195 protein-coding genes, 1 tRNA gene, 2 pseudogenes and 1 riboswitch (2 of these 199 running past the window's edge) are annotated in these 228,297 nt (G+C 68.7%); of the genes and pseudogenes, 92 read left to right on the top strand and 106 right to left on the bottom strand.

Annotated features, from left to right (window positions below):
• Positions 1-486, bottom strand: the 5' portion of a protein-coding gene (locus tag M5C98_RS19715) for an MOSC domain-containing protein (protein WP_272549127.1). 387 nt of this gene lie to the left of the window's left edge; 486 of the gene's 873 nt are visible here — the first part of the coding sequence; the start codon lies at positions 484-486; its stop codon lies off the left edge, out of view.
• Positions 487-582: 96 nt separating this feature from the next.
• Here M5C98_RS19715 and M5C98_RS19720 point away from each other — a divergent pair, with 96 nt between their 5' ends.
• The 4 genes from M5C98_RS19720 (at position 583) to M5C98_RS19735 (ending at position 5,281) form a co-directional block, all read left to right on the top strand.
• Positions 583-1,713 (top strand): FAD-dependent monooxygenase, encoded by a 1,131-nt coding sequence (locus M5C98_RS19720; protein ID WP_272549128.1) that lies wholly within the window; start codon positions 583-585, stop codon positions 1,711-1,713.
• A gap of 92 nt (positions 1,714-1,805) precedes the next feature.
• The gene (locus M5C98_RS19725; protein ID WP_272549129.1) at positions 1,806-2,525 is read left to right on the top strand and encodes a DsbC family protein; all 720 of its coding nucleotides are present in this window, start codon (positions 1,806-1,808) and stop codon (positions 2,523-2,525) included.
• A 111-nt stretch (positions 2,526-2,636) separates the two neighbouring features.
• Positions 2,637-4,427, top strand: a complete 1,791-nt coding sequence (locus M5C98_RS19730; RefSeq protein ID WP_272549130.1) for a M61 family metallopeptidase — start codon at positions 2,637-2,639, stop codon at positions 4,425-4,427.
• 74 nt (positions 4,428-4,501) lie between these two features.
• Positions 4,502-5,281 (top strand): enoyl-CoA hydratase, encoded by a 780-nt coding sequence (locus M5C98_RS19735; protein WP_272549131.1) that lies wholly within the window; start codon positions 4,502-4,504, stop codon positions 5,279-5,281.
• Positions 5,282-5,341: 60 nt separating this feature from the next.
• Here M5C98_RS19735 and M5C98_RS19740 read toward each other — a convergent pair whose 3' ends face one another.
• On the bottom strand, positions 5,342-6,292 hold the full coding sequence (locus tag M5C98_RS19740; protein WP_272549132.1) for a LysR family transcriptional regulator: 951 nt from the start codon (positions 6,290-6,292) through the stop codon (positions 5,342-5,344).
• 127 nt (positions 6,293-6,419) lie between these two features.
• Between M5C98_RS19740 and M5C98_RS19745 the strand changes: the two are divergent.
• Positions 6,420-7,316 (top strand): annotated as a pseudogene (locus M5C98_RS19745) (MBL fold metallo-hydrolase); the annotation flags it as partial.
• A complete protein-coding gene (locus M5C98_RS19750; protein WP_272549134.1) occupies positions 7,310-8,056 on the top strand; it encodes a DsbA family protein in 747 nt (248 codons plus the stop codon). The pseudogene M5C98_RS19745 and the gene M5C98_RS19750, both read left to right, overlap by 7 nt.
• A gap of 28 nt (positions 8,057-8,084) precedes the next feature.
• Here M5C98_RS19750 and M5C98_RS19755 read toward each other — a convergent pair whose 3' ends face one another.
• The 10 genes from M5C98_RS19755 to M5C98_RS19800 form a co-directional block, all read right to left on the bottom strand.
• Positions 8,085-9,260, bottom strand: a complete 1,176-nt coding sequence (locus M5C98_RS19755; protein WP_272549135.1) for a CMD domain-containing protein — start codon at positions 9,258-9,260, stop codon at positions 8,085-8,087.
• A gap of 47 nt (positions 9,261-9,307) precedes the next feature.
• The gene (locus M5C98_RS19760) at positions 9,308-10,630 is read right to left on the bottom strand and encodes an acyl-CoA thioesterase/bile acid-CoA:amino acid N-acyltransferase family protein (RefSeq protein ID WP_272549136.1); all 1,323 of its coding nucleotides are present in this window, start codon (positions 10,628-10,630) and stop codon (positions 9,308-9,310) included.
• Positions 10,631-10,633: 3 nt separating this feature from the next.
• Entirely contained in the window at positions 10,634-12,223 is a 1,590-nt protein-coding gene (locus M5C98_RS19765; RefSeq protein WP_272549137.1) for an ABC transporter substrate-binding protein, read from the bottom strand.
• Positions 12,224-12,279: 56 nt separating this feature from the next.
• Entirely contained in the window at positions 12,280-13,344 is a 1,065-nt protein-coding gene (locus M5C98_RS19770; protein WP_272549138.1) for an ABC transporter ATP-binding protein, read from the bottom strand.
• A complete protein-coding gene (locus M5C98_RS19775) occupies positions 13,341-14,381 on the bottom strand; it encodes an ABC transporter ATP-binding protein (RefSeq protein WP_272553351.1) in 1,041 nt (346 codons plus the stop codon). The genes M5C98_RS19770 and M5C98_RS19775 overlap by 4 nt, the downstream gene beginning before the upstream one ends.
• Complete coding sequence (locus M5C98_RS19780; RefSeq protein WP_272549139.1) at positions 14,381-15,307, bottom strand: ABC transporter permease; 927 nt, start codon at positions 15,305-15,307, stop codon at positions 14,381-14,383. The genes M5C98_RS19775 and M5C98_RS19780 overlap by 1 nt, the downstream gene beginning before the upstream one ends.
• Positions 15,304-16,278, bottom strand: coding sequence for an ABC transporter permease (locus M5C98_RS19785; protein WP_272553352.1), 975 nt, complete (start codon positions 16,276-16,278; stop codon positions 15,304-15,306). Before M5C98_RS19785 ends, M5C98_RS19780 begins: the two co-directional genes overlap by 4 nt.
• 94 nt (positions 16,279-16,372) lie before the next feature.
• Positions 16,373-17,932, bottom strand: coding sequence for a flavin-containing monooxygenase (locus M5C98_RS19790; RefSeq protein ID WP_272549140.1), 1,560 nt, complete (start codon positions 17,930-17,932; stop codon positions 16,373-16,375).
• Complete coding sequence (locus M5C98_RS19795; RefSeq protein WP_272549141.1) at positions 17,929-18,918, bottom strand: LysR family transcriptional regulator; 990 nt, start codon at positions 18,916-18,918, stop codon at positions 17,929-17,931. Before M5C98_RS19795 ends, M5C98_RS19790 begins: the two co-directional genes overlap by 4 nt.
• 202 nt (positions 18,919-19,120) lie before the next feature.
• Complete coding sequence (locus M5C98_RS19800) at positions 19,121-19,996, bottom strand: SDR family oxidoreductase (protein WP_272549142.1); 876 nt, start codon at positions 19,994-19,996, stop codon at positions 19,121-19,123.
• A gap of 79 nt (positions 19,997-20,075) precedes the next feature.
• Between M5C98_RS19800 and M5C98_RS19805 the strand changes: the two genes are divergently transcribed.
• Positions 20,076-20,573, top strand: a complete 498-nt coding sequence (locus M5C98_RS19805; protein WP_336298486.1) for a winged helix-turn-helix transcriptional regulator — start codon at positions 20,076-20,078, stop codon at positions 20,571-20,573.
• 135 nt (positions 20,574-20,708) lie between these two features.
• Here M5C98_RS19805 and M5C98_RS19810 read toward each other — a convergent pair.
• Positions 20,709-20,785: transfer RNA gene (locus tag M5C98_RS19810), tRNA-Met, on the bottom strand.
• Between the two features lie 124 nt (positions 20,786-20,909).
• Between M5C98_RS19810 and M5C98_RS19815 the strand changes: the two genes are divergently transcribed.
• The 6 genes from M5C98_RS19815 (at position 20,910) to mdoH (ending at position 28,857) form a co-directional block, all read left to right on the top strand.
• Positions 20,910-21,332 carry a hypothetical protein gene (locus M5C98_RS19815; RefSeq protein ID WP_272549143.1) on the top strand — a complete coding sequence of 141 codons (423 nt, stop codon included), beginning with the start codon at positions 20,910-20,912 and terminating at the stop codon, positions 21,330-21,332.
• 112 nt (positions 21,333-21,444) lie between these two features.
• Positions 21,445-22,791 carry a tRNA (N6-isopentenyl adenosine(37)-C2)-methylthiotransferase MiaB gene (gene miaB, locus M5C98_RS19820; protein WP_272549144.1) on the top strand — a complete coding sequence of 449 codons (1,347 nt, stop codon included), beginning with the start codon at positions 21,445-21,447 and terminating at the stop codon, positions 22,789-22,791.
• Positions 22,792-22,802: 11 nt separating this feature from the next.
• Positions 22,803-24,263, top strand: a complete 1,461-nt coding sequence (locus M5C98_RS19825; RefSeq protein WP_272549145.1) for an ATP-binding protein — start codon at positions 22,803-22,805, stop codon at positions 24,261-24,263.
• A complete protein-coding gene (locus M5C98_RS19830; RefSeq protein WP_272549146.1) occupies positions 24,253-24,960 on the top strand; it encodes a hypothetical protein in 708 nt (235 codons plus the stop codon). Before M5C98_RS19825 ends, M5C98_RS19830 begins: the two co-directional genes overlap by 11 nt.
• 19 nt (positions 24,961-24,979) lie before the next feature.
• Positions 24,980-26,380 carry a sigma 54-interacting transcriptional regulator gene (locus M5C98_RS19835; protein WP_272549147.1) on the top strand — a complete coding sequence of 467 codons (1,401 nt, stop codon included), beginning with the start codon at positions 24,980-24,982 and terminating at the stop codon, positions 26,378-26,380.
• 404 nt (positions 26,381-26,784) lie between these two features.
• The gene (gene mdoH, locus M5C98_RS19840) at positions 26,785-28,857 is read left to right on the top strand and encodes a glucans biosynthesis glucosyltransferase MdoH (RefSeq protein ID WP_272549148.1); all 2,073 of its coding nucleotides are present in this window, start codon (positions 26,785-26,787) and stop codon (positions 28,855-28,857) included.
• Positions 28,858-29,154: 297 nt separating this feature from the next.
• Here the strand turns inward: mdoH and ffh are convergent, their stop codons facing one another.
• Positions 29,155-30,534 (bottom strand): signal recognition particle protein, encoded by a 1,380-nt coding sequence (ffh, locus tag M5C98_RS19845; protein ID WP_272549149.1) that lies wholly within the window; start codon positions 30,532-30,534, stop codon positions 29,155-29,157.
• A 90-nt stretch (positions 30,535-30,624) separates the two neighbouring features.
• Here ffh and M5C98_RS19850 point away from each other — a divergent pair, with 90 nt between their 5' ends.
• The 8 genes from M5C98_RS19850 to M5C98_RS19885 all read left to right on the top strand — a co-directional run bounded on the left by M5C98_RS19850 (position 30,625) and on the right by M5C98_RS19885 (position 40,959).
• Complete coding sequence (locus M5C98_RS19850; protein WP_272549150.1) at positions 30,625-31,422, top strand: cytochrome C assembly family protein; 798 nt, start codon at positions 30,625-30,627, stop codon at positions 31,420-31,422.
• Positions 31,419-31,640: a PP0621 family protein gene (locus M5C98_RS19855; protein ID WP_272549151.1), complete on the top strand. Its 222-nt coding sequence runs from the start codon at positions 31,419-31,421 to the stop codon at positions 31,638-31,640. Before M5C98_RS19850 ends, M5C98_RS19855 begins: the two co-directional genes overlap by 4 nt.
• A gap of 13 nt (positions 31,641-31,653) precedes the next feature.
• Positions 31,654-33,360, top strand: a complete 1,707-nt coding sequence (locus M5C98_RS19860) for a two-component system sensor histidine kinase NtrB (RefSeq protein ID WP_272549152.1) — start codon at positions 31,654-31,656, stop codon at positions 33,358-33,360.
• An 18-nt stretch (positions 33,361-33,378) separates the two neighbouring features.
• Positions 33,379-34,881 (top strand): sigma-54-dependent transcriptional regulator, encoded by a 1,503-nt coding sequence (locus M5C98_RS19865; protein ID WP_272549153.1) that lies wholly within the window; start codon positions 33,379-33,381, stop codon positions 34,879-34,881.
• Positions 34,865-35,506, top strand: coding sequence for a 1,6-anhydro-N-acetylmuramyl-L-alanine amidase AmpD (gene ampD, locus M5C98_RS19870; protein ID WP_272549154.1), 642 nt, complete (start codon positions 34,865-34,867; stop codon positions 35,504-35,506). Before M5C98_RS19865 ends, ampD begins: the two co-directional genes overlap by 17 nt.
• A gap of 383 nt (positions 35,507-35,889) precedes the next feature.
• Positions 35,890-38,829 (top strand): ribonucleoside-diphosphate reductase subunit alpha, encoded by a 2,940-nt coding sequence (locus M5C98_RS19875; RefSeq protein ID WP_272549155.1) that lies wholly within the window; start codon positions 35,890-35,892, stop codon positions 38,827-38,829.
• 136 nt (positions 38,830-38,965) lie between these two features.
• Entirely contained in the window at positions 38,966-40,162 is a 1,197-nt protein-coding gene (locus M5C98_RS19880) for a ribonucleotide-diphosphate reductase subunit beta (protein WP_272549156.1), read from the top strand.
• Positions 40,163-40,344: 182 nt separating this feature from the next.
• Positions 40,345-40,959 carry a histone gene (locus tag M5C98_RS19885; RefSeq protein ID WP_272549157.1) on the top strand — a complete coding sequence of 205 codons (615 nt, stop codon included), beginning with the start codon at positions 40,345-40,347 and terminating at the stop codon, positions 40,957-40,959.
• A 103-nt stretch (positions 40,960-41,062) separates the two neighbouring features.
• Here the strand turns inward: M5C98_RS19885 and M5C98_RS19890 are convergent, their stop codons facing one another.
• From M5C98_RS19890 to M5C98_RS19920, 7 genes are all read right to left on the bottom strand, one after another.
• Positions 41,063-41,959, bottom strand: a complete 897-nt coding sequence (locus M5C98_RS19890; protein ID WP_272549158.1) for a carbohydrate kinase family protein — start codon at positions 41,957-41,959, stop codon at positions 41,063-41,065.
• Between the two features lie 38 nt (positions 41,960-41,997).
• On the bottom strand, positions 41,998-43,590 hold the full coding sequence (locus M5C98_RS19895; RefSeq protein ID WP_272549159.1) for a DUF3426 domain-containing protein: 1,593 nt from the start codon (positions 43,588-43,590) through the stop codon (positions 41,998-42,000).
• A 58-nt stretch (positions 43,591-43,648) separates the two neighbouring features.
• Positions 43,649-44,551 carry a 50S ribosomal protein L11 methyltransferase gene (prmA, locus tag M5C98_RS19900; protein ID WP_272549160.1) on the bottom strand — a complete coding sequence of 301 codons (903 nt, stop codon included), beginning with the start codon at positions 44,549-44,551 and terminating at the stop codon, positions 43,649-43,651.
• A gap of 79 nt (positions 44,552-44,630) precedes the next feature.
• Positions 44,631-45,980, bottom strand: coding sequence for an acetyl-CoA carboxylase biotin carboxylase subunit (gene accC, locus M5C98_RS19905; protein WP_272549161.1), 1,350 nt, complete (start codon positions 45,978-45,980; stop codon positions 44,631-44,633).
• A gap of 176 nt (positions 45,981-46,156) precedes the next feature.
• On the bottom strand, positions 46,157-46,600 hold the full coding sequence (gene accB / locus M5C98_RS19910; RefSeq protein ID WP_272549162.1) for an acetyl-CoA carboxylase biotin carboxyl carrier protein: 444 nt from the start codon (positions 46,598-46,600) through the stop codon (positions 46,157-46,159).
• Positions 46,601-46,708: 108 nt separating this feature from the next.
• Positions 46,709-47,326 (bottom strand): TlpA family protein disulfide reductase, encoded by a 618-nt coding sequence (locus tag M5C98_RS19915; protein ID WP_272549163.1) that lies wholly within the window; start codon positions 47,324-47,326, stop codon positions 46,709-46,711.
• Positions 47,323-47,919, bottom strand: a complete 597-nt coding sequence (locus M5C98_RS19920) for a hypothetical protein (protein WP_272549164.1) — start codon at positions 47,917-47,919, stop codon at positions 47,323-47,325. The genes M5C98_RS19915 and M5C98_RS19920 overlap by 4 nt, the downstream gene beginning before the upstream one ends.
• A gap of 188 nt (positions 47,920-48,107) precedes the next feature.
• Here M5C98_RS19920 and mpl point away from each other — a divergent pair, with 188 nt between their 5' ends.
• The gene (mpl, locus tag M5C98_RS19925) at positions 48,108-49,517 is read left to right on the top strand and encodes a UDP-N-acetylmuramate:L-alanyl-gamma-D-glutamyl-meso-diaminopimelate ligase (RefSeq protein WP_272549165.1); all 1,410 of its coding nucleotides are present in this window, start codon (positions 48,108-48,110) and stop codon (positions 49,515-49,517) included.
• A 79-nt stretch (positions 49,518-49,596) separates the two neighbouring features.
• On the opposite strand, the gene M5C98_RS19930 is transcribed toward mpl, so the two are convergent.
• The 4 genes from M5C98_RS19930 to tldD all read right to left on the bottom strand — a co-directional run bounded on the left by M5C98_RS19930 (position 49,597) and on the right by tldD (position 53,438).
• Entirely contained in the window at positions 49,597-49,908 is a 312-nt protein-coding gene (locus M5C98_RS19930) for a hypothetical protein (protein ID WP_272549166.1), read from the bottom strand.
• A gap of 107 nt (positions 49,909-50,015) precedes the next feature.
• The gene (locus M5C98_RS19935; protein WP_272549167.1) at positions 50,016-51,137 is read right to left on the bottom strand and encodes a 3-deoxy-7-phosphoheptulonate synthase; all 1,122 of its coding nucleotides are present in this window, start codon (positions 51,135-51,137) and stop codon (positions 50,016-50,018) included.
• A gap of 255 nt (positions 51,138-51,392) precedes the next feature.
• Positions 51,393-51,938 carry a hypothetical protein gene (locus M5C98_RS19940; RefSeq protein WP_272549168.1) on the bottom strand — a complete coding sequence of 182 codons (546 nt, stop codon included), beginning with the start codon at positions 51,936-51,938 and terminating at the stop codon, positions 51,393-51,395.
• Between the two features lie 39 nt (positions 51,939-51,977).
• Positions 51,978-53,438, bottom strand: a complete 1,461-nt coding sequence (gene tldD / locus M5C98_RS19945; protein ID WP_272549169.1) for a metalloprotease TldD — start codon at positions 53,436-53,438, stop codon at positions 51,978-51,980.
• 162 nt (positions 53,439-53,600) lie between these two features.
• Here tldD and M5C98_RS19950 point away from each other — a divergent pair, with 162 nt between their 5' ends.
• The 6 genes from M5C98_RS19950 (at position 53,601) to M5C98_RS19975 (ending at position 59,509) form a co-directional block, all read left to right on the top strand.
• A complete protein-coding gene (locus M5C98_RS19950; protein WP_272549170.1) occupies positions 53,601-54,275 on the top strand; it encodes a GntR family transcriptional regulator in 675 nt (224 codons plus the stop codon).
• 26 nt (positions 54,276-54,301) lie between these two features.
• Positions 54,302-54,982: a DUF2848 domain-containing protein gene (locus M5C98_RS19955; RefSeq protein WP_272549171.1), complete on the top strand. Its 681-nt coding sequence runs from the start codon at positions 54,302-54,304 to the stop codon at positions 54,980-54,982.
• Positions 54,979-56,346, top strand: coding sequence for an amidase (locus M5C98_RS19960; protein WP_272549172.1), 1,368 nt, complete (start codon positions 54,979-54,981; stop codon positions 56,344-56,346). The genes M5C98_RS19955 and M5C98_RS19960 overlap by 4 nt, the downstream gene beginning before the upstream one ends.
• Positions 56,347-56,374: 28 nt before the next feature.
• Positions 56,375-57,307 carry a LysR family transcriptional regulator gene (locus M5C98_RS19965; RefSeq protein ID WP_272549173.1) on the top strand — a complete coding sequence of 311 codons (933 nt, stop codon included), beginning with the start codon at positions 56,375-56,377 and terminating at the stop codon, positions 57,305-57,307.
• A gap of 128 nt (positions 57,308-57,435) precedes the next feature.
• Positions 57,436-58,116 carry a DUF4286 family protein gene (locus M5C98_RS19970; protein ID WP_272549174.1) on the top strand — a complete coding sequence of 227 codons (681 nt, stop codon included), beginning with the start codon at positions 57,436-57,438 and terminating at the stop codon, positions 58,114-58,116.
• An 82-nt stretch (positions 58,117-58,198) separates the two neighbouring features.
• Complete coding sequence (locus tag M5C98_RS19975) at positions 58,199-59,509, top strand: MFS transporter (RefSeq protein WP_272549175.1); 1,311 nt, start codon at positions 58,199-58,201, stop codon at positions 59,507-59,509.
• A 53-nt stretch (positions 59,510-59,562) separates the two neighbouring features.
• Here M5C98_RS19975 and rodA read toward each other — a convergent pair whose 3' ends face one another.
• A complete protein-coding gene (gene rodA, locus M5C98_RS19980) occupies positions 59,563-60,726 on the bottom strand; it encodes a rod shape-determining protein RodA (protein ID WP_272549176.1) in 1,164 nt (387 codons plus the stop codon).
• 110 nt (positions 60,727-60,836) lie between these two features.
• Between rodA and M5C98_RS19985 the strand changes: the two genes are divergently transcribed.
• Complete coding sequence (locus M5C98_RS19985; protein WP_272549177.1) at positions 60,837-61,421, top strand: YqiA/YcfP family alpha/beta fold hydrolase; 585 nt, start codon at positions 60,837-60,839, stop codon at positions 61,419-61,421.
• 15 nt (positions 61,422-61,436) lie between these two features.
• On the opposite strand, the gene M5C98_RS19990 is transcribed toward M5C98_RS19985, so the two are convergent.
• Positions 61,437-62,996, bottom strand: a complete 1,560-nt coding sequence (locus M5C98_RS19990) for a PglL family O-oligosaccharyltransferase (protein WP_272549178.1) — start codon at positions 62,994-62,996, stop codon at positions 61,437-61,439.
• Positions 62,997-63,081: 85 nt separating this feature from the next.
• Here M5C98_RS19990 and M5C98_RS19995 point away from each other — a divergent pair, with 85 nt between their 5' ends.
• The 4 genes from M5C98_RS19995 to mtgA are packed head-to-tail and all read left to right on the top strand — an operon-like array spanning position 63,082 to position 67,699.
• On the top strand, positions 63,082-65,172 hold the full coding sequence (locus M5C98_RS19995) for a ribonuclease catalytic domain-containing protein (protein ID WP_272549179.1): 2,091 nt from the start codon (positions 63,082-63,084) through the stop codon (positions 65,170-65,172).
• Positions 65,169-66,029, top strand: a complete 861-nt coding sequence (locus M5C98_RS20000) for an energy transducer TonB (RefSeq protein ID WP_272549180.1) — start codon at positions 65,169-65,171, stop codon at positions 66,027-66,029. The genes M5C98_RS19995 and M5C98_RS20000 overlap by 4 nt, the downstream gene beginning before the upstream one ends.
• A 55-nt stretch (positions 66,030-66,084) precedes the next feature.
• The gene (gene aroE / locus M5C98_RS20005) at positions 66,085-66,936 is read left to right on the top strand and encodes a shikimate dehydrogenase (protein ID WP_272549181.1); all 852 of its coding nucleotides are present in this window, start codon (positions 66,085-66,087) and stop codon (positions 66,934-66,936) included.
• Positions 66,937-66,964: 28 nt separating this feature from the next.
• Positions 66,965-67,699, top strand: a complete 735-nt coding sequence (gene mtgA, locus M5C98_RS20010) for a monofunctional biosynthetic peptidoglycan transglycosylase (RefSeq protein WP_272549182.1) — start codon at positions 66,965-66,967, stop codon at positions 67,697-67,699.
• 91 nt (positions 67,700-67,790) lie between these two features.
• Here the strand turns inward: mtgA and M5C98_RS20015 are convergent, their stop codons facing one another.
• The 4 genes from M5C98_RS20015 to M5C98_RS20030 form a co-directional block, all read right to left on the bottom strand.
• A complete protein-coding gene (locus tag M5C98_RS20015; protein WP_272549183.1) occupies positions 67,791-68,588 on the bottom strand; it encodes an IclR family transcriptional regulator domain-containing protein in 798 nt (265 codons plus the stop codon).
• Between the two features lie 71 nt (positions 68,589-68,659).
• A complete protein-coding gene (locus M5C98_RS20020) occupies positions 68,660-69,454 on the bottom strand; it encodes an HpcH/HpaI aldolase family protein (RefSeq protein WP_272549184.1) in 795 nt (264 codons plus the stop codon).
• Positions 69,451-69,810 carry a cupin domain-containing protein gene (locus M5C98_RS20025; RefSeq protein WP_272549185.1) on the bottom strand — a complete coding sequence of 120 codons (360 nt, stop codon included), beginning with the start codon at positions 69,808-69,810 and terminating at the stop codon, positions 69,451-69,453. The genes M5C98_RS20020 and M5C98_RS20025 overlap by 4 nt, the downstream gene beginning before the upstream one ends.
• Positions 69,807-70,790, bottom strand: coding sequence for a Bug family tripartite tricarboxylate transporter substrate binding protein (locus tag M5C98_RS20030; protein ID WP_272549186.1), 984 nt, complete (start codon positions 70,788-70,790; stop codon positions 69,807-69,809). Before M5C98_RS20030 ends, M5C98_RS20025 begins: the two co-directional genes overlap by 4 nt.
• Before the next feature lie 213 nt (positions 70,791-71,003).
• Here M5C98_RS20030 and M5C98_RS20035 point away from each other — a divergent pair, with 213 nt between their 5' ends.
• The 3 genes from M5C98_RS20035 to ruvC all read left to right on the top strand — a co-directional run bounded on the left by M5C98_RS20035 (position 71,004) and on the right by ruvC (position 73,444).
• Positions 71,004-71,822 (top strand): lysophospholipid acyltransferase family protein, encoded by an 819-nt coding sequence (locus tag M5C98_RS20035; RefSeq protein ID WP_272549187.1) that lies wholly within the window; start codon positions 71,004-71,006, stop codon positions 71,820-71,822.
• A gap of 1 nt (position 71,823) precedes the next feature.
• On the top strand, positions 71,824-72,828 hold the full coding sequence (locus tag M5C98_RS20040; RefSeq protein ID WP_272549188.1) for a phosphatidate cytidylyltransferase: 1,005 nt from the start codon (positions 71,824-71,826) through the stop codon (positions 72,826-72,828).
• A gap of 67 nt (positions 72,829-72,895) precedes the next feature.
• A complete protein-coding gene (gene ruvC, locus M5C98_RS20045; RefSeq protein ID WP_272549189.1) occupies positions 72,896-73,444 on the top strand; it encodes a crossover junction endodeoxyribonuclease RuvC in 549 nt (182 codons plus the stop codon).
• Positions 73,445-73,491: 47 nt separating this feature from the next.
• Here ruvC and M5C98_RS20050 read toward each other — a convergent pair whose 3' ends face one another.
• Together M5C98_RS20050 and M5C98_RS20055 are read right to left on the bottom strand one after the other, a co-directional pair.
• Positions 73,492-74,082 carry an RcnB family protein gene (locus M5C98_RS20050; protein WP_336298487.1) on the bottom strand — a complete coding sequence of 197 codons (591 nt, stop codon included), beginning with the start codon at positions 74,080-74,082 and terminating at the stop codon, positions 73,492-73,494.
• A 214-nt stretch (positions 74,083-74,296) separates the two neighbouring features.
• A complete protein-coding gene (locus tag M5C98_RS20055) occupies positions 74,297-75,946 on the bottom strand; it encodes a methyl-accepting chemotaxis protein (RefSeq protein WP_272549190.1) in 1,650 nt (549 codons plus the stop codon).
• Positions 75,947-76,221: 275 nt separating this feature from the next.
• Here M5C98_RS20055 and M5C98_RS20060 point away from each other — a divergent pair, with 275 nt between their 5' ends.
• Complete coding sequence (locus M5C98_RS20060) at positions 76,222-77,889, top strand: methyl-accepting chemotaxis protein (RefSeq protein ID WP_272549191.1); 1,668 nt, start codon at positions 76,222-76,224, stop codon at positions 77,887-77,889.
• Positions 77,890-77,949: 60 nt separating this feature from the next.
• Here M5C98_RS20060 and thiC read toward each other — a convergent pair whose 3' ends face one another.
• From thiC to M5C98_RS20180, 24 genes are all read right to left on the bottom strand, one after another.
• A complete protein-coding gene (thiC, locus tag M5C98_RS20065) occupies positions 77,950-79,812 on the bottom strand; it encodes a phosphomethylpyrimidine synthase ThiC (RefSeq protein WP_272549192.1) in 1,863 nt (620 codons plus the stop codon).
• A gap of 116 nt (positions 79,813-79,928) precedes the next feature.
• A riboswitch (TPP riboswitch) is annotated at positions 79,929-80,052 on the bottom strand.
• Between the two features lie 45 nt (positions 80,053-80,097).
• Positions 80,098-80,274 carry a hypothetical protein gene (locus M5C98_RS20070; protein ID WP_175537689.1) on the bottom strand — a complete coding sequence of 59 codons (177 nt, stop codon included), beginning with the start codon at positions 80,272-80,274 and terminating at the stop codon, positions 80,098-80,100.
• A gap of 21 nt (positions 80,275-80,295) precedes the next feature.
• On the bottom strand, positions 80,296-81,219 hold the full coding sequence (lpxC, locus tag M5C98_RS20075) for a UDP-3-O-acyl-N-acetylglucosamine deacetylase (RefSeq protein ID WP_272549193.1): 924 nt from the start codon (positions 81,217-81,219) through the stop codon (positions 80,296-80,298).
• A gap of 145 nt (positions 81,220-81,364) precedes the next feature.
• Complete coding sequence (gene ftsZ / locus M5C98_RS20080) at positions 81,365-82,591, bottom strand: cell division protein FtsZ (protein WP_272549194.1); 1,227 nt, start codon at positions 82,589-82,591, stop codon at positions 81,365-81,367.
• A gap of 171 nt (positions 82,592-82,762) precedes the next feature.
• The gene (gene ftsA, locus M5C98_RS20085) at positions 82,763-83,992 is read right to left on the bottom strand and encodes a cell division protein FtsA (RefSeq protein WP_092741824.1); all 1,230 of its coding nucleotides are present in this window, start codon (positions 83,990-83,992) and stop codon (positions 82,763-82,765) included.
• A gap of 15 nt (positions 83,993-84,007) precedes the next feature.
• Positions 84,008-84,862 carry a cell division protein FtsQ/DivIB gene (locus tag M5C98_RS20090; RefSeq protein WP_272549195.1) on the bottom strand — a complete coding sequence of 285 codons (855 nt, stop codon included), beginning with the start codon at positions 84,860-84,862 and terminating at the stop codon, positions 84,008-84,010.
• Complete coding sequence (locus tag M5C98_RS20095) at positions 84,859-85,884, bottom strand: D-alanine--D-alanine ligase (RefSeq protein ID WP_272549196.1); 1,026 nt, start codon at positions 85,882-85,884, stop codon at positions 84,859-84,861. The genes M5C98_RS20090 and M5C98_RS20095 overlap by 4 nt, the downstream gene beginning before the upstream one ends.
• Positions 85,881-87,314: a UDP-N-acetylmuramate--L-alanine ligase gene (gene murC, locus M5C98_RS20100; protein ID WP_272549197.1), complete on the bottom strand. Its 1,434-nt coding sequence runs from the start codon at positions 87,312-87,314 to the stop codon at positions 85,881-85,883. The genes M5C98_RS20095 and murC overlap by 4 nt, the downstream gene beginning before the upstream one ends.
• Complete coding sequence (gene murG / locus M5C98_RS20105; protein WP_272549198.1) at positions 87,311-88,375, bottom strand: undecaprenyldiphospho-muramoylpentapeptide beta-N-acetylglucosaminyltransferase; 1,065 nt, start codon at positions 88,373-88,375, stop codon at positions 87,311-87,313. Before murG ends, murC begins: the two co-directional genes overlap by 4 nt.
• Positions 88,372-89,658, bottom strand: coding sequence for a putative lipid II flippase FtsW (gene ftsW / locus M5C98_RS20110; RefSeq protein ID WP_272549199.1), 1,287 nt, complete (start codon positions 89,656-89,658; stop codon positions 88,372-88,374). The genes murG and ftsW overlap by 4 nt, the downstream gene beginning before the upstream one ends.
• Entirely contained in the window at positions 89,655-91,670 is a 2,016-nt protein-coding gene (gene murD, locus M5C98_RS20115; protein ID WP_272549200.1) for a UDP-N-acetylmuramoyl-L-alanine--D-glutamate ligase, read from the bottom strand. The genes ftsW and murD overlap by 4 nt, the downstream gene beginning before the upstream one ends.
• Positions 91,667-92,845, bottom strand: coding sequence for a phospho-N-acetylmuramoyl-pentapeptide-transferase (mraY, locus tag M5C98_RS20120; RefSeq protein WP_272549201.1), 1,179 nt, complete (start codon positions 92,843-92,845; stop codon positions 91,667-91,669). The genes murD and mraY overlap by 4 nt, the downstream gene beginning before the upstream one ends.
• Entirely contained in the window at positions 92,836-94,248 is a 1,413-nt protein-coding gene (locus tag M5C98_RS20125; RefSeq protein ID WP_272549202.1) for a UDP-N-acetylmuramoyl-tripeptide--D-alanyl-D-alanine ligase, read from the bottom strand. The genes mraY and M5C98_RS20125 overlap by 10 nt, the downstream gene beginning before the upstream one ends.
• Positions 94,245-95,750 (bottom strand): UDP-N-acetylmuramoyl-L-alanyl-D-glutamate--2,6-diaminopimelate ligase, encoded by a 1,506-nt coding sequence (locus M5C98_RS20130; RefSeq protein ID WP_272549203.1) that lies wholly within the window; start codon positions 95,748-95,750, stop codon positions 94,245-94,247. Before M5C98_RS20130 ends, M5C98_RS20125 begins: the two co-directional genes overlap by 4 nt.
• Positions 95,747-97,492, bottom strand: coding sequence for a peptidoglycan D,D-transpeptidase FtsI family protein (locus M5C98_RS20135; RefSeq protein WP_272549204.1), 1,746 nt, complete (start codon positions 97,490-97,492; stop codon positions 95,747-95,749). Before M5C98_RS20135 ends, M5C98_RS20130 begins: the two co-directional genes overlap by 4 nt.
• Positions 97,489-97,827: a cell division protein FtsL gene (gene ftsL, locus M5C98_RS20140; protein ID WP_272549205.1), complete on the bottom strand. Its 339-nt coding sequence runs from the start codon at positions 97,825-97,827 to the stop codon at positions 97,489-97,491. Before ftsL ends, M5C98_RS20135 begins: the two co-directional genes overlap by 4 nt.
• Positions 97,824-98,753 carry a 16S rRNA (cytosine(1402)-N(4))-methyltransferase RsmH gene (rsmH, locus tag M5C98_RS20145; RefSeq protein ID WP_272553356.1) on the bottom strand — a complete coding sequence of 310 codons (930 nt, stop codon included), beginning with the start codon at positions 98,751-98,753 and terminating at the stop codon, positions 97,824-97,826. Before rsmH ends, ftsL begins: the two co-directional genes overlap by 4 nt.
• A gap of 7 nt (positions 98,754-98,760) precedes the next feature.
• Positions 98,761-99,189: a division/cell wall cluster transcriptional repressor MraZ gene (gene mraZ, locus M5C98_RS20150; protein ID WP_272553357.1), complete on the bottom strand. Its 429-nt coding sequence runs from the start codon at positions 99,187-99,189 to the stop codon at positions 98,761-98,763.
• Positions 99,190-99,487: 298 nt separating this feature from the next.
• Positions 99,488-100,819, bottom strand: coding sequence for an ATP-dependent protease ATPase subunit HslU (hslU, locus tag M5C98_RS20155; protein ID WP_272549206.1), 1,332 nt, complete (start codon positions 100,817-100,819; stop codon positions 99,488-99,490).
• Positions 100,820-100,901: 82 nt separating this feature from the next.
• Positions 100,902-101,447, bottom strand: coding sequence for an ATP-dependent protease subunit HslV (hslV, locus tag M5C98_RS20160; RefSeq protein WP_272549207.1), 546 nt, complete (start codon positions 101,445-101,447; stop codon positions 100,902-100,904).
• A gap of 98 nt (positions 101,448-101,545) precedes the next feature.
• The gene (locus M5C98_RS20165; RefSeq protein WP_272549208.1) at positions 101,546-103,270 is read right to left on the bottom strand and encodes an STAS domain-containing protein; all 1,725 of its coding nucleotides are present in this window, start codon (positions 103,268-103,270) and stop codon (positions 101,546-101,548) included.
• 59 nt (positions 103,271-103,329) lie between these two features.
• Entirely contained in the window at positions 103,330-104,061 is a 732-nt protein-coding gene (dksA, locus tag M5C98_RS20170; RefSeq protein ID WP_272549209.1) for an RNA polymerase-binding protein DksA, read from the bottom strand.
• A gap of 175 nt (positions 104,062-104,236) precedes the next feature.
• Positions 104,237-105,331: a CobW family GTP-binding protein gene (locus M5C98_RS20175; protein WP_272549210.1), complete on the bottom strand. Its 1,095-nt coding sequence runs from the start codon at positions 105,329-105,331 to the stop codon at positions 104,237-104,239.
• A gap of 173 nt (positions 105,332-105,504) precedes the next feature.
• On the bottom strand, positions 105,505-106,692 hold the full coding sequence (locus M5C98_RS20180; protein WP_272549211.1) for a class I SAM-dependent rRNA methyltransferase: 1,188 nt from the start codon (positions 106,690-106,692) through the stop codon (positions 105,505-105,507).
• Positions 106,693-106,859: 167 nt separating this feature from the next.
• Here M5C98_RS20180 and M5C98_RS20185 point away from each other — a divergent pair, with 167 nt between their 5' ends.
• On the top strand, positions 106,860-108,464 hold the full coding sequence (locus M5C98_RS20185; RefSeq protein WP_272549212.1) for a methyl-accepting chemotaxis protein: 1,605 nt from the start codon (positions 106,860-106,862) through the stop codon (positions 108,462-108,464).
• Between the two features lie 55 nt (positions 108,465-108,519).
• On the opposite strand, the gene M5C98_RS20190 is transcribed toward M5C98_RS20185, so the two are convergent.
• The 10 genes from M5C98_RS20190 to M5C98_RS20235 all read right to left on the bottom strand — a co-directional run bounded on the left by M5C98_RS20190 (position 108,520) and on the right by M5C98_RS20235 (position 117,611).
• The gene (locus M5C98_RS20190; RefSeq protein ID WP_272549213.1) at positions 108,520-109,527 is read right to left on the bottom strand and encodes a tyrosine recombinase XerC; all 1,008 of its coding nucleotides are present in this window, start codon (positions 109,525-109,527) and stop codon (positions 108,520-108,522) included.
• 65 nt (positions 109,528-109,592) lie between these two features.
• Positions 109,593-110,288 (bottom strand): DUF484 family protein, encoded by a 696-nt coding sequence (locus tag M5C98_RS20195; RefSeq protein ID WP_272549214.1) that lies wholly within the window; start codon positions 110,286-110,288, stop codon positions 109,593-109,595.
• Positions 110,285-111,163: a diaminopimelate epimerase gene (gene dapF / locus M5C98_RS20200; protein WP_272549215.1), complete on the bottom strand. Its 879-nt coding sequence runs from the start codon at positions 111,161-111,163 to the stop codon at positions 110,285-110,287. The genes M5C98_RS20195 and dapF overlap by 4 nt, the downstream gene beginning before the upstream one ends.
• Positions 111,164-111,278: 115 nt before the next feature.
• The gene (locus tag M5C98_RS20205) at positions 111,279-112,214 is read right to left on the bottom strand and encodes an ROK family protein (RefSeq protein ID WP_272549216.1); all 936 of its coding nucleotides are present in this window, start codon (positions 112,212-112,214) and stop codon (positions 111,279-111,281) included.
• 152 nt (positions 112,215-112,366) lie between these two features.
• A complete protein-coding gene (locus tag M5C98_RS20210; RefSeq protein WP_272549217.1) occupies positions 112,367-113,269 on the bottom strand; it encodes an amino acid ABC transporter substrate-binding protein in 903 nt (300 codons plus the stop codon).
• Between the two features lie 92 nt (positions 113,270-113,361).
• A complete protein-coding gene (locus M5C98_RS20215; RefSeq protein WP_272549218.1) occupies positions 113,362-113,556 on the bottom strand; it encodes a DUF2905 domain-containing protein in 195 nt (64 codons plus the stop codon).
• Between the two features lie 101 nt (positions 113,557-113,657).
• Positions 113,658-114,566 carry an ABC transporter permease gene (locus tag M5C98_RS20220; protein ID WP_272549219.1) on the bottom strand — a complete coding sequence of 303 codons (909 nt, stop codon included), beginning with the start codon at positions 114,564-114,566 and terminating at the stop codon, positions 113,658-113,660.
• Positions 114,563-115,549, bottom strand: a complete 987-nt coding sequence (locus M5C98_RS20225; protein ID WP_272549220.1) for an ABC transporter ATP-binding protein — start codon at positions 115,547-115,549, stop codon at positions 114,563-114,565. The genes M5C98_RS20220 and M5C98_RS20225 overlap by 4 nt, the downstream gene beginning before the upstream one ends.
• Before the next feature lie 8 nt (positions 115,550-115,557).
• Entirely contained in the window at positions 115,558-116,598 is a 1,041-nt protein-coding gene (locus M5C98_RS20230) for an ABC transporter substrate-binding protein (protein ID WP_272549221.1), read from the bottom strand.
• An 80-nt stretch (positions 116,599-116,678) separates the two neighbouring features.
• Positions 116,679-117,611 carry a TauD/TfdA dioxygenase family protein gene (locus M5C98_RS20235; protein WP_272549222.1) on the bottom strand — a complete coding sequence of 311 codons (933 nt, stop codon included), beginning with the start codon at positions 117,609-117,611 and terminating at the stop codon, positions 116,679-116,681.
• Between the two features lie 346 nt (positions 117,612-117,957).
• Here M5C98_RS20235 and M5C98_RS20240 point away from each other — a divergent pair, with 346 nt between their 5' ends.
• From M5C98_RS20240 to M5C98_RS20250, 3 genes are all read left to right on the top strand, one after another.
• Complete coding sequence (locus tag M5C98_RS20240) at positions 117,958-119,355, top strand: ethanolamine ammonia-lyase subunit EutB (RefSeq protein WP_272549223.1); 1,398 nt, start codon at positions 117,958-117,960, stop codon at positions 119,353-119,355.
• A complete protein-coding gene (eutC, locus tag M5C98_RS20245; RefSeq protein ID WP_272549224.1) occupies positions 119,355-120,182 on the top strand; it encodes an ethanolamine ammonia-lyase subunit EutC in 828 nt (275 codons plus the stop codon). The genes M5C98_RS20240 and eutC overlap by 1 nt, the downstream gene beginning before the upstream one ends.
• A gap of 321 nt (positions 120,183-120,503) precedes the next feature.
• Entirely contained in the window at positions 120,504-120,953 is a 450-nt protein-coding gene (locus M5C98_RS20250) for an RICIN domain-containing protein (RefSeq protein WP_272549225.1), read from the top strand.
• A gap of 243 nt (positions 120,954-121,196) precedes the next feature.
• On the opposite strand, the gene M5C98_RS20255 is transcribed toward M5C98_RS20250, so the two are convergent.
• Positions 121,197-122,315, bottom strand: coding sequence for a class I SAM-dependent methyltransferase (locus tag M5C98_RS20255; protein ID WP_272553358.1), 1,119 nt, complete (start codon positions 122,313-122,315; stop codon positions 121,197-121,199).
• An 8-nt stretch (positions 122,316-122,323) separates the two neighbouring features.
• On the opposite strand from M5C98_RS20255, the gene M5C98_RS20260 reads away from it, so the two are divergent.
• The 6 genes from M5C98_RS20260 (at position 122,324) to M5C98_RS20285 (ending at position 127,034) form a co-directional block, all read left to right on the top strand.
• Positions 122,324-123,127, top strand: coding sequence for an SDR family oxidoreductase (locus M5C98_RS20260; RefSeq protein ID WP_272549226.1), 804 nt, complete (start codon positions 122,324-122,326; stop codon positions 123,125-123,127).
• Between the two features lie 43 nt (positions 123,128-123,170).
• Positions 123,171-123,542, top strand: coding sequence for a dihydroneopterin aldolase (locus M5C98_RS20265; protein ID WP_272549227.1), 372 nt, complete (start codon positions 123,171-123,173; stop codon positions 123,540-123,542).
• A gap of 5 nt (positions 123,543-123,547) precedes the next feature.
• On the top strand, positions 123,548-124,534 hold the full coding sequence (gene ttcA, locus M5C98_RS20270) for a tRNA 2-thiocytidine(32) synthetase TtcA (RefSeq protein WP_272549228.1): 987 nt from the start codon (positions 123,548-123,550) through the stop codon (positions 124,532-124,534).
• Between the two features lie 61 nt (positions 124,535-124,595).
• Positions 124,596-125,225 carry a DUF4136 domain-containing protein gene (locus tag M5C98_RS20275; protein WP_272549229.1) on the top strand — a complete coding sequence of 210 codons (630 nt, stop codon included), beginning with the start codon at positions 124,596-124,598 and terminating at the stop codon, positions 125,223-125,225.
• 17 nt (positions 125,226-125,242) lie between these two features.
• Complete coding sequence (locus M5C98_RS20280; RefSeq protein ID WP_272549230.1) at positions 125,243-125,881, top strand: histidine phosphatase family protein; 639 nt, start codon at positions 125,243-125,245, stop codon at positions 125,879-125,881.
• Positions 125,865-127,034 carry a DSD1 family PLP-dependent enzyme gene (locus tag M5C98_RS20285; RefSeq protein WP_272549231.1) on the top strand — a complete coding sequence of 390 codons (1,170 nt, stop codon included), beginning with the start codon at positions 125,865-125,867 and terminating at the stop codon, positions 127,032-127,034. The genes M5C98_RS20280 and M5C98_RS20285 overlap by 17 nt, the downstream gene beginning before the upstream one ends.
• 149 nt (positions 127,035-127,183) lie before the next feature.
• On the opposite strand, the gene M5C98_RS20290 is transcribed toward M5C98_RS20285, so the two are convergent.
• From M5C98_RS20290 to ruvA, 5 genes are all read right to left on the bottom strand, one after another.
• The gene (locus tag M5C98_RS20290; RefSeq protein WP_272549232.1) at positions 127,184-127,816 is read right to left on the bottom strand and encodes a phage tail protein; all 633 of its coding nucleotides are present in this window, start codon (positions 127,814-127,816) and stop codon (positions 127,184-127,186) included.
• Between the two features lie 235 nt (positions 127,817-128,051).
• Entirely contained in the window at positions 128,052-129,125 is a 1,074-nt protein-coding gene (gene ruvB, locus M5C98_RS20295; RefSeq protein ID WP_272549233.1) for a Holliday junction branch migration DNA helicase RuvB, read from the bottom strand.
• 10 nt (positions 129,126-129,135) lie between these two features.
• Positions 129,136-131,061, bottom strand: coding sequence for a trypsin-like peptidase domain-containing protein (locus tag M5C98_RS20300; RefSeq protein ID WP_272549234.1), 1,926 nt, complete (start codon positions 131,059-131,061; stop codon positions 129,136-129,138).
• Between the two features lie 146 nt (positions 131,062-131,207).
• Positions 131,208-132,824: a trypsin-like peptidase domain-containing protein gene (locus M5C98_RS20305; protein WP_272549235.1), complete on the bottom strand. Its 1,617-nt coding sequence runs from the start codon at positions 132,822-132,824 to the stop codon at positions 131,208-131,210.
• 106 nt (positions 132,825-132,930) lie between these two features.
• Positions 132,931-133,503, bottom strand: coding sequence for a Holliday junction branch migration protein RuvA (gene ruvA / locus M5C98_RS20310; protein ID WP_272549236.1), 573 nt, complete (start codon positions 133,501-133,503; stop codon positions 132,931-132,933).
• A 48-nt stretch (positions 133,504-133,551) separates the two neighbouring features.
• On the opposite strand from ruvA, the gene M5C98_RS20315 reads away from it, so the two are divergent.
• Both M5C98_RS20315 and ybeY read left to right on the top strand, forming a co-directional pair.
• Positions 133,552-134,511: a PhoH family protein gene (locus tag M5C98_RS20315; protein ID WP_272549237.1), complete on the top strand. Its 960-nt coding sequence runs from the start codon at positions 133,552-133,554 to the stop codon at positions 134,509-134,511.
• Positions 134,512-134,555: 44 nt separating this feature from the next.
• A complete protein-coding gene (gene ybeY, locus M5C98_RS20320) occupies positions 134,556-135,014 on the top strand; it encodes an rRNA maturation RNase YbeY (protein ID WP_272549238.1) in 459 nt (152 codons plus the stop codon).
• 99 nt (positions 135,015-135,113) lie between these two features.
• Here ybeY and dtd read toward each other — a convergent pair whose 3' ends face one another.
• The 3 genes from dtd to dbpA form a co-directional block, all read right to left on the bottom strand.
• Entirely contained in the window at positions 135,114-135,578 is a 465-nt protein-coding gene (gene dtd, locus M5C98_RS20325; RefSeq protein WP_272549239.1) for a D-aminoacyl-tRNA deacylase, read from the bottom strand.
• Positions 135,575-136,534, bottom strand: a complete 960-nt coding sequence (locus M5C98_RS20330; RefSeq protein WP_272549240.1) for a cation diffusion facilitator family transporter — start codon at positions 136,532-136,534, stop codon at positions 135,575-135,577. The genes dtd and M5C98_RS20330 overlap by 4 nt, the downstream gene beginning before the upstream one ends.
• A 292-nt stretch (positions 136,535-136,826) precedes the next feature.
• Positions 136,827-138,233: an ATP-dependent RNA helicase DbpA gene (dbpA, locus tag M5C98_RS20335; RefSeq protein WP_272549241.1), complete on the bottom strand. Its 1,407-nt coding sequence runs from the start codon at positions 138,231-138,233 to the stop codon at positions 136,827-136,829.
• 94 nt (positions 138,234-138,327) lie between these two features.
• Between dbpA and M5C98_RS20340 the strand changes: the two genes are divergently transcribed.
• From M5C98_RS20340 to M5C98_RS20355, 4 genes are all read left to right on the top strand, one after another.
• A complete protein-coding gene (locus M5C98_RS20340) occupies positions 138,328-140,400 on the top strand; it encodes a putative bifunctional diguanylate cyclase/phosphodiesterase (protein ID WP_272549242.1) in 2,073 nt (690 codons plus the stop codon).
• 47 nt (positions 140,401-140,447) lie between these two features.
• Complete coding sequence (locus M5C98_RS20345) at positions 140,448-141,929, top strand: AMP nucleosidase (RefSeq protein ID WP_272549243.1); 1,482 nt, start codon at positions 140,448-140,450, stop codon at positions 141,927-141,929.
• A 31-nt stretch (positions 141,930-141,960) separates the two neighbouring features.
• Complete coding sequence (locus tag M5C98_RS20350) at positions 141,961-143,091, top strand: GGDEF domain-containing protein (protein WP_272549244.1); 1,131 nt, start codon at positions 141,961-141,963, stop codon at positions 143,089-143,091.
• Between the two features lie 613 nt (positions 143,092-143,704).
• Complete coding sequence (locus M5C98_RS20355; protein WP_272549245.1) at positions 143,705-144,490, top strand: hypothetical protein; 786 nt, start codon at positions 143,705-143,707, stop codon at positions 144,488-144,490.
• A gap of 59 nt (positions 144,491-144,549) precedes the next feature.
• Here the strand turns inward: M5C98_RS20355 and M5C98_RS20360 are convergent, their stop codons facing one another.
• The 3 genes from M5C98_RS20360 to ptsP form a co-directional block, all read right to left on the bottom strand.
• Entirely contained in the window at positions 144,550-146,358 is a 1,809-nt protein-coding gene (locus M5C98_RS20360; RefSeq protein WP_272549246.1) for a PTS fructose-like transporter subunit IIB, read from the bottom strand.
• 45 nt (positions 146,359-146,403) lie between these two features.
• Complete coding sequence (locus M5C98_RS20365) at positions 146,404-147,417, bottom strand: 1-phosphofructokinase family hexose kinase (RefSeq protein WP_272549247.1); 1,014 nt, start codon at positions 147,415-147,417, stop codon at positions 146,404-146,406.
• A gap of 94 nt (positions 147,418-147,511) precedes the next feature.
• Positions 147,512-150,067 carry a phosphoenolpyruvate--protein phosphotransferase gene (gene ptsP, locus M5C98_RS20370; protein ID WP_272549248.1) on the bottom strand — a complete coding sequence of 852 codons (2,556 nt, stop codon included), beginning with the start codon at positions 150,065-150,067 and terminating at the stop codon, positions 147,512-147,514.
• Positions 150,068-150,326: 259 nt separating this feature from the next.
• Between ptsP and M5C98_RS20375 the strand changes: the two genes are divergently transcribed.
• On the top strand, positions 150,327-151,319 hold the full coding sequence (locus M5C98_RS20375) for a LacI family DNA-binding transcriptional regulator (RefSeq protein WP_272549249.1): 993 nt from the start codon (positions 150,327-150,329) through the stop codon (positions 151,317-151,319).
• 70 nt (positions 151,320-151,389) lie between these two features.
• Here the strand turns inward: M5C98_RS20375 and M5C98_RS20380 are convergent, their stop codons facing one another.
• The 7 genes from M5C98_RS20380 to purT form a co-directional block, all read right to left on the bottom strand.
• Complete coding sequence (locus tag M5C98_RS20380) at positions 151,390-151,857, bottom strand: hypothetical protein (RefSeq protein WP_272549250.1); 468 nt, start codon at positions 151,855-151,857, stop codon at positions 151,390-151,392.
• A gap of 300 nt (positions 151,858-152,157) precedes the next feature.
• The gene (locus M5C98_RS20385; protein ID WP_442867203.1) at positions 152,158-154,398 is read right to left on the bottom strand and encodes an EAL domain-containing protein; all 2,241 of its coding nucleotides are present in this window, start codon (positions 154,396-154,398) and stop codon (positions 152,158-152,160) included.
• The gene (locus M5C98_RS20390) at positions 154,395-155,141 is read right to left on the bottom strand and encodes a GGDEF domain-containing protein (RefSeq protein WP_272549251.1); all 747 of its coding nucleotides are present in this window, start codon (positions 155,139-155,141) and stop codon (positions 154,395-154,397) included. The genes M5C98_RS20385 and M5C98_RS20390 overlap by 4 nt, the downstream gene beginning before the upstream one ends.
• Positions 155,142-155,146: 5 nt before the next feature.
• Positions 155,147-155,536: a DUF1987 domain-containing protein gene (locus M5C98_RS20395; RefSeq protein ID WP_272549252.1), complete on the bottom strand. Its 390-nt coding sequence runs from the start codon at positions 155,534-155,536 to the stop codon at positions 155,147-155,149.
• Positions 155,537-155,569: 33 nt separating this feature from the next.
• Positions 155,570-156,142: a SiaB family protein kinase gene (locus M5C98_RS20400; protein ID WP_272549253.1), complete on the bottom strand. Its 573-nt coding sequence runs from the start codon at positions 156,140-156,142 to the stop codon at positions 155,570-155,572.
• A gap of 14 nt (positions 156,143-156,156) precedes the next feature.
• Positions 156,157-157,395, bottom strand: coding sequence for a SpoIIE family protein phosphatase (locus M5C98_RS20405; protein WP_272549254.1), 1,239 nt, complete (start codon positions 157,393-157,395; stop codon positions 156,157-156,159).
• Positions 157,396-157,734: 339 nt separating this feature from the next.
• Positions 157,735-158,937, bottom strand: coding sequence for a formate-dependent phosphoribosylglycinamide formyltransferase (gene purT, locus M5C98_RS20410; RefSeq protein ID WP_272549255.1), 1,203 nt, complete (start codon positions 158,935-158,937; stop codon positions 157,735-157,737).
• Between the two features lie 156 nt (positions 158,938-159,093).
• On the opposite strand from purT, the pseudogene M5C98_RS24830 reads away from it, so the two are divergent.
• The 6 genes and pseudogenes from M5C98_RS24830 to M5C98_RS20435 form a co-directional block, all read left to right on the top strand.
• Positions 159,094-159,474, top strand: a pseudogene (locus M5C98_RS24830) (ATP-binding cassette domain-containing protein); the annotation flags it as partial.
• Entirely contained in the window at positions 159,460-159,966 is a 507-nt protein-coding gene (locus M5C98_RS24835) for an ATP-binding cassette domain-containing protein (protein ID WP_442867299.1), read from the top strand. The pseudogene M5C98_RS24830 and the gene M5C98_RS24835, both read left to right, overlap by 15 nt.
• A gap of 147 nt (positions 159,967-160,113) precedes the next feature.
• The gene (locus M5C98_RS20420; RefSeq protein ID WP_272549257.1) at positions 160,114-160,683 is read left to right on the top strand and encodes a DUF3455 domain-containing protein; all 570 of its coding nucleotides are present in this window, start codon (positions 160,114-160,116) and stop codon (positions 160,681-160,683) included.
• A 47-nt stretch (positions 160,684-160,730) separates the two neighbouring features.
• Positions 160,731-161,390 carry a sigma-70 family RNA polymerase sigma factor gene (locus M5C98_RS20425; RefSeq protein WP_272549258.1) on the top strand — a complete coding sequence of 220 codons (660 nt, stop codon included), beginning with the start codon at positions 160,731-160,733 and terminating at the stop codon, positions 161,388-161,390.
• Positions 161,387-162,178 carry an anti-sigma factor gene (locus M5C98_RS20430; protein WP_272549259.1) on the top strand — a complete coding sequence of 264 codons (792 nt, stop codon included), beginning with the start codon at positions 161,387-161,389 and terminating at the stop codon, positions 162,176-162,178. The genes M5C98_RS20425 and M5C98_RS20430 overlap by 4 nt, the downstream gene beginning before the upstream one ends.
• Positions 162,179-162,220: 42 nt before the next feature.
• A complete protein-coding gene (locus M5C98_RS20435) occupies positions 162,221-163,069 on the top strand; it encodes an ABC transporter permease (protein ID WP_272549260.1) in 849 nt (282 codons plus the stop codon).
• 71 nt (positions 163,070-163,140) lie between these two features.
• Here M5C98_RS20435 and M5C98_RS20440 read toward each other — a convergent pair whose 3' ends face one another.
• Complete coding sequence (locus tag M5C98_RS20440; RefSeq protein ID WP_272549261.1) at positions 163,141-163,947, bottom strand: hypothetical protein; 807 nt, start codon at positions 163,945-163,947, stop codon at positions 163,141-163,143.
• A gap of 576 nt (positions 163,948-164,523) precedes the next feature.
• Here M5C98_RS20440 and M5C98_RS20445 point away from each other — a divergent pair.
• The 7 genes from M5C98_RS20445 to M5C98_RS20475 all read left to right on the top strand — a co-directional run bounded on the left by M5C98_RS20445 (position 164,524) and on the right by M5C98_RS20475 (position 170,530).
• The gene (locus M5C98_RS20445; RefSeq protein WP_272549262.1) at positions 164,524-164,685 is read left to right on the top strand and encodes a hypothetical protein; all 162 of its coding nucleotides are present in this window, start codon (positions 164,524-164,526) and stop codon (positions 164,683-164,685) included.
• Entirely contained in the window at positions 164,682-165,530 is an 849-nt protein-coding gene (locus M5C98_RS20450) for a 3-hydroxybutyryl-CoA dehydrogenase (protein ID WP_272549263.1), read from the top strand. Before M5C98_RS20445 ends, M5C98_RS20450 begins: the two co-directional genes overlap by 4 nt.
• A gap of 277 nt (positions 165,531-165,807) precedes the next feature.
• Positions 165,808-166,287 carry a MarR family winged helix-turn-helix transcriptional regulator gene (locus tag M5C98_RS20455; RefSeq protein WP_272549264.1) on the top strand — a complete coding sequence of 160 codons (480 nt, stop codon included), beginning with the start codon at positions 165,808-165,810 and terminating at the stop codon, positions 166,285-166,287.
• 111 nt (positions 166,288-166,398) lie between these two features.
• Positions 166,399-166,815, top strand: coding sequence for an organic hydroperoxide resistance protein (locus M5C98_RS20460; RefSeq protein ID WP_272549265.1), 417 nt, complete (start codon positions 166,399-166,401; stop codon positions 166,813-166,815).
• Between the two features lie 425 nt (positions 166,816-167,240).
• Complete coding sequence (locus M5C98_RS20465; RefSeq protein ID WP_272553360.1) at positions 167,241-167,999, top strand: metallophosphoesterase family protein; 759 nt, start codon at positions 167,241-167,243, stop codon at positions 167,997-167,999.
• A gap of 34 nt (positions 168,000-168,033) precedes the next feature.
• The gene (locus M5C98_RS20470; protein WP_272549266.1) at positions 168,034-169,479 is read left to right on the top strand and encodes a serine/threonine protein kinase; all 1,446 of its coding nucleotides are present in this window, start codon (positions 168,034-168,036) and stop codon (positions 169,477-169,479) included.
• Positions 169,472-170,530: a serine/threonine protein kinase gene (locus M5C98_RS20475; RefSeq protein ID WP_272549267.1), complete on the top strand. Its 1,059-nt coding sequence runs from the start codon at positions 169,472-169,474 to the stop codon at positions 170,528-170,530. The genes M5C98_RS20470 and M5C98_RS20475 overlap by 8 nt, the downstream gene beginning before the upstream one ends.
• 29 nt (positions 170,531-170,559) lie before the next feature.
• Here the strand turns inward: M5C98_RS20475 and M5C98_RS20480 are convergent, their stop codons facing one another.
• On the bottom strand, positions 170,560-171,045 hold the full coding sequence (locus tag M5C98_RS20480; RefSeq protein ID WP_272549268.1) for a hypothetical protein: 486 nt from the start codon (positions 171,043-171,045) through the stop codon (positions 170,560-170,562).
• A 308-nt stretch (positions 171,046-171,353) separates the two neighbouring features.
• On the opposite strand from M5C98_RS20480, the gene M5C98_RS20485 reads away from it, so the two are divergent.
• A complete protein-coding gene (locus M5C98_RS20485; protein ID WP_272549269.1) occupies positions 171,354-172,052 on the top strand; it encodes a response regulator transcription factor in 699 nt (232 codons plus the stop codon).
• A 115-nt stretch (positions 172,053-172,167) separates the two neighbouring features.
• Here the strand turns inward: M5C98_RS20485 and M5C98_RS20490 are convergent, their stop codons facing one another.
• A complete protein-coding gene (locus M5C98_RS20490) occupies positions 172,168-175,866 on the bottom strand; it encodes an IPTL-CTERM sorting domain-containing protein (RefSeq protein WP_272549270.1) in 3,699 nt (1,232 codons plus the stop codon).
• A 288-nt stretch (positions 175,867-176,154) separates the two neighbouring features.
• Here M5C98_RS20490 and M5C98_RS20495 point away from each other — a divergent pair, with 288 nt between their 5' ends.
• Both M5C98_RS20495 and M5C98_RS20500 read left to right on the top strand, forming a co-directional pair.
• Positions 176,155-177,516, top strand: coding sequence for an ABC transporter substrate-binding protein (locus M5C98_RS20495; RefSeq protein ID WP_272549271.1), 1,362 nt, complete (start codon positions 176,155-176,157; stop codon positions 177,514-177,516).
• A gap of 48 nt (positions 177,517-177,564) precedes the next feature.
• Positions 177,565-180,468 (top strand): response regulator, encoded by a 2,904-nt coding sequence (locus tag M5C98_RS20500; protein WP_272549272.1) that lies wholly within the window; start codon positions 177,565-177,567, stop codon positions 180,466-180,468.
• Positions 180,469-180,788: 320 nt separating this feature from the next.
• On the opposite strand, the gene M5C98_RS20505 is transcribed toward M5C98_RS20500, so the two are convergent.
• The 7 genes from M5C98_RS20505 to xrtH all read right to left on the bottom strand — a co-directional run bounded on the left by M5C98_RS20505 (position 180,789) and on the right by xrtH (position 190,805).
• A complete protein-coding gene (locus M5C98_RS20505; protein ID WP_272549273.1) occupies positions 180,789-181,091 on the bottom strand; it encodes a hypothetical protein in 303 nt (100 codons plus the stop codon).
• A complete protein-coding gene (locus M5C98_RS20510) occupies positions 181,091-182,680 on the bottom strand; it encodes an RHS repeat-associated core domain-containing protein (protein WP_272549274.1) in 1,590 nt (529 codons plus the stop codon). The genes M5C98_RS20505 and M5C98_RS20510 overlap by 1 nt, the downstream gene beginning before the upstream one ends.
• A gap of 33 nt (positions 182,681-182,713) precedes the next feature.
• Positions 182,714-183,211, bottom strand: coding sequence for a hypothetical protein (locus tag M5C98_RS20515; RefSeq protein ID WP_272549275.1), 498 nt, complete (start codon positions 183,209-183,211; stop codon positions 182,714-182,716).
• 6 nt (positions 183,212-183,217) lie between these two features.
• Positions 183,218-187,627, bottom strand: coding sequence for an RHS repeat-associated core domain-containing protein (locus M5C98_RS20520; protein WP_272549276.1), 4,410 nt, complete (start codon positions 187,625-187,627; stop codon positions 183,218-183,220).
• 349 nt (positions 187,628-187,976) lie between these two features.
• Complete coding sequence (locus M5C98_RS20525) at positions 187,977-189,389, bottom strand: carbohydrate porin (protein WP_272549277.1); 1,413 nt, start codon at positions 189,387-189,389, stop codon at positions 187,977-187,979.
• Positions 189,390-189,448: 59 nt separating this feature from the next.
• Complete coding sequence (locus M5C98_RS20530; RefSeq protein ID WP_272549278.1) at positions 189,449-190,234, bottom strand: exosortase H-associated membrane protein; 786 nt, start codon at positions 190,232-190,234, stop codon at positions 189,449-189,451.
• A 13-nt stretch (positions 190,235-190,247) separates the two neighbouring features.
• Positions 190,248-190,805, bottom strand: coding sequence for an exosortase H (xrtH, locus tag M5C98_RS20535; protein WP_272549279.1), 558 nt, complete (start codon positions 190,803-190,805; stop codon positions 190,248-190,250).
• Between the two features lie 234 nt (positions 190,806-191,039).
• On the opposite strand from xrtH, the gene M5C98_RS20540 reads away from it, so the two are divergent.
• The 3 genes from M5C98_RS20540 (at position 191,040) to M5C98_RS20550 (ending at position 192,237) form a co-directional block, all read left to right on the top strand.
• Positions 191,040-191,372 carry a peptidoglycan recognition protein family protein gene (locus M5C98_RS20540; RefSeq protein WP_272549280.1) on the top strand — a complete coding sequence of 111 codons (333 nt, stop codon included), beginning with the start codon at positions 191,040-191,042 and terminating at the stop codon, positions 191,370-191,372.
• 101 nt (positions 191,373-191,473) lie between these two features.
• Entirely contained in the window at positions 191,474-191,776 is a 303-nt protein-coding gene (locus tag M5C98_RS20545) for a hypothetical protein (RefSeq protein ID WP_336298489.1), read from the top strand.
• The gene (locus M5C98_RS20550) at positions 191,767-192,237 is read left to right on the top strand and encodes a hypothetical protein (RefSeq protein WP_272549282.1); all 471 of its coding nucleotides are present in this window, start codon (positions 191,767-191,769) and stop codon (positions 192,235-192,237) included. Before M5C98_RS20545 ends, M5C98_RS20550 begins: the two co-directional genes overlap by 10 nt.
• 115 nt (positions 192,238-192,352) lie before the next feature.
• Here the strand turns inward: M5C98_RS20550 and htpG are convergent, their stop codons facing one another.
• On the bottom strand, positions 192,353-194,338 hold the full coding sequence (gene htpG, locus M5C98_RS20555; protein WP_272549283.1) for a molecular chaperone HtpG: 1,986 nt from the start codon (positions 194,336-194,338) through the stop codon (positions 192,353-192,355).
• A 205-nt stretch (positions 194,339-194,543) separates the two neighbouring features.
• Between htpG and M5C98_RS20560 the strand changes: the two genes are divergently transcribed.
• On the top strand, positions 194,544-195,851 hold the full coding sequence (locus tag M5C98_RS20560; protein WP_272549284.1) for a polysaccharide lyase family 1 protein: 1,308 nt from the start codon (positions 194,544-194,546) through the stop codon (positions 195,849-195,851).
• A 122-nt stretch (positions 195,852-195,973) separates the two neighbouring features.
• Here the strand turns inward: M5C98_RS20560 and M5C98_RS20565 are convergent, their stop codons facing one another.
• From M5C98_RS20565 to M5C98_RS20575, 3 genes are read right to left on the bottom strand one after another with little or no spacing between them, the layout of a single operon-like run.
• Positions 195,974-197,044, bottom strand: a complete 1,071-nt coding sequence (locus M5C98_RS20565) for a pseudouridine synthase (protein WP_442867204.1) — start codon at positions 197,042-197,044, stop codon at positions 195,974-195,976.
• A 5-nt stretch (positions 197,045-197,049) separates the two neighbouring features.
• On the bottom strand, positions 197,050-199,386 hold the full coding sequence (locus tag M5C98_RS20570; protein WP_272549285.1) for a putative bifunctional diguanylate cyclase/phosphodiesterase: 2,337 nt from the start codon (positions 199,384-199,386) through the stop codon (positions 197,050-197,052).
• Positions 199,383-200,003, bottom strand: coding sequence for a methylamine utilization protein (locus M5C98_RS20575; protein ID WP_272549286.1), 621 nt, complete (start codon positions 200,001-200,003; stop codon positions 199,383-199,385). Before M5C98_RS20575 ends, M5C98_RS20570 begins: the two co-directional genes overlap by 4 nt.
• Before the next feature lie 320 nt (positions 200,004-200,323).
• Here M5C98_RS20575 and M5C98_RS20580 point away from each other — a divergent pair, with 320 nt between their 5' ends.
• Positions 200,324-201,931: a methyl-accepting chemotaxis protein gene (locus tag M5C98_RS20580; protein WP_272549287.1), complete on the top strand. Its 1,608-nt coding sequence runs from the start codon at positions 200,324-200,326 to the stop codon at positions 201,929-201,931.
• Here M5C98_RS20580 and M5C98_RS20585 read toward each other — a convergent pair.
• A complete protein-coding gene (locus M5C98_RS20585) occupies positions 201,918-202,703 on the bottom strand; it encodes a Crp/Fnr family transcriptional regulator (protein WP_272549288.1) in 786 nt (261 codons plus the stop codon). The genes M5C98_RS20580 and M5C98_RS20585 overlap by 14 nt on opposite strands.
• Positions 202,704-202,830: 127 nt before the next feature.
• On the opposite strand from M5C98_RS20585, the gene M5C98_RS20590 reads away from it, so the two are divergent.
• Positions 202,831-204,066, top strand: coding sequence for an ABC transporter substrate-binding protein (locus tag M5C98_RS20590; RefSeq protein ID WP_272549289.1), 1,236 nt, complete (start codon positions 202,831-202,833; stop codon positions 204,064-204,066).
• Positions 204,067-204,195: 129 nt separating this feature from the next.
• Here the strand turns inward: M5C98_RS20590 and M5C98_RS20595 are convergent, their stop codons facing one another.
• From M5C98_RS20595 to M5C98_RS20605, 3 genes are all read right to left on the bottom strand, one after another.
• On the bottom strand, positions 204,196-205,032 hold the full coding sequence (locus M5C98_RS20595) for a general secretion pathway protein GspB (RefSeq protein ID WP_272549290.1): 837 nt from the start codon (positions 205,030-205,032) through the stop codon (positions 204,196-204,198).
• Between the two features lie 101 nt (positions 205,033-205,133).
• The gene (locus tag M5C98_RS20600) at positions 205,134-206,822 is read right to left on the bottom strand and encodes an ExeA family protein (RefSeq protein ID WP_272549291.1); all 1,689 of its coding nucleotides are present in this window, start codon (positions 206,820-206,822) and stop codon (positions 205,134-205,136) included.
• A gap of 53 nt (positions 206,823-206,875) precedes the next feature.
• Positions 206,876-208,060, bottom strand: a complete 1,185-nt coding sequence (locus M5C98_RS20605; RefSeq protein ID WP_272549292.1) for an ATP-binding protein — start codon at positions 208,058-208,060, stop codon at positions 206,876-206,878.
• Positions 208,061-208,331: 271 nt separating this feature from the next.
• Here M5C98_RS20605 and M5C98_RS20610 point away from each other — a divergent pair, with 271 nt between their 5' ends.
• From M5C98_RS20610 to M5C98_RS20650, 9 genes are all read left to right on the top strand, one after another.
• Positions 208,332-210,278 carry an AMP-dependent synthetase/ligase gene (locus M5C98_RS20610; protein ID WP_272549293.1) on the top strand — a complete coding sequence of 649 codons (1,947 nt, stop codon included), beginning with the start codon at positions 208,332-208,334 and terminating at the stop codon, positions 210,276-210,278.
• Positions 210,279-210,300: 22 nt separating this feature from the next.
• Positions 210,301-211,086: an ABC transporter ATP-binding protein gene (locus M5C98_RS20615; protein WP_272549294.1), complete on the top strand. Its 786-nt coding sequence runs from the start codon at positions 210,301-210,303 to the stop codon at positions 211,084-211,086.
• A 16-nt stretch (positions 211,087-211,102) separates the two neighbouring features.
• The gene (locus M5C98_RS20620; protein WP_272549295.1) at positions 211,103-212,032 is read left to right on the top strand and encodes a branched-chain amino acid ABC transporter permease; all 930 of its coding nucleotides are present in this window, start codon (positions 211,103-211,105) and stop codon (positions 212,030-212,032) included.
• A gap of 147 nt (positions 212,033-212,179) precedes the next feature.
• Entirely contained in the window at positions 212,180-213,256 is a 1,077-nt protein-coding gene (locus M5C98_RS20625) for a branched-chain amino acid ABC transporter permease (RefSeq protein ID WP_272549296.1), read from the top strand.
• Positions 213,257-213,442: 186 nt separating this feature from the next.
• Positions 213,443-214,768, top strand: coding sequence for an ABC transporter substrate-binding protein (locus M5C98_RS20630; protein WP_272549297.1), 1,326 nt, complete (start codon positions 213,443-213,445; stop codon positions 214,766-214,768).
• A 205-nt stretch (positions 214,769-214,973) separates the two neighbouring features.
• The gene (locus M5C98_RS20635) at positions 214,974-215,783 is read left to right on the top strand and encodes an ABC transporter ATP-binding protein (protein ID WP_272549298.1); all 810 of its coding nucleotides are present in this window, start codon (positions 214,974-214,976) and stop codon (positions 215,781-215,783) included.
• A gap of 107 nt (positions 215,784-215,890) precedes the next feature.
• Positions 215,891-217,138 carry a phenylacetate--CoA ligase family protein gene (locus tag M5C98_RS20640; RefSeq protein ID WP_272549299.1) on the top strand — a complete coding sequence of 416 codons (1,248 nt, stop codon included), beginning with the start codon at positions 215,891-215,893 and terminating at the stop codon, positions 217,136-217,138.
• A 183-nt stretch (positions 217,139-217,321) separates the two neighbouring features.
• Positions 217,322-218,311, top strand: a complete 990-nt coding sequence (locus M5C98_RS20645) for a tripartite tricarboxylate transporter substrate-binding protein (protein WP_272549300.1) — start codon at positions 217,322-217,324, stop codon at positions 218,309-218,311.
• Positions 218,312-218,557: 246 nt separating this feature from the next.
• Positions 218,558-219,616: a Bug family tripartite tricarboxylate transporter substrate binding protein gene (locus M5C98_RS20650; RefSeq protein WP_272549301.1), complete on the top strand. Its 1,059-nt coding sequence runs from the start codon at positions 218,558-218,560 to the stop codon at positions 219,614-219,616.
• A gap of 37 nt (positions 219,617-219,653) precedes the next feature.
• Here M5C98_RS20650 and M5C98_RS20655 read toward each other — a convergent pair whose 3' ends face one another.
• Both M5C98_RS20655 and M5C98_RS20660 read right to left on the bottom strand, forming a co-directional pair.
• A complete protein-coding gene (locus M5C98_RS20655; RefSeq protein ID WP_272549302.1) occupies positions 219,654-220,064 on the bottom strand; it encodes a structural protein P5 in 411 nt (136 codons plus the stop codon).
• A gap of 352 nt (positions 220,065-220,416) precedes the next feature.
• Entirely contained in the window at positions 220,417-220,740 is a 324-nt protein-coding gene (locus M5C98_RS20660; RefSeq protein ID WP_272549303.1) for a DUF1840 domain-containing protein, read from the bottom strand.
• A gap of 243 nt (positions 220,741-220,983) precedes the next feature.
• On the opposite strand from M5C98_RS20660, the gene M5C98_RS20665 reads away from it, so the two are divergent.
• From M5C98_RS20665 to M5C98_RS20695, 7 genes are all read left to right on the top strand, one after another.
• Positions 220,984-223,407 (top strand): bifunctional salicylyl-CoA 5-hydroxylase/oxidoreductase, encoded by a 2,424-nt coding sequence (locus M5C98_RS20665; RefSeq protein ID WP_272549304.1) that lies wholly within the window; start codon positions 220,984-220,986, stop codon positions 223,405-223,407.
• Positions 223,408-223,412: 5 nt separating this feature from the next.
• Positions 223,413-223,910: a MarR family winged helix-turn-helix transcriptional regulator gene (locus M5C98_RS20670; RefSeq protein WP_272549305.1), complete on the top strand. Its 498-nt coding sequence runs from the start codon at positions 223,413-223,415 to the stop codon at positions 223,908-223,910.
• Positions 223,907-224,761, top strand: a complete 855-nt coding sequence (locus M5C98_RS20675) for an enoyl-CoA hydratase family protein (protein ID WP_272549306.1) — start codon at positions 223,907-223,909, stop codon at positions 224,759-224,761. The genes M5C98_RS20670 and M5C98_RS20675 overlap by 4 nt, the downstream gene beginning before the upstream one ends.
• A gap of 4 nt (positions 224,762-224,765) precedes the next feature.
• Positions 224,766-226,091: an acyl-CoA dehydrogenase family protein gene (locus M5C98_RS20680; protein WP_272549307.1), complete on the top strand. Its 1,326-nt coding sequence runs from the start codon at positions 224,766-224,768 to the stop codon at positions 226,089-226,091.
• Positions 226,088-227,767: an AMP-binding protein gene (locus M5C98_RS20685; RefSeq protein ID WP_272549308.1), complete on the top strand. Its 1,680-nt coding sequence runs from the start codon at positions 226,088-226,090 to the stop codon at positions 227,765-227,767. The genes M5C98_RS20680 and M5C98_RS20685 overlap by 4 nt, the downstream gene beginning before the upstream one ends.
• A gap of 2 nt (positions 227,768-227,769) precedes the next feature.
• Positions 227,770-228,165: a RidA family protein gene (locus tag M5C98_RS20690; protein WP_442867300.1), complete on the top strand. Its 396-nt coding sequence runs from the start codon at positions 227,770-227,772 to the stop codon at positions 228,163-228,165.
• Between the two features lie 117 nt (positions 228,166-228,282).
• Positions 228,283-228,297: the beginning of a hypothetical protein gene (locus tag M5C98_RS20695; protein WP_272549310.1), read on the top strand. Its footprint extends 156 nt past the window's final position; the window shows 15 of its 171 coding nt (coding positions 1-15); its start codon is at positions 228,283-228,285; its stop codon lies beyond the right edge, outside the window.

A 228,297-nucleotide genomic window follows, 5' to 3' on the forward strand; every position in this document is an offset into this window, starting at 1 on the left:
GGCCAGCAGCAACGGAAACCCGTCGGAAAAGAGGTTGGGTACCTCCAGGCCATCGGACCACTTCGGGCTGGACAGCCGGCGGTGCTCGGGGTCGAACCGCACCATGCGGCAGGGCTGGCCCAGAAAGTCGGTGAACCACTGGGCGGCCAGCGGGCCCATGTCCCAGGCGGGCACCGTGTCGTCCCACAGCTGCACGGTGGCCGGGCCTTCCACCTGGTCGATCGCAACGTGCAGCGCCAGCATGCCGGGGGCGCGCAGCACCATTTCTTGCACCTTGAGCTGGGGCCGGACCAGGGCCATGCGCGGCAAGGTGCGCTGGGTGAGGAAGTGGCCGGCCGCGTCCACGACCATCCAGGCGCGGTCCAGGTCCAGCCCGGTGTCGGTGAGCAGCGCCTGGCGCACTTCGATGCCGGCGCAGGATTTGACGGGGTGGACGAACAGGCGCGCGATGGTGCCGGCAAGGTCGTGGTCAGGGCGGAAAGTCACGGGAAAAAAGCTCCAGGGGCGCGGGCGCGAAACCCATCGGTGAAAGCGGGATTGTGCCCGCCCGTGCCGCCTTGGCCGGCTCCTACAATGCCCGGCATGGCCCAAACCTTTGATGTATGTATCCGTGGCGCTGGCGTCGTGGGCCGCACCCTGGCCCTGCTGCTGGCCCGCGAACGGCTCCGTGTGGCCCTGGTCGGGACCCCAGCGCCCCCGGCGGCCGATGTGCGCGCCTATGCCTTGAACGCCGCCTCGCGCGGGCTGCTCGAATCGGTGCGCAGCTGGCCCGATGCCGCACACGCCACCGCGGTGCGGCAGATGCAGGTGCATGGCGACCAGGGCGGCGAAGTGACGTTCGATGCCGAGCGCCAGGGCACCGAAGCGCTGGCCTGGATCGTGGACGTGCCCGCGCTGGAGGCCCGCCTGGCCGATGCGCTGCGGTTCCAGCCCCAGGCCGAATGGGTGGACGCCCCGGTGCCCGCCGCGCTCACCGTGGTGTGCGAGGGCCGCGCCAGCCGCACGCGCGAGGAATTCGGCGTGGACTTCGCCACCCTGCCGTATGGGCAGCACGCGGTGGCCACCCGGCTGCAGTGCGAGCGGCCCCACGGCCAGGTGGCGCGGCAGTGGTTCCTGCCCGACGGCATCCTGGCCTTTTTGCCGCTGGAAGGCGCCACGGGGAACTCCGTCGCGGTCGTCTGGTCAGTCTCGCAGGACCGGGCGCAGCGCCTGGCGGCCCTCGATCCCGCCGAATTCGAACAACAGATCCAGCAAGCCAGCCAGAACACCCTGGGCACCGTGCAGTTGAGCGCGGACCGCACGGCCTGGCCGCTGCAGCAGGCCCGCGCGGACCGCTGGTGCGGCCCCATGGCGGCACCGGGCCAACCGGGCGCCGCGCGCAGCTGGGTGCTGGCGGGCGATGCGGCGCACAACGTGCATCCGCTGGCCGGCCAGGGCCTGAACCTGGGGCTGGGCGACGCCCAGGCGCTGGCCCGCGTGCTGAACGGGCGCGATTACTGGCGCGGCGTGGGTGACCTGCGGCTGCTGCGCCAGTACGAGCGCGAACGCAAGGCGGCCCTGCTGCCCATGGGCTGGACGATGGACGGGCTGCAGCAGCTTTTCTCGCGCAGCGAGGGGCCTTTGATGGCGCTGCGCAACTGGGGCATGAAGGGCTTCGAGCGCAGCGGCCCGCTCAAGGATTGGGTGACGCGCCAGGCCATGGGCCTGCGCTGACGGGACGGAACGAAGGGCCGAAAGGCGGGCCGCTGGCGACCGCCGCGGCGCATTGCATTGATGAACAACGAGTTGTAGAACGAAAGAATCGCATGAAACTGATCTCCTCCCTGCTGGCCGGCGCCGCGCTCACCCTGTCCCTGGGCGCGTTCGCCCAGGAAGCGGTCATCCGCAAGGCGCTGTCCGAGCGCATTCCGCAGCTGGAGAAGATCGACGAGGTGCGCACCACGCCCATGCAGGGGCTGTACGAAGTGCGCATCGGCACCGACCTCTTCTACACCGATGCCAAGGGCAACTACCTCATCCAGGGCGAGCTGATCGACACCAAGGTCCGCCGCAACCTGACCGAAGACCGCATCAACAAGCTCACGGCCGTGGACTTCGAGGCGCTGCCGTTCAAGGATGCCTTCACCATCGTGCGCGGCAACGGCAAGCGCAAGATCGCGGTGTTCGAAGACCCCAACTGCGGCTACTGCAAGCGCTTCGAGAAGGACCTGCAGAACGTGGACAACGTCACCGTGTACATGTTCCTGTACCCCATCCTGAGCCCCGATTCGGCCGAGAAGTCCCGCAACATCTGGTGCGCCAAGGACCGCGTGGTGGCCTGGCAGGACCAGATGGTCCGCGACAAGCCCGCGCCCGCCGCCAGTTGCGACACCGCCGCCGTGCAGCGCAACCTGGCCTTCGGCAAGAAGCACAAGATCACCGGCACGCCGACGATCATCTTCGCCGACGGCTCCCGCGTGCCGGGAGCGATCAACGCGCAGGAAGTCGAAAAGCGCATGGCCGACGCCGGCGGCTCCGGCAACTGAGCCCCGGCGTGCGCGGCGGCCGCCACCGCGCACGCCACTGACCGCCGGGCGGCGCGGACCACTCCCTGCGCCGGCCCGGGCCTTCCCCGACCCTTCAGCGCCGCACGCACCATGTCCGTCCTTCGCACTCCCCACCCCGCCGTCCACTACCGCGTCGAGCCCGCGCAACTGCACGCCCACCTGTTCAGCGTGACACTGACGGTGGCCAGGCCCGCAGCGCAGCAGGAACTGTCGCTGCCCGTGTGGATTCCCGGCAGCTACCTCGTGCGCGAATTCGCCAAGAACCTGCAGCGCCTGCGCGCGCAGCAGGACGGCAAGGAAGTGCCGCTGGCCCAGCTGGACAAGTGCCGCTGGGAGGTGCAGTGCCGCAACGACCACCCGCTGGTGCTCACGTACGAAGTCTGCGCCTACGACACCTCGGTGCGCACGGCCTTCCTCGATGCCACGCGCGGGTTCTTCAACGGCACCAGCCTGTGCCTGCGCGTGCATGGCCAGGAAGCCGCGCGCCACGACCTCGAAATCGTGAGCACGCCCGCGGTGGCGCGCTGGTCCGTCGCCACCGGGCTCACTGCCGAGAAGACCACGCGCGCCGGCTTCGGCACCTACCGCGCGGAGCACTATGACGAGCTGGTGGACTGCCCCGTGGAGATGGGCCCGTTCTGGAGCATCCGCTTCACGGCCTGCGGCGTGCCGCACCGGCTGGTGATCGCGGGCGCCGCGCCTTCGTTCGACGGCAACCGCATCGTGGCCGACGTGCGCCGCATCTGCGAGACCGGCATCCGCTTCTGGCACGGCAGCGGCAAGCCGCCCTACCCAAACTACCTGTTCTTGCTGAACGTGGTGGACGACGGCTACGGGGGCCTGGAGCACCGCAACTCCACCGCGCTGATCTGCGGACGGCGCGACCTGCCGCGCATCGGCCAGGCGCGGGCGCCCGAGGGGTACAACACGCTGCTCGGCCTGGTGAGCCACGAACATTTCCACACCTGGAACGTCAAGCGGCTGCGCCCGGCGGAGTTCGCGCAGTACGACTACACGCAGGAGAACTACACGCGCCTGCTGTGGTTCTTCGAGGGCTTCACCAGCTACTACGACGACCTGCTGCTGCGCCGCGCGGGCCTGATCGACAACGCCGCCTACCTGCGCCTGCTCACCAAGACCATCAACCAAGTGCTGCAGACGCCGGGCCGCAAGGTGCAGTCGGTGGCGCAGGCCAGCTTCGACGCCTGGGTCAAGTACTACCGCCAGGACGAGAACACGCCCAACAGCACGGTGAGCTACTACACCAAGGGCTCGCTGGTCGCGCTGTGCCTGGATCTGGCCCTGCGCCGCGAAGGCCAGGCCACGCTGGACGACGTGATGCGCGCCCTGTGGGAGCGCTGCGCCGCCGGGCCCATGTCCGAGGCCGACCTGCTCGCCGCGGTGCAGGCGCTGGCGGGCCGCTCGTTCGCCACCGAGATCGCGCAGTGGGTGCACGGCACCGACGACCTGCCCCTGGCCGAACTGCTGGCGGCCAACGGCGTCACGCTGCAGGGCGAGCCGGCGCAACTGGCCCAGCGCCTGGGGGTGCGGGTGGCCGAGGGCCCGGGCCTGCAGATCAAGGTGGTGCTGCGCGGCGGGCTGGCCGAGCAGGCGGGCTTCGCGGCGGGCGACGAATGGCTGGGGATCGAGGTGCAGGGCGAGGCCTGGCGCGTGCAGCGGCTGGACGACGTGCCCCTTTATGCCGGCGTCGAGCCCCGCGTGACGGCGCTGGTGGCGCGTGACCGGCGGCTGCTCAAGCTGGCACTGGAATTGCCGCAGCCCGCCCACGCGGGGGCCGAGCCCGATGCCGACACCATCGGCCTGTCGGTGGCCGACGCAGCCCTGGCCAACCGCTGGCTGGATGGCGGAGCGGGCCAGTAGAGGAGCCTTGCAGAGGCTTGCCGAAGACCCTTGGGTATAGTCTGCCGATCACAACGAGCAACGGAGATACCCCCTTGGCCTACGAAGTCATCGAGGTCCGCATCGAGGCGGACAAGGTCGGCGTCATCACGCTGAACCGGCCCAAGCAACTGAACGCGCTGAACGACCAGCTCATGAACGAGCTGGGCGAGGCGCTGCAGGCCTTCGACGCCGACGAGAAGATCGGCTGCGTCATCGTCACCGGCAGCGAAAAGGCCTTCGCCGCGGGCGCGGACATCGGGGCCATGGCGCAGTACAGCTTCGCCGACGCGTACAAGGGCGACTACATCACGCGCAACTGGGAGCGCATCCGCTCCATCCGCAAGCCGGTGATCGCCGCGGTGAGCGGCTTCGCCCTGGGCGGCGGCTGCGAGCTGGCCATGATGTGCGACTTCATCATCGCGGCCGACAACGCCAAGTTCGGCCAGCCCGAGATCAAGCTGGGCGTCATTCCCGGCGCCGGCGGCACCCAGCGCCTGCCGCGCGCGGTGGGCAAGGCCAAGGCCATGGACATGGCCCTCACCGGCCGCATGATGGATGCCGCCGAGGCCGAGCGCGCCGGCCTGGTCAGCCGCGTCGTGCCCTTCGCCCAGCTGATGGACGAGGCCCTGGGCGCCGCGCTGCAGATCAGCGACTTCTCGCAGATCGCCGTGATGGCGGCCAAGGAATCGGTCAACCGCGCGTTCGAGAGCGGGCTGTCCGACGGCGTGATGTTCGAGCGCCGCCTGTTCCACGCACTGTTCGCCACCAGCGACCAGAAGGAAGGCATGGACGCCTTCGTGAACAAGCGCAAGGCGACCTTCACCCACCAGTGACGCGCCACTCCGCACTGCCCCTGCCACGGGGCTGCGGCACCGCCTCCCCCGCCGCTGCCCTCAGCGGCTTTTTTTCGCCCGCACCGGCGCCTTGGCGGCCGGCACCGGCAGCCCGGCCTGCCAGTGCGCCGGATCGGCGAAGCGCTCCACCAGGAAATCCAGCAGCGCGCGCAGCGCCGGAGGCACCTGCCGGCGCGAGGCGTACACGCCATGCACGCCCAGCGTGCGCGGCACATGGCCCGGCAGCAGGGCCGTGAGCCGCCCCTGGGCGATCAGCGGCGCGGCGGCATAGACCGGCTGCAGCGTCACGCCCGCGCCGTGCAGCGCGGCGGCCAGCAGCACCTGCGATTCGTTGGCGCTCAGGTTGCCGCCCACCGGCACCGCGATGCGCTCGCCCCGGTGCGTGAACTCCCACAGGCTGCGCCCGAAGTACGAATACGTGAGGCAGTTGTGCGTCGCCAGGTCCTGCGCACGGCGCGGCGTGCCGTGCGCGGCCAGGTAGGCGGGCGCGGCGCACACCACCGAGGCGCACTCGCCCAGCGTGCGGGCGATGAGGTTGGGGTCCAGGTCGTTGCTGATGCGCACGGCCAGATCGATGCGCTCCTGCACGAGGTTGACCGGCCGGGAATCGATGTGCAGGTCGATGGCCACCAGCGGATGGCGGCGCAGGAACTCGGCCACCGCGGGCGACAGCACCTCCTGCGCGAGCGACTGCGAGCTGGCGATGCGCAGCAGGCCGCGCGGCACCTCGGCCCCCTCGCCCACCGGCACCGCCATCTCGGCGGCCAGCTCCAGCATGCGCCGGCAGCGCGCCAGGGCCTGCTCGCCGGCCGCCGTGAGGCCCAGGCGGCGCGTGGTGCGGTGCAGGAGCCGGGCGCCGGCCCAGGCCTCCATCTGCGCGAGGTAGCGCGTGACCATAGCGCGCGACATGTCCAGCGATTCGGCGGCGGCGGTCATGCTGCCGCGCTCGGCGATGCGCACGAAGACGTCGGCGGCGGTGAGGCGGTCCATATTCGATCGATCGATGCAACAAAGCTTTGCATGGTAGGGGGTTTTTCGGCCGATCCAGGCAACCTACGATCCAGCCCATTCCTTCTTTCCTTCATTCGTTCAACCCGTCGCTGACCAGGAGCCCGCCATGTCCCGCACACCCCGATTCCTTCGCACCCTGATCGCCGGCGCCGCCAGCCTCGGCTTCGCCGCCGTGGCGCTGGCCGCCGGCCCGCTGCAGTTGCAGGTGTACAACCCCGGCACGAAGAGCCTGTTCCCCGTGTCGTCGGAGCTGATCACGGGCGACACCGAAGCCGTGCTGATCGACGCGCAATTCCAGCGCGACGACGCCCAGGCCCTGGTGGAGAAAATCCGCGCCAGCGGCAAGAAGCTGACCACGGTGTACATCAGCCACAAGGACCCCGATTTCTACTTCGGCCTGGACGTCATCCAAGCCGCCTTCCCCGAGGCGAAGATCGTCGCCACGCCGCAGACGGTGGCCGGCATCCAGGCCTCCAAGGACGGCAAGCTCGCCCACTGGGGCCCCATCCTCAAAGGCAATGCGCCCCAGGCCCTGGTCGTGCCCGAGCCGCTGCAGGGCGACACCATCACGCTGGAAGGCCAGGCCATCCAGATGATCGGCCTGAACGGCCCCACGCCCGGCCGCACGGTGGTGTGGATTCCCTCGCTGAAGGCCGTGGTGGGCGGCGTGCCGGTGGCCGCCAACATCCACGTCTGGATGGCCGACACGCAGACGCCCGAATCGCGCCGCGACTGGCTCGCCACGCTCGACCAGATCGAGGCGCTGCAGCCGGAGGTCGTAGTGCCGGGCCACTTCGTGCCGGACGCCAGCGGCCGGGAGCCGCGCAGCACGGCCTCGGTGGCGTTCACCCGCGGCTACGTGAAGGCCTTCGAGGAAGAAGCCGCCCGCGCCAAGGACTCGGCCGCGCTGGTCGCCGCCATGAAGAAGCGCTATCCGCAACTGGGCGAATCGTCTTCGCTGGAGTTGGGCGCCAAGGTCATCAAGGGCGAAATGAAATGGCCGCAGTGAACGCCGGCGCACCGTCCGCAGTGCTGCACTACGTCTTCGACCCACTGTGCGGCTGGTGCTACGCCGCCGCGCCGCTGGTGCAGGCCGCACGGCAGGTGCCGGGCCTGGCGATCGCGCTGCACGGCGGCGGCATGATGGCCGGCCCCAACCGCATCGCCATCACGCCCCGGTGGCGCGACCACGTGGTGCCGCACGACCGGCGCATCGCCCAGCTCACCGGCCAGCCCTTCGGCGAGGCGTACTTCGAAGGCCTGCTGCGCGACCCGACGGCGGTGATGGATTCGGAACCGCCGACCACCGCCATCCTGGCCGCCCAGGCCCTGGGCCAGCGCGGGCTGGACATGGCGCACCGCATCCAGCAGGCGCACTATGCGCAAGGCCGCCGCGTGGCGGACGCCGCGGTGCTGCGGGATCTGGCGGCAGAAATGGGCCTGGACGCCGAAGCATTCCACGCCGCCTTCGCGCAGTGGCAAGGCGCGCCGACCCAGGCGCACTTCGCGGAAAGCCGCCAGTGGCTGGCCCGCGCGGGCGGCCAGGGCTTTCCCACCCTGGCGCTGGAGCAACCCGGTGCGCCGCTGCAGACGCTGGACATCGGCCCCTGGCTCGGCCAGCCCGAGGCCTGGAAGACCGTGCTGCGCCAGCGCCTGGAGGCCGGGCGGGCCGCCATCGCACCGGCCGCCATCGCACCGGCCGGCAGCGCCCTGGCCTGCCGCCCGGACGGCTGCGCGATCTGATGGCGGGCGGGCGTCCCCTGCCCCCCGGTCAGCCGGGCAAGACCGGCTCGCCCAGGTTGAGCATCAGCCGGTTGGCCCAGGCGAAGATCGCCACGGCGTGCACGGCATCGAGGATTTCTAGGTCCGACAGGCCGGCCGCGCGCAGCGGCCGCACCTGGTCTGCACCAAACGCGCCGGGCGCGCGCGTGAGGTCGATGCTGGCCTGCACGATGGCCTGTTCGCGTGCCGTGGTGCCCGCGCCCTGCGGCTCGGTGAACACCTGCACGATCACGTCGTTGCGCTTGGCCAGCTGCTCGAACCGCTGCGCATGCACCGAGGCGCAGTACACGCAGCCGTTCACGCGCGAGACCACGGCGCTGGCCAGCTCGCGCTCGGCGCGCGACAGCCCCCCGGGCGCGTACATGATCGCGTTGAACACGATCGACCGTTCCTCCAGGATGCGCGGCTGGTGCACCAGCACGCGGTAGTAGTCGCTGGTCTTGGCCTTGGGGTGGCTGGCCTCCAGCACCGCCAGTTGCGCGGGCGTGGCCTGCGCCAGGTCCAGCACGGGCAGCCAGGCTTTCCACTCCAGCGTCTCGCTGGTGTAGCCGTTCACGCGCACGGGCTCGCCGGGCTTCGGCAGGTGGGCCGGATGCACGAACGGCGCGGCGGCCGGGGCCGGCTCGCCAGCGGCGGCGGCGGGCGAAGCCGCCGGCGTTCCAAGCGCCGCCAGGGCCTGCAGCCCCGCCACCACGCGCACCTGGTAGGCCACGAAGGCGATGAGCTGCGCCAGCGCCACCACGGCGGGCGTGGACAGGCCGGCGGCGGGCAGCTGCAGCAGCGCCTCGCGGTCGCCCTCCACCGGCCGCGCGGCCAGCAGGTCGGCAAAGCGCAGGATGGCCTGCAGGCGCGGGTCCTGCACTGGCGAATCGCCCGAATCCAGGGCCGCGCGCTGCGCGGGCGCGAGGTCGGCCAGGCCCTGCAGCCGCGCCGTGTAGTGCGCTGCCACCGGCGCGCTGCCGGCATGAAAGGCGATGGCCCGCGCGGCCAGCAGGCGCTCGGCCAGGGAGAGGCCCTCCAGCGCGGGATCGAACAGGCTGTCGTAGCTGCCCTGCGTGGCGGCCACCACCTTGTCGCGCTGGTGGCGCACGGCGTGCACGGGGTCGCCTGCGGTCAGCGGCACCAGGGTGTCCACCAGATCGGGGGAAAGGGATGCATCGGTCATGTCGGCTCCGGTTGGGCGGCACGGCGGCCGCCAGGGATCTCAGTGTTTTAGGGCTGCAGGGCAGATTCTTCTAGGGCAGCGTGCTTCAAAAAAGATAGCACCTGCCGCCACGAGTGTTCGTCGGCCCATGCATTGGGCGCGGGCGTGCCGCCGCCGGTGCTGAGCCGGCCCGAGACCGGGTGGGCGTACACGGTCTGCGTGGTGGGCAGGTAAGGGAACAGGATGGAATGCCCCGCGCCCGCGTAGTCGTACTGCGCCACCGGGTGCGGGTGCGCATGGGCCTTGAGCCGCTCCACGACCATGCGGCCGTAGCGCGACGAGGGCCAGGAGCCGTCGTCCTCGGCGGTCAGCAGCAGCACCGGGCCGCGGATGCGCTCCACGCGGATGCGGGCGCGCTCCACGGCGTCCTCGTCCTGCAGCGCGGTGAGCAGCGCGTTGGCATGGCGGCGCGGCTCGGGGCCCTCGTCCCACGGCGCCCAGGTGGCGGTGCGGTTGTTCTCCCACAGGTGCGGCAGCGGCTGGCCGCGGAAGATCCACGCCGGGCCGTTGCGGCTGTCGGGGCCGTTGGCGGGGTTGCAGGCGTTCTGCGCGCTGTGCACCACCGCGCCCGGCACGTAGCCGATGACGGCCGAGACCTGCTCGGGAAACAGCGTGCCCAGCAGCAGCACCAGCTCGCCGCCGCGCGACTGCCCGCTTAGCGCGACGAAGCCGCCGCGCGGGCGCACCGTGCGGTGCAGCCAGGCGAGCGCGGTCTCGAAGTATTCGAGGTGCGTGTCCGAGATGTGGTCGGGCCGCCCCGGCGACTGGAAGTAGCCCAGCGCCAGCGCCGCGTAGCCGTGCGAGGCGTACAGCGCGGCGCGCGGCTCGTTGATGCCGCCGCCCGAGCCGTTGAGGACCAGCACCGCCGGGTGCGGGCCCGGGCTCGGCGGCAGGAACAGCGTGCCCGACAGCCCGTCCTCGCGCACATCGCGCCGCACCACGCCGGGGCCGACCAGGTGCTGCACGAAGCGGCCCGCGAGCGGCGCCTCGCCGGTGGCGGCGCGCTCCAAAGCGATGTCCGTGGTCAGCGGCGCGGCCGGGGTGCTGGCGAACAGCGCGCGCGGCGCCTGCCCGCCGTCGGGCACCTGCGACCACACCAGGCCCATGGGCGACACGCCGGCGTAGCTGCCCGACCACGGCGCGTCGCGCGACAGGTCCACCGTGCCCTGGGCATCGGCCTCGAAGACGGCCTTGGCGCGCCAGGCGACGCCCGGACCGCGCAGGGTGTGGCTGCGCAGCGTGACAGTCTCGCCGGGGGCGAGCCCGCTGGCCACGATGTGGCGCGGCACGTCGATCAGCGCGTCGGCGGGGGTGATGGTGAGCGCGGCCACGCCTTACTTGCCCACGCGGGTGACTTGCAGGGCGGTGGTGCGGTCGCTCAGGATCGGCTCGACCTTCAGCCCCTTCTTGGCCGCCCAGATGTTCTGGTAGTGGAACAGCGGGATCTGGCCCACGTCGTCAGTGACCAGCTGGGCGGCATGGCGGAACACGGCCTCGCGGCGGCGCGCGTCGAACTCCACCGTGGCGGCATCGAGCGCCTTGTCCACCGCTTCGTTGCTGTAGCGGCCCCAGTTGTTGGCGCCGCGCCCGCGCTGGGCGTCGGTGGTGGCGAGCGTCTGCAGCAGGCCGTAGCCGGCCTCGCCCGTGCCGTTGCCCCAGGCGATCACGCTGACGGCGAAGTCGTTCTTGTTGGCGCGGCTGGCGTACGAGGCCCAGGGCAGCACCTCCACCTTGGTCTTCACGCCCGCGCGGCTCCAGAACTGGGCCACGGCCTGCACGGTCTCGGGCGCCTGCGGGTAGCGGTCGCCGGGCACGTGGATGGTGATCTGGAAGCCCTGCGGAAAGCCGGCCTCGGCCAGCAGCTTTTTCGCCTGCTCCACGTTGTAGGCAATGGGTTTGACCTCGGGGTTGTAGCCGAAGCTGCCCTTGGGCATCCACTGGTTGGCCTCGGTCACCGTGCCCTGCAGCACGCGGTCCACGATGGCCTTGCGGTTGATGGCCAGCGACAGCGCCTGGCGCACGCGCACATCCCGCAACGGGTTCTGCGCGAGCGGCTTGCCCGCGTTGTCGGTGACGAACTCGTTGGCGCCGGCCTTGAAGCTGGGCTGCAGCAGCAGCGCGCGCAGGCCGGGGTAGGTATAGACGCTCACGCTGGGCGTCTTGCGCAGCTTCTCCACGTCGGTCACGGCGACCTTGTCGATCACGTCCACATCACCCGCCAGCAGCGCGGCGGTGCGCGCCGCGCCGTTGTTGATGTAGCGGTAGTTCACCTTCTCCCACAGCGGCTTGGTGCCGTAGTAGCTCGCGCTGCGCTCGAACACCGTGCGGTCGCCCGGCACGTAGGAGACGAATTTATAGGGCCCCGTGCCCACGACGGCGCGGCCGGCGTTGTAGTCCTCGGTCCTGGATTTTTCGCCCACGTGCTTGCTCACGATGTAGATCGATGCGATCTCCAGCGGCAGCATGGGGTTGGGCGTGTTGGTCTTGACGATGACCGTGTGCGCGTCCTTGGCCGTTGTCGATTCGACCGTGCGCAGCGCGCCCGCATAGGACGCCACGCTGCCGGGCACGTTGCGCGCGCGCTGGAACGAAAACACGATGTCGTCGGCGGTGAAGGGCGTGCCGTCCTGCCACTTCACGTCGGTGCGCAGCTTGAACTCCCAGGTCTTGTCGTCCAGCGTCTTCCAGCTGGCGGCCAGGCCCGGCTCCAGCTTGCCGCCGTCGCGCGAGTTGACCAGCGAGTCCCAGAAATGCAGCGCCAGCGAGCGGTCGCCCGCGTGGTTGTTGAGCTGCGGATCGACCGACGACACCGGGTCGGCGAAGCCGATGGACAGCGTGTTGCCGTTCTGCGCGAGCGCGCCAGTGGCACCGGTAGCGGCGAGCAGCGCGGCGGCGGCCAGGGTGGCGAGGCGGAAGGAAGTCATGGCGGGCCTTTCAGGAAAAAACGAACGGGATACAGCGGGCAACGGGCAAATGCCGCTCAGCCATCGTTGAGATGGCAGGCGCTCTCGTGCCGCACGGCGATGCCGCGCAGCCGCGGCACCTCGGTGGCGCAGCGCGGCATGGCGTGCGGGCACCGGGGGTGGAAATGGCAGCCCGAGGGCGGCGAAATGGGGCTGGGGATCTCGCCGCGGATGGACGAAAAGCGCGTGCGCCGCGCGGCCACGCTCGGGATCTCGGCCAGCAGCGCCTGCGTGTAGGGGTGGTTGGGCCGGGCGAAGAGTTCCTCGACCGGCGCGCTCTCGACCACGCGGCCCAGGTACATCACCACCACGCGGTCGCACACGTGTTCCACCACGCCCAAGTCGTGGCTGATGAACAGGTAGGTCAGGCCCAGCTGGTCGCGCAGGTCCATGAACAGGTTGAGGATCTGCGCCTGGATCGACACGTCCAGCGCCGCCACGGCCTCGTCGCACACCAGCAGGCCCGGCTGCACCGCCAGCGCGCGGGCGATGCCGATGCGCTGGCGCTGGCCGCCGCTGAACTGGTGCGGGTAGCGGTGGCGCAGCGCAGGGTCGAGCCCCGCGCGGCGCAGCTGGGCGCTCACGTAGTCATCGAGCCCAGCGGCATCGGTCAGGCCGTGCAGCAGCGCCGCCTCGCCCACGATGCGCGAGACGCGCAGGCGCGGGTTCAGGCTGGCGAACGGGTCCTGGAACACCATCTGCGTGCGCAGCCGCGCGGCCAGCCGGTCGCGGTGGCTCAAGCCTTCCAGCGGGCGCCCGTCCACCCGCACCTCGCCCTCCGTGGCCGGCAGCAGCCCGGCGGCGATGCGGCCCAGCGTGGACTTGCCGCAGCCCGACTCGCCCACCAGCCCCACGACCTCGCCCGCATGCACCGCCAGGTCCACGCCATCGACCGCGTGGGTGACGACCGGCGCTTTGGAAAGGCCCAGGCGCCGCAGCGCCCGGCCCACGGGGCCCGGCGGCGGCTGCAGGCCGAAGCGCTTGGCCACGTCGCGCAGCTCCACCAGCGGCGGGGCGGCGGCAGTGACCGGGGTGGCGCCGCCAGGGCCTGGCGGCGAAAGAACGTCGCGAACCTCGTTCATGCCGAACCCTCCGAATCCCCGGGATGGAAGCACCGCACGGCATGCGCCGGGGCCTCGGCGCGCGGGTGCGTGATGGCCGGCGGCGTGCCGCAGGCCGCGCTGGCGCGCGCGCAGCGCGGCGCGAAGGCGCAGCCCGGCGGCATGTGCAGCAGCGACGGCGCCATGCCGGGAATCTGCCGCAGCCGCTCGCCGCGCCGGTTGGCGCTGGGCAGGCTGCCGATCAGGCCCTGGGTGTAGGGGTGCTGCGGGTGGTCGAGCACGTCGTCCACCGTGCCGTGCTCCACGATGCGCCCGGCATACATCACGGCGATCTCGTCGGCCAGGCCCGCCACCACCGACAGGTCGTGGCTGATCCAGATCAGCGAGGTGCCACGCTCGCGCACCAGCTTTTGCACCTCGGACAGGATCTGCGCTTGGATGGTCACGTCCAGCGCCGTGGTCGGCTCGTCGGCAATGATGAGGTCGGGCCCGTGCAGCAGCGCGATGGCGATCGCCACGCGCTGGCGCATGCCGCCCGACAGCTGGTGCGGATAGGCCCGCAGCCGGTCGTCGGGGCTGGGAATGCCCATCAGCGCCAGCGTGTCGCGCGACAGGGCGCGGGCCTCGGCGGTGGTGGCGCGGCGGTGCGCCTTCACGGCCTCGATCATCTGCGTGTCCACGCGCAGCACCGGGTTGAGCGTGGCCATCGGGTCCTGGAAGATCATGGCGATGCGGTTGCCCTGCAGCGCGCGCCGCTCGGCAGCCGGCAGCGTGGTGAGGTCGCGGCCCTGGAACAGCACCTGCCCGCCCTCCACGCGGCCGGGCGGATCGACCAGCCCCATGATCGAAAAGCCGGTGACGGATTTGCCCGAGCCCGACTCGCCCACCAGGCCCAGCACCTTGCCGCGCCCGAGCGTGAACGACACGCCGTCCACCACCGGCAGCACGCCGGCGCGGGTGTGAAAGCGCGTGCGCAAATCGCGCACCTCCAGCGTGGGGGCGCCGGCGGGCACTGCGGCAGCGGACGCCGGGATCGGGGAAGACGATACGGCGCCCATCATTTCTGCAGCCTCGGGTTGAGCACGTCGCGCAGCTGGTCGCCCACGAGGTTGATCGCGACGATGGTGAACAGCAGCGCCAGGCCGGGAAAGAAGCTGATCCAGTATTCGTTGGACAGCAGGTACTGGTAGCCGTTGGAGATCAAAAGGCCCAGCGACGGCTCGGTGATCGGCACGCCCAGGCCCAGGAACGACAGCGTGGCCTCCAGCGTGATGGCGCGCGCCACCTGCAGCGCGCCGATCACCAAGAGCGGCGGCAGGCAGTTGGGCAGGATGTGCCCGGTGACGATGCGCCAGCCGGGAATGCCCTGGCCGCGCGCGGCCTCCACGTATTCGCGACGCGCCTCCACCAGCGCCTGGCCGCGCGCCGTGCGGGCGTAGTAGGCCCACTCCAGCAGCACCAGCGTGAGCACCACGTTGCCCACGCCCTTGCCCACATAGGCCAGGATCATCAGCGCCATGAGGATGGTGGGAAACGACAGCAGCAGGTCCACCACGCGCATCAGCAGCGCATCGACCTTGCCGCCCGCATAGGCCGCCAGCAGCCCCACCAGCGTGCCGATCACCGCCGCCACCACGGCCGAGCCCACGCCCACCAGCAGGCTGATGCGCAGGCCGTACACGATGGCCGAGTACAGGTCGCGCCCCTGCCCGTCCGTGCCCAGCCAGTAGGTGAAGGTGCCCTCGGCGTTGGCCGCGCCGGGCTTCAGGCGCGCGTCCAGCACATCGAGCTGCATCAGGTCGTAGGGGTTCTGCGGCGTGATCCAGGGCGCGGCCAGCGCCGCGATCACCACCAGCGCCAGCACGGCCAGCGCGGCGGCGGCGGTGCGCGAGCGCAGGAAGTCCGCCGCCACGCGGTACCAGATCGACCGGTCGTCGAAGCCCCGCGCCACGAGGGCGTCGGGCGAAACCACAGGCTGCGTCATGCCGCGCCCTCCACCCGGGCGCGCGGGTCCAGCAGGCGGTAGAGCACGTCCACCACCAGGTTGAGCGTGACGAAGATCACCACCACCACCATCAGGTAGGCCACCACCACGGGGCGGTCCAGGCTGTTGATGCTGTCCAGGATCAGCTTGCCCGCACCGGGCCACGCGAAGATGCTTTCGGTCACCACCGCATAGGCGATGGTCGAGCCCAGCTCCAGGCCCAGCACCGTGACGAGCGGGATCAGCGTGTTGCGCAGCACGTGCATGCACATCACCCGCGCGGGCGACAGGCCCTTGGCGCGCGCGAACTTCACGAAGTCCTGCGGCAGCACCTCGCGCACGCCGGCCCGCGTGAGCCGCAGCACCAGCGAGATCTTGAACAGCGCCAGGTTGAACGCCGGCAGCGCCAGGTGCTGCAGGCCATCGAGCGTGAGGAACGACCACGGCACCCCGAACAGCTCCCGCGTGGCGCCACGGCCGCTGGCGGGCATCCACCCCAGTTGCACGCTGAACACCATGATGAGCATCAGCGCCACCCAGAACGCCGGCAGCGAGAAGCCCGCGATGCTGATTGCCATGAGCGCCTTGGACACGGCACTGTCCGGCCGCATGCCGGCGTAAAGCCCCAGCGGCACGCCCAGCACCACCGCCAGCACCAGCGCGGCCAGGGCCAGCTCCAGCGTGGCGGGCAGGCGCTGCAGGATCAGGCGCACGGCGTCTTCCTGGTACACGAAGCTCTTGCCCAGGCTGCCGTGCAGCGCGCCGTCGATGAAGGCCAGGTACTGGCGCCACAGCGGCTGGTCCAGCCCCAGGCGCGCGATGGCGGCCAGGCGCTCCTGCTGGTTCATGTCGTCGCCGATCAGGATGTCCACCGGGTTGCCGATGGCGTGCAGGCCCACGAAGACGATCACCGTCATGGCCAGCACCACCAGCAAGGCCTGGCCCAGGCGGCGCAGCAGCCAGCCGGTCATGGCCGCGGGGCCGCGGGCGGCCGCGAGCGCTTCAAGCAAAAAAGGCCTCCAGTGCAATATCCACTAGGGCATATCGCTATTATTTTCATAGCATTTATCGCGTGGCCTCCTGGGTGCGCTCGGGGGTGGCGGCGCTCGGGGCCGTGGCGGTGGGCGCAGCGCCCTCGGGCGCGTAGGCGGGAAACTCCGCCGGCGTCCATTCGTCGCCGTCCAGCTCGGGCTCTTCGTAGCGCTGCATGGCGGCGTAGTGCAGCGCGGCGTCGTCGGCCAGCAACCGCGCGGCCAGCCCCCGAGCCAGGCGCTGGGCGCCATCGCTGATCTGCGGGATGTCGCCCGCGCCCGCGCCCTGCGACAGCGCGCCGCCGTAGTTGAAGCAGTGCACGCGGTCCAGGCCCGGGCAGGCGCCAGGCGCCTTTTCCTGGAACTCGAACAGCGGCCCCAGGTCGGGCGAGGCGGCCAGCTCGGCATCGTCCTCGCCGGCCGGTGGCACGAAGCGGTCCTGCCACAGGCGCACGGCCGGTGCGAACGCGGCGAATTCCGGTCGCAGCGCCCAGTCAGTGCGAAAGCCGGTGCAGAAAATCACGAAGTCGGCGGCGAGCGGGCCCTTGGCGGTGTCCAGCCGCAGCGCGCCGTCGGCCCGCACGGAAGCGCTGCGCACGCCCGCGCCCAGGTGGAAGTGCGCATTGGCGTGGCGCGACACGCGCAGCGTGCTGCCGTGCGGCGGTGGCACCTGCTGCACGTTCAGGTAGTGGCGAAAGCGCCACTTCCATTCGTCCGGCAGCGACCAAAAGCCGTGCGCCATGCCGGGGTTGCCGGCGCCCTTGCCCTTGTTCACGCGCGGCAGCTCGGCGCGGCGCACCAGCAGGTCCACGCGCGCGGCACCGGCCTCCAGCGCCGTGGCGGCCGAATCCATGGCCGAGGCCCCGCCGCCCACCACCGCCACGCGCAGGCCGCGCAGCGCGGCGCCGTCCCACACATCGGCCGAGTGCGCCCAGCGGCCCGCCGGCAGCGCCCGCGCCCAGTCGGGCACCCAGGGGCCGCCCAGGCCGTCGCGGCCCGTGGCCAGCACCGCATGGCGGGCCAGCACGTGGTGGAGCGCGCCGCCGTTGGCATCGTCGGCCAGGTCGATCCGCACCAGGCCGTCGGCGCGCGGATGCACGGCCAGCACGCGCTGGCGGTTGCGCACGTCCAGGCCCAGCACGCGGCGGTACCAGCGCAGGTAATCCATCCACTGCAGGCGCGGGATCTTGTCGAGCGCCGCCCAGGCCGGCAGGCCGAACTGCGATTCGAACCAGGCGCGGAAGGTGAGCGCCGGCAGGCCCAGCGCGGGCCCGGTCAGCTCCTTGGGCGAGCGCAGGGTTTCCATGCGCGCGGTGGTCGCCCAGGGGCCCTCGAAGCCCTCGGGCGCACGATCGAACAGCGGTGCCTGCACACCCATGTGCGCCAGCGAGGCGCCCAGCGCCAGCCCGGCCATGCCGCCGCCGACGATGGCCACGTCCAGCACCGGCTCGCCCGCCTCGGTCAGCCGGGGCGGCACCCAGCGCCGCGCGGGCAGGCCCAGCCATTGCAGGTCCTGGCGCAGGCGCGCCTCCAGTGCGGCGAGCCCGGCGGGTGCGGGCGCGGGGGCGGAATCGGTGGGGTTGGCAATCGTCATTCGGAAACCTCGGAAGCAGTGGGGCCGGCATCGCCGCCGTAGAGCGCCTGCAGCAGCGCGGCATGGGCCTGCGGGGCGTGGTGCACGAAGCCCGGCAGCGTCCGGGCCGCCTGCAGCAGCGCATCCGCCACGGCCTGCACCTGCGGCGTGACGGGCTGCGCCTGGGGCGTGATGACCCCGAAGAAAAAAGGAATGTCGGTGTCCAGCGGCCGCACCGCCACGCCGTCACAGGGCAGGCCCAGCGCGGTCAGCGGCTCCAGCACGGCCACGCCCAGCCCCGCGCGCACGGCGGCCTGGGCGTTGACGGACGAATTGGTCTCGATCGCATCGCGGCGCGCCAGCCCCGGCTGGCCGACCTGGGCCAGCGCCCGGTCGATGCGCCCGCGCAGGCGAAACGGGTTGCTCAGCGTGATCAGGCGGCGCTCGGCCAGGGCCGCCAGCGGCACCACTGCCTGGGCGGCGAGCGGGTCGTCCTGCGGCAGCACGGCCATGCAGGCGGTCTGGGCGATCCAGTGCACCTGCAGCCCGCGGTGCTCCAGCGGCAGGCTGGTGGCACCCAGCTGCACCGCGCCCGTGAGCACGGCATGCACCACCTCTTCGGGCGAGGTGCTGCGCAACTGGATGGCGGCGCTGCCGGTGTGTGGCTCGGCCAGCCGCAGCGCCTGGGGCAGCAGGCCCACGGCCAGCGCCGAGGTGGCGGCCAGGCGCAGCGGGCGGGCCTCGCCGCGCGCGATCTCGGCGGCACGATCGCGGATCTGCCGCAGGCCGCCGAGCGCACGCTCCACGTCCTCGTACAGCAGAAAACCCTGCTCGGTCGGCGTGACGCGCGGGCCGCCGCGCACGAAGAGCGCATAGCCGATCTCGGCCTCCAGCTCCTGCAGCGAGCGGCTGACGGAGGGCTGCGAGCGGTCCAGCAGCCGCGCGGCCGCGGTCACGCTGCCGGTGGACATCACCGCGGCGAAGGCTTCGAGCTGGCGCAATTCCATGGGCTTGATTTCATGCGTTTTTTGAAATCATGACGCCCTTGCATGCGAAATACAAATACTTTGACCACATATGCAAATGCCGAAGGGGCGCAAGCGGGGGCTTGACGCGCACCTTCGGCCCTGCGGTCGGGAGGGTTTTTCGGAACTCAGGGCGGCTCCACACGAGCGCCCTGGGCGAGCCAAGACAGGCTCGCGACGGCTTTCAGGATTTCAAGGCTTCGGTCACTGACGCGGCCAGCGGCGTGGTCGGCCGGCCGATCAGGGCACTGAGCTGGCGTTCACCGTCGAACAGCCCCCCCCGCGCGGCACCCGCATCGCTGTCCGCCAGCATGTCCGCCACCGGCGCGGGCAGACCGACGCTCACCAGCAGGTCGCGGTACGCGGCCTCGGGCATGTCCCGGTATGCCAGCGGCTTGCCGGCCTGCCGCGCCACCTCCTGGGCGAGTTCGGCCCGCGTGTAGGCGCTGTCGCCCGCGAGTTCATAGATCTTTCCTGCGGGGCTGTCCGTGGCGGCCAGCACGGCAGCGGCGGCCGCTGCGTAGTCCGCGCGCGACGCCGAGGCGATGCGCCCCTCGCCCGAGCCGCCGACCAGCACCCCGCGGCCCAGCGCATCGCCGATGCCCATCAGGTTGTTTTCGGTGTACCAGCCGTTGCGCAGCAGCACGAACGGCACCCCCGATTCCTTGAGCAGCCCCTCGGTCGCCCGATGCTCCTTGGCCAAGCCCAGCGGGGACACGTCCGCATGCAGCAGGCTGGTGTAGGCGATCAGTTGCACCCGGGCCCGCGCCGCGGCCTGGATCACGTTGCCGTGCTGTGCGATGCGGCCGCCGACCTCGCTGGACGAGATGAGCAGCACGCGGTCGATACCCTGCAGGGCGGCGTCCCACGAGGCCGCATCGCCGTAGTCCGCCTGGCGCAGCTCGATGCCGGCGGGCAGCACGCCCCGGCTTTTCTCCACATTGCGCACCGAGGCCACGATCTGCGAGACCGGCACCCGCGTGAGAAGCTGCTGGATGACGAGGCGGCCAAGCTGGCCATTGGCGCCGGTGACGAGCAGGCGGGGGGAAGAAGTGGACATGCAGGAAACCTCTGGGTATGGATTGGAGAGGAGGTCTATATTAGGAACCACTCCAACTTCCACAAGAAGGCAGCTTTTCATGCCCTGGTTACCTGAAGCTCACCTCCCCGGCCCAGGCACCCCGGCTGCCCCCGAGGCCCTCGAAGCCCTGGCCAACACCCAGGCCTGGATGCGCGAGCGGCCCGACGGGCTGGACCTTGGCCAGTGCCCGGTGCGCGACGTGCTGGACCACATCGGCGACAAATGGACCACGCTGATCCTGCTGACGCTCGCCCCCGCCCCCTTGCGCTTCGGCGCCCTGCAGCGCGCCGTGCCCGACATCTCCAAGCGCATGCTGGCCCAGACCCTGCGGTCCCTGGAGCGCGACGGCCTGCTGACCCGGCACGTCTTTCCGACCAAGCCGCCCAGCGTGGAGTACCGGCTGTCGGCCCTGGGGCAGTCGGTGATGGTGCCGCTGTCGCAGTTGCTGCAATGGGCGGAAACGAATCACCGGAGCATCCGCAGTGCGCGGGAACGGTTCGATGGCGCGGCAGGGGTGCCGCGGCCGGCAGAGGCGGTGGAGGCGGCGATGGGATGACCGGACGGCCGCTTTCGTGGCGGCCCGGGCGTCGTTGCCCTGGGGCAAGGGATGGAGAAATCCTCGCCATCTCTGACCGACCATCGGCCCGAAAAAGCAAAAGGGGCTGCGTTTGCACGCAGCCCCTTTTTTGTTTGGTGGCGCTTCACGGATTCGAACCGCGGACCTGTGGATTATGATTCCATCGCTCTAACCGACTGAGCTAAAGCGCCTAAGCCCTCGATTATATCGCGACTTTTTTCGCTTTCAACCCTTTTCTTGTTCTGCCTGCCATCGCGGGCGGCGCTTCGACGGGCCTGCACGTAAAATCGCGCCCCCAGCCCCTGGATGTACACCATGAACCGCTGCCCCACTGCTCCGTTTTCCTTTCTCTTCGCGCCCTTGCTGGCGGGCGCCCTGCTCACCGGAGCGGTCTTGCCCGCCGCGGCCCAGGTGGTCGCGCCCTTGGGCGGATTGCGCACCTTTCCCGCAAATGCCCTGCGCGGCACGCTGGCCATCAACAGCACCGTCGATGCGCAGATCGATGGCAAGGCCATCCGCATGGCCCCCGGCATGCGCCTGCTCAGCCCGCAGAACACGCTGGTCATGGCCCATACGGTGATCGGGCAGAAGTTCACGGTGAACTATGTCATCGAGGCCAGCACCGGCATGCTGCTGACGGCATGGATCCTCAGCAAGGACGAGGCGGCCCAGCCGCGCAAGGGTGCGGCAGCGACGGACCGCAACTTCATCTTCGAATCCGAGATTCCCAAGCGATAGGCCCTCGCGCCGCCAACGCTGCGGCCGCTGGACGCCCCATCCCTTTTCAGCCGCACGACCGGCCCCGCCCGCCATTGGCCGCGGGCAGCGTTATCGACACCAGAGATTCCCCATGAGCAAAAAAGTCTTCATCAAAACCTTCGGCTGCCAGATGAACGAGTACGACTCGGACAAGATGGCCGACGTGCTGCATGCCGCCCAGGGCTACGAGCCCACGCAGAACGTGGACGAGGCGGACCTGATCCTCTTCAACACCTGCTCGGTGCGCGAGAAGGCACAGGAGAAGGTTTTCAGCGACTTGGGACGCATCAAGCACCTGAAAGCGCGGGGCGTGAAGATCGGCGTGGGCGGCTGCGTGGCCAGCCAGGAAGGCGCCGAGATCATCAAGCGCGCGCCCTACGTGGACGTGGTGTTCGGCCCGCAGACGTTGCACCGCCTGCCCGAACTGCTGGCCCAGCGCGACCTGCAGCGCCGCCCGCAAGTGGACATCAGCTTTCCTGAGATCGAGAAATTCGACCACCTGCCGCCCGCGCGCGTGGAGGGCGCCAGCGCCTTCGTCTCCATCATGGAAGGCTGCAGCAAATATTGCAGCTACTGCGTGGTGCCCTACACGCGCGGCGAGGAAGTGAGCCGGCCGTTCGACGACGTGCTGGTCGAGGTCGCCGGGCTCGCCGACCAGGGCGTGAAAGAGATCACGCTGCTGGGCCAGAACGTGAACGCCTACCTGGGCAAGATGGGCGACACGGCGGAAATCGCCGACTTCGCGCTGCTGCTGGAATACGTGGCCGACATTCCGGGCATCGAGCGCATCCGCTACACCACGAGCCACCCCAATGAATTCACGCCACGCCTGATCGAGGCCTATGCGCGCATCCCCAAGCTGGCCAGCCACCTGCATCTGCCGGTCCAGCATGGTTCCGACCGCATCCTGATGGCCATGAAGCGGGGCTACACCGCCATGGAATACAAAAGCACCGTGCGCAAGCTGCGCGCGATCCGGCCGGACCTGGCGATGAGCAGCGACTTCATCGTCGGCTTCCCAGGCGAGACCGAGGAGGACTTCCGCAAGATGATGAAGCTCATCGACGACGTGCACTTCGACAACAGCTTCAGCTTCATCTTCAGCCCGCGTCCGGGCACGCCCGCCGCCAGCCTGCACGACGACACCCCGCACGAGGTGAAGCTGCGCCGCCTGCAGGAGCTGCAGGCCGTGATCAACGGCAACATCAAGTCGATCAGCGAAAGCCGCGTGGGCACGGTGCAGCGCATCCTGGTCGAGGGCGCGTCCAAGCGCGACGCCAACGAGCTGATGGGCCGCACCGAATGCAATCGCGTCGTCAACTTCGTCGGCCAGCCGCGGCTGGTCGGGCAGATGGTGGACGTGGCCATCACCGAAGCGAAGGCCTACACCCTGCGCGGCGAGGTGGTGGTGGTTGGCGAACCCGCGCTGGCGCACTGAGGCGCATGGGCGTGGCGTTCGCAATGCGCTTCCTGCGCCGGCAGCAAGGGGTGGCGGCGCTCGGCGGCCTGTCGTTCCAGCAGATGATGCTGCTGGCTTTCCTGCTGATCGCCGGGCTGCTCGGCGCCAGTTCGCTGCGGGCGATCTTCACGCTGGAGCAGTTGATGGGCCAAAGCCGCAACGGCGCGGCCGAGGCGATCCAGCTCAACGCATCGGCGCAGAGCCTGAACGGACGCAGCCAGACGCTGGAGCGCGCCGCGCGCCAGTCGCTGGTGCTGGCCGACAAATCGCTGCGCAGGCGGTTCGACGAAGTGTCGCGCGAGGCGCGCGACATCCTGCAGCGGCTGGAGTCCAAGGGCCTGCCGCCGGACCTGCCCAACCAGTGGCGCAAGCATTTGGGCGAGGTCACTTCGCTGTTGGACGGGCCCGCGGCCCTGTCGCTGGAGAACGAGCGGGTCGTGGCGGCGCTGTTCCTGGAGCTGGATGCGCTCAACGGCACCATCGCCCAGACCGTGCAGGACATGAACGCGCAGCGCAGCACCGCCCTGCTGGAGAAGATCGAGGCCAGCCGGCGCGAGGTCACGCACCAGGTGGTGGGCGTGATCGTGCTGGCGCTCGCCCTGGCGCTGGGCTTCGGCATCTGGCTCGCGCGGCCGTTCAAACGCATGGAGCACGCCATCCGCCTGCTGGGCGAGAACGATCTGTCGCAGGCGGTGGACCTGTCCGGCCCGGTGGACATCCGCCGTGTGGGGCAACAGCTGGAATGGCTGCGCATGCGGCTGCTGGAGCTGGACGCCGACAAGGCCCGCTTTTTGCGGCATGTGTCCCATGAACTCAAGACACCGCTGGCCTCGATGCGCGAAGGCGTGGCACTGCTGCAGGACGGCGTGACGGGCGAGCTGACCGAAGGCCAGCGCGAGGTGGTGGACATCCTGCACCAGAACACCCTGGTGCTGCAGGGCGAGATCGAGGCGCTGCTGCGCTTCAACGCGGCGGCGTTCGAGGCGCGCCAGTTGCGCCGTGCGGAGACCGATCTGCTCGCGCTCATCGAAAGCCAGGTGGAGGCGCAGCGCCTGCACTGGCAGGCCAAGAAGCTCGACGTGGTCGTGGAAGGCGCGCCGGTGACGCTGCAGATCGACGCGGAAAAGATCGCCCCGGCGGTGAGCAACCTGCTGTCCAACGCCATCCGCTTTTCGCCGCGCGGTGGAACAATTCGGATCACCTTGTCACGTTTTCCCGACCGGATTCGCATCGATTTCGCGGACGACGGCCCCGGAGTGCATGAGAATGACCGCTCCCGCATCTTCGAACCGTTTTACCGAGGTGTACGCCAACCCGAGGACGCCGCGCGCGGCACGGGCATCGGCCTGTCCATCGTCCAGGAATACGTGAGTGCCCACGGCGGCCACGTCACCCTGGTGGAAGACGGCGAACACACCCCCTTCCGCATTGAATTGCCCCATGTCTCCTGATTTCCCGTCGCTCTCCGTCCCGCGAGCGGTCTTCGGTGCGCGCGGCGCCGGGCCGGCCGGCCTGCTGCTGGCGGTGGCCCTGCTGAGCACGGGCTGCGCCAATCCACCGCCGGTGGTGACGCCACCGCCGCCGGTGGAGGTACCCGCGCCCGCGCCACCGCCACCGAAGGAAGAACCGGACGATCCACCGGCCCCGGTGTCCGAGCCGGCCATCAAGGACAACGGCAGCCAGCGGCCCTCCGTCCCGCGGCAGATGCTGCAGTACGCGGACAAGGTGCGCAGCATGGGCACGGCGGAACTCGCCGCCGAGATCACGCAGCTGTCCAACGCACAGCCGCAGTCGCCTGAAAAGCCGCTGCAATTGGCGATCGTGCTCATGCACACGCGCCAGGCACCCGACACGGCCCGCGCCCTCGGGCTGGTGCAGCGCGTGATGGCCGACACCACCGCGCCCGCGCCGTCGCTTCATCCCCTGGCCCGCCTGCTGGAAGGCCGGCTGCTGCAGCAGCGCCGGCTGGAAGACCAGCTGGACCGGCAGAACCAGCAACTGCGCGATGCCCAGCGGCGGATCGACCAGTTGAACGACCGGCTGGAGGCCATGCGCGCCATCGAGCGCAGCCTGAACGCGCGTCCCGGCGGCGTCAACGACCCCGCCAAGGGCGCGCAACCCCCTCCCGCCGCAGAACCCCAACGCTGACCGCCAACCGATCGCCCCCATGAAAGCTTCCACCGGACACCGCCAACGCATTCTCGTGGTGGACGACGATGCCGACATGCTGCGGCTACTGTCGCTGCGCCTGCAGGGCGCAGGCTACGAGGTCACGGCCGTGACCTCGGCCGAAGCCGCGCTCGCGCAGCTGGACATCGACCGCCCCCAGCTCGTGCTGAGCGATGTTCGCCTGCCGGGACGCGACGGCCTGGCGCTGTTCGACGAGGTGCGCTCGCGCCACCCTTCGCTGCCGGTCATCCTGCTGACCGCGCACGGCACGATTCCCGATGCGGTGGAGGCCACGGCGCGCGGCGTCTTCACGTACCTCACCAAGCCCTACGACGCCAAGGACCTGCTGGACAAGATCGCCCAGGCCCTGGCGTTCAGCACGCCCACGGCGCAGACCACGCGCGCCGACGACGCTTGGCGCGCAGAGATCGTCAGCCGATCCAACCGCATGGCGGACCTGCTGGCCGAGGCCCACATGGTGGCGCAGTCGGACGCCAGCGTGCTGCTGCTGGGCGACAGCGGGACCGGCAAGGAATTGCTGGCACGCGCCATCCACCGCGCCAGCCCGCGCGCCAGCCGGCCCTTCGTGGCGGTCAACTGCGGCGCCATTCCCGAGGCCCTGCTCGAATCCGAACTGTTCGGCCACATGAAGGGCGCCTTCACCGACGCGGTGACCAACCACAAGGGCCTGTTCCAGGCGGCCGATGGCGGCACGCTGCTGCTCGACGAGATCGGCGACATGCCGCCCGCCTTGCAGGTCAAGCTGCTGCGCGTGCTGCAGGAGCGCGCCGTGCGCCCGGTGGGCGCCAGCCAGGCGACGCCGGTGAACGTGCGCATCATCTCGGCCACCCACCGGAACCTGGAAACGGCCATGGCCGCCGCCCAATTCCGGGAAGACCTGTACTACCGCCTGAACGTCGTCACGCTGACGCTGCCCACGCTGGGTGACCGGCGTGAAGACATCGCGCTGCTGGCCAACCATTTTTTGGACAACCTGGCCCGCAAATACGACAAGCGCCTGTCCGGCTTCTCGCCAGAGGCGTTGAAGGCCCTGACCACCGCCGCCTGGCCCGGCAACGTGCGCCAGCTTTTCAACGTGGTGGAGCAGGTCTGCGCCCTGTCCACCACGCCTTTGGTGTCGCTGGGCCTGGTGCAGCGCGCACTGCGCACGCCTTCGGCTCAGGTGCTGAGCTTCGCCGAGGCACGGCAGCGCTTCGAGCGCGAATATCTGGTGGACCTGCTCAAGATGACGGACGGCAATGTCGCCGATGCCGCCCGCCTGGCGCAACGCAACCGGACCGAGTTCTACCGGCTGCTGCAAAAGCATGCGCTGACCCCCGGGAATTTCAAAGCCGATGCGGGCACGGCAGACGATGTCGCCGATGAGCGACAGGACTAAGTCGTTGATTTAAAAGGAAATGTGGTTTCCGACCCAGGGACGGGTCGCTGAATCCCGACAGATTCGGCCGTTTTGAGGCGGTTTTGCTGCGCCGCACAACCACTTACAGACCAAAAACGTCGTAAGTCTTTGATTTAAAAAGACTTTTAGAAGCTGGCACAGGGTTTGCCCTATAGACCGGCATGACGCAAGAAATTTCCTCCTCTACCGCCCGCCCAGCGCACCGCGCTGATGCGAACCGGACACCTGCCGCAGGAGTGGCTGCAGGACAGCCACCGGCGCAGGCATCCCAGGGTGAAACCTCTGCGCGTCCGGCCTCTTCCTCGGCTTTCGGCGCCTTTGTCGCCGAAAGCCGGACGGCCGCTTCTTCCCCAACGACAACCCAACTTCGCAGTGAGGGAACCATGGACCCACATCAATCTTCCCGTGCAGGACGTGTCGGCGCTGTCGCGCACGCACCCGCTGTGGTGGCGCGGCGCGGCGCCAAGTACCCCCGTCCGGTGGCCTCTGACCGCAGCACGCTGCGCGAAGAACGCCACCCCAACTCTCTGACGGCACCGCCCGTGCACCGCGGCTCCATGGCACCCCTGCCATGGCGCGGCTTCTGGAACAGCATCGGCACCGCCTTGCTCATGCGCCTGAACGGCCAGCGCAACCGCCCCGCCGAAGGCACCGAAATCACCGAAACGTGGCAGCAGGCCGCCCAGCAGCGCCGCCTGGTGTTCATGCTGCTGACGGTTGCCAGCAGCGCGCTGGCCACCACGCTGTTTGCCGGCGTGCAGCCCAGCTACGACAGCGCCTGGCTCGAATACGGCCAACTCGCCCTGTTCGCCCTGCTCTCCACCTGGGTCGTCACCGGCTTCCTGACCGGCGTGATGGGCTTCTGGGTCATGCTGCGGGGCGACGCGCACGCACTGTCAGCCGCCAGCGTGCGCAACAAGCCTTTGAACGCCGACGCGCGGACGGCGATCATCATGCCGATCTGCAACGAGGACGTGTCCACCGTGTTCGCCGGCCTGCGCGCCACCTGCGAATCCGTGGCCGCCACGGGGCATGCCAAGACCTTCGACGTGTTCGTGCTGTCCGACAGCTACGACCCCAAGATCGCCGCCGCCGAGCGCGCCGCCTGGGAAGACCTGCGCGCCGCCCTGGCAGCGAACGGCAACCAGCCGCAGGTCGAGGTGTACTACCGCCTTCGCACCCGCCGCAGCCACCGCAAGGCCGGCAACGTGGCCGACTTCTGCCGCCGCTGGGGCAAGGACTACCGCTACATGGTCGTGCTCGACGCCGACAGCGTGATGAGCGGCGATTGCATCGTCTCCATGGCCAAGCTGATGGAAGCGCACCCCCGCGCCGGCATCATCCAGACCGCCACCCAGGCCATCGGCCACGTCACCCTGCACGCCCGTGCACAGCAGTTCGCCTCCCGCGTGACGGGTCGCCTGTTCACGCTGGGCATGCAGTTCTGGCAACTGGGCGAGTCCCACTACTGGGGCCACAACGCCATCATCCGCGTCCAGCCTTTCATGGAACACTGCGCGCTGGCCCCGATCAAGGGCACCGGCGGAATGAGCGGCGGCATCATGTCGCACGACTTCGTGGAAGCGGCCCTGATGCGCCGTGCCGGGTACCACGTGTGGCTGGTGTCCGACCTGGTCGGCAGCTACGAACAGCAACCGCCGGACCTGCTGTCCGAGCTGCAGCGTGACCGCCGCTGGTGCCAGGGCAACCTGCAAAACGCCCGCCTGATGGCCGAGCCCGGCATCCACCCCGTGCACCGCGCCATGTTCGTCACCGGCGCCATGGCCTACCTGTCGGCACCCCTGTGGCTGGCCTTCATCACCTTCGGCACGGCCCTGTGGCTGGCCGGCGCCCGCCTGGTGTCCGACTGGAACATCCTGCCCAGCGAACTGATGGCGCTGTGGGCCTGGACGCTGTGCATGCTGTTCCTGCCCCGCGTGCTGGGTGTGACGGCGATCCTCATGAAGGGCGAGCAAAAGCAGTACGGCGGCACCGCCAGCCTGATCAAGAGCGCCGGCCTGGAAAGCGTGCTGGCCATCCTGCAGGCCCCGATCCGCATGCTGGCCCACTCGCTGTTCGTGATCATCGCCCTCACCGGCCTGAAGCTGGACTGGAAGTCGCCTCCCCGCGAAGCCAACGCCGTGCCCTGGAGCGATGCGGTTCGCCAACTGGCTCCCATGACCGGCGTGATCGCCCTGCTGGGACTGGGCGTGGCGTTGATCGATCCGAGCGCGCTGATGTGGCTCATGCCCGTCGGCCTGCCGCTGGCCCTGTCCATTCCGCTGGTGGTGGTCTCCAGCCAGATCGCTCTGGGCCGTGCCGTGCGCGCCCAGCGCCTGCTGCTGATCCCCGAAGAGGCATGGTCTCCGCCTGTCCTGCGCCGCGCATGGATGCATGCCACGCAGCTGAAGAACCGCCCCCAGCGTTCCGCAGCGCCGGTCCTCAAGGCGGCTTGAACGGCAGCAACCGGCCAACGCGCGCCGCCGACCGCGGCGCTTCAATGAAAAAGCCGACCCTCGGGTCGGCTTTTTATATGGGAATTTGAACTGCTTGCAGGCCGCTGCGAGCGCCCACCGGATGTCGGTCAGGCCCACAGGCCAGAGCCATGCGCAAGGGGCTGCACATGCCGTGAGAGTTTGAAGTCTTTCAGGGCTCTAGCGCATGATTGGCTAGGGCATGTAGCTATACTTTTTATAGCAAATGCCACAGCGATGCCTGCGATCTGCCCGGCACAGCGGGCGTCGGGGCTCCGGTCAGAACGGCAGCTTGGGCATCCCGCCGCCGCCCAGGCCCTTCATGCCGCCCATGCGCTTCATCATCTTCATGAGGCCGCCGCCCTTCATCTTCTTCATCATGCCCTGCATCTGATCGAACTCGTTCAGCAGGCGGTTCACCTCCTGCACGTGCACGCCGGAGCCGGCGGCGATGCGCTTCTTGCGCGTGGCCTTGATCAGCTCGGGCTTGCGGCGCTCGAGCGGGGTCATGCTCTGGATGATGCCTTCCTTGCGGCGGATGTCCTTCTCGGCCTTGTCCATGTCCACCTGGCCGGCCTTGGCGGTGAACTGGGCCGGCAGCTTGTCCATGAGGCTGGACAGGCCGCCCATCTGCTTCATCTGCTGCAGCTGCGACAGGAAGTCGTTCAGGTCGAATCCGTCGCCGCTCTTGACCTTGGCCGCGAGCTTTTGCGCCGCCTCCATGTCCACGCCCGCGCTCACCTGCTCGACCAGCGCGACGATGTCGCCCATGCCCAGGATGCGGCCGGCGTGGCGCTCGGCATCGAACACCTCCAGCCCGTCGATCTTCTCGGACACCCCGGCGAACTTGATGGGCGCACCGGTCACCTGGCGCACCGACAGCGCCGCACCGCCGCGCGAGTCGCCGTCGAGCTTGGTCAGCACGATGCCGGTGAGCGGCAGCGCTTCCTTGAAGGCGCGGGCGGTGTTGATGGCGTCCTGCCCCTGCATGGCATCGACGACGAACAGCGTCTCGACCGGGTTCAGCACCGCGTGCAACTCCTTGATTTCGTTCATCAAGGCTTCGTCGATGGCCAGGCGACCGGCCGTGTCCACCAGCAGCACGTCGAAGTAATGCCGCTTGGCGTAGTCGATGGCCGCGCGGGCGATGTCCAGGGGCTTTTGGTCGGCCGAGCTCGGGAACCACTCGGCGCCGGCCTGCGCCGTCACGGTCTTGAGCTGCTCGATGGCGGCGGGCCGGTACACGTCGCCTGACACGGTGAGCACTTTCTTCTTGCGCTTTTCGATCAGGTGCTTGGCCAGCTTGGCGGTGGTGGTGGTCTTGCCCGCGCCCTGCAGGCCGGCCATCAGGATCACCGCGGGCGGCTGGGCCGCCAGATTGATGTCGGCGATGCCCTCGCCCATGGTGGCGGCCAGCTCGCGGTTCACGATGGACACCAGCGTCTGCCCGGGCTTCAGGGAGCCCAGCACCTCCTGGCCCAGGGCCTTTTCCTTCACGCGGGCGATGAAGTCGCGCACCACCGGCAAGGCCACGTCGGCCTCCAGCAGCGCCATGCGCACTTCGCGCAGCATGTCCTGGACGTTGGATTCGGTGATGCGGGCCTGGCCGCGCATCTCCTTGACGAGTCGCGTGAGTTTTTCGGTAAGGGCGGAGGCCATAGGAATGTTCCGGAAGTGCCCTTGGCGCCTGGGCGGCTGGTACCGCAGGCAGGTCCGCCAGGGGCGGGCGAAGGGCTAAACTGTGAGTCCATGATTTTACCCAGTGCGTCTCCCGTCAGCTGGCTGCTGGCCTTGTCCGCGGCGATGGCTTACGCCGCCCCTGCCGTGGCCGCCGCGCGGTTCGGCGGCAAAACGGGCCGCACCGCGCTCTGGGTCGCCTGGGGGCTGCACGCGGCGGTGCTGGCCTACAGCCTGCTCGGCAGCACGCCGCACTTCGGTTTCGCGCCCGCCCTGTCGATGACGGCGTGGCTGGTCCTCACGGTGTACGCCGTCGAACGCCAGATGTTTCCCGAACTCCAGGCCCGCTGGATGCTGGGCGCCCTGGGCTCCGTGGCGGTGCTGCTCGCGCTGCTGTTTCCGGGGCAGCCCCTGCACGTGAACGCATCCGCGTGGCTGCCGCTGCACCTGGCGCTGGGCATCGCGTCCTACGGGCTGTTCGCCGCCGCCGTGGTCCACGCCTGGCTCATGACCCGCGCGGAGCGCAAGATCCGCCAGGCCGCGGACCCGCACAGCGGCATTCCCTTGCTCACCCTGGAGCGCCTCACGTTCCGCTTCGTGATGGCGGGCTTCGTGCTCCTCACCGCCACGCTGGTGGCCGGCTGGCTGTTCGGCGAAACGCTGTACGGCCGGGCCTGGAACTGGGAGCACAAGACGGTGTTCTCGGTCCTGTCGTGGATCACGTTCGCGGTGCTGCTGATCGGGCGCACGCGCTTCGGCTGGCGCGGGCGCAGCGCCGTGCGCGTGCTGTATGCCGGCGCGGGCCTGCTGCTGCTGGCCTACGTGGGCTCGCGCTTCGTGCTCGAAGTGGTCCTGGGACGCGCCGCATGAAGTACCTCGTCCTGCTGGCGGTGCTGGTCATCGCGTTCGGCGTGTGGCGCAACCAGCGGCGCCGGGAGATGCCACCGCCCGCCGCGGCACGCCCCGCCTTGCCGCAGGCCATGGTGAGCTGCGCCCGGTGCGGCGTGCACATTCCCCGGTCCGAGGCGCTGACCGACAGCGGCCCGAGCTACTGCAGCCCCGAGCACCAGCGCCAAGGGCCGGCGTGAAAGGCTTTTTCCCGTGCCGGCCCTGAAACGCGCCAGCGCCCTGCTCTCCGCCGACGCCCCGTTCGCCCGGCTGTGGGGCAGCTTCCTGTCGGGCCGCATCATGGTGGCGGCCGCCCTGCTGCTGCTGCAGGGCCTGGGCGTGGCGCTGAACCAGTCCTACGAACCCCTGCTGCTGGGCATCTGTGCCGGCTACCTGGTGGCCACCGTGCTGCTGCTGGTGCTGGCCGGCAATGCACCGCCCGGACCCCATTCTTGGCTGCAGTGGGTGTTCTCGATCGGCGTGGACCTCGCCTTGATCAGCACGTTGCAGATCCTGCACGTGGGCTCCATGAACTTCACGCCCCTGTTCGGGCTGCCCATCCTGATGGCCGGCGTGCTGGGCACGCTGACCCTGGCCCTGGGCACGACCGCGGCCGTGACGCTGCTGCTGCTGGCATGGGCCTGGTGGCTGGGCAGCAGCGGCGGCTCGGACGCCACGCAGCGCTATTTCCAGACGGCCCTCACCGGCACGGGCTACTTCATCGTCGCCTATCTGGTGCATCAGCTCGCCTCGCGCCTGAACCGGGAGCAGCAGCTGGCCCAGGCCAGCCAGATGGCGGCCAAGGTGCAGGAGCAGGTGAGCGCCCTGGTCATCCACAACCTGTCGGACGGCGTGCTGGTGCTGGACCAGCGCGACACCGTGCGCATCGCCAACCCCGCCGCACTGCGGCTGCTGGGCACCAATGCCCGCCACGCGCTGCCGTTCTCCATGGCCCATTCCTCGCCCTGGAAGCCGTTGCTGGCGATGGCGCGGCAAACCTTTCAGAAAGGCCAGCCGCAAAGCGCCGACGTGGACGTGCTGCACCCAGGGCAAAGCCCGCTGGCGCTGCATGTGCGGGCCTGGCTCACTTCGTCGCAGGAGATCGCGCGCGAGACCGGGGGCGAGCACCTGTGCGTGATGTTCCTGCACGACCTGCGCGAGATGGAGGCGCGCCTGCGCACCGAAAAGCTCGCGTCAATGGGCCGCATGTCGGCCGCCGTGGCCCATGAGATCCGCAACCCGCTCGCGGCCATCATGCAAGCCAACGCCCTGCTGGAAGAAGAACTGCACGAGCCCGGCCAGAAGCGCCTGGCCCACATGGTGCAGCAGAACGCCGAGCGGCTGGCCCGCATCGCCGAGGAGGTGCTGGACATCGCCCGGGTGCAGCACCAGATCAGCCACGCGCCGGCCTCCACCGTGGTGCTGTGCGACGCGGTCGCGCAGGTCTGGGGCGACTGGCAGGCGCAGGACCCGGGAAAGCGCCGGGCCCAGCTCGCGCTGGAGGCGGGCCGCGCCCCCGTGGAGTTCGATGCCGAACACCTGCGCCGCGTGCTCGTCAATTTGCTCGACAACGCGCTGCGCTACATGGGCGGCGAGCCCGATTCGCTCTACGTGGCCACCTACGTCAGCGCGGCCGGCACGGTGGGGCTGCAGGTGTGGAGCGACGGCGCGCCGCTGGACAAGACCGTGGAACGCCATCTGTTCGAGCCCTTCTTTTCCTCGGAAAGCCGCTCCAGCGGGCTGGGCCTTTATATCTGCCGCGAGCTTTGCCAGCGGCACGGTGCGTCGATCGGTTACCAGCGCCTCACCCGCTCCCTGCCGCGCGGCGCGGTCGGCGGCAATGCGTTCACGGTCGTGTTCCGCAAGAACGCCCGGCCGCAGGAGCCGAACACCACGCTGTTTGACACAATCGTCGTCTGACCCCGCACGCACCTGTCCATGAACGCCAACGCCGCCACGATCCTCGTCGTCGATGACGAACCCGACCTGCGCACCCTGTACGAGCTGACGCTGCTGCGCGAAGGCTACCGGGTCGAGACGGCAGCCAACCTGCAGGAGGCCCGTCAGCAGTTGCAGGACCGGAAGTTCGATGCCGTGATCACCGACATGCGCCTGCCGGACGGCTTCGGCATGGAGTTGCTGCACGAGCTGCGCGACCAGCAGCGGCGCGAGCGCTGCGTGGTGATGACCGCCTATGGCTCCGCCGAGAACGCGGTGGAGGCGCTGCGATCGGGCGCGTTCGATTACCTCACCAAGCCGGTGGACCTGAAACTGTTCCGCTCGGTCGTCGCTTCAGCGATCCAGGGCACCGGGGGGGTGCCTCCGCCTCGGTCGGCACGCCCCGGCAACGCACCGCGCGCCCCCCAGGAAACCGCTGCCGGCACCACGCTGTCCCTGGACCGGCTGGTAGGCGAGTCGGAGGCCATGCGCAACGTCAAGCAACGCATCGCCAAGGTGGCACGCAGCATGGCGCCGGTGCTCATCCGCGGCGAATCCGGCACCGGCAAGGAATTGGTGGCCCGTGCACTGCACGCCAGCAGCCAGCGCGCGGAGGGACCGCTGGTCGCCGTCAACTGCGGCGCCATTCCCGAAAATCTGCTCGAAGCCGAATTCTTCGGCGCGCGCAAGGGCTCCTACACCGGCGCCACGCAGGACCGCGATGGCTACTTCCAGGCGGCGCGCGGCGGCACGCTGTTCCTGGACGAAATCGGCGATCTGCCGCTGGCCATGCAGTCCAAGCTGCTGCGCGCCATCCAGGAACGCAGCGTGCGGGCGCTGGGCTCCACGGGTGAAGAAACCGTGGACGTGCGCATCGTCAGCGCCACCCACCGGGACCTCGCGGCCGATGTGCAGTCCGGCCGGTTCCGCCAGGATCTGTATTACCGTCTCAACGTGATCGAGGTGGTCATTCCGCCGCTGCGCGAACGCCGCGAAGATCTGCCCGCCCTGTGCGCCACGCTGCTGGCCCGCATCGCGCAGGAATCCGGCGCACCCGTGCCGCCCCTCACGCAGAACGCACTCGACCGCATTGCCATGCACCCGCTGACCGGCAATGTGCGCGAGCTGGAAAACCTGCTGCACCGCGCCGTCGCCTTGAGCGATGGGGAAGAACTGCATGTGGAGCCTCCGCACGTTTCGGCCTCCAATGCCGCGCGCGCCGACGCGGCGGCCGGGCATGCTGCCCAAGGAACGGAGCCACCCGGCGCCACCGCGCCGCGCAACGCCAATCCGGCCGCCACCGTTCCTCTGCCCAGCGACCTGCAGGCCTGGCTGGACCAGCAGGAGCGCGAGATCCTGGTGCGCGCCTTGCGGGAGACCGGCTTCAACCGCACCGCCACCGCGGCGCGGCTGGGCATCAGCCTGCGGCAGATCCGCTACCGCATCGCCCGCCTGGACATTGCCGCGCCCAACGACAGCGACGCGAATGACGACAGCGAATGAGGCCCCGCGCCCCGGTCCGGTGCCAAAACCGGAAGCGGGCGAAGGGGATGTCTGGAACGGCGGCTGGTACCGGGACGCTACACGCGAGCCCTCGCCCAACTTCGGGCCGCGCCCGGCCCATGCGGCCATCGATCTCATCGTGGTGCACTCGATCAGCCTGCCCCCTGGCGAATACGGCGGCGGGCAGGTGCAACGGCTCTTCACCAATGCCCTCGACTGGGATGCGCACCCTTATTACGCCGGCATCCGCGGGCTGCAGGTGTCGGCCCATTTCTTCATCGAGCGGGACGGGCGGCTCTGGCAGTTCGTGGACTGCGACCAGCGGGCATGGCACGCCGGACCTTCGAGCTACCGGGGCCGCGCCAATTGCAACGATGACTCGATCGGCATCGAACTTGAAGGGCTGGAGGGCCAGACCTTCGAGCCCGCCCAATACGCCACGCTGAACCGGCTCTGCGCTCACCTGCCGTCGCGTTACCCGATTGCCCACGTGGCGGGCCACGAAGATGTGGCCCCGGGCCGCAAGCAGGACCCGGGGCCAGGATTCGACTGGCGGCGGCTGCAGGCGGACCTGCAATGGCCATCTGCGGCGTTTCCGCAAAAGTCAACTCAGGCGCCCCGATAATTCAGGGTTTTCCCCCATCTTCGGCACGCTCGGTGCCAAACCGCGACACTCGGCCCCCTGCCGCCGAAACAGCAGAGGCAACGCCCGCGCGGCTTTTGAAGTGGAAACGGCCGGCACGCTGCGCCGGACCACGTTTTTTTGCTTGAAACCGCACCCACACGGCCTCTCGGCAGTGGCATCCGAGTGGCTTCCGGGCCATGGAAAAGCCCGTTTTCAAAACAGAGGCCAAAGGGCGCTGTACACTACCGGTAGTGTCTTGCTACCATTGCACACCCTAGATATAGCGTGCGGGGCAGCACTCAACCCCCACCCATTTTTCGTTTTGGCGCCGCCTTTTCGGCCCGCCAACTTCGCCTTTTCCGACAGCTCCCAAAGGACCTTTCATGCAAGCTGCGCTAAACCCTTCATCCATCACGAATGCACCCGGGCACACCACGGCCACGGACGAATCGCCGGCGGCGCAGCCCGGTAGCGACCTACTGACGCACTACCAGATCATTCGCCGCAATGGCGCGGTCGTGCCGTTCGAGCCGCAGAAGATCGCAGTGGCATTGATGAAGGCGTTTCTTGCAGTGCACGGCACCCAGGGTGCCGCATCGGCCAGCGTGCGCGAAGTCGTGGACACGCTGACCCAGAACGTGGTGCGCGCCCTCATGCGCTCGCGCCCGGGCGGCGGCACCTTCCATATCGAAGACGTCCAGGACCAGGTCGAGCTGGGCCTGATGCGCGGTGGCCACCACGAAGTCGCCCGCGCCTATGTGCTGTACCGCGAACGCCGCTCGCAAGAGCGCGCCCACCAGCAAGAGCAGCGCACCCCCGCCGTGCCCACGCTGCACGTGATCGACCATGGCCAGCGCGTGCCGCTCGACGAAGCCCGCATGCTGAGCCTCATCCAGGCCGCCTGCTCCAACCTGGGCGCAGACATTCAGGCCGCGCCCATCGTGGCCGAAACCATGCGCAACCTGTACGACGGCGTGCCCATGGACGAGGTGTACAAGGCATCCATCCTGGCTGCCCGCACGCTGATCGAAAAAGACCCCGACTACACCTACGCCACCGCGCGCCTGCTGCTGCATACCATCGTGCGCGAGGTGCTGGGCCGCGACGTGGCACCCGGCGAAATGAGCGCCGCCTACGCGAACTACTTCCCCGTGTTCATCCAGAAGGGCGTGGACAACGACCTGCTGGACCCCCGCCTGCTCGAATACGACCTGCAAAAGCTCGGCGCCGCACTGAAGTTCGAGCGCGACCAGCAGTTCGACTACCTGGGCCTGCAAACGCTGTACGACCGCTACTTCCTGCACGTGCGCAAGAGCCGCATCGAACTGCCCCAGGCATTCTTCATGCGCGTGGCCATGGGCCTGGCGCTCAAGGAAGACAACCGCGAAGCCCGCGCCATCGAGTTCTACGAGGTGCTCTCGTCGTTCGACTTCATGTCCAGCACCCCCACGCTGTTCAACAGCGGCACGCTGCGCTCGCAGCTGTCGTCGTGCTATCTCACCACCGTGCCGGACGACCTGGACGGCATCTACGAGTCGATCAAGGAAAACGCGCTGCTGTCCAAGTTCGCCGGCGGCCTGGGCAACGACTGGACCCGCGTGCGCGCACTGGGTTCGCACATCAAGGGCACCAACGGCGAATCGCAGGGCGTGGTGCCGTTCCTCAAGGTGGTGAACGACACGGCCGTGGCGGTGAACCAGGGCGGCAAGCGCAAGGGCGCCGTCTGCACTTACCTCGAAACCTGGCATCTGGACATCGAGGAGTTCCTGGAACTGCGCAAGAACACCGGCGACGACCGCCGCCGCACGCACGACATGAACACGGCCAATTGGATTCCCGACCTGTTCATGCGCCGCGTGATGGAAAAGGGCACCTGGACCCTGTTCTCGCCCTCCAACGTGCCCGACCTGCACGACCTGTTCGGCTCCGACTTCGAAAAGGCCTACGTGGCCTATGAAGAGAAGGCCGCGCGCGGCGAGATCCGGCCTTCGCGCACCCTGCAGGCCACCGACCTGTGGCGCAAGATCCTCACCATGCTGTTCGAGACCGGCCATCCCTGGATCACGTTCAAGGATGCCTGCAACGTGCGCTCGCCCCAGCAGCACGCCGGCGTGGTGCACTCGTCCAACCTGTGCACCGAGATCACGCTGAACACCAGCGACACCGAAACCGCGGTCTGCAACCTCGGCTCGGTCAACCTGATGCGCCATCTGAAGGACGGCCCGAACGGCCGCGAACTCGACCACGTCAAGCTGCGCAAGACCATCTCCACGGCCATGCGCATGCTCGACAACGTGATCGACATCAACTACTACGCCGTGGAAAAGGCCCGCGTCTCCAACATGCGCCACCGTCCCGTGGGCCTGGGCATCATGGCCTTCCAGGACAGCCTGTACGAACTGCGCATTCCCTACGCATCGCAGGCCGCGGTCGAATTCGCCGACCAATCCATGGAAGCCATCTGCTACTACGCCTACTGGGCTTCCACCGAACTGGCCAAGGAACGCGGCCACTACGAAAGCTACAAGGGCTCGCTGTGGGACCGCGGCATCCTGCCGTTCGACACGCTCGATCTGCTGGAAAAAGCCCGTGGCGGCTTCGTGGAAGTCGATCGCTCTTCGTCGCTCGACTGGAACGCGCTGCGCAACAAGATCGCGCAAGACGGCATGCGCAACTCCAACTGCGTGGCCATCGCGCCCACGGCCACCATCTCCAACATCGTCGGCGTCGATGCGTCCATCGAGCCCTCGTTCGGCAACCTGTCGGTCAAGTCGAACCTGTCGGGCGAGTTCACCGTCATCAACAGCTACCTGGTGCGCGACCTCAAGCGACTGGGCCTGTGGGACGACGTGATGGTCATGGACCTCAAGCACTTCAAGGGCTCGCTGCATTCCATCGACCGCGTGCCGCAAGACGTCAAGGCGCTGTACTCCACCGCCTTCGAAGTCGAGCCGTCGTGGCTCGTCGAAGCGGCATCGCGCCGCCAGAAGTGGATCGACCAGGCACAGAGCCTGAACATCTACATGGCCGGCGCATCGGGCAAGAAGCTCGACGACACCTACAAGCTCGCCTGGGTGCGCGGCCTCAAGACCACGTATTACCTGCGCACGCAAAGCGCCACGCACGTCGAGATGAGCACCGTGAACACGCGCCAGCTCAATGCCGTTTCGTCGGGCACCGACGGCGGCGGCGCACAGGCCGCGGCCAAGCCCAGCGCGCTCGAAGCCGCTGCGGCCGCAGCGCAGGCACAGGCCGCGGCACTGCCCGCGACCGATGTGAAGTTCTGCGCGATCGACGACCCGACCTGCGAAGCCTGCCAGTGATGCGCACGCCATGCGCGGCACCCGATCGATCGGGGTGCCGCGCATGTGCAGTGAAGCAACAAAAACATGGCTGCATCACGCTCCAGCGCTTTTAATTTTGCAGCGCTGCTTTCATAATCCGACCATTGGAAAACCTATGCTGACCTGGGACGAAGAAGTCAAGCCCTCATCGCAGAAACTCTTGGACGGCGGTCTGCAAAACAACCGCCTGGAGGAGTCGACTCCCGCGCCTTCGCAAGCTGCCGCAGTGCCCGCTCCAAGCCTGTCCGCCAGCAGTGCGCCTGCACCATCGGAACCGCCTGCCGCCACCGTGCACCGCCGCGTGAATGCCGCCGACAAGCGCATCATCAACGGCCAGACCGACGTCAATCAGCTGGTGCCCTTCAAGTACAAGTGGGCCTGGGAAAAGTACCTCGCCACCTGCGCCAACCACTGGATGCCGCAAGAGGTGAACATGACGCGCGACATCGCGTTGTGGAAAGACCCGAACGGCCTGACCGAAGACGAGCGCCGCATCATCAAGCGCAACCTCGGCTTCTTCGTGACCGCCGACTCGCTGGCCGCCAACAACATCGTGCTGGGCACGTACCGCCACATCACCGCGCCCGAATGCCGCCAGTTCCTGCTGCGCCAGGCCTTCGAGGAAGCGATCCACACGCACGCCTACCAGTACATCGTCGAATCGCTCGGCCTCGACGAGAGCGAGATCTTCAACGCGTACAACGAAGTCGCATCCATCCGCAACAAGGACGAATTCCTGATCCCTTTCATCGAGGCGATCATGGACCCCAACTTCAAGACCGGCACGCCCGAGACCGACCAGACACTGCTCAAGTCGCTGATCGTCTTCGCCTGCCTGATGGAAGGCCTGTTCTTCTACGTCGGCTTCACGCAGATCCTGGCCCTCGGCCGCCAGAACAAGATGACCGGCGCGGCCGAGCAGTACCAGTACATCCTGCGCGACGAGTCGATGCACTGCAACTTCGGCATCGACCTGATCAACCAGCTCAAGCTGGAGAACCCGCACCTGTGGACCGCGGAGTTCAAGGAAGAGATCAACGCCCTGTTCATGAAGGCCGTCGAACTCGAATACCAGTACGCCGAAGACACCATGCCGCGCGGCGTGCTGGGCATGAACGCCTCCATGTTCAAGGGCTACCTGCGCTACATCGCCAACCGCCGTGCCACGCAAATCGGGCTCGAAGCGCTGTTCCCCAACGAAGAAAACCCCTTCCCCTGGATGAGCGAGATGATCGACCTCAAGAAGGAGCGCAACTTCTTCGAGACCCGCGTCATCGAGTACCAGTCCGGCGGTGCACTGTCCTGGGATTAGCCTCCCGACACATTCCAGGCCATGCATTTTCATTCCACGTCCCGCACCGGCAGCGCTGTAAAGCACTGCCGCGCGGGACGTTACCGTGTTCATGGCGGTGGGACGTTTCCCATCCCCATGGATCGCTCCATGTCCAATGCAGGCGTGGAGTGCTCTTTGCAAATTGACCCAAGGAGAAAATGATGGCAACTGCGAAAAAGACCGCCGCCAAGAAGGCTGCACCTGCGAAGAAAGCCGCCGCCCCCGCCAAGAAGGCCGTGGTAGCGAAGAAGGCCGCCGCTCCGGCAAAGAAGGCAGCGCCTGCCAAGAAAGCCGCCGCCCCCGCCAAGAAGGTAACGGCTGCGAAGAAGGCAGCTGCACCGGCCAAGAAGGCTGCAGCTCCAGCGAAGAAGGCAGCGCCTGCCAAAAAGGCCGCCGCCCCCGCCAAGAAGGTAACGGCTGCGAAGAAGGCAGCTGCACCGGCCAAGAAGGCCGCCGCTCCGGCAAAGAAAGCCGCAGCGCCAGCAAAGAAGGCAACGGCGGTGAAGAAGTCGTCGGCAGCGCCTGCCAAGAAGGCTGCGGCTGCACCGGCCGCCAAGAAGGCCAGCGCAAAGCCTGCCACCGCGACCAAGAAGGTCGTGGCTTCGGCGAAGAAGACCTCGGCGGCTCCCGCTGCCAAGAAACCTGCCGCAGCACCGGCCGCCAAGAAGGCCGCCGCGCCCAAGAAAGCCGCCAAGGCCCCTGCGCCCGCGCCTGCAGCCCAGACCACGCTGAACCCCCAGGCAGCCTGGCCCTTCCCTACGGGTGGCAAGCCGTAAGGCCCAGCCCCTCGGGAAACCCCGCCAACCCGGTGCCCTGCACCGGGTTTTTTATGTCCGGGCCGCGCCCACTTCGTGCTTCAGGCGGGCATCAGGCCGTCGATTATTCGGGGCGAAAATCGAGCACGTAGTTCTGCGGGCCGCGCTGCGCGATCTTGAGCGCGCCCATGCGGTTGCCCAGCTCCGCGCACCGGACCAGCGGCCAGCCGCGCTCCAGGCCGAACAGCAGCGCGCCCCGCCAGGCGTCCCCGCAGCCGGTGGGATCGACCACCTCGGCCGGCGCCGCGACCGGCACATGGGTGCGCTCGCCGTTTTCCCACACGTCGCAGCCTTCGGCACCCAGCGTGACGATGAGGCCTTCGACCTTGCGGGAGATTTCCGCCAGGCTCCACCCCGTGCGCTCGCACAGCATCCGGCCTTCGTAGTCGTTCACGGTGATCCAGGTGGCCTGTTCGATGAACTGCCCCAGTTCCTGCCCGTTGAACATGGGCAGGCCCTGGCCCGGATCGAACACGAACGGAATGCCTGCCCCGGCCAGTTGCGAGGCGTGCTGCAGCATGGCATCGCGACCGTCGGGCGCGATGATGGCCAGGCGCAGATCGGGCTCGGCCACGATGCGCGTGCGGTGGGCCTGCATCATGGCGCCGGGGTGGAAGGCCGTGATCTGGTTGTTGTCGCGGTCCGTCATGATCATCGCCTGGGCCGTGTAGAGATCGTCCACCTGCCCCACATGGCGCGTGTCGATGGCCAGGCTGCCAAGGCGCTCCAGATAGCTGGCACCGTCGCTGCCCAGCATGGCCATGGGAACGGGATCACCGCCCAGCAGCTTCAGGCTGTAGGCGATGTTGCCCGCGCAGCCGCCGAAATCGCGGCGCAGGGAGGGCACGAGGAAGGAGACGTTCAGGATGTGCAACTGGTCCGGCAGTATCTGCTCGGCGAAGCGGCCCTCGAAAGTCATGATGGTGTCGAACGCCAGAGAACCGCAAATCAAGGCAGCCATAACAGATCCGGTTAAGAAGAAAAGATCAGATCGGGAGATCAGGGATAGAAAGCAATCACACGGTAGCCGGACACGCGCGCACCGCCCGTGACCACCACCACGGGCAAGGTGCCGCTCCATTCGCCGCCCGGCGCGATTTCCACCGGCGCCCCCAGGTCCTGGGGTTGCAGCACGCGGCGCAGCACCGGCCGGTCCTGCGTGTCGGTCAGCGTGAGTTCCACCGACGGCATGGCCACGGCAAAGCCGGCGCGGCTCTTGATGGACAGGCCCAGTTGGTAGGAATCGCCCCGCCCCTTGTTGAAGGAAGAGCTGTCGATCACCACATCGGCGATGCGGCGTGGGGCCGCGATGGTGCATTGCAGCGGCACGCACAGCGCCTGGAGCGCGGGCCGCGCGTCCGGATACTGCGACGCCAGCCGGTCGCGCTCCTGCACCGCCATCTGCAGCGCCAGGCCCGCGGCCAGTGCGAGCAGCATCAGCGCCATGCCGGCGCGCACGGCCGGCTTGCGCCAGAACGCCTTGCGGCGCGCGGCGCGCATGAAGCCCGGCTCATCGGCCGCCGTGGCATGCATGCCCTCTTCTTCGTCATCGTCCTCTGCGTGGACATGCGCGGGCAAGCCTTGAACGGGGCGTTGCACGCCGGCCATGGCAGCAGCGGACGCGGCGGCCGCTCCTGCCGGCAGCGGAGCCCATCCCTCCAGCCCGCCGCCCGCCTGGGTGGCGATGGCCACCGGGTCGGTATCGGCCTCGATGGCTTCCAGGGCCATGTCCATGGCCACCGCCTTGGCGATGGCATCGTCGGTCGAAGGCTGCCGCACATGGCCGTCCGGCGCATCGGAGGTGGCGGCTTGCTGCGGCCCGTCTTCCAGATCGTCGGGCCACTCGGAATCGCGCAACTCCGCGAAGGGCAGCTCGTAGCCCATGGGCTCCGGTGGAGGTATTCCGTTGGCCGCCTTCGCCTCATCATCTTTCGTGGATGCAGGAGCGGGCGTTACCGCCGGGGCCGGCCGCTCGGCGATGGAGGCCGGTCCTGGCAACTCCCATCCCGATGGCGGTGGCGCGGGCTTTGACAATCCTGCGGGGGAGTCCGTCGCGCTCGACCGGGTTCGCCAAACCAGCGGAGACGCCGGCTCCAGGCGCCAATCGGCGGGTGGCTCCACGCCAGGCGAGGCCAACGGCCGCGCCGTGAGGTAGCTGGGCACCGGCGGCGCTTCCGGCACCTGCAGCGGTGCGGGCAAGGTATCGTCCAGCGACAGCGGGTTCGCCTGAGATTCGGGGAAGGCCTGCGGCGATGGCTGCGCCGGCTGCGATGGCGCAGGCACCAGGGCCGGGGCGGGGCCCGGCGCAGGCGGCCCTGCCAGCGTCGAAGAAGAAGCGGCTTTGGGCACGCCGGCATTGCCGCCACCCCAGGCCCGCACGGCGGGCGCCGGCGGCCGCATGGCCGGGCGCGGGCCCTCGGGAATGGCCATCTCCGGCAGCAGGTCCTGCGAAGCCGATCGCACCAGGTGGGCGGCGGCATCGAAGACTTCCTTGCACTGCCCGCAACGCACCCATCCATCGGAGATGCGCAACTGGTCCGCGACGACCTTGAAGGTCGTGCCGCAGGCGGGGCAGCGTGTGATCTGGCTCATCGGCTCGAGATTGTAGGTGTGCGCCCTGCCGGCCTGAACGGCGGCACGGCCCTGCCCATCAACGCGCCGCCACCATCAGGATCCACCCCTCCTGCGCATCCGCCACCTCCAAGGGCAGCCACGGCGCATAGGCCTCTTTCAGCTCGTCGGCCTGGCGCTCCAGGATGCCGGCCAGCACCAGATGGCCGCCGGACGCCACATGCGCGCACAGCAGCGGCGCCAGCACCTTGAGGGGCGTGGCGAGGATGTTGGCCAGCACGGTCTGGTAGGCGCCGCTGGCCTGGTCGGGCAGGCCCGCCTTCAGCGCCACGCCGTTGGCTTCGGCGTTCAGTCGCGTGGACTCCACCGCCGCCGGGTCGATGTCCACGGCATCGACGTCCGTCGCGCCGAACTTGGCGGCACCGATGGCCAGGATGCCGGAGCCGCAGCCATAGTCGAGCACGCGGCCCAACGGGTTGCCGCTGGCGCCGCGCGGCGCTCCGTTCGCCGCGATCCACCGCAGGCACATGCGCGTGGTGGGGTGCGTGCCGGTGCCGAACGCCAGGCCCGGGTCGAGCCGGATGCTGCGCGTGGCCTGGGCCGGCAGTTCATGCCAGGTCGGAACGATCCAGAAATCCGGCGTGATGTCCACCGGCGCGAACTGCGATTGCGTGAGGCGCACCCAGTCCTGCTCGGGCACGGTGGCCAAGCCCAGCACGCGGCACCCCTCGAAGAAGTCCTGCACCTCCAGCAAGGCACGCGCCTCCTGCGCTTCGGCTTCGTTCTGGAACAGTGCCACCACGCGGCTGCGCTGCCAGCCGTCCTTGGGCGGCGGCATGCCGGGCTCGCCGAACAGCGCCTGCTCGGCATCGGTCTGCGCGTCGGCATCTTCGACCGAGACGCTCAGCGCCTGCAGCGCATCGAGCGCATCGCTCAGAGACTCGACCCGGTCTTCGGGGCACATCAGGCTCAGCTCAAACATGGGAGACCTCCGGGAGAAAACGAAAATGCTGGCACCCGTTGCCAGGTGCCAGCATGCAAAACGGCCACGCGCGGCGATCTCAGCGCTTGTGCTGCGAGAGCCACTCTTCCAGGTAATGGATGTTGGTGCCGCCCGCAACGAACTTGGCGTCCACCATCAGCTCGCGGTGCAGCGGCACGTTGGTGTTGATGCCTTCGATCACCGTCTCGGACAGCGCCGTGCGCATCCGGGCCAGGGCCTGCTCGCGCGTGTCGCCGTGCACGATGATCTTGCCGATCATCGAGTCGTAGTTCGGAGGCACGTAGTAGTTGGTGTAGGCATGCGAGTCCACGCGCACGCCCGGGCCGCCCGGTGCATGCCACATGGTGATTCGGCCTGGCGAGGGGATGAACTTGTACGGGTCTTCGGCGTTCACGCGGCACTCGATGGCATGGCCGCGGATCTCGATCTGGCGCTGGGTGAAGGGCAGCTTCTCGCCAGCGGCGACCATGATCTGCGTCTTCACGATGTCCACGCCCGTGATCCACTCGGTCACCGGATGCTCCACCTGCACGCGGGTGTTCATCTCGATGAAGTAGAACTCGCCGTTTTCGTACAGGAATTCGAACGTGCCCGCGCCGCGGTAGCCGATCTTCTTGCAGGCGGCCACGCAGCGCTCGCCGATCTTCTCGATCAGCTTGCGGGGGATGCCCGGTGCCGGCGCCTCTTCGATCACCTTCTGGTGGCGGCGCTGCATGGAGCAGTCGCGCTCGCCCAGATAGACCGCGTTGCGGTGCTTGTCCGCCAGGATCTGGATCTCGATGTGGCGCGGGTTCTGGAGGAACTTCTCCATGTACACGGCCGGATTGCCGAACGCCGCGCCGGCCTCGGCCTTGGTCATCTGCACCGCGTTGACGAGCGCCGCCTCGGTGTGCACCACGCGCATGCCGCGCCCGCCGCCGCCGCCCGCCGCCTTGATGATGACGGGGTAGCCCACCGCCTTGGCGATGCGGCGGATCTGCACGGGGTCTTCCGGCAACTCGCCTTCGGAGCCGGGCACGCAGGGCACGCCCGCGCGGATCATGGCCTGCTTGGCGGACACCTTGTCCCCCATGATGCGGATCGACTCGGGCGTGGGGCCGATGAACTGGAAGCCGCTCTTTTCCACCCGCTCGGCGAAGTCGGCGTTCTCGGACAGGAAGCCGTAGCCGGGGTGGATGGCCTCCGCATCGGTCACCTCGGCGGCCGAGATGATGGCGGGCATGCTGAGGTAGGACAGTGGCGAAGGCGCGGGGCCGATGCACACCGCCTCTTCGGCCAGCTTCACGTACTTGGCATCGCGATCCGCCTCGGAATACACCATGACGGCCTTGACGCCGAGTTCACGGCAGGCGCGCTGGATGCGCAATGCGATTTCGCCGCGATTGGCAACGAGGATTTTCTTAAACATAGGTTTCTTCGCGGCTCATCACCCATGCGCTGGCGCATGCGAGTGCGGCTGGCTTGGCTTCGCGCAGGGCGAGACGGCCGGCACCGGCGACGAGGATTTTCTGAAACATGGACGTTCTCCGGCGGCCGGCAACAAGGCCAGCACGCCCGACAAGGACCGAGGGAGACATGCGCAATTTATTCGATCACGAACAGCGGCTGCCCGTATTCCACCGCCTGGCCGTTCTCCCCCAGGATGCGCGTCACGGTGCCGGACTTGTCGGCTTCGATCTCGTTGAGGATCTTCATGGCCTCGATGATGCAGATCGTCTCGCCTTCCTTGACCTGGCTGCCCACCTCGACGAACGACTTGGCGCCCGGGCTGGAGGCGCGGTAGAACGTGCCCACCATGGGGGACTTCACGATGTGGCCGGTGGGCGCTGCGGGCGCGGGCAACTCCGCCACCGGGGCGGCTGCGGCCGGCGCCGGGGCCTGCTGGGCGGGCGCTGCAACATATTGCTGCACCACGGCACCGCCGCTCTTGACGATGCGGACCTTGCCTTCTGCCTCGGTGATCTCGAGTTCTGACACATTCGACTCGGACACGAGGTCGATCAAGGTCTTGAGTTTTCGCAAATCCATGGGAACTCCAACGCCAAAAACAAAATAGGGCGCGAATTTACCCCAAATCCGACCTATGGCCGGTATTTGGGCGCAAATTCATTGATCTTCGCGGTGGATTGCAGACCGCTATCCCAGAGCGAACCATTGCTGAAGGTCTTCTGCGGTGACCTGGCCCATTTTACGGTGCACGATGCTGCCATCTGCGCCGATCAGCACGCTGAACGGCAGCCCCCCTGTGAGATTACCCAGAGATCGACCCAGTTCGGTGCCCGAAAGCCCTGCCAAACCCACCGGGAAATCGAGTGGCAGGCGTTCCAGGAATTTGCGCACGGCCGATGGCTGATCGATCGCCAACCCCACCACTTGCCAGCCTTTGGCCGCATGTTCGCGATAGAAGGCATTCAGAAGCGGCAATTCATCCACGCACGGCGGGCACCATGTCGCCCAGAAGTTCACCAGCAGGGGCTTGCCACGGAAACGCTCCATCGCCACGGGATCGCCGCCGGTAGGCGCATCGAACCGCTGGGACCAAAGGGCCGCTTCGGCGCCCGACAACACGGCATGCGGCTGAAAACGCCACCAGGCCAGCCCGGCCCCGCCCAGCCCCGCCGCAGCGGCGACACCGCCATACAGCAGCAGCTTGCGGCGCAAAGCACCGGGCGCGGCAGCCGTCCCGCCCGGGCGGGCGGGATTCGTTTCACGCGAAAAAGGAGTGCCCGGATCGGAGGGCGGCGATACATTCATTCGGGGGAGCTCTCCAACAGCTTGCGCACGGCACGAATGTCTCCGCGCGGCACCCGGCCCCGCGCATCCGGGCGCAATGCGCCGCGCAGGTCATCCAGGTCATAGATCAAAAGGTGCACGCCGATCATCTCGCCCAGCACCGGCGAATGGCTGGAAATGCTGAGCGCCTCGACCGATTCCCCATGAAAACCGGTGACGGTGCGCGGCTCGTAGTCCACATGGTGATCGATCAGCGCGATCTCGGCGGATTTGCAATCGTCGCAGAACAGCTGCAGATAGATATCGGACAGCCGGGTCGCCGTGCCATGCCACACCGCGCCGCCCAGGTGGGGGCGAAACGTCTCCATGCGTTCCATCCAGATCAGCGCCAGCTGGCGCAGCGCGAGCAGTTCCTGGGGCTGGGTGTCGGCGCAGAACAGGCCGATGTATTCGCGCACGGCGTCTTCCACCAGATCGTTGTCGGGCAGCGGCGTGCGAGCGGGCAGGCCCAGCTGGCGAACGGCCCGGCGTTTGGCCGGCCCCCATTCCAGTCCTTCTTCGACGACCATGCGGGCTGCGGCGTTGGCGATCTCGGTAGCGAGGGCGTTTTGCATGGCGGCGGCTCGGTAGAGGTAAGCGTGCATTGTGGCCTCAATGCCGCCCCGTGACCTGTGAAAGCGCCCGCGTCCGGCAGGGGCATGGAACCCATGGACGCAGTGGCCGCTATTGAAAATATAGCTACAAAAGCAATAAGGACCTGCGCGGGCGGCCCCGCAGGCCTGGAACCTTAGAATCTGCGCCCATGCATATTCACATTCTGGGCATCTGCGGCACGTTCATGGGGGGCCTGGCGGCATTGGCGCGCGAAGCGGGCCACAAGGTCACCGGCTGCGACGCCGGCGTGTACCCCCCGATGAGCGACCAGTTGCGCGCCTTAGGGATCGAACTGATCGAAGGCTATGGCGCGGACCAGCTGGCGCTGGCGCCCGATGTGTTCGTGATCGGCAACGTGGTCAGCCGGGCGCGCCTGCCCGATGGCGCACCGAAATTCCCCCTGATGGAGGCCATTCTCGACGCGGGCGCCGCCTACACCAGCGGCCCCCAGTGGCTTGCCGAGCACGTGCTGCAGGGCCGGCATGTGCTGGCGGTGGCGGGCACCCACGGCAAGACGACCACCACGTCGATGCTGGCCTGGATTCTGGAATGCGCCGGCCTGCAGCCCGGCTTCCTGGTGGGCGGCGTGCCGCTCGATTTCGGCGTGTCGGCCCGGCTGGGCGCCGCGCGCCGGCCGGTGGCAGGCCCGGGCGTGGCGGGCGATGCGCCCGTGTTCGTGATCGAGGCGGATGAATACGACACCGCGTTCTTCGACAAGCGCAGCAAGTTCGTGCACTACCGCCCCCGCACCGCGGTGCTGAACAACCTGGAATTCGACCACGCGGACATCTTCGACGACCTGCCGGCCATCGAGCGGCAGTTCCACCACCTGGTGCGCACGGTGCCGCCCTCGGGCCGCGTGGTTTTCAACGGGCTGGAGGAAAGCCTGGCCCGCGTGCTGCATGCCGGTTGCTGGAGCGAGGTGGCGAGCTTCGGCGCGCTGGTGAGCGACTTCACGGCGCAGGGCGAGCCGCACGCCTTCGACGTGTTCTACCAGGGCCGGGCCGTGGCCCGCGTGGAGTGGGCGCTGACCGGCGTGCACAACCAGTTGAATGCGATGGCCGCCATCGCCGCCGCCCACCACGTGGGCGTGGCACCGGCGCAGGCCGGCCGCGCGCTGGCCCGGTTCCAGAACGTGAAGCGGCGCATGGAACTGCACGGCACCGTACGCGGCATTGCGGTGTACGACGATTTCGCCCACCACCCGACCGCCCTGCGCACCACGCTGGACGGCCTGCGCCGCAGCGTGGGGCCGCAGGCCCGCATCCTCGCGGCGTTCGAGCCGCGCAGCAACACCATGAAGCTGGGCACCATGAAATCGCAGCTGCCCTGGGCGCTGGAGCCGGCCGACCTGGCGTTCTGCCACACCGCCGGCCTGGACTGGGACGCGGCCCAGGTGCTGGCGCCGCTGGGCGACAAGGCCCGGACGGCGCCTGACATCGGCACGCTGATCGGGCAGATCGCCCAGGCGGCCCGGCCGGGCGATCACATCGTGTGCATGAGCAACGGGAGCTTCGGCGGCATCCATGGCAGGCTCATCGATTCGCTATCAAATTAATAGCGCAACGCCCTAGATAAATATGCGCTGGAGGCCGATTCGGCTGATAGCGCAGCGAGGGCGGCCATCCGCCCCCTCTTCAATACGTCACGGCCATGGCCGGGACATCCACCCGCACGATCGGGCGGGCCAGTGCGGCGCTGGCGGCTTCGGCGAACTGCCGGCCCCATTGGGCGTCGGCCAGCAACGGGGCGCCGGCGGCCTGCGCCACCGTGAGAACCTTGTCGGCCAGCAGCACCTTGCCGCTGGCCCGCAGGGGCTCGCACTCCAGGCTGATGAACGCCTCGTCCAGCCAGCGGCGGGCCTCTTCATTGCTTAAAGGCTCCGAACCTTCCAGATCGAAACGGAATTCCTGGCCCGGCGCCAGGGTGATCGAGACTTCTCTGCGCATGGATTGTTTTCCTGGTTGAGGTGAGGCCAACGGCGGCCATGCAAGCCGATGCCCGCGGTGGGGCCATCGAGCTTACACCGCACGCCTGCCGCCCCGGCCCCTGTTTTTCAGCGGGCGCGGCGTGCGGCCACGGCCGCCGACAGATCGGCCAGCGCCGACAGCGAGTCGTCCCAGCCCAGGCAGGCGTCGGTGATGCTCTTGCCGTACTCCAGGGCGCCCGGCTGGTCCTTGCCCGGCGTGAATTTCTGGGCGCCGGCGGTCAGGTGGCTCTCGATCATCACGCCGAACACGCAGCGCGAGCCGCCCGCGATCTGCGCGCCGATATCGCGCGCCACGTCGCGCTGCTTTTCGTGCTGCTTGCTGCTGTTGGCATGGCTGCAATCCACCATCAGCGTGGCGGGCAGCTTCGCGGCCTCCAGGTCCTGGCAGGCCGCGGCGACGCTGGCCGCGTCGTAGTTGGGCGCCTTGCCGCCGCGCAGGATCACGTGGCAGTCGGGATTGCCCTGCGTGTTGACGATGGCCACCTGCCCGTTCTTGTGCACCGACAGGAAGTGGTGGCCGCGGCTGGCGGACTGGATCGCGTCGGTGGCGATGCGGATGTTGCCGTCCGTGCCGTTCTTGAAGCCGATCGGCGCCGACAGGCCCGAGGCCAGTTCGCGGTGCACCTGGCTTTCGGTGGTGCGCGCGCCGATGGCGCCCCAGCTGATGAGGTCGCCGATGTACTGGGGCGAGATCACGTCCAGGAACTCGCTGCCGGCCGGCACGCCCATGCGGTTGATGTCGATGAGCAGCTGGCGCGCGATGCGCAGGCCTTCGTCGATGCGGTAGCTCTCGTCCAGATACGGATCGTTGATCAGGCCCTTCCAGCCCACCGTGGTGCGGGGCTTCTCGAAGTACACGCGCATCACGATCTCCAGCGTGTCGGCGTACTGCTCGCGCACCGCCTTCAGGCGCCGCGCATACTCCAGCGCGGCGGCCGGGTCGTGGATGGAACAGGGGCCGATCACCACCAGCAGCCGGTCGTCCCGGCCGGCCATGATGTCCTGGATGCCGCGCCGCGTGCGCGTGATCAGGGATTCCACCGCCGTTCCCCGAATGGGGAAAAAGCGGATCAGATGTTCTGGAGGGGGCAACACGGTGATGTCCTTGATACGTTCGTCGTCGGTCTGGCTGGTCTTCTCGACGTCGCGGTACCAGGCATCGCTGGTGGGGTTGGCAGTGGCCGTCATGGTTGCGTCCTCGTGGGTTGAATCGGAAAAAAGGGGAGCGGAAAAACAAAAAACCGCCGGGCTTTTCAGCTTCGGCGGTTTCTAGAGGAGGGGGCTCGGGTGGTTGCGCGCTGACCTCTCATCCGCCTGGGACAGAGAAGTAAAACCAAAAATAAAACGCGCTACGCACTTGCATCCGTGGCAATGTAACACCGATTTTTGCGGCGCAACATCCCCGGCGCGTTGCAGTGCAGCCACAAGCGGGGGGCCGGCCTTTCATGGCTTGCGCCCCGCGAACCAGCGGCGCAGGCGCGCCAGTACGGGCGGGCGCCGGGTGGAGACAGGCTCCGGGGAGGGCTCGCTGAGCATCGCGCCGCCCTGCTCGTACATGTCGATGACCAGCATCGCCTCGCCCAAGGCGCGCCACGCCAGGCGCTCGAACGCATCGAAGCAGGCCGGCTCGCTGCGGCTTTGGCGGGTCAGGGCCTGGTGCCAGAGGTCGATGGCATCGCGCAGATCCTTCAGGGCCTGCTGGTAGGCCCCCAGCTCGTACAGCGCATGCCAGGCGGAGCCCAGTCCGGTCAGGAAGAACTGGTGCTCGCGCGCGGCACGCTTGAGATGCTCCAGGCTCCAGAAAATGGCGGAAGTGTCAGCGCACGCGCGGCGCAGGTGCGCGGCATCTTCGATGAGCGCGGACAGCGAGGTCAGCGCGTCGCGGAACTGGCGGGATTCTTCATCGGCCACGCCTTCGCGCAGCAGCCGGCTCACATCGCCGGACGACTGTACGGTGTTCAGTAGCTGGCTGGACGAAGGGCCAGGCATGGTGGTTGCACGCCTGGGTGGTCCGCCGCGCTCAGGGCCTCAGGCCGTGCCGCCGACCGTCAGGCCGTCGATGCGCAGCGTGGGCTGGCCCACGCCGACTGGCACGCTCTGGCCTTCCTTGCCGCAGGTGCCGACGCCGCTGTCGAGCGCCATGTCGTTGCCGATCAGCGTCACCTTCTTGAGGGATTCCGGCCCGCTGCCGACGATGGTGGCGCCCTTCACCGGATACAGGATCTTGCCGTTCTCGACCCAGTACGCCTCGCTGGCCGAAAACACGAATTTTCCGCTGGTGATGTCCACCTGGCCGCCGCCGAAGTTGGTGGCGTAGAGGCCACGCTTGATGCTCGCCACGATCTCCGCCGGGTCCTTGTCGCCGCCCAGCATGTAGGTGTTGGTCATGCGTGGCATGGGAATGTGCGCGTAGCTCTCGCGCCGCCCATTGCCGGTGGGCGCCACGCCCGACAGGCGCGCGTTCATCGAATCCTGGATGTAGCCCTTGAGGATGCCGTCCTCGATGAGCACATTGCGCTGGCTGGCATGACCTTCGTCGTCCACGTTGAGCGAACCGCGGCGGTCGGCCAGCGTGCCGTCGTCCAGCACCGTCACGCCCTTGGCCGCCACGCGCTGGCCGATGCGCCCGCTGAAGGCACTCGAGCCCTTGCGGTTGAAGTCGCCTTCCAGCCCGTGGCCCACGGCCTCGTGCAGCAGCACCCCGGGCCACCCGGGGCCGAGCACCACGGTCATCTCGCCCGCTGGCGCGGGGCGCGACTCCAGATTGACGAGGGCGGCGTTCACGGCCTCGTTGACGTACTGGGTGATCTGCGCATCGTCGAAATAGGCCAGGCCGAAGCGCCCGCCCCCGCCGGCCGAGCCCACCTCGCGGCGGCCGGCCTGCTCGGCGATCACGGTGACCGACAGGCGCACCAGCGGCCGCACGTCGGCGGCCAGCGTGCCATCGGAGCGCGCCACCAGCACCACGTCGTATTCGCTGGCCAGGCCCGCCATGACCTGGGCCACGCGCGGGTCCCTGGCGCGGGCCTGCTGCTCCACCTTTTCCAGCAGCGCCACCTTGGCCGTGCTGTCCAGCGAAGCGATGGGATCGGTGCCGGGATAGAGCGAGCGGCTGGCGGAGATTTTCTTGAGCGATATCTTCGCCCGCTTTTCCTGCGAGGCCGCAGAAATCGCCCGGACGGTGCGTGCCGCATCGAGCAAGGAGGCTTCGGAGATGTCGTCGGAATAGGCGAAGGCCGTCTTCTCGCCGCTCACCGCACGCACGCCCACGCCCTGGTCGATGCTGAAAGAGCCCGTCTTGACGATGCCTTCTTCCAGGCTCCAGCCCTCGCTGCGCGTGTACTGGAAATACAGGTCGGCATCGTCCACCTGATGGGCCCGGATGTCGGCGAGCGCGCGCGCCAGATGGGTTTCGTCGAGGCCGAAAGGCTCCAGGAGCAGGCGGCGGGCGACGGACAGGCGTTCGATGGTGGGTTCGCGGGAGATCATGGGCGGATTCTAGAAGCCTTGTCGCACGCCGGCATGGCGCTTTGCGAGCATCCCACCCGGCGGCGCGGCCATGCCGGCGCAAATCGGCCATGGGCAAAGATTCTTTGTGATATTTCACTGATATATCATTTGATTCTTCGCCCGCCCCACCCGCCCGCTCCGATGCCCGCTCTGCCCCAGCCCTCCCCTCCCGCCGCATCCGGCGGCGGTGCCCAGTTGCGCGAGCAGGCCTACGCCGACATCAAGCGCCGCATCATTGCCTGCGAGCTGGCGCCGGGCGCGCAGATCAACGAGGGCGCGCTGGGCACCTTGCTCGGCCTGGGCCGCACCCCCATCCACCAGGCGCTGCACCGGCTGGAGATGGAAGGGCTGGTGACCATCCTGCCGCGCAAGGGCATCGTGGTGGCACCGCTGTCGCTGGACGAGGTGCTGGACATGATCGAGGTGCGCGCCTGCAACGAGACCCTGTGCGTGCGCCTGGCGGCCGAGCGGGTCCGGCCCGCCGAACTGGCCGCCATGCGCCACCTGCTCGGCGAGGCCCCGGCGCTCCTGGCCGTGCACGACGTGCCCGCGCTGATGGCGCTGGACCTGCGCTTTCACAGCGCGATCTCGGCCGCCGCCCGCAACACCGTGCTGGCCGACCTGCTGCGCCGGCTGCACGAACAGCAGGCGCGCTTTTGGTTCCTGACGCTCTCGGAGGCCGGGCACAGCGTGCGCATCCACGACGAGCACCAGGACATCCTCGCCGCGCTCGAGCGCCACGACCCCGATGCCGCCGCCGCCGCGATGCAGCGGCACATCGACGATTTCCGCCGCGCGATCACCCGCGCACTTTGATCCTTCCGCCCTTTCGTTGCCCCACCATGCCCCAGCACACCTTCGATCTCGCCGGCCACGGGCCGGTCACCCTGGACATTCGCCACCTGGTCATCGCCGGCTGGGCCGGCCGCGACCGCGCCGCGGTGGACCACCACATTGCCGAACTGGCCGCCATCGGCGTCAAGCCGCCGTCCACGGTGCCCACCTTCTACCGCGTGGCCAGCCAGTTGCTCGACACGGGCAGCGCGGTGCAGGTTCCGGGCCATGACTCCAGCGGCGAGGTGGAATGCGTGCTGCTGGCCAGCGAGGCGCACGGCGTGCTCGTGGGCATCGGCTCGGACCACACGGACCGCAAGGTCGAGGCCTACGACGTCACGGTGTCCAAACAGATGTGCGCCAAGCCCGTGGGCCGTTCGCTGTGGAGGCTGTCGGAGGTGCAAGGCCACTGGGACCAACTGGTCACCCGCTGCTGGCGCACCCGGGAGGGCGTGCGCGCGCTGTACCAGGAAGGCGCCCTGGCCCGCCTGCTGCCCCCCGCCGAGCTGATGCAAAAATGGGCTGCGGCCGGCGGCCTGTCCGCCCACACGGCCATGTTCTGCGGCACCCATGCGGTGATCGGCGAACTCGGCTGGGGCGAGACCTTCGAGCTGGAACTGCACGACCCCGTTCTGAACCGCAGCCTGCACCACCACTACGCCACCGAAGCCCTGGAGATCGCCCGATGAATGCCCTCGCCACCACCCGCCACCCCACCGTCCGCGAACAGGCCGAGGCACTGGCCCGGGGCGACACCACCAGCGTCGCGCTGGTCGAGGCGGCACTCGCGCGCATCGCGACCCACCGCGCAGAGGGCGGGCACGCCTATGTGGGCGAGGTCGATGCCGAGGCCGCGCTGCATGCGGCCCGCGCCAGCGACGCCGCACGCGCGGGAGGGCAAGTGCCTTCGCCGCTGGCGGGCCTGCCCGTCTCGATCAAGGACCTGTTCGACGTGCAAGGCCAGGTGACCCGCGCCGGATCGGCCGTGATGGCCGGGGCGCCCGCCCAGGCCGACGCCGCCGCGGTGGCCCGCCTGCGCGCCGCAGGCGCGGTGCTGTTGGGCCGCACCAACCTGAGCGAGTTCGCCTTCTCGGGCCTGGGCCTCAACCCCCACTACGGCACGCCGGCCAACCCGCACGATCCAAGCCGCATCACCGGGGGCTCCACCTCCGGTGGCGCCGCCACCGTGGCGCTCGATCTGGCCACCGTGGCGCTGGGCACCGACACGGGCGGCTCGATCCGCATTCCGTCCGCGTTCTGCGGGCTCACGGGCTTCAAGCCCACCGCCCGCCGGGTTTCTCTGGCCGGGGCCTACCCGCTGTCGCGAAGCCTGGATTCGGCCGGCCCGCTGGGCCGCAGCGTGGACTGCTGCGCCCTCGTCGATGCCATCCTGAGCGGCGAGGCGCTGGACACGCGCGCCGCGCCGCTGGCCGGGCTGCGCCTGGGGGTGACGGACGACTTCGTCATGGACGGCGTCGAGCCCGAAGTGGCGGCCGCCTTCGACAGCGCACTCCAGCGCCTGTCCGCCGCCGGCGCACGCATCGTGCGCTTCGGCTTCACCGACCTGCACCAGCTGCCCTCGCTCAACGCCGCGGGCGGATTGATCGCGGCCGAGGCCTGGCAGGTGCACCGCGCCCGCCTGGAAGACCCGGCGCAGGAGGCGCAGTACGACCACCGCGTCGCCCAGCGCACCCGCCGCGGCGCCGCGATTTCCGCAGCCGACTACATCGACCTGCAGGATGCGCGGCTGCGCCTGCAAGCCACCGCCAGCGATCGCCTGCGCGACCTCGATGCCTGGCTGATGCCCACCGTGGCCGTGCGCGCGCCGCGCCTGGCCGACCTTACCGGCGACGATGCCCGGTTCTTCGCCACCAACGGGCTGGTGCTGCGCAACACGACGGTGCTGAACTTTCTGGACGGCTGCGCGCTGTCCCTTCCATGCCAGGCGCCCGGCGAACTGCCCGTGGGCCTGTCGGTTGGCGGCGTGCACGGTGCCGATGCGCGTGTGCTGCAAGTGGGCCGCGCCATCGAGGCCTGCCTGCGCGCAGGCTGAAACGCTTGCGGCCACGGCCCTGCGCGCGATGAACACCCGCTTTGTCGAAGCCTTTCTCTGGATCGCGCGGCTCGGGAGCTTCCGCGCCGCGGCCGAGCGGCTGCACGTGACGCAGGCAGCCATCTCCAACCGCATCGCCTCGCTGGAGGAAGAGATCGGCGCCCGCGTGTTCGAGCGCGACCCGCGCGACCTGCGGCTCACGCCCGTGGGCCTGCGGCTGCTGGACTATGGCGAGCGCATGCTGGAACTGCAGCGCGAGATGATCGCGCTCGGGCACCCGCACGAGGAGCTTCTGGGCCTGGTGCGCATCGGCGCGATCGAGAGCGTGGTGCACACCTGGCTGGTGGACTTCCTGGGCACGCTGCAGCGCCTGCACCCGGGCATCGAAGTGCAGCTGACCTCGGAAACCACCCTCGCACTGCACGAGCGCCTGCAGATCGGCGCGATCGACATCGCGCTGCAGACCGACCCCATGGCCAGCGCCGAGATCGTCAACATGGCCTGCCCGCCGATGGCCATGGGCTGGGTGGGCGCCGGCGCCTCCGCGCCCCAGCCCGACGAAGGCCGCATCGCCCATCTGCTGCTGCAGCCGGTGCTGACCATGAGCCCGGGATCGCAGCCCCACCAGGCGCTCAAGCAGCTCTACCGGCAGGCCAGCATGCCCGTGGGCAAGGTGCACTGCGTGAGTTCGATGGCGGCGATCGTGCGGCTGGTGCAGTCGGGGTTCGGCAACGCGCTGATCCCGTTGCCGCCCGTGCGCGAGGAGATCGAGCGCGGCGATCTGCGCGTGATCGCGTGCGACACGCCCCTGCCGCCGCAGCGCATCGTGGTGAGCCATCTGGACGCCAGCGGCTCGGCCGCCATCCGCCGCGCGGCCGAACTGGCGTGCAGCGAATCCGAGCGCTTCGCCGCCTCGCTGTCCGCACCATTCCGGACGCCGGGCACAGAGGGTGAACCCTGATTTGGTGCAGAAAAAGCATCCGACCCGACAAGTAATTCTGATGGCCGCAGGGCAAAAAAACCCGTTTGTGGCACGCCGGTGCGCGGCCGATGATTCCCTGGTCTTTTTGCAAGGAATCGCAAGTGTCCATGGCCTCCCAGAACCTTCCATCCACCGCACCCGGCACCGTGCACGGCATGCTTTTCGTGGCCGCCGATGTCGATGCCGCCGACGAGGCCGACTTCAACCAGTGGTATGACCGCGAGCATGTCGAAGAGCGCGTGCGCATCGACGGTTTTCTCTCCGGCGCCCGCTATCTCTCACTGCAAGGCGGCCGCAAGTACCTGGGCCTGTACCGCACGCAGTCGCTCGCGGCCTTCACGTCCGATGCGTACCGCGCCGCGTTCGGCCGGCAGACGCCCTGGTCGGTCACCAACCTGGGCCGCATGCAAGACCCGATGCGCCGCGTGTGCGCGGTGGAGGCCGTCACCGGGTTCGGCTCCGGCAGCCACCTGAGCGTGCTGGCCCTGCCGCCGGCCGATGACCGCGCCGCGCTGGTGGCGTGCGTCGCGCAGGCCGGCGCCCAGCTCGCGCAGCTGCCCGGCTTCGTGCAGTCGTACCTGCTGGTGCCGGACCCGGCGCTGAGCACGCCCCTGCCCACGGAACGCACCGAAGGCCGCGTGCTGCAGCCGCTCATGGTGGTGGAAACCGGCCACGCCGAAGCGCACCGCCAGGCCCTGGCCCGCGCCGCCGCGCTGCTGCAGGCCGATGCCGCCGCGGCAGCCCAGTACGCGCTGGGCTGGAAGCTCACGCGGGCCGACCTGGGCTGATCCGCCCCGCCCTGCCCTGCCATTCCCCAAGGCCCCACGCCCCGACCTTTTTCTTCACCGCTTTTCAACGGAGACCTTCCCCATGCGTGCTGTTCCCCAGGGCGTCGCCCACGCTCCCCCCGCCTCCCCCAAGATGGGTCGCCTTGCCATGGCCAGCTCGGTCGGCACCACGCTCGAGTGGTACGACTTCACGGTCTACAACATCATGGCGGCGCTGGTGTTCAACGCCATCTTCTTTCCGTCCTTCGACCCACTCACCGGCACCATCCTCGCGTTCTCCACCTATGCCGTGGGCTACATCTCCCGCCCGCTGGGCGGCATGGTGTTCGGCCACCTGGGCGACCGGCTGGGCCGGCGCTTCGTGCTCGTGGCCACGCTGGTGATCATGGGCGTCTCGACCGGCCTGATGGGGCTGCTGCCCACGTACGGCACCTGGGGCATCTGGGCGCCGATCGCGCTGGTGGCACTGCGCTTCGTGCAGGGCGTGGCGCTCGGCGGCGAATGGGCCGGCGCGGTGCTGCTGTCGATGGAACACGGCAAGCCCACCGAGCGCGGGCGCAACGCCTCGTTCACGCAGGTCGGCCCCTCGTGCGGCACCCTGATCGGCACCGGCTTCATCGCCCTGGTCTCGGCCTGGCTGAGCCCGGAAGACTTCCAGGCCTGGGGCTGGCGCATTCCCTTCGTCTCCAGCGTGGCGCTGGTGCTGTTCGGCCTGTGGCTGCGCCGGGGCGTCGAAGAAACGCCGGTGTTCCGCGAAATGGAGGCCCACCAGGCCACGGCCAAGACGCCGATCAAGGAGGTGTTCTCGCAGCACTGGCGACGCCTGCTGGTGGCCGGCGGCTCGCGCATCGGCTCGGACGTGCTGTATGCCCTGGTGGTGGTGTTCACGCTGACCTACGTGACCACGGTGCTGCACCTGTCGCGGCCGCTGGCGCTCACGGCCACCATGATCGGCGCGGCGTGCAACGCCCTGGCGGTGCCCTGGTTCGGCGCGCTGTCGGACCGCATCGGCCGGCGCCCGGTCTACATCGCCGGCGCGCTGCTGGGCATCGCCTGGGCCTTCGTGTTCTTCGTGCTGATGGACCGGGCGCAGCCGATTGCCATCTGCGCGGCCGTGGTCGGCGGGCTGCTGATCCACGCCATGATGTACGGCCCGCAGGCCGCCTTCGTGACCGAGCAGTTTCCCAACCGGGTGCGCTATGCCGGCGCCTCTCTGGCCTACACGCTGGCGGGCATCCTGGGCGGCGGCTTCGCGCCGCTCATCATCGCCTCGCTGTTCAAGTCGTACGGCTCGACGGTGGCGGTCTCGCTCTACGTGACGGCCGCACTGGGTCTCACGCTGGTGGCCCTGCTGGTCGCCCGCGAAACCGCGCACGAGCCGCTGCAAGCCTGATCCAGCCCGCGCTTTCGAAAGCCGGCCGGCGCTTTCCGGCCGGCTTTTTTCATTTATGCGCGTTCGTTCAGGGAAACACGTTGCGCCCGGGCGATGGACATCAGCACCCCCAGCGCCAGCCCCAGCGTGACCATGGCCGTGCCGCCGTAGCTCACGAAGGGCAGCGGCACGCCCACCACCGGAAGGATGCCGCTCACCATGCCCATGTTCACGAACGCATAGGTGAAGAAGATCATCGACACGGCCCCCGCCATCAGGCGCGAGAACAAGGTGGTGGCCCCGATCGCGATGGCCAGCCCCCGCCACACCAGCATCAGGAAGCACACGATCAGGAACAGGTTGCCCGCCAGCCCGAACTCCTCGGAGAACGCGGCGAAGATGAAGTCGGTGGTGCGCTCGGGAATGAACTCCAGGTGGGTCTGCGTTCCCGCCATGAAGCCCTTGCCCCAGAAGCCCCCCGAGCCGATGGCGATCATCCCCTGGATGATGTGAAAGCCCTTGCCCAGCGGATCGCGCGTGGGGTCCAGCAGGGTGCAGATGCGCTGCTGCTGGTAGTCGTGCAGCACGGGCCAGCGCACCCCGTCGGCGCACAACTGGGGCTCGAACCACACGATGAGCGCGATGCCGATGCCCCCGATCAGCATGGGCGGCAGCACCAGCTTCCAGGGCAGCCCGGCAAAGAAGATCACCGACAGCCCGGCCGCCAGCACCAGCAGCGAGGTGCCCAGATCGGGCTGTTTCATGATGAGCCCGACGGGCACTGCCAGCAGCGCGCCGGCCACCACGAAGTCCAGTGGCCGCAACTGGCCCTCGCGCCGCTGGAACCACCAGGCCAGCATGAGCGGCATGGCGATCTTGAGCAGCTCGCTGGGCTGGATGACCAGCCCCAGGTTGATCCAGCGCTGCGCGCCCTTCTTGGTGATGCCGAACAGCGCCACCGCCACCAGCAGCGCCACCCCCACCGTGTACAGCGGCACGGCCAACGCCATCAGCCGCTGGGGCGGCACCTGCGCCACCACGAACAGGATGCCGGCGGCCAGCAGCATGTTGCGGCCATGGTCGTAAAAGCGCGTGCCGTGGTCGTAGCCCGAGGAATACATGGCCACCAGCCCGGTCGATGCCAGCATCAACAGCACCAGGATGAGCAGCCAGTCGAAGCCACGGAACAGGGGCAGGACGCGCTGCAGCAGGGAGGGTTTGTCGAAGACGGCGGACATGGTGCGCGATTATCCGGCCGGCCGAAGGCGCCGCCGCCCCGGCACAATCGAAGGCCCCCGGCACCGCCGCACCATTGCCTGCATCGCTCCACGCCGCCGAGCGCCCCACCATGCCCACCACCCATCTGCTCTACCTGCACGGATTTCGCTCCTCGCCCCAGTCGGCCAAGGCCCGGCAGATGGCGGCGCATGTGGCGGCCCACCATCCGGGCGTTCATTTCTGGTGCCCGCAGTTGCCGCCATCGCCCCGGGCGGCCATGGGTCTCGTGGCGCAGGGCATCGTGGACTGGCCGCTGGGGACGATGGCCGTGGTGGGCTCCTCGCTCGGCGGGTTCTACGCGAGCTGGGTGGCGCAGCAGGCCCGCTGCCCGAGCGTGCTGCTGAACCCCGCCGTGGACCCGGCCCGCGACCTGGAACGCTACATCGGCGAGCAGACGGCGTGGCACGACCCGGCCGAACGCTTTTTTTTCCGCCCCGAATACATCGCCGAACTGCGCGCGCTGGACGTGCGGAGCCAGCCACCGGCCGGCCCGGAACTGGCCGTCATCGCCAAGGGCGACGAATTGCTGGACTGGCGCGAGATGGCGGGCCGCTATGCCGCCGCGCGGGTGGTCCTGCTGGAGGGCGGCGACCATGCCTTGAGCGACTTTCCCGCGCACATCGCAACGGTGGCCGGGTTCTGCGGCCTCGCCTAGCCCGGGAGTCCGCGTTCAAGGCAGCGGCATGACCGCAGCGGCCTCCGGATGGCTGGCCGCCCAGCGCGCGTACTCCTGCGGATAGGCAATGCGGTAGCGCGCCGTGTGGAAATCCACCTCCTCCGTGCGCCCGAGCAGCGCCGCGCTGGCCAGCACCGCCTCGATGACGCGGGGCTCGGGCGAATAGTGCAGCAGCCGCGTGGCGCGGGTGTGGACGTCGGCTGCGTTCTGCGCGGTCACGGGCGTCGTCGTCACGGTGGCGAAATCGGCCGTGCTGCGGAAGAAGGCGATATCGCCCAGCACCTTGCGGGCGGTGTCTTCGCGGTAGGCGGGGTCGCGGTCGGGCACGGCGCGGTAGAGCTGGCTCACCCGCTCGTAGTCGCGCACCAGCAGCCCCCCGAAGGCCAGAGCCGCGCCACCGGCCAGCGCGGCGGCGGCGATCCAGGCCGGCCCGGGCCGCCACGGCCGCGCTGGCCGCACGAGCAGCAGCAACGCAAACCCAGTGGCCACCTGGAACGGCCCGTACCACAGCGGAAATTCCAGCAGGCTGTGCACGCCCACGATGGCCAACACGCCCCAGGCCAGCTGGCGCACGGGATCGGTCTCGCGCCAGGGGGCGAGGCGCCACACGCCCCACAGCGCCAGCAGGCACAGCCCGCCCGCCAACGGCAGGCCCAGTTCCACGGCCAGGTGCAGCGGCAGGTTGTGGGCGTTGTCCAGCAGCACGCAAAAACGCTCGCCCGGGAACAGCGTGGTGTAGTGGGCATAGGCCATCTCGCCCCAGCCCCAGCCGGTCCAGGGCTTTTGCGCGATCAGGTGCAGCATGTTGGACCACAGCACGGTGCGGCTGACGCAGCCTTGGCCCTCGTCCGCCAGCCGCTGGAACAGCCCGTCCATCGACACGCCCGCCCAACGCTCCAGCATCCAGGGCAGCGCCCAGGCCGCCAGCGCGTACAGCACCCCACCCGTGGCCGCGAAGGCCAGGGGCAGGCCGCCCAGCGAGCGGCGCCAGAGCACCAGCAGCCCGAGCATCACGCCCCATTCGAGGATGCCGGTGCGCGAGGCGGTGGCCGCATCCGCTGTGCTGATGAGCATCAGCGCCCAGGCGGCCAACATGCCCGCGGCCACCACCAGGCCCGGCCGACGGGAATGCGGGAGCGAGGCTTGCAGGCGGCCCACCCCCCAGGCCAGGGCCCAGGCCCCCATGCCCAGCAGCGAGGCCTGCTGGTTGCGCTGGCGCAGGTTGCCCAGCGCCAGCCCCGGCGTGGAGGGGTAGATCCACGGCGACGCGCCCACGTCGCCCCAGAAGAACTGCACAAGCCCCACCCCGGAGGCCAGCACCGCCGCCAGCACCAGCCCGCCCGCCAGCACCCAGGCGGCCCAGCGGCGCAGCCCGCCCCGGGCCGGTGGCACCCGGGCCGCGCCGATCGCCAGGCCCGCCAGCACCAGGGCGCACGCGCCCGACACCATCAGCGGCCAGAAATTGGACAGCGGCGCCTGGGTGTGCGCGAACAGGAACGGCAGCGCCACGGCCACGAGGGCCAGCGCAGCGGCGAAGGCGTTGAACAAAGGCATGGGGCGGTTGGCCAAGGCAAAGGGCCGATCATAGGCAGGGCCGCCCGTTCGCCCCCCCCCGGGCGCCCATGGGACAATCCCGCCCATGCATGCACTGTTTGAAGAAGCCGGCAAATTTCTCGCCGGACGCATCCTTTCCGAGGCCGAAAGCTCCGCCCAGATCGAGCTCGACTCGGGCAAACGGGTGAAGGTCAAGGCCGCCCATCTGCTGATCCGGTTCGAAAAGCCCGCCCCGGCCGAGATGCTCGCCCAGGCACAGGCCGTGGCCGAGTCGATCGAACTCGACCTGGCCTGGGAATTCGCCCCCGAGGACGAATTCGGCTTCGCCGACCTGGCGCGGGACTATTTTTCCGAAAACGCCACGCTGGTCCAGCAGGCCGGCGCGCTGTTCGCGCTGTACGAGGCGCCGCACTACTTCCGCCGCGCGGGCAAGGGCCGCTTCAAGAAGGCGCCGGCCGAGATCCTGCAGCAGGCGCTGGCTGCCATCGAGAAAAAGAAGCTCGTGCTGCAGCAGATCGCCGACTGGGCCGAGCAGCTCGGCCGAGGCGAATGCCCGCAGCCCATCCGCGAGCAGCTCTACAAGATCCTGTTCAAGCCGGACAAGAACGCGCCCGAGTACAAGGCCGTGGTGGAGGCCAGCCGCGCCACCCACCTGCCGCCGCTGGATCTGCTGCAGCGGGCCGGCGCCATCGACTCGGCCTACCAGTTCCACTGGAAGCGCTTCCTGTTCGACAACTTCCCCAAGGGCACGGGCTTTCCGGCCATCACCGCGCCGCTGCCGCCCGAGGACCTGCCGCTGGCGCCCGTGCAGGCCTACTCCATCGACGACTCCCAGACGACCGAGATCGACGACGCCCTGTCGGTCCAGGGCCTGGGTACGGGCACCGTCGTGCTCGGCATCCACATCGCGGCGCCGGGCCTCGCCATCGTGCCGGGCACGCCGCTGGACCAACTGGGGCGCAACCGCCTGTCCACCGTGTACATGCCCGGCTACAAGATCACCATGCTGCCCGACGAGGTGGTGAAGATCTACACGCTGGACGAAGGCCGCGCCAACCCGGCGGTGTCGCTCTACGTGACCATCGACGAGGCCACGCTGGAAGTCACCGGCACCGAAACCAAGCTGGAGCGCGTGCCCGTGGCCGCCAACCTGCGCCACGACCAGCTCGACCACATCGTGACCGAGGCCTGGCTGACCGACCCCACGGTTCAGGCCCAGGAAGCCCCCCAGCGCTTGCTGGACCTGCGCGGGCAGCTATCCTTTTTATACCGCCTTGCCAAAAGCCTCAAGGCCCAGCGCGAGGTCGTGCGCGGCAAGCCCGAGACCTTCAACCGGCCGGACTACAACTTCCGCCTCACCGGCAACGACGGCGCCGAGCCGCAGGGCCGCGAGACCGTCTCGATCACCACGCGCCGGCGCGGCGCCCCGCTGGACCTGATCGTGGCCGAGGCCGCCATCGTGGCCAACAGCACCTGGGGCGGCCTGCTGGCCGACCACGGCGTGCCCGGCATCTACCGCAGCCAGGCCAGCCTGGCCCCCGGCGTGAAGGTGCGCATGGGCACCAAGGCGCTGCCGCACGCGGGCATCGGCGTCAAGAGCTACGCCTGGGCGACCTCGCCACTGCGCCGCTACGTGGACCTGGTGAACCAGTGGCAGATCATCGCGTGCGTGCGCCACGGCAAGACCGCCGCGCTGGCCGCGCCGTTCAAGCCCAAGGACGCGGACCTGTTCTCGGTCATCAGCAGCTTCGATGCGGCCTACAGCGCCTACAACGGCTACCAGGCCGGCATGGAGCGCTTCTGGACGCTGCAGTACCTGCAGCAGAACGCCATCGCCGAGATCGAGGCCACCGTGTTCAAGGAAGGCCCGGGCGGGAGCTTTCTCGTGCGGGCCGACACGCTGCCGCTGGTGCTGCCCGTGCTGGGCGCGCAGCACCTGCCGCGCGGCGCGCGGGTGCGCGTCAAGCTCGGCGAGATCGACGAGATCACGCTCGATGTGAGCGGCACCTTGCTGGAACGCCTGGACAGCCCTGACGACAGCGCCGAGGCCGCGCCGCCGGGCGACGAGGCGGGCGAGGACGACGAAGAGGCCGTGGCCGGCCCCATCGCCATCGCGGTGGACGTGAACGAAGCCGAGGCCGGCGCCAGCGCCAGCACGGATAATCGGGCGCCGTGAAACTGCCCGCCTTCTTCCAACGATTCAGCACGCTGCAGCTGGCGCTCGGCGTGTCCATCGCCGTGCATGCGGTGCTGCTGTCGGTGCGGTTCATCGACCCGGAAAGCTTCAACCGCGTCTTCCAGGACACGCCGCTGGAGGTGATCCTGGTCAACGCCAAGTCCAACGAGCGGCCGGACAAGGCCCAGGCGATCGCGCAGTCGTCGCTGGCCGGCGGCGGCGAGGCCGCCAAGGGCCGGGCCACCAGCCCCCTGCCCTACTCGGCCCTCACGGCGGTGGGCGACGATTTCGAGGAGGCCCAGCGCAAGCTCGACGCCATGCAGGAGCAGCAAAGCCAGTTGCTGGCCCAGTTGCGGAAACAACTGGCCACCCTGCCGGTGCCCGACCCGCGCCAGCCCAGCCAGAGCGCCGACGCCCTGGCGCAGGAGGAAAAGCGCCGCCAGCTCATCAAGCTGCTGGCCGAGATCGAAAAGCGCATCAACGAAGAGAACGCCCGCCCCAAGAAACGCTACATCAGCCCCGCCACGCGCGAGGAGGTCTATGCGATCTACTACGACGGGCTGCGCCGCAAGATCGAGGACAAGGGCACCGACAATTTTCCCGAACAGGCCGGCAAGAAGCTCTACGGCGAGCTGACGATGATCGTGACCGTCAACCACGACGGCACGGTGCTGGAGACCGAGATCGTGCAGGGCTCGGGCAACCGCCTGCTGGACAACCGCGCCCAGGCCATCGCCCGCTCGGCCGGACCGTTCGGCGCCTTCGACGCGGCCATGCGGGCCAAGGCCGACCAGATCGCCGTGGTCTCGCGCTTCAAATTCACACGCGACCAGACCCTCGAAACCAGCGTGCGCTGAAGGCACGCGCCCTTCACCGTATTTTCTTGCCGCTTTCTTCCAGCACACCACCGCAATGACTTCGACCGTGGATTCCTACTGCGTGATGGGCAACCCGGTCGAGCACAGCCGCTCGCCCTCGATCCATGCGCGCTTTGCCGAAATCACCGGCGAGCGCCTGTCGTATGCCCGCCGGCTGGTGCCGCTGGACGGCTTCGCGCAGGCGCTGGCCGACTTCGCCGCCGCGGGCGGGCGCGGCTGCAACGTGACGGTGCCCTTCAAGCTCGACGCCGCCCGGCTGGCCCACCGCGCCAGCGAGCGGGTGCGCCTGGCCGGCGCGGCCAACACGCTCACCTTCGGCGACGATGGCCGCATCAACGCCGACAACACCGACGGCCTGGGCCTGGTGGCCGACATCGTGCGCAACGCCGGCGTGCCGCTGGCCGGCAGCGACGTGCTGCTGGTGGGTGCGGGTGGCGCGGCGGCCGGCGTGCTGGGACCGCTGCTGCACGAAAAGCCGCGCCGCATCGTGGTGGTCAACCGCACCGCCGCCCGCGCCCAGGCGCTGGTGCAGGCCCACACCGAACTGGCATTGCTACAAAAAACAGAGCTACTCGCCCTAGATGCACATGCGCTGGAGGCCGATTTCGATGTGATCATCAACGCCACGGCCAGCAGCCTGGGCGGCGGCGACATTCCGGTGCCCGCCCAGGTGTTGCGGTCGGGCAGCCTGGCCTACGACATGATGTACGGCCCCGCTGCGCAGGGCTTCATGGACTGGGCCCACCGCCACGGCGCGGTGCCGCGCGACGGGCTGGGCATGCTGGTGGAGCAGGCGGCCGAGGCGTTCGCCCTGTGGCGCGGCGTGCGTCCGCCCGCGGCCCAGGTGCTGGGCGAGCTGCGCACCGCCATGGCGGCAGGCCAGTGAGCCCCGCGCATCCGGGAACGGCCGCGCCATGAAAGGCTTGCTGCGCTGGATCGGGCTGGTGTTGCTGGCCTTCGTGGCCCTGCAGGTGTTCTTCGTCGGCCGCATCGCGGCCATGGTGGTGGTCGATCCCGAGTCCACCGCCTTCCAGCGCTCGGAGGCCTGGGGCCAGGTCGCCGCCCACGGCACGCTGCAATGGCGCCAGCAGTGGGTGCCCTACGGCCAGATCGCCGACACCCTCAAGCGCGCAGTGATCGCCTCGGAGGACGACGGCTTCGTCAACCACGACGGCGTGGACTGGAACGCGATCGAGAAGGCCTGGGAGCGCAACGCCCGCGCCGAGGCCCAGGCCGCCAAGCGCCAGGAGGCGCAGCCCGACCGGCCGGTGCGCACGCCCAAGATCCGCGGAGGCTCCACCATCACGCAGCAACTGGCCAAGAACCTGCTGCTGTCGGGCGAACGGACGCTGCTGCGAAAGGGGCAGGAGTTCGTGCTCACCCTGGCGCTGGAGCAGCTGCTGAGCAAGCAGCGCATCCTGGAGATCTACCTCAACAGCGTGGAATGGGGCGATGGCGTGTTCGGGGCCGAGGCCGCCGCGCAGCACTACTTTCGCAAGAGCGCCGCCAAACTCAGCGCGGCCGAAGCCGCCCGTCTGGCGGTGATGCTGCCGCAGCCCAAGCGCTTCGAGAAGGCGCCCGGATCGGCCTACCTGTCGGGCCGCACGCGCGTGATCCTGGGGCGCATGGGGTCGGCGGAGCTGCCCTGAGCGGCGCAGTCCGCACTCTCCCGACCGCCCTCCGCCCCAACCACCGTGCCCAGGGTGGCCGATGTGGCCATCGGCCTGCAACGGCCAAGGATCAGACCTGCGGGCTGTTCAGCGCCTCGCCCAGCTGGCCGGGCATGATGGCCGCTTCTTCCCCGATGCGGTCGGCCGTGGCCTGCACCAGCGGCAAAAAGCGCTTGAGCATGCGCTCGTCCATCTGGCTGGCGAACGTCGAATACACCAGCGTGCCGCGCAGCACCCCGCCGCCGAACACCGGCACGGCGAAGGCGGTGCTTTCGGCATTGCTGCGCGCATGGCGCATGGCGTAGCCCTGGCGCCGCGTCTGCTGCACGATCTTGCGCAGGGCCCACAGGTCGGTGATCTTCTGGCTTTCGTCGCCGTGCAGGTTGGCCGACTCCACCAGGATGCGGCGCTCGGCGCGGCTGCAGAACGACAGGTAGGTGCGGCCCAGCGCAGAGGGGATCAGCTCGTAGCGGCGCCCCAGGCTGGAGGGGCGGATCGCGTACGGGCTGTAGGGCATGGTGCAGAACACCACGCGGATCTGGTGCCCCTCGATCACCCCCAGGGACAGCGGCCACTTGATCTGCCGCGTGGTGGCGATCATCAGCGGCGCTGCCACTTCGGCAAGGCGCAGCTTTTCGTTGATGCCGCTGCTGAGGTTGCCCACGGCGAGCGTGAGCTGGTATTGGCCATAGGCGTGCGGGTCGCTGCGCACGTATTTCTCGGATTCGAGCGTGCTCAGCAGGCGGTGCAGCGTGGATTTGGCCAGGCCGGTGCGCTGATGCAGCTCTTGCAGGCTCCAGGTGGAGCGCTCGTTCATCACACGAAGGATGAGCAGCGCTCGCTGCACGGAACGGACTTCGGTACTCATGTTTCTCTCTCGGTCTCGGGTTAGGCAGTATGGCGCACGCCACATGCCACGCGCAAGATGCAGTACGGGGCTTAAGCCGCCATGGATTCAAGCGCGCCCGCCATGGCCTGCCGCGCCGCGGCGCGCAGCAGCGCCTGGTCGGAGCCCACGACGAAGAAAGCGACGCCCAATGAACGCAGGCCTGCCACCTGCGCGACATCGGACACGAAGCACCCCACGGCGCAGCGCGCGGCGCGGCCTGCGGCGCACACCTGGGCGATGGCCTCGGCCACGCGCGGGTCGCCCGGGCTGTCGGCCCCGATCGACACGGCCAGATCGGCCGGCCCGATGAACAGGCAATCGACGCCCGGCACGGCGGCGATCTCCCGCACCTGCGCCACGGCCTCGCCGCTTTCGATCTGCACCAGCACGGCGGTGTGCGCGTCGCTCAGCCGCAGGTGTTCGGCCATGCCGCGCTGGCCGTAGCCGCCCGCACGCGGCGAGGCGGAATAGCCACGGGTGCCGCCATAGCGCGCAGCGCGCACGACTTCGAGCGCGATGGCGGCGGAATCCACGTGCGGCACCATCACCCCGGCCGCCCCCATGTCCAGCGCCTGCTGGATGGCCGCGCCGCGCGGATAGGGCACGCGCACCAGCACCGGCAGGCTGCAGGCGCGCGCCGCGAGCAGGCTGCGGTCCAGGCTCTCGGGGCCGAAAGGCGCATGCTCGGCATCGAGCACCAGGGTATCCAGGCCCGTGGCGGCCAGCACCTCCACCGTCTGGTGCGAGGTGGTTTTCACGAACGTGGCGAACAGGGATTCGCCCGCCACCAGCCGCTCGCGCAGGGAGAGGGCCTCGTCGGCGGCGCCGGGGCGGGCCGCCGTCATGCGATGTATTCCGGGCGCGCGGGGGTGAAAACGTCGAGATTGAGCACCGGCTCGTCGCCCACGACCACGCCGTAATGCAGGGCGTTGGGCGGAACGACCAGCAGGCTTCCCGGGCCCAGGCGCATCACCTGGCCCTCGACATAGAAGTCGATCTGGCCTGCCAGGATGTACACCACCTGCTCATGGGGATGGGAGTGCGGACGCGGCTCGTGCCCCGGCAGCAGCCGGTGCAGCGCGAGCGTGACATGCTCGCTGCCGAAAGCCTTGCGCTCGATGCCGTGGCGCACGGGCTTCCATTCCATTGCATTCCAATCGACGCTGTTCAGCGCCACGGGCAGGGGGTGTGGGGCATTCATTCGGAGGCGATTCCCAACGACTTGATGGTGGAAGACCACAGCCGGTAGTCAGCCTGCAGGATCTCGCGCAACTGGAGCGGGTCCACGGGCGCACGCACCATGCCCAGCCCCTTGAGCCGCTCGGCGACTTCGGGCAGCCCGGTCACCCGGTTGATTTCATGGTTGATGAGGGACCGGCGCGCCGCATCCAGCCCCTTGGGCGCGAACACGCCGTACCAGTTGGTCACCTCGAAGCCCTTGAGCGTTTCGGCCGCGCTGGGCACGTCGGGCAGCAGGTCGGAGCGGGTCTTCTCGGTGACGGCGATCAGGCGCACCTTGCCGGCCTGCGCATGCGGCAGCAGCAGCGAGGCGCCGCCCGCGAACATCTGGCATTCGCCCTGCAGCAGCGCGGCGACGGCCGGGCCGCCGCCCTTGTAGGGCACGTGCACGATGTCCAGCTGCGCGGTCTTGGCCAGCAGCGCGAGCGTGAGGTGGTTGTGGGTGCCGATGCCGCCCGAGGCGTAGTTGAGCTTGCCCGGGTTGGCGCGGATGTAGGCCAGCAGTTCGGGGAACGTGCGCGCCGGCACGCTGGGAGACACGGCGATGACGTTGATCGCATAGGCCAGCATGGCCACGGTGTCGAAGTCGTTCATCGGGTCGAACGCCAGTTGCTTGTACAGGCTGCCGTTCATGGCATGCGTGGACATGGCGCCGATCTCGAGGGTGTAGCCGTCCGCCGGGGACCGGGCCACCAGCGCGGCGCCCAGGTTGCCGCCCGCGCCGGCCATGTTTTCCACCACCATCGGCTGGCCGCTGGCGGGGAACAGGTGCTTGGACAGCAGCCGCCCGAGGATGTCGGTGGAGCCGCCCGGTGCGAACGGCACGATCAGTCGCACGGGGTGGGTGGGAAAGTCGGCGCCGGCCTGCGCCCTCGCCAGCATGGGCAAGGCGCCCGAGGCACCCAGAACCAGGGCCTGGCGGCGTGTGGTCGAAACGTTCATGGAGAAACTCCCTGCTTTTTTAGCGGAATCGCCGCGGTGAAGCGGTACGGACAGTCTAGAAGTGGCCTTGCGAAAGGGAAGCGCGAACTTGGAAAATTCCATTTTGCGGAAATGAAACGCCCCCCGGCGCGGGACCGAACCCGTGGCCAGTGCCGGCCGGCATGCGCTGCACGCCAGCGCGGCGGCCCGCCACGCCCCCGTATCATCGCCGCCATGCTTTCCAAGTTGATGAGTCTTTTTCTCCTCGGACTGGTGCGTTTTCTCACCGGCTCCCAGGCGCGCTGGTACGGCTGCCCGCCCAAGGCCGAGCAACGCATCTATTTCGCCAACCACCAGAGCCACGCCGATCTGGTGATGATCTGGGCGGCCCTGCCGCAAGAGCTGCGCAGCATCACCCGCCCCATCGCCGCCAAGGACTACTGGACCAAGACGCCCTTTCGGCACTGGATCACTTCGGCGGTGTTCAACGCGGTGTATGTGGACCGCCAGTCGGGCACGCCGGCCACGGCGCCAGCGGCGGCGCCCGGCGCCGAAACGGCCGCCATCGACCCCGCCCCGGCGGCCCCGGTCGACAGCCAAACCGCCCTGAACGCGGCCTACATTTCGCAGAACGGATCGCCCGTGGAAGCGCCGGCACCGGCACCCCACGAAACGGCCGCCGAATCCGTGCCGCCCACGCCCGAGGCCCTGCGCGCCGCGCTCGCGCCCGACGACCCCCTGGCCCCGCTGGTGCAGGCGCTGTCGAGCGGCGACTCGATCGTGATCTTTCCCGAGGGCACACGCGGCCACGGCGACGAGCCCCAGCCCTTCAAGTCGGGCCTGTACAAGCTGGCGCTGATGTTCCCGCAGGCGGTGCTGGTGCCGGCCTGGATCCACAACGTGCAGCGCGTCATGCCCAAGGGCGAAGTGGTGCCCGTGCCCATCCTGTGCTCGGTGACCTTCGGCGCACCGATCCAGGTCGAGCCCGGCGAGGAGCGCCGCCCGTTCCTGGACCGCGCGCGCCGCGCCGTCATCGCGCTGCGGGAGGTCTGAGATGAACGACTTCCTTCGCAACCTCACCACCACGCAGCAGATCGGCGCGCTCTTCGTCGCGATGTTCGGCCTGCTCTCGCTGGTCACGCTCTACGCCTTCTTCCAGACGCTGCGCGAGGCGCGCGGCACCGGCGTGCAGGACCAGGCCGAGCACGAGGCGCACCAGCAGGAATGGCGGCGCTTCTGGAGCCTTTTGAAAACGTCGTGGTTCATGGCCACCGTGTTCTGGGTGGGCTGGGCCCTGGGCGATGCCGTGGCCACGGTGCTCTTTGCCATCGTGGCGTTCTTCGCGCTGCGCGAGTTCATCACGCTCTCGCCCACGCGCCGGGGCGACCACCGCAGCCTGGTGCTGGCGTTTTTCGTGGTGCTGCCGCTGCAATTCATCCTCGTGGGCACGCGCAAGTTCGACCTGTTCACGGTGTTCATCCCGGTGTACGTCTTCCTCGCGCTGCCGGTGGCCAGCGCCCTCGCCAACGACCCCGAGCGCTTCCTGGAGCGCAACGCCAAGCTGCAATGGGGGATCATGGTGTGCGTGTACGGCATGAGCCATGTGCCCGCGCTGCTGCTGCTCGACTTCCCGGGCTACGAAGGCAAGGGCGCCTTCCTGGTGTTCTTTTTGGTCGTGGTGGTGCAGGCCGGCGTGATCGCCCAGCACCTGCTGGGCCGCAAATTTCCCCACAAGCCGGTGGCCCCGCAGGTGAGCCAGAGCTTCCAGTGGCTGAGCTGGATCAGCGGCGTGGCGGTGGGCGGCGTGGCCGGGGTCATGCTGTCGTTCATCACGCCGTTCAAGCCGGGACAGGCGCTGGGCATGGCCCTGCTGGCGTGCCTGGCGGGCAGCCTGGGGCATCTGGTGATGAAGGCGCTCAAGCGCGACCGCGGCATCACCAGCTGGGGCATGCAGGGGCAGTCGGTCACGGGCGCGGGTGGCCTGCTGGACCGGGTGGACGCGCTGTGCTTTGCGGCGCCGGTGTTCTTCCACTCCGTGCGCTGGTATTTCGGTTTATAGATTGTCAGGCCGGATTGGCCTTACGCCCTAGTGCTTATTGCCATTGATGCTATGAATAAGTGAGCAAATGAGAATCCTGGGAATCGACCCTGGCCTGCAGACCACCGGCTTCGGCGTGGTGGATGTGGACGGCCACGCGCTGAGCTACGTCGCCAGCGGAACGATCCGCACCACGGCCCTGGCGCTGGGCAACCTGCCGGGCCGGCTCAAGGTGCTGTTCGACGGCATCACCGAGGTGGTGGCGCGCTACCAGCCCGACGTGGCCACGGTGGAAATCGTCTTCGTGAACGTGAACCCGCAGTCCACCCTGCTGCTGGGGCAGGCGCGGGGCGCGTGCATCACCGCGCTGGTGGCCAGCGACTTGCCGGTGGCCGAATACACCGCGCTGCAGATGAAGAAAGCCGTGGTCGGCCACGGCCGGGCCGCCAAGAGCCAGGTGCAGGAGATGGTGCGGCGGCTGCTGCACCTGCCGGGCCTGCCCGGCTCGGACGCGGCCGATGCGCTGGGCATGGCCATCACCCACGCGCATGCGGGGGCGGCCATGGCGCGCCTGGGCGAGGCGGCCACGCTCAACCGGCGCCAGCACGCCATGTACAAGGGCGGCCGCAGCTACTGAACGGCGGGGTGCGCGGGCATCGCACCACCCCGGTGCCGGCCGGCGGCCTACTGGAAGACGATCTGCGCGATCACTCCGGTGCCGATGGCGATCAGCAAGTAGTCCGGCCCGTTCTGCACCCAGTGGTATCCCCGTGGCGGCGGCGCCAGGTGGTGGTGGCGCCAGTTGTTCACCACGTAATGGTGCGAGCGGTACATGGGCGGCACGCGGCTGCCGCGATACCAGTTGTGCTGCGGGCCGACGCCGCGCTGCCCATGCATCTGCGGATGGCCGGGGTGCACCATCGGCGGGCCGGGCCGGTACGCCGGGCCGCCGTGGTAGGCCTGCGGCGGCGGGCCGGGGTGGCGGTAGGCCGGCGGGCCGCGCCGGTCGTCGTGCCGGCGGTCGCCATGGCGCCCGTCGTCGCGGCCCCGGTCGTCATGCCGGCCGCCGTGGCGCTGGCCATGGCGCTGCTCGTGACGGTCGTCGCGCGGCTGGGCTTCGGCGCCCAGCGATGCGGCGCCCAGAAGGACGGCCACGCACGCGGCGGCCAGGCCCTGCAGGCGGCGGGACGTCGGAGCGGTCGCAGCGGTGAAGGGGGTTTCCACGGCGGCGGTGCTGCCGGGGAAGGAATGCAGGGTCGAAGCGTCTCGCGACATTTCCAGCCTTTCGAAAAGGTTGAACATGCCCGCATGGTGCCGCAATTTGCCAGCCACTGGTCGGGTGGCGGCCCTGCTTTACCGGAGGTTTTCCCGGTGTTGCCACAGGTTTGCACGGGCGGCACACCGGCAACGAAATGCATCTGCGGGGCCGGCTTGGGCACGGCACCCGCCCCCGTCTCGCCGCCCCCCCGCCAGCCCCAGGATCACCCCCTCAGCGCAGTTGCAGCGCCTTGGCGTTCGATTGCGATTGCGCTACCGCGGGCGACGCGCTGGCGCGTGCAGCCACCCGCCCTGCGTCGGCCGCATCGCTCAGCTTGAACTGGCTGACCGCCTGGGTGAGCTGGTTGGCCTGGTCGCGCAAGGATTCCGATGCGGCGGTGGACTCCTCCACCAGCGCGGCGTTCTGCTGCGTCATCTGGTCGAGCTGGCTCACCGACTGGCTGATCTGCCCGATGTTGTCGCTCTGCTCGGCCGACGCGGCCGTGATCTCGGAAATGATGTCCGACACCCGGCGCACGCTGCCCACGATTTCGTTCATCGTGGCCCCGGCCTCGCTCACCAGGCGCGAGCCGTCTTCCACGCGGTCCACCGACGAGCCGATCAGGCCCTTGATCTCCTTGGCCGCCTCGGCGCTGCGCTGCGCCAGGCTGCGCACTTCGCTGGCCACCACGGCGAAGCCCCGGCCCTGCTCGCCGGCGCGGGCCGCCTCCACGGCGGCGTTGAGCGCCAGGATGTTGGTCTGGAAGGCGATGGAATCGATCACGCCGGTGATGTCCGCGATCTTGCGCGAGCTGTCGGTGATCTGCCCCATCGTGCTGACCACCTGCGACACCACGGCGCCGCCGCGCGCGGCCACTTCGGCCGCGGTGGTGGCGAATTCGCTCGCCTGCCGTGCGGACTGCGCGCTCTGCTGCACGGTGCTGGTCAGCAGCTCCATCGACGAAGCGGTTTCCTCCAGGTTGGCAGCCGTCTGCTCGGTGCGCTGGCTCAGGTCGTGGTTGCCCGAGGCGATCTCGGTGCTGGCGGTGGAGATGCTGCCCGAGGCCTCCTGCACCTGTCGCACCAGATCGCGCAGCGACTCCTGCATGCGGCCCATGGCAGTCACCAGCTGGCCCACCTCGTCCTGCTGCGTGGCATGCACCTCGTGCGACAGATCGCCGCTGGCGATGCGCTCGGCCAGATCGCGCGCCTGGGCCAGCGATTGCGTGATGGAGCGCACGCTGAAGAACGTGAGCGGAATGAGCACCGCCAGCCCCAGCAGGAGCCCGCCGCCGATCGCGGCGGACATGAACGCGGTGCGCTCCTCCACGCCCTGGCGCGCCTCTTCCATCTGCTGGCGGGCGGTGGTGGCCAGGCTGGCGAACAGCTGGTCGGTGGCCTCCATGTGCTGCTTGAGGCGGTCGGCATAGGCGCCGCCGCCGGCCCCGTCGATCTGGGCGCGCTCGATCTGCTCGAAGATCGGCGAAATGCCGGTCTCGTACTGCTTGATCTCGGCGAGCGACTTGTCGATGCCCTCGACGAACGCGGCATCGCCGGCCTGCGCCTGCCGCACGTCGGCCAGGCTCTTGCGCAGGGCGGTGAGCGTCTTGCCCCAGCTGTCGCGCAGGGCCGACACCTCGACCGAGTTGTTGAAGTTGATGATGATGTCCTTCTCGGCCCGGCGCAGGTTTCCTAGCGTCGTGCGCAGCTCGGCCATGTCGGTCAGCGTCTGCACGCGCTGCGAAAAGAGCACCTGCAGCGTGTCGCGCGTGCGATCCAGGGACAGATAGCCCATGGCACCAATGACGACGAGAAGCACCAGGGAGAAGATCGTGCCGAAATACAGGCGGGTGCGAATCGACAGGCGGCCCAGAGCGTTCATGGCTCTCCTCTACAAAATGTTACTTAGACGTTAGCAATAACCACGCCACACAAAAAAATCGGCCTCGTGGGCCGGATTGGCGATCACTATATTGGGCGCCCAGCCAATAGCCGACGGGGTATTCACCAAGGGGCCGACGCGCTAGCGCATGCCCGTGCATCGTGCACCAGAAAACAAATTGTCACAAATAAGGTGCACATTCGCACCAACAGCGATCGCGCCGGCTGGTGTCCTTTCGGCCCAGCCCTGGCGCCCTTCATACCCCGGCACCTTCCATGGCACACCCCTTCACTCCCCCTGCCCCCACGGTCTCCTTCCAAGGCGCCGGCTCGCTGAGCCGGCGCCTGCTGACCGTCTTTCTCGCCGTCCTGGCGCTGAGCCTGGTGGGCTCGGCCATCGGCATCTGGTCGCTGCACCACATCGGCCGCGCCACGGACGCGATGGTGCAGCGCAGCGTCGCGACCGAGCGCCTGGTGGCCGATGCGTACCGGCTGCAGGCGATCAACGCCGAGCGCTACAAAGCCGTGGCGCTCAGTTCCGAACCCGAGGTGGGCGAGATCCTCGGCGCGGACATCGCGCGCACCCAGCAGCAGTACGACGCGCTGGTCGCCCGGCTCGCCCAGCGGCTCGAAGGCACCGAAGACATGCAGCAGCTGGCGCAGGTACGCACCATGGGCGCCACCTTCCTGGCCGCACGGACGGAACTGGTGGCCGCGCGCGATTCGGGCCTCACCGAGCGCATCCGCAAGGTCTATGGCGAACGCTTCCTGCCTTCGGCCACCGCACTACTGACGGCGCTCGACGCGCTTTCGCAGTCGCAGCGGCAGGACATCGACGAAGCGGCGGCGCAGGTTGCGCGCCTGAGCGGCATGGCGCGCTGGGCGCTGGTGGCCTTCGGCGCGCTGTCGCTGGCCCTGGGCACCCTGCTGGCGCTGTGGCTGGTGCGCAGCATCACCCGCCCGATCGCCATCGCCAGCGCCACGGCCGACCGCGTGGCGGGGCTGGACCTGCGCCAGGACATCGCCGGCCACGAGCGCGACGAAACCGGCCGCATGCTCACCTCGCTGTCGGTGATGCAGGGCGCGCTGCGCAGCCTGGTGCACCGCGTGCAGACCCTGGGGCAGAGCATCAGCGCCGCCTCCACCGACATCGCCGGCGGCAATGCCGACCTGTCCAACCGCACCGAGGAAGCCGCCGCGCGGCTGCAGGAAACCGCGGCCTCGCTGGAGCAAGTCACCCGCCGCGTGGCGGATGCGGCAGCGTCCGCCGAGCGCACGGAAGCCCTGGCGACCCAAGCCGCCAGCGTGGCGCAGGAAGGCAGCGGCGTGGTCACGCAGGTCGTGGACACCATGGACCGCATTGCCACGGGCTCGCGCCGCATCGCCGACATCACGGGCGTGATCGATTCCATCGCGTTCCAGACCAACATCCTGGCACTGAACGCTGCCGTGGAGGCCGCGCGCGCCGGCGACCAGGGCCGGGGCTTCGCCGTGGTGGCGTCCGAAGTGCGCAGCCTGGCCAACCGCTCGGCCGAGGCGGCGAAGGAGATCAAGGCGCTGATCGCCGATTCCGTGCAGCAGGTGGCCTCGGGCGCCAGCCTGGCCGGGCATGCAGGCCGCACGATGGAGCGCGTGGTCTCCACCATCCAGCACACGGCCCAGACCATGGGCGAGATCCGCAGCCACACCCAGTCGCAGAACCAGGACATCGCGGCCATCCATGCCGCCATGTCGCGGCTGGACGAGATGACGCAGCAGAACGCCGCCCTGGTGGAGCAATCCGCAGCGGCAGCGGAAAGCCTGCGTGGGCAGGCGCACGACCTGTCGGCCGTGATCAGCCGGTTCGCGCTGCCGCAGCCGGCGGCCGCAGGCGAAGCCGGCACCATCGCCGTGCCTTCGCCTGCAGGACATCCATCGCGGGCCCTGCGCCTGAGCCACGCCTGATGCCCGCCGCAGCGCGCCGCCCGGCCAGGCCGCGTGCTGCCCGCTTTTTCTGAAGGGGTTTCAGGCGACCGGCTGGATCGGCACGTACAGCTCGCCGCCCGTGCCGCGGAACTCCACCGCCTTTTCCTGCAGGCCCTTGGCGGCGAACTCGCGCACCTCCTGCGTGATCTTCATCGAGCAGAACTTGGGGCCGCACATCGAGCAGAAGTGGGCCACCTTGGCGCTGTCTTTCGGCAGCGTTTCGTCGTGGTATTCCTTGGCCGTGTCGGGGTCGAGGCCCAGGTTGAACTGGTCCTGCCAGCGGAAATCGAAACGCGCCTGGCTCAGCGCGTCGTCGCGGGCGCGGGCGCCGGGGTGGCCCTTGGCCACGTCGGCGGCATGCGCGGCGATCTTGTAGGCAATGATGCCCTGCTTGACGTCGTCGCGGTCGGGCAGGCCCAGATGCTCCTTGGGCGTCACGTAGCACAGCATGGCCGTGCCCATCCAGCCGATCATGGCCGCGCCGATGGCGCTGGCGATGTGGTCGTAGCCCGGAGCGATGTCGATGGTCAGCGGGCCCAACGTGTAGAAAGGCGCTTCATGGCAGGTCTTGAGCTGCTCGGTCATGTTGGCCTGGATCATGTGCATGGGCACGTGGCCGGGGCCCTCGATCATGGTCTGCACGTCGTGCTTCCAGGCGGTCTGGGTGAGTTCGCCCAGCGTGTGCAGCTCGGCGAACTGAGCTTCGTCGTTGGCGTCGGATGCGCAGCCGGGCCGCAGGCCGTCGCCCAGGCTGAACGACACGTCGTATGCCTTCATGATGTCGCAGATGTCCTCGAAGTGCTCGTACAGGAAGCTCTCCTTGTGGTGCGCCATGCACCACTTGGCCATGATGGAGCCGCCGCGCGAGACGATGCCGGTGCGCCGCTGTGCCGTGAGGTGGATGTAGGCCAGCCGCACGCCCGCGTGGATGGTGAAGTAGTCCACGCCCTGCTCGGCCTGCTCGATGAGCGTGTCGCGGAAGATGGCCCAGGTCAGGTCTTCGGCCACGCCACCGACCTTCTCCAGCGCCTGGTAGATGGGCACCGTGCCGATCGGCACGGGCGAGTTGCGCACGATCCAGTCCCGCGTGGTGTGGATGGCCTTGCCGGTGGACAGGTCCATCACGTTGTCGGCGCCCCAGCGGATGGCCCACACCAGCTTTTCCACTTCTTCCTCGATGCTGGAGGTGACGGCCGAGTTGCCGATGTTGGCATTGATCTTCACCTTGAAGTTGCGCCCGATCGCCATCGGCTCCACCTCGGGGTGGTTGATGTTGGCGGGAATGATCGCGCGGCCGCGGGCAACTTCATCGCGCACGAACTCGGGCGTGATGATCTTCGGGATGCTCGCACCCATGGGGTTGCCCATCAGCCGCTGCTCGCGGCCCGCATCCTGCATGTACTGCGCCATCCATTCGCGGCGGCCGTTCTCGCGGATGGCCACGTATTCCATCTCGGGCGTGACGATGCCGCGGCGCGCGTAGTGCATCTGCGTCACGTTGGCGCCGCTCTTGGCGCGCAGCGGCTGGCGCTGCAGCGCGGCGGCTTCGGCACGCAACTGGGCCAGGCGGGCGGCGTCCTCGCTCTTTTGGCCATCGTCCAGCGCCACGGGCGGGCGGCCCTCGTAATGCTCGACATCGCCGCGCGCCGCGATCCAGCCGCCGCGCACGCTGGCCAGGCCCTGACGCACGTCGATCACGGCCTCGGGATCGGTGTAGGGGCCGGAGGTGTCGTACACGCTGACCTGCTCGCCGTTGGTGAGCGCGATGTCGCGCACCGGCACGCGCAGATCCGCGTGCGTGTGGCCGGGCAGATAGGCCTTGCGCGATGCGGGAAAGGGCTCGCGGGTGAGGGCGAGCAGTTCGGCGAATTTTTCGCGGGCGAGGGGTTCGGGTGCGTTCATGGGACAGGTCTCCTGTTTCCGGGTGCGGTGGGGCTGCTCCGGAAATGGACCTGCGCTCGGGGCCGGGCGCAGGGCGCCTGGTGAAGCGGTGCGTGCCACGCGGGGTGCGGGCACGGTCACGGGAGGTCGGCTCTTCTTCCGCCGGTATGAACCGGATCAAGTTCGTCGGGTTCGCAAGCCAGCCTGACATTCGTCAGGCCGCCCGCATCTCAGCGCATCAGCACACCCCGGAGCAGGCGCCAGTATAGGCCAGCGCCTTGGCCCGCCGCCATCCCGCCCCTGCGGTCAGGCGATGCGTCCCAGGATGAGCACGGCGAAGAACACGAAGGCGGCGATCACCGTCCACTTCAAGATGATGAGCCCCCAGCGCTTGTAGCGCGCCTGCCCCGTGCCCACGTAGAACGCGAACGACACGGCCGCCATGAGCAGCAGCAAGGTGGCAAGCCAGCGAAAGATCAGCATGCGGCGACCGCTCTCACCGGCCTACCAGGCAGCCACCGGCTGCGCGAAGCCGGCAGGGGCCTGGCGCTCGTTCTCGAACGTGGCGATTTCCCACGCGTCTTCCTGCGCGAGCAACTCGCGCAGCAGCAGGTTGTTCATCGCATGGCCCGAGCGGAACGCGCTGTAGGCCGCCAGCAGCGGCTTGCCGACGAGGTACAGGTCGCCGATGGCGTCGAGGATCTTGTGCTTCACGAACTCGTCGTCGTAGCGCAGGCCGTCGCTGTTGAGCACCTTGTAGTCGTCCATGACGATGGCGTTGTCCAGCCCGCCGCCCAGCGCCAGGCCGCTGGCGCGCATCATTTCCACGTCCTTGGTGAAGCCGAACGTGCGTGCGCGCGCGATGTCGCGGGTGTAGTTGCCCGAGCCCAGATCGAACTCCACGCTCTGTCCGGTCGAATCGACCGCCGGGTGGGCGAAGTCGATCTCGAAGCGCAGCTTGTAGCCGTGGTAGGGATCGAGCCGCGCCCACTTGGTGCTCGGGCCCGTGCCCTCGCGCACCTCGACCGGCCGCGTCACGCGGATGAAGCGCTTGGGCGCCTTCTGCAGTTCCACGCCGGCACTTTGCAGCAGGAACACGAACGAGGCCGAGGAGCCGTCGAGGATGGGCACCTCTTCGGCGGTGATGTCGATGTACAGGTTGTCCAGCCCCAGGCCCGCGCAGGCCGACATCAGGTGCTCGACCGTGTGCACCTTCGCGCCGCCCACGCCGATGGTGGAGGCCATGCGCGTGTCCACCACGGCCATGGCGGTGATGGGAATGTCCACCGGCTCGGACAGGTCCACCCGGCGGAACACGATGCCCGTGTCGGGCTGGGCCGGGCGCAGCGTCAATTCGACGCGCTGGCCGCTGTGCAGGCCCACGCCGACGGCGCGGGTCAAGGTCTTGATCGTGCGTTGCTGGAGCATCGGTCGATTTTATGGGGGGAGGCCCCATCATGGGGCATCGCTGCCGCTATGGGGGCAATAGGCCCACTGCCACAAGAAAAAACCGCCAGTCCCTTGCGGAACATGGCGGTGTTGTGAACAAGAAAGGCCCGGCGGGCCTTGCCCGTCAGTCGGCCTGCTTGCGCAGGAATGCAGGGATTTCCAGGTCGTCCATGCCGCCCGAAGACAGCGCATCCACGCGCGCTGCCGCCTGGGTGCGGTTGGTGCGCCACACGCTGGGCACCGACATGTTGCCGTAGTCCGCCTGGGCGGTGCCGCCGCCGACGAGGCCTGCGCCCAGCGTTGCGCCGGCCATGGGCATCTGATAGGCCACGTTGTCCGTGCCGGTGCGCAGGCCGCCCTGCACCACCGAGATGGGCTGGCGGCGTGCGTTCTGGCGCGACAGGCCGGTGGCCACCACCGTGACGCGGATCTCTTCGCCCAGGCTGTCGTCGTAGGCGGCGCCGTAGATCACGTGCGCGTCCGGCGAGGCGTAGGCATTGATGGTGCTCATGGCCAGGCGCGACTCGGACAGCTTCAGGCTGCCCTTGGCGGCGGTCACCAGCACCAGCACGCCCTTGGCGCCCGACAGGTCGATGCCTTCCAGCAGCGGGCAGGCCACGGCCTGCTCGGCGGCGATGCGCGCGCGGTCGGGGCCGGCCGCCGTGGCCGTGCCCATCATGGCCTTGCCGGGCTCGCCCATCACGGTGCGCACGTCTTCGAAGTCGACGTTGACGTGGCCGTACTCGTTGATGATTTCAGCGATGCCGCCCACGGCGTTCTTGAGCACGTCGTTGGCGTGCGCGAAGGCCTCGTCCTGGGTGATGTCGTCGCCCAGCACTTCCAGCAGCTTCTCGTTGAGCACGACGATCAGCGAATCGACGTTGGCTTCCAGCTCGGCCAGGCCGTTGTCGGCATTGGCCATGCGGCGGCCGCCTTCCCAGTCGAAGGGCTTGGTGACCACGCCCACGGTGAGAATGCCCATCTCCTTGGCCACGCGCGCGATCACGGGAGCCGCGCCGGTGCCCGTGCCGCCGCCCATGCCGGCGGTGATGAACAGCATGTGCGCGCCGGTGATGGCGCTGCGGATGTCTTCCACGGCCGCTTCGGCGGCGTCGCGGCCCTTGTCGGGCTTGCTGCCGGCGCCCAGGCCGCTGCCGCCCAGCTGGATGGTGCGGTGCGCGGGGCTGCGCGTGAGGGCTTGCGCGTCGGTGTTGGCGCAGACGAATTCCACGCCTTGCACATTGCGGGCGATCATGTGGGCGACGGCATTGCCGCCGCCGCCGCCGACACCGATCACCTTGATCTGGGTGCCCTGATTGAATTCTTCGGCTTCGATCATTTCGATGGTCATGGTGGGTGCTCCTAGTCTTTCACGTGAATTGCATGGGGCCGAAACGGCTGGATGATTGAAATCGGGTGGGGCGCGGTCCGCGGCACGAAAGGGGGGCCGGTGCCCCGCCATCGTTGCCAGGTAAGCGCATGGGGGCCGGCGCGAGCGAGCCAGTGCTGAGGGGAGCACATGTCAGAAGTTCCCCACGATGAAATCCTTGAAGCGGCCGAACGCGGTTTTCACCGAGCCGCTCTTTTGCGCCACCTTGAAGCCGCGCAGGCGCGCCAGGCGGGCCTCTTCGAGCAGGCCCATGACGGTGGCGGCGCGCGGCTGGGCGATCATGTCGGCCAGCGCGCTCGAATACTTGGGAATGCCCCGGCGCACGGGCTTCAGAAAGATGTCCTCGCCCAGCTCGACCATGCCCGGCATGATGGCGCTGCCGCCCGTGAGCACGATGCCCGAGGACAGCACCTCTTCGTAGCCCGACTCGCGGATCACCTGCTGCACGAGCGAGAAGATCTCTTCCACGCGCGGCTCGATCACGCCGGCCAGCGCCTGCTTGCTGAGCATGCGCGGGCTGCGGTCGCCCAGGCCCGGCACTTCCACCTGCGCCTCGGGGTCGGCCAGCAGCTGCTTGGCATAGCCGCTTTCCACCTTGATGTCCTCGGCGTCCTTGGTGGGCGTGCGCAGCGCCATGGCGATGTCGCTGGTGATGAGGTCGCCCGCAATCGGGATCACGGCCGTGTGGCGGATCGCGCCGCCGGTGAAGATCGCCACATCGGTCGTGCCCGCGCCGATGTCCACTACCGCCACGCCCAGCTCGCGCTCGTCGTCGGTCAGCACGGCCTGGCTGGAGGCGAGCGGGTTCAGCATCAGCTGCTCCACTTCGAGCCCGCAGCGGCGCACGCACTTGATGATGTTCTCGGCCGCGCTCTGCGCGCCGGTCACGATGTGGATCTTGGCCTCCAGGCGGATGCCGCTCATGCCGATGGGCTCCTTCACATCCTGCCCGTCGATCACGAACTCCTGCGGCTCCACCAGCAACAGGCGCTGGTCGCTGGAGATGTTGATGGCCTTGGCCGTCTCCACCACGCGCGCCACGTCGGCCTGGGTGACTTCCTTGTCCTTGACCGCCACCATGCCGCTCGAATTGAGCCCGCGGATGTGGCTGCCGGTGATGCCGGTGTACACGCGCTGGATCTTGCAGTCGGCCATCAGCTCGGCCTCTTTCAGCGCCTGCTGGATGCTCTGCACCGTGGCGTCGATGTTCACCACCACGCCGCGCTTCAAGCCATTGCTGGGCGCCACGCCCAGCCCGGCGAGCTTGAGTTCGCCATTGGGCAGGACCTCGGCCACCACCGCCATCACCTTGGCGGTGCCGATGTCCAGCCCCACGACCACGTCTTTGTATTCTCTTGCCATATCTGTGTCCTGCCCTCAGTGGTTCTGCCCTGTTGTTCTGCCGGGACGCGCGCGTTGCGGCGCTGCGCGCGCGGGCGCCCGGGCGACGGCCTTGGGGGCGTCGCCATTCACCGTGGTCACCCCGCGCAGCCGCAGCGCATAGCCGTCGGCATGGCGCAGGTCGGCCGACTCGAGCGCGTCCACGCGCCGCCCGTACTGGCCGGTCACGCGCGCCAGCGTGCGCACGAAGCGCTGCGTGCGCTGCACCACTTCTTCCGGGGTTCCGCCCCCCAGTTCCACCACGGCACCGCTGTCCAGCGTGGCGCGCCAGCCGCCGCGGCCGGTGAGTTCCAGCGCATCGACCTTGGCATCCAGCGGCTCGAAGACCGGGGCCAGTCGGTGGACCATCTGCAGCACCTCCAGAGAATGGCCCTGCGGCCCTTGCAGGCGGGGCAGGTCGTCCGCATCCAGGTCGTCGCCGTTGGCCTCGAACACCTCGCCCTGGCTGTTGACCAGGGTGGAGCCCTCTTCGGCGCCCCAGTAGGCGGCGGCGTCGTGCTCCTGCAGCTCCACGCGCAGGCTGTTGGGAAACTCGCGCCGCACCATCGCATGGCGCACCCAGGGCACCTGCTCGAACGCCTCGCGCACCGCGCGCAGGTCCACCGTGAAGAAATTGCCCACCAGGTGCGGCCCGACGTTGGCCCGCAGCGTGACGGCGTTGTTGTGCACCAGTTCGCCCTGCACCACGATGCGCCCGATGGCGAACGCCGGATGGCGCAGCACCCACGAGCCGCCCGCCACCAGCACGAACGCGGCGCAGCCCACGAACAGGACCGTGGCGGTCAGGTTCATGAGCTTGACGTCAAGCGGTGCGGGCAGCGAGGCGGTCATGCGGCTCCCGGGGTTCCCGTGGGGGAGGTCTGGACGGTGGCACCGGTGCCGGCATGGCCCTGCAGCCCGTCGAGCGAGGCGCTCGCCAGGATGCGCAGGCACAGCGCCTCGTAGCTCACGCCGCTGGCGCGCGCCGACATGGGCACCAGCGAATGGCCGGTCATGCCGGGCGAGGTGTTGATCTCCAGCAGGAAGGGCTTGCGGTCGCTGGCGCGGATCATGATGTCGGCGCGGGCCCAGCCCCGGCACTGCAGCGTGCGGAAGGCCTCGACCACGAGGCGCTGGATCTCGCGCTCCTCGGCCTCGGGCAGACCGCTCGGGCAGTGGTATTGCGTGACGTCGGTGAAATACTTGTTCTGGTAGTCGTAGTTGCCGGCCGGCGCCACGATGCGGATCACCGGCAGCGCATGCGCATCCGCCCCCTGGCCCAGCACCGGGCAGGTGGTCTCGTCGCCTTCGATGAATTCCTCGCACAGCACTTCGGGGTCGTAGCGGGAGGCCAGCAGGTAGGCCTGCTCGCACTGCCCCGGCGACGTCACCTTGGTCAGGCCGATGGTCGATCCCTCGCGCGAGGGCTTGACGATCATCGGCGTGCCCAGAGCCTGCAGCGCCTGCGCGGTTTCGGCGGCGCTCGACACCAGGCGCCAGTCCGGCGTGGGCAGCCCCTCGAAGCGCCAGATGCGCTTGGTCATGATCTTGTCCATGGCGATGCTGGACGCCATCACGCCGGGGCCGGTGTACGGAATGCCGAGCAGTTCGAGCGCCCCCTGCACCGTGCCATCCTCGCCATGGCGGCCGTGCAGCGCGATGAAGCAGCGCGCATAGCCGCCGTGCCGCAGCTCGGACAGGTCGGTCTGCGACGGGTCGAACGCATGCGCGTCCACGCCGCGGGCGCGCAGCGCCTGCAGCACGCCGCCGCCGGACATCAGCGAGACCTCGCGCTCGGCGGACGAGCCGCCCATCAGCACCGCGACCTTGCCCAGGGCGCGCACGTCGATGGCGGGGGTGTCTTCGTGACTCATCGCGCAACCTCCGCCAAAGCTGGCGTTTCTTCTTTCTGCAGCATTTCCACCACCTTTGCCGGCACCGCGCCGATGGAGCCCGCGCCCATGCACAGCACCACGTCGCCGTCCCGGGCGTTGTCCACGATGCTTTGCGCCAGCAAGGCCACGTCGTCCACGAACACCGGTTCGACCTTGCCCGCCACGCGCAGGGCGCGCGTGAGCGACCGGCCATCGGCGGCGACAATGGGCGCCTCGCCGGCGGCGTACACCTCGGTCAGCAGCACGGCGTCCGCACTGCCCATGACCTTCACGAAATCCTCGAAGCAGTCGCGCGTGCGGCTGTAGCGGTGCGGCTGGAACGCCAGCACCAGGCGCCGGCCCGGGAAGGCGCCGCGCGCCGCGGCCAGCGTGGCCGTCATCTCGACCGGGTGGTGGCCGTAGTCTTCGATCAGGGCGAACGTGCCGCCGCCCGGCGCGGCGATGTCGCCGTAGCGCTGAAAGCGCCGGCCCACGCCCTTGAACTGGGCCAGGGCGCGCAGCAGCGCGTCGTCGGGAATGTTCAGCTCCACCGCCACCGCGATGGCCGACAGGGCGTTCAGCACGTTGTGCTCGCCCGCCAGGTTGAGCACCACATCGATGTCCGGCAGCGTGACGCCGTTGCGCCGCTGCACCCGAAAGCGCATCTGGCCGGCATCGGCGTGCACGTCCACCGCGCGCACCTGGGCATCTTCGGAGAAGCCGTAGCTCGTCACCGGGCAGGTCACGTCGGCCAGGATGTCGCGGATGGCCGGGTTGTCCACGCACAGGATCGCCGTGCCGTAGAACGGCATGCGGTGCAGGAACTCGACGAACGCGCCCTTGAGGCGGCCGAAGTCGTGCCCGTAGGTTTCCATGTGGTCGGCGTCGATGTTCGTCACCACGGCCATCACGGGCAGCAGGTTGAGGAACGAGGCATCGGACTCGTCCGCCTCCACCACGATGTAATCGCCGCTGCCCAGCTTGGCATTGGCGCCCGCGCTGTTGAGCCGCCCGCCGATCACGAAGGTCGGATCGAGCCCGGCCTCGGCCAGCACGCTGGTCACCAGGCTGGTGGTGGTGGTCTTGCCGTGCGTGCCGGCGATGGCGATGCCGCGCTTCAGGCGCATCAGCTCGGCCAGCATCAGCGCGCGCGGCACCACGGGAATCTTCTTTTCGCGGGCGGCCAGCACCTCGGGGTTGTCGGCCTGCACCGCCGTGGAGGTGACCACCGCGTCCGCCCCCTCGATGTGCGCGGCCGCATGGCCCAGGCAGGTGCGGATGCCCAGCGCCTGCAGGCGGCGCAGGGTGGCGCTGTCGGACAGGTCCGAGCCCGAAATGCCGTAGCCCAGGTTGAACAGCACCTCGGCGATACCGCACATGCCGGCGCCGCCCAGGCCGACGAAATGGATATGGCGAATGGCGTGCTTCATGCCAACTCCTCGCAGGCAGTCGCCACTTCGCGGGTGGCATTGATCTTTTGCATGTTTTTGGCCTTCCGCGCAATATCCACTAGGGCATCGCGCTCCGAATTTTGTAGCAAATCAGCCAGCCACTCGGGGGTGAGATCGCGCTGCGGCACGAGCCACCCGCCGCCGGCGTCCACGAGGAAGCGGGCATTGGCGGTCTGGTGGTCGTCCACCGCATGGGGGAACGGCACGAACACCGCCGCCGCGCCCACGGCGGCGATCTCGGTGACGGTGCTGGCGCCCGCGCGGCAGACGATGAGGTCCGCGTCGGCGAACGCCGCCGCGGTGTCGTCGATGAACGGCGTGAGCGTGGCCTGCACGCCCGCCTTCGCGTAGTGCTCGCGCAGCGCGTCGATCTGCGCCGCGCCGCTCTGGTGGGTGACGACGGGCCGGCGATCCGCCGGAATCAGCGCCAGGGCCTGCGGCACGATCTCGTTGAGCGCGCGCGCGCCCAGGCTGCCGCCCACGACCAGGAGGCGCAGCGGCCCAGTGCGGCCGGCAAAGCGCTCGGCCGGCGCAGGCTGCTGCGTGAAGGCGGTGCGCAGCGGGTTGCCCACCCACTGGGCCTTCTTGAGCACCTCGGGGAAGGCCGTGAAGACGCGGTCGGCCACGCCGGCCAGCACCTTGTTCACGAGGCCGGCCACCGAGTTCTGCTCATGCAGCACCAGCGGCTTGCCCAGCAGCACGGCCATCATCCCGCCCGGAAACGTCACATAGCCGCCCAGGCCCACGACCACGTCGGGGCGCACGCGGCGCACCACGGCCAGCGACTGCCAGAAGGCGCGCAGCAGGCGCAGCGGCAGCCAGGCCAGCGTGACCAGCCCCTTGCCGCGCACGCCGGAAAAATCGATGGGCTCGAACGCGAAGCCGCGCGGCGGCACCAGGCGCGACTCCATGCTGCCGGGCGTGCCCAGCCAGTGCACGCGCCAGCCGCGCGCACGCAGCTCCTCGGCCACGGCCAGGCCCGGGAAGATGTGGCCGCCGGTGCCGCCGGCCATGATGAGCGCGGTTTTGGGTGCGCTCATACGCGTCCACCCTTCATGAGGTGCTTGTTTTCATAGTCAACCCGAAGCACCACGGCGATGGCCACCAGATTCATCAGGATGGCGGAGCCCCCGAAGCTCATCAGCGGCAGGGTCAGCCCCTTGGTCGGCAGCGCGCCCAGGTTCACGCCCATGTTGATGAAGGCCTGAAAGCCCATCCAGATGGCCACGCCCTGCGCCACCAGGCCGGCGAACACGCGGTCCAGCGCGATGGCCTGGCGGCCGATGTGCATGATGCGGCGGGTCATCCACAGGAAGAGCACGATGAGGACGAGCACGCCGACCAGGCCGAACTCCTCGCCGATGACCGCGAGCAGGAAATCGGTGTGCGCCTCGGGCAGCCAGTGCAGCTTTTCCACGCTGCCGCCCAAGCCGACGCCGAAGATCTCGCCGCGGCCGATGGCGATCAGCGAGTGCGACAGCTGGTAGCCCTTGCCCAGCGCGTGCTTTTCGCTCCAGGGATCGAGGTACGCGAAGATGCGCTCGCGCCGCCAGTCGCTCATCATCACCATCAGGGCGAAGGCGCCCACCAGCACGGCGGCGATCAGGAAGAACATGCGGGCGTTCACGCCGCCCAGGAACAGGATGCCCATGGCGATCACGGCGATCACCATGAAGGCGCCCATGTCGGGCTCGGCCAGCAGCAGCGCGCCCACCACGGCCACGGCCGCGCCCATGGGCAGCACGGCGCGGAAGAAGCGCTCCTTGACCTCCATCTTGCGCACCATGTAGTCCGAGGCGTAGATGAGCACGGCGAACTTCGCCAGCTCCGACGGCTGGAAGTTCATGACCCCCAGCGACAGCCAGCGCCGCGCGCCGTTGACCACCGTGCCCACGTGCGGGATCAGCACCGCGATGAGCAGGGCAATGGACAGCACGAACAGCCACGGCGCCACGCGCTCCCAGGTGGACATGGGGATCTGGAACGCCAGCAGCGCCGCGACGAACGCGATGACCAGCGCCATGATGTGGCGCACCAGGAAATGGGTGGGCGCGATCTTGCCGAAGCGCGGGTTGTCCGGCATGGCGATGGAGGCGGAATACACCATCACCAGCCCCCAGGCCAGCAGCGCCACCACGACCCACAGCAGGGCCTGGTCGAAACCCAGCACGCTCGCTGGCGTGGTGGTGGTCTGGCGGTATTCGGTGCCGCCCACGCGCACGGGCAGCACGTCGGCGGGCTTGGCGGGCAGGCCGCCGAACCAGCCGCCGAATCTGGTGGACAGGCGCTGCAGCAGGCCGGGGGATGCGGGTGCGGTGCTCATGCGGAGCCCTCCAGGTCCTGGCCGCGATCGTTCGCAAGCGCTTGCACGGCTTCGCAAAACACGCGGGCGCGGTGCTCGTAATCGTTGAACATATCGAAACTGGCACAGGCGGGCGACATCAGCACCGCATCGCCGCCATGGGCGCGCTGCGTGGCCAGGTCCACCGCCTGCGGCAGCGTCGGTGCGTCCAGCAGGGCCACGCCCGCGTCTTTCAGCGCGGCGCGGATCTGCGGCGCATCGCGGCCGATCAGCACCACGGCACGGGCATAGCGCGACACGGGCGCGGCCAGCGGCGAGAAGTCCTGCCCCTTGCCATCGCCGCCCAGGATGACGACCAGCCGGCGCTCCGCGCCCAGGCCGGTGAGCGCCGCCACGGTGGCGCCCACGTTCGTGCCCTTGCTGTCGTCGAAATACTCCACATCGCCGATGAGCCCCACGGGCTCCACGCGGTGCGGCTCGCCGCGGTATTCGCGCAGGCCGTACAGCATGGGGCCCAGCGCGCAGCCGGCGGCCTGCGCGAGCGCCAGCGCGGCGAGCGCGTTCACGGCGTTGTGGCGGCCGCGGATGCGCAACGCATCGGCGGGCATCAGGCGCTGGATGTACAGCTCTTCCTGGTGGGCACGCGACCGCTTGGCGGTTTCGTCGGCCTCCTGGGCCCGCACGAGCCAGGCCATGCCGTTCACGATTTCAAGGCCGAAGTCGCCCGGGCGCTGGGGCATGTCGCCGCCGAACGTGACATGGGAGCGCACCTGCACCTTCGGTGCCTTCGAGCGCGCCGCCGCGGGCTTGCCCGGGTTCGTGGCAGGCGCCGCACCGGGCAGCATGCCCATGACCTCCGGGTCTTCGCGGTTGAGCACCATCAGGCCGCTCTCGCCGAAGATGCGCGCCTTGGCGGCCGCGTAGGCGGCCAGGCTGCCGTGCCAGTCCAGGTGGTCCTGGCTGATGTTGAGGACGGCCGCGGCCGTGGGCTCGAAGCCCGCCACGCCGTCGAGCTGGAAGCTGGACAGCTCCAGCACCCAGACCTCGGGCAGGGTGCCCGCATCGATGTGCTGGCCCAGTGTGTCCAGCAGGGTCGGGCCGATGTTGCCGGCCACGGCCACGGTCTTGCCGGCGCAGTCCACGAGCCGGCCGGTGAGCGAGGTCACCGTGGTCTTGCCGTTGGTGCCGCTCACGGCCACCACCGCCGGGGCGTAGCCGTGCGCGGCGCGCAGCTCGCGCAGCGCCATGGCGTACAGGGCGAGTTCGCCCTCCATGCGGATGCCCCGCGCCCGGGCCTCGGACGACAGGGCGGCCAGCGTGTCGGGACGCAGGCCGGGCGAGCGGTAGATGGCCTGCAGCGTGCGCCCTTCGAGCAGCGACGCATCGAACGCACCGGCCACGAAACGCACCTGGGGCAGTTCGGCATGCAGCGTGCCGCGTTGCGGGGGCGCCTCGCGCGTGTCGGCCACGGTCACGTCGGCGCCGCAGCGCACGCACCAGCGCGCCATCGCCAGGCCGGAAGCGCCCAGGCCGAGGATGAGAATGTTCTGGCCCTGCAGCAGGGCCGCGCCCTCGCCTGGCCAACCGGCCGGGACAGGCGTCGGGCCGGCCACGGTGCCCGTGGTGCCATCCGTGCCATCGGGCGTGGCGTCCGCGCTGGCGGGCTCAGCGGCCGCCGGGTCGCGTGGCCCCGCGGCGGCGCCGGATTCGGGCGAACCCACGTCGGCGAAGATCTGCGCCACGAACGCAGCGGCGGCCGCTGCGGCCGAAACGGCAGGTGCGGTCATGCTGGCGAGCGCCTGCGCCATCGCGTCGTTCGCGGGGGACGGGACGGGCGCTGGCGCACCGTCGCCGGGCGCCGCGAGCCCATCGGGCGATTCCGAAGCATCGGACAGCGCAGGCAGGGCCTCGGCGTGCTGCACGGGCTCCAATGCGGACGAAACCAAGGGCGCGCACTCCCCCTCGCCGGGGCCATCGGCACCCTGCGGCAGCCCTGGCGCCTCGCCAGGAAGAAGGGGGTCGTGCGGGTTCATCGCAGTTTCAGCGTGGTCAGGCCGATGAGGCACAGCAGCATGGTGATGATCCAGAAGCGCACGACCACCTGCGTCTCCTTCCAGCCGCTTTTCTCGAAATGGTGGTGCAGCGGCGCCATCTTGAGCAGCCGCCGGCCCTGGCCGTAGCGCTTCTTGGTGTACTTGAACCAGGCCACCTGCAGCATCACCGAAAGCGCCTCGACCACGAAGATGCCGCCCATGATGGCCAGCACGATCTCCTGGCGCACGATGACGGCGATGGTGCCTAAAGCGCCGCCCAGCGCCAGCGCGCCCACGTCGCCCATGAACACCTGGGCCGGGTGGGTGTTGAACCACAGGAAGGCCAGGCCGGCGCCGGCCATGGCCGAGCAGAAGATCAGCAGTTCGCCCGCACCCGCGATGTGCGGGAACAGCAGGTACTTGGAATACACCGTGCTGCCGGCCACGTAGGCGAACAGCCCCAGCGCCGAGCCCACCATGACGACCGGCATGATCGCCAGGCCGTCCAGGCCGTCAGTCAGGTTGACCGCGTTGCTCGATCCCACGATGACGAGGTAGGTCAGGATCACGAAGCCCAGCACGCCGAGCGGGTAGCTCACTTCCTTGAAGAACGGCACCAGCAGCCCGGCCTGCGGCGGCAGGTCCAGCGAGAAGCCGGACTGCACCCAGGTGACGAACAGCTCGAACACGCGCGAGTTGGAGTTCTCGGAAATGCTGAACACCAGGTAAAGCGCGGCCAGCAGGCCGATGACGGACTGCCAGAAATACTTCTCGCGCGAGCGCATGCCTTCCGGGTCCTTGCGCACCACCTTGCGCCAGTCGTCCACCCAGCCGATGGCTCCGAAGCCCAGGGTCACGGCCAGCACGATCCACACGAAGCGGTTGGACAGGTCGAACCACAGCAGCGTGGAGATCGCGATCGAGCCCAGGATCAGCACGCCCCCCATGGTCGGCGTGCCGCTCTTGGACAAGTGCGACTCCATCGCGTAGCCGCGGATGGGCTGGCCGATCTTGAGCGAGGTGAGCATGCGGATCACCTTCGGCCCCGCCGCCAGCCCGATCACCAGCGCCGTGAGCGCCGCCATCACCGCGCGGAACGTGAGGTACTGGAACACGCGGAAGAACCCGAACTCCGGCGACAGGCCCTGCAGCCATTGCGACAGTATCAGCAGCATGTGGCGCCCCCGCGTGCGTTCTTCGTCGTGTCCGCACGGGCTTCCAGCGCCTGCACCACCTGCTCCATCTTCATGAACCGAGATCCCTTCACCAGCACGCTGCCCACCTGGGGCAGGGCTTGCTGCACCGCTGCCAGCAGCGATGCCATGTCGTCGAAATGCCGCGCATCCGGCCCGTAGGCCTGCGCGGCGTGAGTGCTGAGCGCGCCCAGCGCGAACAGCCCGCCGATGCCGCTGGCGCGCGCCTGGGCGCCCGCTTCGGCGTGAAACTGCGGCCCCTGCTCGCCCACCTCGCCCATGTCGCCCAGCACCAGCAACTGCGGGCCGGGCAGGCCGGCCAGCACGTCGATGGCGGCGCGCATGGAATCGGGGTTGGCGTTGTAGGTGTCGTCCACCGCCGTGACCACGCGCCCTTCGTGCGGCACGCTGAAGGCGCGCGAACGCCCCTTGACCGGCACGAAGGCCGAGAGCCCGCGCGCCACGGCGGCAAGCGGCGCACCGGCCGCCAAGGCGCAGGCCGTGGCGGCCAGCGCGTTGGTCACGTTGTGCATGCCGGCAATGCGCAGCGTGGCATCGAAGCCGCCCTGCGGTGTGTCGATGCGGATGCGCCAGGCGCTGCCCTCCCACTGCGCGGCGGTGCAGCGCACGTCGGCACCGTCCGCGCCGAAGGTGACGCAGCGGCGCCCCGCGGCCAGTTGCCGCCACAGCGCGGTGTAGGCATCGCCCGCCGGAAACACGGCCACGCCGTCGGCGGGCAGGGCCGCGATGCAGGAGCCGTTCTCCTCGGCCACGGCCTGCACCGTGTGCATGAACTCCAGGTGCTCGCGCTGCGCGTTGTTGACGAGGGCCACCGTGGGGCGGGCCAGGTCGGCCAGGTACGCGATCTCGCCCGGATGGTTCATGCCCAGCTCGATCACGGCCGCCTCGTGCGCCGCGTTGAGCCGCAGCAGCATCAGCGGCACGCCGATGTCGTTGTTGAAGTTGCCTTGCGTCGCGAAGGCCGCCGGGCCCTTCCAGGCCTGCAGCACCGCCGCGATCATCTGCGTGACAGTGGTCTTGCCGTTGCTGCCGGTCACGCCGATCAGCGGCAGCCGGAACTGGGCACGCCAGCCCGCGGCCAGGGCGCCGAGCGCCGCGAGCGTATCGGGCACCTCGATGCCGGGCAGGCCGGCCGCGTCGAGGCCACCGTGGGCCACGGCCGCGGCGGCACCGGCCGCGCGCGCATCGGCCAGAAAGGCATTGGCGTCGTAGCGCTCGCCCTTGAGCGCCACGAACAAATCGCCCGCCTGCAGCGTGCGCGTGTCGGTGTGCACGCGGGACAGAGGCATGGCGCCCTCGCCCACCGGCCGGGCCGTGGGCACGCGCGCCTGGATGAACCCCAGCGCCTGCTGCAGCGTCATCATGCGCGGCCTCCGCGGGCGGCCAGGCCGGCCTTGGCGTGCGCCATGTCGGAGAACGGCCGGCGCTCGCCCGCCACCTCCTGGTAGTCCTCGTGGCCTTTGCCGGCGATCAGCACCACGTCCCGGGGGCCGGCTTCCGACAGCGCAAGCGCAATGGCTGCGGCGCGGTCCACTTCGGCGCGCACGGTGCGCCCGGCCACGGCGCCCAGCAGGATTTCGTGAATGATCTCCGCCGGCACTTCGCCGCGCGGGTTGTCGCTGGTGACGATGACCGCATCGGCCCGCTGCTGAGCGATCGCCCCCATCAGAGGCCGCTTGGTGCGGTCGCGGCTGCCACCGCAGCCGAACACGCACCACAGCCGCCCGCCACGCTCCGCCGCGATGGGGCGCAACGCCTGCAGCGCATGGTCGAGCGCATCGGGCGTGTGGGCGTAGTCCACCGCGACCAGGGGCTGGTGCGGCACATGGATCTGCTCCATGCGGCCCGGCACCGGCGACAGCTGCGCGCAGGCGTAGAGCGCATGCTCCAGCGGCACGCCCAGGGCGCGCAGCGTGGCCATGACGAGCAGCAGATTGCTCACGTTGTAGTGGCCGATGAGCCGGGTCTGCAGCACGTGGCTCTGCGCGCCTTCGGCCACGGTGAACGCCAGGCCCCCATCGCCCCAGCCGATGTCCCGCGCCTGCAGCCGTGCCGGGCCCTTGATGGAGACGCTCCACAGGTCCAGCGGCTGCTGGGACAGCGTTTCATGCAGCTCGGCGCCGCGCATGTCGTCGGTGTTGACCACGGCGATCTGCAGCCCGGGCCAGTCGAACAGCGTACTCTTGGCCTGCCAGTAGGCGGCCATGCTCGGGTGGTAGTCCAGGTGGTCCTGGGTGAAATTGGTGAACAGGGCCGCGCGCACCCGCGTGCCGGTCAGGCGGTGCTCGGCCAGGCCGATGGACGAGGCCTCGATCGCGCAGGCCACCTGGCCCTCTTTCGCGAAATGGGCGAAGGCGCGCTGCAGGCGCACCGGGTCCGGCGTGGTGAGGCCGGTGGATTCGAGCGCGGGCGGAATGCCGGCGCCCAGGGTGCCGATCAACGCGCAGCCGCCGGCTGCCGCCAGTTCGTTGCGCGCCAGCAGGTTGAGCGCTTGCGCCAGCCACCAGCTGACGCTGGTCTTGCCATTGGTGCCGGTCACGGCCAGCACGTCGATCGCCTGCGTGGGGTGTCCGAACCATTCGGCCGCCAGCGTTCCGGTGATGGCCTTCAGCCCGCGCAGCGCGGCCACGGGCGCCTCGGCGAAATGGAAGGCCTCGATGCCTTCGTGCTCGACCAGGCAGGCCACGGCGCCGCGCGCCAGCGCATCGCCCACATGGGCGCGGCCATCGGTGGCGGCGCCCGGCCAGGCGATGAAGCCGTCGCCGGGCTGGACAAGCCGGCTGTCGGTCTGCAGCGTGCCGGTCACCCGGGCGGCCAGCCATTGCACGGCGTCGTGCACCGAAGTGAGCAACGGGGTCGTCGTCATAGCGATTCCTCCACGGTGTTGGCCACGATCTGCGGCTTGACGGCCATGTCGGGCTGCACGCCCATCATGCGAAGGGTCTGCTGCACGACGGCGCTGAACACGGGCGCAGCCACCGCGCCGCCGTAGAACACGCCGTTGCTGGGCTCGTCGATCATCACCGCGACGATGATGCGCGGCTTGTCGATGGGTGCCATGCCGGTGAACCATGCCCGGTACTTGCCCGAGGCATAGCTCTTGCCGACCTGCTTGCGCGCGGTGCCGGACTTGCCGCCCACCGAATAACCCACGGTCTGCGCCTGCTGGCCCGTGCCTCCGGGGCCCGCCGCCATCTGCAGCATCTTGCGCACCTGGTCGGCCGTGCGCTCGGAGAACACGGGCACGCCGACCGCGGGTTCGCTCGACTTGAGCATGGTGGCCGGAATGATCTGGCCGCCGTTGGCGAACACCGTGTACGAGCGCGCCATCTGCAGCAGGCTGGCCGACAGGCCGTAGCCGTAGGACATGGTGGCCTGCTCCACCGGGCGCCAGGTCTTGTAGGGGCGCAGGCGGCCGCTCACCACGCCGGGGAAGTGGATCTGCGGCTTCTGGCCGAAGCCGGCCGCCGAGAAGGTCTCCCACATCTCACGCGCCGGCATCTGCATGGCGATCTTGGTGGTGCCCACGTTGCTGGACTTCTGGATCACGCCCTCGACCGTGAGCACGCCGTAGTTGTGCGTGTCGGAGATGGTCGAGCCCGTGATCGTGACCCGCCCGGGGTTGGTGTCCACGATGGTCTCCGGCCGCACGCGACCGGTCTCCAGCGCCAGGCCGATGGTGAACGGCTTCATGGTGGAGCCGGGCTCGAACACGTCGGTGAGCGCGCGGTTGCGCAGTTGCTCGCCGGTCAGATTCTGGCGCTTGTCGGGCACGTAGCTCGGGTAGTTGGCCAGCGCCAGCAACTCGCCCGTGTGCGCGTCGATCACCACCACGCTGCCGGCCTTGGCCTTGTGCAGCGCCACCTGGTCGCGCAGCTTCTGGTAGGCGAAGAACTGCACCTTGCTGTCGATGGACAGCTGCATGTCCTGGCCGTCCACCGGCGGCACTTCGGCGCCCACGCCTTCCACCACGCGGCCCAGCCGGTCCTTGATGACGCGGCGCGAGCCGGCCTTGCCGGCCAGTTGCTGGTCGAAGGCCAGCTCCATGCCCTCCTGGCCATGGTCCTCCACGTTGGTAAAACCCACCACGTGCGCGGCCGATTCGCCTTCGGGGTATTGGCGCTTGTATTCCTTGCGCTGGTAGATGCCCTTGATGTCGAGCGCGGCGATCTGCTGGCCGACGTCCCAGTCGAGCTGGCGCTTGATCCAGACGAAGGTCTTGTCCTCTTCCGCGAGCTTGGCCTTGAGCGCGGGCAGCGGCATCTCCAGCAGCTTGGCCAGTTGCTGGAGCTTTTCGCGCACCTCGGGCTTGTCCTGCTCCACGTCTTCCGGAATGGCCCAGATGCTGGCCGCCGGCACGCTGGAGGCCAGGATCAGTCCGTTGCGGTCGAGGATGCGGCCCCGGTTGGCCGGCAACTCCAGCGTGCGGGCGAAGCGCACCTCGCCCTGCCGCTGGAAGAACGCATTGCCGAACACCTGCACATAGGCCGCGCGGGCACCCAGGCCCACGAAGCCCAGCGCCACCATGGCGACGATGAACTTGCTGCGCCAGACCGGCGTCTTGCTGGCCAGCAGCGGGCTGGAGGTGTAGTTGACGCTGCGGCTCATCGGCGCACGCTCCCCGCCCCGCCCGGCGTGGCGGGCACCGGCGCTGCCGTGGTGGCCGTCACCATGGGCGTGCCGTCGTCGGCCACGTACTGCGTGATGGCCGGCGTGGCCGTGCGCATCTGCAGGCGGTCGCGGGCGAGCTTTTCCACCCGCAGCGGCGTTGCCTGGGCGCGCTTTTCCACCTGCAGGCGCTGGTGTTCGGTTTCCAGCCGGCGCGACTCGGCCACCGCGCGGTCCAGCTCGGTGAACAGGCGCCGCGACTCGTACTGCATGTGCACGAGGTACAGCGCGCTGACCATCACGCCAAGCAGCAGCACCAGGCTCAGGCGCGTCATGCCGGCACCTCCGTGCGCTCGGCCACGCGCATCACCGCGCTGCGCGAGCGGGGGTTGGCCGCGATCTCGGCCGCAGTGGGCTTGATGCGGTCCAGCGCCTTGAGCCGCATGGGCTGCGGCTGCGCGAACGGCGCGCGGCGGTCGAAGACTTCCTTGGAATGCTGGACGATGAACTGCTTGACGATGCGGTCTTCCAGCGAATGGAAGCTGATCACCACCAGCCGGCCGCCGGGCGCCAGCACCCGCAGGCTCGCCTCTAGCGCCTGTTGCAGCTCTTCAAGCTCGGCGTTGATGAAAATCCGAAGAGCCTGAAAGGTGCGCGTTGCAGGGTTCTGGCCTGCTTCGCGGGTCTTGACCGCGCCAGCCACGAGTTGGGCCAGTTCAGCGGTGGTGGCAAGAGGGCCCCGCTCCTCGCGACGAGCAACAATCGCCTTTGCAATGGGGCCAGCAAACCGTTCTTCGCCATAGTCACGTATCACCTCCGCAATCTGGCCGACCTCGGCCGTGGCCAGCCAATCGGCCACGCTGGTCCCGCGCGTGGTGTCCATGCGCATGTCCAGCGGGCCGTCGAAACGAAAGCTGAAGCCCCGGTCGGGGCTGTCGATCTGGGGCGAGCTCACACCCAGGTCCATGAGGATGCCCGCGGCGCTGCGCTCGGGCAGGTCCGCCAGATGGCGAAATCCTTCATGCCGAATGGAAAAGCGCGCATCGGTGATGCGCGCTGCTTCTGCGATGGCCTCGGGGTCCTTGTCGAACGCCACGAGGCCCCCGCCCGGCCCCAGCCGGTCCAGTATCTTGCGGGAGTGCCCGCCGCGGCCGAAGGTGGCGTCGATCCAGACGCCCGCCGGCGCCGGGCCGGCGCCGCCCAGCAAGGCGTCGACCGCCTCGCCCAGCAAGACCGTGGTGTGTTGCAGCGGTGCGTTCACCATGGCCTCAGAAAGAAAAATCCTGGAAAGCGGCCGGCATCTCGGCCTGCATGGCCACGGCCTCCTGCGCCTCGTAAGTGGCCTTGTCCCACAGTTCGAAGTGGTTGCCCATGCCGAGCAGCATGGTGTCCTTGGTGATGCCTGCGGCCTGGCGCAGTTCGGGCGAGACCAGCACGCGGCCGGTGCCGTCCATGTCCACGTCCATGGCGTTGCCCAGGAAGATGCGCTTCCACCACTGGGCGGACATGGGCAGCTCGGCGATGCGCTCGCGGAATTTCTCCCATTCGGGACGGGGGAACACCATGAGGCAGCCGTGCGGATGCTTGGTGATGGTGAGTTGGCTATTGGCGGTCGCCGAGAGGACGTCACGATGCCGGGTAGGCACGGAAAGCCTTCCCTTTGCATCCAGACTCAGCGATGACGCCCCTTGAAACACGGAATCGAACCCCAGCTCGTTGTCGCGCCCGCGCATCCGGAATGGACGCACGAGGGCACTTTTCACCACTTAATTGCACTTTTTTGCACTGTATCAGGAAAAAAATACCGAGCCCCGCCAGGTGCAACAAAGTTTTGCAATGAAATCAACGACTTAGCACCGACAGTGCCAGTAGGGAATGGCCAAAATACCTTACTGCATAGGCACTTAGCCCAGGCTATGCAAGTGATACCTGAAGGCTATCGGGCAACCTGGAATCCCGCCAAGAAACCAGGCCCCCGCAACGCGGCGGAATCTTTTACAAGATATAGCGCGACAAATCCTCGTCCTGGCTCAGGGACTCGAGCCGCGCGTTCACGTACGCGGCATCCACCACCACCGTCTGGCCGGACAGGCGAGCGGCATCGAAGCTCACTTCATCGAGCAGCCGCTCCATCACGGTGGACAGCCGGCGTGCGCCGATGTTCTCGGTGCGTTCGTTCACTTCGAAGGCGATGGACGCCAAGCGGGTGATGCCCTCGGGCGCAAATTCGAGCGTGACGCCTTCGGTGGCCAGCAGGGCCTGGTACTGCTTGACCAGCGAGGCATGCGTCTGCGTGAGGATGGCTTCGAAGTCCTGCACCGAGAGCGATTCCAGCTCGACCCGGATCGGAAAGCGCCCCTGCAGCTCGGGGATCAGGTCGCTCGGTTTGCTCAGGTGGAACGCGCCCGAGGCGATGAACAAAATGTGGTCCGTCTTGACCATCCCGTACTTGGTGGACACCGTGGTGCCCTCCACCAGCGGCAGCAGGTCGCGCTGCACGCCCTGGCGCGAGATGTCCGAGCCGCTCGATTCCTGCCGGGTCGCCACCTTGTCGATCTCGTCGATGAAGACGATGCCGTTCTGCTCGGCGTTCTGCACCGCGCGGGTCTTCACCTCGTCCTCGTTCACGAGCTTGGCGGCCTCTTCGTCGGTGAGGAGCTTGAGCGCCTCGGCGATCTTGAGCTTGCGCGTGCGGCGCTTTTCCTGGCCCATCTGGCTGAACATGCCGCGCAGTTGCTCGGCCATCTCTTCCATGCCCTGCGGGCCCATGATCTCGAGTTGCGGCCGGGCGTCGGCCACGTCGATCTCGATCTCCTTGTCGTCCAGTTGGCCCTCGCGCAGCTTCTTGCGAAAGACCTGGCGGGCGGTGTTGTCGGCGGGCGGCGTGGCCTCGGCCGTGGCGGCGCCCCGCGCGGGCGGCACCAGCACGTCGAGGATGCGGTCTTCGGCCGCGTCTTCGGCGCGGGCGCGGCCCTTCTTCATGTCGCTCTCGCGCGCCTGCTTGACGGCCATCTCGACCAGGTCGCGGACGATGGAATCCACGTCCTTGCCCACATAGCCCACCTCGGTGAACTTGGTGGCCTCGACCTTGATGAAGGGCGCATCGGCCAGGCGGGCCAGGCGGCGCGCGATCTCGGTCTTGCCCACGCCGGTGGGGCCGATCATGAGGATGTTCTTGGGGGTGATCTCGTGGCGCAGGCTGCCTTGCACCTGCTGGCGGCGCCAGCGGTTGCGCAGCGCGATGGCGACGGCGCGCTTGGCGCTGGCCTGGCCGACGATGTGGTGGTCGAGTTCGGAGACGATTTCCTGGGGGGTCATGGACGACATGGGGACCTGCAATCAAATCAGCCGTCAGCGCATATTCTTCTAGGGCAGACAGCTATCAAAATAATAGTAACCGCCGGGGCGCTCAGAGCGTCTCGATGGTGTGGTTCATGTTGGTGTAGATGCACAGTTCGCCGGCGATCTCCAGCGACTTCTTCACCACCGCTTCGGCGCTGAGGTCCGTGTGGTTCAGCAGCGCCTTGGCCGCCGAGTGGGCATAGGCGCCGCCCGATCCGATGGCCACGATGCCCTGCTCGGGCTCCAGCACGTCGCCGTTGCCGGTGATGATGAGCGAGGCGCTGGTGTCGGCCACGGCCAGCATGGCCTCCAGGCGGCGCAGCACGCGGTCGGTGCGCCAGTCCTTGGTGAGCTCGATGGCCGCGCGCGTCAGGTGGCCCTGGTGCTTTTCCAGCTTGGCCTCGAACCGCTCGAAGAGCGTGAACGCGTCAGCCGTGGCCCCGGCAAAGCCGGCCAAAACCTTGCCGTGGTGGAGCTTGCGCACCTTGCGCGCGGTGCCCTTGACCACGATGTTGCCCAGGGTGACCTGGCCGTCGCCGCCGATGGCGACCTGGATGCCGTCCGCCGTCTGGCGGCGGACGCTGAGGATGGTGGTGCCGTGAAACTGTTCCATAGCGTTGGCATGTGGGGATGCCGGCGCGGTTTGCAACGGCCCATCCGCATGGGCGCTGCACCGGGCGCAAGGGCGGCGGTGCGCCCTGCGCCCAGGGGTCAGTTCTTGCGCGGAACGACCCAGGCGTGTTCGTTCACGCCGATCACGTTGAAGAACACCGCCACCAGCCGCTGCAGGTTGACGAAGTGCACCGCATGACCATGGGCCTGCTGCTCGGCCGCCCAGTTGAGGACCGATCCGGCCGCCGCGAAATCCACGCGCACCAGGCGGTCGCAAACGATGATCAGCGGCGCGCCGGGCTTGAGATGCTCTTCGAAGGGCGCCAGCAGCGGGACCGCATCGCCTTCGATGTGGCCCGACAGCGAGGCCATGGGCTCGGCGCTTTCCAGGCCCGCCGGCATGGACGATGGATCGCCATAGCCCGAGGCGTGCAGGTCGGCCTGCAACGCGGCCTCGGGCACGGGAGCCCCGCCGTCGTCACTGGAATAGCTGCACCGCGGAGAGATCCACGATGGGGGCGAGACCTCGTAGGTCACGCAGTAGTCGAGCGCCACCAGTTCGAATTCGTCGGGCCGGCCCATGAGGCGCAGCGCCGCCATGCGCAGGCGCCACCATTCGGGCGAGGTCTCCCGGTCGCCGGACTGCGTGCGGGATTCCAGCACCGTGTTGAGGGCTTCCACGCCGAAGAAGGACAGCTGCACCTCCTGCTCCGCCCACTGCGTGAACAGGTTGGCCAGCAGGGGCACGGCCGCCTCGTCTATGGTGGCAAGGCGCGACCAGGTGAGCGTCCAGGGCGGCGCGGAGCGGGCCAGCGATGCTTGCAGCGCCAGGACCGATTGCGCGGCCAGGTGGGTCGGCGAGTTCCAGCTGAACTCGCGCTGCGCAAAGCCCGCGGGGGCCGGCGCGGGCTGCGCCTGCAGGCCCAGCAGTTCCGGCATGGAAAACCACAGCGGCGCCGATCGGCTGAAGCGCGCCGCATACTCGATCGCCAGGGCGTCGAAGCGCTCGTGCTCCCCGATGGCGCGGTACAGGTCGAACAGCGTCATCCAGATCTCCAGCTGCTGCTGGGGATCGTCATGCTCGTGCTGCGCCAGCACTTCGAGCAGACCGGACTCCGCGCCGGCATGGTCGCCATTGGCAAAGCGGATGGCGGCTTCCTCGAGGTCGGGTTCGTGCACGAATTCCTCCGGTTCTGCAGGCGCCACCTCGGGCGCCGGTGGCGGGGCCTGTTCAGCGGGTGCCGGCACCGCCTGCGAAGGCGATGGCGCCGCGCCGGCCCCCTCGGGCGAGCCGGAGGGCAGCAGGCTCTCGCCCGAAAACAGCGGCTGCACGGCGGTCGGGGCCGACAGCGCGCCGGTCAGGCTGGCCGGCGCCGTGGGCGCGAACGCCCTGTCATGGGCTGCCGCCGCGGCCTCCGGTGCTGCCGGGGCCTCGCCCAGTTCGCTCGGCGTGGCGGTGTTCTTGCTTTTCCACCACTGCTGGGACATCTGCGCTTCGATCTCGTCGATCTTCTTGAGCGTGACGGCCCGGTCGTCGGGCGATGCCATGCTGCTTTGGAAGAACGAGGGGCGCGCGGTGGGGTCTTCGGTGCGCTGGCCCTGCAGGGCCTCGCGCTTGCGCAGCTTGCGCAACTGGTCGAACTCCCGGCGCCGCACGAAATCGTTGCGGCGCTTGCGCTCGATCATCTCCTTGAGCATCTGCTTGCTGTACTGGCTTTCGCGGTCGGCATCGATGGAATCGAGGTCGGTCCAGTTGACCGTGGGGTTGCGGACGAACCGAACCATCTTGGACAACAGGCCGGGGGAAGACTCTTCCTTGCTCATGGATGGTGGGTCAGGTCGCTCGCCGCACGAAAAAGAGAGAAAGCGCGAAAAGGGTCAGGTCAATCCCCGAACATCTTTTGCTTGAGTTCGCGGCGCTGCTGCGCTTCCAGCGACAGCGTGGCCGTGGGGCGTGCCAGCAGGCGGCCGACGCCGATGGGCTCGCCCGTCTCGTCGCAGTAGCCGTAGTCGCCCGCATCGATGCGGCCGATGGATTGCTCGATCTTCTTGAGCAGCTTGCGTTCGCGGTCGCGCGTGCGCAGTTCGAGGGCGTGCTCTTCTTCGATGGTGGCCCGGTCGGCGGGGTCGGGCACGACCACGGTGTCTTCGCGCAGGTGCTCGGTGGTTTCACCGGCGTTGTTGTGCATGTCCTGCTTGAGCTGCACCAGCTTGTGGCGGAAGAACGCCAGTTGCTTTTCGTTCATGTACTCGCTGTCGGGCATGGCGAGCACTTCGGCATCGCTCAGCTCTTCGGCGGACTTGGTTTTCCAGTTGCCGGCCAGCTTGGGATCTTTCTTGGCGGCCGCGACGGAATTTTGCAGGGTCGTAGGCATGGTGTGTGTGTAGCTGGCTTTGGCGGCGGTGGAGGCCACCGCGGGTGCCATGGATGGTACGGTCAATTGGGCCAAACGGGAAGATGGCCGGGGACTGCGCGCGGGTTCGCTGGACGGCCCCGCGGGTGCAGGCACGGGCACTGCGGCTTTGGGCTTTGCGGGCGCCTTGGCGGCCGCGCGGACGGTGCCGCTGGAGGGTGCCTTGGCATCCGCCTCGGGTTTGCTGGGTTCGGCTTTCACTTCCTGTCTCCTCGCAGTAGGGGCGGGCCCTGAGCACGCGACGCGGCTCCAGGGGCAGTAGCAGGCCTTCCGGCGTTTTACCGGGGCGCGATTGTATCGATCCAAATCCGTTGCGAACTGGAAAGTGGCAGATATCACACAAGCCGGTGCGGCAAGCCCCGAACGGGGCCCCGTCCTACTCGGCCAGGCACTGTTCCAGGCCTTGGAGAAAGATGTCCTTGGGCAGGTCGATGCCGATGAAGACCATCTTGCTCAAACGGTGTTCGCCTTCGGCCCACTGCGGGCCCAGGTCGCTGCCCATGAGCTGGTGCACGCCCTGGAAGATCACCTTGCGCTCGGTGCCCTTCATGTTCAGCACGCCCTTGTAGCGCAGCATGCGCGGGCCGTAGATGTTGACGATGGCGCCCAGGAAGTCCTCCAGCTTGGCGGGATCGAACGGGCGCTCGGCGCGGTAGACGAAGCTCTTGACGTCGTCGTCGTGGTGATGGTGGTGGCCGTGACCCTGGCCTTGCTGGTGCGAGGGGTGGTCGCAATGCTCGCCGTGCGCATGGTCGTGATCGTGGTGCTCATGGCCGTGATCGTGGCCGTGATCGTGGTCATGCCCGTGGTCGTCTTCCTTGAGGAAGTCCGGGTCGATGTCGAGCTTGGCGTTCAGGTTGAAGCCGCGCAGGTCCAGCACCTCCGCCAGCGGCACTTCGCCGAAATGCACCGCCTTGATCGGCGCGCGCGGGTTCATGTGCTTGAGACGGTGGATCAGCGCGTCGGTTTCTTCCTTGGCCACCAGGTCGGTCTTGGACAGGAAGATCTGGTCGGCGAAGCCCACCTGGCGGCGTGCCTCCTGGCGGTCGTTGAGCTGCTGGGGCGCGTGCTTGGCGTCCACCAGGGTGATGATGGAATCGATCAGGTAGGTCTCGGCGATCTCTTCGTCCATGAAGAAGGTCTGCGCCACGGGGCCGGGGTCGGCCAGGCCCGTGGTCTCGATCACGATGCGGTCGAAGTCGAGCAGGCCCTTGCGCTTCTTGGCGGCCAGCAATTGCAGCGTCTCGCGCAGGTCTTCGCGGATGGTGCAGCAGATGCAGCCGTTGCTCATCTGGATGATCTGCTCCTTGGATTCGGTGACCAGGATGTCGTTGTCGATGTTCTCTTCGCCGAACTCGTTTTCGATCACGGCGATCTTCTGGCCGTGGGCCTCGGACAGCAGGCGCTTGAGCAGCGTCGTCTTGCCCGAGCCCAGGAAGCCGGTCAGGATGGTGGCGGGAATGAGGGACATGGATGCTTTCAGGGAAGGCCGCCGCAGCCAGGGGCGCGGCGGAGGTGCGGGATCGGGGAGCGGGCCGAGCGGCCGCCCCGGGGACATGAAAGCAGTTTAGCGAAGCTGTCAAGCCCCCGCTGGCGAACTGTCACCCTTGGCGCACCCCGCCACCTCGGCCCTGGGTGGCCCGATCAGGCCGGCTTTCGCATCACAGCCAGGCCCTTGAGGTATTCGCCCTCGGGAAACTCCAGCGTCATCGGGTGGTCGGGCGCGCCGCCCAGGCGCTCCAGGATGAAGCCGTCCACCCCCGCATCCGCTCCGGCCGAGGCGACGATCTTGTGGAACAGGTCGGCGCTGATACCTCCCGAACACGAGAAGGTGTACAGCATGCCGCCCGGCTCCAGCAGCTGCAGCGCCAGGCGGTTGATGTCCTTGTAGGCGCGCGCGGCCCGGTCGGCGTGCGCGGCGGTGGGCGCGAACTTCGGCGGGTCCAGCACGATGGCGTCGAAGGTGCGCCCTTCCTTGAGGAACTGCCGCAGCGAGGCGTTCACGTCGGCATCGAGGAAATCCGCGCGGCCGGCCTCGAAGCCGTTCAGGGCGACGTGCGCCCCCGCGCGCTCCAGCGCCGGACCGGACGAATCGATCGAGGTCACGTGCCCCGCCCCGCCCGAGAGCGCCGCCACGGTGAACCCGCCCGTGTAGCAGTAGCAGTTGAGCACGCGCTGAAAGCCCAGGCGCTGCGTGGCGTCGGCAAATCGCTTGCGGCTGTCGCGCTGGTCGAGGTAGAAGCCGGTCTTGTGGCCTTCGGCGATGTCCAGCGTCAGGCGCCAGCCGTGTTCGCGGATCGTGAGGCCCGTCTCGCCCTCGCCGCGCAGCCAGCCGGTGGCCGGCTCCAGCCCCTCCAGCGCGCGCACGCTGGCGTCGGAGCGTTCGTAGAGGCGGGCGAGCCCGGTTTCCTGCAGCAGCGCGTCGGCGATCACGTCCTTCCAGCGCTCGGTGCCGGCACTGGTGAACTGCGCCACCAGGGTGTCGCCATAGCGGTCCACGATCAGGCCGGGCAGCCCGTCGGACTCGCCATGCACCAGGCGCACCCCATCGCTTTCAATGCCGAATCGGCCTCTGGCGCATATGGAACGCCGGCATATTGCTATCAAAAAAGAAGCATCGATGCGCTGGGCTTCGTCGAAGCTCCACACGCGTGCGCGGATGCGCGAGGTCGGGCTGAACGCGGCCCAGGCGAGGAACTGGCCTTCGTGCGATTCCACGCGCACGGTTTCGCCGCTGTCGCCGCCGCCCTTGGCGATGGCCGATTCGAAGATCCAGGGATGGCGGCGCAGCAGGGAGCGCTCTTTGCCGGGGTGCAGGCGGAGGGTTTTCATGCCCGCGATTGTGCGATGCCGTGACGAGAGGCCGCAAAGCAACATTTGAGCATTGTTGAGAAACATCCGTTCACAAATTCCTACCATCCATTCCATCTCCAGCCCCTGGCGGGAGACGCGCATCCAAGCCCACAAGCATTTCAAAAATTTCAGGGAGAAAACATCACATGCTGCACTTCGGTCCTTTGAAAGTCGCCACCCGCCTGGCCCTGCTCCTGGCCTTCCTGTGCCTGCTCGCCGCGGGCGTCGGCACCGCCGGCCTGCTGGGCATGGCGGGCTCCAATGCCGCGCTCGTGTCGGTCTATCACGACCGCGTCGTGCCGCTCAAGCAGATCAAGACCGTGGCGGACGCCTACGCCGTGAACGTGGTGGACACGGCGCACAAGGTGCGCGACGGTGCCATGACGCCCCCGCAGGGGCTCGACTCGATCGCCATCGCACGCAAGGACATCGACGCGCAGTGGTCGGCCTACCTGTCCACCCACCTGATCGGCGAGGAGCGCCTGCTGGTGGCCCAGTTCCGTCCGCTGCAGGTCGCAGCCGATGCCGCGGTGGCCCGGCTGGAAGACCTGCTGCGGGCCGGCGACATCGCCGGCCTGACCGCCTTCGCGGCGCGTGAGATGTACCCGGCGCTCGATCCGCTGCAGACGGTGCTGTCGTCCCTCACGCAGGTGCAGCTGGACACGGCGCAGGCCGACTACGAAGCCGCGGAAGCCGCCTTCCAGCGCACCCGCCTGTGGATCGTGGCGGCCGTGGCGCTGGGGGTGCTGGCCGCGCTCGGCTTCGGCTATCTCGTGGCGCGCAGCATCCTGCGCGAACTGGGCGCCGAGCCCGCCACCGCCGCCGCCCTGGCGCGCAGCGTGGCACAAGGCGACCTCACGGTGGCGATCGCCCTCGCCCCCGGCGACGACACCAGCCTGATGGCGCAATTGCGGCACATGCGCGACCACCTCGCCACCGTGGTGACCGCCATCCACGAAAGCGCGGAAAGCGTCTCGGCCGCCGCGTCGCAGATCGCCCAGGGCAACGGCGACCTGTCGGCCCGCACCGAAGGCCAGGCCGGCGCGCTGCAGCAGACGGCGGCGTCCATGGAGCAGCTCAGCGCCACGGTGCGCCACAACGCCGACAGCGCGCGGCAGGCCGACCAACTCGCAAAGACGGCCTCCGCCGTGGCCCGCGAGGGCGGCGCGGTGGTGTCGGACGTGATCCAGACCATGCGCGGCATCAACGACAGCAGCCGCCAGATCGCGGACATCACCGGCGTGATCGATGCCATCGCCTTCCAGACCAACATCCTGGCGCTGAACGCCGCCGTGGAAGCGGCCCGCGCCGGCAACCAGGGCCGGGGCTTCGCCGTGGTCGCGGGCGAGGTGCGGCACCTGGCCCAGCGCGCGGCCCAGGCGGCCGGCGAGATCAAGGGCCTCATCACCGCCAGCGTGGAGCGCGTCAACGCGGGCACCGCCCTGGTGGACCGCGCGGGCCAGACCATGGGCAGCGTGGTGAGCAGCATCGGCGGCCTGACAGGACTGGTCGGAGAGATCACCGCCGCCAGCCGCGAGCAGAGCGAGGGCGTGGACCAGATCAACGGCGCCGTGACGCAGATGGACCAGACCACCCAGCACAACGCAGCCATGGTCGAGGAAATGGCCGCCGCTGCCGCCGCCCTGAGCAGCCGGGCACGCGAGCTGCTGGCCTCGGTGGCGGCCTTCAAGCTGCCCCAGCGCCCGGTCCTGGCGGCCCCGCGCATCCCGCGGCGCCTGGTGCGCGGCTGATCACGCCCGGCGATCGGCCGCGGGCATCAAAGGCCCGGCATCGAAGGCCTCCCCCTCAATCGGTGGATTTCTTGCGGGCGCGCGGATGGGCCGCGTCGTACACCTTGGCCAGGTGCTGGAAATCGAGCCGCGTATAGACCTGCGTGGTGGTGATGTTGGCGTGCCCCAGCAGCTCCTGCACGGCGCGCAGGTCGCCGCTCGATTGCAGCAGGTGGCTGGCGAACGAGTGGCGCAGCATGTGCGGATGCACCGGCGTGGTCAGACCCGCCTGCTGGCTGCGCTGGCGCAGGCGCAGCCAGATCGACTGCGCCGTGAGCCGTTGGCCGCGCTGGCCCACGAACAGCGCCGCATCCAGCCGCGCCGAGGCCGCACCGCCGAAAGGCTGCGGGCGCTGCGCCAGCCAGATGTGCAGCGCAGCCAGCGCGGCTGCGCCCACCGGCACGCTGCGGCGCTTGGAGCCCTTGCCGAAGACATGCGCCTCGCCGGCCTCCAGGTCGATCCAGCCGCGCCCCTGGCGCTGGGTGTCGGGGCCGGGCGCGGCATCCAGCCCCACCAGCTCGCCCACCCGCAGGCCGCAGCCGTAGAGCAGCTCCACCATGGCGGCGTCGCGCGCCTCCAGCCAGGGGTCGCCACCGGCGTGTTCGAACTCGGCCAGGCGCACCGCATCGTCCACCTGGAGGGCCTTGGGCAGCGGCTTGGGCGCGCGCGGCGCCCGCACGCCCTGCACGGGGTTGTGCGGCACCAGGCTTTGCTGCCCGGCCCAGGTGAAGAACCCGCGCCAGCCCGAGAGAATGAGCGCGATGCCGCGCCCGCTGCGCCCGCCGCTGTGCATCTGTGCGACGAAGCGGCGGATGTGCGCGGTGGCCAGGCCCAGCAGCGGCACGCCCGCGCCTTCGGCGAAATGGGCGAGCTTTTGCAGGTCCAGCGTGTACAGGGCCAGGGTGCGGGCGGCCAGGCGCTTTTCCACGCGCACGTGCTCCAGATAGCGCAGCACGGCCGGATCGGTGGGCGCGGCGGTGGCCAGCGCCGGCGCGGCATCGGCGGTGGGCACCGGATCGGTCATGGCGGGCGGCGAATGCACGAAGAAAGACAGCAGGCGCCAGCGAACGAAGGGCCGGCGCCGCCCCTTCAGCGCAGGCGCGAGAGCGCGCCGCTGGCCAGTTCCGCCATGCGGGCGAGAAAATCCGTGCCCATGGCCGCATCGAAGCGCTGCGGATCGGCCGACCCCAGCACCAGCAAACCGAAGGCCGGCTCGGTGCTGTCGATCGCGCCCTGGCGCAGCGGCAGCAAGGCCAGCGACTGCACCTGCGATGCATCGGGCAGCCAGGCCGTCGGCTCGAACCCCAGGTTGGGGCCGCAAAAGGGCATGGTGAGCGACGAGGCGAAGGCGCGCGCGTCTTCGCTCGCACCCTCGGCATAGGCCGCACCGGCATAGGTGGGGGCCACGTCCCACAGGCGCAGCGCGGCCTGGGGCACGTCGAACAGGCGGCGAATGCCTTCCTCGACCACATGCGGCAGGCTGGAGGGGTTGCGGGCCTCGGCCAGCTCGCGCGTCCAGCGGTGGATCTTGTGGGCGATGGCCGTGTTCTCGTTGCTGTTGCGCACCATCTCCATGATGCGCTGCTCCAGGCCCTTGATCTTCTCGCGCAGCATCTCGGCCTGGCGCTCCTGCAGGCTCACGGCGCGCTGGCCGTGGGGGCTGGTGATCTGCACGCTGGCCAGCACCTCGGCATGGCGCTCGAAGAAGCCCGGCGTCTGCGCCAGGAACTCGGCGATGTCGTCTTCGGTGATGGGGGGAACCTGGGTGCTGTGGGGAATGGTCATGGTGTGTCGGGAATGTCGATCTGGCCTTCGAAGACGGTGGTGGCGGGGCCGGTCATGAAGACCGGGTCCGTGTCGCCGCCGTTCCAGGCGATGGTGAGGAGGCCGCCGCGCGTGTGCACGTCCACCCGCGCATCGAGCAGCCCCAGGCGGATGCCGGCCACCACGGCGGCGCAGGCGCCCGTGCCGCAGGCCAGCGTCTCGCCGGCGCCGCGCTCGTACACGCGCAGGCGCACCCGGGTGCGGTCCACGACCTGGAGGTAGCCCGCGTTCACGCGCTGCGGAAAGCGCGCATGGCGCTCGATGAGCGGGCCGGTCTGCGCGACGGGCGCGGTGTCCACGTCGTCCACGAGCTGCACCGCGTGCGGATTGCCCATGGAAACAACCGCTACAAAAACAATAGTATCACCCCCTAGTGAATCATGCGCCAGAGGCCATTTTTGCCCCAAGCCCTGCATGACGGGGGTGAGGCCCGTGGTGTCGAACGGAACGCGCGCGGGGTCGAGCACCGGGCGGCCCATGTCCACCGTCACGCGGCCGTCGGGGGTGAGTTCGGGGGCGATGTCGCCGGCGCGGGTGCGCACGCGGATGCGGTCGCGGGTGGTCAGGCCCTTGTCGCGCACGAAGCGGGCGAAGCAGCGCGCGCCGTTGCCGCACTGCTCCACCTCGCCGCCATCGGCGTTGTGGATGACATATTCGAAGTCGATGCCCTCGGCGGGCGAGGGTCGGACGGTGAGGATCTGGTCGGCGCCCACGCCGAAGTGGCGGTCGCCCAGGAAACGGTATTGCGCGGCGGTGAGGCCCAGGCGGCCCTGCGTTTCATCGATCACGACGAAATCGTTGCCCGCGCCCTGCATCTTGGTGAAGCGGATGTGCATGGGGCCGGATTATCGTCCCCCGGGCCAGGCCGCCATGTAACGGTTCCTACGGTTTTGCCTTCCGCCGGATCGCCAGGCGAGCCAACGAAGCGAGACGGCTGAAGGCCGATCCCTCTCAGCCGCTGGCCACCGCCAGCGCCGCATAGTCGCCCACCTGCAGCCCCAGGCCGGCCGGCACCAGCTGCACGCCGGCCGTGAGCGCGGGCAGATGGGCCGACACCTCGGCCTGCAGCATCGGCAGCAGGTAATCCTGGTGGTGCAGGAACACGCTGCCCCCGATGCTGATGCGCTGCAGGTCCAGCGTGGCCACCAGGTTGTAGAGCATGCGTCCCAGCACGCGGCACATGCCCGCCACCGCGGCGTGCGCGGCGGCATCGCCCCGCTTGGCCGCATCCACCAGCTGTTCGGCATCATGGCCGAAGCGGCGCGGCATCGAACTGCCGGCCACGAGGGATTCGACATCGCCCACGTTGCCGCAGCCGCACAGCGCATCGCCGGGCCCGTCGCTGGAAAAGCTGTGGCCCGCGTGGCCCGCATTGCCGTTCTTGCCGCGCAGCACCCGGCCGTCCACGCACAGGCCCACGCCCACGCCGGTGCTCCAGGTCACGTAGGCGCAGTGGTCCAGGCCCTGCAGCGCGCCCCAGCGGCGCTCGGCCAGCAGCGCGGCGACGGCATCGTTTTGCGCATGGACCGTGCCCAGCGCGGCCGCCAGCGGCGCCTGCAGGGGGATCTGCATCCAGTCGTTCGGCGCCTCGCGCCCGGGGCCGGCCAGGCCGCCGCAGATGTTGGGGGTGGCCAGTTCCACCTGGCCGTCACGCAGCGCGAAAGGCCCGCAGGACGAAATGCCGGTGGCCTGCAGTTGCGCGCGGGTGATGCCCGCTTCGGCGCAGGCCTCGTCCACCATGCGCAGGGCCTGCCGGGCCAGGGCGTCGGGCGCGCCGGTCTTGGCGGTGGGTTCGGTGCGGCGCGCCACCAGTTCGGCCAGGCCGGTGCCCGCGGGCGCCAGGGCGACGGCGATCTTCGTGCCGCCGATGTCGATGCATGCTCTCATTACCACCTCGCGTTCGTGCAGGGCCTGGGCCCGGCCGGCCCTCAAGGGCAGCGGCGGTCAACGGACGCAGGCTTTGCCCGCCAGTATCGGCGGGGCGGCGGCGGCGGCCTGTAGGCCAGGGCCGCCCGCCGGCGCGCCCGGCCGGGGCGTCCTCAGATGGAGTAGCCCAGGATCATCGCCACGCCCGGCTCCTTGTTCGGGCGGCTGAAGCTCTCGCGGCTCAGGCGGGCCATGGGCAGGTTGAACTGCTCGGTGGCAAACCATTTCTTGTACAGCGCGTCGATCTCGCGGCTGGAGTACAGGCGGTTCAGCGTGCGGTCCACCACGGCGCCCAGATCGGCATCGCCCTTTCGCATCATGATCGCGTAGGGCTCCACCGACAGCACGAACTGGCTCAGCGCCACCTTGTCCGCGGCCTTGTTCTTGGCGGCCATGCCGAGCAGCAGCGAATCGTCGTTGGCATAGGCGCGCACCGTGCCGTCCTGGAAGGCCTTGAAGGCCTCGGTGTCGGACGCGAACACCTTGAGCTGCATCTTCACCTCGTTGACGGCGAGTTGCGTCAGGAGCTTCTCGGACGTCGTGCCCTTGCTCACCGCCACGGGCAGGCCGGCGAGGTCCTGCAGCACATTCATCTTGGTGCCCTTGGGCACCAGAACGCGGATGCCCGCCACGAAGACGGTGTTGCTGAACGCCACGCGGTCTTGCCGGGCCTTGGTGTTGGTGGTGGAGCCGCATTCGAGATCGATCTCGCCGGCTTCGAGCTTGGGGATGCGCTCCGTGCCGCTCACCACCTTGTATTTCACGTCCAGTTCCTTGAGCTTGAGCGTGCGCTTGATCTCCTCCACCGCGGCCAGGCACAGGTCCACGGAATAGCCCGCGGGGGCCTTCTTGTCATCCAGGAACGAGAACGGCCAGGCCGCTTCGCGCACGCCCAGGGTGATGGAATGGGTTTCCTGGATGCGCTGCAGGGTGTTGGCAGGACCCTGGGCAAAAGTGGAGAACGGCGCAAGGGCGCAGGCGAGCAACGGCAGCAGCCGGGCGATGGAGCGGAACATGGAAAAACGAATTTCAAAGGAGCGGCCGGGACATCGGGCGCGCCCAGTGTGGCAAGGGCAGATGGAGATTTGGTGACAGGCGCGTGGCGGCCTCACACCCATTTGGCGATCAGGCTGGCCAGGGCGCTGAGCAGCAGCGTGCTGGTCAGCGGTATGAACCACTCGCGACCGAACAGCCGGAACCGGAAATCCCCGGGCAGACGCCCCATTCCCAGGCGCTGCAGCAACGGCGTGAGGCCGTTGATGAGCACCAGCGCGAGAAAAACGACGATCAGCCAGCGAAACATGGGCGGCAAGTGTAGGGCTTGCGGCGTTTTTGGCATGGAATCGGCTGGCCGTTGGCCCTGGTGGGCCGGTGGGTGCGCATGCCGCGCCCGTGGTCAGCCGGTCAGCGCTGCACGCCCCAGCGCCGCACCGTCAGGCGCTCCAGCGTATGAAAACCCAGCGTCTCCACCAGCAGCCCGATGAGGATCACGAGCACGAGGCCGGCGAACACCTTGTCGGTGTAAAGCTCGTTGCGGTTCTGAAAGATGTACCAGCCCAGCCCGCCTTTGCCCGACGATGCGCCGAACACCAGTTCGGCCGCGATCAGCGTGCGCCAGGCAAAGGCCCAGCCGATCTTCAGGCCCGAAAGAATGGACGGCAGCGCCGCCGGCACCAGGATCTGCAGCACGTAGCGGAGGCCCGTCAGGCCATAGTTGCGCCCGGCCATGCGCAGGGTTTCCGGCACGCCCTGAAAGCCGGCGTAGGTGGCCAGCGACAGCGGCCAGAGCACCGAATGCACCAGCACGAACACCAGGCTGCCCTGCCCCAGGCCGAACCACAGCAGCGCCAGCGGCAGCAGAGCGATCGCGGGCAGCGGGTTAAACATGGCGGTCAGCGTGGACAGCAGATCGCGCCCGAACTGGGTCGATACCGCCAGCGTGGTCAGCACGAAGGCCCCCGCGATGCCGGCCAGATAGCCCTTGAGCAGCACCGACAGCGAGATCGCCGCCTTGGCCAGCAGTTCGCCCGACGCCAGGCCCTCCACCAACGCCCGTGCGGTCTGCAAGAACGTGGGCAGCAGCAGATCGTTGTTCTGCCAGCGCGCGAGCAGCTCCCACAGCACGGCCAGTACCGCCAGGATGGCCAGCCGCCGCACGGCCTGCTGCTGCCAAACGCGTGCGAACAGCGGCAGCGGCTGCTGGGGCGCAATGCCTTCGAGCGGCGCGAGCGGGACTTCGAACTCCGGCCGCACGGGCGGCTCGGGCCGCGCGCGGAGTGCCGCATCGACGGGTTGGGTCAGGGCAGCGGTCATACGGAAATCTGGAAAGGCAGCGCACCTGCGGTGCGCGACGATGGAAAAGGAGCCGACCGCTCGTGCGCCTGCAGCTCGGCCTGCACCGGTCCGGCCGCGCCGCCACCGGGCGCCGGCTCGTCGAACAGCAGCCGGTGGATGCGCTGGGCCGTGGCCTGGAACGCCGTGCCGCCCAGGCTGTGCAGCCCGAACTGGTGGCAGTTGACCTCGGCGCGCAGCCGCCCCGGGTGCGGCGACAGGATGGCGATGCGGTTGCCCACCACCAGCGCCTCTTCGATGGAATGGGTGACGAAGATCAGCGTGAAGCGGAACTCGTCCCACAGCCCCAGCAGCTCCTCCTGCATGCGGCGGCGCGTGAGCGCATCGAGCGCAGCGAAGGGCTCGTCCATCAGCAGCACGCGCGGCTGCATGGCCAGGGCACGGGCGATGGCCACGCGCTGCTTCATGCCGCCCGACAACTGGTGCGGGTGCGCATCGGCAAACCGGGACAGGCCCACCTTGTCGAGATAGAGCGCCGCGCGTTCCGCGGCCTCGGCGCGGCTGGCGCGGCGCGCGGCCAGCAGCGGGAACATGACGTTCTCGCGCACGGTCTTCCAGGGCGGCAGCTGGTCGAACTCCTGGAGCACCACCACGCGGTCGGGCCCCGGCCGCGTGACGGGCTGGCCGTCGAGCACGATGCGGCCTTCGCTCGGCGGGATGAAGCCCGCAATGGCCTTGAGCAGCGTCGATTTGCCGCAGCCCGAGGCGCCCAGCAGCACGAAGCGGTCGGCCGCATGCACGTTGAAATCGACGCGGTGCGTGGCCCGCACCACGGTGTCGCGCGTGCGGTAGTCGATGCTCACGCCCTCCACGCGCAGCAGAGCCGAGGGGTCCGCCGCGCGGGCCGGCGCCAGATCGGCCACGGCGGCCAGGCCACCGCCGGCGCCGCCGGTCTCGGGGTCCAGGCGCTCCATCAGCGCAGGGGAAAGGGGTCCCAGCCGCATGGCGCGCGTCAGTTGCCGCCCGCGGTGTGGGCGTCTTCGAAGAAATAATCCTTGAGCGTGGCCGGCGCGTTCTTGATGGCGCCCACGCGGTGCAGGAACTGGCCCATGCCCAGCGTGTTCTCGGGCCGCACCTTGAACTGGACTTCCGGGTTCTTGATGATCTTGAGCAGCAGCTCCCGGTCGGTCTTGGCGCCGGTCACGCGCAGGTAGATGTCCGCCGCCTTCTCGGGATGGGCGGTGATGAACTTGGCGGCCTCGTCCAGGCCATCCAGAAACGCCTTGTAGGTCTTGGGACTCTCGCTGCGGAATTTCTCGGTCGCGTACAGCACGGTGGCCGACGAAGGCCCGCCCAGCACGTCGTAGGAGTTGAGCACAATGCGCGCGGCCGGGTTGCCGGCCAGTTCCTGCTCCTGGAACGGCGGGTTGCCGAAATGGCCCGTGATCTCGGTGCCGCCCTTGATGATCGCGGCGGCGGCATCGGGGTGCGGCAGGGCCACCTGGATCTTGTCCAGGCGGTTGAACTCCTTGTCGCCCCACAGCTTGGCCGAGGCCATCTGCAGCACGCGCGACTGCACCGACACGCCGACGGCGGGCAGCGCGATGCGGTCCTGCTCGGTGAAGTCGGCCAGCGTCTTCACCTTGGGGTTGTTGCTCACCAGGTAGTACGGAAAATTGCCCAGCGAGGCCACGCCCTTGACGTTCTGGCGGCCCTTGGTGCGGTCCCACAGCGTGAACAGCGGGCCCACGCCGGCGCCTGCGATGTCGATGTTGCCGGACAGCAGGGCATCGTTGACCGCCGAGCCGCCGGACAGCTGGAGGTAATCGACCTGGATGTCGATGCCCGCCGCCTTGCCGTGCTTTTCGATGAGCTTCTGGTCTTGCGCCACGTTCAGCAGCAGATACACCACGCCGAACTGCTGCGCGATGCGCAACTGGCCTTCGGCCGCGTGCGCAGCGGCGGGCAGCCCCAGGCCGCAGGCGATGAGGCCGGCAGCGGCCAAGGCGGCCAGGGTGCGGCGGGCGGCGCCGCGGCGTGAAGGCTGGAGCATGGTGGGCATTTCCTGGCGCGAGAAGCGGTAAGCAAAGAAGCAGGGGAAGGGAAGAACGCAGGGACGAAGGCGGCGGCCGTTCAGAACGGCAGGTCGCCCTCGACCGTGGTGCGGTAGAGCTTGCGGCGCTCGCTGTCGGGCGTGCCGGCCGCCAGGTGCATGACCGAGCGGTTGTCCCAGAACACGAGGTCGTGCGGCAGCCAGCGGTGCCGGTACAGGAACTCGGGCCGCACGCTGGCGGCGAACAGTTCGTCCAGCAGCGCGCGGCTTTCATCGTCGGGCAGGCCGACGAGGCGCGTGGTGAAGTGCTCGCTCACGAAGAGCGCCTTGCGGCCGGTTTCGGGGTGGGTGCGCACCACCGGATGCACGGCGGGCGCCACTTCGTCGATCTGGGCCTGCGTGAGCTTCGGGCGCCAGGGGTTGCGGGCGCGCAGTTCTTCGTACTTGGCCAGGTAGCTGTGCTCGGCCGACAGCGGGGCGATGGCTTTCTTGAGCGCTTCGGGCAAGGCGTCGTAGGCCGCATGCTGGTCGGCGAACAGCGTGTCGCCGCCCTCGCCGGGCAGCTCCTGCGCGTGCAGCAGCGAGCCCAGGCTGGGCTTTTCCTTGTACGACAGGTCGGAATGCCAGTAGTGGCCCGCATCGCCCAGCCCGATGGGCTGGCCGCTGGCGTCCTTGATGTTGGAGACGATGAGGATCTCGGGGTGATCGGCCAGCTGGAAGTTCTTCAGCACATGGATCTGCAGCGGGCCGAAGCGGCGGCTGAAATCGATGTGCTGGCGCGGGGTGATGCGCTGGTCGCGGAACACCAGCACGTGGTGCGCCAGGTGCGCGCGGTGGATGCGCTCGAAGTCCTGCGCGCCGATGGGCCGCGACAGATCGAGGCCCACCACCTCGGCGCCCAACGGGCCGGCGGCCCCCTCCACCGGGCGGATATCGAAACGCTGCGGCAGGGCACCATCGTCCAAAGCGATGGCCGTCGCGGAAACGGGGGCGTGGGACAGAACTGCCGACATGGTGCACAACCTTTGAACGGGCCCGGCGGGGCCCTCTGGGTTGCCACTTTATTCAGCAAGCCTGCAAACCGGAACGAATGATTTATCGATTGCTAACTACCAAAACATCTATCGCTGGGCAGGACCCCCGCCTACATCGAGGGATGAGCCACGCACGGCATGCTGGCTGATCACAGCCAGGCCAGCCAGGCCAGCCAGGCCAGCCGGGTGGCGTATGCGTGTATGCAGGGCCGCCGGAGATCGATACCATGCGATCGATGTGGGCGCACGCGCGCTGCACGGCCTGCCCGCGCTGCCGGCAGCGTCCCATCGTCGCCTGACTGTCCACGGAGATTCCCCCCGACCCATGGCCAACAGCCGCTATCACCACACCGCCGGCGGGCAGCGCTGGCAGTTCCGCGACCTGGGCGACGTGATGGCCAAGGCCACGCCCGCCCGGTCGGGCGACGTGCTGGCGGGCATCGCCGCAAGCACGGCGGTGGAGCGCATGGCCGCCCGCATGTGCCTGGCCGACGTGCCGCTGGACCGCTTCCTGAGCGAGGCGCTGGTGCCCTACGAGAGCGACGAGGTCACCCGCCTCATCATCGACACGCACGACGCCGCGGCCTTCGCGCCCATCGCCCACCTCACCGTCGGCGGGCTGCGCGACTGGCTGCTGGCCTCGTCCAGCGCCCAGCTGACGGCCGTGGCCCCCGGCCTCACGCCCGAGATGGCGGCCGCCGCGAGCAAGCTCATGCGCAACCAGGACCTGGTGTCCGTCGCGCGCCGATGCCGGGTGACCACGCGCTTTCGCAACACGCTGGGCCTGCCCGGGCACCTGGCCGTGCGGCTGCAGCCCAACCACCCCACGGACGACCTGCGCGGCATCGCTGCCTCGATGATCGACGGCCTGCTGTACGGCGCGGGCGACGCGGTGATCGGCATCAACCCGGCCACCGACAGCATCGCGGCCCTGACGGGCCTGGTGCACCGGCTGGACGAGGTGATCGCCACGCTGCAGATCCCCACGCAGTCCTGCGTGCTCACGCACGTGACCAACACGGTGCAGATGATCGAGCAGGGCGCGCCGGTGGACCTGGTGTTCCAGTCCATCGCCGGCACCGAAAAAGCCAACGCGGGTTTCGGCGTGAACCTGGCCTTGCTGCACGAGGCGCGCGAGGCCGCCCTGTCGCTGAAGCGCGGCACGCTCGGCGACAACGTGATGTATTTCGAGACCGGCCAGGGCAGCGCCTTGTCGGCCAATGCCCACCATGGCGTGGACCAGCAGACCTGCGAGGCGCGGGCCTACGGCGTGGCGCGCGCGTTCTCGCCCCTGCTCACCAACACCGTGGTCGGGTTCATCGGGCCGGAGTACCTGTACGACGGCAAGCAGATCATCCGCGCGGGCCTGGAGGACCATTTCTGCGGCAAGCTGCTGGGCGTGCCGCTGGGCTGCGATGTCTGCTACACCAACCATGCCGAGGCCGACTCCGACGACATGGACACGCTGATGACGCTGCTGGGCGTGGCGGGCCTGACCTTCATCATGGGCGTGCCGGGCGCGGACGACATCATGCTCAACTACCAAAGCACCTCGTTCCACGACGCGCTGTACCTGCGCGAGGTGCTGGGCCTGAAGCGCGCGCCCGAGTTCGAGGCCTGGCTGCAGCGCATGCACCTGGCCGATGGTGCGGGCCGCCTGCTGCCCGCCGCGCAGCAGCAACCTGCGCTGGCCCAGTTGCGGCGCATCGGAGGGGCCGGGTGATGGCCGACGCGCCCGCCGCCCCGGACACCGGGCCCCCGCCCGATCCCTGGGACGACCTGCGCGCCCACACGGCGGCGCGGCTGGCGCTGGGGCGTGCCGGCACCGCCATCCCCACGCGCGAACTGCTGGACTTCGGCATGGCCCATGCCCAGGCACGCGATGCCGTGCACCGGCCGCTCGATGCCGAAGCCCTCGCCACGCAGATCGCATCGGCAGGCGGCATCCCGCTGCAGGTGGCCAGCGCCGCCACCGACCGCGCCACCTACCTGCTGCGCCCGGACCTGGGCCGCCGCCTGTGCGATGCCGATGCAGAACGCCTGCGCGGGCTGGGCGGCGTTGGGGATGGCAGCCCCCCGGAGGCCGGCTGCGACCTGCTGCTGGTGGTGGCCGATGGCCTGTCTTCCCTGGCCGTCGAGCGCAATGCCGCGCCGCTGGTGCAGGCCATCCTGGGCACCGCGCCGCAGGGCTGGCGCATCGGCCCGGTGGCCATTGCGACGCAGGCGCGCGTGGCACTGGGCGACGAAGTGGGAACGCTGCTGGGGGCGCGCCTGGTGGCGGTGCTGATCGGCGAACGCCCGGGCCTGAGTTCGCCCGACAGCCTGGGCATCTACCTCACCTGGCATCCGCAGGTGGGCTGCAGCGACGCCCAGCGCAACTGCATCTCCAACGTGCGGCCGCAGGGGCTGGCACCGGCAGCCGCCGCCGCGCGACTATGGTGGCTTTGCGGGGAGGCCAGGCGCTTGCGCCTGACCGGCATCGGGCTGAAAGACCGCAGCGATGCGGTCACCGTGGACGCTCGCCGGGCCGGCACGCTGCCGAAAGGGTGACGGGGGACGATCGCACCCTGGGCCTTGGCTGCGGCGCCTGGCCTGTCTTGCCGGTTTTTCGCTTCCAGCGGCTGCACCGTGTCTGGATTGCAGCGGAAATCAAAACGGTTCGCATGGCAGATGAAACTTCTACCGTTCAGGGACCTGCGCGATTCGCATTCAGGAAAATTTCAGTTAATTTCAGAAAACGACAACAACTCATAACAATTTAGCGCCGCACAACCTGATATTCCCTATTGCGTCCCAACCCCCTCCCATCAGAATGGCGTGTCGGCCAAAACCAGACGGCTCGACAAATCACTAATAAACGGAGGTTAAAGAATGACTGCATACGTAATCCAGAGCCTGCAAAACACCAACCTGTGCATCGGCGTTGCCAATGTCGCTGCAGGCTCGTTGGTCACCCTGAATGTGCTGTCCGGGGTCGGCGGCAAGAACTCCCAATGGAACATGGACCCCAACAGCGGCTTCATCACGCTGGCGGCGGACCCCAGCCTGTGCCTCGACGTTCAGGGATATGACGGCCAGCAGGGCCAGGTGATCGTGGCCAACCTGGTTCTGGGGCGGACCAGCCAGCAATGGAACTGGGTGGGCCGGGCCCCCACCATTTCCAATGTCCAATATCCCCAAATGGTTCTGGACAATGCCAATAACAACGCCTCCCCGGGCAATCCCATTTTGATCTGGCCCTATAACGGCGGCCAAAATCAAAAATGGAGTTCCCTGTCGGTTCCCGCGTTGTCGAAAATGCTGGAATTGGCAGAAGCCTGATATCCATATTGGCAGAATCATTAAATTTTCTGCCATCGTATTGGATTAATCATTTTCAGCCCTCGCCGCATCGCCATCCGGCATTGCGAGGGGCTGCCATCCGAGCGACATCACGCCGTCCTCGCCCCCTGGGGCAGGGGCGGCGTTCTGCATTTTTCTGCCTTGAACGGCAGCACCCGCCATCACGGGCGTTCCGCGTTCAATCCAAAGCACCGGCACACGGCCCCATCGTGCCTTCGCGCATCAAAGCCGGTGTGACCGATCCCCTTGCGAAAAGCCCACCGGCTCCCACGGCTCGCCCGCGCCCAGGGCCAGCACCTTGAACAGTTCGCCCATTTCGTGCTCCATGACCAGCTTGGCGGCCGTCGCACGTTCGAGCAGGGGCAGCTCCACCATGCGCTGGGCCAGCCCGCAATTGATGAGAAAGTGCGCCTGCGTGGTGTAGCCCAGCACCTGCAGGCCCGCGTCCTGCGCGGCCAGCGCCATGGCGGTGAAATTGACGTGGGCGGTGATGTCCTTGCGGCCCACTTCCACCAGCGGATCGCTGTCGGCCAGGTGCCCCTGGTGGCACATCACCGTGCCCATGTGGCGCTGGGGGTGGTAGTACTCCGCCTCGCCAAATCCATAGTCCAGCAAGAAGGCCGCGCCGCGCTCCAGCCGGTCGGCCAGGGTGCGGACGAAGCCCTCGCCCTGCGGGTGGATCTCGGTCAGGTAGTCGTGGGGGCCTTCCACCTCGACGGGCGGGCGCAGATCGGTGGGCCGATCAGCCCAGGCGAACGCATCGCCCTGCAGCACCACGCCGCGTTCATGCCACACGCCGGCCGCCTGCCCGCCGTGGCGGGCCAGCAGCTTCACCGGCATGGCGTCGAGTACCTCGTTGCCCACCACCACGCCTGCAAAGCGGTCGGGCAGCGCATCCACCCACCGCACCTTGTGCGCATGCGGGGACAGCAGCACCTGCTGGCGCGCGCGCAGGCTGCCGGACAGATCGACGATGGTGTAGCGCTGCACCCGCTCACCCAGGGCATCGAGCAGCTGCAGCGCCAGGGCGCCGGAGCCCGCGCCGAACTCCCACACCTCGTGCGTGCCGGTCTGCGTGAGGGCCTCGCCCACCTGCACGGCCAGGGTCTGGCCGAACAGGGGGCTCAGCTCGGGCGCGGTCACGAAGTCGCTGCCCGATCCGGGCAGCAGGCCGAACTTGGTGGAGTCGTTGGCGTAGTAGCCCAGGCCGGGCGTGTACAGGGCCAGGGCCATGAAGCGGTCGAAACCGATCCAGCCGCCGGCCTGTGCAATGGCCTGGCCGATGTGGGCCGCCAGGGCGGTCGTTAAACTTGGGGGTTCTGTCGTCGTCACGGTCCCGATTGTCCCCGATGCCCTCCCCCTCCCGTCCTCGCACCGTGCTGGTGACCGGCGCCGCCAAGCGCCTGGGCCGCGACATCGCGCTCGCGCTGGCCGCCGGCGGCTGGCAGGTGGCCGTGCACTATCGGCAATCCGAGCAGGATGCTATCGAAACCGTAGCAGCATGCCGTCGTCTTTCATGCGCCAGCGCCCATTTTGGTGCCGATTTCCAGGACGAAGCCGCCGTGCGCGGCCTGCTGCCCCGCGTGGTGCAGCATTTCGGCGCGGTGGACGCGGTGGTCAACAGTGCCTCGCTTTTCGAACACGACGATGCCGCGAGCTTCGGCTTCGCCACGCTGGAGCAGCACCTTCGCAGCAACACCGCGGCGCCCGTGCTGCTGGCCCAGGGCCTGCATGCGCACCTGGAACAGCGGGCCGCAGCCGCTGCGGGCAATGAAAGTGACGCGGGTGAAATCCACGGCGCCGTGGTCAACCTGCTCGACCAGAAGCTCTGGAACCAGAACCCCGATTTTTTGAGCTACACCCTCTCCAAGGCCGCATTGGAAGCCGCCGGCACCATGCTGGCGCTGGCCCTCGCGCCCCGGGTGCGGGTGGTGGGGGTGGCGCCGGGCCTCACGCTCACCAGCCACCTGCTGGAGGGCGAGAAATTCCGCCAGTTGCACGCGCTGAGCCCGCTGGGTCGGTCTTCCACGCCCGCCGACGTGGCCGCCACCGTGAAGTTCGCGCTGGAGAACCGATCCATCACCGGCACCACGCTGCTGGTGGACGGCGGCCAGCACCTGATGCGGTTCGAGCGCGACTTTTCGATGATGTGAGCGCAGGCCGGCTCCGCCCTCCCCCTTTTCCTTCCCACACCCCATGTACAACGCCGCAGGCACCCAGATCCTCACGCTCACCGGTTTGCGCTTCGACGCCAACCTGGGCATCCTCGCGCACGAGAAGACCATGCCGCAGCCCATCCAGGTCGATGCCGAACTGCACCTGGGCACGCAGCCCCTGCACCCGCGCGACGACGACATCCTGCACGTGCTGGACTACCGCAAGGTGCGCCAGATCATCATCGACGAGTGCACGGCCGAGCACGTGAACCTGCTGGAGACGCTGATCGGCAAGCTCAGCGCCCGGCTCATGCTGCTGCCCGGCGTGCTGGGCGTGCGCGTGAAGATCGCCAAGCTGGAAATTTTCGACGACTGCGAAGTGGCCATCCGCAGCGAGACAGGACAGTGGTGAACCCCATGAATGCCATCCTCAACGACACCACGCCCGGCTGGACCGCCAACGCCCCCGAGCCCCTCGTCACGCCTGATGCAGCGGCAAGCGCCGAAGCCGCTGCGGCGCCGGCCCGCCTGAAGATCGAGCGCGAAACGCACAAGCTGGAAAAGCGCCTGTGCCGCGAGGTGGGCAAGGCCATCGTGGACTACCAGATGATCGAGGAGGGCGACAAGGTCATGGTGTGCATGTCCGGCGGCAAGGACAGCTACGCCCTGCTGGACATCCTGCTCAAGCTCAAGGCACGCGCGCCCATCCACTTCGACCTGGTGGCGGTGAACCTCGACCAGAAGCAGCCGGGGTTTCCCGAGCACGTGCTGCCCGAGTACCTGGCCTCGCAGGGCGTGCCGTTTCACATCGAGAACGAAGACACCTACAGCATCGTCAAGCGCCTCATTCCCGAGGGCAAGACGACCTGCAGCCTGTGCAGCCGGCTGCGCCGGGGCATCCTGTACCGCGTGGCCGACGAGCTGGGCTGCACCAAGATCGCCCTGGGCCACCACCGCGACGACATTTTGCAGACCCTGCTGCTCAACATGTTCTTCGGCGGCAAGCTCAAGTCCATGCCCCCGAAGCTCGTGAGCGACGACGGCAAACATGTGGTGATCCGCCCGCTGGCCTATGTGGCCGAGAAGGACACCGCGCGCTGGGCCGCGCACCGCGACTTCCCCATCATTCCCTGCAACCTGTGCGGCAGTCAGGAGAACCTCCAGCGCAAGCAGGTGGGCGAGATGCTGCGCGAATGGGAAAAGAAGTTCCCCGGCCGCGTGGAGAACATGTTCAATGCGCTGCAGAACGTCGTGCCGTCGCACCTGCTCGATGGAACACTGCACGACTTCAAAGGTCTGAAGGCGACGGGCATCGCCAGCGAAGACGGCGACAAGGCGTTCGACCGCGAGGATTTTCCTGCCGTCCCCGGATTGCCGGGCGTGCAGGTGGTCCAGCTGTCCTGAACGCCCCATCACTTCAACCCAGCGCTGACCGCACCATGACGGACCCTTTCAGGAGACACCCATGAAGACCCTGCGCTGCGCTTTTTCAATCACCCTGGCCGTTGCCGCCCTGATGCTCGGCGGGTGCGCCGTCACCCGCACCGTGGACAGCGCGGTACACAGCTATTCCACCCTGGCCGCCCTGCCCTCGCCGCCCACCTACCGCCTGGAGCGCCTGCCCTCGCAGCAGGCCCAGGCCGCGTCGTTCGCCCCCATCGAGGCCATGGCCCAGCAATCGCTCGCCCGCGTGGGGCTGCAGCGCGACGACGCCCATGCCAAGCTGGTGCTGCAGGTCGGCGCGCAGGCCAGCTACGCCACGCCGGCCTACTGGCCCTACTACGGCGACCCGTTCTATCCCCGCTGGGGCCTGGGCCTCGGCTACGGGGGCCATGGGGGCCGCTGGGGCTGGGGCATGGGCGGCAGCTGGATGATGGACCGCCCGCCCACCCTTTACCGCCGCGAGGCCAGCCTGGTGCTGCGCGACGCCGCCACGCAGCAGATCGTCTATGAAACCTCTGCCGTGCACGAAGACGTGTGGACCACCGACCCGGCCATCTTCGGCATCCTGTTCGACGCCGCGCTGACCGGTTTCCCGCAGCCCCCGGCCGGGCCGCGCCAGGTGCGCACCACCCTGGCGCCGCCCGCCCCCTGATCGACGACCTGCACGCCATGGAAGCCACCCGCATCATCGCCATCCGCCACGGAGAGACCGCCTGGAACGTGGACACGCGCATCCAGGGCCACCTGGACATTCCGCTCAACCACACCGGCCTGTGGCAGGCGCGCCGCGTGGGCGACGCGCTGGCCACCGAGCCCGTGGCCGCCATCTACGCCAGCGACCTGCAGCGCGCCCATGCCACCGCCAAGGCCGTGGCCGACGCCACGGGCGCGCCGCTCATCGCCGAGCCCGGGCTGCGCGAGCGCAGCTTCGGGCAGTTGCAGGGCCGCACCTTCGCCGAGATCGAAACCGAGATGCCCGAGGAGGCCCGCCGCTGGCGCCAGCGCGATCCGCACTTCGTGCCCGAGGGGGGCGAATCGCTGATCGTGTTCCGCGAGCGCATCCTCGGCGTCACCCACCAGCTGGCGCAGCGCCACCCCGGCGAACTGGTGGTGCTGGTCGCCCACGGCGGCGTGATGGACGTGCTGTACCGGGCCGCCACCGGCCAGGAACTGCAGGCGCCGCGCACCTGGCAGCTCACCAACGCCGCCATCAACCGCCTGCTCTGGACCGGCGACGGCCTCACCCTGGTCGGCTGGGCCGACACACAGCACCTGGACAACGCCACGCGCGATGAAGCCCATTCCTGAATCCCTGCGCGCCAGCATCGGCCTGCGCGTCGATCTGATCGACACCCCCGCACTCGTCGTCGATCTCGACGCCATGGAACGCAACATCCAGCGCATGGCCGATTTCGCGCGCAAGCACCAGGTGCGCTGGCGGCCGCATGCCAAGCTGCACAAGAGCGCCGAAATCGCGCTGCTCCTGCAGCAAGCCGGCGCCACCGGCGCCTGCGTACAAAAGGTGAGCGAGGCCGAGGCTCTGGCCGCCGCGGGCGTGAACGACCTGTACATCAGCAACCAGGTCATCGCCGGAGCCAAGCTGCTGCGCGTGGCACGCCTGGCGCACCAGCTCGAGCTGCGCGGCGGTCGCCTGGCGCTCGCGGTGGACAGCGAAGAAGGCATCGAACGCCTGGCCGAGGCCATGGCGGTCACCGCAAGCGATGCGGGCATCGACGTGTTCGTGGAAATCGACGTGGGCCAGCGGCGCTGCGGCGTGCCGCCCGGCGAGCCGGCCGTGGCCCTGGCGCTGGCCGTGTCGCGCCATGCCCGGCTGCGCTTCGCGGGCCTGCATGCCTACCATGGCCGTGCACAGCACCTGCGCGGCGCACAGGCCCGCCGGGAAGCCATCGCCGCCGTGGTGGAGGCCGCGCGCCACACGCGCGACCTCATCACCGCCGCCGGACTTCCCGTGCCGCTCGTCACCGGCTCAGGCACCGGCACGCTGGTGCATGAGGCCGCCAGCGGCGTCTACGGCGAACTGCAGGCGGGCTCGTTCCTGTTCATGGACGCGGACTACGCCAGCAACGAACGCGAACCGGCCCAGCCGGCCTTCGAGCATGCGCTGTTCGTCAAGACCCAGGTCATCTCCAGCCAGGAAACGCACGCGGTGTGCGATGCCGGCCACAAGAGCCACGCCATCGATTCGGGCCTGCCGGTCGTGGCCATGCTGCCCCCTGAACGCGCGCTGCGCTATGCCAACGGCGGCGACGAGCACGGCATTCTCTACGCCGACGGCAACAAGGCCCGGCTGCCCTCGCTGGGCCGCATGCTGTGGCTCATTCCGGGCCATTGCGACCCGACGGTGAACCTGTACGACTTCTTGATCGGCGTGCGCGGCGGCTTGGCGCACGGGGTGGTGGAGCGGATCATCCGCGTGGATGCCAGGGGCGCGCTGAGCTGACTGGAAGCACCGGCGGGCGCGTGCGCGACGGTCCGCAAAAAGAAAGAAAAAGGCCGGGTTGCCCCGGCCTCGTCGGCCATCGCCACCGAAGCGCTTGCCGCGCCCGGGTGGCAATGGCGGCAGGCAGGCCGCTGCCTGCCCATCCGCGGTCAGGGACGCGACGGATAGATGCCGTTCACGGCAATGATGAAGTTCAGCGTGAGGCCAGGTTGCAACGTGCTGACCGTGACGGGCACGTTCATCTGCACGGGCGTGGGCGTGGCGCTGCCGGCCGGTTGCGTGGTGATGGCAGGCAGGGTCAAGGGTGCATCGAAGGGCTTGAGCGTCGTGGTGGCGGACTTGGAGCTGTACACCTTGGCGGTGTTGTTGCCCGCCGTTGCCTTCCCGGCGATCAGAGTCGGCCCAGGAACGTTGTTGTCGCCCGTGGTGTCGTCAGCGGGAATGGACACTGCGGCCGTTCCGCCTGCGGCCACCGTCACGCCGTGGCTGTGGGCCGGCAGGTTGGCGAGCGACAGGATCGCAGCGCCGACGGCGTTGGTGGACGCCGTGACGGAACCGCTCGTACCGCCGATGGTCGCCATGTTCTGGGAACCGAGCGGAACCCGGTTGCGCAGATCGGGCAAGCCGAACGTGTTGACGCCATCGCCGCCGTAGCGGGTGCCCAGCAGCGAGTAGAGCGCCTGGTTCTGATTGATTGACAGCAGTGTGCCGTCGCACAGGGCCCAGCCCTGCGGAACCCATGGCACGGCCCAAAGAATGATCTGGCCCAGAATCGGATCCATGTGAGTATCCCTCTCCCAAAAAAAGGTTTGTCGATCAATATCCGCACCTGGCAGCGATGCTTTTTGACGATCTCGCAGCGAAGGCGGATAGAGGGAGTAAACACCAGAAATCGAAGGGCGACAAGCGAGAATTCACGGGGCGTTGAGAATGCAACGCGCGCCGATCCCCCTGCGCGTATCTGGCTGCTGCCATGAAGCCGCAGGAACGTTTGACAAGGGGTCGGGAAGCGATGGGTCAAGCCGCCGAAGGCGGCCCGCCGAACAGATCGGCAGGGTTGCGGGACGGCGTCACGCCCAGGTGGCGATAGGCGGCCAGCGTGGCCACGCGCCCGCGCGGCGTGCGTTGCAGATAGCCCTGCTGGATCAGGTAGGGCTCGATCACGTCTTCGATGGTGCCGGACTCTTCGCCGATGCTCGCGGCAATGTTGTCCAGGCCCACGGGGCCACCGTCGAAGCGGTGGATCACGGCCTCCAGCAGCTTGCGGTCCATCACGTCGAAGCCCTGCGGGTCCACATCGAGCATGGTGAGTGCGCGCTGCGCGATGTCGAGCGTGATCTGGCCCGTGCCCTTCACGTCGGCGTAGTCGCGCACCCGGCGCAGCAGGCGGTTGGCGATGCGTGGCGTGCCGCGCGATCGGCGAGCGATCTCGAAGCCGCCTTCCGGATCGGTCGGCGTGTTGAGCAGCCCGGCGCTGCGCATCACGATGCGCGCGAGTTCTTCGGGCGTGTAGAACTCCAGCCGCGCGACGATGCCGAAGCGGTCGCGCAGCGGGTTGGTGAGCATGCCCGCGCGCGTGGTCGCGCCCACCAGGGTGAAGGGCTGCAGATCCAGCTTGATGCTGCGCGCCGCAGGCCCTTCGCCGATCATGATGTCGATCTGGTAGTCCTCCAGCGCGGGGTAGAGGATTTCCTCCACCACGGGCGAGAGGCGGTGGATCTCGTCGATGAACAGGACGTCGTTGCGCTCCAGGTTGGTCAGCAGCGCGGCCAGGTCCTTGGGCTTTTCCAGCACGGGCCCGGAGGTCTGGCGCAGGTTCACCCCCAGCTCGGCCGCGATGATGTGGCTGAGCGTGGTCTTGCCCAGGCCCGGGGGCCCGAACAGCAGCACATGGTCCAGCGCCTCGCCGCGCTTGCGCGCCGCGCCGATGAAGATCTCCAGCTGCTCGCGCGCCTTGGCCTGACCGACGTACTCCTGCAGCAGCTTGGGGCGCAGCGCACGCTCCAGCGCTTCCTCCTGCGGGGAGGCCGGCGCGGCGGAGATCACGCGTTTGGCGGGTGCGGGGGCGAAGTCGTCGGTCTGGATGCTCATGCGTTGCGGATCAGTTGGAGGTCCAGGCGTAGTACACGGGGCCTTCGTACTGGTACACCGGATAGGTGGCCTGCACGAAGTCGCGCTCTCCCTGGCTGATGGTGTAGAAGTGCGTGCCGTTGCTTCTGTTGAAGAAGCGGTACATCGCGGTCGAGCCGTTGCCGGCGCCGGTCTGGGCATACCAGATCGGGCCTTCGTATTCGAACGACGGGTAGGTGGCGCGCACGAAGTCGCGCTCGCCCGCATCGATGGTGTAGAAGTGCGCGCCGTTGCTCTTGTTGAAGAAGCGGTACACCGCGCTTTGGCCGGCGGTGGCGCCACCGTAGGCGTAGAAGGCCACGCCTTCGTAGGCAAAGGCCGGGTAGGTGTTGATCACGAAATCACGCTCGCCCGCGCTCGCCGTGAAGAAGTGCGCGCCCGTGCTGCTGTTGAAGAAACGGTACACCGCGGTGCGGCCGCTGGCGCTGGTGGCGGGCGACAGCCAGTTCTTGATGGAAGCGTTGTACGCCACGTCGAAACGGCCGTAGTAGTCCGACGAGGCCTTGTTGGTGCACACGGCGCTGCCGCCGTAGAGCGTGCCGATCAGCGCGCCGCCGGAGAAGATGCCCGAGCCGCTGCTGCCGCCCTCGGTCGTGCCCTGGCTCCACGTCACCCGGTAGAAGTTGCCGCTGGTGCCGCTGCAGGTGAAGTTGGTGTCGCTGATGGAGGTGCACGCGGTGAGGGACGCCAGGTTGCCGAAGCTGATCTTCTGCAAATCGCCCTTCGGGTGGTGGATGCCCACGAGGGCGCCGCCCAGTGCCTGGGGATTGGCGTTCCACGCGGCGAACACGGCGCCGGCAGGCGGGGCTTCGTTCAGGCGCAGGAACGACGTGTCGCTGCTGTCCGTTGCATACAGCAGCGTGGCGCCGCCCGTGCGGGCCGCGGTGCTGGCCGACAGCGTGCGGCTGTTGCAGCTGGGCGCGCGGTAGAACCAGTCGGTGCGCAGCGTGGAGGCCACGGTCTGCGTGGAGATGCAGTGGTTGGCCGAGATGAAGTAGGGCGTTCCGGTGCCGTCGCGGTCGTTCAGCAGCGTGCCCGAGCACACGTACGTCTTGCCGTCGGCGCGCACGAACAGCATCCGCGCCACGGCATTGCGCTGGGCCGCGTACTCGTCATAGCAGGTCGAATCCAGGTTGCAGGCGTCGGATTCGTTGATCTTGGTCTGCTGCTCCAGTTCTTCGGCCGTGGGCAGCGACAGGTTGTCATAGATGTGCGACAGGCGCGGCACCGACAGGTCGATCGCGCTGGCGGGCGTGCCGGAGGGCAGTTCGATCTCCAGCGTGGCCTCGTCGCCGCCCGTGTCGGGCGTCCACCAGGTGCGGCCGGCGTCGGAGGTGTCGCCCGCCGCCTGGTTGCGCTCGATGATCTGCAGCACTTCCTGGCCGGCGATCTCGAACACCGCCGAGGGCCGGGCCTGGCTGTACACGCGCAGCACGGCGCTGCCGGGCAGCTGGCGCACCAGCACGCCCAGGCGCAGGCCATGCGCGCCTTCGGCCGAGAAGCTCAATGCGGCGACCTGCCCGCCGCTGGCCGTGGGCGTCCACTGCAGTTGCTGCTGCGTGGCGCTGGCCGTGGCCGTCTGGGCGATGCTGCGGGGACTGCCGACCTGGCGCGGGCCGAAGCCGCTGGCCGCCGCTTCCTTGGACTGGTCCAGCGGCCCGAGGTCGATGCGTGCGGGCGTGATGGCCGTGCGCACCACGCGGTCCTTGACCCGTGCCACGTCCTGCACGGCGGACGCCGGCTGCTCGCGCGATTCCACGCTATAGACCACCGCCTTCGCCTGGGGAGCGGCCGTGGCCTGCACCGCCTCGGTGCCGCCACCGCCACCGCAGGCGGCCAGCACAGCGGCCACCGCCAAAAACGCCAAAGATCGAACTCGCCTCATTGCCTGTTGCATGGAACAACTCCTGTCATCTCAATCGAATCTGGACGGTCCCATGCCGCCCCGAATTGCAAAATGTGCCACAGCCCCATGGCTGCCAGCGGGTGATTTCTTCGCACGTTGCCGCATTGCGTCATCGCGCGGGTCACGTGCTTCGGCCCCTAGCGCGAGGCCAGCCACCCATGCCCCCAAGGGGCGGCACCGCTGCCGCCATGGCCGGGCAGCCCGGACACGCCGGCATGCGCAGGCCGGTGGGACGTGCCGAACCCGTGGGCGGGGTGGCGCCAGGCCACCGGCACGCTCACCGATGGCGACAGCCACTGCTTGAGGGCCTTCTGGTAGGCCAGGTCGAAGCGGCCATACACCCGCACGTCGTTGACCGAGCATTGGGCGCTGGAGGCGAATCCGTACAGCGTGCCGATCACACGCCCATCGTGGAAGATGGCCGATCCGCTGCTGCCGTCTTCCACCGTTCCGCGGTCGAACCCGACATCGTAGTAGCCCGCCGAGGCCTCCGTCGAAGAGTCGCAAAGCATGGAGCCGTCGGTGTCGTTGGTGCACGCCAGCATGCCCATGATGCTGCCCGTGCTGACCTTTTGCAGGTCGCCCCGCGGATGGTGGATGCCCACCACCGCCGTCGATTCGGCTTGCGGGCTGGCGTCCCACGCGGCGAACACGGCGCCTGCGGGTGGCGCCTCGTTCAGCCGCAGCAGGGCGGTGTCGGTGTCGGCGCTGGCGTAGAGCAGCGTGGCGCCGCCGGTGCGCGCAGTGGACCGGGGCGACAGCGTGGTGCTGTTGCAGGCCTCGGAGCGGAAGAACCAGTCCGTCTGCAGGGTGGACGCCACGGTCTGCGAGGCGATGCAGTGGTTGGCACTGAGGAAGTACGGCGTGCGCGTGGCGTCGCGGTCGTTCAGCAGCGTGCCGGTGCACACATAGGCCTTGCCGTTGTCCACGAACAGCATCCGCGCCACGGCGTCGCGCTGGGCGGCGTATTCGTCGAAGCAGCTCGCATCCAGGTTGCAGGCGATGGCGTCGCCGACCGCCTTGGTCGTCTGGGCGCCCTCCTGCGGCAGGGACAGGTTCTCGAAAAGGTGCGCCAGCGCCGGCACGGCCACCTCCAGCGCCGAGGCGGGCACGCCGGCAGGCAGCTCGATCTCCAGCGTGGCCTCGCTCGCGCCGGAGTTCGGTGTCCACCAGGTGCGTGCGTTGTCCGAGGCATCGCCGGCCGCGATGTTGCGTTCGATGGCCTGCAAAATGGCCCGGCCAGTGGTTTCATATACGGCAGCAGGCCGATCCTGGCGATAGACCCGCACCACGGCCTCGTCGGGAATCTGCCGCACCCATACCCCCAGGCGCAGGCCCTGCGCGTCTTCGGACGTCAAGCTCACCGCGGCCTTCATGCCGCCGTTGGCCGACGAGGTCCATTGCAGCAGCCGCTGCAGGCCGTCCGCCGTGGCCGTGGCCTCGACGGTGCGGGCGTCGCCCACCCGGCGGGCGCCATCGCTTCGGACCGGTGCCGACTTCGGACGCACGAAGGCGGGCAAGGCCACGCGGGCCGGTTCCACCTGCGGGCCGGCCGCGCGCTGCTTGGTCGTGCCAACCTGCGAGCCGGTGTCGGCCGGCTGCACCGCCGAACCCACCTGAAGCACCTCGGACTGCGTCGCGCCACCAGCCACCACGGTGCCGCCACCGCCACCGCCACCGCCACCGCACGCGGACACCAGCGACCCCACCAAAACCAGCGCGGCACTGCGCGCCATCCATTTCCCTTTTGCCATCTTCCGTCGACTCCCTGTTGATTGACCCATCGGGACCCGCGCCGCACTGCCAGCCAGCGCGCGCACGGCGTCCCGCTTCACTTCCCTGTTAACGCTTTGTTTTCATTCATTTGGCCAGCGCCTTGAGCGCCAGCTTGATCCCGTCGCTCACCCCCACGTCCTGGGGCAGCGCCTTGAGCGCCGCGGCGGCTTCCTTGTCGTTGTAGCCCAGCGCCAGCAGCGCCTGGAGGATGTCGGCCTGCGCGTCGCTCGTGGCGTGCGCATGGGCGCCGATGTCGGCCCCCAGCTTGCCCTTGAGCTCCAGCAGCAGGCGCTCGGCGGTCTTCTTTCCGATGCCGGGCACCTTCACCAGGCGCCCCGCCTCCTGCAGGGACACCGCCTGGGCCAGGTCGGACACGCCCATGCCGCTCAGGATGGACAGCGCGGTGCGCGGGCCCACCCCGGAGATCTTGATGAGTTCGCGGAATGCCTGGCGCTCCGGCGCCGTGGCGAAGCCGTAGAGCAGTTGCGCGTCCTCGCGCACAATGAACTGGGTGAGCAGGGCCACACGGTCCCCCACGGGCGGCAGGTTGTAGAAGGTGCTCATGGGCACCTGCACCTCGTAGCCGACGCCGTGGCAGTCCAGCAGCACCTCTGGCGGGTTTTTTTCCAGCAGCGTGCCGGTGAGTTTGCCTATCATTGATGTCCTTCGCCGCGCCGTTGCGGCCATCCAACCGGAATTATCCGCGTGATCCTGCGACACACCTTCACCCCCCACAACAACACCCGGCTGTCGCACCTGTGCGGCCCGGCCGACGCGAACCTGCGCACCATCGAGACGGCGCTGTCGGTCAGCATCGCGCACCGGCACGAGCAGTTCAAGGTGGACGGGACGAAGGCCAAGGCCACCCAGGCCATGGAACTGATCCAGGCGCTGTACGAAATGGCCGAGCGCCCCATCGCCGAGGAACACCTGCAGCTCATGCTGGCCGGCGACAGCTCCATGCTGGAGGCGCCCGGTGACGGCGCGGTGACGCTCAACACCCGCCGCGCCGACCTGCGCGCCCGCACCCCCACGCAGAGCAACTACCTGGACAACATCGCCAGCCACGACATCACCTTCGGCATCGGCCCCGCCGGCACCGGCAAGACCTACCTGGCCGTCGCCTGCGCGGTGGACGCGCTGGAGCGCAATTCGGTGCAGCGCATCGTGCTGACGCGCCCGGCCGTCGAGGCCGGCGAGCGCCTGGGCTTTCTGCCGGGCGACCTCACGCAGAAGGTGGACCCGTACCTGCGGCCGCTGTACGACGCGCTCTACGACCTCATGGGCTACGAGAAGGTGCAGAAGGCCTTCGAGCGCAACGCGCTGGAGATCGCGCCGCTGGCCTTCATGCGCGGGCGCACGCTGAACAACGCCTTCATCATCCTGGACGAGGCCCAGAACACCACGCCCGAGCAGATGAAGATGTTCCTCACCCGCATCGGCTTCGGCGCCCGCGCGGTGGTGACGGGCGACGTGAGCCAGATCGACCTGCCCAAGGGCGCGATGAGCGGCCTGATTGACGCCGAACGGGTGCTCAAGCGCGTCAAGGGCATCGCGATCACCCGGTTCACCACCGCCGACGTGGTGCGCCACCCGCTCATCGCCCGCATCGTGGATGCCTACGATGCCCAGCGCACCGCGGGCAGCCGCGCGGGTCACTCCTGAATTGATAGCATAACGCCCTAGTGAAACATGCGCCAGAGGCCAAAATGACCCTGAACCATCTGACCCTGTCGCTGCAGTTCGCGCGTTTCGACGGGGTGCAGGAACACCGTGCCGCCCTGCCCCGCCATGCCGCGGCGCGCTTCATCCGCCACGCGCTGTCCAGCGACGCCGAGATCACCGTGCGCATCGTCGATGCCGAAGAAGGCCAGGCCCTCAACCGCGAGTACCGCCACAAGGACTACGCCACCAACGTGCTCACCTTCGACTACGCGCAGGAGCCCCTGGTGATGGCCGACCTGGTGCTGTGCGCACCCGTGGTGGCGCGCGAGGCGCGCGAGCAGAACCGCGAGCTGCGCGCGCACTACGCCCACCTGCTGGTGCACGGCACGCTGCACGCCCAGGGCTGGGACCACGAGACCAGCGCCGAGGACGCCGACGAGATGGAGGCCTACGAAACGGCCATCCTGCAGGAACTGGGCTTCGACGACCCGTACGCGGGCTGAGCCGGCCACCGCGCAGGCCGCGCCCTCCCCGCCATCGCCGAGGGAGCGGATCGGCCTCGAAACAGCCCCATGCCGGGGTTTCGATTGCCTCTATAGCTATTATTTCGATAGCAAACCGTCCGCCGGCGCCATGCGCAGCGGAATCGTCACCGGCCCGTCGTTCACCAAGTGCACCTGCATGTCGGCCGCAAAGCGGCCGGTCTCCACCACCGGGTGCAGCGCCCGCGCCCGCGCCACGAACAGGTCGTACAGCCGCCGCCCCTCGTCCGGCGCCGCCGCCTGGGTGAAGCTCGGGCGGTTGCCGCCGGTGGTGTCGGCAGCCAGGGTGAATTGGCTCACGACGAGCAGGCCGCCGCCCACGTCCTGCACGCTGCGGTTCATCTTGCCCGCCTCGTCCGTGAACACCCGCAGCTTGAGCAGCTTGGCCAGCAGCCGATCGGCCTCGGCGTCGGTGTCGCCGCGCTCGGCGCACAGCAGCACCAGCAGGCCGGGGCCGATGCGGCCCACCACTTGGCCATCCACTTCCACGCGCGCTTCGCGCACGCGTTGCAACACACTCATCATGGCGGGCAATCCTTCGGTTCTTCCAGAAATGACTCCACCCCGACGGGCAGCAGCTCGATGGTCACGCGCAATCCGGGCACGGCGCGCATCAGGGCGGTCTCCACGGCACCGCGCAACTGGGCGGCGCGGCCCAGGCTCCACTCGGCGGGCACATGCATGTGCAGGCCGGCGAAGCGGCGCTGGCCGGCCTGGCGCGTGATCAGGTGGTCAAAGCGCACCTGCGGCGCCCCCTGCGCGAAGCCGCTCAGCGCCGCGTCGATGGCGGCCTGTGCCTCGGGCTCGACGGCCGCGTCCATCAGGCCCTGCGAGGCGCGCCACACCATGTGCGCCCCTTCCCGCAGGATGTTCAGCGCCACGGCCATGGCCACCACCGGGTCCAGCCAGAGCCAGCCGGTCGCGCTGGCCGCGCCGATGCCGACGACCACGCCCGCCGAGGTCCAGACATCGGTAACGAGGTGGCGCGCATCGCCCTCCAGCGCCACCGACCGGTGCGCGCGTGCGGAGCGGAACATCAGCCACGCCAGGCCGCCGTTCAGCGCCGAGCTGACCACCGACAGCGCCAGGCCCCAGCCGACCTGCTCCAGCGGCTGCGGCGCGGACAGCCGGTGCGCCGCAGCCCAGAAGATGGCAGCGGAGGCGCCCACGATCAGGATGCCCTCGAACCCGGAAGAAAAATACTCGGCCTTGTGGTGCCCGTAGGGGTGGTCGTCGTCCGCCGGGCGCTGCGCGACGGTCACCATGGCCAGCGCGAACACCGCGCCCGCCAGGTTGACGAACGATTCCAGCGCATCGGACAGCAGCCCCACCGAACCCGTGAGATGCCAGGCCAGCGTCTTGAGCACGATGGTGACCAGCGCCACGGCCACCGAGCCCCACAGCAGCGTGCGGGGCGCGGGCGAGGCAGGGCCGGTGCGGCCCGGGGCGCTCGGATCGGAAGGCGGAGGGCGGGAGGACATGGGGCTGGAAGGGTAAGCGCCGGGGCCGCCATTCTGCCCCCGAACGGCGCTATTTTCAGCGGCCTCTTTCGGCGTCCGCTGCGCCCCATGACGGCGGCAAAATGCCCGCACCTACGAGGCGGCTACCCTGCAGGCACTGGGCTTTGGCGACCCTTATGCGGGCTGAGGGCCGGGGCGCTGGGCACAGAAAGAAGTCCTCCCTATTGAGGACCGTTTTGTTTTTTGGGGAGCTAATGCGACGGCACGGATGGCTTGCATGCCGGAATCCGCACTGGGGTGCCCACGCGCGTGGTCAGGTGCCATCCACCAGCCGCGCCTTCACCAGCTTGCCCTTGACCCGGCCGGCCGCCAGGCGCCGCACCACGTCCTGCGCGATGCCCCGCTCCACGGCCACGTAGGTGGAGAAATCGTTCACGTTGATCTTGCCCACCTGCTCGCGCGCAAAACCCATCTCGCCCGTGAGCGCGCCCAGCACGTCGCCGGCGCGGATCTTTTCCTTGCGCCCGCCGATGATCTGGATAGTGGCCATGGGCGGCAGCAGCGGCCCGCCGGGGGCCGGGGTGAGTTCGGCCAGCGGATGCCATTCCGACTCGCGGCCCTGCAGCTGCTCGATCTTGCCCACGCTGCCCATCTCGGGCAGGCTGGCCAGGCTCAAAGCGAGGCCTTCGGCGTCCGCGCGGCCGGTGCGGCCGATGCGGTGCACGTGGATCTCGGGGTCGGGGGTCACGTCCACGTTGATCACCGCCTGCAACTGGGCGATGTCCAGGCCGCGCGCGGCCACGTCGGTGGCCACCAGCACCGAGCAACTGCGGTTGGCGAACTGCACCAGCACCTGGTCGCGCTCGCGCTGCTCCAGCTCGCCATACAGGGCCAGCGCGTGAAAGCCCTGCGCCTGCAGCACGCCCACCAGGTCGCGGCACTGCTGCTTGGTATTGCAAAAAGCGATGGCCGATTCGGGCCGGAAGTGGTTCAGCAACTGCGACACGGCATGCAGCCGCTCGCTCTCCTTCACCTCGTACCACCGCTGCGCGATCTTGGCCGCGCCATGCTGGGCCTGCACCGTGATGCGCTGCGGCTCCTTCATGAACTGGCGCGCCAGGCGCTCGATGCCCTCGGGGTACGTGGCGGAAAACAGCAGCGTCTGGCGCTCGGCCGGGCACTGGCGCGCGACCTTGGCGATGTCGTCGAAGAAGCCCATGTCCAGCATGCGGTCGGCCTCGTCGAGCACCAGGGTGTTGAGCGCCTGCAGATCGAGCGTGGCGCGCTCCAGGTGGTCCATCACCCGGCCGGGCGTGCCCACCACGATGTGCGCGCCGTGCTCCAGGCTGGCGATCTGCCCGCGCAGCGGCACGCCGCCGCACAGGGTGACCACCTTGATGTTCTCCTGCGCGCGGGCCAGGCGGCGCACCTCGGTGGCCACCTGGTCGGCCAGCTCGCGCGTGGGGCACAGCACCAGCGCCTGCACCGCGAAGCGGCGTGCATTGAGGTTGGCCAGCAGGGCCAGGGCGAAGGCGGCCGTCTTGCCGCTGCCGGTGCTGGCCTGGGCGATCAGGTCGCGGCCCAGCAAGGCCGGGGGCAGGCTGGCGGCCTGGATCGGCGTCATGCGGGTATAGCCCAGCTGCTGCAGGTTGGACAGGGTGGCGGGGTGCAGCGCCAGGGAGGAGAACTCGGCGCCAGCGCCGGAAACGGAAGAAGTCATCCCCGGATTATCCCGGGGCCCGGCTCCCAAGGGCTTGCACCCTCGCCAGCGGCGCCCCGATCGGCTATAAAACTTCGAGATACAAGGGTGGGACATGCCAGACACATCAAGCCGAGCGGACGGTTCGGTCCAGGACCCCCACTGCAGCAGTTCCTTGCTGCGGTTGCTGGCCGACTCCGTTCCGGCGCTGCTCGCGTACTTCGAATCCTCGACGCTGCGTTGCGTTTTCGCCAACCAGGGCTATGCCGAAGCCACGGGCCACACCGTCGAAGCCATCCTGGGCAAGACGGCGCAGGAGGCCATCGGCGATGCGGCCTGGGCGTCGATCCAGCCGCAGATCCAGCAGGTGCTGCGAGGCGAGCGCGTGCAGTACACCCGCAAGCAGCGAACGCGCGGAGCGCCGCCGCGCATGATGGAGGTGAACCTCATCCCCCACCTGCACCCTCGGCTGGGCCTGCTGGGCGCGTTCGTGCTGATCAACGACATCACACACCACTGGGAGGCCGAGCGCGCGGTGCGCGAAAGCGAAGAGCGCATGCGCAAGTTCTCGCAGGCCACCGAAGAGGCGATCGTGTTCCACCGCGATGGCCTCGTCACCGACTTCAACGAGGCGCTCACGCGGCTGATGGGCTACACGCTGGGCGAGGTGCGCGGCCGGCGCATGCTCGATTTCGTGAGCGAGGAATTCCGCCCCCTCACCGAGGCCTCCGTGCGCGAGAACCGCGAGGAGCCCTACGAGGTCACGGTGCTGCACAAGGACGGCCATGCCGTGCCCGTGGAGATCGTCGGCAAGACCATGCCCTGGAAGGGCGCGGGCTACCGCATCGCCGTGCTGCGCGACATCACCGCGCGCCGCCAGGCCCAGGAGCGCGAAGCCTTCCTGGCACGGCACGATGCGCTCACGCGGCTGCCCAACCGCGCCACGCTCATGGAGCGGCTCACCGCCGTGATCGACGCCGCGCAGCGCAAGCCGCAGGCCGCGGCCGTGCTGTTCATCGACCTGGACCACTTCAAGACGGTGAACGATTCGCTGGGCCACCAGGCCGGCGACATGCTGCTGTGCGAGGTGGCGCGCCGCCTCGTGCAGGGCGTGCTCCCGGCGGACATCGTGGCCCGCGTGGGCGGCGACGAGTTCGTCGTGGTGCTGGGCGACGCACAGGACCGGCACTCGGCCCTGGCAGTGGCCGACCAGTTGCTGGCCGATGTGTGCGCGGTGTTCCACGCCGATGGCACGCCGCTGTCGGTGTCGGTCTCCATCGGCGTGAGCATGTACCCCGACGATGGCGACAACGCCGCCGAGCTGGTGCGCCGCGCCGATGCCGCCATGCAGCAGGCCAAGGACAGCGGCCGCGCCAACCGGCAGGCCTACGCCCCGGGCATGGACACGCCCTCCACCGGCGTGCTGCAGCACGAGCGCCTGCTGCGCGATGCCATCCTGCACGGCGCCTTCGTGCTGCACTACCAGCCGCAGGTGCGCCTGGATGACGGTGCGCTGGTGGGCTTCGAGGCGCTGGTGCGCTGGCGCCATCCCGAGCGCGACCTGGTCGGGCCCATCGATTTCATCGCCTTCGCCGAGGCGCGCGGGCTCATCACGCCCATCGGCCGCTGGGTGCTGGTCGAGGCCTGCCGGCAGATGCGCGCCTGGCACGACGAGGGCCTGCCTCAGGTGCCGGTGGCGGTCAATCTTTCGGCGCTCGAATTCCGCCAGCGCGACGTGGCCGGCGAGATCGCAAGCGTGCTGCGCCAGACGGGCCTGGCGCCGTGCTTTCTGGAGATCGAGATCACCGAATCGGTGCTCATGCACGATGCCGACCAGGTGCGCCGCACGCTGGATGCGCTCAAGGCGCTGGGCGTGCGCGTGTCCATCGACGACTTCGGCACCGGCTACTCGTCGCTCGCCTACCTCAAGCGCTACCCGATCGACAAGCTCAAGATCGACCGATCGTTCGTCTCGGACACGCCCGCCAACGAGGACGACGTGGCCATCGTCACCGCCATCGTGCAGATGGGCCGCAGCCTGCAGATCCAGACCGTGGCCGAGGGCGTGGAAACCGACGCCCAGCGCGAGCTGCTGCGCACCCTGGGCTGCCACCTGGCGCAGGGCTACCTGATCTCGCCGCCCATGGACCCGCGGCAGACGCGCGAGTGGCTGCTGAAAAAAAGATAGCAGGCCCGTCATCCGGCTGACCCGCTCGGCCGTGGACAATAGGCGCCATGGCCCAGATCCCAGACTTCACCGAGCCCACCCTTCATACCGATCCCGCCGAGGCGCTGGCCCAGGTGCAGCGCATCTACCAGCAGCAGATCGGACACCTTCGCGAGGCCATGCAGCGCTTCGTCGCCGGGGAGACCCCGGCGAGCCACGTGCGGGCCTTCTACCCCTTCGTTCGGGTGCAGACCACCACCGTGGCCCGCGCTGCCACCCAGCTGGCCTACGGCTTCGTCGAAGGGCCGGGCCGCTACGAAACCACCCTCACCCGCCCCGACCTGTTCGCCCACTACTACGCCGAACAATTCCGCCTGCTGCGCGACAGCCACAACATCGAGCTGGAGGTGGGCATCAGCAGCCAGCCCATCCCCATCCACTTTTCGTTCGCGGAGCACGACCACATCGAGGGCACGCTGACCGCCCAGCGCCGCATGCTCATGCGCGACGTGTTCGACCTGCCCGACCTGGAGGCCATGGACGACGGCATCGCCAACGGCACCTGGGCGCCCCGCCCCGGCGAGGCGCAGCCCCTGTCGCTCTTCACCGCGCCGCGGGTGGACTATTCGCTGCACCGGCTGCGCCACTACACCGGCACCGCGCCCGAGTGGTTCCAGAACTTCGTGCTGTTCACCAACTACCAGTTCTACATCGACGAATTCGTGCGCCTGGGCCATGCCGAAATGGCCAAGCCGGACAGCGAGTACGTGGCCTTCATCGAGCCCGGCAACGTCGTCACCCGCCGCACCGGCCTGCCGGCCCAGCCGGGCGACGAGCTGGGCGTGGCCCCGCCGCGCCTGCCGCAGATGCCCGCCTACCACCTCATGCGGGCCGACAAGAGCGGCATCACCATGGTCAACATCGGCGTGGGCCCGTCCAACGCCAAGACCATCACCGACCACATCGCCGTGCTGCGCCCCCATGCCTGGATGATGCTGGGCCACTGCGCGGGCCTGCGCAACAGCCAGCAACTGGGCGACTACGTGCTGGCCCACGCCTATGTGCGCGAAGACCACGTGCTCGACGAAGAGCTGCCGCTGTGGGTGCCCATTCCCGCGCTGGCCGAGATCCAGATGGCGCTGCAGCAGGCCGTGGCCGATGTCACCCAGATCGAGGACGCCGACCTCAAACGCATCATGCGCACCGGCACCGTGGCCAGCACCGACAACCGCAACTGGGAGCTGCTGCCCGACAACATGCCCCAGCGCCGGTTCAGCCAGAGCCGCGCCGTTGCGCTGGACATGGAGAGCGCAACAATAGCCGCCAACGGCTTTCGCTTTCGCGTGCCCTACGGCACCCTGCTGTGCGTGAGCGACAAGCCCCTGCACGGCGAGATCAAGCTGCCCGGCATGGCCAACCACTTCTACCGCGAGCGCGTGGACCAGCATCTGCGCATCGGCATGCGCGCCATCGACATCCTGCGGGCCGGCGGCGTGAGCCGCCTGCACAGCCGCAAGCTGCGCAGCTTCGCCGAGGTGGCCTTCCAGTGACACACCGGGTGGGTGCCGCCACCAGGGATTGATGCGGCTGGATTTCGTCACCCTGCTGGCCATCACGGCCACCAACCTGTGCATGCTCTCGGCGGCCCTGCCGCTGATCATGGGCCGCGGCGCGGGCACCGCCGCGCGCTGGGTGCAGGCCAGCGTGCTGCTGCAGGGCCTGGCCTGGGCCGCCATCATCGCGTCCTCGTCCGCGTGGGACCAGACGCTGTCCACCGTGTCCATGGCCGCCGCCCTGGCCCAGTGGGCCATCTTCGAGGCACTGGCGATCTGGCTCGGGCCCCGGCCCGGGCGGCGCCTGGTGCACGCGCTGGTGGTGGCGATCCCGCTGGGCTACACCCTGGGCTTTTCGCACTACGCGTTTCGCGTCGGCTGGGCCAACCTGCTGCTGGCGGCGCTGATGCTGACCGTCGCCCGCGCCACGCTGTACCCGCAACAGCCCGCGAACCGGCGCTGGCGCCTGCTGCTCATGGGGTGCCTGGCGGCCATGGCCGCCTTCACCGCCGCGCGCGGCGTGCTGGGCGCCTTCACCGATGCCTACCCCAGCTTCCGCACGCCGCACCCCGTCAACATCGCCGCGGCCGTGGCCGCCAACGTCACCCTCGTGCTGGGCACGGTGGCCTTGCTGGTCGCGTGGCGCGACGAGGCCGAGCAGCAGCTGCGCACCCTGGCCATGACCGATGCGCTCACCGGCCTGCTCAACCGCCGCGGCTTCGAGGTGCACGGCCAGGCCCTGCGAACCCGCGCCGCACGCCAGCGCCAGCCGCTGGCCGCGCTGCTGCTGGACCTGGACCACTTCAAGCGCATCAACGACGCCTACGGCCACGACGCCGGTGACCGCGCCCTGGCCCTGTTCGCCCGGCTGGCCCAATCCACCGCCGGCCCGGGCGACACCGTGTGCCGCTTCGGCGGCGAGGAATTCGGGGTCCTCCTGCTGCACGCCGGGCAGGAGGGGGTGCAGCGCTTCGACCAGCGCCTGCGTGGCCGCCTGCAAGCCGAAAGCGCCGAGGCGCTGGGGTTTCCCATGGACTACAGCGCAGGCGCGGCGCTGTTTCACTGCGGAGACGAAGACTTGGCATCCCTCATGGCCCGCGCGGATGTGGCCCTGTATGCCGCCAAGGAACAGGGGCGGCGGCAACTGGCAATGGCATGAGGCGGGGTCGGCAACGTCGGACCTGCGCTTGATACCTGAATTGCCAGTTGCCTCAGCCTGGGAACAGCAGTGCGCGCGCTGCCATCGCGTGCCTGCACGCCACACCGCGCACAACGCTTTCTTCGCTTTGCAACGGATGGCTTCGCAAGCCGGCGCCCCCACATCGAAGCGATCCCATACAACAGAACTTCTCGTAATCTGCCACACCGTGGAAAAGCGTGTGATTCACGCCTTTGCAGCAACTTGCAATTATCGTTTTGAGGAAGTTCTTATGGGAAATTGCATTTCCGGCTCCAGTTCCGGCAACGTCCGGCGTCATCCGTCGAGCGTTGTAGACTCGCCCGCACAGTCATCGCCGGCGAACTCATCGCGAAGCCTTGATGGGAGCCAAACCGACGGTCTTTCCTCTCGGGCCAGCAGTCCAGTCTACGCACCGGCACCCAGGGTGTCATTGGGTACATCGCCAAACGCACTGCGGTGGGGTGGCAGCGACCCTCTGGAACAGCATCAGATCCAGCAAGCGGCCTACCATCTGGCAGCCCACGCCGTGGGTGACGAAGTGACAAGCCCGAGGCGGTTGGCGACTGCAGGACAGTCCGTACACGACGTGCGAATGATCATGAAGCACGGCCGGGGAAACATCCAGGTCGACAGCGCACCATCGAATGGACACAACGGTATCGGGTCGTCGGTGGCCAAAATGGCCAGCGACGGGACCAGCAAGGTCGCGGTGGCAGTCGTGATGGGTGCCGCCGTTTGCGATCAGCAGTCAGCCCTGGGTGCGATCATTCATGCGCCTCATATGACAAACAATGAGCAAAGCAAGACGGTCGGCGCATCCGTCAGCGTGACCGAGATCACGGACGAAGGGCATGAGATTGCAGCCAGAACCGGGCACAGCTGGAGCGAATTGCGGCGCGAGCCGGAGGGCAGAAACAAAAAATCGACCATCGTGATGGACCCCTGGGCCAACGGCCCCGCCGTTCGATTGAAAGACAGCGCCTGGAAGAATGCCTCGGTTAATCAGGAAATCTGGGCGCTGGACAAAAGCGGAGCCGAGTGGACGAAGAACCGTGTCGAAGGCCTCGTTCCACTGGTACATCCGGATAACGACGATAACACCGCCGCCAGCTTAAGAACAAGACAACGCAATCCCGTGGCATGGGAGCAATTCGCAGAGGTGCAAGTCATCTCCGAAAAGTTCGCCAACAAAGCGCGCGATGCACTGTCGAACCTCCCGCACCAAGAACAGAGGGAGCTGGCATCCCAAATGATCCAAGACGCCTACGGAATGGAGCCGGGCACGTATGCACACCAATATGCGGTGGATTCTGTCGTTGCAACCGCACACCGCTTGGACTCCATGACCCGACCTCCGGTCGTGCCCCCGGAGAACTGAACCCACCAGGACACCACACCAGAAGGCGCCGTCCACACGGCGCCTTCTTTGGGTGTGCGTTAGCCCGCAGCCACCCGCCGCTTGAGCACCCCCAGCGCCAGCGCCGTCACCCCCGTGCCGGCGGCGATCGCCAGCGCGTACAGCACCACATGGTTGACCGCGTTCGGAATGGCCAGCACGAACACGCCGCCGTGCGGCGCCTGCAGGCCGATGTTCCACATCATCGACAGGCCGCCCGCCACGGCCGCGCCGGCCATGCAGGCGGGGATCACCCGCAGGGGGTCGCGCGCGACGAACGGGATGGCGCCTTCGGTGATGAAGGCCAGGCCCAGCACGGCGACGGCCTTGGAGGCCTCGCGCTCCTCGGCGCTGAAGCGGCTGCGGAACACCCAGCACGCCAGCGCAATGCCCAGCGGCGGCACCATGCCGGCGGCCATGGTGGCGGCCATGGGATTGGCCACGCCGCTGGCGATCAGCGTGGTGGAGAACACGTAGGCCGCCTTGTTGACCGGCCCGCCCATGTCGAAGGCCATCATCGCGCCGAGGATCACGCCCAGCAGCACGGCGCTGCCGGTCTGCAGGCCCTTGAGCCATTCGGTGAGCGCGGCCATCACGCCGGCCATGGGCTTGCCGATGACCATCATCATGAGCACGCCGACCACCAGCGTGCCCAGCAGCGGCAGCAGCAGCACGGGCTTCAACCCGTCGAGCGTGCGCGGCAGGCGGATGGCGCGGTTCATCCAGTGCACCGCGTAGCCCGCGATGAAGCCCGCGGCAATGGCGCCCAGGAAGCCTGCGCCCACGGTGCCCGCGAGCAGGCCGCCGATCATGCCCGGCGCGATGCCCGGCCGGTCGGCGATGGAGAACGCGATGTAGCCGCCAAGCGCCGGCAGCATGAGCGTGAAGCCCGCCTTGGCGCCGATCTGGAACAGTGTCCAGCCGAGCGTGCCCTGGTGCGCGTCGTCGTACACGTAGATGCCGCCCAGCGCGAAGGCCAGCGCGATCAGCAGCCCGCCCGCGACCACGAAGGGCAGCATGAACGACACGCCGGTCATCAGGTGCTTGTAGGGGCCGGTGCGCTCCGTGCTGCGGGCGGCAGCGCCGGCAGGCGCCGCCCCCGGCGTTGCGGCCGTGCCCGCTGCGGGCGCGTCGCCCCACACGGTGGCCTGCGCCGCCGCCTGGGCGAACACCGCGGCCGCATCGTGGATCGCGGCCTTGGTGCCGGTGGCATACAGCCGCTTGCCGGCGAAGCGGGCGCGGTCCACCTGCGTGTCGGCGGCGATCACGACCAGGTCGGCCCGGGCGATCTCGTCGGCCGTGAGGGTGTTCTGCGCGCCGACCGAGCCCTGAGTCTCGACCTTGATGGTGTGGCCCAGCGCCTGCGCGCCCTGCTCCAGCGCCTCGGCCGCCATGAAGGTGTGGGCCACGCCCGTGGGGCAGGAGGTGATGGCGACGATGCGAAGGGGGCGCGCCGCGTCGGCAATGGCCACCGCCGGCACCGCCGCGGCGGCCGGGGCCGGCACGCCGTGCGCCGCCACTGCCCCATCGCTTGCGCCGCCTGCGCCCGAGCGTGCCAGCGCGGCGCGCACGACTTCGGCCGCATCGGCCAGCACGGCGCCCGGCGTGGTTTCGTGCAGGCGTTCGGCAGGCAACCCGCTGCGGTCCACGTCCATGTCGGCCGCGATGATGACGGCATCGGCGCTGGAGAGTTCTTCGTCCGTCCAGCCGCCCTGGGCACCCAGGCTGCTGCGCACGCTCAGGGCGATGGGGTGGCCGAGCCGTTCGGCGGCGGCGCGCAGCGCCTCGCCGGTCATGAAGCTGTGCGCCGGGCCGGCCTGGCTGGCGGCGATGGCGATGAGGTGGGCCATGGGATGGGTCTCCGTGTGGGTTCTCGTTATGGGGGCCGGGGCCGGTCAGACCGGCTGCGGCGCGATGGCGGCGGCGATGGCATCCACCTCGGGGCGCGGCGGCAGGCCGGGCGCGATGCGCTGGATGCGCGCCGCGGCGCAGGCCATGCCGAACACGGCCGCACCCGGGAAAGTGCCGCCCTGCGCCAGCGCGGCCAGCGTGCCGGCCACCAGCGCGTCCCCCGCCCCCACCGTGGTGGCCACCGGCACGCGCGGCGCCTTTGCATGCCAGCGGCCCTGGGGCGTGGCGATCACCGCGCCGTCGCCACCGAGCGAGACGACGGCCTGCCGCACGCCGTAGCGCTGGCACAGGTCGGATGCGGCCTCGGCCACCTCCGCCAGCGTGGGCAGCGCGCGACCGGCCAGTTCTTCCAGTTCGGCCCGGTTGGGCTTGACGAGCGCCACCGGCACGGCCGGGCCCGCGGCCGGATCGGACAGGCGCTGCAGCAGTTGCCGCAGCACGTCGCCGCCCGTGTCGATCACGATGTGCGCGCCCTGGGCCGCGAGGGCGCGGGCCAGCCGCTCCCACACGCCCGTCGCCGCGCCGGGCGGCAGGCTGCCGGCCAGCTCGCACCAGTCGCCGTACTGCACCTGCTGCAGCAGCGTGGCCAGCAACTGGGCCTCGGCCTGCGCCAGCGCCTCGGGCGCCAGGGACAGGCCCGGCAGGTTGATGTCAGTCGAGTCGCCCCGTCCGGCATCGGCCAGCTTGATGTTGGTGCGGGTGCTGCCCGCCACCCGCACCATGGCGTCGGCAATGCCGCTGGCGGCGAAGGCGGTGGTGAACACGCCGTCGTTCTCGGCGCCCAGCCAGCCGCTGGCGGTCACCGGCACGCCCAGGGCCGCCAGCACCGCCGCCACGCCGATGCCCTTGCCGCCGGCCTCGGTCTGCTGCGCGAGCGCCCGGTGCACGGCGCCGGGCACCAGGGTGGGAATGCGCACGGTCTGGTCGATGGCCGGGTTGAGCGTGATGGTGAACACGCGGGCAGGCGCCGCCGCGCCGGCCAGAACTTCGGGCGTCATGGCGCGGCCTTTCCCGGCATGGCACATGCCGCATCAAAAACGGCCCCAGCACAATCAAAACTAGGGCATACAGCTATATTTTTAATAGCAAATCTCATGGTGCATCCCCTGCGTCGGCCACCGGGGCGGCCGGGCGCAGCGCGGCGCCCAGGGCGCGCACCTCGTCGGCGGTGTCCACGTCCAGCGCGCGGCGGGCGAGGTCCTGCAGTTCGGCCAGGGAATGGCGGCGCAGCAGCGCCTTGACGCTGCCGATGTCGCCGCTGCTCATGCTCAGCTCCTGCACGCCCAGGCCGGCCAGCAGCGCCGCGCCCAGCGGCTCGCCCGCCAGCCCGCCGCACACGCCCACCCAGCGCCCATGGGCCCGGGCGCCGGCAATGGTGCGTTCGATGAGCCGCAGCACCGAGGGGTGCAGGCTGTCGGCCATGCCGGCCAGCTCGGGGTGCTGCCGGTCCACCGCCAGCGCGTACTGCGTGAGGTCGTTGGTGCCGATGGAAAAGAAATCCACGTGCGCCGCCAGCCGGTCGGCCATCAGCGCGGCCGAGGGCACCTCGATCATGATGCCCACGGGCACTTGCGGCGCGTCCAGCTCGCGGCGCACCGCCTCCATGCGCTGGCGCAGCTGGTGCACCTCTTCCACCGTGCTGATCATCGGGAACATGACCGACAGCGGACCATGCCGCGCCGCGCGGTACAGCGCCCGCAGCTGCGGCACCAGCAGGTCGTCGCGGCGCAGGCACAGCCGGGCGCCGCGCAGGCCGAGAAACGGGTTGTCCTCCACCGGCAGGTCCAGGTGCGGCACCTGCTTGTCGCCGCCGATGTCCAGCGTGCGCACGATCAGCGGGCGGCCGTCCAGGGCCTCGACCATGGCGCGATAGACGGCGTACTGGTCGTCCTCGTCGGGCACCGCGTCGCGCTCCAGGAACAAAAATTCGGTGCGCATCAGGCCCACGCCCTCGGCTCCGGCCGCCAGCGCGTGCGTGGCCTGGTCGGCGCGGTTGGCATTGGCGGCGATCTCCACCGTGTGGCCGTCGGTGGTGGTGGCGGGCAGCTGGCGGGTGCGCGCCTCTTCTTCCTGGCGGCGGGCCAGGCGCTGCATGCGCTCGCGCGCCTCGATCAGCGCCGTCTCGCTCGGGCCCACGTAGAGCCGGCCCCGGTAGCCGTCCAGGATGGCGGGCGTGCCGGCCGCGGCATCGGCGCCCAGCACGCCGGGGCCGGCCGCCACGACGGCGGGCAGCCCCAGGGCGCGCGCCAGGATGGCGGTGTGGGCGGTCGGGCCGCCGCGCGCGGTGCAAAAGCCCCGCACCTTGGCCGTGTCGATCTGCGCGGTGACCGAGGGCGACAGGTCGTCGGCCAGCAAGATGGCATCGGCCGGCCACGCGGCGGCCGCGCCGCCTTCGGCCTCGTTGCCACGCCCCAGCAGGTGGCGCAGCACGCGCTCGCCCACATCCTGCACGTCGGCCGCGCGCGCGGCCAGCGTGGCATCGGCCAGCGCGCGCTGCGCGGCCACCCGCTCGCCCACCGCACGGCGCCAGGCCCAGGCCACGCCGTGGCCCTGCACCACGCTGCGGCTGGTGGCCAGCAGCAGGTCGGCATCCTGCAGCAGGCCCGCGTGGGCGGCGAAGATGCCCGCCTGCTCGGCCTTGCCCGCGGCGCGCGCGCCATCGGCGAGCTGCTGCAACTGGGCCAGCGCGGCGGCCAGGGCCTGGTCCAGCGCGGCGGCCTCGGCGGCCACCGACGTGAAGCGGTCGTCCACCTCCAGCGCCGCGGCGCCGGCCTGCACCAGCGTGCCGATCACGAGGCCCGGGCTGGCCGCGATGCCGGTGAAGGTCTGGCGCGCCGTGGGCTGCCAGTCGCCCAGCTCGCGCCCCAGCCCCTGGGCCTGCGCCTGGCGGGCGGCGGACAGTTCGGCCTGGCGGCTTTCCTCGTCGCCCAGCCGCACGATGGTGTCGCGCAGTGCGGCCAGCGCCGCCGGGGCATCGGGCCCTTGCGCCGACAGGCGCAGCAGCGCGCCACGGCCCGCGCCCAGGCTCAGCAGCGCGGCCAGGTTCTTGGCATCGGCCACCGTATCGCCGCAGCGCACGTGCACCCGCGCGGTGAAGCGCTTGACCGCCTGCGCCCACTGCCCGGCCGGGCGCGCGTGCAGCCCGTTGGGGTAGTTGAGCGACAGCTCGTGGCCCAGCGGAAAGTCCTCCAGACCGGCGGCCTCGGCCGCGCCCGCGGACTCCTCGCCCGTGAGCGCCCGCACGATCTCGCCGGCATCGCGCGTGGTCGCCAGGCGGTCCATCAGGGCGTCGTCGCGCATCAGGCGGGTCAGGCGGCGCAGCACCGCGATGTGTTCGTCCGACGCGGCGGCAATGGCCACCACCAGGCGCGCCTGCTTGGCATCGTCGCCCCAGCGCACGCCGCCCGGCACCTGCAGCACGGCCAGGCCGGTGCGCAGCACGAGGTGCTTGTCTTCCACCATGCCGTGCGGAATGGCCAGGCCCTGGCCCAGGAAGGTGTTGGCGACTTTCTCGCGCTGCAGCAGGCTGTCGGTGTAGGCAGGCTGGGCATGGCCGGCCTGGGCCAGCAGGGCGCCAGCGGCGCGCACGGCGTCTTCTCGGTTGTGGGGCGCGGCGCCCAGGCGGACCTCGACCGGGATCGTGGACATGGTGCGATGTCTCCTTGTTTTGGTATCGATTTCAGTGAAGGATTATGAAACCGCTTTTCCGACCGGACAAGGCCGGACGGCAGGCCGCCCCTATGGAAACTCGGGAAATCCCCTATGAAATGAGGTCACGGCAACCCACCAGGGGCAGCGCAAAATCGGCACGGCGATCCGCTGCCGAGCGCGGCGGGTCAGCGCATTCATCAAGCCGTTTCAGGAATCGATACCAGAACGGCGTTTTCTTTTGTAGGAGAAGAGCCGCTTGGCCAGCATCAAGGACGTCGCGGAACGCGCAGGCGTCTCCACCACCACCGTATCGCGCGTATTGACGAACCCCGCCGCCGTGCGCACGCCCCTGCGCGAGCGCGTCGAGCAGGCCATCGCCGCGCTTGCCTACCGCCCCAACCTGGCGGCCCGGCGCCTGCGCCAGCAGCGGGCGTCGCTGGTCGGCCTGATCGTCTCGGACATCCGCAGCCCGTTCTTCACCGACGTGGGCCGCGCGGTGGAAGACGTGGCCTACCGACACGGCCTGCGGCTCATCCTGTGCAACACCGACGAGGACCCCGCCAAGGAGCAGTCCTACCTCGAACTGATGGCCGACGAGCAGGCCAGCGGCGTGATCCTCTCGCCCACCATGGAAGGACTCAAGCGCCTGCGGCCCGCCGACTGGCCGTTTCCGATGGTGCTCGTGGACCGCGCCCTCGACACCACCCGCGCCGACCGCGTCGTGCTGGACAACCGCGCCGCCGCCCGGCGCGCCACCGAACACCTGCTGGACGCCGGCTACCGCCGCATCGCCGTGCTGGCCGGCACGCACAGCACCACGGGCCAGGAGCGCCACGCAGGCTATGCGGATGCACTGCGCGAACGCGGGCTCGCGCCCGACCCGCACTGGGTCGCCCCCACGCGCGAGGCCGGCATGGCCGCCGCCACGGCGCTGCTGGCGGGGGCCAATGGCATGCCGCGCCCGGACGCCTTGCTGGCCACCAACGGCCTGCTGCTACTGGGCGCGGTGCACGCGATCCAGGCCGCGGGCCTGTCGATGCCGAACGACATCGGCCTGGCCGGCTTCGACAACAACGACTGGACGGCCCTGCCGGCCCTGGACGTGACGGTGATCGCGCAGCCCACGTACGACATCGGGCGCACCGCGGCCGAGTTGCTGCTGCAGCGGCTGGCCGAGCCCGAACGGACGGTGCGGCGGGTGGTGCTGGAAGGGGCGCTGCTGGCGCGGGGCTCCACGCGGCGGGGGTGACGCGGCTGCGCTCGAAACGGTTTGCAGGGCATCGCCCGGCGAGCACGCCTCGGCGCCAACCGGCCCAGGCTCAGCGCCTTTTGCCGCTGCGCGCCGTACCCGATATTGCGTAGGTCCCCGCTGCTTTGACAAGGACCCGAATGGCATGGGTCTTGTCCACCGTGTCGTGCTCGTATTGCGCCTTGATCGCGATCTCTATCCCGCTGCCCACCTTCTTGCAACGCATCTCCTGAATGGCGTATTGGCTGTGGTCGTCGTTGAGTTCAGGAAACGCCAGGGTCCGGACCAGCTCCGACCTGCGCTCGTGCGTCGGCTGCGCGATCCACTGCACATAGATCTCGCTGCCCGCGCCTTCGTGCACATCGACAACGACCACGCGGTAGTAACCCGCCCGGTCCGCCTGGGTCCAGGCGCCGCAGGTTTCGACCTTTTGCACGTGAATGGGCAGTGACTCCACCTGGGCTTTGAGCAAGGAATCGCTGGCGTTGGCACAGAACGGCAACGTCAGAAGCGCCGACCAAATGAGGCGGTTCACCATTTCGCCGTTGGATGAATGACGATGCCAGTGGTGACCTGCATGGTGCCTCGCGCGAGCGCAGGGCGGATGGCGGGCTTGACTCGCGGATGAACCATGCACCCCGTCTTTTCGATTGGCAGCAAATCGGACTCCCTTTTTTATCTGGAGTGGCATGCTAGCCAAAAACCATCGCGACAGGCCCGAATTGCCGTGGGTGCATGCCGCAAATCGTCACCGGGCACGGCTTGCAGGCCGCCAGACCGCAAGTCGGGGACGGCACGAAACGAAGCGTGGACAGGTTACCGGGCGATGCCCCCGCGTTCACGCGTGTTGCTGCAACCAGGTCATGAGGGCCTCCTTTTCCATCGGCATGGCGATGTGGTACCCCTGGCCCTCATGGCAACCCATGTCCAGCAGGGCGCGCAGCGCGGCGGCATCCTCGATGCCCTCGGCCAGCACCTGCAGCCCCAGCTTGCGGCCCAGTTGCGCCACCATTTCCGCGATCCGGACGCCATGCGGCTCGCCCAGGTGGCGCACGAACGAGCGGTCGATCTTGATGCGGTCGAGGGGCAGCCGCTCCAGGTAGCTCAGCGAGGAATATCCCGTGCCGAAATCGTCGATCGCGATGGAGATGCCTTGCGCGCGCAGGCTGGACAGCGTCGAGTTCAACATTTGGGTGGGCAGCGCGGCCACCGATTCCGTGATCTCCAGCTCCAGCTGCGGCCCTTGCAGCCCGCTGTCCGCCAAGGCCGCGCAGACCGTGTCGAAAAAAGCGGGGTCCTGCAACTGCACGGACGACACGTTGACCGCCATGCGCCCGGGCGCATGGCCCGCATCCAGCAATTCACGCATGCAGGCGCAAGCCGTTGACAGCACCCACTTGCCCAGCGCCACGATGAGTCCCGAATGCTCGGCCACGGGGATGAACTGGTCGGGCGGTATCAGCTGTCCATCGTCCATGCGCCAGCGCACCAGGGCCTCCAGCCCCACCAGGCTCCGGGTCGCCAGGTCGATCTGGGGTTGATAGACCAGAAAGAGCTTGGCCTTGTCGATGGCGGTTCTCAGATCGGACAGCAGCAGCGCACGGGTGCGGGCCTCGGCCCCCATGTGGTCCGAATATTCCAGGTGCTGCCCCCGGTGGTCGCGCTTGGCGCGCTTCAACGCAATGGTGGCGTCCTTGACGAGATCAACGCCCGCCTGCGGCACCTCGGGCAGAAAGACATAGCCGCAGGTGAGCGACACCTTTTGCGCGATGCCGTTCACCACCAGGGGCTGCCGAACGCATTCCAGCAGCCGCTGCAGCGACACCTGCGCCACCGCCCCCAGCACGCCGAACGTGTCCGCCCCCAGGCGGGCCAGCAGCACACCCGGCGGAAGTGCCGCGGACAGCGCGCGGGCGACCCGCTCCAGCAGGCAGTCCCCGAAGCGGTGTCCCATGACGTCGTTGGTGGCGCTGAAATCGTCGATGTCGAGCAGCGCCAGGATGTGGCCGCGCGTGCCGAGGCGGACGCATTCGTCCACCTTCTCGACGAAATGCGCGCGGTTGGGCAGGCGCACCAGCGGGTCGTAATAGGCGTATTCGTGCAGCCGCGCGAGCAGGCCGTGGTTGTGCAGCAGGGTGCCCAGATTGGCGCAGAAGACGTCCAGCATCTGGGTATCGAGCGCACCGCGCGCAGCGGGCACGTCGATGAAGACGGCCATGCCCTGCCGGCCCTGGTGCCCGATGTACAGCGCCATGCCGCCATCGGCTGCGTATACGTTGCAGCGGCTTTCCAGCACGCGGCGCAGCACGCTCCACTCGGGCCGGGCGGAAACGGCATCGAACGGCCCGTCGGCGAGGCCAGCGAACCGGCCGGCGGCCGCCAGCACCTGGAACCGGTCCGCAGTCTCTCCCTGCTGCGCGCACACCAGCCCATGGCATGCGACGCCCAGCAATGCCGCCAATTGGGTGATGACGCCCGAGGCGAAAGCCCGCGGATCGGTGGTCTCCAGCAAGGACGCGCTGGACCGCACGATGAGTTCCAGGCTGCGGCGGCTGGCCTCGGCGGCGCACAGCCGCTGGTAGGACCGCACGGAGGTGACGACCAGGGCCAGCAGCCGGTCGTGCGTCAGTTCGGACTTGGGGCGGTAGTCGTTGATGTCGTACTGCAGCAGGGTGTCCAGGTCCGTCGCCGGCCCGGGCTGGTCCGTGCGAAGCACGATGCGCGCGTTGGGCAGGCGGGCGGTGTGGCGGATGAAGTCCACCAGCGCCAGGGCGGTGCCGGCCGCCGCGCCGGTGTCGCCCACCGGCTCTGAAGCCACGTCGAGCAGCACCATCGCCACGTTCGGCTCGCCCATCAGCAACGCACGCGCTTCTTCGCCCGAAAAAGCGTGCCGCGGCACCAGGGCGCGGCCGAAAAGCGTGCGGCCCTGCAGCGCCGCACGCATGGCCGCATGCACGCCTGCGTCGCTGTCCACGACGAGGATGCGCCAGTCGGGCTCGCCCTGCGGTTCGCGGGTGCTGACTGCGCGCGCGGCGGCGACTTCCGGCGCTGGACAGTCGGGCGCCACCCCGGCGTTCATGCGGCAGGCAGGTGGCGGCTGCACGGGGCGAGCGACACGCGATTGCGGCCGCCGCGCTTGGCGACGTACAAGGCCTCGTCTGCCAGACCGTAGGCGTTGTCGAAGGTACCGCCCTGCGCCAGGCAGCTCAGCCCGAAGCTGGCCGTGATGCCGCTGCCATCAGGCAGGTCGAAACGGTGGGACTCGATGGCCTGGCGCAAGGCCTCGGCCACCGGCATCGCCGTATCGTGGCCTTGCCCCGGCAGCACCACGGTGAATTCCTCGCCGCCGACCCGGCCGACCTGCGCGTTCGGGGGCACGACGGCCTGCAGACAGGCGACCACGCCCAGGATCACCCGGTCGCCCATCGGGTGGCCGAAACTGTCGTTGATGCGCTTGAAATGGTCGATGTCCAGCACGATCAGCGCGAGGCCGCCGCTTCGCAGCTGCTGGTTGACCCGCTCGATGATGGCCGCCCGGTTGAGCACGCCGGTCAGCGGGTCGTGGTTGGCTCGGTACTCCAGCTGGGCTGCCAGGTCCTGCAGCCGCAGGTTCAACTGGTTCATTTCCAGCTCCGCCCGGTCGCTGCGGCGCACCAGGCGACGCGTCTCCCGCAGCAGCCGCTCGTAGGCGGCCAGCAGGTCGCCCAGCGCCTGGCGGCAGGGGGCATCCTCCAGGCCGCCATGGCGCTGGTAGGCGCTGCGTGCGGCCAGCAGGGCCTGGTTTTCGGCCTCGAACAGGTCCGGGGGGGTCGCGGCATCCATGGGCATCAGGCCGCGCTGACGGGATGGGTCGAGAAATGGATGGCGGGAAAGTCTTCGCTCAGTTCCTGGCCGAATTCGAGGATGGTGTCGTCTTCCTCATCGTGGTACCAGTGCACCACGACCTCGTTGCCCGCGCCGGCCGCATCGCTGAGTGCCTCGATCAGGTTGAAGAGCATCTTGGTGCTCGAGCTGTTGAAGTAGGCGAGCGCGATGCTCACCTCGATTTTGGTGTCCACCTGCTCGGCCAGATAGGCCCGGAGCCGCGTGAGAACGTCGCCATAGAACGCCGCGGCATTCTCGGGATAGGACTCGCCGCGCAAGCTCAGCGCATGGGCGTCGAACTTGAAGTCCACCTCCGGTGAACTGGGGGTCGCTGCAATATAGAGGTTGTCCATCTGTGATCTCGATTCGTTTGCGGGCTTGGCGCGTCAGATCGCCGCTTTCAGATAGAACACCGGTGCCTGGTCGGGTCCTTGCGTCGCGTCGAAGCCAAATTCCAGCGGCTCTCGGGCGTCGCGGGCCATGGTGAGGAACCCCATGCCTGCACCCTTGCTGCCCTCGGGGGTCTCCTCGCGCAGGGTCTGGCGGTAGGCCTGCTTGATCTCTTCCAGCGTCATGCTGCGCAGCGCGGCCAGCTTTTCGCGCAGTTCGTCGGCGATGCGCGGCTCCACCGGGTTGGCGCACAGCAGCAGGAAGCTGCCGTCGGCTTCGCGGCGGATGCACACCGAGCCGTGGCGCAGTTCGCCGTTGTCATGGCTGGGGGGCGTGAGCGTATCGGCGGAGTAATGGATGATGTTTTGTGCCATCTCCACGAAGGACGAGAACAGCTTGCGCCGCGTCGGTCCCGCCACGTCGGCGACCTCCAGTTGCAGTTTCACCGCATCGGCCATGGCCGCGATGATGTTCTGCGAGAAGTAGCCCACGTAGTAGAAGATGACGCGGTGCTGCCTGGCCAGGTTGAAGAAGGAACCGGGGTTTTCAGCGTTCATGAACGAGGACATGGCGGATTTCCGTCTCAGGTGCGAAAGCAAAAAAAGGTGAGGTCGTCGCGGCGGTGGTGATCGCCCTGGCCCTGCCACTGCTCCAGCGCATCGAGCACGGCCCGGTTGATCTCCGCGGGCGTGCGCTCCCGCTGCTCGAAAAGCAGCTCCCGCACGCGGCGTTTTCCCAGCGCGATCGCGCGCGGGCCACCCACCTGGTCGATCAGGCCGTCGGTGCTGACGAAAAGCAGCGTGCCGGGGGGCAGGATCAGTTCCTGGTTGTTCCAGGCGAAATCGAAGTCGCTGTCCACGTAGCCCACGCCTTTGCGCTGTCCTTCGATGATCTCGACCGCGTCGGCGCCGGGCCGCACCAGGAACAGCGACAGCCGGGCCCCCGCGAAGACCAGGCGCCCCTGCGCCGGCTCGAACCAGAAGCAGGCGGCATCCATGCCGTCGTTGGAGCGCTCCGTGCCTTCCTGCGCATCCTGCTGCCCCAGCATCTGCTTGATGCTGCGGTTCACGCTGCCCAGCAGCTGCGCGGGATCGCGGGCGCCGTGCTGCTTGATCGCCTGGTTGAGGCTGGTGGAGGCGATCAGGGTCATGAAGGCGCCCGGCACGCCATGGCCCGTGCAGTCGGCGACGGTGGCGAACCAGCCGTCAGGCTCGGTGCTGAACTGGTAGAAGTCGCCCCCGACCACGTCGCGCGGCTCCCAGACCAGGTGCGCGCCGGGGCACACGCGTGCCAGCGCCTCGAGCGAGCTGCGCAGCGTGGACTGCTGGATCACGCTCGCGTATTCGATGCTGTGCATGACCTGGCGGTTGCGCGAGGCCTGCATGTCGGCCACCACACGCATCAGCTGCAGCCCGTTGCCCACGCCGATGAAGGCCCCCTCGTGGGTGATGATGAAGCCATCGGACAGGGCCTTTTCGCCGCATTCCACCGTCTTGAACGTCAGCGCCTCGATGTCCAGCGCGGCATCGACGATCAGCGGCTCCTTGTCCATGAACGCGATGCAGCTCTTGCGGCCGTAGAGTTCCATGCGAAACGGCTTGCTCATCTGGGAGAGGAAGATGTTCCGGTTGATCAGCCCGATGGGCTGCTGGCCCTCCACGACGGGCAGGCTGACGAGGTCGCGGTGCTGGCCGAACACCTCCATGACCTGTTCGTTGGTCTGGTCGGTCGTCATGCAGGGCACCATGTTGCACAGGTCCGCCGCACTGGGCTGACGGAAACGGGGCCGAAAGCTGCTCAGGTACTCGGAATTTGCGGACATGGAGGCCAAGGGGGCTGTTTGTTAGCAAATGTTATTCATTTCATATTTCTCCGCGATGACAGGATGGTGACGGTATGGCGCTGCGCAGAGGCAGTCGAGCCTGCGGGCCATTGAAGGGGCGGCTTCAGAAGGAGGGGGATGCGCCAGGAACGGGTGCTTTCCCATTCCGTTGCGATGAAGGGGCGAGCGCCATGGCGGCGCCAAGCAAGGAGGCCAAGCTCCGCAGGGGCCGGCACGCTGCGCGACTCCTGGGATCGAGCGCATGCCTGCCGTTTCGATTCGGCCCCCGACGACAGCGCCCCGCCACCGCGGTCGGATCGGTGGTGTGAATGCCGATGCTTACGCTTTGCGTGGCCTGACCTTGCTGGCCGCCAGCTTGGCCCGCTCCCGCGCCACCTCGACATCCGCATCGAACGCCAGCGCCACGCCCATGCGCCGCTTCACGAAACTCTCGGGCTTGCCGAACAGGCGCAGGTCGGTGTTCGGCACGCGCAGGGCCTCGTCCACGCCGTCGAAGGCGATGCCTTGCGCGTCCATGCCGCCGTAGATCACGGCGCTGGCGCCCGGGCTGCGCAGGGCGGTGTTGACGGGCAGGCCCAGGATGGCGCGGGCGTGCAGCTCGAACTCGCTCTGCACCTGCGTCGTCAGCGTGACCAGGCCCGTGTCGTGCGGACGGGGGCTCACCTCGCTGAACCACACGGCATCGCCCTTGACGAACAGCTCCACCCCGAACAGGCCCTGGCCGCCGAGGTCGTCGGTCACGGCCTTGGCGATCTCGCGGGCGCGCTCCAGGGCCGCGGGGCGCATGGGCTGGGGTTGCCAGCTTTCCACGTAGTCGCCGCTGACCTGGATGTGGCCGATGGGTTCGCAAAAGTGCGTCTCGGGCTGGCCGGCCTCGCCGAGCGCGCGCACGGTGAGCAGGGTGATCTCGTAGTCGAAGTCGATGAAGCCTTCGACGATGACGCGGCCATGGCTCACGCGGCCGCCGGCCATGGCGTAGTCCCAGGCCTTTTGCACGTCGGCCGGGCCGTCGATCTTGCTCTGGCCCTTGCCGGAGCTGCTCATCACGGGCTTGACGATGCAGGGGTAGCCGATGCCGCCGTCAATGGCCGCCTGCAGCTCTTCAAGCGAATCGCAGAATTGGTAGGGGCTGGTGGGCAGGCCCAGCGTTTCGGCAGCGAGGCGGCGGATGCCTTCGCGGTCCATGGTCAGGCGCGCGGCGCGCGCAGTGGGGATCACGCGCACGGTGCCGGCGGCCTCCAGCTCTTCGAGCATGGGCGTAGCGATGGCCTCGATCTCGGGCACCACGAGGTGGGGCCGCTCGGTCTCGATCAGCGCCTTGAGCTGGGCCGGATCGCTCATGGTGATGGTGCGCGCATGGTGGGCCACCTGCTGGCCTGGCGCGTTCTCGTAGCGGTCCACGGCGATGGTTTCCACGCCCAGGCGCTGCAGGGCGATCAGGACTTCCTTGCCCAGCTCGCCCGAGCCGAGCAGCATGACTTTGGTGGCCGTGGGCGAAAGGGGGGTGCCGAGAGTGGTCATAGCAGGTGAAGAATTGAAAATGGAAGGGGGTAGGAAAGCGGGGCCGCGGCCCCGGAGGGCGGCGAACAATAATAGACGCCCATGGCGCACCCCCCCCTTCTCCAGATCGATCACCTGCACAAGCGCTACGGCGATGCCACGGTGGTCGACGATGTCTCTTTCTCCATCGCGCCCGGCGAATGCCTGGGCGTCATCGGCCCCAACGGCGCCGGCAAGACCACCACCATCCGCATGTGCCTGGGCCTGACCGCGCCCGACGGCGGCAGCGTGCATTTCTACCCCGAAGGGGCCGGCGCGCCGCTGGCCATGCCGCAGGACGCACTGGCCATCAAGGCGCAGTTGGGCGTGGTGACGCAGTTCGACACGCTGGACCCGGACTTCACCTGCGCCGAGAACCTGCACATCTTCGGCCGCTACTTCGGGCTCAAGGGACCCCTGATGCAGGAGCGCGTGCCACGCCTGCTGGAGTTCGCGTCGCTCACGCACAAGGCCGGGGCCAAGCCGGGCGAGCTGTCGGGCGGGATGAAGCGGCGCCTGTCGCTGGCCCGCGCCCTGGTGAACGACCCGCGCCTGCTGCTGCTGGACGAGCCCACCACCGGCCTGGACCCGCAGGCCCGCCACCTGATGTGGGAGCGCCTGCAATTACTGGTGCAGCAGGGCAAGTCGATCCTGCTGACCACGCACTTCATGGACGAGGCCGAGCGCCTGTGCTCGCGCCTGCTGGTGCTGGACCACGGCCGCAAGATCGCCGAAGGCCGCCCGCGCGAACTGATCGCCGAGCACCTGGAGCCCGATGTGGTGGAACTGTTCGGCGTGGGCGCGGTGGCGCTGGCCGAAGACGCCGCCCTGCGCCCGCTGGCCGCCCGCGTGGAGGTGAGCGGCGAGACGGTCTTCTTCTACACGCACGACGCCCGGCCGCTGCTGGCGGCCCTGGGCACGCATGGGCACCTGCGCACCTTGCACCGGCCGGCCAATCTGGAAGACCTGTTCCTCAAGCTCACCGGCCGGCAGATCCGCGAAGACGGCTGAACCGGCCGCCTGGAAAAATGGGGCCCGCGCGGCTTTCGAAAAAATATTTCGCGCGGCCTGCATCCAAACGGCGTTCCCGTGGGTAGTACCTACAGCAGCGGACATTGCTGCTGTTTTTTCAACCCAACCGAAGACAAGGGAACCGCCATGACCATCCAGCCAACGCTCTCTCGCCTCATCCCCCTGACCGGCGCCATCGCCGCCGCGGCCCTGCTCGCGGCCTGCGGCTCCATGTCGGCATCGGGCCCGAAGTTCTCGCAGGACAGCCTGCCCGAATCGATCAAGGTGCCGGCCGGCAACAAGGTGGCCTGGGAAACCGTGGGCATGGGCGACATCACCTACGAATGCCGCGACAAGGCCAACATGCCCGGCCAGACCGAATGGGTGTTCGTGGGACCGAAGGCCGTGCTGAACGACCGCAGCGGCAAGCAGGTGGGCACGTATTACGGCCCGCCCGCCACCTGGGAGGCTCAGGACGGCTCCAAGGTCACCGCCACGCAGCTGGCCGTGGCCCCGGCCGGCACCGGCAACCTGCCCTACCAGCTCGTGAAGGCCAACCCGGCCATGGGCTCGGGCGCGCTGACCGGCGTGACCTTCATCCAGCGCGTGGCGCTCAAGGGCGGCGTCGCCCCGGCCGCGGCCTGCACCGCCACCAACAAGGGCGACCGCCAGACCGTGAAGTACCAGGCCGACTACATCTTCTGGAAGGCCGCCTGACGGCCCGGGGCGGGTCTTTCAGGGTCGAAAGCCTTTGGAGCACGGCCATGTCGGCTACCATGCGGCCCACGTTCCGGGCGGCCGATCGACGCCAGCGCCCGGCCTTCGACCGCTGGAGCCCCCGCCCCTTGCCTTCCACGCCTGCCGCCGCTGACGACGACTTCGACTACGAAGCCACCCTGGCCCGCTGCGCCGCGGGCGACCGGCAGGCCATGCGCCGCCTGTACGAGCACGAGGGGCCGCGCCTGCTGGGCGTGGCCTGGCGCATCGTGCGGCAGCGCGCGCTGGCCGAGGACATCGTGCACGACGCCTGCGTGAACATCTGGACGCGCGCCGGCAGCTTCGACGCCAGCCGGGGCAGCGCCCGCGGCTGGATCTACAGCGTGGTGCGCAACCTGGCCCTGAACGCCGTGCGCGATGCGGGCCGCCATCTCGATGTGGACGACGACACCGTGCAGGCCCTGGAGGCCGAGCAGTCGGTGCAGGCCCACCGCGAGATCGCGGAAGCGTTCGAGCTCAACGCCAGCCTGGGCCGCCTGCAGCACTGCCTGGAGGGCCTGGACCCGGCACGCCGCAACTGCGTGCTGCACGCCTATGTGGATGGCTGCTCGCACGGCGAGATCGCCGAACGCCTGGGCGCGCCGCTGGGCACCGTGAAGGCGTGGATACGGCGCAGCCTGACCTCGCTGCGGGAGTGCATGGCATGACCGCCCCTACCCCCCATTCCGGCATGCCCGAAGACCTGAACCTGCTGGCCGGCGAATACGTGCTGGGCACCTTGTCCGCCGCCGCCCGCGCCCGCGTGGCGCAGCGCCTGGCATCGGACCCGGCCCTGCAGCGCGCCGTGGCCGACTGGGAAGCCCGGCTGCTGCCGCTGACCGGGCTGGCCGAGCCGATCGCACCGCCGGCGCAGCTGTGGACACGCATCGATGCCTCGCTGCAGGCCGCCGACGGCGCACAGGCCGGCGCGCCCGCCGCCCATTCATATTCCCATTCACCCTCCGCTTCGCCAGCACCCCGGCCGGCGCCGGCCCGGCCATCGCGCAGCTGGTGGAACCACCTGGGCCTGTGGCGCGGGCTCGCGGGCTCGGGCTTTGCCATGGCCGCCGTGCTGGCCGCGGTGCTGGTCACCCGCGTGGCGCCGCAGGCCGCGACCCCGCAATTCATGGTGGTGCTGGTGGCGCCGCAGGACAAGGCGCCCGGCTGGGTCGTGCAGGCGAGTTCGCCCAGCGCGCTCCAGCTCATTCCGCTGGGCGTGGCCGAAGTGCCCGTGGGCCGCGCGCTGGAGTTCTGGACCAAGGCCGACAGCTGGAGCGGCCCGGTCTCGCTGGGGCTGGTCCAGCCCGGACAGTCATTGCAGCTGGCGCTGGAGAAGCTGCCGCCGCTGCAGCCCAACCAGTTGTTCGAGTTGACGCTGGAGCCCCCGAGCGGCTCGCCCATCGGCAAGCCCACCGGGCCGATCCAGTACATCGGCCGGGCGGTGAAGGTGCTGTGAGTCCGGCCGCGGCCCGTCGCGCGGCCGCCGCACAATAGCGCCATGTCCACCGCCCCCCGCCCCAGTCCCGCCCCCGCCACGCCGGTTCGCCCGGCCACCCCGTCGATCTGGCGCGCGCCCGAGCTGTCCGCCCGCTGGTGGCCCGTCTTCCTGCGCAACCTGCTGGTATGGCGCAAGCTGGCCATTCCCAGCCTGGTGGGCAACATCGCCGAGCCGCTGATGTGGCTGGTCGCCTTCGGGTACGGCATGGGCGCGCTGGTGGGCCAGGTGAACGTGGGGGGCACGCAGGTGCCCTACATCCTGTTCCTGGCCAGCGGTTCCATCTGCATGAGCGCCATGAACGCGGCCAGCTTCGAGGCGCTGTATTCGGCGTTCTCGCGCATGCACGTGCAAAAGACCTGGGACGGGATCATGAACGCGCCGGTCAGCCTGGACAACGTGGTGCTGGCCGAGATGCTGTGGGCCGCCTTCAAGGCCGTGTTCACCGTCACCGCCATCCTGGGCGTGATGCTGGCGCTGAAGATCAGCCACAGCCCCAAGCTGCTCGTGGCCTGGCCGGTGCTGCTGTTCGTGGGGGTGATGTTCTCCAGCATCGCGCTGATCTTCAACGCGCTGGCCAAGGGCTACGACTTCTTCACCTACTACTTCACGCTGGTGCTCACGCCGATGATGTTCCTGTCGGGCGTGTTCTTCCCGCGCGAGCAGCTGCCCGCCGTGGTGCGCCACGTGTCCGACTGGCTGCCGCTGGCCAATGCGGTGGAGCTGGTGCGCCCGCTGTTCATGGACCAGTGGCCCGCCCACCCGTTGCGGCACGGCCTGGTGCTGGTGGTGACCACAGCGGTGGCGTTCTGGACGGCGCTGGCGCTCACGCGCAAGCGGTTTCAGGCCTGACAGCGAGCGACGGCCGGGCAACCTGAAAGCCCCGGCAGCGGTTTTTCAGTGCCTCGCAACGCGCGCTCTTGCTATGACGCCTTTCCCAGAAAAATGGCTTCTACAACGACCGCTTTTTTCGAACCCGTCAGACTTGGAAAGAATTCAGCGGAGTCTTCAAATTCCATGCATGTGCCATGGTAGGGATCCCTGATCGTCAAGAAGAACTTTCCATTGTCTTCCCGCACTTTGTCGAGCATCACATCGTGTCCGTTCTTGGTCAGAATGCAGGATCCCAGTTCATCTATTTTTTGGGATAAATCCCGCCAAGTCTCTTTCCTGCTGGCGTGTGTTCCCCCGAACAGGCCTGTTTTGTAATTGATCTCGTGTTTGACTTTGACAGGAGTACGGCCCGTTTTCTCTTGGAGCGTCGCCATGATTTCGTGATCGTTCCGACGTACTCCCGTCATAGGTAGTGGAGGCGCATTGCCACCGATCGATGCAACCCCGTTATCGAGGAGCATCATCAACTCACAAGCACTCGCGCAATCATTAGCGCCCGGTTGAGGGACCATGAATCGCCCTCCTGGCATGGGATAAACAGTGAACGCTCCCATCTTGGCAGGGCTTACCGGAAAGCCCTCGACCATGAAGGCAGCCTGTTTGAAGTCTGCAGAAACCTCGATTCCCGCGATGTGATGAGTGACCCGATGGGACGGAACATCGTGAATCTCGCCCGAGGCAATGTGTTCACTGCGCACTCCAGCAGGGAACCGGCGAACGATGCCATCGGCGCATTGAACCATGGGCTCAGCGAGCGACAGGCGGAAATGAGGGCCCAAGCGTGGGTCCGGTTTTTCGCCCGCACTGTGATCAATCACGCCGACCACATTCTTCATGTTGCCGAGTCGTCCAAAGGTTGCCGGTGATTCAAGAGCGGTGTGGGTTGCGGAACTGCGCGAGGTGGGCGCAAAAGGCGGCCGAGACGATGGCGACGAAGCCCGATGGAATCCTGATTTCTCTTCGTTGGAAACATGTTGCGGACTGCGTTGATAGGATGGCGATCTCACCCTGGGCCGCAGTGCCCCGTCACCCCGGAGAGGCGAGCGTCTGTTCAGAGGCGAAGAATCATCGGCAGTCGTTGCAGATGGTCGGGAAGTCGAGGTCGGTCGCGTCGACGGTGCCGCCACCGTTTCCTTCGCACCACGAACCGGGGTTTCTCGACTAACAATGGATGACTTCATAGAGTGCCCGAATAGGTTGACAGCCGTGTTTATCTGATCCCGCGCCAAGCCAGTCGTTGCATTTTTGCCGCTTCGATTTGGCAAAACCCAGACTTCACGAACCATTGGTTTACCGGGCGAACAATCTATCGTTGTGCATTCCAAACCCAGGGAGGAACGCGGCGACAAGGTTGTCGCGCGCCTGCCCGACAGATCACCTCATCGTTCAGACGCAGTGCGCGCACAGAGCACATGTCCATGCCTAGGGAGTGCGGTATTGCGCAGCACTTGCCGAATGCCTACAGCAACGGCAGCAACAATGCGCCGCCCGCGATTGCCGATACGATCACGCCGATTCGCGGAACCATCTGTTTTTTTGATTTGGCTATTTGGCTGGAAGGGCTCTTTATATGACGATCACGACCGTCGGCATCATCGGCGCAGGCACCATGGGCAACGGCATCGCGCAGGCCTGCGCGGTGTCCGGCATCCACGCGGTGATGGTGGACATCTCGGAGGCCGCCGTGCAAAAGGGCCTGGCCACCGTGGCCGGCAGCCTGGACCGGCTCATCAAGAAAGAAAAGATCACCGCCGCCGACAAGGACGCCGCCCTCGCGCGCATCCGCACCTCGACGAACTACGACGACCTGAAGGCCGCGCAGATCGTGATCGAGGCGGCCACCGAGAACCACGAACTCAAGGTGAAGATCCTGAAACAGATCGACGCCCTCGTGGCGCCGCAGGTCATCATCGCCTCCAACACCTCGTCGATCTCCATCACGCAACTGGCCGCCGCCACGTCGCGGCCCGACCGCTTCATCGGCATGCATTTCTTCAACCCGGTGCCGATGATGGCGCTGGTGGAGATCATCCGCGGCCTGCAGACCAGCGATGCCACGCATGACACGGTGAAGGCCCTGTCCGAGGCGCTGGGCAAGAGTCCCATCACCGTGAAGAACGCGCCCGGCTTCGTGGTCAACCGCATCCTGGTGCCGATGATCAACGAGGCGTTCTTCGTGCTGGCCGAGGGCCTGGCCACGCCCGAGGACATCGATGCAGGCATGAAGCTCGGCTGCAACCAGCCCATCGGGCCGCTGGCGCTGGCGGACATGATTGGCCTGGACGTGTGCCTGGCGGTGATGAACGTGTACCTGACCGAGTTCGGCGACAGCAAATACCGCCCCTGCCCGCTGCTCAAGGAGATGGTGGCCGCCGGCCGCCTGGGCCGCAAGACCGGGCACGGCGTGTACGCGTATTGACCCGTATCCGGGGCACGCGCGGCCCCGTGGCCCTCCAATGGAATGGGGGTCATTTGCTATATTTTTTATAGCATAGTGCCCTAGTGCTTATTGCGGTGGCGGCTATTTTTACCGATATCCCACAAGCGGCACGGCCCAGGCGCCAGCCCTCTCGCGCCGCCGCGCGAATACCCCCATCGGCGCGGCCACCGGCACGCCGCGCTGGAAACCCCCGTCGTCGGCAGGGTCGCGATCAATTCAATTGCACACAATTGAATTGATCGACACAATCCAGCCCATGCCCCGCCCCGACGCCCTCGCCACCCCGGTCTCCACGCCCAGCCCCGCCGTGCTGCAGCTGGACAACCAGGTGTGCTTCGCGCTCTATTCGGCGTCGCTGGCGATGACCAAGCTCTACAAGCCGCTGCTGGAGTCCATCGGCCTGACCTACCCGCAATACCTGGTGATGCTGTCCCTGTGGGAGCGCGACGGCATTACCGTCTCCGAACTGGGCGAGCGGCTGTTCCTCGATTCCGGCACGCTCACCCCGCTGCTCAAGCGCCTGGAGGCCTCGGGCCTGGTGTCGCGGCTGCGCGATGCGAAGGACGAGCGCCGCGTGCGCACCACGCTCACCCCCGCCGGCCGGGCCCTGCGCGACCGCGCCGAGGCCATTCCCGCCTGCGTGCTGGAAAGCAGCCAATGCACCTTGCCCGAACTCACCGCGCTGACCCGGCAACTGCAGCAGTTGCGCGGCCGGCTGGCGCCGGGGCCGGATTAGCAGGCGGCGCATGCCGCCTCGCCCCCTGAAGGTTCTTTCTTCTTTCTCTTTCGTTTTGTTTCCGTTCCCTCCACCCCCGCATTGCGGGCATTCACTGCAAAGGAAATCACCATGCCATCGCTCGACCAAGTCCTCTACACCGCCCGCGCCCACACCACCGGCGGCCGCGACGGCGCCTCGCGCACCGATGACGGCCGCCTGGACGTGCAGCTCTCCGCCCCCGGCACCAGCGGCACGGGCACGAACCCCGAGCAGCTCTTCGCCGCCGGCTATTCCGCCTGCTTCATCGGCGCCTTGAAGGCCGTGGGCGGCCAATTGAAGATCGCCGTGCCGCAGGACGTGGCCGTGGACGCCGAAGTCGATCTGGGCAAGATCCCCAACGCCTACGGCATCGCCGCCCGCCTGAAGGTCAGCCTGCCCGGCCTGGACCGCGCCCAGGCGCAGCAACTGGTGGACGCTGCCCACCAGGTGTGCCCCTACTCCAACGCCACGCGCGGCAACATCGACGTGACGATCACGCTGGCCTGATCGGCACCGCCCTCGAAGCCCCCCGGCCGCATTCAAACGCGGCCGGGGGGCTTTTTTCGTGGTGCCGCAGACCATTGCGCGCAGGGCGCTTCACTGCGGTCCCCATGCGTTCGCGGCCCGCACCGTGCCGGCGCGCAGACTGCGCGACCCTCCCGCGCCGCCCCTGGCCGGGCCTTCTGGTTTTTGGTCTTTCATGCGCCATGCCGAGAATTTCATTGCCTCGATTGCTACACAAAAGATAGCAAACTAAATTCTGCGCCCGGGAGCGGGGATGGAAGGCGCAGCAGGCATCCGGCGGCGATTGCACCTTTTTTGCGCTTCCAGCGCACCCACCGGCGCCCATGGCACCATTCGGAGCCATCATCGTGGGCCGCCTCGCCCCTGCCGGCCCCTTGAAACCGCCCCGTGCACCCGCCGCGTCCGCCATGAAGATCGCCCTGCTCGCCGACATCCACGCCAACCGCCATGCCCTCGATGCCTGCCTGGCGCATGCCCGCGCCCAGGGCGCCGAGCAGTTCGCGCTGCTGGGCGATCTGGTGGGCTACGGCGGCGACCCGGTGGCCGTGGTCGATCAGGCGATGGCCCTGGCGGCCGAGGGCGCGCCCTGCGTGCTGGGCAACCACGATGTCGCGGCGCTGGACCCGCCGCAGGCGCCCACCCAGATGGGCGATCAGAGCGCGCAGTGGACGCACGCGCAGCTGTCGCCGCACCACCGCGCCTTCCTGTCCGCCTTGCCGCTCACGCGCCGACTGGGAGCGAACACGCTGCTGGTGCACGCCAGCGCCGATCAGCCCGGCCACTGGCATTACGTGCAGGACGCGGGCGCGGCCGAGCGCAGCATGGCCGCGGCCAGCCAGCTCGATCCCGCCATCCGCTACGTGTTCTGCGGCCACGTGCACGAGCAGGCGCTGTATTTCCTCACGCCCACCGCCAAGCTGATGCGCTTTGCGCCACAGCCCGGCGTGCCCGTGCCGGTGCCGCCGCACCGCCAGTGGCTGGGCATCGCGGGCTCCGTGGGCCAGCCGCGCGACCGCGACGTGCGCGCCATGTACGTGCTGTTCGACGACCACGCCGCGACGGTCACCTTCCACCGCGTGCCCTACGACCATGCCGCGGCCGCGGCCGCCGTGCGCGCCGCTGGCCTGCCGGCCTTCTTCGCCGACCGGCTGGAGCTGGGGCGGTGAGCGCAGCCGTCACTCGGCCCGCCCGGAGCGCTGCATGAAGCTGCTCGCGCCCGGCACCGAGGTGGACGGCTTCGTCGTGCACGAATGCCTGCACGCGGGCGGCATGGCGCACGTGTACCGCGTGGCCTATGCGGGCGCCGCGCGCGACCCGGGCTTTCCCATGGCCATGAAGATCCCGCGCATGACGGCAGGCGACGGCGCCGAGACCATCGTCGGCTTCGAGGTGGAGCTGCAGATCCTGCCCACGCTGAGCGGCAGCCACGTGCCGCGCTTCGTCGCGGCGGGCGACCTGGCGCGGCTGCCCTACCTGGTGATGGAATACATCGAAGGCCACACGCTGCAGCACTGGCTGGACCTGCCGCAGGCGCCGGACGCCGCCACCGTGGCCCACCTGGGCGCGGCCATGGCGCATGCCGCGCACAGCCTGCACCAGCAGAACGTGTGCCACCTCGACCTCAAGCCGGCCAACGTGCTGCTGCGGCAGGACGGCAGCGCGGTGCTGCTGGATTTCGGCCTCTCGTGCCACGCGCACTACCCCGACCTGCTGGCCGAGGAGATGCGCGAGGCCGTGGGCTCGCCCGCCTGGATCGCGCCCGAGCAGGTGGTGGGCGTGCGCGGCGACCTGCGCAGCGACCTCTTCGCCATCGGCGTGATGCTGTACGAACTGGCCACCGGCGAGCTGCCCTTCGGCGCCCCGACCACGCGCGGCGGCCTGCGCCAGCGGCTGTGGATGACGCCCGCGCCGCCGCGGCGCCACCGGCCGCAGGTGCCCGAGTGGCTGCAGGAGATCATCCTGCGCTGCCTGGAGCCCGAGGCGGCGCAGCGCTACCCCTCGGCCGCGCACCTGGCCTTCGACCTCATGCACCCCGAGCAGGTGCCGGTCACCGAGCGCGGCCAGCGCCTTCGCGGGCCGGGCGTGCGGGCGCACCTGCGCCGCTGGCTCAAGGCGGCGGGCATGCACTACCAGCCCAGCCCGCTGCCGGCGCGCCAGATCGAGGCGGCGCCCATCCTCATGGTGGCCGTGCCCGGCGAGGATGCGAGCGATGCCACGCTGTACTCGCTGCGCCAGGCGGCGGCGCGCTCGCTGGGCATCCGCCCCGGGGCACGGCTGGCCTGCGTGACCGTCATCTCGCCTTCGGCGAGCAGTGCATCCGACACCGAACGCAGCGAAACCACGCTGCACCGCCGCCACCTGGTGCGCCTGCGCCAGTGGTCCGCCGGGCTCGACCTGGCCGGCCACAGCGCCAGCCACCAGGTGATCGAGGCGAGCGACGTGGCCCAGGCCCTGGTGCGCTACGCCCAGGGCAACCGCGTGGGCGTGATGATCGTGGGCGCGGCCACGCACGGCGTGCCGCTGGCGCGCTTCATCGACACCATTGCGATCCGCGTGGCGCGCGATGCACCGTGCACTGTCATCCTGGTCAAGCAGCAGCTGCCCTTCACCGAACTGGGCGGGGGCGACAATGCCCCCCATGGATAACCTGCCCGGCACCGAGCCCACCCCTTCTCTTTCCTCCTCCTCGCACCCCTTCGCGCCCCTCACCCCCGACCTCGTGCTGGACGCGCTCGCCAGCGTGGACCTGTACGGCGATGGCCGCCTCATGGCGCTGGGCTCATACGAAAACCGCGTGTACCAGGTGTCGCTGGAAGACGGCAGCCGCGTCGTCGCCAAGTTCTACCGGCCGGATCGCTGGAGCGATGCGCAGATCCTGGAAGAGCACGCCTTCTCCGCCGAACTCGCCCAGGCCGAGGTGCCCATGGTCGCTCCGCTGGAACTGCAGGGCCGCACGCTGCACCACCACGCGGGCTTTGCGTTCTCGGTCAGCCCCTGGCGCGGGGGGCGCACACCCGAGCTGGACGACTTCGAGGTGCTGGAGTGGATCGGCCGCTTCCTCGCCCGCATCCACACCGTGGGCGAGGCCCGGCCCTTCGCGCTGCGCCCGGCGCTGGACGCGGCCACCTTCGCGCAGGAGCCGCACGACTGGCTGCTGGCCGAGGAGATCATCCCGCTGGACCAGCAGTCGGCCTGGCGCAGCGCCTGCGAAGATGCTATTCAATTGATAGCAAAAAGTGCATGGAATACGGCGGCAGGCAGCACTTTTGCCTTGAAAGACGCGAAAGCGCTGCGCCTGCACGGCGACTGCCACCCCGGCAACGTGCTGTGGACGCCCACCGACCGGCCCGGCGGCGGCCCGCACTTCGTGGACCTGGACGACGCGCGCACCGGCCCGGCCGTGCAGGACCTGTGGATGCTGCTGTCCGGCGACCGCCGCCAGCGCACCGTGCAGCTGTCCGCGCTGCTGGACGGCTACGAGCAGTTCCGCCCCTTCGACCGGCGCGAGCTGGCCCTGATCGAGCCGCTGCGCACGCTGCGGCTGATCCACTACAGCGCCTGGCTGGCGCGCCGCTGGGCCGACCCGATCTTTCCGATCAACTTCCCGTGGTTCGGCAGCAGCGACTACTGGCGCGGGCAGGTGGACATGCTGCACGAACAGATGGAAGCGATGCAGGAAGCGCCGCTGTCGGCCTGAGGGCTGCGAGCATTGGATGCCCGATGGCCTTAGCGGCCCTGCGGAAAGCGCATGGACGGATGACCCTCTGCCAAGCCCGTGCGGTTCTGCAGGTCGTCGATGGCTTCCTCGTGTCTCTGGATGACGGGCTCCACTTGCCTTCCCAATCGTTCGGACTGTGCGGTCAACAATCGCACGGCACCCACCGGGTCATCGCCCAGGTCGATGCGTTGAGAGTTCTGGCGATTCAGCGTTTGCTGCAGCGCCGTCAAATCTCCCGCCGCTGACTGCACCCGCGTGCGCAAGGATTCGAGTTCCCTGCGCACGGGCGAGCCAAGCAACTCATTGGTGTCGGGGCCCAGCAGTCCATTGATTCTCCGTTCGCGCGAGCGCAGTCCGGACAGCGCCGCATCCACTCCGAACGCAGCCGATGCCGATTCTTCGGCCTGCGCACTGGCATGGGTACTTGCCGTGCCTTGGTCCTGATGGCGGCGAACGGAAGCGTTCCCGCTGGAGCTGCCGATGCAATTGCCCATGAAGTCGTCCTCAAAGTTTTGAACGGGCCATGCTCTCTGAACGCGCTGGACAACGGGGAGGCAGGGCGAAGACCGGCGCATCCAAACGAAACCGCGGCTGCGAATCCGTCCATTTCCGCGCGCGAAACAATGGGCCCCGGCGCACTCGAAGCGCCGCCGATGCGCCGATGCCACAAACCACTCCTACGGCCTTTCGATAACTGTCAACAATTGTCACTTTCCAACCGATAGCTAAATTTAGGGGTAGCTTCCGCATGTCGCCTTTCGAGACCGGCGACACCGTTCCCGTTCGCTTTTGCTGGTGCCCCATGCGTATCGCTGCCCTTGACGATGATCCGATCCTGATTGAGCTGATCCAAGCCTCCGCCGAACATGCCGGGCACTTGTTCCACCCCTTTACCGATGGCGCCAGCCTGCTCAAGGCCCTGCGGACCGAGACCTTCGACCTGCTGATCGTGGACTGGCACCTGCCGGACATGAGCGGCATGGAAGTGGTGCACGCGCTGCGCGCGGGCCTGGCGCCGCAGATGCCCATCCTGTTCGTGACGCGCCGCAACGCCGAGCAGGACGTGGTCGAGGCGCTCAACTGCGGCGCCGACGACTTCATGACCAAGCCCATCCGCATGGGCGAGCTGATGGCGCGCACCGCGGCGCTGCTGCGGCGCGCGTACCCTTCCGCTGTCGCGCGCACGCTCGACTTCGGCCGCTATCGCTTCGAGCCCAAGACCCGCTCGCTCTGTATGAACGGAACGCTGGTGGACCTGAAGAACAAGGAATACGACCTGGCGCTGTTCATGTTCCAGAACGCGGGCCGCCTGCTGTCGCGCGAGCACATGCGCCAAAGCGTCTGGGGCGAGGTGCAGGATGTGCCCTCGCGCTCCCTGGACACGCACGTCTCGCGGCTGCGCAGCAAGCTCGCGCTGTCTCCGGAGAACGGCTACGTGGTCAACGCGGTGTATGGCATGGGCTACCGCCTGGACGCGGTCGAGGTGACCCAGTCGGTTTGACCCGGGGCCACTGACGCGCGCCCTCTTTCGCCCCCTGCCTCCCGTACAAAAAGAAAAGGGCGGCCCCTCATCGGGACCGCCCTTTTTTCCTTGGGGCCAGGCTTGCCGCCTGCGCTCAGCGGCGGCGGGCGCCGGGGGCCGACTGGCGCAGCGCCAGCCCGCCCAGCAGGCACGACAGCAGGATCAGCGCCCACTGCGACAGCGTCGGCACGCTGGTGATCGCATCGGGCGGGGTCTGCACGGTCGTGGTCTTGCTCGACGTGTTGTTGGCCGGATTGGTATCGCCCGGCGCATCCAGCGTGGCGGTGTTCACCAGCGGTCCGGTGCCGGTGTAGGGCTGTGCCAGACGGGTCTTGACGCGCAAGGTGCGGCTGGCACCGGCCAGCAGTTCGCCCACCGAGCAGGTCACCGAATTGCCCGCGGCCACGCAATCGGCCGAGGAGACGAACGTCAGCCCGGCGGGCAGCGGGTCCACCACCTGGGCGCCGTTGCTGGTCAGGTTGCCGTTGTTGCGCACGGTGAAGGTGTAGTCCACATCCGCGCCCGGGGCGATCGGGCCGTCCGGGCCGGCCTTGAGGATCGACAGGTCGGTGGCGATCGGGTCGCGCTTGGTGGACGTCTGGTCGTACGTCGTGTTGTTGACCTGCGTGTTCTGCCCGCCCTGCAGGAACTCGGTTTCGCTCACCGACACCACGGCCTTGTGGAAGATCGTGCCTGAAGCGGCCCCGGCCGGCAGGCTCATCGCCTTCATCTTGAACGTGATGGTGGCCACCTCGTCCTTGGCCAGGCCCGGGAAGGTGCACGACACGCTGCCCGAGGTCGCGCCGACGGCGGGCGAAGTGCAGGAGCCGCCCTTGTCCACCGTGAGGCCGCCCGTGAAGCCGAACGTGGCCGAGGAGGCGCCGTTCGTGGGGTGGGTCACCGGGAACGTGTCCGTCATCACCACGTTCGTGCCGAACGACGGGCCCGAGTTCTTCACGGTGATGGTGTAGGTCGTCTCGGCGCCCAGGGCGATGGCGTCGGCGCTGTGCGCCATCGACACCAGGATGTCCAGCTCGGGCTGGGTCAGCGTGATCTCGGCCGCGGCCTGGTTGTTGGTCAGCACGGGCTCGTCCGTCACGGTGCCGATCTCGACCGTGTTGGAGAGCTTCACGCCCGGCGCCCAGGCGCCCGCCGCCCGCAGGCGGTAGGTCACTTCGTACTGGCCGCCATTGGCGAGGAACACGCTGTTGCCCGTGGTGCCCCAGCGGCAGTTCAGCGTGCCGCCGTTGCCGGCGGGAATGGCATCGCACACGCCGCCGTTGGAGGCGACAGGCGTGCCGATCAGCACCCCGTTGGCGGGCAGCACGTCCCTCAGCCACACGTTCTCGGCCGACGACGGGCCGTTGTTCCTGGCGCGCACCACGTACGTGATGGGTTCGCCCGAGATCGCGGTCGGCGTGGGCGAGACGGTCTTGGAGGCCACCAGGTCCACCCGGGCCGTGACCTGGCTCGTCGCCGATGCGGTGTTGTTGCCCAGGACCGGGTCCACTACCTCGGGCGAATAGGCCGTGGCGGTGTTGGTGCGGTTCGCGGTGGTGGCCACCGTGGGCCGGATGGCCACGGTCACCGTGGCGCTGGCGCCGCTGTTGAGCGTGCCGAGCGAGCACAGCAGCGTGGCGGTGTTGACGTTGGACGCGCCCGAAGGCGTGCAGGTGCCGGCGCTCGTATTCACCGACACCAGGCCCGGCGCCGAGGCACTGGTCACCAGGCTGGGCAGCACGTCGCGCAGGCTCACGTTGGTGGCGGCGCTGGTGCCGTTGTTGGTCACCACCATCGTGTAGGTCAGCACGTCGCCCGCGGGCACCGTGGGCTTGTCCACGGATTTGACGATGCTCAGGTCCGCCTGCACCTCGTTGCCGGGAGTCTGGTCGGATGCCCCGACGCCCACGCCCTGGCAGTTGATGCCGTGCGCGGGGTCGGTGTACCACGGGTCCTCGCGCGTGCCGCCCGTCTCGGGGCTGAACTTCACGCAGGCGTTGTTGGTGGCCGAGCCCGCGGTCGTGCGCACCGCATCGACCACGATGTCGGGGGCATTCGCATTCACGGCCAGCCCGGCCGTGCGTTCGCAGGTGAAGGTGCCCGGGCCCACCAGCGGCAGTGCCGAGCAGGTCCAGCCCGTACCCGAGGCCGCGTTGAGGCCGGTCAGGGTCACGCCGGAGGGCACCGAGTCGGAGACGACGATGCTCGGGGCGGCCGGCACGGTGGCGGCGGCCGCTGCGATGGCGAGCGGTCCGCGGTTGCGCGCGGTCAGGCGGTACTGGTAGGTCTGGCCGATGGCCACCGCCACGCCCTGGCCGTTCACGTAGTTGGACGCGGCCTTGGTGATCTGCAGGTCGGCCACGTTGGTCGCCGTGATGAAGACGCTGGCGGGCGCGTTGTTGGTCGTGTCGGGATCGGTGCGGGTCGGCGCGTCGATCGTGACGGTGTTGGGCAGCGTGCCTGTCTGCTGCACCAAAGCCACCACCGTGATGGCCGGCATGTTGCTGAAGTTCGCGCCTGCATAGCCGCCGGGCAGGTCGCAGGTGATCACCTGGCCCGCCGGGGTGCAGGTCCATCCCGTGCCCGTGGCGGACACGTACGACAGGCCCGTGCCCAGCGTATCGACCACCTGCACCGGCACGCCGGCGAGCGAAGTGCCGCCGTTCAGCCGGGGCGTGACCGTGTAGGTCACCTGGTCGTTGAGCCCATAGGTGGTGGCACCGTTCACGGCCTTGGTCACGGAGACGTCCGAGGCCGTGCCGGCCACGTTGACCTCGGCCGAACCGGTGTTGTTGGCGGGCTGTCCGTCGGGCATTTCCGTGGACGCATCCTTGTAGCCCTTGACCGAGAACGACGTCGTGATGGAGCCGGTCACATTGGGAGCAGCCTGCACCTCCAGCGACGGCACCGCGTCGCCATTGGCCACCGCTCCGGCATGCGAGCAGGTGACCACCGTGGCGGGCGTCGGCGAGCCGGGGGACACGAGCGGCGAGGCGTTGGAGGCCGTCGGCGAGCAGGTCCAGCCGTTGGTGCCGCCCACGCGGGTGAACGCGGCGCCCGTGGGCACGCTGAACGTGACCTCCACGCGCCCTGCGGCGGGAATGCCGATGGGCCCCAGGTTGTTCACATCCACCAGGTAGCGGTAGGGCTGGCCGGGCGTGAGCGGATTGCCCGGGGGCGCCGCGGGGTTGGTGGTGACGGTCAGGGCCAGGTCGGCCGCTTCGGTCGTGGTGATGCGGCGGTCCAGCGCGTCGTTGCTGGGGTCCGAATCGGTTTCGTTGCGCGTTACGCGGGCGTTGTTGATCCAGTTGGTGGACACCGTCGGCAACACCACCTCGAAATCGACCACCTTCGTGGCGTTGACCGCCATCGTGCCCAGATCGCACTGCACCGTCTGGTTGCCGGCCGTGATGGCCGTACCGGGCGCGATGGCCGGCGTGCAGGTCATGCCGGCCGGAGTCGTCGTGACCGACTGGAACACCGATCCCACGGGCAGCTTGTCCGTGAGGATCACGCCGGTGGCCGCGCTGCCGGTGTTGTGACGCACCGTCACCACGTAATGGAAGGTGCCGCCCGCAGGACCCGAGGCGGATGCGGGCACCGCGTCCTGGTTGACCAGGATGTCGGTGGTCTGGGCCAGCACGGCCCCAGGCGCCAGCAGACACCCGGCCAGCAGCAGGCCGTGCATGCGCCGGCCCAGCCCAACTCGACGCGCGACGGGACTGCGAGCAGGCGCGGAAGCGAACGCAGGCCACAGCAGGCCCGCTGCCCGCCGTGCAAAGGAAAGAACCATACCGATCTCCAGATTGTTGTAAACAGATCCGGGCACGCCGCGACGCCACTGGGGCCCTGGCGAGGGCCGAAATGGGGTCTGGGGCAAGAACATCGGCGCGCGATGCCTTGCCGGCGTGGCCGGGATTGCCGCGAATCTAGGGGGTCGGCACTTTGATTTTCAGAATTCAACAATTGTTGACATTTGGTCTTGCGCTTGTGAGTAATGCGCCACAACCATAGCCCACGGCTATCGTCCGGGAGCGCGCTCCCCGTGCTGCGAGACAGCCCCATCGCCGACACTCCCCGCATGCCGTTTACCTTCGCTGCCGCCCCCGCCTCGCCTGCCCCTGTTCCTTCCGCTCCGTCCGCCCTTCGCCCTTTCCACCGGGGACGACCTCGGCTCCTTTCACAGTGGGGGTGCCCCGCGCTGCTGCTCTGGCTGGCTTTCCTGGCCGGGCTGGCCCTGCCCGCCCGCGCCGAACCGGCGGGCGTGGAGGTGTTCCACTGGTGGGTGACCGGCGGCGAGCGCGCCAGCATGGATGCGATCCGCGACTTCACGCGCCAGCGCGGCCTGGCGTGGAAGGAAGACTTCTCGCCCGGCAGCGGCACCGCGCGCTACACCGACGTGCTGGCGGCCCGTGTGCGCGCCGGGCGGGTGCCGACTGCGGCGCAGATGATCGGCTACGAGATCCACGAATGGGCGCGGCGCGGGCTGCTGGAAAACCTCAACGGCATTGCCGCGCGCGAGGAATGGGACGAGGTCGTGCCCAACGAGATCCAGCAGCTCTCCAAATGGCAGGGCCAGTGGGTGGCGGCCCCGTTCAACGCGCATTCCACCAACTGGCTCTGGGTCAACCAGTCCCTGGCCCGCCGGCTGGGCGCCGCCACGCCGCCCGACACCTGGGACGACCTGATCGCCCTGCTCGGCAAAGCCCGCGCCGCCGGCATCCTGCCGCTGGCCATCGGCAAGGAGGCGTGGGAACACACGCTGCTGTTCGAATCGGTCGCGGCCGGCACCGGCGGCGCGGCGTTCTACCGGCGCGCCTTTCTCGACCTGGACCCGACCGCGCTCGACGCCCCGGTCACCACCGTGATCTTCGAGCGCATGCGGCAACTGGCGGGCTACCTGGACGCGGGCTTCATGCGCCGCCGCTGGGACCAGGCCACCGACCTCGTCGCCGGCGGGCAGGCCCTGCTGCAGGTGCAGGGCAGCTGGGTGGACGGCGAATTCAAGGTGCGGGGCATGCTGCCCGACCGCGACTACCAGTGCTGGCGCTTTCCCGACACCCAGGGCATGTACCTTTTCAACAGCGACCAGTTCGTCTTCTTCAAGCAGCCCGCACGCCAGCGCGCGGCGCAGGAGCGCTTCGCCTCCATCCTCATGGACCCGGACCTGCAGGTGGCCGTGAACGTGCGCACCGGCGCGGCGCCCGCCCGCGTGGACGTGCAGCAGGCCCCGTTCAACCGCTGCGGCCAGGGCGCCATCACCGACCTGCGCGGCGCCAACATGCGCCGCACCCTCATGGGCTCCATCGCCATGGGCAATGCCCACCCGTCAGCCGTGAAGGCCGCCGTGTACGACGTGGTCACCAGGCACCTGCAGGGCCGGCTGGACACGCCCGGCGCCGTGGCGGCGCTGCGCGCGGCCATCGCCCGCAAGCCCTCCTGACCCCTCACCCGCACGCCGCTTTTGCGCCCACCCTTCCACGGAGCGACCATGTCCTTGTCCCGGTATGTCCTGCGGTCCTTCTCCCACCTGCCGCTCACCGCGAAGATCGTCTTTCTCGTCGGGTTGATGGGTGTGATTTCCACCGCGTCGATGCTCTACGCCACCAGCAAGATGCGCGGCATCGACCAGCAGTACAACGCGCTGATCGAGCGCGAGGCGCAGAGCGCGCTGCACATCGGCGATGCAGCCCTGCTGCTGAGCGAATCGAGCCGCCTCGTGTATGCCGTGCTGACCGAGCAGGACGAGGCCACCATGCGCGCCGCCCTGACCAGCCTGGCCCAGTTGCAGGCGCAGTTCAACCGGCAGATCGACACCACCGAAGCCCTGGTGCCCGCCAATGCCGCGCAACTGCAGGCCATCCGCCAACGTGCCACCGCCGCCTTCGCGCTGGCCGCGCGCATCGTCGATGCCGCCTCGCGCTGGCGCGGCGACCGGGCGCTGCAGATCATCCACGGCGAGTTCGAGCCCGCCCTGCGCGCACTGCAGCAGGACATGAACCACCAGCGCAACGACTCCGTCACGCAGTTCCAGGAATCGTCCGTTCGGCTCGGCCAGGTCACGCGCGACACCATCCTGACCACCGCGCTGGCCGTGGGCATCGGCCTGGCGCTGGTGATCGCGCTGTCGTCGTGGGTGGCCGTCTTCCAGATCTCGCGGCCCATCCTGCGGCTCACGCGGCACATGGAGCGGCTCACCGACCGCGATTACGACGACACCGTCACCGTCACCGGCACCGAGCGGCGCGACGAAGTGGGCACCATGGCCAAGGCGCTCCAGGTGTTCAAGGAAAGCATGCAGCGCGCCGACCGCCTGGCCATCGAGGTGGCCGCGAGCGCCGAGGCGCGCCGCCTGTCCGAGCAGCTCGTGGACCTGACCGGCGCCATTCCCGGCGCCGTGTTCCAGATGCACGTGCGCCCCGATGGCTGGCAGCGCTTTCTCTTCGTGAGCGACAAGGCTGCCGAACTGCAGGGCCGGCCCGCGCACGAACTGCTGCGCCTGGAAGGCCCCGTGGAGCAGACCTACGGCCTGCCGCCGTCCGGGCAGGACGCGCTGCGCGAGCGCTTCGAGCACAGCCTGCGCACCTTGCAGCCGCTGGACTTCGACGTCGAGGTGGCGCACGGCGACCGCAGCCGGTGGCTCAAGACCCTGGCCACCGCGCGGCGCCTGCCCGATGGCGCCGTGCTGTTCAACGGCGTGTGGCTGGACGTCACCGAGCAAAAGAACCAGGCCCGCGCGCTGGCCCAGGCCGCCGAAGAGAAAGCCACCTTCCTGGCCGTGATGAGCCACGAAATCCGCACCCCCTTGAACGCCATCCTGGGCCTGGCCCAGCTGGCGCTCAAGGACGACAGCCTGGCGCCGCCGCAGCGCGAGCGCATGGACCAGATGTACCGCGCCGGCCGCCGGCTGCTGGGCATCGTCAACGACACGCTCGACTTCTCCAAGATCGACGGCGGCCACCTCGTGCTGGAAACCGTGCCGTTCGAGCTGCCCACCCTGCTGGCCGACCTGTCGGAGCTGTTCGACCACAAGGCCAAGACCAAGGGCCTGCGCTTTCGCGTGGAAGTCGCCGAAGGCGTGCCGCCCTATCTGCTGGGCGATCCGCACCGCATCGGGCAGGTGCTGGTCAACTTCGTGAACAACGCCATCAAGTTCACCGAAGCGGGCGAAGTCGCCCTGACCCTCTCTGCGCATGCCGCCACACCGGCCGAAGGCCTCTCACCCGCCGCCGGCATGGAGGCAGGAGAAGGCGATCTGATCCTGCATTGCGCCGTGCGCGACACCGGCATCGGCCTGACCGATGAACAGCAGGCCCACCTCTTCCAGGCCTTCCACCAGGCCGACGCCACCATCACGCGCCGCTTCGGCGGCACCGGACTGGGCCTGGCCATCTCGCGCCAGCTGGCCCTGCTGATGGGGGGCGATGCCGGCGTGCACAGCACGCCCGGCGAAGGCAGCACCTTCTGGTTCACCGCCCGCGTGCAGCGCAGCGCCCGCCCGGCCCTGCCCGCCCAGGGCGAGCGCGGCGCCCGCGCCCCGAGCGCCCCCGCGGCGCTGGCCGGCCTGCGCGTGCTGCTGGTGGACGACAACGAACTCAACCGCTTGGTGGCCGCGGGCCTGCTGGAATCCGGCGGCCTGCACGTGGACACCGCCAACGACGGCGCCGAAGCCCTGCGCCGCCTCGACGAAGCGCCCGATGGCACGCACTACGACGCCGTGCTGATGGACATGCAGATGCCCGTGATGGACGGCCTAACCGCCACCCGAGCGCTGCGCCAAGACCCGCGCTTCGCCCACCTGCCCGTCATCGCCATGACCGCCAACGCCGCGCGCCAGGACATCGAGCGCACCAAAGCGGCCGGCATGAACGACCACCTGAGCAAGCCGGTGCTGGAGGAAAGGCTGTGGGCCACCTTGTCGCGCTGGATGGCGCCTGGCGGGCAGGAGGTGCCTGCTGCCCCTGCGACGGCATTCATGTCACAGGGCGCAAAAGTCGACGACCACCATGCTCCTTCAGCACCCGTCGCCGGGGCCGCTGAAGCGGGCGCGGATGCGCTCTTCGATGAAGAGGCCCTGCAGGAACTGCGCGGCGTGTTCACCGCTGACCGCTTTGATGCGTTGGTCGCCCGATTCATTCACGACTGCGAGCAGCGACTGGAACGCATCCACGACGCCCGCCACGCCGGGGCCTGGAGCCGCTTGCGACAGGAAACCCATGAGTTGGGGGGCACGGTGGGAAGTTTTGGGCTGCAGCGGTTGAGCGGGATTACTCGGGCATTAGAAAAGGCCGCGGATGCGAAGGATGGGGTAGAGGTGGATGCACTTATTCGGTGGGCCGAGGAGGCGATGGCTCTTGGGCTGCAGGAGTTGAAAATGGCCTTGAGTCGCACATGAACCCAGTTGCATAGCCATTGCCATCCCACAAGATTTTGCGTGTTGGTCACGCCTTCGCGGCGTGATTCGATGGCCCGCATCGATAGCGTGCAGCCTGCCGTTGATCTGCGCGGCCACTGGCATCGGTTCTGCTGCCGTGGGCAGGTAAATGATCTCCGTGCTGTCCATCTCCCCCGCCGCCGCCGCGCTGTCGCTGCTCCTTCGGTTGCCGTACTGGCCGAGCACGGTGCTGCCGATGCCGTCCTCCGCATAGACGGTCTGCGGGGTGAGGGCCGGGTTGTTCGCACCCGACAATCATCTGTTAGGAGAACTTCAAGGCTTTACCCAAAAACAGACTCATACCAGTAGTTCTGCTGATTGCTGAACCAAGGGTCTTTATGACCATCGCAAAGCGGACGAAGACATTTCTTATCCAATTGGTATCTAGTCATCAATCCAACCAATTCATAAAAACTCAGTTGATCGATTGGCATCTCGATGTTTAAGTCAAGCCCATCAGGCGTTCCTACAAACGCTTTAACAGCGGCAATGCCTTGTAGCCAACTAAAAAAGTGGTCTTCATCCGCCTCGCAATAGAAGCGAGTTGGCTCAGGAATGCGCAACATCATTGTGTATTTACTCATCATTGTCTCGGTCGCTCGTTTCTATAACCGCCACCTGGCGTCTGCACATCCCAATGTGGTCCTCCATGCGCTCTGCTACCAGGACCAGTTGGGCCAGTCGGACACCACACATCCCCTTTAGCATCTTCCCAGCCATAGCCAGAACCACCCTTTCCAGGATTCGGATTGGGCATCCAGTTTTCGCCGCCCTTAGGATCTTTGAAGCCTTCGGCATCACCGGGTTTGCCCGGCGCCTTGGGCCCATTTGGGTCATATGCATTCTTAGGCGGTTTCGCAAACATGCGATCCAGCCCATAACCTAGCGTACCCAGAGCAGTTCCAACCACAATGTCAGTTCCCGTGATGATCGCTGGAATCAACGGAATGGCGATTGCGAACTCGCCTGTCGGGTCAGTATAGGAAGCCGGATTTCCTCCCACATACAAGAACCGATTCCATCCCCCATCCAGTCCAATCGGGTCCGCCTGGAAGTACCGACCCGAAGGCGGGTCATAGGACCGGTTCAGGTTGTAGTTCAGTTGGGTCTCCTCATCGAACACCTGCCCCGGATACCGCAGGTCGAACTTGATGGCTTCTGCATAGTTGGAACTGCCCTGCCCGCTTTGCGCGAAATTGGTCGCCCCGGTCGTCGGGTTCGCCTCCCCAAACCCCGTGATCAGCCATTGCCACGCCACCTGCCCCTGCGTGTTGGTGAGGCGTCTTGGCGTGTTCAGGTGGTCCGCATCGATGGCGTACAGCCGCCCGTTGATCTGCGCGGCGATGGGCATCGGCCCGCTTGCCGTGGGCAGGTAGATCACTTCGGTGCTGCCCATCTCGCCTGCCGGTGCCGCGCTGTCGCTGCTCCTTCTGCTGCCGTACTGCCCCAGCACGGTGCTGCCGATGCCGTCCTCCGCATAGACGGTCTGCTGGGTGATGGCCGGGTTGTTGGCCCCGGACAGCCGAGCATCGCTCTTGAACACGCGCTGGCCCAGAGCGTTGTAGGTGTAGCTCACAGCCAATGCGTTGGCCGGGTCTGCGTTTGGCCCCGCCTTGGCGATGCGGCCGTCCACGCCGTAGTGCAGGTAGCTGTCGCCCTTCTTGGTGATCGATCCGGTGGCGTCGTGGATGTAGCTGACGTTGGTCGTTTGTGCGCTGCCGCCCGCGGGCGTGAAGGTCTGCGTGTAGCCGCCCAGGCGGTTGTTGTTGCTGGCGAGTTGATAGTCGCGCTGCAGCGTGGCGGTGCCCGCCGCCGTGCTGCTGCTGTAGTAGCTCTGGCTGCGGTTGCCGTTGGCATCCCACGCGTAGCCGCTGGCGTTGGCACCGATGGTGTCGCTCAATGCCGTTCCGCTGGGCAGCGTGAGGGGGTTGGGCGCGCTGTGCGCGCTGGCGGTGAGCCGGCCCACCGCGTCGTAGCTGTACGCGCTGGTGAGCGCCACCTGCTGCGCCACCGTGCTGCTTTGCGTGGGCAGCATGTGCTGCTGGGTGATCTGCGCGATGCGCCCGGCACTGTCCCAGGTCAGTTGCAGCAGGGCGCTGGCGGCCAGCTGGCCCGCGCTGGTGTAGCTGCGCTGCTCGGCCAGCGGCGCGGGGTTGCCGGGGGGTCTGCGCAAAGCCAGGCCATTAGCTTTTTAATTTACAGTAACTCATCTAGTTGATCCGAGAAGTAACCTTGCAGATTTTTCAGTATTCGAATCGAGGCGGCCCGTCATTATTAGGATTTCCAACCCCACTTGCGCCATATGCAAGCGCTCCGAAGAGGTGCTCTGTCGCCATTGTTTAAAAAGCTTCATGGCCGTCTCGACTGGATATTTTCGCGCAACCATGTCGCTCACCGAGTGACGCAAAATTTCGTCGCCATAATCTTCTGCATTCTCATCGAAGATTGCTATCAGATTCGCAATTTGTGGCTTTGTCAGCTTATTAAAGTCGTTGTAAAGACTCATGACCAAGCTGCTGCTGCCCGTCACACTGCAAGTCGCTTTGTCCTGTAGCGCATTAGCAAAGAAGTCAAAAACCTCTTGCGACCAGAACTCACATTCCAGTTGGGTGTACTCCAGATCAAAGCAAACTTCTTGAAATTCCGTTTTGTCTTTGGCCACAACGGCGGCAGAGAGCCTCTGTATGAATGGAATCAAATTCATGATGCATCAAGGAAGAACGACATTGGCGGGAATCGTTGGCCACAAGGGTGGAAACAACGATGGCAGCATGCGAAGACAACGGTATGCAACATACCCCACACCGACAGTGGCCGCCGCGCTAGCAGCCGCGCAACCGGTATCGCAGCTTTGGCTACTGCTGTTATCGTCGTCATCCTCACACTCGTCTGAATACCGTTTTTCGAACTTGCGCAGATTACTTTCACGATCATTAATCATCGTTCTGTGACCGCGCTTGGTTTGGCTAAGTAACTCGCCCGGCCCAAGACGTTCAGGCAAGTTTAGTCGGTCTGCCGCCAAATCACTCCAACGATCATCCAAGTCGTTATTCAGGTTTTGAATTTTCTTACGTAAAGCCGAACAATGAGCGCTATTCGCTTTGTGCTTGAGGCCCGTCGGATCAGTAAAGTTCAGCGGATTCCCGCCCACATATCCATAACGATTCCAGCCCCCATTGAGCCCGATGGGATCATTCTGGAAATACCGCCCCGAAGGCGGGTCATAGGACCGGTTCAGGTTGTAGTTCAGTTGGGTCTCCTCATCGAACACCTGCCCCGGATACCGCAGGTCGAACTTGATGGCTTCCGCATAGTTGGAACTGCCCTGCCCGCTCTGTGAGTAATTGGTCGCCCCGGTCGTCGGGTTGGCCTCCCCAAACCCCGTGATCAGCCACTGCCACGCCACCTGGCCCTGCGTGTTCGTCAGGCGTCTCGGCGTGTTCAGATGGTCCGCATCGATGGCGTACAACCTGCCATTGATCTGCGCGGCGATGGGCATCGGCCCGTTCGCGGTGGGCAGGTAGATCACTTCGGTGCTGTCCATCTCGCCCGCTGCTGCCGCGCTGTCGCTGCTCCTTCGGTTTCCGTACTGGCCCAGCACGGTGCTGCCGATGCCGTCCTCCGCATAGACGGTCTGTTGAGTAATGGCCGGGTTGTTCGCCCCCGACAGCCGCGCATCGCTCTTGAACACCCGCTGGCCCAGGGCGTTGTAGGTGTAGCTCACCGCCAGTGCGTTGGCCGGGTCGGCGTTGGGTCCTGCCTTGGCGATGCGCCCGTCCACGCCGTAGTGCAGGTAGCTGTCGCCTTTCCTGGTGATCGAGCCGGTGGCGTCGTGGCTGTAGGCAGTCGTGCTGGTCTGCGCGCTGCCGCCCGCTGGCGTGAAGGTCTGCGTGTAGCCGCCCAGGCGGTTGCTGTTGCTGGCGAGTTGATAGTCGCGCTGCAGCGTGGCGGTGCCCCCGACCGTGCTGCTGCTGTAGTAGCTCTGGCTGCGGTTGCCGTTGGCATCCCACGCGTAGCCGCTGGCGTTGGCACCGATGGTGTCGCTCAACGATCTGTCGCCGGGCAGGACCAGGGTGTTGGGCGCGCTGTGCGCGCTGGCGGTGAGCCGGCCTGTGGCGTCGTAGCTGTACGCGCTGGTGAGCGCCACCTGCTGCGCCACCGTGCTGCTTTGCGTGGGCAGCATGTGCTGCTGGGTGATCTGCACGATGCGCCCGGCACTGTCCCAGGTGAGCTGCAGCAGGGCGCTGGCGGCCAGCTGGCCCGCGCTGGTGTAGCTGCGCTGCTCGGCCAGCGGCGCGGGGTTGCCGGGGGTCTGCGCAAAGCCCGGCCATTGCCAGCCAGTGGCCTGGCCCAGCGGGCTCCAGGTGATGCCGGTGACCAGCGGCTGGCCGTTCCACTGCAGCCCGGTGAGCTGGCCGGTGGCGTCGTACTGGTGCACCAGTTGGCGACCGCTGGCGTAGGTGATGCGGGCGATCTGCCCCGCGCCTGCGCTGCCGGCGGGAACGTACTGGTAGCCCACGGTGCTGCTGCTGCCGTTGGCCAGGACCTGGGTGCGCGCGGTGATGCGCCCCTGCGCGTCGCGCTGGTAGCGCGTGGTGACGCCCGCGTCCTGGATCTCGCTCAAGGACCCCACGCTGGCACTCGGGCTGCCGCTGGCGTTGTACTCGGGTCCGGGCAGGTCGTAGCGCAGCACGGTGGTGCGGCTGGCCCCGCCCAGGCTGCTCACGATCTGCGTGGGCCGGCCCAGCGCATCGCGCGTGATGGCGGTGGCCCGTCCCAGCGCGTCGGTGAGGCTTTGCGGCAGGCCCAGGCTGTCGTAGGTGCTGTTTGCCGTGCCGCTGTCCGCGCTGGATTCCTGCTTGGCGTTGCCCAGCGCGTCTCGGGTGTAGCTGGTGGCCACGCCTTTGAAGTCACTGGCCTGCGTGATGGCGTCCTGGGCGTTGTAGACCAGCGCGGCACTGGCGTTCTGGGCGTTGGTGAGGGTCTTCACGCGCCGCAGCGCGTCCAGCGCGAGGGTGGTGCTGCGGCTGGCGCCGCCTACGGTCTCGGTGCTGCGGATGAGTTCGCCGTTGGCGTCGTAGCCATAGCCGGTCGTGCTGAGCGCGCCCGTGGCGGCCGAGCCGATGGTGACGCTCTCCACCCGGTTCAGGCTGTTGATGGTGCGCGCGACCGTCCACGCGGCCTGGCCCTGGGCGCCGGTGATGCTCTCGGCCACCCGGTTGCCCATGCCGTCCAGCGTGTAGCTGGCGCTCGCCCCCCGGTTGTCGCTCCAGCCGGTCAGGCGCTGCGCGGCGTCGTAGGTGTAGCTGGTGGCGTAGCCGCTGGCCAAACTCGCGCTGGCCAGTTGGCCGCTGGCGGTGTAGGTATAGCTGCTGACCTCGTCGCCGCGCTGCGCCCGCGTGAGCCGCCCGCGCGCGTCGTACTGGTAGCTGCTCACCAGGCCCGTGGGCGCGGTGTGGGTGAGCACCCGGCCGGCCGCGTCGTGGGTGTACAGGCTGCTCTGGCCCAGCGCGTTGGTGGCCTGGGTGAGGTGGCCCGCGCTGTCGTAGGCGTAGGTGGTGGTGGCGCCGCCCGGGTCGGTCTCGCTGGCGATCAGCCCCGAGGGGTGGTAGGTCCAGGCCCAGGTGCGCGAGACGGGCGGGTTCACCGAGGTGTCCTTGATCGTCTGCGTGAGGGCGTTGCCCTGGCTGTCGTACGTGTAGGCCGTCTCGCGGCCCGCCTCCGTCACCTTGACCGGCAGGCGCCACTGCGGGTGCCATTCGGTGCTGGTCGTGCGCGCCTGCGCCGTGCCGCTGGCCTGCGTGGTGCTCAGCGGCACGCGCCTGCCCGCATCCCATTGGTACGTCGTCACGCTCCCAAGAAAGTCGGTCTCGGATTCGATCAGCCCTTGCGCGTTCTGCACCCGCTGCGCGGCATCGGGCTTGCCGGTGCCATCGGGCAAGCTGGCCCCGCTGACGACCAGCTTGCCCAGGTTGAGGCTGTAGTTGAAGGTGCGCGCCGTGCCCAGGGGGTCGGTGACGGTGGCGCCAGAGCCATCGGCTGCCGGATAGCTCACCTGGTAGCGGTTGACGCTGCCGGCCAGTTCGGTGCTGGTGGCCCGGCCCGTGCTGTCGTAGCCGAAGGTGCCCCAGCGCGCACCGGTCTCGTCCACGATGCCGGTGAGGGCCTGCGGGAAGCCCGCATCTTCGTACAGGAAGGACCGGCTCTTGCCATCGGGATAGGTGACGCTGGAGAGCCGGCCGCTGCCGTCGTAGGCATAGCGGATGACTTGCTGATCCGGTGTGGTAACAGAGGTCAGCCGGCCCGACGGTTGGTAATCAAGCAAGAGCTTCTGCCCGAACGGATCGGTGATGGAGGCCAAGAGTCCATACGTGTGGTACGCGTAAGACGTCACCCAGCCGTTGCGCGCCGTGACCGACTGCAGCTTGCCGCCGCTGCTGAACTGCAGCGTGGCGTCGTCGTCGCTGCGCTGGTAGGTCCAGGCGCCGGAGGCCGATTGCGTCAGCACGTCGTTGCTGGCCGTGGTCCAGGTGCTGCTGCCCGTCGCCTTGAAGAAGGTCCGCAGGTGGCCCTCTCCCGTCGTGATGCTCACGCTGATGCCGGTGGACGTACTACTGGCCAACAGAAACGCTTGATGATTGTGACTCCAGGCCATGCTCAAGGGCCCTTGGGGCCGGCCCGGGTCTTTGCCCCACGTGCTTTCGTACCGCCGAGTAAAAGACAGCGCCGCAGGCCCCTGCCCGCTCCAGTCGGTCTCGGTGCGGACCTTGGCTTCGTTCGACGGCATGATGGGCTGCCCCACTTCCACGCCGGAGGCCCTGCAGGAAAGTGCCGGAGGTTCTGGCGTGGCGGCAATGCAGGCGTTGGTGGGCACGTCCTCGGCGAACCCCGGCTGGCAGGCACAGGTGCCGCTCGCCGTGGTGATGCTGTTGGGCGGGCAGGACAACGTAGATTGTTTCCAGATGGGGGTCCAGTAATCCCCCGGACCCGCCGAAGAGTCGACGGCGCAGTAGTCGCCTGCGACCGAAAAGCCCGTGGCATTGGAATAGCCTCCAGCAAACCACGCGCAGTACGCCTCCTTGGTGGCGAACTTCGGGTTTCCCGTTGGCCAAGCGTACATAAAGCTTTTTTGCAATTCCGCATGCGCCGCGAGATTGCCTGTGAGCATGAGAAGGCCCAACGCAGCGTGCAACAGTGCCCGCACCATCGCGCAACGGCAAAAACCGCTCAGCCGGAGCGTGACAAACGCTGTCCACCCCAAAAAACCGCTTTGAGGTGCAGCAGCTCTGAGCACCGGTGCGCCAAACACAAGGAAGCCCACAGTCAAGGCACCGTCAACCGATGCCTCATTTTTCGCACATTGCATTCTTTCTCCCGCCTGCCGTTTTGTCTGATGCCAAAAAACTGAATTATTAGTCACAATTTTATTTATTTATAAGCAACCAATGCGTGCATGACCACCGCGCCCCTCAAAACTCCGCATGCACCCGCACCGACACCACATCCACCGGCCCCCGGTCGCGGTTGTAGCCCGGGTGCACGATGTGCTGCACCCCCAGCGACACGGCGGACTGCAGCGGCCCGCCCGGCATGGGCACCGGGGCGAACGTGAGCAGGTAATACGCCTCCCACACGCGCTCGCTGCCGTAGCGCAGGGCGCCGTCGCCCAGGAACGCCCCGAGCCCGCCGGCCGCCAGGTAGTTGCGGTGGTCGGCCGACAACCCGTTGACCGCCACGGCGGCGCCCACGCGGTCGGCGGCGCGGCCCCAGGCGGTGCCGGCGATCTGGCCGCCGAAGGACAGCTGGCGGTCGATCTCGGCGAAGGCGTAGGTTTCCTGGCGGCCGCTGCTGCGGCTGGCGCGCACGAACACGCCGGCGTCTTCGGCCAGCGGGGCCTCCAGGGTCAGGGCCCAGCCGGTCTTGGTCTGCAGGCGGCGCACGGCGCCGACGTCCGGCGTGCCGCCAACGGCCCGGGACGCGGCCAGCGCATCGGCGAACGCGCCCATGACGGCGCGGTTGCGGAACAGCAGCACGCGCCCGCGCAGCGGGCCGGCGGGCAGGGCCACGGGCAGGTCGGATTCGGCCTCGATCTGGTCGCCGTAGTGCTGGGTCCACGAGCGGTCCAGCGGCTGGCCGTTGGATTCGCGCGGCTGCAGGGCGCGGCCCCCGCGCACGGCCCACTGCGGCGTGCGGTATTCGAGGATGCCGGCCCAGGTGTAGCCGCGTGCGTCGGCCGCGTAGTCCCAGGCGCCGGGGGTGAGGAAGGACCAGTTGAAGAACTGCTCGCGCGGGTCCTTGGCGTAGGGGTTGTTGTCGAAGTAGTCCAGCAGCGAGAGGTTGCCGGCCACCAGGGTCCACCGGCGCGCGCTGGCGCTGCCGCCCAGTTCGTTGAAGTCGGGCTCGATGCGTTCGGTGTCGCCGCCCGCGTCCCAGCGCTGCAGCAGGAACAGGCGCGCGCGGTAGGCCTTGATCTGCGCGCCCGAGGTGCGGGCCAGCTCGCCGTTGGAGAGCCCGCCCGCGCCCGACAGGTGCGACAGCGGCACGCCCTGCCCGGCCTCGGGGTTGAAGTGGATCTGCGCGCCGCTCCAGGGGCGCAGCCCGAGGTCGGCGGTGGCGGTGAAGGAATACGAGCGCTCGGCCGTGGGCACCAGGCTGTTGGGGCCGGTGTAGGGCGCATCGAACGAGGGCTTGTGCTGCCACACGTAGGTGGTCTGCGCATGCAGGGCCCAGGGGGGCGGGTCACCGTCCGCCGGGTTGCCGGCGTCGCCGGACGGGGTGGCCAGGGCCTGGGCAGCGAGGACGGCCGCGGTGCCGCCCAGCGCGGCCTGCAGCACGCGCCGGGGCCCGAAGCCACGGAAGAAATGGGAGAGGAGCGACAGCATGCGGCGGCATTCTGTCAGGCCCCGGTGGCCTGCGCGTGTCCGCGCGATCGCCGCGCGCTTCAGCGTGGTTTTTTGCGCACAGGCAGCGTGGCGGCGGCACTGGCCGAGACCTTGCCGCCCAGCCCGGGCGGCACGTGGAGGACCGGCTCGGCAACGGCGTCCGCAGGCCCGGCCACCACGTCCGCGGCAGGCGGCTCGGGCGATACCACCACCGCCGCAGCCGGAACGGGCGCGGCGGCGCGCGCGGCCGGCAGGGAGCGGCGCCAGGCCTCGATCACCACCTCGTTGACGAACTGCCGGTCCAGCCACAGCCACAGCACCATGGGCGCGAGCGTGGGCAGCACCAGCACGCCCACCTGGTAGCCGTACACCAAGGCCTCCAGCTGCCACTGGGCGACCTTGAGCACGCGCACGTCGAGCTGCGCCGTCAGCACCACCTGCATGAGCAGGTGCATCACCAGGCTGAAGGCCTGCAGCGGCACGAGCAGCGCAAAGCCCGCCAGCGCGCGCCAGGTGCGCCCCGGGCCGCGCGCAGACAGCAGCAGGGCGAGGAAGATGGGCAGGCCGTAGGCATAGCGGCCGGGGTCGGATTCGACGGTGATCTCGACCAGGCGGTTGCCGGTCTGCGGCGTGGCGACGGCCACCGAGGTATCGACCTCGAACGCGCCGGGCCGCAGCCGCGTCTCGCGCACCCAGCCCGGGGCCGCGTGTTCGAGAACCCCGCCGGCCACCATGCCCACGGGGTACGAGGTCCAGGGCGAGACCCGGATCCACAGCAGGGTGAGCAGCACCACCCCGGCGAACAGGCCGAGGACGAAGATTTTCAGGCTGGCGGCGCGGCGCATGCGGTGCCGCGGATCACGCCGGCACGGCCGCAGGGGAAGCGGACGGCGCCGAGGGTGGTGCCGCTGGCGGCTCGTTCGGCGGAGCACCCGCGCCGCCCCGGCTGCCGGCCCGCACCCACAGCAGCCAGACGATGAGCACGTCCACCATGATGAGCGCCTGCCAGAGGTATTCGTGGGCGAAGTTGAAGATGGCGGTGTTCCACTGCCCCAGGTAGAACAGGCTGACCACCCGCACGATGTTCATGGCCTGCACGGCCACGAAGCCGGCGACCAGACCGACCAGCTTGTGGCGCCAGGTGGACGGAAACGCCATGACGGCGGCGAACAGCACGATGCACGCCTCGATGCCGTTGCAACCCGCTTCGATGGAGACGCCGAAGCCCGTGGCCTGGTTCCACAGCACCTTGCCCGAGGCGGCCGCCGAGCTGTCGAACCAGGTGACCAACCCGGCGCAGATGCGGGCCAGCAACGCCGTCCACGGCAGCACCAGGTGCTGCTGCACCCAGCCCAGCATGTTGATGCCGAACATCGTCAACTGCAGGGTCAGGAAGAGGAGGAAAAAGCGCAACATGCCGGGAAGGCTCCGCAGAGTAGAAAAAGGGACCGCCGCACATTATCCAGGCAGCATGCCTCCACATGCCATGGGAAAAGCCTGCGGATGGACGTCTACTTCCGGGAAGGCGCTCCACCTTGCCTGCTCATAGACCAGCCGCAGGGGCCGAAGCGCGATGGGACGCATCAGCCCATCGCAAAGCCCGCAACCTTTAGTTACCAACTTGGAATTAATCCAGGTTGAGTTATCACTATGATGCGGCGCGTGGTACAGCCGGAGGGACGTGCCAGCATCGTTCCAAAATCATTTGAATATAAAAATATGCTTCAAATTGATCCACAAGGCATGGTGACCGCGTCGCGCATCCAGCCGCGTCGATTCACCATCATCGAGCGTTCGGCCATGCGTTCCATTACCGGAATCATCGTTCATCAAACCGGCTCCCCCAACGAGCAAGGCGTTTTTGCCAGCTACCAGTCAGGGGGAAACGGTGCGCACTTTCTCATCGCCAAGAATGGCGCCCTCTATCAAACAGCATCGAAACAGCATCGGTCCGTTATCGGACGAATCATGTGGGCCCGCTGAAAGCCCGTTGCCTTGCGGAGCACCGCTGTACGTCCGCTGCCTTCCGGAAATCGAAGGATTTTCCGCAAAACAGTGCTGTGGAGCGCATGAACAAAATGGAGATGACCAAATCCGTCCCGGTGCGGTATCCCAGCAACATCGACTCGATCGGTATCGAAATCGTGGGAATTGCCTCGCTCCCGCCGGACGTCAAAATGCCTGCAGGACTCAGCAAAGCACAGCAAGATGCATTTTTGGGAGAAAAGTCTGTCTACGAACCCATCACCACCGCGCAAAACCTTTCCCTGCGGTGGCTCGTCGACGAACTGGTCAGCACGCTCCACCTGAATTCGTCGGAAGTCCACCGGCACCCCGACGTGAGCCGGAAAAACGCAACCGAAGCGAGTACCGCTCTATGGCGCTGAAAAGGCATGCCATCGCCGCCTTGTGCATCGCTGCACATCTCTTTCCATCCCATGCGCAGGAATCGAAGTCGCCCGCCCCTGCGCGCAAGTCCTATCCGGTTGCAGCCGTGGCATCGGTCGAGATAACGCGGCCCGCGGCGCAAAACGCAGCGGGAGAGTCCGCCCCCTGCGTTGGCACCCGGCCGCTGGCAGAGCAGGATGTCCACCGATTCCTGGCCCATTCGAGGCCCATCGACCGCCGTGCCTATCTGCACGACCATTTCCTCACCGGTGACTGCTACACGGAGGCCCGCATCCGGTTCAAGGATGGCCGCGTTGCCACACTTGGCATCGCCAACGATGCCGGCACCGCCCTGCTCACGCCGGTCGTCGCGGGCAAGGAGCAGGCGTCCGGCCGCTACCTGCACTGCGCACGGTGCACAGGCTTGCTGGACCTGCCGGACCGAGAGCCTTCGAAGTAGCCCTGGCCACCATCGCAGCCCAATAAAAAAAGCCCGGCCTCCCAAGAAGACCGGGCTTTTGATTGCTACTTATTTAATAGCAATATGCCCCAGTGAATCATGCGCTGGAGGCCGATCAGGCCAGCAATGCGTTCACGCGCTTCACATAGGCGGCGGGGTCCTCGGGCAGGCCGCCTTCGGCCAGCAGCGCCTGGTCGAACAGGATGTGCGCCAGGTCGTGGAAGTGCACGCTGCCATCGAGCTTCTTGACCAGGGCGTGATCGGGGTTCACCTCCAGCACGGGCTTGGACTCGGGCGCCTGCTGGCCGGCCTGCTTGAGCATGCGCGCCAGCTGGGTGCTCATGCCGTCGTCCTGCACGACCAGGCAGGCGGGCGAATCGACCAGGCGGGTGGTGGCGCGCACGTCGTCGGCCTTGTCCTTGAGGGCTTCCTTGAGCTTGGCCAGCAGCGGCTTGAAGGCCTCGGCGGCTTCCTCGGCGGCCTTCTTCTCGGCCTCGTCCTGCAGCTTGCCCAGATCGACCGCGCCCTTGGCCACGGACTGCAGCGGGGTGCCATCGAAGTCCTGCAGGTAGTTCAGCGCCCATTCGTCCACGCGGTCGGTCATCAGGAGCACCTCGATGCCCTTTTTCTTGAAGACTTCGAGCTGCGGGCTGTTCTTGGCGGCGGCCAGCGTGTCGGCGGTGATGTAGTAGATGGCGTCCTGGCCGTCCTTCATGCGCGCCTTGTAGTCGGCGAACGAGACGGTGACCGCATCGCTTTGCGTGGAGGCGAAGCGCAGCAGCTTGGCCAGGCGCTCGCGGTTGCCGAAGTCCTCGCCCAGGCCTTCCTTGAGCACGGCGCCGAACTCGGCGTAGAAGGCCGTGTACTTGCCTTCCTTGGCCTTGTCCTCGTCGCTCACCACATCGGTCACGCCGTCGGCGCCTTCGCCGGCAGTGTGCCTGTCGTGCTTGGCCAGGTCTTCCAGCATGCCGAGCACGCGCTTGGTGGAGCCTTCGCGGATGGCGCGCACGTCGCGGCTTTCCTGCAGCAGTTCGCGGCTCACGTTGAGCGGCAGGTCGCTGGAGTCGATCACGCCCTTCACGAAGCGCAGGTAGGTGGGCATCAGCGCCTCGGCGTCGTCCATGATGAACACGCGCTTGACGTACAGCTTCACGCCGGCCTTCTTGTCGCGGTTCCACAGGTCGAACGGCGCCTTGGCGGGCACGTACAGCAGTTGCGTGTACTCGGTGTTGCCCTCCACGCGGTTGTGGCTCCAGGTCAGCGGGTTCTCGTGGTCGTGGCTGATGGCCTTGTAGAAGTCCTGGTACTGCTCTTCGGTGATGTCCTTCTTGGGGCGGGTCCACAGGGCGCTGGCCTTGTTGACGGTTTCCCACTCGCCGGTCTTGACCATGCCGCCGGGCTGGCGGCCGCCGTTTTCGTCGGCGGGGTTGATCAGCTCGCCCTCTTTCCACTCTTCCTTTGCCATCAGGATGGGCAGGCTGATGTGGTCGGAATACTTGCCGATGATGGACTTGATCTTCCAGGCGTTCAGGAACTCTTCGGCGTCGTCGCGCAGGTGCAGGATGATGCTGGTGCCGCGCTCGGGGCGGGTGATGGTCTCGACCTCGAAGTCGCCCGTGCCGCCGCTGATCCAGCGCACGCCTTCTTGCGCGGGCAGGCCGGCGCGGCGCGATTCCACGGTGATCTTGTCGGCCACGATGAAGCCGGAATAAAAGCCCACGCCGAACTGCCCGATCAATTGGCCCTGCTCGGACGCCGTGGTCTTCTGGTCGCCCGAGAGCTTGCCCATGAAGTCCTTGGTGCCGCTCTTGGCGATGGTGCCCAGGTGGTCGATGGCCTCCTGCTGGCTCATGCCGATGCCGTTGTCGGTGATGGTCAGCGTCTTGGCGTCCTTGTCGAAGGCCACGCGCACTTCGAGGTTGGGCGCGTCTTCGTACAGGTCGTTGTCGTTGAGGGCCTCGAAACGCAGCTTGTCGCAGGCGTCGGACGCATTGGAGATCAGCTCGCGCAGGAAGATTTCCTGGTTGGAGTACAGCGAATGCGTGACCAGGTGCAGCAGTTGCGCCACTTCGGCCTGAAAGGAATGGGTCTGTTTGCTCATGGTGTGGATTGGGAGGTCGGGGTCATTCACAAAAAGAGGGACGCCCCGGCAGTTCGGGGCAGGCGCCGCATTATCAAGGCTGCAGGGTTCGGCCCTGCCCCAAGGGCGCCCGCGGCCATTGAACTCCGGCTGCGTGCCCCGTTCCAAGCCGCGATCCCGCCCCCGGCCCGGGGTGGCCTGCCTCCCTGACGACGGAATCCGATCCATGCGCAAACTCCAGAACCTGCTTCGCAGGCACCTGCCGATGGCGGCGTGCCTGGCCCTGCTGCTGGGCCCCACCCCGCCGCTGTGGGCCCAGGCCACGGGCCGGCCCGATGGCTTCGCCGCCGGGGTCACCGGCGGCGGCCAGGGCGAAGTGGTGCGCCCCACCTCGCTGGACGGCCTGGAACGCGCGCTGTGCCAGCGCGCCGAGGGCCAGCGGTGCACCGACGACACACCGCGCGTGATCGTGCTGGACCGCCTGTTCGACTTCCGGGGTTCGCTGCAGGCCCATGGCTCCGCCACCACCACCGAGGCCGGGTGCCTGGCTGTCGACTGCAAGGACAACCCACCGGGCCAGGGCGGCCAGGGCGGCCGGGGTGGGCAGTGGGCCCTGAACGTCGCCCACTTCTGCGATGGCCGCCCGGCCGCCCCGGTGAGCTACGACAACGCCGGGCGCCGCCCCCTGCCCGTGGGCTCCAACAAGACCCTCGTCGGCCTGGGGCGCAACGCGGGCCTCCAGGGCCGGGGCCTGCGGATCGGCGATGGCAACCGCAACGTCATCGTGCAGAACCTTCGCATCACCGACATCAACCCGGGCGTCGTCTGGGGCGGCGATGCGCTGACCATCGACGGCGCCGACGGCGTGTGGGTGGACCACAGCCTGTTCGCACGGATCGGCCGCCAGATGGTGGTGACGGGCTTCGGCAGCGCCACGCACGTCACCCTGTCCCACAACGAGTTCGACGGGCGCACCGACCACTCGGCCACCTGCGACGGCCACCACTACTGGCTGTGGCTGTTCCTGGGCGCACAGGACACGATCACCGTGGCCCGCAACTACATCCACGACACCTCGGGCCGCGGGCCGCATGCGGGCGGCATGAAGAACGCCACCGTGGCCGCGCACCTGGTCAACAACTATTTCGAGAACATCAGCGGCGAAGGCGCGGCCATGCCCCTGACGGCCACGGCCCGCCTGTTGATGGAGGGCAACTATTTCGACCACGTGACCTGGCCCGTGTACCGCTACCCGCACGCGCCCGGCCCGGGCCCGGCCTTCGCCCCGTTCGCCAGGCAGGCCGACCCGCGCAACGGCCTGTGCCGCCAGGCCATCGGGCGGGACTGCGTGCCCAACGACCAGATCGCCAGCGGCACCGCCGACCCGCCGCCGCTGGATGCGCCGGCGATCAGCGCTTTCGGTGCGTGGCGGGACTCGCTGGTCGCGCCGGAATCCGCCGCCGAGACGGCCCGCTCGGTGCGCCGGCAAGCGGGCGTCGGGGTGATCGGCACCACCGGGGGCACTTCGCCCTGAACACGCCCCGGAGAATGCTATTAATTCAATAGCAAACAAGGCATGTTTCACTAGGGCATGGCATCAAAAACATCCAAAACCCTGCCACCAGCGCCGCCGGCGGCATGCCCCGGCCCGGGGCTTCAGAACTTCTCGTTCGCCCCCAGGTAGCGCCACTGCCCCACCGGCAGGTTGCCCAGGGTGATGCGGCCGATGCGGATGCGCTTCAAGCCCACCACCTTCAGGCCCACCAGCTCGCACATGCGGCGGATCTGGCGCTTCTTGCCTTCTTGCAGCACGAAACGCAGTTGCTCGGGGTTCTGCCAGTCCACGCGCGCTGGCTTGAGCGGCTGGCCATCCAGGGCCAGGCCGTGGCACAGGCGGGCCAGCTGGTCGGCGGGAAAGGCGTCCTGCACGTTCAGCGCCACGTCGCCGTACTGCACGCGCACGAGGTATTCCTTCTCGACGCCGGAGTCCTCGCCGATCAACTGGCGGGCCACGCGGCCGTCCTGCGTGAGCACGAGCAGGCCGACGGAGTCGATGTCCAGCCGCCCGCAGGGCGCCAGGCCCCGCAGTTGCGGCGGCGAAAAGCGCATGCGGCTCGGGTCCTCGCGCCAGTGCGTGCGCGGGTTGATCAGCGCCACGGCGGGCGTGTGCCCGTCCTCGGCCTGGCCGCTCACGTAGCCCATGGGCTTGTGCATCAGGATGGTGACCTTCTGGTCCTGAAAGCCCTGCGCCACGCGCTCGACCTCGATGCGGTCGGTGGGTGTGACCTGCAGCCCCATCGGCGCGACCTGGCCGTTGACCTTGACCCAGCCCTGCGCGATCCAGTCGTCGGCCTCGCGGCGCGAGCACAGGCCCAGTTCGGCCATGCGCTTGTTCAGGCGCGAGGTGCCGCCCTCGCCCGCCGGGGCCGCGGCAGCGGGGCCACGGCGTTCGGGCGGGCGGCCTGGCGCGGCGGCGGCCCCGCGCGGGGCGGTGGCGGGCTGCGGCGCGCGCGCGCGGTCGGACGATCGGGGTTCCTGCCAGGGTTCTGGCCGGGAGGGGGCGCGGGGTGGGACGCGAGAGGGGGCGCGCGGCGATGCGCCGGGGAACGGTCGGGCCGCAGGGCCGGCGTTGGCGCGGCTGGCCGACGGCACCGCAGGAGCGGACGGCGCGGCCTGGGCGGCGGCTGGGGGAAGGGAGAGGCGGCGGCGGGGCGGCGAATCGGACATGGGCGCTATTTTCGCTCGGCGGCCGCCGCATGCCAGGCGAGAAAGTCATCCATGGGCAACGGCCGGCTGATGTAGTAGCCCTGCGCGTCGTCGCAATGCAGCTCCCGCAGGCGCTCCAGGACGGAGACGGTCTCCACCCCCTCGGCCACCACGCTCAGGCCCAGGTTGTGGGCCAGGTCGATGGTGGAGCGCACGATCTGCTCGTCGCCGTTGTCCGAGGCCATGCCGATGACGAAAGACTTGTCGATCTTGAGCTCGTCCACCGGCAGCCGCTTGAGGTACGCCAGCGACGAGTACCCCGTGCCGAAGTCGTCGATGGACAGCTTGAAGCCCTGCTCGGACAGGCGGTTGAGCATGGCCTCGGCGCGCAGGGGCTCGTCCATGATGGCGCTCTCGGTGATCTCCAGGCAGAACGACGAGGCGGTCACGCCGTGGCGCGCCAGCAAGGCGCCCAGGCGGTTGCTCAGCTCGGGGTCGAGCAGATCGCGCGTGGACAGGTTGATCGAGATGCGCAGCGACAGCGGCTGCACCCGCGGCTGCGCCAGAAAGAGCACGGCCTGCTCGAACATCCACAGCGTGAGCTGCCGCACGAAGCCGGTCTGCTCAGCAAACGGAATGAACTGCAGCGGCGGCACCATGCCGCGCTCGGGGTGCTGCCAGCGCACCAGGGCCTCGGCGGCGGCGCCCGGCTGCCCTGTCAGCGTCACCTTGGGCTGCAGGAACAGGCGCAGCTCGTTGCGGTCCACCGCGCGGCGCAGCTCGGTCAGCAGCGAGAGCGAGCCGGCGCTGGAGGAATCCATCGACGGCTCGTACAGCAGCGCCCCGCTGAGCCGCTGCTTGGCCGCGTACATGGCGATCTCGGCATGGCTGAGCAGGGTATCGGCATCCTGCGCGGGGCCGGGCCAGCAGGCGATGCCGATGCCCGCGCTCAAATCCACCGCCCGGTCCCCGAAAGCCACCGGCATCTCGAAGGCGCGGATGATGCGCTGGGCCATGTCGCGCGCTGCCGTGTCGTCGGCGCCGGGCATCAGCATGGCGAACTCGTTGCCGCCCAGGCGGGCGACAACGTCGTGCGGCGAACGCGCCTGCGCGCTGATGCGCTCGGCCACGGCCTGCAGCAGCCGGTCGCCCAGCGCATAGCCGAGCACGCCGTTCACGTGCTTGAAGCGGTCCAGGTCCAGCGCGATCACGGCCACGGGGCGCCCGCCGCTGCCGGGGCCGATGGCTTCCATGATGGCGCGGCGAAAGCGCTCCCGGTTGGGCACGCCGGTCAGCCGGTCGGTGTCGGCCAGGCGCAGGATCTCGCCCTGCTGGCCGGCGATGTCCACCCGCATGCGGTCGAACGAGCGGGCCAGGTTGCCGATCTCGTCATGCCGGCGCGTGTGCTCGATGGGGGCGGCGTAGTCGCCCTGCGAAAGGCGGTGCGTGGCGGAGACCAGCGAGCGCAGCGGCATCGTCACGCGGCGCGCCATGAAGGCGCTGCCCAGCGCGAAGAGCACCAGGCCGGCCACGGTGATCACACCCAGCAGGATCTGCAGCCGGCGGTAGGGCGCGACCACATCGTCGATGGAGCGCAGCAGCAGCGCGCGGGCGCTGGTGGCGCCGCTGTCCAGCCGCACGGGCCGCACCAGCAGCGTCTCGCCGCCGAGCACCTGCTCCCCGCCCATGCGGAAGTCGCGCAGATCCGCCAGGGCGCGCGACGGCAGCGTGCTCACCGGCACCGCCACGGCGCCGGTGGCGTCGCGGACCTGGATGGCCACGTCCACCGACAGCAGTTGCTGCATCTCGGACACCAGCGTCTCGTTGACCGGAAAGCCCATCAGCACCCAGCCCACCAGCAGCGGCGCCCGCATGGGCACCATCACGAACTGGTACGGAATGCCGTGCACCACGGCGATCTGGCTGCCCTGCGGCTGTGCCACCAGCGCGGGCACGGCCTGGTCCACCGCGCTCTGGTAGTCGGCCGGGGTGCGCGAAGGGCTGGTGGACTGCAGGTGCATGCGGGTGTCCAGCAGCGCCGTCATCGCGGCGCCGATGCGCGCGCCGTGGTTCTCCAGCACGGACTGGATCGTCTCCGCGTCGCCCGAATTCACCGCGGAGCGAAATCCATAGTCGGAGGCCAGCAGCACGGAGGCCTCCTGCAGCCGCACGGCGTTCTGCTCCAGGAGCCAGCGCCAGACGCGTTCGTCCACGTCCAGGCTGCGCTCGATCTGGGCGCGCGCGTTGCGCACGATGAAGGTCTGCACCACCACAAACCCGGCCGCCTGCACGATCAACAGCAGCAGCAGCGAAATGCCGACGAGCCGGAAGATCAGGCTGCGGCGCAGCGCACGCAGGTTCAAGGGGTCACCCCCGTCAGCCGCACGACCACGGGCGCGATGCCCTCGGCCACCGCAAGGGGCTGTGCATAGGCGGCGGCGCCCACCGGAAGCCCCGCATGCCACACGCGCAGCGTGTAGTTGCCCGCGGGCACCTTCTCGATGCGCGCGCTGCCGAACGGCGGGGCGCCCTGGGCGAAATAGGGTGTTTCCAGCACCAGGATCCAGGCCACCATCTGGTCGTGGATGTTGCAGCCGAGCACCACGACGCCCGGCCGGTCGAAGAGCACGGGGTTGGCCGGCGTGCCGGAATACAGCTGCAATTCGAACTTCTTGGCCGGCGAGAACGAATACACGTGGTGGCGCACGTTGTCCTTGTTGGGAAACCGCACCTCGGTGCCCACCGTCACCGGCAGCACCTCGGGCACGAAGCGGCGCTTCAGTTGCCCCATGTCCTGCTGGGCCATCGGGCGCACCAGCTTGTGCGCCTCGGGCGAGTCCAGGAACACCACCGCTCCCAGCAGCGGCTTGCCCGCGCCGTCCTGCACGGTCACCTGGACCTCCGCGGCCATTGCCGGCAACGTCACCGCACAGAGCATGGCGACCATGCTCCGAGACAGGGGCGAGCGAAGTCGGGTCATGGGGCCGGTTCCTTCCAGAAAAATGTAACAAGGCGGCGGCAGATCGAACCACGCCGAAGTGGAATGCGCAAAAATGGCACGGCGCTACGCTACCAAATAAATAGCAACAGAACGATGCATTTAATAAGATATGGGCGATTAAATCAATTCACTCACCGGCACCGCTCACGGGAGACTTTAGGGGCAGATACTCCTTGGTGGGTTCCTCATATGTAACATTACTGCGTTGCCGACCACCGCCCGGACGGCGACGCGCACCGACCACTGGCACTGCTTTTGCTGTGCATTTCGTTCAAAGGCCATCGGCCACGGAAAACACCATGCAGACCGCTTCGTTCTTCAAGACCTTCTCCATCTCCCGCCGGCTGTTCCTGGGGTTCGGCTGCATGCTGGCACTGCTCATCGCAGTGGCCGCCGTGGCCCACGCCTCGCTGAACGAGGTCAACCAGCAGATGCAGCAGATGACCGGGGCCAGCGCCGCCAAGATGCGGCTGGTCAACAGCATGCTGGAGAACGTGAGCGCCATCGGCATCCAGGGGCGGTCGGCCGCGATGCTCGGCGAGGTCGATCCCAAGAGCGCCGATGAACAGACCCGACGGGTCGGCCAGGCGCTGCAGCGCTATGCCGCGCAAGAGACCGAACTGGCGACGCTGCTCGATTCCGGCGCCACGGCGGCCGAGCGCCAGCTGCAGACCGACATCCAGGCCCTGGCGCGCAAGACCCGGCCCGAGCTGGACACGGCGCTCAAGGCCATCGCAGACGGCGACACGGTGAGCGCCACGCTCTCGCTCATGACGCGGGTGGCCCCGGCCGAGGCCGCCTGGCGCGACAAGCTGGCCGAACTGGTGCAGCTGCAAAACACCCTCAACACCGAGGCCGCCGCCGGCGCGTCGCGCATGGAAGACCGGGCCCGCGCCATCGGCGGCGCCCTGGTGGCGCTGGCCATCGTGCTGGGCGCATTGATTGCCTGGCGCACCACGGCCAGCATCACCCAGCCCATCGGGCGGGCCGTGGTGGTGGCCGAGCGCATCGCGCGCGGCGACCTCACCTCGCGCGTGGAAGTGCGCATCCAGGACGAAACGGGCCGTCTGCTGGACGCCATCGCCGCCATGCAGGAGCAACTGCGCTCGCTGGTGGGCGGCATCGGCACCACGGCCGATTCCATCCTGCTGGCCAGCTCCGAAGTGGCTTCGGGCAACCTCGACCTGAGCCAGCGCACCGAGCAGACCTCCAGCAACCTGCAGCAGGCGGCATCGGCCCTGGAAGACCTGACGCACACCGTGCAGCAGAGCGCCGACGCAGCCCGCCAGGCCAACCAGATGACCGCCGCCGCATCGCAGGTGGCAGAACGCGGCGGCGAGGTGGTCTCGCAGGTGGTGCGCACCATGGACGTGATCAGCGCCAGCTCGCGCAAGATCGCCGACATCATCAGCGTGATCGACGGCATCGCCTTCCAGACCAACATCCTGGCGCTGAACGCCGCCGTGGAAGCCGCCCGCGCGGGCGAGCAGGGCCGCGGCTTCGCCGTGGTGGCCGGCGAGGTGCGGGCGCTGGCCGGGCGCTCGGCCGATGCCGCGCGCGAAATCAAGGCACTGATCCTGGCGAGCGCCAATCAGGTGCAGGAAGGCACCACGCTGGTGGGCCATGCGGGTGCCACCATCGGCGAACTGGTGCAGTCGGTGCAGCAGGTGTCGGGCATCATGGCGGAGATCACCGCATCGGCCCGCGAGCAAAGCGACCGCATCGCCGACGTGAGCCAGTCGGTGGGCGCGCTGGAAACCATGACGCAGCAGAACGCCGCGCTGGTGGAAGAAAGCAGCGCAGCCGCTGGCAGCCTCAAGGACCAGGCCGGCCGCCTCACGGACATGGTGGGCACCTTCCGCCTGACGCGCACGCCCGAGCTGGCGGCGCCCCTCAGCCGCGCATGACCGCCCGCGCATCCGAGGGCCCCGGCGCACGGATGGCGCGCCGCACGGGTGCCTCGGCCTGCGCGGCGAACACGCTCTCGCGCAGCGCGGGCAGGTCCAGCACCCGCAGCCCGCCGTATTCCACGCAGATCGCGCCCTGGGCCTGCAGCTCGGCCAGCGCCTCGTTCACGCGCTGGCGCGACAGCCCCACCAGGTACGCCAGTTCCTGCTGCGTGATGCGCAGCACCTCGCCCACGCCGGGGTAAAGCACCGGGTTGAACAGCGCTGCCAGGCTGCGCGCCACGCGCACGTCCGGGTTGCCCAGCCGGTCGATCTCGCGCGCGGCGATGAACTGGCCCAGCCGCTCGTTGAGCTGGTTCATCACGAACCGGTTGAAGCCGATGGAATGGTCCAGCAGCCAGTGGAAGGTGTCGATGGGCAGGCCCGCCACCACGCTCCTGCGCAGCGCCTGGATGTTGTAGCGGTAGGGCTCGCGCTTGACCGCCGTGCCCTCTCCGAACCACCCGCCCGGGGGCACGCCGGTGAAGGTCATCGTCTGGCCCTGGGCGTTGTCGGTGCTCATCTTGAGCAGCCCCTCCACCACGCCGAACCAGTAGGTGACCGGCCGGCCCACGCGGCACACGTAATCGCCCACCTTGGCATCGCCCACGAGCAGCGCGGCGATGGCGCGCTCCCGCTCGGGCAGCGACAGCAGCGGCAGCCAGGGAATGCCGTCCAGCTCCACCTGGGACGGCAGGCGGCGGCGCTGGTGCAGCGAAAGGTCATCGTTCATGGACTGCGAGCATGGGGCAGGACAGCCGCCGGGCGATTGCGGGAATACCACGATGCGGACTGTTGCCGGGGCGACAAAGAATCGGTCCGCGCACGCCCATGATTCGCCCACAGGCCACGGAGACACCATGCCAAAAATATTCCAACAGGCCCTCGTTTCTTGCGACGCGACCCCACCGCGTTGGCAGACTGCCCCATCCGGCGCGGCATCGCGCGGCGTTGCCGCACCGCCCCGGCGGCGCCGCGTGCTCGCGGGTGCGGCCGCCCTGGCCCTGCCGTGGATCGGCGCCGCCCCGGCCCGCGCGCAGGGCTCGGCGCTGCGCATCGCGCAGTCCACCGCGCTCACCGGCCCGCTGGGCGACCTCGGCTCGGCCATGCACCTGGGCGCGAAGGCCGCCTTCGCCGCCATCAACGCCCAGGGTGGCGTGCAGGGCCAGACGATCGAACTCACCACGCTGGACGACGGCTACGACATCCCCCGCGCGCTGGCCAATGTGGACAAGTTCCTGGCCGACCGCGAACAGTTCGCACTCTTCAACTGCATGGGCACGCCCATGGTCGAGGCCATGCTGCCCAAGGTGCTGCCCTCGGGCATGCCGTTCTTCGCCCCCTTCACCGGCGCCATGCTGAGCCGGGTGAAAGGCGCGCGCAGCGTGTTCAACGTGCGCGCCACCTATGCCGACGAGGCCGACAAGCTGGTCCAGCACTTCTCCACCCTGGGCATCCGGCGCATCGCCGTGGTCTATCAGAACAACGCCTTCGGCAAGGAGGTGTTCTCCGCCGCACGCGACGCCATGGCCCGGCTGAAGCTGGGCGAGCCGCTGTCCGGCACCGTCGAAAGCGATGCATCGGACGCCGGCTCCGCGGCGCGCCAGCTGGCCGACGGCAACCCCGAGGCGGTGCTGATCGGCCTGGCCGGCAAGCCGGCGCTGGAGTTCGTGAAAGCCTTCCGGGGGATGAGGCGCGGGATCATGCTGTATGCCACGTCGGTGATGGGCACCTCGGCCGCGGTGAAGGCGCTGGGGGCGGATGCCGTCGGCCTCACCATCTCGCAGGTCGTGCCGCTGCCCACCAACGTGGTGGTGCCGGTGGTGCGCGAGTTCCAGGCGGCCTGGAAAGCCGTGGGTGCCACGGCCGAGCCCTCGCACCTGGCGCTGGAGGGCTACATCAACGCCCGCGTGTTCGCGCAGGCCCTGCAGCGCGCGGGCCGCAACCCCTCGCGCGCCGCCTTCGTGGACGCCACCTGGAGCCTCAAGAACTGGGACCTGGGCGGCTTCGAGGTGAACGCCACCGGCCCGGAACGCAGCGCCTCGCGCTTCGTCGAGCTGACCCTCGTGGGGCGGGACGGCCGGTTCATCCGCTGAGCCGCCCCATGGATCACGGGCCCGCTGCCATCGGCGGCGGACGATTCCATTGCTACCAAAAATATAGCAATAAAGGCATTGAATACGGCGGCAGTGGCCGTTTTATCCCTTGGTCCATGCCCACCCGCCTCATTGCGACGGCACGGCGTAGCGGTAGCCCCGGAACGCCCACACCGTGCGGGACGGCTCGATCTTCTCCAGCACCACGCCCGGCGCCGCCTGGTCGCCCTCGTGCAGCACCTGTCCGTTGACGATGGCCATGCGGTAGGCAGGGTTCGCCGAATAGGTGGCGCCGCTGAACTGCATGGCGGGCAACTGCTCGCGCAGGGACGGCGGCAGATCGCGCTGCGCCACGATGGGCGGCGCCTCGGCTGCGGCGGCTACAGCGGGTGCCGCGGGTGTGGCAGCGCCGTTGGCCGGCGGCAGCAGGCGCGCGGTGGCCGCTGCCGCGGCCGAGGCGCGTGACAACGGCGCGGATGCGGCACGTTCGGCGGGCAGTGGCGCGGGCGGCGCCGCCGCCGCTGCGGCCGAAGGCACCGTGACCGGGGCCACGCGTTCCGGCCGCACGGCCGGAGCAGGCGCCGGCGCAGGCAGCGGGGCTGGCGCTGCCGAGGCCACGCGGGCGCGGGCTGGCTGCTCCGCCGGCTGCAGGGCGGCGGGCGGCGTGGGGGCTGGCGCGGTCGCCGCGGCCGGGGTCACGGGCTCGGAAACCGGCGCCGCCACGACCCGCGCCGGCTCGGCCGGCACCGCCGTCCGGTGTGCCAACCACCAGGCCGCACCGGCCGCCACACCGGCGACGGCCAAGCCAGCCGCCAGCACCGGCAACCAAGGCAGGGCGCCCCTGCGGGCCGGCTCGGCCATGGACGGAGCGCCCGGTGCGGGCACGGCCGGCGTGTGCAGGCCAGGCACGGCGCCGCGGCCGCGCTCGGCTTCGGCGCGCCGCAGGGCATCAAGGATGTAGGACATAGGATGGGAAAGAGTGCGTGGGGCCGTGCCCGCAGGAATCGAACAACCCGGAACGACCGGCGAAAACGCGGTGCGGTCGCGTCGGAGGGATGGGCATGCGCCTAGGCTCCCTTGCGCAGGCGCGGCTCGTCCACGCCCGCGGCACGGTTGAGCAGCATGAGGGTCAAGGGCCCGGCCCGGCCGTCGGGCGCCAGACCCTGGGCGACCTGAAAGCGATGGATGCGGTCACGGCGCTGCGCGGCGGCTGGCCGCTGGGCTGCGGCGGTGCCCTGGGCAACGGGTGGCAACTGGGCGTCCAGCCACGCCAGGGTGGCGGGGTGGTCGGCCACATCGCTGCCCTCCTGCAAGCCCGGCGGCGCACGCCACAGCGTGGCGAATTCGCCGCGCCACGCCTGCGCCAGATCGGCCACGGGCACCTGCAGGGTGCGGCCCGCGCCTTCCAGCGTGGCCACGCCGCCGTCCAGCCGCGACAGCACGACCGGCACCGGGCGCCCGTCCGCCGTGAAGAGCGTCATCACGCCCGGCCGGTCCAGTTGGCGCACCAGGCTCAGGCCCGCACGGCGCTGGCGAAAGCAGCGCAGGCCCTCGCGGGCCAGGGCTGCGCAGGCATCGGCGCCGGGGGCCGGCGCAGCGGCGCCCCAGGCCGTGGCCAGCGCGCGCCAGGCGGCGTCGTCTCCCTCGGGCTGCAAGGCCAGAAAACCCTGCAATGCCGAAGGGGGTGTGGCTACCGGAGTCGCCGCGGCCGAGGCCGCCGGCAGCGATGCAGCCATGGAGGCAGTCGATGCCGCAGGTGCTTGCGCTGCTGCCGCCACCACGGGCCCCGGGCCCGCCGCGGCCGCGCCCGTTGGCGGCCACCAGCCCAGAGCCCAGCCGGCACAGGCCACTGCCGCAGCCCCCGCCAGTGCGCCAGCGCCCGCCACCGCCCAGCGCGGGGCACGCGCGGTGCCCGCGGCAGCCCGGGCCGCGGGCGGGGCATCGAACACCTCGCGCGCAGCCTGGTCCACGGTGGCTTCGTTCACCTCGCGCACGCCGCCCGCGTAGGCACCCAGCAGCGCCCGGTCGCACAGCAGGTTGATGCGCCGGGGCACGCCGCGCGCCAGCGAGTGCACGCGTTGCAGCGCACGCGCGGTGAAGGGCAACGCGCCCTGCAGCCCGGCCACGGCCATGCGGTGGGCGATGTACTGGCGGGTTTCCTCGGCGCTCAGGGCATCGAGGTGAAAGCGGGCGATCACGCGCTGGGCCAGTTGCTCCAGCGTGGGGCCGGCGATCATCCCGCGCAGCTCGGGCTGCCCGATCAGGATGATCTGCAGCAGCTTGCGCTCGCTGGTTTCCAGGTTGGTGAGCAAACGCAGCTGCTCCAGCACGTCGGCCGAGAGGTTCTGCGCCTCGTCGATGATGAGCACGTTGTTGCGCCCCGCCGCATGGGCCTGCAGCAGGAAGGCGTTGAGCGGGTCGATGCAGTCCTTGACCGTCTCGGAGCCCGGCACCGCCGGGGTGTGCGCCACGCCGAACTCGTCGCAGATGGAGCGCAGCAGCTCGCCCACCGTGAGCCGCGGATTGAAGATGTAGGCCACGTTGCAGTGCGCCGGGATCTGCTCCAGGAAGCACCGGCACACCGTGGTCTTGCCGGTGCCGATCTCGCCGGTCAGCAGCACGAAGCCGCCGCCGGCGTCCAGGCCGTAGAGCAGGTGCGCCAGCGCCTCGCGGTGGCGATCGCTCATGAACAGATAGCGCGGGTCGGGGGCGATGGAAAACGGCGCGTGCTCCAGGCCGAAAAACGGGGCGTACATGGCGGCAAGGATACCGCCCTGCCGTGGCGGTCGCCCTGCGGCCGGCGCGCGGGTCAATCGTCTTGCAGCGGCGGCAGGCCCTGCAGTGGCGCGGGCGGCCAGCGGCCCGCAGCGGCCCGTGCCTCGAACCAGCGGTGCATGGCCGCGTCTTCGAGTGCGTATTCGCCGCGTGCCGACTTCCACACCAGCGCGGGCATGCGCTGGCGCAGCGCCTCCAGCGCCTTCTGGGCCTGCGGCACCGTCACCGGATGGCCGGCGTTGTCCCGGTAAAAGCGCAGGGCTTCGGCGTCGTAGGGGCGAAAGCGCGGGCCCTGCTCCAGCATGCGCCATAGCACGGCCTGCTCGGTCGGCTTGAGGCCGAGGTAGTCGGACTCCATCTGCGCTTCGTCCTGCGCCTGCTGCTGTTGCGCGGCTTGCAGCAGCGCGGGCTCGAAGCGCCCGGTCAGCGCCGCCAAGGGGCTCAACACCTGTCCCAATGCGGCCATGAAGAACTGCGGGCGGTCGCCGAAGACCTCGAACGCCTGCTGCAGCGAAGCCTGATCGACCGGCTTCAGTTCGGGCCGCTGGGCTTCGATCAAGGCAGCCACATGGGCGATGAAGTCGGCACCCAGGGGCGGCATGCGCTGGATCTGCGATCCGTAGAAAGGGGCCGCCGCAGTGTTCACCAGGCGCAGCAGCTTGTCGCGGTCCGAGCCGGACATGACGAGCATCAGGTTCACCATGCCCGGCCGGTTGAGCTGGTCGCGGGCCGATTTCAGGGCGGTCATCGCGGCCTCGCCGGCTTCGCTGGTCAAGGCGTGCTGCGCCTCGTCGATGATCAGCGCCACCGGCTGACCCGCCCTTTCGTGCAGGAGGCGCAGGGCTTCGGTCAAGGTCAGGCCATCCACCTTCCCGATCTTGCTGGTGTCCACCTCCAGACCGCCGACCTTCACTTTGTCCAGGCCGGCCTTTCTCGCCGAGCGTGCGACCAGGCCCAGCCGGGGCTCCAGGGCGCGGGCGATGGACTCCGCGATCAGCCCGCCCGGATCGCGCCGCGCGTCGGCCCACAGGTCCACATAGACCACCACCACGCCCGCAGCCTCCAGGGCCGGGCGCAGGTCCCCCTGAAGAAAGGTGGATTTGCCGGTGCGGCGCGGTGCGGCCAGGAACAGCCCGTTGTGGGCATCGCCCAGCAGCGCCTTGCCCTGCAGCGCGGACGTCAGCGCTTGTGCCAGGGCGGTACGTTGGAAGGCAATCATCGCAAATATCCTTTTTTATCCCGAAAAAGATAGTTTATCTAGAACGCGATAAATAGCGATATTTCTGAATGGCACCTCGACGGAACGCCTCTTTGGCCGGCCTGCCATCGGACTTCATCGCAGGCAGGGTTACACCCGTCAGGAGTTTCCCGCAAATTGTCGTCGGCAAGACAAGAAAGCGTCAAAGCGGTTCCTACCATCCGTTGCATCTCCCTTGCATGGCTGCGCGCCCCGCCAGCAGCCTCGGCGGAAATCACCGGTAGGAACAGGCATGACGACCACCTTCCCCCAACTGCTGCTGAGGCACGCCGCCGAGCGGCCCACCGACGCGGCACTGCGCGAAAAGGAATACGGCATCTGGCAGACCCACACATGGGCCGGCCTGGCCGCCATGGTGGAGACGCTGTGCGCCGGGCTGCAGCAGGCCGGACTGCAGGCGGGCGAGCACCTGGTGGTGGTGGGTGCCAACCGCCCGCGCCTGTACGCCACCATGCTGGCCGCGCAGGCGCTGGGCGCCATTCCCGTGCCGCTGTACCAGGATGCGGTGGCCGCCGAATGCGTCTTTCCCCTCAACAACGCCGAGGTGCGTTTTTGCGTGGTGGAAGACCAGGAGCAGGTGGATAAGCTGCTGGAAATCCGCGCGCAGTGCCCCGCCTTGTCGCACCTGTACTTCGACGACCCGCGCGGCCTGCGCAACTACAGCGAGCCGGGCCTGGCGTCGCTGGACGCGCTGGCGCAAGCCGGCGCCGCCTTCGTGGCGCAGAATCCCGGCTGGTTCCGCGCGCAGGTCGCCCGGGTGCAGCCCGGCGACGTGGCGGCCATGTTCTTCACATCGGGCACCACAGGCAACCCCAAGGGCGTGGTGCACACGCATGCCACCTTGCTCGACCGCGCGCAGGCCGGCGCCGAGTTCGACCACCTGACTTCGGCCGAGGAAGTGCTGGCCTACCTGCCGCCCGCATGGATCGGGCAGAACATCTTCAGCTACTCGCAATGGCTGGCCTGCGGCTACGTGGTCAACTGCCCCGAGTCGGCCAGCACCGTCTCCATCGACTTGAAGGAAGTCGGCCCCACCTATTACTTCGCCCCGCCGCGCATCTTCGAGGGCCTGCTCACCAGCGTGATGATCCGCATGGAGGACGCGGGCACGCTCAAGCGCAAGATGTTCCACGCCTGCATGGCGGTGGCCCGGCGCGTGGGTCCGGCGCGCATGGATGGCCAGCCCGTGGGGCTGCTGGACCGCATCAAATACGCGCTGGGCGACCTGCTGGTGTACGGCCCGTTGCGCAACAACCTGGGCTTTTCGCGCGTGCGCGTGGCCTACACGGCGGGCGAGGCGATCGGGCCGGACCTGTTCACGTTCTACCGCTCGATCGGAATCAATTTGAAGCAGCTGTACGGCTCCACCGAGACCGCCGTGTTCGTATGCCTGCAGCCCGACCACCAGGCGCGCGCCGACACCGTGGGCGTGCCGATCCGCGGCGTGCAGATCCAGGTGGCCGACAACGGCGAGATCCTCGTCAAGTCGGCCGGCCTGCTCAAGGAGTACTACAAGAACCCCGCCGCCACGGCCGAGGTGCTGACGGCCGACGGCTGGTATCGCACGAGCGATGCGGGCTTTCTCGATGCGCAGGGCCACCTCAAGATCATCGACCGCGTGAAGGACGTGGGCCGCATCCAGGGCGGCGCCAACGACGGCGCCATGTTCGCGCCCAAGTACGTGGAGAACAAGCTCAAGTTCTTTCCGTACATCAAGGAGGCCGTGGCCCTGGGCGACCGGCGCGAGAAGGTGTGCGCCATGGTCAACATCGACTTCGATGCCGTGGGCAACTGGGCCGAGCGCCGCAACCTGCCCTATGCCGGCTACACCGATCTGGCGCAAAAGCCCGAGGTGTACGAGCTGATCCGCGACTGCGTGGAGAAGGTGAACGCCGACCTCGCGGGCGATGCGCTGCTGGCGGGCAGCCAGATCAGCCGCTTTCTCGTGCTGCACAAGGAGCTGGATGCCGACGACGGCGAACTCACGCGCACCAACAAGGTCCGCCGCGGCTTCATCGCCGACAAGTACGGCACGCTGGTGGAGGCGCTGTACGCCGGCCGCACCGAACAGTTCATCGAGACGCAGGTGAAGTTCGAGGACGGCCGCACGGGCAGCGTGAGCGCCACGCTCAAGCTCGACGACGCCCGGACCTTCGCCCCGACGAAGCAGGCCGCCTGAACGCAACGCCGCAAGACCCATCATGACCACCAAGAAGATCGGCGACGTCATCCTCGACGTCCAGAACATCAGCCTGCGGTTCGGCGGCGTGAAAGCGCTCACCGACATCTCGTTCAACGTGCGAGAACACGAGATCCGCGCCATCATCGGCCCCAACGGCGCGGGCAAGAGCTCCATGCTCAACTGCATCAACGGCGTGTATGCGCCGCAGGACGGCTCCATCACCTTCCGGGGTAAGACGTTCTCGCACATGAACTCGCGCCAGGTGGCCGAGATGGGTGTGGCCCGGACCTTCCAGAATCTGGCGCTGTTCAAGGGCATGAGCGTGATCGACAACATCATGACCGGGCGCAACCTCAAGATCAAAAGCAACCTGCTCCTGCAGGCGCTGCGCATCGGCCCGGCCGAGCGCGAGGAGACGCGCCACCGCGAGTTCGTCGAGCACATCATCGACTTCCTGGAAATCCAGGCCTACCGCAAGACCCCCGTGGGCCAGTTGCCCTACGGCCTGCAAAAGCGCGTGGACCTGGGCCGAGCCCTGGCCATGGAGCCGCAGGTGCTGCTGCTCGATGAGCCCATGGCCGGCATGAACGTGGAGGAAAAGCAGGACATGTGCCGCTTCATCCTCGATGTGAACGACGAGTTCGGCACCACCATCGTGCTCATCGAGCACGACATGGGCGTGGTGATGGACATCTCCGACCGCGTGGTCGTGCTCGACTACGGCAAGAAGATCGGCGACGGCACGCCCGACGAAGTGCGCAGCAACGACGACGTGATCAGCGCCTATCTCGGCACCTCGCACTGACCGGAGAACACACACCATGGCTTTCTTTCTCGAAACCCTGATCGGCGGCCTGATGGCCGGCATGCTGTATTCGCTGGTGGCACTGGGCTTCGTGCTGATCTACAAGGCCTCGGGCGTCTTCAACTTCGCGCAGGGCGCGATGGTGCTGTTCGCGGCGCTCGCGATGGCGCGGCTGTCCGAGTGGATTCCCAAATGGACGGGCATCGACAGCCCGCTGCTGGCCGGCATCGCGGCCTTCATCCTGGCCGGCGCGCTCATGTTCGTGGTGGCCTGGTGCATCGAGCGGCTCGTGCTGCGCCACCTGGTCAACCAGGAAGGCGCCACGCTGCTCATGGCCACGCTGGGCATCACCTACTTCCTCGAAGGCCTGGGCCAGACGATGTTCGGCAGCGACATCTACAAGATCGACATCGGCATGCCCAAGGAGCCGATTTTTGCGTTCGAATCGATGTTCGAGGGCGGCGTGCTCATCAACAAGGAAGACGTGATCGCCGCCGCCATCGCCGCGGGGCTGGTGATCCTCCTGAGCATCTTCTTTCAAAAGACCTCCACCGGCCGCGCGCTGCGCGCCGTGGCCGACGACCACCAGGCGGCGCAGTCCATCGGCATTCCGCTCAACCGCATCTGGGTGATCGTGTGGTGCGTGGCGGGCGTGGTGGCCCTCGTGGCCGGGATGATCTGGGGCAGCAAGCTGGGTGTGCAGTTCTCGCTCACCACGGTGGCGCTGCGCGCTCTGCCGGTGGTGATCCTGGGCGGCCTCACCTCGGTGCCGGGCGCCATCATCGGCGGACTGATCATCGGCGTGGGCGAGAAGCTCTCCGAGGTGTACCTGGGCCCGTTCGTGGGCGGGGGCATCGAGATCTGGTTCGCGTATGTGCTGGCGCTGGTGTTTCTTCTGTTCCGCCCTCAAGGGTTGTTCGGCGAAAAAATCATTGATCGCGTATGAAATACGGGAGCAATGATTTTTCGAAGGAGGCACAACGCGCAACGCGCGTTGTCAGCGGGGCCGAAGGCTCCGCGTGGCACCGCAGGTGCGCCCCCGTGCAAAAGATCATTGATCGCTAACCCATCACAAGAACAAAAGGAGACCACCATGCTCTACCGCGAAAACGGCCAGTTCAAGACGACCTACCGCGCCGACCAGCAGATCTTCCCCATCGCGCAGGACCGCATCGCCATCGCGCTGCTGCTGGCGGTGGCCTTCATCGCCGTGCCGATGCTGGCCAGCGACTACTTCTTTCGCGCCATCCTGATTCCGCTGGTCATCATGTCGATGGCGGCGCTGGGCGTGAACATCCTCGTGGGCTACTGCGGGCAGATCTCGCTGGGCTCGGGGGCGTTCATGGCCGTGGGCGCCTATGGGGCCTACAACGTCTTCGTGCGTGTGCCGGGCCTGCCGCTCATTCCGGCCATCGTGCTGGGCGGGCTGTGCGCCATGTTCTTCGGCATCCTCTTCGGGCTGCCCAGCCTGCGCGTGAAGGGCCTGTACCTGGCCGTGGCCACGCTGGCGGCACAGTTCTTCAGCGACTGGATGTTCCTGCGCATCAAGTGGTTCACCAACAACTCCGACTCGGGCTCGGTGTCGGTCAACGGGCTGCAGGTGTTCGGGATGCCGATCGAAAGCGCGCAGTCCAAGTACCTCTTTTGCCTGGCCCTGCTCGTGGTGGTGGCGCTGCTGGCCAAGAACCTGGTGCGCGGCGCGGTGGGCCGCGAGTGGATGGCCATCCGCGACATGGACGTGGCCGCCGCGGTGATCGGCATCCGCCCGATGTACGCCAAGCTCAGCGCCTTCGCCGTCAGCTCGTTCATCGTGGGCATGGCCGGCGCGCTGTGGGCCTTCGTGCACCTGGGCGCATGGGAGCCTGCGGCGTTCTCGGTGGAGGTGTCGTTCCGGCTGCTGTTCATGGTGATCATCGGCGGGCTGGGCTCGATCATGGGCGGCTTCTTCGGCGCGGCCTTCATCGTGGTGCTGCCCATCGTGCTCAACCAGTTCCTGCCTGCGCTCATGGGCCTGTTCGGCATCAGCATCTCCACGGCCGGCGTGTCGCACGCCGAGCTGATGATCTTCGGCGCGCTCATCGTGTGGTTCCTCATCGTCGAGCCGCACGGCCTGGCCAAGCTGTGGTCCACCGCGAAGCAGAAGCTGCGCCTGTGGCCCTTCCCGCACTGATATGAAACACCCCCCTGAGTCGCTTCGCGCCTTCACCCCCTCTCTCGCTGCGCGGGAGGGGGGACGACGCCCTCGCTGCGGGGCGGCCCTTGCTCGGCGTCCCGCCGATGGGCCGCGCCCGCTCACCTGAACGCTTGCCATTTCCCCCACCGTGCTTCAGACCATTCAATTTCCAAGGAGAGACAAATGAAGCTTTCGAAACTCGTGATCGCCGCCCTCGTGGCGGCAGGCAGTGCGTCCGTGGCGACCAGCGCCTTCGCGCAGGCCAAGGAGCAGTTCTTTCCGCTGCTGTCGTACCGCACGGGGCCGTATGCGCCCAACGGCGTGCCGTGGGCCAACGGCAAGCAGGACTACATCAAGATGATCAACGCCCGCGACGGCGGCGTGAACGGCGTCAAGCTCACGTTCGAGGAATGCGAGACCGGCTACGCCACCGACCGCGGCGTGGAGTGCTACGAGCGCCTGAAGGGCCGCCCCGGCGTGGCGCTGTTCGATCCGCAGGCCACCGGCATCACCTTCGCGCTGACCGAGAAAGCCCCCGTGGACAAGATCCCGCTCATGACGCTGGGCTACGGCCTGTCGGTCGCGCAGGACGGCATGGCCTTCAAGTGGAACTTCCCCTTCATGGGCAGCTACTGGACGGGCGCCGACATCCTGATCCAGCACATCGGCAAGCAGGCCGGCGGGCTGGACAAGCTCAAGGGCAAGAAGATCGCGCTGGTCTATCACGACAGCCCGTTCGGCAAGGAGCCCATTCCGGTGCTGCAGGAGCGCGCCAAGATGCACGGCTTCGAGCTGCAGATGCTGCCCGTGACCGCCCCCGGCGTGGAGCAGAAAGCCACCTGGCTGCAGGTGCGCCAGAGCCGCCCCGACTACGTGCTGCTGTGGGGCTGGGGCGTGATGAACTCCACCGCCCTGAAGGAAGCGCAGGCCACGGGCTTCCCGCGCGACAAGCTCTATGGCGTGTGGTGGGCCGGTGCCGAGCCGGACGTGCGCGACGTGGGCGAAGGCGCCAAGGGCTACCACGCGCTGGCGCTCAACGGCTACGGCCCGCAGTCCAAGGTGATCCAGGACATCCTGAAGAACGTGCACGACAAGGGCCAGGGCACGGGGCCGAAGGACGAAGTGGGATCGGTGCTGTACACGCGCGGCGTGATCATCCAGATGCTGGCCGTCGAATCCGTGCGCCGCGCGCAGGAGCGTTTCGGCAAGGGCAAGGTCATGACCGGCGAGCAGGTGCGCTGGGGCATGGAGAACCTCGCGCTCGACCAGAAGAAGCTCGACGCGCTGGGCTTCAGCGGGATCATGCGGCCGCTGTCCACGAGCTGCTCCGACCACATGGGCTCCACCTGGTCGCGCGTGCACACGTGGGACGGCAAGAAGTGGGACTTTTCCTCCGACTGGTATCAGGCGGACGAGCAGATCCTCAAACCCATGATCAAGGCCGGCTCCGACAAGTACCTGGCCGACAAGAAGATGACGAGCCGCGATGCGGCGGACTGCCAGAGCTAAGGACAACCCCCTGAGCCGCTGCGCGGCTTCCCCCTTCTCTGGCTTCGCTGCGCGAAGCGGAAGGGGGACGACGCCAGCGCCGCGGGGCGGCCCTTGCGCGGCGTCTGCTGGCATGGGACGCGCCGGTTTCAAAGGCTGTGTTCACAGCCGCCAACCGAAAGCGCTGCACGGCAACTTTTTCGATTGGCACAGCGAAGGCAACACCATGGAACCTAAGAACATCGTCCTGAACGTCAACGGCATCGAGGTGATCTACAACCACGTGATCCTCGTGCTCAAGGGCGTCTCGCTGCAGGTGCCCGAGGGCGGCATCGTCGCCATCCTGGGCGGCAACGGCGCGGGCAAGACCACCACGCTGCGCGCCATCTCCAACCTGCTGCAGGGCGAGCGCGGCGCGGTCACCAAGGGCAGCATCGAGCTGCGCGGCGAGCGCATCGAGAACCTATCGCCCGCCGACCTCGTGCAGCGCGGCGTGGTGCAGGTGATGGAGGGCCGCCACTGCTTCGCCCACCTGACCATCGAAGAGAACCTGATGACGGGCTCGTACACCCGCACCAGCCGCGCCGAGATCGCGGCCAACCTGGAGAAGGTGTACGCGTATTTCCCGCGCCTGAAGACCCGCCGCACCTCGCAGGCCGCCTACACCTCGGGTGGCGAGCAGCAGATGTGCGCCATCGGCCGTGCGCTCATGGCCAACCCCAGCATGGTGCTGCTCGACGAGCCCTCGATGGGCCTGGCACCGCAGATCGTGGAGGAGGTCTTCAACATCGTGAAGGACCTCAACACCAAGGAAAAGGTGACGTTCCTGCTGGCCGAGCAGAACACCAACATGGCGCTCAAATACTCGGACTACGGCTACATCATGGAAAGCGGCCGCGTGGTGATGGACGGCGCGGCGAGCGACCTGGCCAACAACGAGGACGTCAAGGAGTTCTACCTGGGCGTGGGCGGCGGCGAGCGCAAGAGCTTCAAGGACGTCAAGAGCTACAAGCGCCGCAAGCGCTGGCTGGCCTAGGTCCACCGCGAATCCGGCGCGCCGCGACCGCGCGGCGCAGTCCAGCCCACCATTTGCTTGTCTCCCATCCCCAGCACGCCCAGAACGTGCACCCCGGAGGTATATCCATGAGCGTTTTCTACGACGACCTCGAAACCCGTCCGCCCGAAGCCCGCGAAAGCGCATTGATGGCTGCGCTGCCGGCGCAGGTGGCGCATGCGCAGCGGGCCTCGCCCGCGTTCGCCGGCATCCTGCAGGGCATCGATCCGGCGCGCATCGCCACGCGCCAGGCGCTGGCCACCTTGCCGGTCACGCGCAAGCACGAGCTGCTCGCACGCCAGCAGGCCGGGCGCGCCACCAATGTGTTCGGCGGGTTCAGCGCGCTGTCGTTCGGCGCCGCCATGCCGCGCGTGTTCGCCAGCCCCGGCACCCTGTACGAGCCCGAGGGCACGCGGCGCGACTACTGGCGCATGGCGCGGGCCATCCATGCCGCGGGCTTTCGGCCCGGCGAGCTGATCCACAACAGCTTCAGCTACCACTTCGTGCCTGCCGGCTCGATGATGGAAACCGGCGCGCACGCGCTGGGCTGCAGCGTGTTCCCGGGCGGCACGGGGCAGACCGAGCAGCAGGTGCAGGCCATGGCCGAGCTGAAACCCGCGGGCTACATCGGCACGCCGAGCTTTCTGAAAATCCTGCTGGACAAATCCGTGGAGCTGGACACGCCGCTGCCCAGCGTGATCAAGGCGCTTGTCTCTGGCGAAGCCTTCCCGCCCTCGCTGCGCGATTGGCTCGCAGAGCGCGGCGTGGCCGGCTACCAGTGCTACGCCACGGCCGACCTGGGCCTGATCGCCTACGAGACCAGTGCGCGCGAAGGCCTGGTGCTGGACGAGGGCGTGATCGTGGAGATCGTGCGGCCAGGCACCGGCGACCCGGTGCCCGACGGCGAGGTGGGAGAACTGGTGGTGACCACGCTCAACCCCGACTACCCGCTGATCCGCTTCGGCACGGGCGACCTCTCTGCCGTGCTGCCCGGCGCCTGCCCCACCGGCCGCACCAACACCCGCATCAAAGGCTGGATGGGCCGCGCCGACCAGACCACCAAGGTGCGCGGCATGTTCGTGCACCCGGGCCAGGTGGCCGACATCGTGCGGCGCTTTCCGCAGGTGCTGCGCGCGCGCCTGGTGGTGAGCGGCGAGATGGCCAGCGACCAGATGCTGCTGCGCGTGGAAACCACCGAGACCGCAGCCGGCCTGGCCGTGCAGCTGGCCGAGGCGATGCGCGAGCAGACCAAGCTGCGCGGCGAGGTCGAGATGGTGCCGCCCGGCACCCTGCCCAACGACGGCCGCGTGATCGAGGACGCCCGCAGCTACCGCTGAGCCCGGCGCCCGCCCGCCGGACGGGAGCACCAAATGCTCCCATATCAATAGCATAAAAACCAATACAGACATGCGCTGCAGGCCTATAAACCTTTAATCCCCTACACGTTACTGCTAAGTAATTACCTTGATGCTGGCGTAAAAACCCGTGGCTATCATGGCGCGTCTTTTCAAAGGAACCTCATGAAAACCACATTCAAGACCGCACTGGTGGCCGTTGCCGTGGCCGCCGCTTTCGGCGCGCACGCGCAGGGATACCCCTCCAAGGACAAGACGGTCACGATCGTCGTTCCTTTCGCCGCCGGCGGCCCGACCGACCGCGTGGCCCGCGACCTGGCCGAGGCCATGCGCAAGCCGCTGGGCGGGATCAGCGTGGTGATCGACAACGCTGCCGGCGCCGGCAGCAGCATCGGCACCGCCAAGGTGGCGCGTGCCAACCCCGACGGCTACACCCTGCTGCTCAACCACATCGCCATGGCCACCATGCCGGCGCTCTACCGCAAGCTGCCGTTCAGCGTGCCCAATGACTTCGAGTACCTGGGCGTCGTGAACGACGTGCCCATGACGCTCATCGCCAAGCCCACGCTGCCGGCCAACAACTACAAGGAACTGGCCACCTGGATCGACCAGAACAAGGGCAAGATCAACCTGGGCCACGCCGGCCTGGGCGCCGCCTCGCACCTGTGCGGCCTGCTGTTCCAGAGCGCCATCAAGGTGGAGATGACCCCCGTGCCCTACAAGGGAACGGCCCCGGCCATCACCGACCTGATCGGCGGCCAGATCGACCTGCTGTGCGACCAGACCACCAACACCACGTCGCAGATCGAGGCCAAGAAGGTCAAGGCCTATGCCGTCACCACGTCCAAGCGCCTGACGACGCCGTCGCTCAAGGACCTGCCCACGCTGGCCGAATCCGGCTTGAAGGACTTCCAGGTCACGATCTGGCACGGCCTTTACGCGCCCAAGGGCACGCCGGCCGACGTGCTCAAGAAGATCAACGACGCCCTCAAGGTCGCGCTGAAAGACCCCGACTTCATCAAGAAGCAGGAAGGCCTGGGCGCTGTGGTGGCCGCTGACCAGCGCGTCGAACCCGCCGAGCACAAGAAGTTCGTGCAGGCCGAAATCGACAAGTGGGCGCCCATCATCAAGGCCGCCGGCACCTACGCCGACTGACCGGCTGACCGGCTGACCGGCTGACCGGCTGACCGCTGATGGTCCGGGCGCTGCGGCGAAACGCAGTGCCCGCCCATCGGCCCCGCAAACCGCCCATGGCCGCGTGCCACCGGGCGGTTTTTTCCTTTGGGGCACCCGTTTTGCGCGGTGTGGAACCCGCTCGGGCCTACGGGTCATCCCTCTGCCCTGCCCGTGCCGCGGGGCCTACAACGGGGGATTGACCGCAAGCACCAAGGATCGTCCCCCATGCGCTTTTCCGCTGCCCCGTCCGCCACCCTTCGCACCCCTCTTTCCACCCCGCGCCGGCGCGCCGTGGCCCTCGCCACCCTGCTGCTGGCCGCGGGCCTCTGGAATGCGCTTCCCAGTGCCCATGCCCAGTCCGGCGCGTGGCCCACCAAGCCGGTGCGCATCGTCGTGCCGTTCGCGCCCGGCGGCACCACCGACATCCTGGCCCGCGCCGTGGCGCCCGAACTGGGCCGCGCCTTCGGCCAGCAGTTCATCGTGGACAACCGGGGCGGGGCGGGCGGCAACATCGGCGCCGAAATGGTCGCCAAATCGCCGGCCGACGGCTATACCTTGCTGATGGGCACGGTCGGCACGCACGGCATCAACCGCGCGCTGTACAACAAGCTGCCCTACGACCCCATCAAGGACTTCGTGCCTGTCACCCTCGTGGCCGCCGTGCCCAACGTGATGGAGATCAACGCCGACAAGGCGCGCACGCTGGGCATCGGCTCCGTGGCCGACTTCATCCGCTATGCCAAGGCCCACCCCGGCCAGCTGAACATGGCCTCCAGCGGCAACGGCACCTCGATCCACCTGGCCGGCGAGCTCTTCAAGAGCATGACCGGCACCTACATGCTGCACATGCCCTACCGCGGCTCCGGCCCCGCGCTGCTGGACTTGGTGGGCGGCAACATGGACGTGATGTTCGACAACCTGCCGTCTTCCATGGCGCAGATCAAGGCCGGCAAGCTCAAGGCCCTGGCCGTGACCAGCGCCCACCGCTCGCCCGCGTTGCCCGATGTGCCCACGGTGGAAGAAGTCGGAGGCCCCGACCTCAAGGGCTACGAAGCCAGCTCGTGGTTCGGCCTGCTCGCCCCGGCCGGCACCCCGCCCGAGATCGTGGCCCGCATCCAGCAGGAAACCGCCAAGGCCCTCGCCACCCCAGCCGTCAAGGAACGCATGCTCGCGCAGGGAGCGATCCCCGGCGGCAATTCGCCGGCCGAGTTCGCCAAGCACATCGACAGCGAGCACAGGAAGTGGGCGCAGGTGGTGAAGGCGTCGGGCGCGAAGGTGGATTGAGCCGCGGCGGCGAGGCCGCACGCCCCCCAGTGGGCGTTCAGTACGCGCAGACCGCCCGGGCGATCAACCCATCGGGATAGGGCTGCATGCCGTTTTCCAACTGCACGATGGTGCGCATGACCGGGGGCAGGGTCGCGGCGTTCAGGCAGATGAAGGCGTGCGGGCTGATGTTCAGGCTGCCGGCGACCTGCCGCACGTAGTCGCAGGGGTCGCACTCGCCGCATGCCGCCCAACGGCGGATGATGCCGTCGATGGTGCACAGCTGGTGCTTGGCCTGGTAGTTGCGCAGCAGCAGGGCCATGGCACGCAGGCCCCAGTACGGCTCGCAGAACACCACGAACCGGGGGTCGGCCGACTGGTCCTCGGCCATGCCGCGCCAGCCGATGTGGTTGCGCACGATGTTGCCGGGATTGTGGTTGCGGATGCCGCGCGGAACGAGAGTCAACATGAAAAGCGGTGAGAACGCAGGGTATGGCGCCCACGGTGGGCGGTGGGCCCGGGTCTCGCGTGACAGTCGCTCGAGCCCTGGCTTCGGACTCGAACTGTAGGTGCCCGGGTCCTGAAATTCACGCTTTCCATGCCGCACTGAAGCAGGATTCAGAACTTTTAAGGCCCGGCCGGCCCCACCGCCACCGCTGGTGCCGCGCTGCGGAAATCAAAAGCGTTCGCGGCGGAAAAATCCGGCACGCCAGCGGGAATCCTGGCCTTCACCCTCTCCGCCAGATGGCCCTGCCTGCCGCGGCCGACGCCCGCGTGGCCGGCCTTGTGGCCAACCTGCCGAAGCGCCGGTCCGGCCTGGCTCACCAGACCACGTCGTGCCCTTGCGCGGCGCTGCGCTTGAGCATGTCGATGATCGGCGCCGCGCGCTGGCGCAGGCGCACGGTGTCGGGGCGCTCGCCTGCATCGTCGTCGTCCTTGGCCTGCGCCTGGCCGGCGTCCGGCGGGGCTTTGGCTTCGTCCGCCGCGATGGCGGCCTCCAGGGCCTGGAGGGCGGCGGGGATCTGCGCGGCGGTCACGATGCCGTGCGGATCGGTGGACTTGCCCATGATCTGCAGCAGTTGGCGGCCGTTGGGCTCGAGCATGATCACATCGGCGGTGGCGCGGGATTTGAATTTGTAGAGCATGGGTGGTGGATTCCGTATCAGGGTATTGAATGCCAACGACCGGCCTGGCCGGTACAGGTGGAGGATCGGGACTGGCGGTCCGGGAAGGGTTCAGCGGGCCCGCCGCGCGCCATCGCAGCCCAGGCCTGGGCGCCGCCGTTCAGCCGCCGATTCTTCAACCGCCCGCACGCAGCGTCAATGGCCGTTGTCCGACACGGGCGTGCCCCATTGACAGCAGTTTGTTTAAGCCTAAACTGTTTTCACATGAACATCCTGTGCATCGGCGGTGGTCCCGCCGGCCTTTATTTCGCGCTGCTGATGAAGCGGCAGGACCCGGCGCACCGCGTCGTGGTGGTGGAGCGCAACCGGCCGTTCGACACCTTCGGCTGGGGCGTGGTGCTGTCGGACCAGACGCTGGCCAACCTGCAGGCGGCCGACCCCGAAACCGCCGCGCAGATCGGCGATGCGTTCAACCACTGGGACGACGTGGAGGTGTTTTTGCGCGGGCGCAGCGTGCGCTCCAGCGGCCACGGGTTTTGCGGCATCGGGCGCAAGCGGCTGCTCAACATCCTGCAGGAGCGCTGCCTGGCGCTGGGCGTGGAGCTGGTGTTCGAGACCGACGTGGCCGACGACCAAGCCCTGGCCGCGCGCTATGGCGCAGACCTCGTGATCGCCAGCGACGGCCTGAACAGCCGCATCCGCACGCGCTATGCCGAGGTCTTCCAGCCCGACATCGACCTGCGCCAGTGCCGCTTCGTGTGGCTGGGCACGCACCAGAAGTTCGAGGCCTTCACCTTCGCGTTCGAAGAGACCGAGCACGGCTGGTTCCAGGCGCACGCCTACCAGTTCGACGCCGACACCTCCACCTTCATCATCGAGACGCCCGAGGCCGTGTGGCAGGCCCACGGGCTGGACCGCATGGAGCAGCCCGAGGCCATCGCCTTTTGCGAAAAACTCTTCGCGCACTACCTGGGCGGGCACCCGCTCATCAGCAACGCCATGCACCTGCGCGGCTCGGCCAACTGGATTCGCTTTCCGCGCGTGATCTGCCGCACCTGGGTGCACCGCGAAACCATCGCCGGCAAGGCGGTGCCCATCGTGCTGATGGGCGATGCAGCGCACACGGCGCATTTCTCGATCGGCAGCGGCACCAAGCTCGCGCTGGAAGACGCCATCGACCTGGCCCAGGCCCTGGCCACCGGCGCGACCCTGGAGCAGGCGCTGCACGACTACGAGGCGCGCCGCAGCGTCGAGGTGCTCAAGATCCAGAACGCTGCGCGCAACTCCACCGAGTGGTTCGAGAACGTGGCGCGCTACAGCCGCCTGCCGGTGGAGCAGTTCGCGTATTCGCTGCTCACGCGCAGCCAGCGCATCAGCCACGAGAACCTGCGCCTGCGCGATGCGCGCTGGCTGGAGGGCTACGAGGCCTGGCTGGCCCAGGCGCGCCCCACGGTCGGCGCGGCCCCGGCACCCGCCGCCGCGCCCGGCGACAGCGGCGCTGCGGTGCCGCCCATGCTCACGCCCTTCACGCTGCGCGGCCTCACGCTCGATAACCGCATCGTCGTCTCGCCCATGGCCACCTACAGCGCGGTCGATGGCGTGCCGCAGGACTTTCACCTGGTGCACCTGGGCGCCCGCGCGCTCGGCGGCGCGGCACTGGTGATGGTGGAGATGACCAGCCCCACGCCCGACGGCCGCATCACGCCCGCCTGCACCGGGCTGTGGAACGATGCCCAGCAGGCCGCCTTCGCGCGCATCGTGGATTTCGTGCACGGCAGCAGCCGCGCGAAGATCGGCCTGCAGCTGGGCCACAGCGGCCCCAAGGGCTCCACCCGCGTGGGCTGGGAGGGCACGGACGAGCCCCTGCCCGAGGGCGATCCGCACGGCAACTGGCCGCTGCGCGCCGCCAGCGCCCTGCCCTACGGCCCGCAGAACCAGACGCCCGCCGCGCTGACGCGCGCCGACATGGACGCGCTCACCGCCGCCTTCGTGGCCAGCGCACGGCGCGCGGCCGCCTGCGGCTTCGACTGGCTGGAGCTGCACTGCGCGCACGGCTACCTGCTGGCCAGCTTCATCAGCCCGCTCACCAACCAGCGCACCGACGAATACGGCGGCAGCCTGGAAAACCGCTGCCGCTACCCGCTCGAAGTGTTCGCCGCGGTGCGCGCCGCGTGGCCCGCCGAGCGCCCCATGAGCGTGCGCATCTCGGCCCACGACTGGGCGCCCGGCGGCACCACGCCGGACGACGCCGTGGCCATGGCGCGGTGGTTCAAGGCCGCGGGCTGCGACCTGATCGACGTCTCTTCCGGGCAGACCACGCGCGCCGCCCGTCCGGTGTACGGGCGCATGTACCAGACGCCGTTCGCCGACCGCATCCGCAACGAGGTGGAGATCGCCACCATGGCCGTGGGCGCCATCAGCGAGGCCGACCATGCCAACGGCATCATCGCCGCCGGCCGCGCCGACCTGTGCGCCCTGGCCCGCCCGCACCTGGCCGACCCGGCCTGGACGCTGCACGCCGCCGCGCAACTGGGCGACACGGCCAGCCGCCATGTGCACTGGCCGCGCCCCTACGGCCCCGGCCGCGACCAGCTGCTGCGCGAGGCCTCCAAGCAAAAACAGGCTACAGCGCAATCATCACTAGGGCATGTAGCTATAAAAACAATAGCAAACGACACGACGGACTAAAAGCGATGGACCTCGAAGCCCGCCTGCACGGCGCCGCGCCCAGCGAGCACCCCGAGGCCCTGCGCCTGTGGCTGCGCCTGCTCACCTGCACGCAGCTGGTGGAAAAGCAGGTGCGCGCCCGCCTGCGCGACCAGTTCGGCACCACGCTGCCGCGCTTCGACCTGATGGCGCAGCTCGAACGCACGCCCGAGGGCCTGAAGATGAAGGACCTCTCGCGCCGCATGATGGTCACCAGCGGCAACGTGACCGGCATCACCGACCAGCTCGTCGCCGAAGGGCTGGTGGAGCGCGTGGACGTGGCGGGCGACCGCCGCGTGTTCCTCGTGCGGCTCACGCCCCATGGGCGCGAGCAGTTCGACGCGATGGCCCGCGCGCACGCGCAATGGATCGTCGAGGCCTTCGGCCCGCTCGGCGAACGCGACATCGCCACCCTCCACCGGCTGCTCGGCAAAGTGAAAGCACACGCGCAGCCCGCCCCATCCCTTCAGGAAACCACTGCATGAAGCACTACATCTCCGCGGGCAATCCCATGCGCCCGCAGTTCGAGCCCCAGGCCCCCTACGCGGCACGGCACTTCGCCTGGCAGTTCGACCGCGGCGTGGGCACCATCACGCTGGACCGCCCCGAGCGCAAGAACCCGCTCACCTTCCAAAGCTATGCCGAGCTGCGCGACTTCTTCGGCGCGCTGCGCACCGCCACCGACGTGAAGGCCGTGGTGGTGACCGGTGCGGGCGGCAACTTCTGCTCGGGCGGCGACGTGCACGAAATCATCGGCCCGCTCACCGGCATGTCCATGCCCGAGCTGCTGGAGTTCACGCGCATGACGGGCGACCTGGTGAAGGCCATCCGCGCCTGCCCACAGCCGGTGCTGGGCGCCATCGACGGCATCTGCGCCGGCGCCGGCGCCATGGTGGCGCTGGCCTGCGACCTGCGCTACGGCACGCCCGCCGCTCGCACCGCGTTCCTGTTCACCCGCGTGGGCCTGGCCGGCGCCGACATGGGCGCCTGCGCGCTGCTGCCGCGCATGATCGGGCAGGGCCGCGCCTCCGAGCTGCTGTTCACCGGGCGCGCGATGACCGCGCAGGAAGGGCTGGCCTGGGGCTTCTTCAACGGCCTGCACGAATCGGCCGACCTGCTGGCGCAGGTGCAGGGCATGGCCCGCACGCTGGCAGAAGGGCCCACGTTCGCGCACGGCATGACCAAGACCATGCTGGGCCAGGAGTGGAGCATGACCATTGACCAGGCCATCGAGGCCGAGGCCCAGGCGCAGGCCATCTGCATGCAGACGCAGGACTTCCGCCGCGCCTACGAGGCGTTCGCGGCCAAGCAGAAACCCGTGTTCGCGGGGGATTGAGGCCATGCACGCCACCACGCCCTCCGCGCCCGCCGCCCCTTCCACGACGCACCTGGCCCTGCCGTTCTTCGGCGACGCCCACCGGGCGCTGATCGATGGCCTGGTGCCCTGGGCCGCCGCGCAGGCGGTGGACGAATCCGACGACCGCGCCGCCTGTCGCGAATGGGTGCGCCGCCTGGGCGACGGCGGCTGGCTGCGCTACTGCGTGCCCGCCGCGCACGGCGGCGCGCTGGCCGAACTCGATTCCCGCGCGCTGGTGCTGCTGCGCGAGACCCTGGCCTACCACTCGCCCCTGGCCGACTTCGCCTTCGCCATGCAGGGCCTGGGCAGCGGCGCCATCACGCTGGCCGGCAGCGCCGAGCAGCAGGCGCGCTACCTGCCCGCCGTGGCGCGCGGCGAGAAGATCGCCGCCTTCGCGCTCAGCGAGCCGGAGGCCGGCTCCGACGTGGGCGCTATGCAAACCATAGCAACACAGGCAAACAATCCGCCGGCGCAGGGCCAAAACGGCTCAGAAACGGCTGGCGATGCCATGGGCGCCTACACGCTGAGCGGCACCAAGACCTGGATCAGCAACGGCGGCATCGCCGACTTCTACTGCGTGTTCGCCAAGACCGACCCGGCCGGCGGCACGCGCGGCATCAGCGCTTTCGTCGTGGATGCGCCCACGCCGGGCCTGGACGATTCGCGCCACATCCACGTGATGGCGCCGCACCCGCTGGCCACGCTCGCGTTCGACGGCTGCACCGTGCCAGCCGATGCGCTGCTGGGCGAGCTGCACGGCGGCTTCAAGCTGGCCATGCGCACGCTGGACATCTTTCGCGCCTCGGTGGCGGGCGCCGCGTTGGGGCTGGCGCGCCGCGCGCTCGCCGAGGCGGTGCACCACGCCCGCACACGCCGCATGTTCGGCCAGACGCTGGGCGACTTCCAGCTCACGCAGGCCAAGCTGGGCGAGATGGCGGCGCTGGTCGATGGCGCGGCGCTGCTCACGTACCGGGCGGCATGGATGCGCGATGAATCGCTGTCCGCGGGCCGCGCGCCCGATGCCGCCGAGGCCCGCCATCGCAGCGTGGCCGCCGAGGTTCGGAATCGCAGCGTGGCCGCCGAGGCTCGAAATCGCAGCGTCGCCGCTGCGATGGCCAAGATGACCGCCACCGAGAACGCCCAGCGCGTGATCGACATGGCCCTGCAGATGCACGGCGGGCGCGGCGTGGAGGTGGGCGCCAAGATCGAATCGCTGTACCGCGACATCCGCGCGCTGCGCATCTACGAAGGCGCCACCGAAGTGCAGCAGCTCATCATCGGCAAAGCCGTCCTGCAGGAGCAGACATGACCCCCAGCGCACAGACCGACACCTTCGTCCACGACCGCCTGCCGCCGCGCGAGCAGTGGCCCGCGCTGCACTACGACCTGCCCTCGCTGCAGGTGCCGGCGCAGGCCAACCTCGTGCAGGTGCTGTTCGAGCGCGCCGCGCAGGCGGGGCACGGCGGGCGGCCGCTGCTGCGCTCGCCCACGCGCACCTGGACCTACGCGCAGGCGCAGGACGAGGTCGCGCGCATCGCCCGCGTGCTGGTGGACGGCCTGGGCCTGGTGCCCGGCAACCGCGTGCTGCTGCGCGGCGGCAACACGCCCGAGATGGCACTCGCCTGGCTGGCCGTGGTGCAGGCCGGCCTGATCGCCGTGGCCACCATGCCGCTGCTGCGCGCGCGGGAGCTGTCCGACGTGATCGAGCGCGCCCAGCCCGCTGCCGCGCTGTGCGACGGGCGCCTGCTGGACGAACTGCAGGCCGCGCAGGCACAGCACCCGGTGCTGCGCGCCATCGTGCCCTTCCACACCGCGCCGGCGGCCGACGACCTGCTGGTGCGCGCGGCCGGCTGCGCGCCGCTGCCCGCCTGCCCCACCGCGGCGGACGACATCGCGCTCATGGCCTTCACGTCGGGCACCACCGGGCACCCCAAGGCGCCCGTGCACAGCCACCGCGACGTGCTGGCCGCCTGCGGCGCGTGGCCGCACCATGTGCTGCGCTCCACGCCCGAGGACATCGTGGTCGGATCGCCTCCGCTGGCCTTCACCTTCGGGCTGGGCGGGCTGCTGCTCTTTCCCATGGCCGCCTGCGCGAGCGTGTACTTTCCCGACGTGCCCTACACCCCCGAGGTGATGGTGCGGCTGATGCGCGAGGTGGGCGCCACCGTCTGCTACACCGCACCCACCTTCTACCGGCAGATGGCGCCCTTCGCCAAGGCCCTGGGCCTGCCGGCGCTGCGCACCTGCGTGAGCGCGGGCGAGGCCCTGCCGGACGCCACGCGCCAGTTGTGGAAGGACGCCACCGGCATCGAGATGACCGACGGCATCGGCGCCACCGAGATGTTCCACATCTTCATCTCGTCGGCCGGCAGCGAAGTACGCCGCGGCGCCATCGGCCGCGTGGTGCCGGGCTACCAGGCCAGGGTGGTGGACGGGCGCGGGCGCGAGCTGCCGCGCGGCACGGTGGGCAAGCTCGCCGTGATCGGCCCCACGGGCTGCCGCTACCTGGACGATGCGCGCCAGGCCAACTACGTGAAGAACGGCTGGAACCACCCGGGCGACGCCTTCGTGCAGGACGCCGACGGCTACTTCTTCTACCAGGCGCGCGACGACGACATGATCATCACCGCCGGCTACAACGTGGGCGGCCCCGAGGTCGAAGATGCCCTGCTGCGCCACCCCGCCGTGGCCGAGTGCGCCGTGATCGGCGTGCCCGACGACGAGCGCGGCATGGTCGTCAAGGCCATCTGCGTGCTGCGCCCCGGCCATGCCGGCGACGACGCCCTGGCCAAGGCGCTGCAGGACCACGTGAAGGCCAGCATCGCCCCCTTCAAATACCCGCGCATCGTGGAGTTCGCCACCGCCCTGCCGCGCACCGAGACCGGCAAGCTGCAGCGCTTCAAGCTGCGCCAGGCCGCCGCGCTGGCCCGCGACAGCGCGGCCGCTGCGGCCGCCAACGCCCCACTTCCTTCCCACAAGACATGACCCTGCACACCCGACTGCAACCGCCCGACTGGGCGCCCCCCAAGGGCTACGCCAATGGCGTGGCCGCCCGCGGCACGCTGCTCTTCGTGGGCGGCCAGATTGGCTGGAACGCCCGCCAGGAGTTCGAGAGCGACGACTTCATCGTCCAGGCCCGCCAGACCTTCCTGAACGTGCGCGCCGTGCTGGAGGCCGGCGGCGCCGGCCCCGAGCACCTGGTGCGCATGACCTGGTACGTGGTGGACCGCGAGGAATACAACGCGCGCCTGAAAGAGCTGGGCGCGGCCTACCGCGAGGTGCTGGGCAAGCACTTTCCCGCCATGGCCTGCGTGCAGGTCGCCGGCCTCATGGAAGCGCGCGCACGCATCGAGATCGAGGCGACCGCCGTGCTGCCGGACTGAGCGCGGCGCCCGGCACTTCTCAACGCCCGGCAGGGGCTGAAACCGCCCGCACCGGGCACGGCTGCACGATGTGGCCTAATAGCGTGTTTTTCACTTTTCTCTCCAGGAGCCTCCCAAATGGGCAACAAGATC

This window comes from Acidovorax sp. NCPPB 3576 (genome assembly GCF_028473605.1).
Classification (GTDB): Bacteria; Pseudomonadota; Gammaproteobacteria; order Burkholderiales; family Burkholderiaceae_C; genus Paracidovorax.

Coding starts and splice junctions, on each gene's coding strand:
- M5C98_RS19720 (WP_272549128.1), top strand. CDS start 583: ATGGCCCAAACCTTTGATGTATGTATCCGTGGCGCTGGCGTCGTGGGC.
- M5C98_RS19725 (WP_272549129.1), top strand. CDS start 1,806: ATGAAACTGATCTCCTCCCTGCTGGCCGGCGCCGCGCTCACCCTGTCC.
- M5C98_RS19730 (WP_272549130.1), top strand. CDS start 2,637: ATGTCCGTCCTTCGCACTCCCCACCCCGCCGTCCACTACCGCGTCGAG.
- M5C98_RS19740 (WP_272549132.1), bottom strand. CDS start 6,292: ATGGACCGCCTCACCGCCGCCGACGTCTTCGTGCGCATCGCCGAGCGC.
- M5C98_RS19750 (WP_272549134.1), top strand. CDS start 7,310: ATGGCCGCAGTGAACGCCGGCGCACCGTCCGCAGTGCTGCACTACGTC.
- M5C98_RS19755 (WP_272549135.1), bottom strand. CDS start 9,260: ATGACCGATGCATCCCTTTCCCCCGATCTGGTGGACACCCTGGTGCCG.
- M5C98_RS19765 (WP_272549137.1), bottom strand. CDS start 12,223: ATGACTTCCTTCCGCCTCGCCACCCTGGCCGCCGCCGCGCTGCTCGCC.
- M5C98_RS19770 (WP_272549138.1), bottom strand. CDS start 13,344: ATGAACGAGGTTCGCGACGTTCTTTCGCCGCCAGGCCCTGGCGGCGCC.
- M5C98_RS19775 (WP_272553351.1), bottom strand. CDS start 14,381: ATGGGCGCCGTATCGTCTTCCCCGATCCCGGCGTCCGCTGCCGCAGTG.
- M5C98_RS19780 (WP_272549139.1), bottom strand. CDS start 15,307: ATGACGCAGCCTGTGGTTTCGCCCGACGCCCTCGTGGCGCGGGGCTTC.
- M5C98_RS19785 (WP_272553352.1), bottom strand. CDS start 16,278: ATGACCGGCTGGCTGCTGCGCCGCCTGGGCCAGGCCTTGCTGGTGGTG.
- M5C98_RS19790 (WP_272549140.1), bottom strand. CDS start 17,932: ATGACGATTGCCAACCCCACCGATTCCGCCCCCGCGCCCGCACCCGCC.
- M5C98_RS19795 (WP_272549141.1), bottom strand. CDS start 18,918: ATGGAATTGCGCCAGCTCGAAGCCTTCGCCGCGGTGATGTCCACCGGC.
- M5C98_RS19800 (WP_272549142.1), bottom strand. CDS start 19,996: ATGTCCACTTCTTCCCCCCGCCTGCTCGTCACCGGCGCCAATGGCCAG.
- M5C98_RS19805 (WP_336298486.1), top strand. CDS start 20,076: ATGCCCTGGTTACCTGAAGCTCACCTCCCCGGCCCAGGCACCCCGGCT.
- M5C98_RS19815 (WP_272549143.1), top strand. CDS start 20,910: ATGAACCGCTGCCCCACTGCTCCGTTTTCCTTTCTCTTCGCGCCCTTG.
- miaB (WP_272549144.1), top strand. CDS start 21,445: ATGAGCAAAAAAGTCTTCATCAAAACCTTCGGCTGCCAGATGAACGAG.
- M5C98_RS19830 (WP_272549146.1), top strand. CDS start 24,253: ATGTCTCCTGATTTCCCGTCGCTCTCCGTCCCGCGAGCGGTCTTCGGT.
- M5C98_RS19835 (WP_272549147.1), top strand. CDS start 24,980: ATGAAAGCTTCCACCGGACACCGCCAACGCATTCTCGTGGTGGACGAC.
- mdoH (WP_272549148.1), top strand. CDS start 26,785: ATGGACCCACATCAATCTTCCCGTGCAGGACGTGTCGGCGCTGTCGCG.
- ffh (WP_272549149.1), bottom strand. CDS start 30,534: ATGGCCTCCGCCCTTACCGAAAAACTCACGCGACTCGTCAAGGAGATG.
- M5C98_RS19850 (WP_272549150.1), top strand. CDS start 30,625: ATGATTTTACCCAGTGCGTCTCCCGTCAGCTGGCTGCTGGCCTTGTCC.
- M5C98_RS19855 (WP_272549151.1), top strand. CDS start 31,419: ATGAAGTACCTCGTCCTGCTGGCGGTGCTGGTCATCGCGTTCGGCGTG.
- M5C98_RS19865 (WP_272549153.1), top strand. CDS start 33,379: ATGAACGCCAACGCCGCCACGATCCTCGTCGTCGATGACGAACCCGAC.
- ampD (WP_272549154.1), top strand. CDS start 34,865: ATGACGACAGCGAATGAGGCCCCGCGCCCCGGTCCGGTGCCAAAACCG.
- M5C98_RS19875 (WP_272549155.1), top strand. CDS start 35,890: ATGCAAGCTGCGCTAAACCCTTCATCCATCACGAATGCACCCGGGCAC.
- M5C98_RS19880 (WP_272549156.1), top strand. CDS start 38,966: ATGCTGACCTGGGACGAAGAAGTCAAGCCCTCATCGCAGAAACTCTTG.
- M5C98_RS19885 (WP_272549157.1), top strand. CDS start 40,345: ATGGCAACTGCGAAAAAGACCGCCGCCAAGAAGGCTGCACCTGCGAAG.
- M5C98_RS19890 (WP_272549158.1), bottom strand. CDS start 41,959: ATGGCTGCCTTGATTTGCGGTTCTCTGGCGTTCGACACCATCATGACT.
- M5C98_RS19895 (WP_272549159.1), bottom strand. CDS start 43,590: ATGAGCCAGATCACACGCTGCCCCGCCTGCGGCACGACCTTCAAGGTC.
- prmA (WP_272549160.1), bottom strand. CDS start 44,551: ATGTTTGAGCTGAGCCTGATGTGCCCCGAAGACCGGGTCGAGTCTCTG.
- accC (WP_272549161.1), bottom strand. CDS start 45,980: ATGTTTAAGAAAATCCTCGTTGCCAATCGCGGCGAAATCGCATTGCGC.
- accB (WP_272549162.1), bottom strand. CDS start 46,600: ATGGATTTGCGAAAACTCAAGACCTTGATCGACCTCGTGTCCGAGTCG.
- M5C98_RS19915 (WP_272549163.1), bottom strand. CDS start 47,326: ATGAATGTATCGCCGCCCTCCGATCCGGGCACTCCTTTTTCGCGTGAA.
- M5C98_RS19920 (WP_272549164.1), bottom strand. CDS start 47,919: ATGCAAAACGCCCTCGCTACCGAGATCGCCAACGCCGCAGCCCGCATG.
- mpl (WP_272549165.1), top strand. CDS start 48,108: ATGCATATTCACATTCTGGGCATCTGCGGCACGTTCATGGGGGGCCTG.
- M5C98_RS19930 (WP_272549166.1), bottom strand. CDS start 49,908: ATGCGCAGAGAAGTCTCGATCACCCTGGCGCCGGGCCAGGAATTCCGT.
- M5C98_RS19935 (WP_272549167.1), bottom strand. CDS start 51,137: ATGACGGCCACTGCCAACCCCACCAGCGATGCCTGGTACCGCGACGTC.
- M5C98_RS19940 (WP_272549168.1), bottom strand. CDS start 51,938: ATGCCTGGCCCTTCGTCCAGCCAGCTACTGAACACCGTACAGTCGTCC.
- tldD (WP_272549169.1), bottom strand. CDS start 53,438: ATGATCTCCCGCGAACCCACCATCGAACGCCTGTCCGTCGCCCGCCGC.
- M5C98_RS19950 (WP_272549170.1), top strand. CDS start 53,601: ATGCCCGCTCTGCCCCAGCCCTCCCCTCCCGCCGCATCCGGCGGCGGT.
- M5C98_RS19955 (WP_272549171.1), top strand. CDS start 54,302: ATGCCCCAGCACACCTTCGATCTCGCCGGCCACGGGCCGGTCACCCTG.
- M5C98_RS19960 (WP_272549172.1), top strand. CDS start 54,979: ATGAATGCCCTCGCCACCACCCGCCACCCCACCGTCCGCGAACAGGCC.
- M5C98_RS19965 (WP_272549173.1), top strand. CDS start 56,375: ATGAACACCCGCTTTGTCGAAGCCTTTCTCTGGATCGCGCGGCTCGGG.
- M5C98_RS19970 (WP_272549174.1), top strand. CDS start 57,436: ATGGCCTCCCAGAACCTTCCATCCACCGCACCCGGCACCGTGCACGGC.
- M5C98_RS19975 (WP_272549175.1), top strand. CDS start 58,199: ATGCGTGCTGTTCCCCAGGGCGTCGCCCACGCTCCCCCCGCCTCCCCC.
- rodA (WP_272549176.1), bottom strand. CDS start 60,726: ATGTCCGCCGTCTTCGACAAACCCTCCCTGCTGCAGCGCGTCCTGCCC.
- M5C98_RS19985 (WP_272549177.1), top strand. CDS start 60,837: ATGCCCACCACCCATCTGCTCTACCTGCACGGATTTCGCTCCTCGCCC.
- M5C98_RS19990 (WP_272549178.1), bottom strand. CDS start 62,996: ATGCCTTTGTTCAACGCCTTCGCCGCTGCGCTGGCCCTCGTGGCCGTG.
- M5C98_RS19995 (WP_272549179.1), top strand. CDS start 63,082: ATGCATGCACTGTTTGAAGAAGCCGGCAAATTTCTCGCCGGACGCATC.
- aroE (WP_272549181.1), top strand. CDS start 66,085: ATGACTTCGACCGTGGATTCCTACTGCGTGATGGGCAACCCGGTCGAG.
- mtgA (WP_272549182.1), top strand. CDS start 66,965: ATGAAAGGCTTGCTGCGCTGGATCGGGCTGGTGTTGCTGGCCTTCGTG.
- M5C98_RS20015 (WP_272549183.1), bottom strand. CDS start 68,588: ATGAGTACCGAAGTCCGTTCCGTGCAGCGAGCGCTGCTCATCCTTCGT.
- M5C98_RS20020 (WP_272549184.1), bottom strand. CDS start 69,454: ATGACGGCGGCCCGCCCCGGCGCCGCCGACGAGGCCCTCTCCCTGCGC.
- M5C98_RS20025 (WP_272549185.1), bottom strand. CDS start 69,810: ATGAATGCCCCACACCCCCTGCCCGTGGCGCTGAACAGCGTCGATTGG.
- M5C98_RS20030 (WP_272549186.1), bottom strand. CDS start 70,790: ATGAACGTTTCGACCACACGCCGCCAGGCCCTGGTTCTGGGTGCCTCG.
- M5C98_RS20035 (WP_272549187.1), top strand. CDS start 71,004: ATGCTTTCCAAGTTGATGAGTCTTTTTCTCCTCGGACTGGTGCGTTTT.
- M5C98_RS20040 (WP_272549188.1), top strand. CDS start 71,824: ATGAACGACTTCCTTCGCAACCTCACCACCACGCAGCAGATCGGCGCG.
- ruvC (WP_272549189.1), top strand. CDS start 72,896: ATGAGAATCCTGGGAATCGACCCTGGCCTGCAGACCACCGGCTTCGGC.
- M5C98_RS20050 (WP_336298487.1), bottom strand. CDS start 74,082: ATGTCGCGAGACGCTTCGACCCTGCATTCCTTCCCCGGCAGCACCGCC.
- M5C98_RS20055 (WP_272549190.1), bottom strand. CDS start 75,946: ATGAACGCTCTGGGCCGCCTGTCGATTCGCACCCGCCTGTATTTCGGC.
- M5C98_RS20060 (WP_272549191.1), top strand. CDS start 76,222: ATGGCACACCCCTTCACTCCCCCTGCCCCCACGGTCTCCTTCCAAGGC.
- thiC (WP_272549192.1), bottom strand. CDS start 79,812: ATGAACGCACCCGAACCCCTCGCCCGCGAAAAATTCGCCGAACTGCTC.
- M5C98_RS20070 (WP_175537689.1), bottom strand. CDS start 80,274: ATGCTGATCTTTCGCTGGCTTGCCACCTTGCTGCTGCTCATGGCGGCC.
- lpxC (WP_272549193.1), bottom strand. CDS start 81,219: ATGCTCCAGCAACGCACGATCAAGACCTTGACCCGCGCCGTCGGCGTG.
- ftsZ (WP_272549194.1), bottom strand. CDS start 82,591: ATGACCATCGAAATGATCGAAGCCGAAGAATTCAATCAGGGCACCCAG.
- ftsA (WP_092741824.1), bottom strand. CDS start 83,992: ATGGCAAGAGAATACAAAGACGTGGTCGTGGGGCTGGACATCGGCACC.
- M5C98_RS20090 (WP_272549195.1), bottom strand. CDS start 84,862: ATGACCGCCTCGCTGCCCGCACCGCTTGACGTCAAGCTCATGAACCTG.
- M5C98_RS20095 (WP_272549196.1), bottom strand. CDS start 85,884: ATGAGTCACGAAGACACCCCCGCCATCGACGTGCGCGCCCTGGGCAAG.
- murC (WP_272549197.1), bottom strand. CDS start 87,314: ATGAAGCACGCCATTCGCCATATCCATTTCGTCGGCCTGGGCGGCGCC.
- murG (WP_272549198.1), bottom strand. CDS start 88,375: ATGAGCGCACCCAAAACCGCGCTCATCATGGCCGGCGGCACCGGCGGC.
- ftsW (WP_272549199.1), bottom strand. CDS start 89,658: ATGAGCACCGCACCCGCATCCCCCGGCCTGCTGCAGCGCCTGTCCACC.
- murD (WP_272549200.1), bottom strand. CDS start 91,670: ATGAACCCGCACGACCCCCTTCTTCCTGGCGAGGCGCCAGGGCTGCCG.
- mraY (WP_272549201.1), bottom strand. CDS start 92,845: ATGCTGCTGATACTGTCGCAATGGCTGCAGGGCCTGTCGCCGGAGTTC.
- M5C98_RS20125 (WP_272549202.1), bottom strand. CDS start 94,248: ATGATGACGCTGCAGCAGGCGCTGGGGTTCATCCAGGCGCGCGTGCCC.
- M5C98_RS20130 (WP_272549203.1), bottom strand. CDS start 95,750: ATGACGACGACCCCGTTGCTCACTTCGGTGCACGACGCCGTGCAATGG.
- M5C98_RS20135 (WP_272549204.1), bottom strand. CDS start 97,492: ATGAGCCGCAGCGTCAACTACACCTCCAGCCCGCTGCTGGCCAGCAAG.
- ftsL (WP_272549205.1), bottom strand. CDS start 97,827: ATGACGCGCCTGAGCCTGGTGCTGCTGCTTGGCGTGATGGTCAGCGCG.
- hslU (WP_272549206.1), bottom strand. CDS start 100,819: ATGTCGTCCATGACCCCCCAGGAAATCGTCTCCGAACTCGACCACCAC.
- hslV (WP_272549207.1), bottom strand. CDS start 101,447: ATGGAACAGTTTCACGGCACCACCATCCTCAGCGTCCGCCGCCAGACG.
- M5C98_RS20165 (WP_272549208.1), bottom strand. CDS start 103,270: ATGAGCAAGGAAGAGTCTTCCCCCGGCCTGTTGTCCAAGATGGTTCGG.
- M5C98_RS20175 (WP_272549210.1), bottom strand. CDS start 105,331: ATGTCCCTCATTCCCGCCACCATCCTGACCGGCTTCCTGGGCTCGGGC.
- M5C98_RS20180 (WP_272549211.1), bottom strand. CDS start 106,692: ATGAAAACCCTCCGCCTGCACCCCGGCAAAGAGCGCTCCCTGCTGCGC.
- M5C98_RS20185 (WP_272549212.1), top strand. CDS start 106,860: ATGCTGCACTTCGGTCCTTTGAAAGTCGCCACCCGCCTGGCCCTGCTC.
- M5C98_RS20190 (WP_272549213.1), bottom strand. CDS start 109,527: ATGACCGATCCGGTGCCCACCGCCGATGCCGCGCCGGCGCTGGCCACC.
- M5C98_RS20195 (WP_272549214.1), bottom strand. CDS start 110,288: ATGACCATTCCCCACAGCACCCAGGTTCCCCCCATCACCGAAGACGAC.
- dapF (WP_272549215.1), bottom strand. CDS start 111,163: ATGCACATCCGCTTCACCAAGATGCAGGGCGCGGGCAACGATTTCGTC.
- M5C98_RS20205 (WP_272549216.1), bottom strand. CDS start 112,214: ATGAGAGCATGCATCGACATCGGCGGCACGAAGATCGCCGTCGCCCTG.
- M5C98_RS20210 (WP_272549217.1), bottom strand. CDS start 113,269: ATGTTCCGCTCCATCGCCCGGCTGCTGCCGTTGCTCGCCTGCGCCCTT.
- M5C98_RS20215 (WP_272549218.1), bottom strand. CDS start 113,556: ATGTTTCGCTGGCTGATCGTCGTTTTTCTCGCGCTGGTGCTCATCAAC.
- M5C98_RS20220 (WP_272549219.1), bottom strand. CDS start 114,566: ATGACCGCTGCCCTGACCCAACCCGTCGATGCGGCACTCCGCGCGCGG.
- M5C98_RS20225 (WP_272549220.1), bottom strand. CDS start 115,549: ATGCGGCTGGGACCCCTTTCCCCTGCGCTGATGGAGCGCCTGGACCCC.
- M5C98_RS20230 (WP_272549221.1), bottom strand. CDS start 116,598: ATGCTCCAGCCTTCACGCCGCGGCGCCGCCCGCCGCACCCTGGCCGCC.
- M5C98_RS20235 (WP_272549222.1), bottom strand. CDS start 117,611: ATGTCGGCAGTTCTGTCCCACGCCCCCGTTTCCGCGACGGCCATCGCT.
- M5C98_RS20240 (WP_272549223.1), top strand. CDS start 117,958: ATGGCCAACAGCCGCTATCACCACACCGCCGGCGGGCAGCGCTGGCAG.
- eutC (WP_272549224.1), top strand. CDS start 119,355: ATGGCCGACGCGCCCGCCGCCCCGGACACCGGGCCCCCGCCCGATCCC.
- M5C98_RS20250 (WP_272549225.1), top strand. CDS start 120,504: ATGACTGCATACGTAATCCAGAGCCTGCAAAACACCAACCTGTGCATC.
- M5C98_RS20260 (WP_272549226.1), top strand. CDS start 122,324: ATGCCCTCCCCCTCCCGTCCTCGCACCGTGCTGGTGACCGGCGCCGCC.
- M5C98_RS20265 (WP_272549227.1), top strand. CDS start 123,171: ATGTACAACGCCGCAGGCACCCAGATCCTCACGCTCACCGGTTTGCGC.
- ttcA (WP_272549228.1), top strand. CDS start 123,548: ATGAATGCCATCCTCAACGACACCACGCCCGGCTGGACCGCCAACGCC.
- M5C98_RS20275 (WP_272549229.1), top strand. CDS start 124,596: ATGAAGACCCTGCGCTGCGCTTTTTCAATCACCCTGGCCGTTGCCGCC.
- M5C98_RS20280 (WP_272549230.1), top strand. CDS start 125,243: ATGGAAGCCACCCGCATCATCGCCATCCGCCACGGAGAGACCGCCTGG.
- M5C98_RS20285 (WP_272549231.1), top strand. CDS start 125,865: ATGAAGCCCATTCCTGAATCCCTGCGCGCCAGCATCGGCCTGCGCGTC.
- M5C98_RS20290 (WP_272549232.1), bottom strand. CDS start 127,816: ATGGATCCGATTCTGGGCCAGATCATTCTTTGGGCCGTGCCATGGGTT.
- ruvB (WP_272549233.1), bottom strand. CDS start 129,125: ATGAGCATCCAGACCGACGACTTCGCCCCCGCACCCGCCAAACGCGTG.
- M5C98_RS20300 (WP_272549234.1), bottom strand. CDS start 131,061: ATGCAACAGGCAATGAGGCGAGTTCGATCTTTGGCGTTTTTGGCGGTG.
- M5C98_RS20305 (WP_272549235.1), bottom strand. CDS start 132,824: ATGGCAAAAGGGAAATGGATGGCGCGCAGTGCCGCGCTGGTTTTGGTG.
- ruvA (WP_272549236.1), bottom strand. CDS start 133,503: ATGATAGGCAAACTCACCGGCACGCTGCTGGAAAAAAACCCGCCAGAG.
- ybeY (WP_272549238.1), top strand. CDS start 134,556: ATGACCCTGAACCATCTGACCCTGTCGCTGCAGTTCGCGCGTTTCGAC.
- dtd (WP_272549239.1), bottom strand. CDS start 135,578: ATGATGAGTGTGTTGCAACGCGTGCGCGAAGCGCGCGTGGAAGTGGAT.
- M5C98_RS20330 (WP_272549240.1), bottom strand. CDS start 136,534: ATGTCCTCCCGCCCTCCGCCTTCCGATCCGAGCGCCCCGGGCCGCACC.
- dbpA (WP_272549241.1), bottom strand. CDS start 138,233: ATGACTTCTTCCGTTTCCGGCGCTGGCGCCGAGTTCTCCTCCCTGGCG.
- M5C98_RS20340 (WP_272549242.1), top strand. CDS start 138,328: ATGCCAGACACATCAAGCCGAGCGGACGGTTCGGTCCAGGACCCCCAC.
- M5C98_RS20345 (WP_272549243.1), top strand. CDS start 140,448: ATGGCCCAGATCCCAGACTTCACCGAGCCCACCCTTCATACCGATCCC.
- M5C98_RS20350 (WP_272549244.1), top strand. CDS start 141,961: ATGCGGCTGGATTTCGTCACCCTGCTGGCCATCACGGCCACCAACCTG.
- M5C98_RS20355 (WP_272549245.1), top strand. CDS start 143,705: ATGATCATGAAGCACGGCCGGGGAAACATCCAGGTCGACAGCGCACCA.
- M5C98_RS20360 (WP_272549246.1), bottom strand. CDS start 146,358: ATGGCCCACCTCATCGCCATCGCCGCCAGCCAGGCCGGCCCGGCGCAC.
- M5C98_RS20365 (WP_272549247.1), bottom strand. CDS start 147,417: ATGACGCCCGAAGTTCTGGCCGGCGCGGCGGCGCCTGCCCGCGTGTTC.
- ptsP (WP_272549248.1), bottom strand. CDS start 150,067: ATGTCCACGATCCCGGTCGAGGTCCGCCTGGGCGCCGCGCCCCACAAC.
- M5C98_RS20380 (WP_272549250.1), bottom strand. CDS start 151,857: ATGGTGAACCGCCTCATTTGGTCGGCGCTTCTGACGTTGCCGTTCTGT.
- M5C98_RS20385 (WP_442867203.1), bottom strand. CDS start 154,398: ATGAACGCCGGGGTGGCGCCCGACTGTCCAGCGCCGGAAGTCGCCGCC.
- M5C98_RS20390 (WP_272549251.1), bottom strand. CDS start 155,141: ATGGATGCCGCGACCCCCCCGGACCTGTTCGAGGCCGAAAACCAGGCC.
- M5C98_RS20395 (WP_272549252.1), bottom strand. CDS start 155,536: ATGGACAACCTCTATATTGCAGCGACCCCCAGTTCACCGGAGGTGGAC.
- M5C98_RS20400 (WP_272549253.1), bottom strand. CDS start 156,142: ATGTCCTCGTTCATGAACGCTGAAAACCCCGGTTCCTTCTTCAACCTG.
- M5C98_RS20405 (WP_272549254.1), bottom strand. CDS start 157,395: ATGTCCGCAAATTCCGAGTACCTGAGCAGCTTTCGGCCCCGTTTCCGT.
- purT (WP_272549255.1), bottom strand. CDS start 158,937: ATGACCACTCTCGGCACCCCCCTTTCGCCCACGGCCACCAAAGTCATG.
- M5C98_RS24835 (WP_442867299.1), top strand. CDS start 159,460: ATGAAGCGGCGCCTGTCGCTGGCCCGCGCCCTGGTGAACGACCCGCGC.
- M5C98_RS20420 (WP_272549257.1), top strand. CDS start 160,114: ATGACCATCCAGCCAACGCTCTCTCGCCTCATCCCCCTGACCGGCGCC.
- M5C98_RS20425 (WP_272549258.1), top strand. CDS start 160,731: ATGTCGGCTACCATGCGGCCCACGTTCCGGGCGGCCGATCGACGCCAG.
- M5C98_RS20430 (WP_272549259.1), top strand. CDS start 161,387: ATGACCGCCCCTACCCCCCATTCCGGCATGCCCGAAGACCTGAACCTG.
- M5C98_RS20435 (WP_272549260.1), top strand. CDS start 162,221: ATGTCCACCGCCCCCCGCCCCAGTCCCGCCCCCGCCACGCCGGTTCGC.
- M5C98_RS20440 (WP_272549261.1), bottom strand. CDS start 163,947: ATGAAGAATGTGGTCGGCGTGATTGATCACAGTGCGGGCGAAAAACCG.
- M5C98_RS20445 (WP_272549262.1), top strand. CDS start 164,524: ATGTCCATGCCTAGGGAGTGCGGTATTGCGCAGCACTTGCCGAATGCC.
- M5C98_RS20450 (WP_272549263.1), top strand. CDS start 164,682: ATGACGATCACGACCGTCGGCATCATCGGCGCAGGCACCATGGGCAAC.
- M5C98_RS20455 (WP_272549264.1), top strand. CDS start 165,808: ATGCCCCGCCCCGACGCCCTCGCCACCCCGGTCTCCACGCCCAGCCCC.
- M5C98_RS20460 (WP_272549265.1), top strand. CDS start 166,399: ATGCCATCGCTCGACCAAGTCCTCTACACCGCCCGCGCCCACACCACC.
- M5C98_RS20465 (WP_272553360.1), top strand. CDS start 167,241: ATGAAGATCGCCCTGCTCGCCGACATCCACGCCAACCGCCATGCCCTC.
- M5C98_RS20470 (WP_272549266.1), top strand. CDS start 168,034: ATGAAGCTGCTCGCGCCCGGCACCGAGGTGGACGGCTTCGTCGTGCAC.
- M5C98_RS20475 (WP_272549267.1), top strand. CDS start 169,472: ATGGATAACCTGCCCGGCACCGAGCCCACCCCTTCTCTTTCCTCCTCC.
- M5C98_RS20480 (WP_272549268.1), bottom strand. CDS start 171,045: ATGGGCAATTGCATCGGCAGCTCCAGCGGGAACGCTTCCGTTCGCCGC.
- M5C98_RS20485 (WP_272549269.1), top strand. CDS start 171,354: ATGCGTATCGCTGCCCTTGACGATGATCCGATCCTGATTGAGCTGATC.
- M5C98_RS20490 (WP_272549270.1), bottom strand. CDS start 175,866: ATGGTTCTTTCCTTTGCACGGCGGGCAGCGGGCCTGCTGTGGCCTGCG.
- M5C98_RS20495 (WP_272549271.1), top strand. CDS start 176,155: ATGCCGTTTACCTTCGCTGCCGCCCCCGCCTCGCCTGCCCCTGTTCCT.
- M5C98_RS20500 (WP_272549272.1), top strand. CDS start 177,565: ATGTCCTTGTCCCGGTATGTCCTGCGGTCCTTCTCCCACCTGCCGCTC.
- M5C98_RS20505 (WP_272549273.1), bottom strand. CDS start 181,091: ATGAGTAAATACACAATGATGTTGCGCATTCCTGAGCCAACTCGCTTC.
- M5C98_RS20515 (WP_272549275.1), bottom strand. CDS start 183,211: ATGAATTTGATTCCATTCATACAGAGGCTCTCTGCCGCCGTTGTGGCC.
- M5C98_RS20520 (WP_272549276.1), bottom strand. CDS start 187,627: ATGTACGCTTGGCCAACGGGAAACCCGAAGTTCGCCACCAAGGAGGCG.
- M5C98_RS20525 (WP_272549277.1), bottom strand. CDS start 189,389: ATGCTGTCGCTCCTCTCCCATTTCTTCCGTGGCTTCGGGCCCCGGCGC.
- M5C98_RS20530 (WP_272549278.1), bottom strand. CDS start 190,234: ATGCGCCGCGCCGCCAGCCTGAAAATCTTCGTCCTCGGCCTGTTCGCC.
- xrtH (WP_272549279.1), bottom strand. CDS start 190,805: ATGTTGCGCTTTTTCCTCCTCTTCCTGACCCTGCAGTTGACGATGTTC.
- M5C98_RS20540 (WP_272549280.1), top strand. CDS start 191,040: ATGATGCGGCGCGTGGTACAGCCGGAGGGACGTGCCAGCATCGTTCCA.
- M5C98_RS20545 (WP_336298489.1), top strand. CDS start 191,474: ATGACCAAATCCGTCCCGGTGCGGTATCCCAGCAACATCGACTCGATC.
- M5C98_RS20550 (WP_272549282.1), top strand. CDS start 191,767: ATGGCGCTGAAAAGGCATGCCATCGCCGCCTTGTGCATCGCTGCACAT.
- htpG (WP_272549283.1), bottom strand. CDS start 194,338: ATGAGCAAACAGACCCATTCCTTTCAGGCCGAAGTGGCGCAACTGCTG.
- M5C98_RS20560 (WP_272549284.1), top strand. CDS start 194,544: ATGCGCAAACTCCAGAACCTGCTTCGCAGGCACCTGCCGATGGCGGCG.
- M5C98_RS20565 (WP_442867204.1), bottom strand. CDS start 197,044: ATGTCCGATTCGCCGCCCCGCCGCCGCCTCTCCCTTCCCCCAGCCGCC.
- M5C98_RS20575 (WP_272549286.1), bottom strand. CDS start 200,003: ATGACCCGACTTCGCTCGCCCCTGTCTCGGAGCATGGTCGCCATGCTC.
- M5C98_RS20580 (WP_272549287.1), top strand. CDS start 200,324: ATGCAGACCGCTTCGTTCTTCAAGACCTTCTCCATCTCCCGCCGGCTG.
- M5C98_RS20585 (WP_272549288.1), bottom strand. CDS start 202,703: ATGAACGATGACCTTTCGCTGCACCAGCGCCGCCGCCTGCCGTCCCAG.
- M5C98_RS20590 (WP_272549289.1), top strand. CDS start 202,831: ATGCCAAAAATATTCCAACAGGCCCTCGTTTCTTGCGACGCGACCCCA.
- M5C98_RS20595 (WP_272549290.1), bottom strand. CDS start 205,032: ATGTCCTACATCCTTGATGCCCTGCGGCGCGCCGAAGCCGAGCGCGGC.
- M5C98_RS20600 (WP_272549291.1), bottom strand. CDS start 206,822: ATGTACGCCCCGTTTTTCGGCCTGGAGCACGCGCCGTTTTCCATCGCC.
- M5C98_RS20605 (WP_272549292.1), bottom strand. CDS start 208,060: ATGATTGCCTTCCAACGTACCGCCCTGGCACAAGCGCTGACGTCCGCG.
- M5C98_RS20610 (WP_272549293.1), top strand. CDS start 208,332: ATGACGACCACCTTCCCCCAACTGCTGCTGAGGCACGCCGCCGAGCGG.
- M5C98_RS20615 (WP_272549294.1), top strand. CDS start 210,301: ATGACCACCAAGAAGATCGGCGACGTCATCCTCGACGTCCAGAACATC.
- M5C98_RS20620 (WP_272549295.1), top strand. CDS start 211,103: ATGGCTTTCTTTCTCGAAACCCTGATCGGCGGCCTGATGGCCGGCATG.
- M5C98_RS20625 (WP_272549296.1), top strand. CDS start 212,180: ATGCTCTACCGCGAAAACGGCCAGTTCAAGACGACCTACCGCGCCGAC.
- M5C98_RS20630 (WP_272549297.1), top strand. CDS start 213,443: ATGAAGCTTTCGAAACTCGTGATCGCCGCCCTCGTGGCGGCAGGCAGT.
- M5C98_RS20635 (WP_272549298.1), top strand. CDS start 214,974: ATGGAACCTAAGAACATCGTCCTGAACGTCAACGGCATCGAGGTGATC.
- M5C98_RS20640 (WP_272549299.1), top strand. CDS start 215,891: ATGAGCGTTTTCTACGACGACCTCGAAACCCGTCCGCCCGAAGCCCGC.
- M5C98_RS20645 (WP_272549300.1), top strand. CDS start 217,322: ATGAAAACCACATTCAAGACCGCACTGGTGGCCGTTGCCGTGGCCGCC.
- M5C98_RS20650 (WP_272549301.1), top strand. CDS start 218,558: ATGCGCTTTTCCGCTGCCCCGTCCGCCACCCTTCGCACCCCTCTTTCC.
- M5C98_RS20655 (WP_272549302.1), bottom strand. CDS start 220,064: ATGTTGACTCTCGTTCCGCGCGGCATCCGCAACCACAATCCCGGCAAC.
- M5C98_RS20660 (WP_272549303.1), bottom strand. CDS start 220,740: ATGCTCTACAAATTCAAATCCCGCGCCACCGCCGATGTGATCATGCTC.
- M5C98_RS20665 (WP_272549304.1), top strand. CDS start 220,984: ATGAACATCCTGTGCATCGGCGGTGGTCCCGCCGGCCTTTATTTCGCG.
- M5C98_RS20670 (WP_272549305.1), top strand. CDS start 223,413: ATGGACCTCGAAGCCCGCCTGCACGGCGCCGCGCCCAGCGAGCACCCC.
- M5C98_RS20675 (WP_272549306.1), top strand. CDS start 223,907: ATGAAGCACTACATCTCCGCGGGCAATCCCATGCGCCCGCAGTTCGAG.
- M5C98_RS20680 (WP_272549307.1), top strand. CDS start 224,766: ATGCACGCCACCACGCCCTCCGCGCCCGCCGCCCCTTCCACGACGCAC.
- M5C98_RS20685 (WP_272549308.1), top strand. CDS start 226,088: ATGACCCCCAGCGCACAGACCGACACCTTCGTCCACGACCGCCTGCCG.